Annotated in this window: 194 protein-coding genes, 2 tRNA genes, 3 pseudogenes and 1 riboswitch (2 of these 200 cut by a window edge); of the genes and pseudogenes, 116 read left to right on the top strand and 83 right to left on the bottom strand. The window is 64.7% G+C overall.

Features of this window, described 5'->3' with window-relative positions:
- The 3 genes in view from purH to FNJ84_RS03095 are tightly spaced (at most 34 nt apart) and all read left to right on the top strand, a layout consistent with a single transcriptional unit that may run on beyond the window.
- A protein-coding gene (gene purH, locus FNJ84_RS03105) for a bifunctional phosphoribosylaminoimidazolecarboxamide formyltransferase/IMP cyclohydrolase (protein ID WP_143791432.1) crosses the window boundary here: on the top strand, positions 1-1512 show its 3' portion. It extends 78 nt beyond the left edge of the window; the window shows 1512 of its 1590 coding nt (coding positions 79-1590); its start codon lies off the left edge, out of view; it ends in the stop codon at positions 1510-1512.
- 4 nt (positions 1513-1516) lie between these two features.
- The gene (gene lspA, locus FNJ84_RS03100) at positions 1517-2185 is read left to right on the top strand and encodes a signal peptidase II (protein WP_363323829.1); all 669 of its coding nucleotides are present in this window, start codon (positions 1517-1519) and stop codon (positions 2183-2185) included.
- A gap of 34 nt (positions 2186-2219) precedes the next feature.
- Positions 2220-2741 (top strand): DUF3035 domain-containing protein, encoded by a 522-nt coding sequence (locus FNJ84_RS03095; protein WP_143791431.1) that lies wholly within the window; start codon positions 2220-2222, stop codon positions 2739-2741.
- 35 nt (positions 2742-2776) lie between these two features.
- Here the strand turns inward: FNJ84_RS03095 and FNJ84_RS03090 are convergent, their stop codons facing one another.
- Together FNJ84_RS03090 and FNJ84_RS03085 are read right to left on the bottom strand one after the other, a co-directional pair.
- Positions 2777-3733 (bottom strand): YVTN family beta-propeller repeat protein, encoded by a 957-nt coding sequence (locus tag FNJ84_RS03090; protein WP_143791430.1) that lies wholly within the window; start codon positions 3731-3733, stop codon positions 2777-2779.
- A gap of 19 nt (positions 3734-3752) precedes the next feature.
- Entirely contained in the window at positions 3753-4955 is a 1203-nt protein-coding gene (locus FNJ84_RS03085; RefSeq protein WP_363323827.1) for an ABC transporter substrate-binding protein, read from the bottom strand.
- Between the two features lie 173 nt (positions 4956-5128).
- On the opposite strand from FNJ84_RS03085, the gene pedF reads away from it, so the two are divergent.
- Both pedF and FNJ84_RS03075 read left to right on the top strand, forming a co-directional pair.
- Entirely contained in the window at positions 5129-5842 is a 714-nt protein-coding gene (gene pedF, locus FNJ84_RS03080) for a cytochrome c-550 PedF (protein ID WP_143791429.1), read from the top strand.
- Between the two features lie 22 nt (positions 5843-5864).
- Entirely contained in the window at positions 5865-6869 is a 1005-nt protein-coding gene (locus FNJ84_RS03075) for an ABC transporter substrate-binding protein (protein ID WP_185968399.1), read from the top strand.
- 44 nt (positions 6870-6913) lie between these two features.
- Here the strand turns inward: FNJ84_RS03075 and FNJ84_RS03070 are convergent, their stop codons facing one another.
- The 6 genes from FNJ84_RS03070 to FNJ84_RS03045 form a co-directional block, all read right to left on the bottom strand.
- A complete protein-coding gene (locus FNJ84_RS03070) occupies positions 6914-7597 on the bottom strand; it encodes a hypothetical protein (RefSeq protein ID WP_185968398.1) in 684 nt (227 codons plus the stop codon).
- A gap of 149 nt (positions 7598-7746) precedes the next feature.
- A complete protein-coding gene (locus FNJ84_RS03065) occupies positions 7747-9951 on the bottom strand; it encodes a PAS-domain containing protein (RefSeq protein WP_143791427.1) in 2205 nt (734 codons plus the stop codon).
- The gene (locus FNJ84_RS03060; RefSeq protein WP_255471012.1) at positions 9948-11105 is read right to left on the bottom strand and encodes an FIST N-terminal domain-containing protein; all 1158 of its coding nucleotides are present in this window, start codon (positions 11103-11105) and stop codon (positions 9948-9950) included. Before FNJ84_RS03060 ends, FNJ84_RS03065 begins: the two co-directional genes overlap by 4 nt.
- The gene (locus FNJ84_RS03055; RefSeq protein ID WP_143791494.1) at positions 11102-11812 is read right to left on the bottom strand and encodes a response regulator transcription factor; all 711 of its coding nucleotides are present in this window, start codon (positions 11810-11812) and stop codon (positions 11102-11104) included. The genes FNJ84_RS03060 and FNJ84_RS03055 overlap by 4 nt, the downstream gene beginning before the upstream one ends.
- A 62-nt stretch (positions 11813-11874) precedes the next feature.
- Positions 11875-12810 carry an FAD:protein FMN transferase gene (locus FNJ84_RS03050; RefSeq protein ID WP_143791426.1) on the bottom strand — a complete coding sequence of 312 codons (936 nt, stop codon included), beginning with the start codon at positions 12808-12810 and terminating at the stop codon, positions 11875-11877.
- Complete coding sequence (locus FNJ84_RS03045) at positions 12807-14909, bottom strand: 4Fe-4S binding protein (RefSeq protein ID WP_143791425.1); 2103 nt, start codon at positions 14907-14909, stop codon at positions 12807-12809. The genes FNJ84_RS03050 and FNJ84_RS03045 overlap by 4 nt, the downstream gene beginning before the upstream one ends.
- A gap of 125 nt (positions 14910-15034) precedes the next feature.
- Here FNJ84_RS03045 and FNJ84_RS03040 point away from each other — a divergent pair, with 125 nt between their 5' ends.
- The 12 genes and pseudogenes from FNJ84_RS03040 to FNJ84_RS02985 all read left to right on the top strand — a co-directional run bounded on the left by FNJ84_RS03040 (position 15035) and on the right by FNJ84_RS02985 (position 29453).
- Positions 15035-15607, top strand: a complete 573-nt coding sequence (locus FNJ84_RS03040; protein ID WP_363323825.1) for a sel1 repeat family protein — start codon at positions 15035-15037, stop codon at positions 15605-15607.
- Positions 15608-15748: 141 nt separating this feature from the next.
- The gene (locus FNJ84_RS03035; protein WP_143791424.1) at positions 15749-17539 is read left to right on the top strand and encodes a PQQ-dependent methanol/ethanol family dehydrogenase; all 1791 of its coding nucleotides are present in this window, start codon (positions 15749-15751) and stop codon (positions 17537-17539) included.
- Positions 17540-17833: 294 nt separating this feature from the next.
- On the top strand, positions 17834-19315 hold the full coding sequence (locus FNJ84_RS03030) for a hypothetical protein (RefSeq protein WP_143791423.1): 1482 nt from the start codon (positions 17834-17836) through the stop codon (positions 19313-19315).
- 142 nt (positions 19316-19457) lie between these two features.
- On the top strand, positions 19458-20093 hold the full coding sequence (locus FNJ84_RS03025) for a LysE family translocator (RefSeq protein ID WP_143791422.1): 636 nt from the start codon (positions 19458-19460) through the stop codon (positions 20091-20093).
- A gap of 203 nt (positions 20094-20296) precedes the next feature.
- On the top strand, positions 20297-22216 hold the full coding sequence (dnaK, locus tag FNJ84_RS03020; protein ID WP_143791421.1) for a molecular chaperone DnaK: 1920 nt from the start codon (positions 20297-20299) through the stop codon (positions 22214-22216).
- Positions 22217-22292: 76 nt separating this feature from the next.
- Positions 22293-23459, top strand: a complete 1167-nt coding sequence (gene dnaJ, locus FNJ84_RS03015) for a molecular chaperone DnaJ (protein WP_143791420.1) — start codon at positions 22293-22295, stop codon at positions 23457-23459.
- 73 nt (positions 23460-23532) lie between these two features.
- The gene (radC, locus tag FNJ84_RS03010; RefSeq protein WP_143791419.1) at positions 23533-24315 is read left to right on the top strand and encodes a DNA repair protein RadC; all 783 of its coding nucleotides are present in this window, start codon (positions 23533-23535) and stop codon (positions 24313-24315) included.
- A 304-nt stretch (positions 24316-24619) separates the two neighbouring features.
- Positions 24620-25180, top strand: a complete 561-nt coding sequence (petA, locus tag FNJ84_RS03005; protein ID WP_143791418.1) for a ubiquinol-cytochrome c reductase iron-sulfur subunit — start codon at positions 24620-24622, stop codon at positions 25178-25180.
- Between the two features lie 11 nt (positions 25181-25191).
- Complete coding sequence (gene petB / locus FNJ84_RS03000) at positions 25192-26514, top strand: cytochrome b (protein WP_143791417.1); 1323 nt, start codon at positions 25192-25194, stop codon at positions 26512-26514.
- Between the two features lie 582 nt (positions 26515-27096).
- A pseudogene (locus FNJ84_RS22305) lies at positions 27097-27813 on the top strand (cytochrome c1); the annotation flags it as partial.
- Between the two features lie 114 nt (positions 27814-27927).
- Positions 27928-28803, top strand: coding sequence for a ribokinase (locus FNJ84_RS02990; RefSeq protein ID WP_143791415.1), 876 nt, complete (start codon positions 27928-27930; stop codon positions 28801-28803).
- Positions 28800-29453, top strand: coding sequence for a fumarylacetoacetate hydrolase family protein (locus FNJ84_RS02985; protein ID WP_143791414.1), 654 nt, complete (start codon positions 28800-28802; stop codon positions 29451-29453). The genes FNJ84_RS02990 and FNJ84_RS02985 overlap by 4 nt, the downstream gene beginning before the upstream one ends.
- 33 nt (positions 29454-29486) lie before the next feature.
- Here FNJ84_RS02985 and aroC read toward each other — a convergent pair whose 3' ends face one another.
- Together aroC and mutS are read right to left on the bottom strand one after the other, a co-directional pair.
- Positions 29487-30587, bottom strand: coding sequence for a chorismate synthase (gene aroC, locus FNJ84_RS02980; RefSeq protein WP_143791413.1), 1101 nt, complete (start codon positions 30585-30587; stop codon positions 29487-29489).
- Entirely contained in the window at positions 30584-33220 is a 2637-nt protein-coding gene (gene mutS, locus FNJ84_RS02975) for a DNA mismatch repair protein MutS (RefSeq protein ID WP_143791412.1), read from the bottom strand. The genes aroC and mutS overlap by 4 nt, the downstream gene beginning before the upstream one ends.
- Positions 33221-33287: 67 nt before the next feature.
- A riboswitch (TPP riboswitch) is annotated at positions 33288-33387 on the top strand.
- Positions 33388-33418: 31 nt separating this feature from the next.
- Here mutS and FNJ84_RS02970 point away from each other — a divergent pair.
- The 9 genes from FNJ84_RS02970 to FNJ84_RS02930 all read left to right on the top strand — a co-directional run bounded on the left by FNJ84_RS02970 (position 33419) and on the right by FNJ84_RS02930 (position 43592).
- Complete coding sequence (locus tag FNJ84_RS02970; RefSeq protein ID WP_143791411.1) at positions 33419-34399, top strand: thiamine ABC transporter substrate binding subunit; 981 nt, start codon at positions 33419-33421, stop codon at positions 34397-34399.
- On the top strand, positions 34375-35934 hold the full coding sequence (locus FNJ84_RS02965) for an ABC transporter permease subunit (RefSeq protein WP_143791410.1): 1560 nt from the start codon (positions 34375-34377) through the stop codon (positions 35932-35934). The genes FNJ84_RS02970 and FNJ84_RS02965 overlap by 25 nt, the downstream gene beginning before the upstream one ends.
- On the top strand, positions 35927-36622 hold the full coding sequence (locus tag FNJ84_RS02960; protein WP_143791409.1) for an ATP-binding cassette domain-containing protein: 696 nt from the start codon (positions 35927-35929) through the stop codon (positions 36620-36622). Before FNJ84_RS02965 ends, FNJ84_RS02960 begins: the two co-directional genes overlap by 8 nt.
- A 62-nt stretch (positions 36623-36684) precedes the next feature.
- Complete coding sequence (locus FNJ84_RS02955; protein WP_143791408.1) at positions 36685-37506, top strand: NAD(P)-dependent oxidoreductase; 822 nt, start codon at positions 36685-36687, stop codon at positions 37504-37506.
- Positions 37507-37674: 168 nt separating this feature from the next.
- Positions 37675-38685: a TRAP transporter substrate-binding protein gene (locus FNJ84_RS02950; protein ID WP_143791407.1), complete on the top strand. Its 1011-nt coding sequence runs from the start codon at positions 37675-37677 to the stop codon at positions 38683-38685.
- A gap of 109 nt (positions 38686-38794) precedes the next feature.
- Positions 38795-39565, top strand: coding sequence for a TRAP transporter small permease subunit (locus tag FNJ84_RS02945; RefSeq protein WP_185968397.1), 771 nt, complete (start codon positions 38795-38797; stop codon positions 39563-39565).
- A 3-nt stretch (positions 39566-39568) separates the two neighbouring features.
- On the top strand, positions 39569-41161 hold the full coding sequence (locus tag FNJ84_RS02940) for a TRAP transporter large permease subunit (RefSeq protein WP_143791405.1): 1593 nt from the start codon (positions 39569-39571) through the stop codon (positions 41159-41161).
- A 9-nt stretch (positions 41162-41170) separates the two neighbouring features.
- Entirely contained in the window at positions 41171-42664 is a 1494-nt protein-coding gene (locus FNJ84_RS02935; protein ID WP_143791404.1) for a UxaA family hydrolase, read from the top strand.
- 7 nt (positions 42665-42671) lie between these two features.
- Positions 42672-43592, top strand: a complete 921-nt coding sequence (locus FNJ84_RS02930) for a DMT family transporter (RefSeq protein ID WP_143791403.1) — start codon at positions 42672-42674, stop codon at positions 43590-43592.
- A 15-nt stretch (positions 43593-43607) separates the two neighbouring features.
- On the opposite strand, the gene FNJ84_RS02925 is transcribed toward FNJ84_RS02930, so the two are convergent.
- From FNJ84_RS02925 to FNJ84_RS02905, 5 genes are read right to left on the bottom strand one after another with little or no spacing between them, the layout of a single operon-like run.
- Positions 43608-44297 carry a GntR family transcriptional regulator gene (locus FNJ84_RS02925; protein ID WP_143791402.1) on the bottom strand — a complete coding sequence of 230 codons (690 nt, stop codon included), beginning with the start codon at positions 44295-44297 and terminating at the stop codon, positions 43608-43610.
- A 21-nt stretch (positions 44298-44318) separates the two neighbouring features.
- Positions 44319-45257, bottom strand: a complete 939-nt coding sequence (locus tag FNJ84_RS02920; RefSeq protein ID WP_143791401.1) for a 2-hydroxyacid dehydrogenase — start codon at positions 45255-45257, stop codon at positions 44319-44321.
- 9 nt (positions 45258-45266) lie between these two features.
- Positions 45267-46034: an SDR family oxidoreductase gene (locus FNJ84_RS02915; RefSeq protein ID WP_143791400.1), complete on the bottom strand. Its 768-nt coding sequence runs from the start codon at positions 46032-46034 to the stop codon at positions 45267-45269.
- Between the two features lies 1 nt (position 46035).
- Complete coding sequence (locus FNJ84_RS02910) at positions 46036-46779, bottom strand: SDR family oxidoreductase (protein WP_143791399.1); 744 nt, start codon at positions 46777-46779, stop codon at positions 46036-46038.
- 24 nt (positions 46780-46803) lie between these two features.
- Positions 46804-48585 (bottom strand): IlvD/Edd family dehydratase, encoded by a 1782-nt coding sequence (locus FNJ84_RS02905; protein ID WP_143791398.1) that lies wholly within the window; start codon positions 48583-48585, stop codon positions 46804-46806.
- Between the two features lie 120 nt (positions 48586-48705).
- Here FNJ84_RS02905 and FNJ84_RS02900 point away from each other — a divergent pair, with 120 nt between their 5' ends.
- From FNJ84_RS02900 to FNJ84_RS02855, 10 genes and pseudogenes are all read left to right on the top strand, one after another.
- Positions 48706-49917 (top strand): SMP-30/gluconolactonase/LRE family protein, encoded by a 1212-nt coding sequence (locus FNJ84_RS02900; protein WP_143791397.1) that lies wholly within the window; start codon positions 48706-48708, stop codon positions 49915-49917.
- Positions 49918-49992: 75 nt separating this feature from the next.
- Positions 49993-51141, top strand: a complete 1149-nt coding sequence (locus FNJ84_RS02895) for a fumarylacetoacetate hydrolase family protein (protein ID WP_143791396.1) — start codon at positions 49993-49995, stop codon at positions 51139-51141.
- 68 nt (positions 51142-51209) lie between these two features.
- Positions 51210-52190: a D-erythronate dehydrogenase gene (denD, locus tag FNJ84_RS02890; RefSeq protein ID WP_143791395.1), complete on the top strand. Its 981-nt coding sequence runs from the start codon at positions 51210-51212 to the stop codon at positions 52188-52190.
- Entirely contained in the window at positions 52174-52911 is a 738-nt protein-coding gene (locus FNJ84_RS02885) for a GntR family transcriptional regulator (protein ID WP_221931917.1), read from the top strand. Before denD ends, FNJ84_RS02885 begins: the two co-directional genes overlap by 17 nt.
- A gap of 108 nt (positions 52912-53019) precedes the next feature.
- Positions 53020-54567, top strand: a pseudogene (locus FNJ84_RS22300) (amidohydrolase).
- 94 nt (positions 54568-54661) lie between these two features.
- Positions 54662-55114 (top strand): GAF domain-containing protein, encoded by a 453-nt coding sequence (locus FNJ84_RS02875; RefSeq protein WP_143791394.1) that lies wholly within the window; start codon positions 54662-54664, stop codon positions 55112-55114.
- Positions 55092-55484, top strand: a complete 393-nt coding sequence (locus FNJ84_RS02870; protein WP_143791393.1) for a GFA family protein — start codon at positions 55092-55094, stop codon at positions 55482-55484. Before FNJ84_RS02875 ends, FNJ84_RS02870 begins: the two co-directional genes overlap by 23 nt.
- Positions 55481-56074 (top strand): GFA family protein, encoded by a 594-nt coding sequence (locus FNJ84_RS02865; protein WP_143791392.1) that lies wholly within the window; start codon positions 55481-55483, stop codon positions 56072-56074. Before FNJ84_RS02870 ends, FNJ84_RS02865 begins: the two co-directional genes overlap by 4 nt.
- Before the next feature lie 87 nt (positions 56075-56161).
- Positions 56162-56788, top strand: coding sequence for a LysE family translocator (locus tag FNJ84_RS02860; protein WP_143791391.1), 627 nt, complete (start codon positions 56162-56164; stop codon positions 56786-56788).
- On the top strand, positions 56785-57432 hold the full coding sequence (locus FNJ84_RS02855; RefSeq protein ID WP_143791390.1) for an RluA family pseudouridine synthase: 648 nt from the start codon (positions 56785-56787) through the stop codon (positions 57430-57432). Before FNJ84_RS02860 ends, FNJ84_RS02855 begins: the two co-directional genes overlap by 4 nt.
- A gap of 39 nt (positions 57433-57471) precedes the next feature.
- Here FNJ84_RS02855 and FNJ84_RS02850 read toward each other — a convergent pair whose 3' ends face one another.
- Positions 57472-58239: an MBL fold metallo-hydrolase gene (locus tag FNJ84_RS02850; RefSeq protein ID WP_143791389.1), complete on the bottom strand. Its 768-nt coding sequence runs from the start codon at positions 58237-58239 to the stop codon at positions 57472-57474.
- A gap of 133 nt (positions 58240-58372) precedes the next feature.
- On the opposite strand from FNJ84_RS02850, the gene FNJ84_RS02845 reads away from it, so the two are divergent.
- From FNJ84_RS02845 to FNJ84_RS02835, 3 genes are all read left to right on the top strand, one after another.
- Positions 58373-59428, top strand: coding sequence for a saccharopine dehydrogenase (locus FNJ84_RS02845; RefSeq protein ID WP_143791388.1), 1056 nt, complete (start codon positions 58373-58375; stop codon positions 59426-59428).
- 1 nt (position 59429) lies between these two features.
- Positions 59430-60578, top strand: coding sequence for a saccharopine dehydrogenase C-terminal domain-containing protein (locus FNJ84_RS02840; protein WP_143791387.1), 1149 nt, complete (start codon positions 59430-59432; stop codon positions 60576-60578).
- Positions 60579-60671: 93 nt separating this feature from the next.
- Positions 60672-61859 (top strand): PQQ-dependent sugar dehydrogenase, encoded by a 1188-nt coding sequence (locus FNJ84_RS02835; protein ID WP_143791386.1) that lies wholly within the window; start codon positions 60672-60674, stop codon positions 61857-61859.
- Positions 61860-61865: 6 nt separating this feature from the next.
- Here the strand turns inward: FNJ84_RS02835 and FNJ84_RS02830 are convergent, their stop codons facing one another.
- Together FNJ84_RS02830 and mutL are read right to left on the bottom strand one after the other, a co-directional pair.
- Positions 61866-62237 carry a DUF3775 domain-containing protein gene (locus tag FNJ84_RS02830; protein WP_143791385.1) on the bottom strand — a complete coding sequence of 124 codons (372 nt, stop codon included), beginning with the start codon at positions 62235-62237 and terminating at the stop codon, positions 61866-61868.
- 42 nt (positions 62238-62279) lie between these two features.
- Positions 62280-64127 carry a DNA mismatch repair endonuclease MutL gene (mutL, locus tag FNJ84_RS02825; RefSeq protein WP_143791384.1) on the bottom strand — a complete coding sequence of 616 codons (1848 nt, stop codon included), beginning with the start codon at positions 64125-64127 and terminating at the stop codon, positions 62280-62282.
- Positions 64128-64255: 128 nt separating this feature from the next.
- Between mutL and FNJ84_RS02820 the strand changes: the two genes are divergently transcribed.
- Positions 64256-64435 carry a hypothetical protein gene (locus FNJ84_RS02820; protein WP_143791383.1) on the top strand — a complete coding sequence of 60 codons (180 nt, stop codon included), beginning with the start codon at positions 64256-64258 and terminating at the stop codon, positions 64433-64435.
- An 87-nt stretch (positions 64436-64522) separates the two neighbouring features.
- Here FNJ84_RS02820 and FNJ84_RS02815 read toward each other — a convergent pair whose 3' ends face one another.
- Positions 64523-65872: a pitrilysin family protein gene (locus tag FNJ84_RS02815; protein ID WP_185968396.1), complete on the bottom strand. Its 1350-nt coding sequence runs from the start codon at positions 65870-65872 to the stop codon at positions 64523-64525.
- Positions 65869-67230 carry a pitrilysin family protein gene (locus FNJ84_RS02810; protein ID WP_143791382.1) on the bottom strand — a complete coding sequence of 454 codons (1362 nt, stop codon included), beginning with the start codon at positions 67228-67230 and terminating at the stop codon, positions 65869-65871. Before FNJ84_RS02810 ends, FNJ84_RS02815 begins: the two co-directional genes overlap by 4 nt.
- A 264-nt stretch (positions 67231-67494) precedes the next feature.
- Between FNJ84_RS02810 and FNJ84_RS02805 the strand changes: the two genes are divergently transcribed.
- The 9 genes from FNJ84_RS02805 to FNJ84_RS02765 all read left to right on the top strand — a co-directional run bounded on the left by FNJ84_RS02805 (position 67495) and on the right by FNJ84_RS02765 (position 87664).
- Positions 67495-74391, top strand: coding sequence for a hypothetical protein (locus FNJ84_RS02805; protein ID WP_221931914.1), 6897 nt, complete (start codon positions 67495-67497; stop codon positions 74389-74391).
- Positions 74392-74477: 86 nt separating this feature from the next.
- Positions 74478-75812, top strand: coding sequence for a type VI secretion system baseplate subunit TssK (gene tssK, locus FNJ84_RS02800; protein WP_143791380.1), 1335 nt, complete (start codon positions 74478-74480; stop codon positions 75810-75812).
- A complete protein-coding gene (tssL, locus tag FNJ84_RS02795) occupies positions 75812-77569 on the top strand; it encodes a type VI secretion system protein TssL, long form (protein ID WP_143791379.1) in 1758 nt (585 codons plus the stop codon). Before tssK ends, tssL begins: the two co-directional genes overlap by 1 nt.
- Before the next feature lie 20 nt (positions 77570-77589).
- The gene (gene tssM / locus FNJ84_RS02790) at positions 77590-81192 is read left to right on the top strand and encodes a type VI secretion system membrane subunit TssM (RefSeq protein ID WP_255471011.1); all 3603 of its coding nucleotides are present in this window, start codon (positions 77590-77592) and stop codon (positions 81190-81192) included.
- A 21-nt stretch (positions 81193-81213) separates the two neighbouring features.
- A complete protein-coding gene (gene tagF / locus FNJ84_RS02785) occupies positions 81214-81933 on the top strand; it encodes a type VI secretion system-associated protein TagF (protein ID WP_143791377.1) in 720 nt (239 codons plus the stop codon).
- Positions 81917-82681: a PP2C family serine/threonine-protein phosphatase gene (locus FNJ84_RS02780; protein ID WP_143791376.1), complete on the top strand. Its 765-nt coding sequence runs from the start codon at positions 81917-81919 to the stop codon at positions 82679-82681. Before tagF ends, FNJ84_RS02780 begins: the two co-directional genes overlap by 17 nt.
- Positions 82678-84720, top strand: coding sequence for a serine/threonine-protein kinase (locus tag FNJ84_RS02775; protein ID WP_143791375.1), 2043 nt, complete (start codon positions 82678-82680; stop codon positions 84718-84720). The genes FNJ84_RS02780 and FNJ84_RS02775 overlap by 4 nt, the downstream gene beginning before the upstream one ends.
- A gap of 62 nt (positions 84721-84782) precedes the next feature.
- Positions 84783-85727, top strand: coding sequence for a TAXI family TRAP transporter solute-binding subunit (locus FNJ84_RS02770; RefSeq protein ID WP_143791490.1), 945 nt, complete (start codon positions 84783-84785; stop codon positions 85725-85727).
- Between the two features lie 110 nt (positions 85728-85837).
- On the top strand, positions 85838-87664 hold the full coding sequence (locus tag FNJ84_RS02765; protein ID WP_363323822.1) for a TRAP transporter fused permease subunit: 1827 nt from the start codon (positions 85838-85840) through the stop codon (positions 87662-87664).
- Here the strand turns inward: FNJ84_RS02765 and FNJ84_RS02760 are convergent.
- From FNJ84_RS02760 to FNJ84_RS02750, 3 genes are read right to left on the bottom strand one after another with little or no spacing between them, the layout of a single operon-like run.
- Positions 87661-90984 (bottom strand): error-prone DNA polymerase, encoded by a 3324-nt coding sequence (locus FNJ84_RS02760; RefSeq protein WP_143791374.1) that lies wholly within the window; start codon positions 90982-90984, stop codon positions 87661-87663. The genes FNJ84_RS02765 and FNJ84_RS02760 overlap by 4 nt on opposite strands.
- Positions 90984-92492: a DNA polymerase Y family protein gene (locus FNJ84_RS02755; RefSeq protein ID WP_143791373.1), complete on the bottom strand. Its 1509-nt coding sequence runs from the start codon at positions 92490-92492 to the stop codon at positions 90984-90986. Before FNJ84_RS02755 ends, FNJ84_RS02760 begins: the two co-directional genes overlap by 1 nt.
- Positions 92407-93063, bottom strand: coding sequence for an ImuA family protein (locus FNJ84_RS02750; RefSeq protein WP_143791372.1), 657 nt, complete (start codon positions 93061-93063; stop codon positions 92407-92409). The genes FNJ84_RS02755 and FNJ84_RS02750 overlap by 86 nt, the downstream gene beginning before the upstream one ends.
- Before the next feature lie 215 nt (positions 93064-93278).
- Here FNJ84_RS02750 and FNJ84_RS02745 point away from each other — a divergent pair, with 215 nt between their 5' ends.
- The 6 genes from FNJ84_RS02745 to phoB all read left to right on the top strand — a co-directional run bounded on the left by FNJ84_RS02745 (position 93279) and on the right by phoB (position 99214).
- Positions 93279-94310 carry a substrate-binding domain-containing protein gene (locus FNJ84_RS02745; RefSeq protein WP_143791371.1) on the top strand — a complete coding sequence of 344 codons (1032 nt, stop codon included), beginning with the start codon at positions 93279-93281 and terminating at the stop codon, positions 94308-94310.
- 79 nt (positions 94311-94389) lie between these two features.
- Positions 94390-95577, top strand: a complete 1188-nt coding sequence (pstC, locus tag FNJ84_RS02740; RefSeq protein ID WP_143791370.1) for a phosphate ABC transporter permease subunit PstC — start codon at positions 94390-94392, stop codon at positions 95575-95577.
- The gene (gene pstA, locus FNJ84_RS02735) at positions 95574-96941 is read left to right on the top strand and encodes a phosphate ABC transporter permease PstA (protein ID WP_143791369.1); all 1368 of its coding nucleotides are present in this window, start codon (positions 95574-95576) and stop codon (positions 96939-96941) included. The genes pstC and pstA overlap by 4 nt, the downstream gene beginning before the upstream one ends.
- A 24-nt stretch (positions 96942-96965) precedes the next feature.
- Complete coding sequence (pstB, locus tag FNJ84_RS02730) at positions 96966-97763, top strand: phosphate ABC transporter ATP-binding protein PstB (protein WP_143791488.1); 798 nt, start codon at positions 96966-96968, stop codon at positions 97761-97763.
- A gap of 25 nt (positions 97764-97788) precedes the next feature.
- Positions 97789-98517, top strand: coding sequence for a phosphate signaling complex protein PhoU (phoU, locus tag FNJ84_RS02725; RefSeq protein WP_143791368.1), 729 nt, complete (start codon positions 97789-97791; stop codon positions 98515-98517).
- 4 nt (positions 98518-98521) lie between these two features.
- Positions 98522-99214 carry a phosphate regulon transcriptional regulator PhoB gene (phoB, locus tag FNJ84_RS02720; protein ID WP_143791367.1) on the top strand — a complete coding sequence of 231 codons (693 nt, stop codon included), beginning with the start codon at positions 98522-98524 and terminating at the stop codon, positions 99212-99214.
- Positions 99215-99340: 126 nt separating this feature from the next.
- Here phoB and FNJ84_RS02715 read toward each other — a convergent pair whose 3' ends face one another.
- The 4 genes from FNJ84_RS02715 to FNJ84_RS02700 all read right to left on the bottom strand — a co-directional run bounded on the left by FNJ84_RS02715 (position 99341) and on the right by FNJ84_RS02700 (position 102971).
- Positions 99341-100024 (bottom strand): hypothetical protein, encoded by a 684-nt coding sequence (locus FNJ84_RS02715; protein ID WP_143791366.1) that lies wholly within the window; start codon positions 100022-100024, stop codon positions 99341-99343.
- 198 nt (positions 100025-100222) lie between these two features.
- Positions 100223-101524, bottom strand: a complete 1302-nt coding sequence (locus tag FNJ84_RS02710) for a TRAP transporter large permease (RefSeq protein WP_143791365.1) — start codon at positions 101522-101524, stop codon at positions 100223-100225.
- A complete protein-coding gene (locus FNJ84_RS02705) occupies positions 101517-101981 on the bottom strand; it encodes a TRAP transporter small permease (RefSeq protein WP_143791364.1) in 465 nt (154 codons plus the stop codon). Before FNJ84_RS02705 ends, FNJ84_RS02710 begins: the two co-directional genes overlap by 8 nt.
- Positions 101982-102971, bottom strand: coding sequence for a DctP family TRAP transporter solute-binding subunit (locus tag FNJ84_RS02700; RefSeq protein WP_143791363.1), 990 nt, complete (start codon positions 102969-102971; stop codon positions 101982-101984).
- 221 nt (positions 102972-103192) lie between these two features.
- On the opposite strand from FNJ84_RS02700, the gene FNJ84_RS02695 reads away from it, so the two are divergent.
- The 5 genes from FNJ84_RS02695 (at position 103193) to FNJ84_RS02675 (ending at position 108026) form a co-directional block, all read left to right on the top strand.
- The gene (locus tag FNJ84_RS02695) at positions 103193-104335 is read left to right on the top strand and encodes a TRAP transporter substrate-binding protein (protein ID WP_143791362.1); all 1143 of its coding nucleotides are present in this window, start codon (positions 103193-103195) and stop codon (positions 104333-104335) included.
- 70 nt (positions 104336-104405) lie between these two features.
- Positions 104406-104990: a TRAP transporter small permease subunit gene (locus FNJ84_RS02690; RefSeq protein ID WP_143791361.1), complete on the top strand. Its 585-nt coding sequence runs from the start codon at positions 104406-104408 to the stop codon at positions 104988-104990.
- A gap of 57 nt (positions 104991-105047) precedes the next feature.
- Positions 105048-106466 (top strand): TRAP transporter large permease subunit, encoded by a 1419-nt coding sequence (locus FNJ84_RS02685; RefSeq protein ID WP_143791360.1) that lies wholly within the window; start codon positions 105048-105050, stop codon positions 106464-106466.
- Positions 106456-107820, top strand: coding sequence for an amidase (locus tag FNJ84_RS02680; RefSeq protein WP_143791359.1), 1365 nt, complete (start codon positions 106456-106458; stop codon positions 107818-107820). The genes FNJ84_RS02685 and FNJ84_RS02680 overlap by 11 nt, the downstream gene beginning before the upstream one ends.
- Complete coding sequence (locus tag FNJ84_RS02675) at positions 107817-108026, top strand: hypothetical protein (protein ID WP_143791358.1); 210 nt, start codon at positions 107817-107819, stop codon at positions 108024-108026. The genes FNJ84_RS02680 and FNJ84_RS02675 overlap by 4 nt, the downstream gene beginning before the upstream one ends.
- Here FNJ84_RS02675 and FNJ84_RS02670 read toward each other — a convergent pair.
- The 4 genes from FNJ84_RS02670 to FNJ84_RS02655 all read right to left on the bottom strand — a co-directional run bounded on the left by FNJ84_RS02670 (position 108002) and on the right by FNJ84_RS02655 (position 110434).
- Positions 108002-108463 carry a DoxX family protein gene (locus FNJ84_RS02670; RefSeq protein ID WP_143791357.1) on the bottom strand — a complete coding sequence of 154 codons (462 nt, stop codon included), beginning with the start codon at positions 108461-108463 and terminating at the stop codon, positions 108002-108004. The genes FNJ84_RS02675 and FNJ84_RS02670 overlap by 25 nt on opposite strands.
- Positions 108460-109242 (bottom strand): DUF2063 domain-containing protein, encoded by a 783-nt coding sequence (locus tag FNJ84_RS02665; RefSeq protein WP_143791356.1) that lies wholly within the window; start codon positions 109240-109242, stop codon positions 108460-108462. Before FNJ84_RS02665 ends, FNJ84_RS02670 begins: the two co-directional genes overlap by 4 nt.
- Positions 109226-110068 (bottom strand): DUF692 domain-containing protein, encoded by an 843-nt coding sequence (locus FNJ84_RS02660; RefSeq protein ID WP_143791355.1) that lies wholly within the window; start codon positions 110066-110068, stop codon positions 109226-109228. Before FNJ84_RS02660 ends, FNJ84_RS02665 begins: the two co-directional genes overlap by 17 nt.
- A gap of 78 nt (positions 110069-110146) precedes the next feature.
- Entirely contained in the window at positions 110147-110434 is a 288-nt protein-coding gene (locus FNJ84_RS02655) for a DUF2282 domain-containing protein (protein ID WP_143791354.1), read from the bottom strand.
- Positions 110435-110608: 174 nt separating this feature from the next.
- On the opposite strand from FNJ84_RS02655, the gene FNJ84_RS02650 reads away from it, so the two are divergent.
- From FNJ84_RS02650 to tssH, 12 genes are all read left to right on the top strand, one after another.
- Positions 110609-111154 carry a sigma-70 family RNA polymerase sigma factor gene (locus FNJ84_RS02650; RefSeq protein WP_143791353.1) on the top strand — a complete coding sequence of 182 codons (546 nt, stop codon included), beginning with the start codon at positions 110609-110611 and terminating at the stop codon, positions 111152-111154.
- Positions 111151-111786 (top strand): NrsF family protein, encoded by a 636-nt coding sequence (locus FNJ84_RS02645; protein ID WP_143791352.1) that lies wholly within the window; start codon positions 111151-111153, stop codon positions 111784-111786. The genes FNJ84_RS02650 and FNJ84_RS02645 overlap by 4 nt, the downstream gene beginning before the upstream one ends.
- Positions 111787-111975: 189 nt before the next feature.
- Positions 111976-112578 (top strand): hypothetical protein, encoded by a 603-nt coding sequence (locus FNJ84_RS02640; RefSeq protein ID WP_185968395.1) that lies wholly within the window; start codon positions 111976-111978, stop codon positions 112576-112578.
- Positions 112579-112586: 8 nt separating this feature from the next.
- Positions 112587-113834: a type VI secretion system-associated FHA domain protein TagH gene (tagH, locus tag FNJ84_RS02635; protein WP_143791351.1), complete on the top strand. Its 1248-nt coding sequence runs from the start codon at positions 112587-112589 to the stop codon at positions 113832-113834.
- A complete protein-coding gene (locus tag FNJ84_RS02630; protein WP_143791350.1) occupies positions 113827-115233 on the top strand; it encodes an ImpA family type VI secretion system protein in 1407 nt (468 codons plus the stop codon). Before tagH ends, FNJ84_RS02630 begins: the two co-directional genes overlap by 8 nt.
- A 92-nt stretch (positions 115234-115325) precedes the next feature.
- Entirely contained in the window at positions 115326-115850 is a 525-nt protein-coding gene (gene tssB / locus FNJ84_RS02625; RefSeq protein WP_143791349.1) for a type VI secretion system contractile sheath small subunit, read from the top strand.
- A gap of 3 nt (positions 115851-115853) precedes the next feature.
- Positions 115854-117344, top strand: a complete 1491-nt coding sequence (tssC, locus tag FNJ84_RS02620) for a type VI secretion system contractile sheath large subunit (RefSeq protein WP_143791348.1) — start codon at positions 115854-115856, stop codon at positions 117342-117344.
- 37 nt (positions 117345-117381) lie between these two features.
- Positions 117382-117879 carry a type VI secretion system tube protein Hcp gene (locus tag FNJ84_RS02615; protein ID WP_143791347.1) on the top strand — a complete coding sequence of 166 codons (498 nt, stop codon included), beginning with the start codon at positions 117382-117384 and terminating at the stop codon, positions 117877-117879.
- Positions 117880-117971: 92 nt separating this feature from the next.
- Positions 117972-118538 (top strand): type VI secretion system baseplate subunit TssE, encoded by a 567-nt coding sequence (gene tssE / locus FNJ84_RS02610; protein ID WP_143791346.1) that lies wholly within the window; start codon positions 117972-117974, stop codon positions 118536-118538.
- The gene (tssF, locus tag FNJ84_RS02605) at positions 118535-120451 is read left to right on the top strand and encodes a type VI secretion system baseplate subunit TssF (RefSeq protein WP_143791345.1); all 1917 of its coding nucleotides are present in this window, start codon (positions 118535-118537) and stop codon (positions 120449-120451) included. Before tssE ends, tssF begins: the two co-directional genes overlap by 4 nt.
- Positions 120448-121407, top strand: coding sequence for a type VI secretion system baseplate subunit TssG (tssG, locus tag FNJ84_RS02600; protein WP_185968394.1), 960 nt, complete (start codon positions 120448-120450; stop codon positions 121405-121407). Before tssF ends, tssG begins: the two co-directional genes overlap by 4 nt.
- Positions 121408-121416: 9 nt before the next feature.
- The gene (gene tssH, locus FNJ84_RS02595; protein ID WP_143791343.1) at positions 121417-124152 is read left to right on the top strand and encodes a type VI secretion system ATPase TssH; all 2736 of its coding nucleotides are present in this window, start codon (positions 121417-121419) and stop codon (positions 124150-124152) included.
- Between the two features lie 39 nt (positions 124153-124191).
- On the opposite strand, the gene FNJ84_RS02590 is transcribed toward tssH, so the two are convergent.
- The 5 genes from FNJ84_RS02590 to FNJ84_RS02570 are packed head-to-tail and all read right to left on the bottom strand — an operon-like array spanning position 124192 to position 127274.
- Positions 124192-125328 (bottom strand): hypothetical protein, encoded by a 1137-nt coding sequence (locus tag FNJ84_RS02590; RefSeq protein ID WP_143791342.1) that lies wholly within the window; start codon positions 125326-125328, stop codon positions 124192-124194.
- Positions 125325-125732, bottom strand: a complete 408-nt coding sequence (locus FNJ84_RS02585) for a biopolymer transporter ExbD (protein WP_143791341.1) — start codon at positions 125730-125732, stop codon at positions 125325-125327. The genes FNJ84_RS02590 and FNJ84_RS02585 overlap by 4 nt, the downstream gene beginning before the upstream one ends.
- On the bottom strand, positions 125729-126205 hold the full coding sequence (locus tag FNJ84_RS02580) for a biopolymer transporter ExbD (RefSeq protein WP_143791340.1): 477 nt from the start codon (positions 126203-126205) through the stop codon (positions 125729-125731). The genes FNJ84_RS02585 and FNJ84_RS02580 overlap by 4 nt, the downstream gene beginning before the upstream one ends.
- 3 nt (positions 126206-126208) lie before the next feature.
- A complete protein-coding gene (locus FNJ84_RS02575) occupies positions 126209-126853 on the bottom strand; it encodes a MotA/TolQ/ExbB proton channel family protein (protein ID WP_143791339.1) in 645 nt (214 codons plus the stop codon).
- Positions 126854-126857: 4 nt separating this feature from the next.
- Positions 126858-127274, bottom strand: coding sequence for a hypothetical protein (locus tag FNJ84_RS02570; protein ID WP_143791338.1), 417 nt, complete (start codon positions 127272-127274; stop codon positions 126858-126860).
- A 210-nt stretch (positions 127275-127484) separates the two neighbouring features.
- Here FNJ84_RS02570 and FNJ84_RS02565 point away from each other — a divergent pair, with 210 nt between their 5' ends.
- The 6 genes from FNJ84_RS02565 (at position 127485) to bluB (ending at position 133791) form a co-directional block, all read left to right on the top strand.
- Positions 127485-127889, top strand: coding sequence for a DUF1036 domain-containing protein (locus FNJ84_RS02565; RefSeq protein ID WP_143791337.1), 405 nt, complete (start codon positions 127485-127487; stop codon positions 127887-127889).
- 110 nt (positions 127890-127999) lie between these two features.
- Positions 128000-129412, top strand: a complete 1413-nt coding sequence (locus tag FNJ84_RS02560; protein ID WP_143791336.1) for a hypothetical protein — start codon at positions 128000-128002, stop codon at positions 129410-129412.
- Positions 129413-129424: 12 nt separating this feature from the next.
- Positions 129425-131710: a M23 family metallopeptidase gene (locus FNJ84_RS02555; protein ID WP_143791335.1), complete on the top strand. Its 2286-nt coding sequence runs from the start codon at positions 129425-129427 to the stop codon at positions 131708-131710.
- Positions 131711-131773: 63 nt separating this feature from the next.
- Positions 131774-132694, top strand: a complete 921-nt coding sequence (locus FNJ84_RS02550; protein WP_143791334.1) for an ornithine cyclodeaminase family protein — start codon at positions 131774-131776, stop codon at positions 132692-132694.
- The gene (locus FNJ84_RS02545) at positions 132691-133092 is read left to right on the top strand and encodes an acyl-CoA thioesterase (protein WP_143791333.1); all 402 of its coding nucleotides are present in this window, start codon (positions 132691-132693) and stop codon (positions 133090-133092) included. Before FNJ84_RS02550 ends, FNJ84_RS02545 begins: the two co-directional genes overlap by 4 nt.
- Positions 133093-133110: 18 nt before the next feature.
- The gene (gene bluB / locus FNJ84_RS02540) at positions 133111-133791 is read left to right on the top strand and encodes a 5,6-dimethylbenzimidazole synthase (protein ID WP_143791332.1); all 681 of its coding nucleotides are present in this window, start codon (positions 133111-133113) and stop codon (positions 133789-133791) included.
- Between the two features lie 9 nt (positions 133792-133800).
- Here bluB and FNJ84_RS02535 read toward each other — a convergent pair whose 3' ends face one another.
- The 6 genes from FNJ84_RS02535 to FNJ84_RS02510 form a co-directional block, all read right to left on the bottom strand.
- Positions 133801-134496, bottom strand: coding sequence for a 5'-nucleotidase, lipoprotein e(P4) family (locus FNJ84_RS02535; RefSeq protein ID WP_143791331.1), 696 nt, complete (start codon positions 134494-134496; stop codon positions 133801-133803).
- Between the two features lie 67 nt (positions 134497-134563).
- Positions 134564-135817, bottom strand: coding sequence for an MFS transporter (locus FNJ84_RS02530; protein ID WP_143791330.1), 1254 nt, complete (start codon positions 135815-135817; stop codon positions 134564-134566).
- Positions 135818-135944: 127 nt separating this feature from the next.
- Positions 135945-136541, bottom strand: a complete 597-nt coding sequence (locus FNJ84_RS02525; RefSeq protein ID WP_143791329.1) for an outer membrane lipoprotein carrier protein LolA — start codon at positions 136539-136541, stop codon at positions 135945-135947.
- Positions 136542-136641: 100 nt separating this feature from the next.
- Entirely contained in the window at positions 136642-137577 is a 936-nt protein-coding gene (locus FNJ84_RS02520) for a glutaminase (protein ID WP_143791328.1), read from the bottom strand.
- Positions 137578-137587: 10 nt separating this feature from the next.
- On the bottom strand, positions 137588-138811 hold the full coding sequence (locus FNJ84_RS02515) for a UbiH/UbiF/VisC/COQ6 family ubiquinone biosynthesis hydroxylase (protein ID WP_143791327.1): 1224 nt from the start codon (positions 138809-138811) through the stop codon (positions 137588-137590).
- Positions 138812-138859: 48 nt separating this feature from the next.
- Complete coding sequence (locus tag FNJ84_RS02510) at positions 138860-139729, bottom strand: SDR family oxidoreductase (protein ID WP_143791486.1); 870 nt, start codon at positions 139727-139729, stop codon at positions 138860-138862.
- 172 nt (positions 139730-139901) lie between these two features.
- On the opposite strand from FNJ84_RS02510, the gene FNJ84_RS02505 reads away from it, so the two are divergent.
- From FNJ84_RS02505 to FNJ84_RS02490, 4 genes are all read left to right on the top strand, one after another.
- The gene (locus FNJ84_RS02505; RefSeq protein WP_143791326.1) at positions 139902-141386 is read left to right on the top strand and encodes an AMP nucleosidase; all 1485 of its coding nucleotides are present in this window, start codon (positions 139902-139904) and stop codon (positions 141384-141386) included.
- Positions 141387-141534: 148 nt separating this feature from the next.
- Positions 141535-141834 (top strand): HU family DNA-binding protein, encoded by a 300-nt coding sequence (locus tag FNJ84_RS02500; RefSeq protein WP_143791325.1) that lies wholly within the window; start codon positions 141535-141537, stop codon positions 141832-141834.
- 136 nt (positions 141835-141970) lie between these two features.
- Positions 141971-142855 (top strand): DMT family transporter, encoded by an 885-nt coding sequence (locus FNJ84_RS02495; protein WP_143791324.1) that lies wholly within the window; start codon positions 141971-141973, stop codon positions 142853-142855.
- Between the two features lie 251 nt (positions 142856-143106).
- Positions 143107-143514, top strand: coding sequence for a DUF6683 family protein (locus tag FNJ84_RS02490; RefSeq protein WP_143791323.1), 408 nt, complete (start codon positions 143107-143109; stop codon positions 143512-143514).
- A 453-nt stretch (positions 143515-143967) separates the two neighbouring features.
- Here FNJ84_RS02490 and FNJ84_RS02485 read toward each other — a convergent pair whose 3' ends face one another.
- The 20 genes from FNJ84_RS02485 to FNJ84_RS02390 form a co-directional block, all read right to left on the bottom strand.
- Complete coding sequence (locus FNJ84_RS02485; protein ID WP_143791322.1) at positions 143968-145254, bottom strand: CAP domain-containing protein; 1287 nt, start codon at positions 145252-145254, stop codon at positions 143968-143970.
- 256 nt (positions 145255-145510) lie between these two features.
- A complete protein-coding gene (gene carB, locus FNJ84_RS02480; protein ID WP_143791321.1) occupies positions 145511-148849 on the bottom strand; it encodes a carbamoyl-phosphate synthase large subunit in 3339 nt (1112 codons plus the stop codon).
- A 130-nt stretch (positions 148850-148979) separates the two neighbouring features.
- Positions 148980-149132: a cbb3-type cytochrome oxidase assembly protein CcoS gene (ccoS, locus tag FNJ84_RS02475; RefSeq protein WP_143791320.1), complete on the bottom strand. Its 153-nt coding sequence runs from the start codon at positions 149130-149132 to the stop codon at positions 148980-148982.
- A gap of 6 nt (positions 149133-149138) precedes the next feature.
- Positions 149139-151259, bottom strand: coding sequence for a heavy metal translocating P-type ATPase (locus tag FNJ84_RS02470; protein WP_143791319.1), 2121 nt, complete (start codon positions 151257-151259; stop codon positions 149139-149141).
- Positions 151256-151717 carry a FixH family protein gene (locus FNJ84_RS02465; RefSeq protein WP_143791318.1) on the bottom strand — a complete coding sequence of 154 codons (462 nt, stop codon included), beginning with the start codon at positions 151715-151717 and terminating at the stop codon, positions 151256-151258. Before FNJ84_RS02465 ends, FNJ84_RS02470 begins: the two co-directional genes overlap by 4 nt.
- A complete protein-coding gene (gene ccoG, locus FNJ84_RS02460; RefSeq protein WP_143791317.1) occupies positions 151714-153246 on the bottom strand; it encodes a cytochrome c oxidase accessory protein CcoG in 1533 nt (510 codons plus the stop codon). Before ccoG ends, FNJ84_RS02465 begins: the two co-directional genes overlap by 4 nt.
- A 174-nt stretch (positions 153247-153420) precedes the next feature.
- Positions 153421-154287, bottom strand: coding sequence for a cytochrome-c oxidase, cbb3-type subunit III (gene ccoP, locus FNJ84_RS02455; protein WP_143791316.1), 867 nt, complete (start codon positions 154285-154287; stop codon positions 153421-153423).
- On the bottom strand, positions 154287-154523 hold the full coding sequence (locus FNJ84_RS02450; protein WP_143791315.1) for a cbb3-type cytochrome c oxidase subunit 3: 237 nt from the start codon (positions 154521-154523) through the stop codon (positions 154287-154289). The genes ccoP and FNJ84_RS02450 overlap by 1 nt, the downstream gene beginning before the upstream one ends.
- Before the next feature lie 12 nt (positions 154524-154535).
- A complete protein-coding gene (gene ccoO, locus FNJ84_RS02445) occupies positions 154536-155237 on the bottom strand; it encodes a cytochrome-c oxidase, cbb3-type subunit II (protein ID WP_255471021.1) in 702 nt (233 codons plus the stop codon).
- A 114-nt stretch (positions 155238-155351) separates the two neighbouring features.
- Positions 155352-156950, bottom strand: coding sequence for a cytochrome-c oxidase, cbb3-type subunit I (ccoN, locus tag FNJ84_RS02440; RefSeq protein WP_143791313.1), 1599 nt, complete (start codon positions 156948-156950; stop codon positions 155352-155354).
- Between the two features lie 222 nt (positions 156951-157172).
- Positions 157173-157916 carry a transcriptional regulator FnrL gene (gene fnrL / locus FNJ84_RS02435; RefSeq protein WP_143791312.1) on the bottom strand — a complete coding sequence of 248 codons (744 nt, stop codon included), beginning with the start codon at positions 157914-157916 and terminating at the stop codon, positions 157173-157175.
- 106 nt (positions 157917-158022) lie between these two features.
- Positions 158023-158226: a formate dehydrogenase subunit delta gene (locus tag FNJ84_RS02430; RefSeq protein ID WP_143791311.1), complete on the bottom strand. Its 204-nt coding sequence runs from the start codon at positions 158224-158226 to the stop codon at positions 158023-158025.
- Entirely contained in the window at positions 158216-159037 is an 822-nt protein-coding gene (gene fdhD / locus FNJ84_RS02425) for a formate dehydrogenase accessory sulfurtransferase FdhD (RefSeq protein WP_143791310.1), read from the bottom strand. Before fdhD ends, FNJ84_RS02430 begins: the two co-directional genes overlap by 11 nt.
- Before the next feature lie 4 nt (positions 159038-159041).
- A complete protein-coding gene (fdhF, locus tag FNJ84_RS02420) occupies positions 159042-162002 on the bottom strand; it encodes a formate dehydrogenase subunit alpha (protein WP_143791309.1) in 2961 nt (986 codons plus the stop codon).
- Positions 161999-163519 (bottom strand): NADH-ubiquinone oxidoreductase-F iron-sulfur binding region domain-containing protein, encoded by a 1521-nt coding sequence (locus FNJ84_RS02415; protein WP_143791485.1) that lies wholly within the window; start codon positions 163517-163519, stop codon positions 161999-162001. The genes fdhF and FNJ84_RS02415 overlap by 4 nt, the downstream gene beginning before the upstream one ends.
- Positions 163519-163995: a formate dehydrogenase subunit gamma gene (locus FNJ84_RS02410; protein ID WP_143791308.1), complete on the bottom strand. Its 477-nt coding sequence runs from the start codon at positions 163993-163995 to the stop codon at positions 163519-163521. Before FNJ84_RS02410 ends, FNJ84_RS02415 begins: the two co-directional genes overlap by 1 nt.
- 92 nt (positions 163996-164087) lie before the next feature.
- Entirely contained in the window at positions 164088-164975 is an 888-nt protein-coding gene (locus FNJ84_RS02405) for a LysR family transcriptional regulator (protein ID WP_143791307.1), read from the bottom strand.
- A 92-nt stretch (positions 164976-165067) separates the two neighbouring features.
- Positions 165068-166594: an ABC transporter permease gene (locus FNJ84_RS02400; protein WP_143791306.1), complete on the bottom strand. Its 1527-nt coding sequence runs from the start codon at positions 166592-166594 to the stop codon at positions 165068-165070.
- Positions 166584-167240 (bottom strand): ATP-binding cassette domain-containing protein, encoded by a 657-nt coding sequence (locus FNJ84_RS02395; protein ID WP_143791305.1) that lies wholly within the window; start codon positions 167238-167240, stop codon positions 166584-166586. Before FNJ84_RS02395 ends, FNJ84_RS02400 begins: the two co-directional genes overlap by 11 nt.
- A 3-nt stretch (positions 167241-167243) precedes the next feature.
- On the bottom strand, positions 167244-168110 hold the full coding sequence (locus FNJ84_RS02390) for a putative selenate ABC transporter substrate-binding protein (protein WP_143791304.1): 867 nt from the start codon (positions 168108-168110) through the stop codon (positions 167244-167246).
- Between the two features lie 329 nt (positions 168111-168439).
- Here FNJ84_RS02390 and fdnG point away from each other — a divergent pair, with 329 nt between their 5' ends.
- From fdnG to FNJ84_RS02350, 9 genes and pseudogenes are all read left to right on the top strand, one after another.
- Positions 168440-171523, top strand: a complete 3084-nt coding sequence (fdnG, locus tag FNJ84_RS02385) for a formate dehydrogenase-N subunit alpha (protein ID WP_143791303.1) — start codon at positions 168440-168442, stop codon at positions 171521-171523.
- A complete protein-coding gene (gene fdxH, locus FNJ84_RS02380) occupies positions 171520-172506 on the top strand; it encodes a formate dehydrogenase subunit beta (RefSeq protein WP_143791302.1) in 987 nt (328 codons plus the stop codon). Before fdnG ends, fdxH begins: the two co-directional genes overlap by 4 nt.
- Positions 172506-173192 (top strand): formate dehydrogenase subunit gamma, encoded by a 687-nt coding sequence (locus FNJ84_RS02375; RefSeq protein ID WP_143791301.1) that lies wholly within the window; start codon positions 172506-172508, stop codon positions 173190-173192. The genes fdxH and FNJ84_RS02375 overlap by 1 nt, the downstream gene beginning before the upstream one ends.
- A gap of 40 nt (positions 173193-173232) precedes the next feature.
- Entirely contained in the window at positions 173233-174147 is a 915-nt protein-coding gene (gene fdhE / locus FNJ84_RS02370; protein WP_143791300.1) for a formate dehydrogenase accessory protein FdhE, read from the top strand.
- Complete coding sequence (selA, locus tag FNJ84_RS02365) at positions 174147-175514, top strand: L-seryl-tRNA(Sec) selenium transferase (protein WP_143791299.1); 1368 nt, start codon at positions 174147-174149, stop codon at positions 175512-175514. Before fdhE ends, selA begins: the two co-directional genes overlap by 1 nt.
- Positions 175511-177319: pseudogene (selB, locus tag FNJ84_RS02360) on the top strand (selenocysteine-specific translation elongation factor); the annotation flags it as partial. The gene selA and the pseudogene selB, both read left to right, overlap by 4 nt.
- Positions 177320-177415: 96 nt before the next feature.
- Positions 177416-177511: transfer RNA gene (locus tag FNJ84_RS21905), tRNA-Sec, on the top strand.
- A gap of 19 nt (positions 177512-177530) precedes the next feature.
- Complete coding sequence (locus FNJ84_RS02355) at positions 177531-177923, top strand: hypothetical protein (protein WP_143791297.1); 393 nt, start codon at positions 177531-177533, stop codon at positions 177921-177923.
- A 48-nt stretch (positions 177924-177971) separates the two neighbouring features.
- The gene (locus FNJ84_RS02350; protein ID WP_143791296.1) at positions 177972-178904 is read left to right on the top strand and encodes a 3-keto-5-aminohexanoate cleavage protein; all 933 of its coding nucleotides are present in this window, start codon (positions 177972-177974) and stop codon (positions 178902-178904) included.
- Here the strand turns inward: FNJ84_RS02350 and FNJ84_RS02345 are convergent.
- Positions 178901-179641 (bottom strand): N-formylglutamate amidohydrolase, encoded by a 741-nt coding sequence (locus FNJ84_RS02345; protein ID WP_143791295.1) that lies wholly within the window; start codon positions 179639-179641, stop codon positions 178901-178903. The genes FNJ84_RS02350 and FNJ84_RS02345 overlap by 4 nt on opposite strands.
- Before the next feature lie 112 nt (positions 179642-179753).
- Here FNJ84_RS02345 and pyk point away from each other — a divergent pair, with 112 nt between their 5' ends.
- The 4 genes from pyk (at position 179754) to rplT (ending at position 182154) form a co-directional block, all read left to right on the top strand.
- Complete coding sequence (pyk, locus tag FNJ84_RS02340) at positions 179754-181199, top strand: pyruvate kinase (protein WP_143791294.1); 1446 nt, start codon at positions 179754-179756, stop codon at positions 181197-181199.
- Positions 181200-181232: 33 nt separating this feature from the next.
- Complete coding sequence (locus FNJ84_RS02335) at positions 181233-181469, top strand: hypothetical protein (protein ID WP_143791293.1); 237 nt, start codon at positions 181233-181235, stop codon at positions 181467-181469.
- Positions 181470-181578: 109 nt separating this feature from the next.
- Positions 181579-181779: a 50S ribosomal protein L35 gene (gene rpmI / locus FNJ84_RS02330; protein ID WP_143791292.1), complete on the top strand. Its 201-nt coding sequence runs from the start codon at positions 181579-181581 to the stop codon at positions 181777-181779.
- Positions 181780-181794: 15 nt separating this feature from the next.
- A complete protein-coding gene (gene rplT / locus FNJ84_RS02325; RefSeq protein ID WP_143791291.1) occupies positions 181795-182154 on the top strand; it encodes a 50S ribosomal protein L20 in 360 nt (119 codons plus the stop codon).
- A 200-nt stretch (positions 182155-182354) separates the two neighbouring features.
- On the opposite strand, the gene FNJ84_RS02320 is transcribed toward rplT, so the two are convergent.
- Complete coding sequence (locus FNJ84_RS02320) at positions 182355-182630, bottom strand: VOC family protein (protein WP_255471010.1); 276 nt, start codon at positions 182628-182630, stop codon at positions 182355-182357.
- Here FNJ84_RS02320 and FNJ84_RS02315 point away from each other — a divergent pair.
- From FNJ84_RS02315 to FNJ84_RS02295, 5 genes are all read left to right on the top strand, one after another.
- Positions 182629-182880 (top strand): hypothetical protein, encoded by a 252-nt coding sequence (locus FNJ84_RS02315; RefSeq protein WP_143791290.1) that lies wholly within the window; start codon positions 182629-182631, stop codon positions 182878-182880. The genes FNJ84_RS02320 and FNJ84_RS02315 overlap by 2 nt on opposite strands.
- 1 nt (position 182881) lies before the next feature.
- Complete coding sequence (locus tag FNJ84_RS02310; protein WP_143791289.1) at positions 182882-184255, top strand: cytochrome P450; 1374 nt, start codon at positions 182882-182884, stop codon at positions 184253-184255.
- Positions 184256-184381: 126 nt separating this feature from the next.
- A complete protein-coding gene (locus FNJ84_RS02305; protein ID WP_143791288.1) occupies positions 184382-185788 on the top strand; it encodes a sodium:alanine symporter family protein in 1407 nt (468 codons plus the stop codon).
- 180 nt (positions 185789-185968) lie between these two features.
- Positions 185969-187051 carry a phenylalanine--tRNA ligase subunit alpha gene (gene pheS / locus FNJ84_RS02300; RefSeq protein ID WP_143791287.1) on the top strand — a complete coding sequence of 361 codons (1083 nt, stop codon included), beginning with the start codon at positions 185969-185971 and terminating at the stop codon, positions 187049-187051.
- Positions 187052-187305: 254 nt separating this feature from the next.
- The gene (locus tag FNJ84_RS02295) at positions 187306-187908 is read left to right on the top strand and encodes a DUF6173 family protein (RefSeq protein WP_143791286.1); all 603 of its coding nucleotides are present in this window, start codon (positions 187306-187308) and stop codon (positions 187906-187908) included.
- 15 nt (positions 187909-187923) lie between these two features.
- Here the strand turns inward: FNJ84_RS02295 and FNJ84_RS02290 are convergent, their stop codons facing one another.
- The 6 genes from FNJ84_RS02290 to FNJ84_RS02265 form a co-directional block, all read right to left on the bottom strand.
- Positions 187924-191076, bottom strand: a complete 3153-nt coding sequence (locus tag FNJ84_RS02290; RefSeq protein WP_143791285.1) for an efflux RND transporter permease subunit — start codon at positions 191074-191076, stop codon at positions 187924-187926.
- Positions 191073-192212, bottom strand: a complete 1140-nt coding sequence (locus FNJ84_RS02285) for an efflux RND transporter periplasmic adaptor subunit (protein ID WP_185968393.1) — start codon at positions 192210-192212, stop codon at positions 191073-191075. Before FNJ84_RS02285 ends, FNJ84_RS02290 begins: the two co-directional genes overlap by 4 nt.
- A gap of 114 nt (positions 192213-192326) precedes the next feature.
- Positions 192327-193184, bottom strand: a complete 858-nt coding sequence (nadC, locus tag FNJ84_RS02280) for a carboxylating nicotinate-nucleotide diphosphorylase (protein WP_185968392.1) — start codon at positions 193182-193184, stop codon at positions 192327-192329.
- 1 nt (position 193185) lies between these two features.
- Positions 193186-194745, bottom strand: a complete 1560-nt coding sequence (locus FNJ84_RS02275) for an L-aspartate oxidase (RefSeq protein WP_143791282.1) — start codon at positions 194743-194745, stop codon at positions 193186-193188.
- Positions 194742-195713: a quinolinate synthase NadA gene (nadA, locus tag FNJ84_RS02270; RefSeq protein ID WP_143791281.1), complete on the bottom strand. Its 972-nt coding sequence runs from the start codon at positions 195711-195713 to the stop codon at positions 194742-194744. The genes FNJ84_RS02275 and nadA overlap by 4 nt, the downstream gene beginning before the upstream one ends.
- A 66-nt stretch (positions 195714-195779) precedes the next feature.
- Entirely contained in the window at positions 195780-196685 is a 906-nt protein-coding gene (locus tag FNJ84_RS02265) for a hypothetical protein (protein WP_143791280.1), read from the bottom strand.
- Positions 196686-196876: 191 nt separating this feature from the next.
- On the opposite strand from FNJ84_RS02265, the gene FNJ84_RS02260 reads away from it, so the two are divergent.
- Complete coding sequence (locus FNJ84_RS02260; RefSeq protein WP_143791279.1) at positions 196877-197389, top strand: gluconokinase; 513 nt, start codon at positions 196877-196879, stop codon at positions 197387-197389.
- 126 nt (positions 197390-197515) lie between these two features.
- Complete coding sequence (gene pheT, locus FNJ84_RS02255) at positions 197516-199903, top strand: phenylalanine--tRNA ligase subunit beta (RefSeq protein ID WP_143791278.1); 2388 nt, start codon at positions 197516-197518, stop codon at positions 199901-199903.
- 67 nt (positions 199904-199970) lie between these two features.
- On the opposite strand, the gene lpxK is transcribed toward pheT, so the two are convergent.
- From lpxK to FNJ84_RS02240, 3 genes are read right to left on the bottom strand one after another with little or no spacing between them, the layout of a single operon-like run.
- Positions 199971-200954 carry a tetraacyldisaccharide 4'-kinase gene (lpxK, locus tag FNJ84_RS02250; RefSeq protein ID WP_143791277.1) on the bottom strand — a complete coding sequence of 328 codons (984 nt, stop codon included), beginning with the start codon at positions 200952-200954 and terminating at the stop codon, positions 199971-199973.
- Positions 200951-202126, bottom strand: a complete 1176-nt coding sequence (locus FNJ84_RS02245; protein ID WP_143791276.1) for a 3-deoxy-D-manno-octulosonic acid transferase — start codon at positions 202124-202126, stop codon at positions 200951-200953. The genes lpxK and FNJ84_RS02245 overlap by 4 nt, the downstream gene beginning before the upstream one ends.
- Entirely contained in the window at positions 202126-202371 is a 246-nt protein-coding gene (locus FNJ84_RS02240) for a DUF4170 domain-containing protein (protein ID WP_143791275.1), read from the bottom strand. The genes FNJ84_RS02245 and FNJ84_RS02240 overlap by 1 nt, the downstream gene beginning before the upstream one ends.
- 470 nt (positions 202372-202841) lie before the next feature.
- Between FNJ84_RS02240 and blaOXA the strand changes: the two genes are divergently transcribed.
- Entirely contained in the window at positions 202842-203564 is a 723-nt protein-coding gene (gene blaOXA, locus FNJ84_RS02235; protein ID WP_221931911.1) for a class D beta-lactamase, read from the top strand.
- A gap of 79 nt (positions 203565-203643) precedes the next feature.
- On the opposite strand, the gene FNJ84_RS02230 is transcribed toward blaOXA, so the two are convergent.
- The 4 genes from FNJ84_RS02230 to tsaD are packed head-to-tail and all read right to left on the bottom strand — an operon-like array spanning position 203644 to position 206337.
- On the bottom strand, positions 203644-204060 hold the full coding sequence (locus tag FNJ84_RS02230) for an EVE domain-containing protein (protein WP_143791273.1): 417 nt from the start codon (positions 204058-204060) through the stop codon (positions 203644-203646).
- Positions 204060-204335, bottom strand: a complete 276-nt coding sequence (locus FNJ84_RS02225; RefSeq protein ID WP_143791272.1) for a YciI family protein — start codon at positions 204333-204335, stop codon at positions 204060-204062. Before FNJ84_RS02225 ends, FNJ84_RS02230 begins: the two co-directional genes overlap by 1 nt.
- Entirely contained in the window at positions 204332-205273 is a 942-nt protein-coding gene (locus tag FNJ84_RS02220) for an NAD(P)H-dependent glycerol-3-phosphate dehydrogenase (RefSeq protein WP_143791271.1), read from the bottom strand. The genes FNJ84_RS02225 and FNJ84_RS02220 overlap by 4 nt, the downstream gene beginning before the upstream one ends.
- Positions 205270-206337: a tRNA (adenosine(37)-N6)-threonylcarbamoyltransferase complex transferase subunit TsaD gene (gene tsaD, locus FNJ84_RS02215; RefSeq protein WP_143791270.1), complete on the bottom strand. Its 1068-nt coding sequence runs from the start codon at positions 206335-206337 to the stop codon at positions 205270-205272. Before tsaD ends, FNJ84_RS02220 begins: the two co-directional genes overlap by 4 nt.
- An 82-nt stretch (positions 206338-206419) precedes the next feature.
- On the opposite strand from tsaD, the gene FNJ84_RS02210 reads away from it, so the two are divergent.
- From FNJ84_RS02210 to FNJ84_RS02165, 10 genes are all read left to right on the top strand, one after another.
- Entirely contained in the window at positions 206420-207091 is a 672-nt protein-coding gene (locus tag FNJ84_RS02210) for a uroporphyrinogen-III synthase (RefSeq protein ID WP_143791269.1), read from the top strand.
- A 102-nt stretch (positions 207092-207193) separates the two neighbouring features.
- Positions 207194-208618: a COG4223 family protein gene (locus FNJ84_RS02205; RefSeq protein ID WP_143791268.1), complete on the top strand. Its 1425-nt coding sequence runs from the start codon at positions 207194-207196 to the stop codon at positions 208616-208618.
- 10 nt (positions 208619-208628) lie between these two features.
- On the top strand, positions 208629-210449 hold the full coding sequence (locus FNJ84_RS02200) for a heme biosynthesis protein HemY (protein ID WP_143791267.1): 1821 nt from the start codon (positions 208629-208631) through the stop codon (positions 210447-210449).
- Positions 210450-210531: 82 nt separating this feature from the next.
- Positions 210532-210607, top strand: a tRNA-Thr gene (locus FNJ84_RS02195).
- 212 nt (positions 210608-210819) lie between these two features.
- Positions 210820-212430 carry an alpha-amylase family glycosyl hydrolase gene (locus tag FNJ84_RS02190; RefSeq protein WP_143791266.1) on the top strand — a complete coding sequence of 537 codons (1611 nt, stop codon included), beginning with the start codon at positions 210820-210822 and terminating at the stop codon, positions 212428-212430.
- Between the two features lie 42 nt (positions 212431-212472).
- Positions 212473-214668, top strand: coding sequence for a 1,4-alpha-glucan branching protein GlgB (glgB, locus tag FNJ84_RS02185; protein WP_143791265.1), 2196 nt, complete (start codon positions 212473-212475; stop codon positions 214666-214668).
- A 38-nt stretch (positions 214669-214706) separates the two neighbouring features.
- Complete coding sequence (gene glgC / locus FNJ84_RS02180; protein WP_143791264.1) at positions 214707-215966, top strand: glucose-1-phosphate adenylyltransferase; 1260 nt, start codon at positions 214707-214709, stop codon at positions 215964-215966.
- A complete protein-coding gene (gene glgA / locus FNJ84_RS02175; protein WP_143791263.1) occupies positions 215963-217390 on the top strand; it encodes a glycogen synthase GlgA in 1428 nt (475 codons plus the stop codon). The genes glgC and glgA overlap by 4 nt, the downstream gene beginning before the upstream one ends.
- Positions 217390-219522 (top strand): glycogen debranching protein GlgX, encoded by a 2133-nt coding sequence (gene glgX, locus FNJ84_RS02170; protein WP_143791262.1) that lies wholly within the window; start codon positions 217390-217392, stop codon positions 219520-219522. The genes glgA and glgX overlap by 1 nt, the downstream gene beginning before the upstream one ends.
- A complete protein-coding gene (locus tag FNJ84_RS02165) occupies positions 219519-221150 on the top strand; it encodes an alpha-D-glucose phosphate-specific phosphoglucomutase (protein WP_143791261.1) in 1632 nt (543 codons plus the stop codon). Before glgX ends, FNJ84_RS02165 begins: the two co-directional genes overlap by 4 nt.
- 13 nt (positions 221151-221163) lie before the next feature.
- On the opposite strand, the gene FNJ84_RS02160 is transcribed toward FNJ84_RS02165, so the two are convergent.
- From FNJ84_RS02160 to FNJ84_RS02150, 3 genes are read right to left on the bottom strand one after another with little or no spacing between them, the layout of a single operon-like run.
- A complete protein-coding gene (locus FNJ84_RS02160; RefSeq protein ID WP_143791260.1) occupies positions 221164-222672 on the bottom strand; it encodes a tripartite tricarboxylate transporter permease in 1509 nt (502 codons plus the stop codon).
- Between the two features lies 1 nt (position 222673).
- Positions 222674-223105, bottom strand: a complete 432-nt coding sequence (locus FNJ84_RS02155; protein ID WP_185968391.1) for a tripartite tricarboxylate transporter TctB family protein — start codon at positions 223103-223105, stop codon at positions 222674-222676.
- Positions 223102-224067, bottom strand: coding sequence for a tripartite tricarboxylate transporter substrate binding protein (locus tag FNJ84_RS02150; RefSeq protein ID WP_143791258.1), 966 nt, complete (start codon positions 224065-224067; stop codon positions 223102-223104). The genes FNJ84_RS02155 and FNJ84_RS02150 overlap by 4 nt, the downstream gene beginning before the upstream one ends.
- 165 nt (positions 224068-224232) lie before the next feature.
- Between FNJ84_RS02150 and FNJ84_RS02145 the strand changes: the two genes are divergently transcribed.
- From FNJ84_RS02145 to FNJ84_RS02135, 3 genes are all read left to right on the top strand, one after another.
- A complete protein-coding gene (locus FNJ84_RS02145) occupies positions 224233-225186 on the top strand; it encodes a hydroxymethylglutaryl-CoA lyase (protein WP_143791257.1) in 954 nt (317 codons plus the stop codon).
- Positions 225179-226381 (top strand): CaiB/BaiF CoA-transferase family protein, encoded by a 1203-nt coding sequence (locus FNJ84_RS02140; RefSeq protein WP_143791256.1) that lies wholly within the window; start codon positions 225179-225181, stop codon positions 226379-226381. Before FNJ84_RS02145 ends, FNJ84_RS02140 begins: the two co-directional genes overlap by 8 nt.
- A 95-nt stretch (positions 226382-226476) precedes the next feature.
- A complete protein-coding gene (locus tag FNJ84_RS02135) occupies positions 226477-226845 on the top strand; it encodes a VOC family protein (RefSeq protein WP_143791255.1) in 369 nt (122 codons plus the stop codon).
- Positions 226846-226859: 14 nt separating this feature from the next.
- On the opposite strand, the gene FNJ84_RS02130 is transcribed toward FNJ84_RS02135, so the two are convergent.
- The 3 genes in view from FNJ84_RS02130 to FNJ84_RS02120 are tightly spaced (at most 56 nt apart) and all read right to left on the bottom strand, a layout consistent with a single transcriptional unit that may run on beyond the window.
- Complete coding sequence (locus FNJ84_RS02130) at positions 226860-227600, bottom strand: GntR family transcriptional regulator (RefSeq protein WP_143791254.1); 741 nt, start codon at positions 227598-227600, stop codon at positions 226860-226862.
- 56 nt (positions 227601-227656) lie between these two features.
- Entirely contained in the window at positions 227657-228820 is a 1164-nt protein-coding gene (locus FNJ84_RS02125) for an alpha/beta hydrolase (RefSeq protein WP_221931910.1), read from the bottom strand.
- A gap of 10 nt (positions 228821-228830) precedes the next feature.
- Positions 228831-229441: the 3' portion of an ABC transporter ATP-binding protein gene (locus FNJ84_RS02120; RefSeq protein WP_143791252.1), read on the bottom strand. Its footprint extends 484 nt past the window's final position; the window shows 611 of its 1095 coding nt (coding positions 485-1095); its start codon lies beyond the right edge, outside the window; it ends in the stop codon at positions 228831-228833.

The following is a 229441-nucleotide window of genomic DNA, read 5'->3' as shown; positions in this document are numbered from 1 at the left end:
CTGGATGCGCGGGGGATCGAGATCCTGTCGACCGGCGGAACAGCCAAGGCGCTGCGCGAGGCAGGGCTGACGGTCGTGGACGTGGCCGATGTGACCGGCTTCCCCGAAATGATGGATGGCCGCGTCAAGACCCTGCACCCGGCGGTTCATGGCGGGCTGCTGGCGCTGCGCGACAATCAGGAACATCTGGCCGCGATGGAGGCCCATGGCATCGGGCCCATCGACCTGTTGGTGGTGAACCTTTATCCGTTCGAGGAAACCGTGGCCAAGGGCGCGGGCTATGACGAGTGCATCGAGAATATCGACATTGGCGGCCCGGCGATGATCCGGGCTGCGGCCAAGAACCATGCTTTCGTCAACGTCATCGTCGATGTGCAGGATTACGACTCGCTGCTGGCCGAGATGGATGCCAATGACGACCGCTGCTCGCTGGTTTTCCGGCAGCGGCTGGCACAGACCGCCTATGCGCGGACGGCGGCCTATGACGCGGCGGTCTCGACCTGGATGGCGGGCGCGATTGGCGAGGAAACCCCGCGCCGCCGGGCCTTTGCCGGGACGCTGGCACAGGGGCTGCGCTATGGCGAGAACCCGCATCAGGCGGCGGCTTTCTATGTCACGGGCGAGGCGCGGCCCGGCGTGGCCACGGCGAAGCAGTGGCAGGGCAAGGAACTGTCCTACAACAATATCAACGACACCGACGCAGCGTTTGAACTGGTGGCGGAGTTTGACCCGGCCCAGGGCCCCGCCTGCGCCATCATCAAGCACGCCAATCCCTGCGGCGTGGCGCAGGGCGCATCCGCGCTGGAGGCCTATCGCCGTGCCTATGATTGCGACCGGACCTCGGCCTTTGGCGGGATCGTGGCGCTGAATCAGCCGCTGGACGGGGCGACGGCCGAGGAGATCGTGAAGATCTTCACCGAGGTGGTGATCGCGCCCGATGCCGACGCGGATGCCAAGGCGATCTTCGCGGCCAAGAAGAACCTGCGCTTGCTGACCACGGGCGGGCTGCCCGACCCGATGGCCGCTGGCCTGACCTTCCGGCAGGTGGCAGGCGGGTTTCTGGTGCAGGGCCGCGACAACGGCCATGTCGCCCGCGAGGCGCTGAAGATCGTCAGCAAACGCCAGCCCTCTGACGCCGAACTGGCCGATCTGATGTTCGCCTGGACCGTGGCCAAGCATGTGAAATCCAACGCCATCGTCTATGCCAAGGATCAGGCCACGGTGGGCATCGGCGCCGGCCAGATGAGTCGCGTCGACAGCACCCGCATCGGCCAGCGCAAATCGCAGGACATGGCCGAGGCGCTGGGCCTGCCCTTGGCGCTGACCGTGGGTTCGGCGGTAGCTTCGGATGCGTTCTTCCCCTTTGCCGACGGGATCGAGGCGCTGGCCGAGGCTGGCGCCAAGGCGGTGATCCAGCCCGGCGGGTCCATGCGCGATGCCGAGGTGATCGAGGCCGCCGACCGTCTGGGTCTGGCCATGGTCTTTACCGGCCAGCGGCATTTCCGGCACTGACATCATGGCGGATCGCAAAGCACCTTCTTCGGCCGGCAAATCGACGGCCAGCGCGCCGAAACCCAAGCCGCTCACGCCCAGGGTCGGCGAACCCGGCCCTCGGGCGGATAAGCCCGGCTCGATGCGGCTGGTGGCATGGGTCGCCGTGGCGGTCATCGTCATCGACCAGTTGCTGAAATACTGGATCGTCCATGGGCTGCGGCTGGACCGCCTGCGCGAAATCGACGTGCTGCCGCCCTGGCTGAACCTGCGCATGGCCTGGAACGAGGGCGTGAATTTCGGGCTTTTGTCCAGTGAACAGGATTTCATGCGCTGGGTGCTGATCGCCGTGGCGGTGGGCATCAGCATCTGGATCTGGGTCTGGCTGACCTGGTCCCAGCATGGCCGGCTGGCGCGGGTTGCGGGTGGGCTGCTGATTGGCGGGGCCATCGGCAATGTCATCGACCGGCTGTATTATGGTGCGGTGGCTGATTTCCTGAACATGTCGCTGCCGGGCTGGCAGAACCCCTACAGTTTCAACGTGGCGGACATCTCCATCTTTGCGGGGGCGATCGGGTTGATTCTGATGCCGTCGCAGGGCGGCGGCGAAAAGACGGCTGAAAAGAAGGTCGCCGAAAAAGCCCCGAAAAAGGGTGGCGACAAGACCCGTGACGAGGCGGGGAATTCGCGCTAGAACGGGCCAACAAGGAAAACGGGGGCAGGCCGGAATGCGGGCAATTGCGCTGACACTGACGATCGCGGCTGGTCTGGGGCTGGCCGGTTGCAGCAATGACGGGCGGCTGATGAACCTGAAATCGGGTCAGGACGGCCCGGATGAATTTGCGATTCTGCCGACCAAGCCGCTCAGCATGCCGCCCGACCTGGCGATGCTGCCCGCACCGACGCCGGGCGGGACAAGCATCACCGACCCGACGCCGTTTGGCGATGCGGTGGGTGCCCTGGGTGGCAATCCGCAGCGGCTGGCCAATCAGGGCATTGGCGCGGCGGATGGCGGGCTGGTGTCCTATGCCTCGCGCAACGGGGTGCAGCCGGGGATCCGTCAGGAACTGGCCGTGGCCGATCAGGCCTGGCGCGAGGCCAATTCGCGTCGCCTGCTGGAAACGCTGGCACAGACCAGCGTGTATATGCGCGCCTATCGCCCGATGATGCTGGACCCCGATGCCGAGCTGCTGCGCTGGCGTCGTGCCGGCGCCCGGACGCCAAGCGCCCCGCCCGCCGCCGAAGAATAGCGCGGGCAGGGCGGCAGCGCGGCGTTGCAGCCCGGTCAGGGCCGCAGCGCGGCACCCCAGGGATAGCGCCCGACCTTGATCGTCTTGATCGGCTTGCGGCTGGCGACATCGACCACGGTGACGTCGCCGGATACGCCATTGGTGGTGAATAGCTGCGACTTGTCGGGCGAAAAGGCCATATGCCAGACCCGGCGACCGACCAGAACATATTCCTCGACTTCAAGGCTGGCCATATTCACCACCGCGACGTGGTTCGAGGGCCCAAGCGCAACCCAGGCATATTCGCTGTTGCCGTCGAACTTGAAACCCACGGGCTGAATCTTGTCGGGATGGACATTGGGCATGTCAAAGCGGACCTTGCCCAGTTCTTCCTGCGTCGCGGCATCAAAGACGGTGATGGTGCCGCCGATTTCCGAACTGACCCACAGCTGGCTGCCATCATCGGTGAACTCGGCATGACGGGGGCGCGAGTCGACCAGCGTATTGGCAAAAAGCTGCTGGGTCTCGGTGTCGATCCAATGCGCCATATTGGTCGTTTCCGAGGTGGTGATCGCGACCTTGCCATCGGGGCTGACGGCCATCCCCTCGGGTTCGATGCCGACGTTGATCTGGGCCACGACCTGTTTGGTTTCGGTATCGACCACGGTGGTGATCGCGTCATCCTCGTTGGCGATGTAAAGATGGCGATTGTCGGGATGCAGGGCGAATTGTTCGGGATCTTCGCCCGATGGCAGCTCGTGCAGGATCTGCCCGGTTTCAGGGTCCATCACCTGCACCGTGTCGCTGTCCGAGGCGCAGATATAGACGACGCTGTAATCCTTGCTGAAGGTGATGCCGCGCGGGCGTTCGCCGGTGGGAATGGTCCGCGTCACCTCCAGCGTGGCGATGTCGATCACGCTGACGGTATTGTCCTTCTCATTGGTCACCCAGATTTCCGCCGCAGATGCGGGGAATGCGGCAAGAAGCGCGGCAGCAATGGTGGCGGTTCGCATGGCGGTCGTCCTTGTCTGGTCAGTCGGTAAAGGCGGTGCAGGCGGTTTCGGGCCGGTCGGTGCCCAGGGTGTCCAGCTCGGTTTGCTGATGCATGAAGCCCTCGATCGGGGCCAGCGCCACGACGGCGCGGTCGCTGACCAGCGGGATTGGCTGGCGCATCTGGCCGTCCCAGTCACGAAAGTTCTGCGGTCGTCCCTTGAAGCCGGCCAGTTGGAACTGATCCGACAGCAGGAAAGCACGCAGCGTGGCGGGATCGGCGCTGTTGGCGCGCGTCACCGCCTCGCCCAGGGCCCGGACAGCGGCCCATGCCGCATAGTCGGCCGATTGCATCTGCCGGCCGGTCAAGTCGGTGAACCGGCTTTGCAGCTGTGCCGCGCCAGATTGCTCGACCGAGGGTGACCAAGCCGCCGGCACGACGCCCTCGGTCCCGCCGGTGGGGCGGGGCAGCCAGGTGTTGAAGGGAATATAGCGGTCGAAATCATCCAGCGTGTCGGACAGCAGCAGCAGGTCGTAATCGCCGAAATCCTGGGTGAACAGCGGCACCTCGGCGCTGGCATTGCGGCGCATGTCGGCATCGAAGGCCCAGGTCTTGCGAGCGGTGATCTTCTGCCCGAATTTCGTGGCCGAGCTTTCCAGCGCCGCGCTGAAGGCAGCATCGCCGGGATGACTGCCCTGGATCAGCACCAGATCGGACCAGCGGCGCCAGGCAATGAACTGCATCAGCGCGTCGGTCAGCATCGAATCTGATGGCGCGCTGTGCAGGATGTTCGCACGGCAATCGGCCCCGCGCAGCGCATCCTCGCCCCGCGCGACGTTGAAGATCAGCGCGCCCTGGGCTTCGGGCAGATCGGCGATCTGGACCAGCAGGCCAGCAGGCGCATCGACCAGCAGAAAGGGGGTGGTGGCCAGCGCCTGCCGTGCGGCGGCCAGCACGTCATCGCCTTCGGGCACCTGGGTCTCGGTCAGCCGGTAATCATGGCCCATGAAGCTGCCGGTGGTGGCATTGTCATCCCGCCCCAGACGGGCGCCGGCAAGGCCCAGATCCTCGGGCGGGGGGGGCAGATTGGACAGGATCGGCGGCGGCGGCACCTGCACGCGCAGCCAGCCGATCGGAACGGCCAGTGTCTCGGCCATGGCGGGCAGGGCGATGCCGCAGCACAACAGCGCGCCGCAGGCAAGCTGGCGCAGTCTCGCGGTGATATGGACTGTCTCTGTCGTCATCTGATCCTCCCCCCTGATCACGATAGGCGGCGGTCGCGCGATGCCAATTCGACCATGGTGCAATGCGCCGACCCCGATGGCGGCCCGCGCCGACACCAATGTCGAATAGCCCGCCGATGCGGCCCCGCCTTACACCGATGGAACGGCAACAGGCTGATGAGGAGGAACTCGCCATGCCCGGACATTCAAAGACGACAGACCGCCTGACATTGGCCGCGGCCCTTTGCGCGGCGATCCTGGCGCCTGCCGCCGCGATGGCGCATGGCGACGTGGCCCCCCAGGCCGTCGATACCAGCGGACTGCCCGCCTTGGGCAATGACGACTGGCTGACCGAAAACCCCTATCGCGCCGAGGCCGTGGGCGAGGATGTCTGGCGCAAGGCCATTGATGTCGGCGCCTCGGGCTATAACCAGAACTGCGCGCGCTGCCACGGGCTAGAGGCGATTTCGGGCGGTCTGGCCCCCGATCTGCGTTTCCTCGAGGCCGAGGAATATGGCGACGAATGGTTCACCGAACGGTTCCGCGAAGGCTATACCCAGAACGGCATCACCAAGATGCCCGCCTTTGGTGAATTGCTGGGGCAAGAGGCAAACTGGGCGATTCGCACCTATGTCGAAACCCGGCCCGATGACGGCCAGATCACCGATGCCTCGTCCGAACTGACCGAGATCCGCGACGATCTGAAGGCGGCGGCGGATGGTGGCGCGGCTGACAGCGCGGCCATCGCGACGCGACTGACCGAGATCGGCAGCGGCATCGAGACCATGTCGGGCGCCCCTGTCGCCGACAGCATCGCCAGCCGTGCCGCCCGCGTGTTGCAGGCCAAGCCCGACGCCTATGCCGAGGCGGCAGAGATCCTGACCGTCGGGTTGTCGGCGGCGCACTGAGATGGCCGGGCCAGCCACCCTAATGGCAGGAAGGGGCGCGACATTCGCCCTTTTCGCCGTTCTGGCATTGGCTGTGGCCCTGCCGGGTCCGGCCCTTGCCCAGCAGGCGCAGCCACAGGCGCCGCTGTCGCCCTTTGCGGTGACGAACACGCCTTCGGCCGGGACGGTTGCGGGCAAGCAGGATCCTTGTGCCGATTATGTGCCCCAGGCCAAGCCGCAGAACGCCAGCCGCGACATTGTCGGGCAGGATCTGGATCAGATCGTTGAACGCGGCTTCATGACCTTTGCCGTCTATGACGATTTTCCGCCTTATTCCTGGCAGCAGGATGGCCAGCCGCAGGGCGTCGATGTCGAAATTGCGCGGCTGATCGCGGATGAACTGGGGGTAACGCCGCGTTTCACCTTTGTCATGGCGGGCGAAAATCTGGAAACCGACCTGCGGCTGAACATCTGGCAAGGCTCGGCGCTGAATGCACCAGTGTCGAATGTGATGATGCGGGTGCCCTATGACAGCCATTTCGCCTGCCGGGTCGAGCAGGTGGTGTTCAACGGCCAATATGCCGAGGAAAGCATCGCCATCGCCTATGCGGAAAAGGACTATCCCGATGGCGGGCCGGTGCCGGCCTATTTCCGCATCGACACCGTGGGGGTCGAGAATGATTCGATCAGCGATTTCTATCTGACGGGCTTTGCCGGCGGGCAGACGGCCGCCGGGGTCCGGCGCTTTCCCAAGCTGGCCGATGCGATGGCGGCGCTTGCGGGGGGCGAGGTGATGGCGGCGATGGGGCCGCGTGGCCAGCTGGAATACTGGATCGCCCGGCTTGGCCCGGATGCCGGGATTGCCCTGCATCAGCCGCCGCTGCCCGGTCTGGCCAAGTCCCGCTGGACCTTGGGCACGGGCGAGCATTTCGCCCATCGCCCGCTGGCCTATGCGGTGGATGACGCCATTGCCGCAGGTCTGGCCGATGGGCGGATTGCGGCGATTTTTGGGAAGTTCGGGATGACGCATCAGGCGCCGCAGAGATAGCGCGGCAAATGTCGGCAAAGCAGGCCCGGTGTCGTGATCGTGGCTTAGGAAATGTCCCTGAACTTGGGGTGCAAGAAATCGTCATTGGCGATCACGACCTGGGCCATCAGGTCCGGTCGGATCTCTTGAAAATAGAGGTCGCATGCGGCCTGATAGCGTTTTTCATGAAGGTCCCTGGCGATTGCCAAGCTGCCAAGCCGGGGGGCGTCTCGCTGCGCACCACGCTCGGTCGCAACGTTCCGGCTTACATCCAGAAAAACGGTAAAGTCCCAAGCATCGCGCAGAACAGATGCCAGCAAAAAGCTGCCATCGACGATCAGGATCGTGTCCCGAGTGACAGAAATCGGTTCCGGGTTCAGGGGTCGATCGCTTTCAAGATCAAGCGAACCGGTTTGCACCTGCCAACTTGCCTCGTCGCTTTCATTGACAAGACCAAGCGGTTGGAGAAGCCGCCGACGAACGGCGGCGAGGTCATAGGCGTCTTCATAATATCCGCGCGCAGACGCACGCCCTTTGCGATGTCGAACCGCAGATGGGTTATGAAAGCCATCCACACCGACATGAAGGACTGGCCGCCCATGTTCCTCTATGGCCAGAGCCAACTCAGTTGCAAAAGTCGTCTTTCCCGATGCGATCCGACCATTGATCGCGACTCGAACGGGATGAGGGCGCTGCAGCGCCGTGATCTTTTGAACCAGCAGCGAAATCACCTTTTCACGCGAATGCATCCCTAACCCATATGATCTGTTTTCAATGGCGGGCAGGCTATCTCTGCCTATGGGGCGTAAGCAAGGCGCGCGGGCAAAGGATTGTCTGGTGCACACCAGCAGACCATTTTTCATTCCTCGAATGGCAGATACGCCCGCCCCACCGACCATCACCCCCCCGATGGCACCACCGAGGCCAGAAACGCCCGCAGATCGTCGGTATTCAGCGGCTTGGGCATCAGACCCAGCCCCTCGGCCAGACAGGCCTCGACCAATGCGGGCGAGCGGTCGGCGGTGACGATGCGGCCGGGGCGGCGGCCAAAGCGAGCCTCGACCTCGCGCGCAAGGTCAAGGCCGGTTTCGCCCTCTCCCAGCTGGTGATCCAGCAGAACGGCGTCGGGCACGATACCGGCCTCGTCCAGAAGGGTCAGCGCCTCGGCATAGGATCCGGCCTCCAGCACGCTGACGCCCCAGCCATCCAGCAGATCCACCATCGCCTCGCGGATCTGGGTGTCGTCATCGACGACCAGCACGATCAGGCCGGCATCTGGCAGCACCAGATCGCCATCCCTCGCCGGTTCATGCGCGGGCGCAGGCGAGGCCTCGCTGGCCATTGGCACCGTGACCTTGAAGGCGCTGCCACGTCCGGGGACCGAACATAGCGACAGGTCATGTTCCAGTCGCGCGCAGGCGCGTTCGACGATGGCAAGGCCCAGCCCCATGCCCTCGCTGGCGCTGGCGCGGCGGTTCAGGCGGCGAAATTCCTCGAAGATGACGCGCTGATCGGCCTCGCGGATGCCGGGGCCGGTATCCCAGACCTCCAGCCGCAGGGCATTGCCCTGACGGCGCGCGCCCACCAGCACCCGCCCCGAGGGGGTATAGCGGATCGCGTTCGAGATCAGATTTTGCAGGATGCGTCGCAGAAAGCCGGCATCGCTGATGACATGGGCGCTGCTGGGCATGACCCGTAGATCCAGCCCTTTGGCCGCCGCCAGAGGGGCAAAGGCGCTGGCCATCGGGCGCAGGATGTCCACCAGCGGAAAGCCGTAGCGGTCAAGTGGGTCATCCTCGCTGTCCAGACGGGATATATCCAGCAGCGCCTCGATGATGTCCTCGACATTTTGCAGGGCCTGCTCGGCCTTGGCGATGGTGTCGCCATGCGGGCCTTCCTTGGCGCCGGTCAGATACAGTTTGGCGGCGGACAGCGGTTGCAGCAGGTCATGGCTGGCGGCGGCGACAAAGCGGTTCTTGGCCGCGTTCGACCGTTCGGCCCCGCGCAGCGCCTGTTGCAGCTCGGCCGTGCGGGCGCGGACGCGCTGTTCAAGCGACTGGTTCACGCGGGCCAGATCGGCCACCGTGGCGCGTTCGCGGGTCACGTCGGTCAGGCTGATGATGAAACCGTTATCGGGCAGGTGCTGCATGAAGGTTTCCAGCGTCCGGCCCTGCATGTCGCTGAGTTCCTGAAACACCGGCGCGGTCCGCTTGCGCTGATCGCGCACCCAATCGGTGATGCGCGTGCGGGTATCGGCATCGGGCATCAGGTAAAGCTGCTGCAACTGTTCGGCCACCCGTTCGAAATCGGCGCCGATGCGAAAGGCGGTGGGCGGCAGCCGGGTCAGGATGCGGAATTGCGAGTTCCACAGCACCAGCCGTGCATCGCGGTCAAAGACCGCCACGCCCTGAACCAGATGATCCAGCGCCGCCCGGATCACCTGTGACTGGTTGTCCAGCAGGTTGTCGCGGGTGGCGCGTTCCGCCCGGATCAGGTCGGTCACGTCGGTCTGGATGATCGCGGTGCCGCCATTCGCGGTGCGGTGTTCGCTGATCTGCATCCAGTGATCGCCGGTCAGCCCGATGGTCAGGTTGGCATGGGGCTGGCCGTGGCTGTCCATCCGGCCGCTGCGCCAGTCCTCGCGCGTCACGGCGCGCGGCAGGCGCAGATGGGCGCTGTCACTGGCCAGCTGGATATATTCGGCAAAGCGCATTCCCGCCAGCAGCCTGTCGCGCACATCGCGCAGGCCCCAGCAAAAGCGCGTGTTGAACAGTTTCAGCCGGTCGTCCTGATCGAACAGGGCAAAGCCTTCCTGCACGGTTTCCAGCGCGCTTTCGACATCGCGGCGTTCACGCTCGATCAGGGTATTGGCATCGGACAGGCGCTGATTGCTTTCGTTCAGCAGACGCAGCGCCGTTTCCAGTTCCGAGGTGCGGCGGCGCACCTCTTCCTCCAGCACGACGGCGCGTTCGAACTGGGCATAGGCGGCGCCGTCCGCGTCGGTCTGCGTCTCGACCCGGTTCATCAGCGCGGTGCAGATTGCCGTCAGCTTGGTGATCTGGCGTTCGGGCGGATCGGCGGGGTTCAGCAGGCTGTCGGTCATCGCCGCTGTGCCTGCTGCGGGTGATAGAAGGCCACCCCGGTCATGGTCATGTTCACATGGGTCGCGCCATATTGCTCGCCATAGGTCGAGAAGCCCACGACATCATGGCGGCGGAAGGTATCCGACATCTGATGCACGCGCTGGGTCTGTTCGGCCTCTTGCCGGCGCAGCACGCAGTCGCAGATCAGCACCCGATCCAGATCGCCGGCATCGGCGATGGCCCGCAGATCCTCGGCCAGCGTCTGCGCGATGTCGCGGGTATTGGCCAGCGTCAGCACGACGCCCTCGTCAATGGCCGAGTAAAAGACCAGATCGCCATCCTCGGTCACCCGCTGGATCGAGCGGACGTAATATTGCCCGCCCACCCGCACCACCAGCGGATGTCCGGCAAAGGTAAAGGTCGACAGCTGATCGGGATCCTTGCCAAGGATGCGCGCATATTCGCGGGCCGCCGGCTCGTCATTGATGCGCCGGACGATGCGGCGGTCGCGGTCGGCCTGGGTCACCACCATCCGCCGGGTGCCGGGTTCCAGATGATCAAAGCTGAACACCTTGATCGGGCAATCGGTGCGCACAAAAGCCAGCACGGCGGCATTGGTCATCACCCGCCCGCCCCGCGCCACAAGGCAGCGGTCAAAGCGCTGCCCGTCCCCGGCCGAGCCGCCGAACAGAGGCACCGGCCCCAGACCCTGCGCCACGACCCGCATCAGCGCGTCCTCGCGCATGGTCAGGCCGTCGACCATCAGAAAGGCAAATTCGTGGTGAAAATCCGGGTCGGCGCGGGATGCGGTCTTGCGAGCAAGGATCAATTCGCGGATCTGCGTGGCCGCGTCCAGCCGGTGCAGGTCGGGAATGGCGACGGTCGCGGCGCGGAAATGAGCGTGCGGCAGGCCAAAGGCGACGATGCGCCCCTCGATATAGCCATGTTCGATCTCGCCAGCCGTGGTGCAGGCGATGACCTGGGTGTCGGGCATCGCCTCGGCGGCGGCGGCGCAGACGGCCGCGAAATCGGCGCGCGGCGTCACAAACAGCGCCAGCAGCGCCAGATCATTGCCCAGCTGGTCGCGCAGCGCACCGCCAATATCGGGGCAATCTGCCGCCAGTGTGGCAACGCGGGTCAGGCGTGCGGCATCAGTCCCGGCCCCGTTCGTCACGTTTCAAACGAACCCAGGCTGCCGATCCGGGCCTCTTGCGCGACCAGAACGGCCTGGGTGCGGCTGTGGACGCCCAGCTTGCGCATGATCGAGGTGACATGCGCCTTGACGGTGGTTTCCGCGATCGACAGTTCATGCGCGATCTGCTTGTTGAACTTGCCCTCGCAGATCAGCGCCAGGATCCGGGCCTGCTGCGCCGTCAGGCTGTTCACCCGATCAACCGCCGCATTGCCCGGCGTGGCATCGCCGGCGCGGGGCAGAACGGTGCCTTCGGGCAGGAAGGTCTGGCCGCTGGCGACAGCGTCAAAGGCCGATTGATAGACGTGGCGCTGGCTGTGCTTGGGCACGAAACCCGCCGCGCCGGCGCCGATGGCTGCGGCGATGATGCGCGGATCGGTGACCGATGACACGATCAGCACCAGCGCGCCCGGCGCGGCACGGCGCACCTGCAACAACCCCTCCAGCCCGTCGACATCGGGCAGGTTCAGGTCCAGCAGGATGATGTCGGGCGCCGGACCCGAGGTCAGCCGGGCGACGGCCTCGTTCAAGGTCTCGACGGCGGTGACATCGGTGATGCCCCTGACCATGCGCAAGGTGATCGAGATCGCGTCACTGAACAACGGGTGGTCCTCGACGATCAGGGCGGTTTCGATCCGGCGCGGCTGGCCATTTCGGGACGATTCGGGGGGTGAGGCATTCGGCTGCATGAAGCCAGCATAGCGCGATTGCAAAGCGCCGCGCCACGGTTCCGTGTAGATGGGGGGACGGGTCATGTTTCTACCGTTGAAATATCGCCATTGGCGGCAATTGCAGTGATCCGGGTAACCGAGGGGCCGGCCCGGTGCAGGATGTCGGCCAGCTGGGCATGGTTGCAGAAGCACAGCGCCGTCGACAGCCCGTCTGCCAGGCCCGCGCTGTCTGCCTCGACGCTGATGGTGGACCATTGCGGCGGTGCCTCGCCCTGCGGGTTCAGGATATGGCCGCCCGACCCAAGGGCCATGGCGGCGGGCGAGGATGTGGCGATGGCATTGCCCCTCAGCGGGCGGTCCAGCACCAGCCCAAGGGCGGGATCGGCGATGCCGACGCGCCACGGGCCGCCAAGGGCCGCGAACTCGCCCAGATCGACCAGCGCCCCGGTCAGCCCGAGCCGGGCCAGCGTCTCACGCAGCGCATCGGCGGCATAGCCCTGGGCGATGCCGTTCAGGGTCAGCGCCTGTCCCGGCGCCAGTTTCACGCCGCGGGATTTGGTTTGCAGGCGGTTCCAGCCGATCGCCTTGCGCGCGGGCCGGGAATCCTCGCCCCGCGCCAGTGCCAGCCACAGCGGTTGCACGGTTGGGTCAAACAGCCCGCCGGTCAGGTGGTGAACATGGTCCGACAGCCGCAGAAGCCGGATGAAATCGGGGGCAAGGTCGGGCAGAAAGCCCGCCGCGTTCAGCCGCGACACGGCCGAGCCGGGATCATGCAGGTTGAACAGCGCCTCGATCTGGCGCAGCCGGGTCAAGGCGGCATCCAGCGCCGGGCCGGTCTGGTGGGCCGGGCCATGCAGGGTGATCCGCGCCTCGGCACCCAGAGCCACGCCTTGCCAGTCGGCCGGTGGCGCGGCCTGCCCTGCCTGTCCGGCCAGCAGGCTGGCGCAGGCGCTGATGGTCAGGAAGCGGCGGCGCGACAGGGGGGCGGCGGTCGTGGGCGCGGTCGGGCGGGTCATTCGGCGGCCTCGGGGATGGGCATCGCCCGGCGGCGGCTGGCCAGCACCAGCGGCACGCACCTGCGGGCATCGTCATGGATGGTCACGCAATCAAGGCATTGGAAGCATTCGGAATAATTGATTTCGCCGGTCTTGCGGATGGCGGCATAGTTGCAGCGCACCCGGCACAGCTGGCAGGGCGATCCGCATTCGGCGCGCCGCGCGATCCAGTCGCGCCCGCGCAGCAGGCCGCCGATGGCCATCAGCGCGCCAAGCGGGCAGAGATAGCGGCAGAATCCCTTGAAGGTGAACAGCCCCAGCACCAGCCACAGGGCCGCATAGGCGACGTAATACCAGTCGCGGATGAAAAACGTGGTGATGGCGGTCTTGAACGGCTCGATCTCGGCGGCCTTGTCCAGATGGCCGGGCGCGATCAGCATGGTCGCCACCAGACCGGCCAGCGCCGCATATTTCAGCGATTTCAGCCGCGCATCCCACCGGGCAGAAGGCTCGATCCGGGGCAGGCGCAGGGCGCGGCCGATATGATGGGCAAATTCCTGCAAGGCGCCAAAGGGGCACAACCAGCCGCAGAACAGCCCGCGCCCCCACAGGACAAACCCGATGACCGCCGCCGCCCAGACCAGCAGCGAGAACGGATCATACAGCAGAAAGCCCAGACTGCCCCCGTCGATCAGCGCGCGACCCATGGCCAGCGGCGTGACGATGGACAGCTGGCCCTGACCCCACCAGCCGACAAAGCCCAGCACAACGGCCAGGATCACCAGCCGAACCGGGGTATAGCGCGGCAAACCCGCCAGCCAGCTCTGCCGCAGCAGCAGCACCGGCAACAGCGCCGCCAGACCGGCGGCCAGCAGGATCACGTCGGCCTGGCGGTTCAGCAGCGCCTCGCGCCAGGGGGGCAGGGTCTGGATCGCCTGGGTCTGGCGAAAAAAGCGCGGATCCGAGACATAGTCGACGGCGATATGCTGGCTGCCCAGTTCGGGCTGGAACATGCCATGTTCGCGGATGACCTGAACATTCAGCACCCAATCCGCGACCGGGTTGAAGCCAAGCCGCCGATCCGCCCTCAGGATCATTGCGGTGCCGTCATGCAGCGCGGCAGGAACGCCCTCACCCAGCCCGACCAGCAGATCGGCATCGCGCAGCGCCACCGGCAACCCGTTCTGCTCCGCCGTCAGCCGGTCGGGGGCGGTATTGCGCACGAAATCGGCCGAGACCAATCCGTGCCGCCCGCTGTCGATGACCAGCAGGGCCTCGTCATCCGGCGAGATGCGCTGAAAAGCCTGCAATTCGGCCAGGGTGGCCGGGTCCAGCACGGCGCGGGCGATGGCGGGCGGGCCGATATCGACCAGCCACAGATCGAGAAAAGCGCCATCGGGGTCGGCCTTCGCATCCGGGTCGTCATCGGCAAAGACGGTGCCGGCGAACAGCGCGTCGACCTGAGCATTGCTGACGCGGCGGTTCACGGCCAGCCCCTGCGCGACCAGATCGGCCCATGTCAGCGCCTCGTCGTGATCGGGATCGGGCGCGGCCGGGGGGCCGCTGGCGATGCCCTGCATCCGTTCCCGCGCCACCTGAAGCGTGGCCGCCATGATGCTTTCATGTGCGATCCTGACGCTGGCCGTGGCCTTGGTCACCCCGTCCAGATAGACCAGATCGCTGCCCGCGCCGCCCGCGCCATAGGCATTGCCCACCACCATCGGGTCAGCGATGGACAGGCCGCGATATTGTTCGAAAAACGCATGAAACGGCGCCTGACCCAGGCCCGAGACAAAGATCGGCTCGTTATGGTCCAGCAGCCTGACCTCGATGAAGCGGCCGTTCAGGTCCAGCACCACCAGCATGTTGATAGCGGCACCTGAAAAGCCGGGCAGGGGCGCCAGCGGTCCCGTTTCGAACACATAGCCGGCCAGCGCCCCGCCCGAGTTCAGCAGCTGATAGACACCATTGTCCGACAGCGCCTCGCCCAGTTCCATCGGCGGCGCGATCAGCGCGGCGATCCGGTCCTGCGGGCTGGGCGCAAGCTGAGGCGCTGCCGCGACGGGGACGGGCAGAAGCAGACGGGCAAGCAGAAGAAGCGAAACCAGAACCTTGCGCATGGACTGAAATTAGCCAACCGCCGGGCCTTGCCGGAATTATACTTAGGTCTAGACCCCTGTTTACGACCTTGGTGCCGCTGGCCAGATGGGCCGGTCGGGCCTAGCCTCTCCGGCAGGAGGAAAAGATGCCGCATTTCCGCACCTGCCGTCTTGCCCTTTGCCTGTGCCTTGGCGTTGCGATGGCCGCGCCGGCGGCCTTGCCTGCCGATGCGCAGGACGCCGATCCCGGCGGCACGCTGAACCCCGATGAACTAAGCATGGACCGCATGATCCAGAACGCCCGCGAGGGGCGGCTGGACATGATCACCTGCGCCTCGGGCTATGCCATGACGAAGAAGGGCGATCACGACATCGCACGCGAAACCTTTGGCGCCTGTGCCGAGGCCGGCTGGACCGCTGCGATGACGTGGATGAGCCAGCTGGACAATAACGGCCTTGGCGGCCCCTATGACCCCGACGCCGCCGCGGAATGGAGCCGTCGCGCCGCCGAGGCAGGCGACCCGATCGGCAAGTTCAACTATGGGCTGGATCTGATCCGTGGCCATGGCGTCGCGCGGGACGAGGCCGCAGGGCGGGCGCTGGTCGATCAGGCCGCAGCCGAGGGTGTGGCGCAGGCCGTGCGGCTTCGCAATGCCGGCTATGATCCCGACGAGGTCACGCCCGACGCCGATGCCTGGCGCTATGGGCCGATGTTCTGACGCGCGCGTGACGGCGCGAATCGCCTGGTCCCGAATCCTCGACCAAAGTCTTACTACGATGCGCGAATTGATCGGTTTTCGGGGTCGCCGTTAACTCGACCAAGCGGGCGCGTCTTGCGCTTGTCGCATGGGAGGAGACCGATGAAACTACTCAGCGCAACCGCGATCATGGCGGTCATGGCGGCCTTTCCCGCCGCAAGCCAGGTAACGGAAGAGGATCTGGCCAACGACCAGACCGTAACCGAATCCGTGCTGACCAACGGCATGGGGCGCGATTTGCAGCGCTTCAGCCCTCTGGACAAGATCAACAAGGAAAACGTCAGCCAGATGGTGCCGGCCTGGGCCTTTTCGATGGGTGGCGAAAAGCAGCGCGGGCAGGAAAGCCAGCCGCTGATCTATGATGGCATGATGTATGTCACCGGGTCCTATTCGCGGCTTTACGCGATCGACCTGAAGACCGGCAACGAGGTCTGGCAATATGATGCCCGACTGCCCGAAGGCATCCTGCCCTGCTGCGACGTGATCAACAGGGGCGGGGCGATCTATGGCGACAAGATCTATTTCGGCACGCTGGACGCGCGCATCGTCGCGCTGGATCTGAAAACCGGCGACGTGGTCTGGCGCGACCAGATCGCTGATTACAAGGCCGGCTACAGCTATACCGCCGCGCCGCTGATCGTCGATGGGCTGGTCATCACCGGCAATTCCGGCGGCGAGTTCGGCGTTGTCGGCGAGGTCCAGGCCCGCAATGCTGACACTGGCGAGATCGTCTGGACCCGCCCCGTGATCGAGGGTCACATGGGCACGCTGAACGGGCAGGAAAGCACCATGACCGGCACGCTGAACGCCACCTGGCCGGGCGATCTGTGGAAAACCGGTGGCGGTGCGACCTGGTTGGGTGGTTCCTATGATGCCGATACCGACACGCTGGTTTTCGGCACCGGCAACCCGGCCCCCTGGAACAGCCATCTGCGCAATGCCGGCAAGCCGGTCGAGGGCAATGCAGGCGACAACCTCTATGCCGCCTCGCGACTGGGGATCGACCCCAAGACCGGCGAGATCAAATGGCATTTCCAGACCACCCCGCGCGAGGGCTGGGATTATGACGGCGTGAACGAGGTCGTCAGCTTCACCGATGCCGAGGGTGCCAAGAAATACGCCACCGCCGACCGCAACGGCTTTTTCTATGTGCTGAACCGCGAGGATGGCGCCTTTGTCGACGCTTGGCCCTTCGTCAAGGACATCACCTGGGCCAGCGATATCGACGACAATGGCCGCCCCGTCTATGTCGAGGAAAACCGCCCCGGTGATCCTTCGGCCGCGACCGAGGGCCAGAAGGGCGAGACGGTGTTCTCTGCCCCCGGCTTCCTGGGTGGCAAGAACTGGATGCCCATGGCCTATAGCCAGAAGACCGGGCTGTTCTATGTGCCCTCGAACGAATGGGGCATGGATATCTGGAACGAGCCTGTGACCTACAAGCAGGGCGCCGCCTATCTTGGCTCGGGCTTTACCATCAAGCCGATGTATGAGGACCATATCGGTTCGCTGAAGGCCATCGACCCGATGACCGGCGAATGGAAATGGGAGGTCAAGAACAACGCCCCCCTGTGGAGCGGCGTGATGACCACCGCCGGCGGTCTGGTTTTCTATGGCACCCCCGAGGGCGAGTTCATCGCGCTGGATGACGAAACCGGTGACAAGCTGTGGTCGTTCCAGACCGGCTCGGGCATCGTCGGCCAGCCCGTCACCTGGGAATCCGAGGGCGAACAATATGTCGCCATTGTCTCGGGCTGGGGCGGCGCGGTGCCCCTGTGGGGCGGCGAGGTTGCCAGCAAGGTCAATTATCTGAACCAGGGCGGCATGGTCTGGACGTTCAAGCTGCCCTCGGGGGCCAGCACGGCAGCCGCACCCGCCGAACCCAGCAACGGCTGATAGATCTCCCTTGCCGAATGGCGAAACTGTGCCCGCCGGTTCTGCGACCGGCGGGTTTTCTTGTGCTGCCATGACGCAAGCCACATTGGTCTGGTTCGTGGGATATTTACGCCGGTGATTACAACCGACGGTCCTAGGCCCTCGGCTTCATGGCGTCGCTTTGGCCGTATGGCCGGCCGCTTTGGGCCATGTCGCCACCGGCGGCACTATTGCCGGTAAATTTGAAATGGCAATGACTTTAATGTCCAGCCGCCGAATTTTCCATTTTCAACGAGGCCAGATGACTTAAATGTCATGTTGAACAAATTTGTTCATTTGCATAGCGTGCAAGAACCCCAAAAGACAATCTGTAGCCACGAAGCGGTTCACAACGGCCAAAAACAATACATTCAGGAAGGTTTCATGGGACATTCTAACCTGACGATCGCGCGCATCTGCGCGGCTTTAACCTTCCTTGTCGCGCTGTCGGCGTGTGACACGTCAGGCGGGGGAGAGGGTTCCAGGCTGATGCTCACCGAGGCGCATCCTGAATCCAAACAAATGGCGCGTATTGCTGCCCGGACGGTAATCGAAAACTGCCTGAACGCATCCGCAAGGCAACTGGCGGCCAATTCTTCCGGTGGGCCGCAGGTTCACGTCCTCAGCGGGGCCAAGGCCTTTGATGTGATCGCTGAAGCCAACAGGATGATATACGCCAGTGCCGCTACGGCGAAATTTATTGGGGGTGGGGTGAAATCCGGCGATTACGAGGTCCGCTGCTCAAGCGGCAATTATCTGCATTATGTCGATTCCCGCACATTCGCGGCCGAATTGGCAGCTGTCCTTCCCGCGCTTCCGGCCGGCGTCGAGGCACTGGATATAGACGTCAGCACGTCCAGTCAGTTCAGTCGCCGCTTCATGTTTCGTCCTCTGCCCGGTCCTGCGTCCAATGATTTTCGGAAGGCCGGCCTGATGGTGTCTGCGAATGTTGGCGGTCCGATCGCGCTATACAGCGGCGAAGATATTCCCATCGCGACCAAATTCGAACTCTTTATGCTGATCCCTGCGGAATATACCGACCGGCCAATGGTCGAGGTTCAGCGCCAGATGATGCAACGCCTCGATCCCGAAGATGTTGCTGGTCTCAATGAACGTATTGCCTCGGAACAGGCCGAAAGACTGGGACAGCGCCGACGGTATATCGAGGATGTCCGGCAGGGCGAACGAGAAGAGGAGCGACAGGCCGCCGAAGGTCGTGCCAAGGTGAAGGCCTTTGAGGATGCATCAAGCCGCCGCGGAGCCGCAATCATGGGCGCAGCCGTTACCGGCGCGTTTCAAGGGCTTGAGCAGCAGCAAGAACAATTCGACGCAATCGACCGGCAACTGGGAACCACGCCGCAGGCGCGTGCCGAACGTCGGTTAGAGAATGCCGCAAGTCAACCAGGCTCGACGGGCAATCTGTCTTTGACGTCGGATTGCGCGCGCGTCCTGAACCCGCCGGCCAGCCATCCGCAGCTGCCGCCAGTCAGGCATCCAACCTGCGACGATGCTGGCCTGCGCGCGGCCGAGGCGACGATGCGCAGCCAGATGCAGGAATATGATCGGGGGGTTGCGATACGCGCCGAATCTGCCGGTGCGCTGGAAGCCCGCAAGGCGGCCATGGAGTCGGAAAAGGCCTCTGCCCTTGCAAGACAAGAGGCCATCTGCCGCGCCCATGTCGCCGATGGTGGCAATATCTGTTCGTCGCTGTGCCCAAGCACGATGACGAAGGGGTGCGCTGCGATCGAAAAGCACTAGGTCAGTCGGCCGTCGATCAAGATCGCGATCAGCGTCCGATTTGCGCTGCGCCCGCGTTGCTGGCCGGGGTCTTTGCGGCGTGCCGATTTACTGGATGCGCGTTCCGCCGATCATGGCGCGGCCCCTCAGGAGATCTCGCGCCATGGACTTGACCCAGATCCTGACCTTTGCCGGCGTTGCCGCCCTGCTGGTGATGTCGCCCGGTCCCAACGGCCTGCTGATCGCCCGGACCGTGCCCACGTCCGGGCGCGCCGCCGGTTTCGCCAATATCGCCGGTTTCATTGCCGCATTCCTTGTCCACGGCACGCTGTCGATCCTGGGGATCTCGGCGGTGCTGATGGCCTCGGCCACGGCTTTCGCGGTAATCAAGCTGCTGGGCGCCGCCTATCTGATCTGGATCGGCATCAAGGCGCTGCGCAGCGCCTGGCGCGGGCAGCCGGCGTCGGTCCGGGTTCAGCCGGCGCGCCGGACCCGCAGCCTGCATCGCGCCTTTACCGAGGGCTTTTTGACCAATGCGCTGAATCCCAAGGTTTCCATGTTCTATCTGGCGGCCTTTCCGCAGTTCATCGCGGCCAGCCATGCCGGGCCGGCTGCGGCCTATCTGCTGGTCGCCGTGCATTCGCTGATCAACGCCGTCTGGTTCGGCTGGATGGTGCTGATGTTCGCCCGCCTGACGCGGTTGGCGCGCGACGGCCGCTTCCAGCGCTGGTTGCAGGGCGTTACCGGCATTGTGTTCGTGGGTTTCGGGCTGAAACTGGCCAGCCTTCGCCAGGGCTAGGCGCGGCGGCCCGGATTTGCCCGACATTCGATGTTTTTCCCTGCGGTCAGGCCGCCTCTGGCGCTTGCGGGGTCGAAATGGCTTCCTATATAGACCAGCGAAGGCCGGCGCATGTATGCAAGGCGCCGGAATTTTTGGGATCGGGCCATGGGGGCCATAACGGACCCAGGGCCCAGAATATCGCCGTTAGAAAGGTTACATGAATGTCTAAAGTCATCGGGATCGACCTCGGCACCACGAACAGCTGCATCGCCATCATGGACGGCAGCCAGCCGAAGGTGATCGAGAACAGCGAAGGTGCGCGGACCACCCCGTCCATCGTCGCCTTCACCGAAAGCGAACGTCTGGTCGGCCAACCTGCGAAACGCCAGGCCGTGACCAACCCCACCAACACCATCTTCGCCGTCAAGCGCCTGATCGGCCGTCGCCTGACCGACGCCGAAGTCGAGAAAGACAAGAAGCTGGTGCCCTATTCCATTGTCGATGGCGGCAATGGCGACGCCTGGGTCGAGGCCCGTGGCGAGAAATATTCCCCCTCGCAGATCAGCGCGATGATCCTTCAGAAGATGAAGGAAACCGCCGAAAGCTATCTGGGCGAGACCGTGTCGCAGGCCGTGATCACCGTGCCGGCCTATTTCAACGACGCACAGCGTCAGGCCACCAAGGATGCCGGCAAGATCGCCGGCCTGGAAGTGCTGCGCATCATCAACGAGCCGACCGCGGCCGCGCTGGCCTATGGTCTGGACAAGAAGGAAAACAAGACCATCGCCGTTTATGACCTTGGCGGCGGTACCTTCGACATCACCATTCTGGAAATCGACGACGGCTTGTTCGAGGTGAAATCCACGAACGGCGACACCTTCCTGGGTGGCGAAGATTTCGACATGCGGATCGTGAACTATCTGGCGGACGAGTTCAAAAAGGAACACGGCGTCGACCTGACCAAGGACAAGATGGCCCTTCAGCGCCTGAAAGAGGCGGCTGAAAAGGCCAAGATCGAACTGTCCTCGGCCTCGCAGACCGAAATCAACCAGCCGTTCATCAGCATGGACAAGGAAAGCGGCGTGCCGCTGCACATGGTTGTCAAGCTGACCCGTGCGAAACTGGACAGCCTTGTTGGCGAACTGGTCAAAAAGACGCTGAAGCCATGTCAGGATGCGCTGAAGGATGCCGGCGTCAGCAAGGGCGACATTGACGAGGTGATCCTTGTCGGTGGCCAGACCCGCATGCCGCTGGTGATCGAAGAAGTCACCAAGTTCTTCGGCAAGGAGCCCCATAAGGGCGTGAACCCCGATGAGGTCGTGGCCCTTGGCGCGGCTGTTCAGGGTGGCGTTTTGCAGGGCGACGTGAAGGACGTGGTGCTGCTGGACGTGACCCCGCTGTCCCTGGGGATCGAAACCCTTGGCGGCGTGTTCACCCGCCTGATCGACCGCAATACCACCATCCCGACCAAGAAAAGCCAGATCTTCTCGACCGCCGAGGATAACCAGAACGCCGTGACGATCCGGGTGTTCCAGGGCGAGCGCGAGATGGCTGCCGACAACAAGCTTCTGGGTCAGTTCAACCTTGAAGACATCCCGCCGGCGCCGCGCGGCCTGCCGCAGATCGAGGTGACGTTCGACATCGACGCCAACGGCATCGTTTCGGTCAGCGCCAAGGATAAAGGCACCGGGAAAGAGCAGAACATCACCATCCAGGCCTCGGGCGGGCTGTCCGACGAGGATATCGACCGGATGGTGAAGGATGCCGAGGAAAACGCCGAAGCCGACAAGGGCCGTCGCGAGCTGGTCGAAGCCAAGAACCAGGCCGAAAGCCTGATCCACTCGACCAAGAAATCGCTGGAAGATCATGGTGACAAGGTCGACGGCTCGACCGTCGAGGCGATCGAACTGGCCGTTGGCGCGCTGGAAGATGCGGTGAAATCCGAGGATGCCGGCAAGATCAAATCGGGCATCCAGAACGTCATGGATGCGTCCATGAAACTGGGCGAGGCAATCTATAAGGCGCAGTCCGAACAGGGCGGCAGCGATGATGGCGATGCCGATACCGGCGGTCCGCGTGACGTTGATGATGATATCGTTGACGCTGATTTCGAAGATCTCGGCGACGACAAGCGCAAGTAAGCGTAAGGCGACTCACCGGCCGGTCCGCGACCCTGCGGGCCGGCTTTTTCCGTGAGGGTCCAGAACAGGAAACTACATGGCGAAACGCGACTATTATGATGTTCTGGGCGTGGCACGCGGCGCCTCGGGCGATGAGATCAAGAAGGCCTATCGCCAGAAGGCCAAGGAGCTGCATCCCGACCGGAACAAGGATGACAACAGCTGCGAGGCCCGTTTCAAGGAAGTGAACGAGGCCTATGACTGCCTGAAGGACGACCAGCGCAAGGCAGCCTATGATCGCTTTGGCCATGCGGCCTTTGAAAACGGCGGCATGGGCGGCGGCTTCGGCGGTCGCGGCGGGCATCCCGGCGATTTCGGCAGTGCCTTCGCCGATGTGTTCGAGGATCTTTTCGGCGACATGATGGGTGGCCGTCGTGGCGGCGGCGGTGGCCGGACACGGGCACAGCGCGGTCAGGATCTGCGCTATAACCTGCGCGTCACGCTGGAAGAGGCCTATCAGGGCATCCAGAAAAAGATCACGGTCCCCGGCTCGGTCGCCTGCGATTCCTGCAATGGCACTGGCGCCGAGGGTGCGATCGAACCGGCAACCTGCCCGACCTGTTCCGGCATGGGCAAGGTCCGTGCGCAGCAAGGCTTTTTCACTGTGGAACGCACCTGCCCGACCTGCGGCGGTCAGGGCCAGATCGTCAAGAATCCCTGCAAATCCTGCGGCGGCGCCGGCCGGATCGAGAAAGAGCGTGCCCTGTCGGTGAATATCCCGGCTGGCGTGGAAACCGGCACCCGCATCCGACTGGCCGGCGAGGGCGAGGCCGGGATGCGCGGCGGCCCGGCGGGCGATCTGTATATTTTCGTCGAGGTCCAGGAACACGCGATCTTTTTGCGCGATGGCAAGATGCTGGCCTGCCAGGTGCCGGTCAGCATGACCACCGCAGCACTTGGCGGCGAGGTCGAGGTGCCCACGATCGACGGCGGTCGGTCGCGTGTGAAGGTGCCGGCGGGCAGCCAGTCGGGGCGTCAGATGCGGCTGCGCGGCAAGGGCATGCCGCCGCTGCGCCACGGCGCCGGCGCCCATGGCGAGCCGGGCGACATGCTGATCGAACTGACCGTCGAAACCCCGGTGAACCTGACAGCGCGACAGCGGGAATTGCTGCGCGAATTTGAAAGCGTCAAAGCCGATAACAGCCCGCAATCGGATAGCTTTTTCAAGAAAGTCAAAGGATTCTGGGACGACATGACCAGCTGATCCGGGCCGCGGCAGGCCATTCGCCCGCTGCGGCTTAACGCTTTTTTCATCGGCGTCATGACAGTCTGCCTGCATGGACCCGAATCATCAGTTTACCGAAGCCCCCATGCCGCTATTTGCGCCGGCGCCCGATGATGTCGGGCTGGTCCCGCCGCTGCCTGCGGGCAACCGCGACAAATCGTCACCCTCTTACCTTGCTGACCACCGCGCCCGGCTGCGCGAACGCTTCCTGGCGGGCGGGGCAGCGGCCATGCCCGATTACGAATTGCTTGAACTGCTGCTGTTCCGCGCCATTCCGCGCCAGGATGTCAAACCGCTCGCCCGCCGCCTGATCCAGCATTTCGGCGACTTCAACCGGGTCATCTCGGCCATGCCATCGCGGTTACAGGACGTTACCGGTGTCGGCCCGGCTGTCATCACCGAATTCAAGATCGTCGAGGCCGCGGCGCAGCGACTGGCCCGCGCCAGGGTAATGAACCGCCCCGTCCTGTCGGGTTGGCAGGCGCTGTTGGACTATTGCCATACCGCCATGGCCCATGCCGAGACGGAACAGTTCCGCACGCTGTATCTGGACCGCAAGAACAACCTGATCGCAGATGAAGAACAGGCGCGCGGCACGGTCGATCATGTGCCTGTTTATCCTCGTGAAATCATGCGCCGCGCGCTGGAACTGAACGCCTCTGCGCTGATCCTGGTGCATAACCACCCCTCGGGCGACCCCACCCCGTCCGAGGCGGACATCACCATGACGCATCGCATCGCCAAGGCTGCCGACAGCTTGTCGATCACCCTGCATGACCATCTGATCATCGGAAAATCGCGCGAAATCAGTTTTCGTGCCGAAGGCCTGATCTGACAGCGGGCCTGCGATTCGTCCGTGAATTACCGTCTCCATCAGCCGTGTCCAAATATCCCTGGGGGTGCGGGGGCAGCGCCCCCGCGACGTTCGCGCCAGGCCCGAACCATTGGCGCGGCGCCTCAACCTTCATGGCGGGCGCGACAAATTTCCAACAACGCCCGCCTTTTGCCGCCGGTGGCCGGGGCGAACCCGCTGGACTGACGCGGATTTGATCGCTAGAACGGCCCGGCAAACGGCTGCTATCCGCGCGGCCCGCACTGTCGTACCGGCCAAGCATAAGGCCCGAATTGGAGAAAAACCCGTGTCCAACGTAGATGATCACGCAGGCACCCGGAGGGACTTCCTCTATTATGCCACGGCGGGCGCCGGCACCATCGCCGCCGGTGCTGCTGGCTGGACCCTTGTGAACCAGATGAACCCCTCGGCTGATGTGCAGGCATTGTCCTCGATCCAGGTCGATATCAGCGGGGTGCAGCCCGGTTCGCAGCTGACGGTCAAATGGCTGGGAAAGCCCGTGTTCATCCGCCGCCGCACGCCCGAGGAAATCGAGGCAGCGCGCGCCGTCGACCTGAACGACCTGATCGACCAGAGCGCCGAGAATGCCAACAAGCCGGGCGAGCCGGCCACCGACGAAAACCGCAGCATGGACGAGGCCGGTGAATGGCTGGTTCAGATCGGCGTCTGCACCCATCTGGGCTGCGTGCCCATCGGTGACGGCGCGGGCGATTTCGGCGGCTGGTTCTGCCCCTGCCACGGCAGCCACTATGACACGTCGGGCCGTATCCGTCGCGGTCCCGCGCCGCAGAACCTGCATATTCCCGTTGCCGCATTCGTCAACGAAACCACCATCAAACTGGGCTGAGGGGGCACAACATGGCCGGAATTCCGCACGACCATTACGAGCCCAAATCGGGCTTTGAAAAGTGGCTGCATCGCCGCTTGCCGGTTGTCAGCGTCGTCTATGACACGCTGATGATCCCGACGCCGAAAAACCTAAACTGGTGGTGGATCTGGGGTATCGTCCTGGCTTTCTGCCTGGCGCTTCAGATCGTGACCGGCATCGTCCTGGCCATGCATTACACGCCGCAGGTCGACATGGCATTTGCCAGCGTCGAACATATCATGCGCAACGTTAACGGCGGCTATATGCTGCGTTACCTGCATGCCAACGGCGCTTCGCTGTTCTTCCTGGCCGTCTATATCCACATCTTCCGCGGCCTCTATTACGGCAGCTACAAAGCCCCGCGCGAGGTCACCTGGATCGTCGGCATGCTGATCTATCTGGCGATGATGGCCACGGCGTTCATGGGCTATGTGCTGCCCTGGGGTCAGATGTCCTTCTGGGGCGCCACCGTGATCACCGGCCTGTTCGGCGCGATCCCCGGCATCGGCGAATCGATCCAGACCTGGCTGCTGGGCGGGCCGGCCGTCGACAACGCGACGCTGAACCGCTTCTTCAGCCTGCATTACCTGCTGCCCTTCATCATCGCGGCGCTGGTGATCGTCCATATCTGGGCCTTCCACACCACCGGCAACAACAACCCGACCGGCATCGAGGTGCGCCGCGCCTCGAAAGAAGAGGCCGAGAAAGACACGCTGCCCTTCTGGCCCTATTTCGTGATCAAGGACCTGTTCGCGCTGGCCGTGATTCTGGTCGTGTTCTTTGCCGTGGTCGGCTTCATGCCGAACTATCTGGGCCACCCCGATAACTATGTCGAGGCGAACCCGCTGGTGACACCGCCCCATATCGTGCCGGAATGGTACTTCCTGCCCTTCTACGCCATCCTGCGCGCCTTCACCTCGGATGTCTGGGTGGTGATGCTGGTCGAATGGCTCAGCTTCGGCATCATCGACGCCAAGTTCTTCGGCGTGCTTGCGATGTTCGGCGCGATCCTGGTCATGGCGCTGGTGCCCTGGCTGGATACCAGCCGCGTGCGTTCGGGCCGGTTCCGGCCGCAGTTCAAGTGGTGGTACTGGCTGCTGGCCATCGACTTTGTCGTGCTGATGTGGGTTGGTGCCATGCCGGCCGAGGGGATCTATCCCTATATCGCGCTGGCCGGTTCGGCCTATTGGTTCGGCTATTTCCTGGTCATCCTGCCGCTTCTGGGCGTGATCGAGAAGCCCGAGCCGATGCCCTCGACCATCGAAGAAGACTTTAACGACCGCTACCGGGCCAACGCCCAGGCCGCCGAGTAAGGAGAGCCGAAAATGACCCTGAGAACCAAGACGCTCTCGGCTGTTTCGGCCCTGCTTGTCGGCACTGCGGGCCTGGCCTTTGCGCAGGACACGCAGACCGAGCAGCAAGTCCTGACCGCGCCGGCCGATACCGCGACCGAATCAGAGGCGACGGCTGAACCCGCCGCCGAGGCGCCGGCCGGGACCGAGGAAGCAGCGCAAGAACCCGCAGCCGCAGAAGCGCCGGCCGAGGAAGCCGTTGCCGAGCCGGCGGCGGAACCCGCCGCAGAAGCGGCCGTGACCGAGGAGCCGGCGGCGGACGAGACTGCGGCCGAGGAAGCGCCGGCTGATGAGCCGGCTGCCACTGAACCGGCCGCCGAGCAGGCTGTCACCGAAGAAACCCCGGCGGAAGAACCTGCCGCCGAGGAACCTGCCGCCGAGGAGCCCGCTGAAGCGGAGGCCGAAGCCCCCGCCGAGGAGCCCGCTGAAGCGGAGGCGCCGGCTGCTGTCGAGACCGAGGCAGAGGCCGAAGAAGGTGCAGCCGAGGCAGAGGCCGCCGTTGAAACGGAAGAGACCCAAGCCGAAGCCGAGGGCGAAGGCGAAGGCGGCGGTCATATCGAGGATATTGCCTTCAGCTTCGAGGGACCGTTCGGCAAATACGACCAGTTCCAGCTTCAGCGCGGCCTTCAGGTCTATACCGAGGTCTGCGCAGCCTGCCATGGCATGAAGCAGGTTGCGATTCGCACGCTGCATGACGAAGGCGGCCCCGGCCTGCCTGAGGATCAGGTGCGGGCCTATGCTGCGAACCTGACCGGCATCATCGACGAGGAAACCGGCGAGGAACGTCCCCGCGTGCCGACCGACCATTTCCCGACCGTGTCGGGTGACGGCATGGGCCCGGACCTGTCGCTGATGGCCAAGGCGCGCGCCGGCTTCCACGGTCCTTATGGCACCGGCATCAGCCAGCTGATCAACGGCATCGGTGGCCCGGAATATATCCACGCGATCCTGACCAGCTATACCGGCGAGGATATCGAGCAGGCCGGCACCGTGCTTTATGAAAACGGCGCTTTCGCAGGTGGCTATATCGGCATGCCGGCACCGCTGTCGGACGAGCTGGTGACTTATGAGGACGGGACGCCGGCAACGGTCGACCAGATGGCCCGCGATGTCTCGGCCTTCCTGATGTGGACGGCCGAGCCGAAGATGAGCGCACGAAAGCAGGTAGGTCTGGTGTCGGTCCTGTTCCTGATCGTGCTGTCGGGTCTGCTATATTACACCAACAAGCGGCTTTGGGCGCCCCACAAGGGTAAACACTAAGCCTGGGGTGACCGGCCCTTATGTGACCTTTCAGACGCGCCTCCTTTGCGGGGCGCGTTTGCATTTGCGGAAGGCTTGGTTAACAACTGGGCGTGACCATCTGAAGGCGATGCCATGACCATCTGGAACCTCGGCTCGATCAATATCGACTACACCTATCGGCTGCCGCACATGCCGCAACCGGGTGAAACCCTGTCCGCCAGCGAGTTCCGCAAGGGCATGGGGGGCAAGGGCTCGAATCAGTCTCTGGCGGCGGCGCGGGCAGGGGCGCAGGTGGTGCATCTGGGCGCGGCGGCGCGGGCGGATGACTGGGTCGTGGGGCGGCTGACGGCCTCGGGGGTGGATACAACCCATATCGTCCGCCACCACGATCAGGCGACCGGCCATGCGATCATCCTGCTGGATGTGTCGGGTGAAAATTCGATCGTCATTCACGGCGGCGCCAACCGGACGTTGCAACAGGATCAGTTCAAATCCGCCATCGCCCGCATGAAAGGGGGGGATTTCCTGTTGATGCAGAACGAGACCAACCTGCAATCCGAGATGGCGCAACTGGCCGCGCGCCGGGGTGTTCGCGTCGTCTATTCCGCCGCGCCCTTTGATGTTGCGGCGCTGCGTGCGGTGCTGCCCCATGTGGCCATCATCGCCCTGAACGAGGGCGAGGCCGCGCAGATGTGTGATGCCTTCGGCGATGACCTGCCGGTCGAGGGGCTGCTGATCACGCGCGGCGCCAGGGGCGCCGAGTATCGCGACCTGCGCGGCGGTCGGCAATTCGAGGTTCCGGCCTTTCAGGTTGATGCCGTGGACACGACCGGCGCGGGCGATTGTTTCGCCGGCTATTTCGTCGCCGGGCTGGACCGGAACGAGGATATTCCCGTGGCGCTGCGCCGTGCAGCGGCTGCGGCGGCGCTGAAGGTCACCCGGACAGGTGCCGGCGATGCGATTCCGAAACTGGAGGAAGTAGAAAAATTCATGGCGGCCCAGGTATGATATTCACCCTTGAAACCCCGACCCTGCCGCTGGATGGCCAGGATTTTCCGGTCCGTCGCATCTTCTGCATCGGCCGCAACTATGCCGACCACGCTGCCGAGATGGGCAATGAGGTGGATCGCGAAAAGCCGTTCTTCTTCACCAAATCCGCCCATGCGCTGACCACGCCGGGCGATGTTCCCTATCCGCCCGGCACGGCCGATCTGCATCACGAGGTCGAACTGGTTCTGGCCATCGGCGCCGAGTTGTCGGGTGCCACCCCTGATCAGGCTGCGGCGGCAATCATCGGTCGTGCAGTCGGCATCGACATGACCCGCCGCGATCTGCAAGCCGAGGCCAAGGACAAACGCCGCCCCTGGGACGCCGCCAAGGATTTCGACTTTTCGGCGGTGATCGCGCCGCTGTCATCCGCCCCGGCTGGTCCGGGCATTCGCCTGTCGGTGAATGGCGCGGTCCGGCAGGATGGCCGTCTGGACCAGATGATTTTTTCCGAGGCCGAGATCGTGGCCTTCCTGTCGACCCTCTATCGCCTTATGCCCGGCGACCTGGTTATGACCGGCACCCCCGCCGGCGTCAGCGCCCTGATGCGAGGCGACCAGATCGAGGCCTCAATCGACGGCCTGCCCCCACTATCAGCCCGGATCACGTAGGGTGCGTGCTCGCACGCACCTTGACCCCCTCTGTCAACCGATCCGCCCGCGCACCCCGCCCGTCTGCGCCCGGTCCATCAGCAGATGGTCCAGAATCACACAGGCGGCCATCGCCTCGGCCACCGGCACCGCGCGAATGCCGACACAAGGGTCGTGGCGCCCCTTGGTGATCAGGTCGATCTCTTCGCCGCGCGAATTGATCGACCGGCGCGGCGTGGTGATCGAACTGGTCGGCTTCACCGAAAAGCGCACCACGATATCCTGCCCGCTGGAAATCCCGCCCAGAATCCCGCCCGCATGGTTCGACAGGAAATATGGCCCGTCATTGCCCATGCGGATCTCATCTGCATTGCCGGTGCCGGTCAGGGCCGCCGCCGCCATGCCCTCGCCGATCTCGACGCCTTTTACTGCGTTGATCGACATCATCGCGGCGGCAAGGTCGGTGTCCAGCTTGGCATAGATCGGGGCGCCAAGGCCGGGCGGGCAGCCCTCGATCAGTACCTCGACGGCGGCGCCGACGCTGTTCTGATCCTTGCGGATACCGTCCAGATAGTCCGACCAGGCATCCGCCGCCGTCGCATCGGGCAGGAAGAACGGGTTTTCGCCGATGGCCGAGCGGTCAAAGCGGTCGCGGTCCAGATGCATCGCGCCCATCTGCACCATATAGCCGGTGATCCGCAGGTCGGGCAGCATCTGCCGCAGCACCGCCAGCGCCACGCCGCCCGCAGCCACCCGCGCCGCCGTCTCGCGCGCGGATGAGCGCCCGCCACCGCGATAATCCCTGACGCCGTATTTCTGGTGATAGGTGATATCGGCATGGCCGGGGCGAAAGCTTTGCGCGATCTCGCCATAGTCCTTGCTGCGCTGGTCGGTGTTTTCGATCATCAGCTGGATCGGCGTGCCGGTCGTCAGCCCCTCGAACACGCCCGAGAGGATGCGCACCTGATCGGCTTCGCGCCGCTGCGTGGTGTGCTTGCTGGTGCCCGGACGGCGGCGGTCCAGGAATTGCTGGATGAACGCCTCGTCCAGAGGCACGCCCGGCGGGGTGCCGTCCACCGTCGCGCCAAGCGCAGGGCCGTGGCTTTCGCCCCAGGTGGTAAAGCGGTATTCGCGGCCGAAGGTGTTATAGCTCATGCTTGCTCTCCGCTCATCGCTTTCAATTCATAGATCAGGTCCAGCGCCTCGCGCGGGGTCAGGCTGTCGGGATGCACGTCTTTCATGCGGGCGTCCAGCGGGCTTTCTTTGGCGCGGGCGGGCGCGGGGGCTGCGGGTGCGGCGCGGAACAGCGGCAGATCGTCGATCAGCGCGGCAGGGCGGGCTGCGCCCTCGCGCTCGCCCGATTCCAGCGCGTTCAGCACCTCGCGGGCGCGGTCCACGACCGAGGCCGGCAGCCCGGCCAGCCGCGCGACCTGCACGCCATAGCTGCGATCGGCGGCGCCCTTGCGGACCTCGTGCAGGAAGATCACCTCGCCCTCCCATTCGCGCACGGCGACGGTGGCGTTCTCGACGCCTTCAAGGCGGGCGGTCAGGGCGGTCATCTCGTGGTAATGGGTCGCGAACAACGCGCGGCAGCGGTTGGTGGCGTGCAGATGCTCCATCACTGCCCATGCGATGGAAAGGCCGTCCCATGTCGCCGTGCCGCGCCCGATTTCATCGAGGATCACCAGCGCATGATCATCGGCCTGATTGAGGATCGCGGCGGTTTCGACCATCTCGACCATGAAGGTCGACCGCCCCCGCGCCAGATCATCGGCGGCGCCGACGCGGCTGAACAGCTGGCTGACCATGCCGATATGGGCGGCGCGGGCGGGCACGAAGGCCCCGGCCTGCGCCAGCACGGCGATCAGCGCATTCTGGCGCAGAAAGGTCGATTTACCGGCCATGTTGGGCCCGGTCAGCAGCCAGATTGCAGGCGTTTCGCCCGAGGTCAGGTCGCAATCATTGGCGACAAAGCTTTCCGCCTTGCGCTTCAACGCGCGTTCCACGACCGGGTGGCGGCCGCCGTCGATGACAAAGGCGCGGCTGGCATCGACACGGGGGCGGGTCCAGCCCTCGCCCGTGGCAAGGTCCGCAAAAGCGGCGGCAAGGTCGATCTCGGCCAGCGCGCGGGCGGCGTGCCCGATCTGCGCCGCCTGCGCCAGAATGGCAGAGCGGAGGCGGTCGAAGATGCCGCGCTCGATCTCCAGGGCGCGGTCGCGGGCGTTCAGGATGCGGGTTTCCAGTTCCGACAGCGGCACGGTGGTAAAGCGGATCTGGTTCGCGGTGGTCTGGCGGTGGATGAAGGTTTCGTTCAGCGGTGGGGCCAGCATGCGTTCGGCATGTGTGGTGGTGGTCTCGATGAAATAGCCCAGCACGTTGTTATGCTTGATCTTCAGGCTGTTGACGCCCGCCAGCGCGATATAATCGGCCTGCATCCCGGCGATGACCCCGCGCCCCTCGTCACGCAGGCGGCGGGTTTCGTCGAGGTCGTCGTCATAATCCGGCGCGACGAAACCGCCATCGCGGGCCAACAAGGGCGGCTCGGCCACCAGCGCCTGATCCAGAAGGTCGATCAGCGCGTCATGGCCGGTCAGGTCGCCCGCCGCATCGCGCAGGACCGGCGCGGCATCATCCGGCAGGCGGGCAGCAATCGCGCCGCCTTGCGTCAGCCCGGCGCGGATCGCGGCCAGATCGCGGGGGCCGCCCCGGTCCAGCGCCAGCCGCGACAAAGCGCGGTCCATGTCGGGCGCGCGGGACAGGGCGTCACGCAGATCGGCGGCAAGGCGTGTATCATCGGCCAGCATCTGAACCGCGTCATGGCGGGCATGGATAAGGTCGAGATCGCGGCTTGGCGCGCTGATCCGGCGTTCCAGCAGCCGCGCGCCCGCCGCCGTTACCGTGCGGTCGATGGCGTTCAGCAGCGATCCCTCGCGCCCGCCCGACAGCGCCTGCGTCAGTTCCAGATTGCGCCGGGTCGCGCCGTCGATCTGCATCGCCCCGCCCGCGCGTTCGCGCACCGGCGGGCGCAGCAGCGGCAGTTTGCCCTTCTGCGTCATCTCCAGATAATCGACGATGGCGCCCATGGCTGACAGTTCCGCCCGGCCAAAGGCGCCGAACCCATCCAGCGTTTCCACGCCATAAAGCGCCGCCAGCCGCCGCGCCCCCGCCGCGCTGTCAAAGGCGCTGGCGTGAAGGTCGGTCAGCGCAGCGCCCGCATCCGCCGCCAGATCGTCCAGTGCGGCGCCGTCAGCCGCCAGCAATTCACGCGGGGCCAGCCGCGCCAGTTCCGGCGCAAGGCGCGGCAGCGGGCATTCCATCACCTGAAACGCGCCGGTCGAGATATCGACCCATGCCAGCGCAGACTCCTCGCGGACGGTGGCAAAGGCGGCGAGGAAGTTGTGGCGCCGTGCCTCCAGCAGCGATTCCTCGGTCAGGGTGCCGGGGGTGACAAGGCGCACCACGTCGCGGGCGACCACGGACTTGCTGCCGCGTTTCTTGGCCTCGGCGGGGTCTTCCATCTGCTCGGCGATGGCCACGCGAAAGCCCTTGCGGATCAGGGTCAGCAGATAACCCTCGGCGGCGTGGACCGGGACGCCGCACATCGGGATCGGCTGCCCCTCATGCGTGCCACGTTTGGTCAGGGCGATGTCCAGCGCGGCCGCGGCGGCGATCGCGTCGTCAAAGAACATCTCGTAGAAATCACCCATGCGATAGAACAGCAGCGCGCCGGGATTGGCGTCCCGGATCGCCAGATATTGCGCCATCATCGGGGTGGGCTGGTCGGTCATGCCTGTCTTTCGCCAGTGGTTTGGGCGTTTCTAACGGCTTGCGCGCGGCTGTGGAACCGCTAGATTTACCGGCACCTCGGGGTGCCCATGTTGGGCTGAGACGCGAATGCGGACCCGTTGAACCTGATCCGGCTAACCCCGGCGGAGGGAAGGTTGCGCGATCCTTCTTTTCGAAACCCAGACGAAAAGGATTCCGCGATGAAACGTCTGATCCCCGTACTGGCCCTGCTGGCCAGCCCCGCAATGGCCCAGGACAAGCCCGTCCTGACCGTCTATGCCGGCGACTATATCACCAGCGAATGGGGCCCCGGCCCAAAGATCGAGGAAGGATTCGAGGCGATCTGCGCCTGCGATCTGAAATTCGTGACCGGCGACGTCCTGCCCCGCATCCTGATGGAGGGCGAGGGAACGCAGGCCGATGTGGTCTTTGGCCTGAACACCGACGTGACTGCGCGGGCGCGGGCATCCGGCCTGTTCGCACCGCATGGCCAGGATACCTCTGACATGTCGCTGCCGGTCGAATGGACGGATCCGATTTTCCTGCCATATAACTGGGGCGAGACGGCTTTTATCTATGACGAGACCCGTACGCCGAACCCACCGAAAACCTTTGCCGAGTTGCTGGACGCGCCGGATGACCTGAAGATCGTCATTCAGGACCCGCGGGCCTCGATCTCGGGCCTCGCGCTGCTGCTTTGGGTAAAGGCGGTCTATGGCGACAAGGCGCCCGAGGCCTGGGCCAAGCTGGCGCCCAAGGTGCTGACCGTGACGAAAGGCTGGTCGGAAAGCTATGGCATGTTCACCGAGGGCGAGGCCGATATGGTCCTGTCCTATACCACCTCGCCCGCCTATCATATCGAGGCCGAAAAGGACCTGACCAAGAAGGCGATGATCTTCCCCGAGGGTCATTATTTCATGGCCGAATTGACCGCGCAGCTGAAGGGCACCGATCAGCCGGAACTGGCGCAGAAATTCATGGATTGGGTGCTGACGCCCGATTTTCAAAGCGTGATCCCGCTGGCCAACTGGTCGCTGCCCGCCAAGCTGCCGCAGGATCAATGGCCGCCGGTCATGCGCGATCTGCCGCGCCCCGAAAAGACCCTGTTCTATACCGAGGACGAGGCCGAGGCCCTGCGCCAGCCCGCGCTGGACGAATGGCTGGCGGCGTTCTCGCAGTAAGGCCAGGCGCCCGGTCAGGTTGGGGCGGGGCGGCCACGGCTGCCCTGCTGGCCGCGCTGATCCTTGGCACCCTGGCCGCCGTTGCGGTTTACGCGGGCGGTCTGTCGGGGCTGGGGCCCTGGGACTGGCGCGCGGTCTGGTTCACCATCTGGCAGGCCGCGCTGTCGGCCAGCCTGTCGGCGGCGCTGGCAGTGCCGGTGGCCAAGGCCCTGGCACGGCGGGATTTTCCGGGCCGTGCGGTGCTGGTCACGCTGCTGGGCGCGCCCTTCATCCTGCCGGTGATCGTGGCGATCATGGGGCTGGTTTCGGTCTTTGGCCGAAACGGGGTGATCAACGGGGCGCTGACCGCCTTGGGCCTGCCCGAGATCAGCATCTATGGCTGGCAGGGGGTGATCCTTGCGCATGTGTTCTTCAACCTGCCGCTGTCGGTGCGGCTGATCCTGCAAGGCTGGCAGGCGATCCCGGCAGAGCGTTTCCGGCTGGCGGAAAGTCTGGGATTTGCGCCCGGTGACATTGCCCGGCATCTGGAACGCCCGATGCTGCGTGCGGTGCTGCCGGGCGTCTGGCTGGCGGTGTTTCTGGTCTGCCTGACCAGTTTTGCCGTCGCACTGGCGCTTGGCGGCGGGCCAAAGGCCACAACCGTGGAACTGGCGATCTATCAGGCGTTCCGTTTTGATTTCGACATGGGCCGGGCGGCAACCTTGGGGCTGGTGCAGGTGGGACTGTGTCTTGCGGCGATGGCGATTGCCTCGCGCGTGACCATTCCTTCGGCCTTTGGCGCGGGGATGGATGGCGCGGTGGCCCTGCGTGGGCCGGGAGGCTGGCGGCGCGTCGGCGATGCGGCTGCGATCCTGCTGGCGGCGGGGTTCCTGCTGTGGCCGATGCTCAGCGTCATTGTCGCCGGGCTGCCGAGGATTGCGGGGCTTGAGGCCTCGGTCTGGGATGCGGCGATGCGTTCTGTGGTGATGGCGCTGGTCTCGGCTTTTGCGGCGCTGGTGCTGGGGCTGGTGCTGGCCTTGGCCATCGCGCGCGGCGCGGGGCGTTGGGTCGAGGCGGCGGGGATGCTGCCGCTGATCGCCTCGCCCCTGGTGCTGGGGACGGGGCTTTACCTGATCCTGCGCATCTGGGTGACGCCGCAGCAGATCGCGCTGCCGGTGACGGTGGCGATCAATGCGATCATGGCGCTGCCCTTTGTGCTGCGGGCGTTGATCCCGGCGGCGCGGGCGATGCAGGATGATTTCGGGCGGCTGGCCGCATCGCTGGACCTCAATGGGTGGCCGCTGTTGCGCTATCTGGTGCTGCCGCGACTGGCGCGGCCCCTGGGCTTTGCGGGCGGGCTGGCTGCGGCGCTGGCCATGGGCGATCTTGGGGTGATCACGCTGTTTGCGTCCGATCAGCCGACCTTGCCGCTGAAGCTGTATCAGTTGATGAATGCCTATCGGATGGGCGATGCGGCCGCCTGCGCGGTCTTGCTGATGGCGATCAGCTTTGCGCTGTTCTGGGTGTTCGACAAAGGGGGCCGGCTGCGTGCTTGAGTTCTGCGATATCCATGTCATCCAGGGTGATTTTCACCTGACCGCCGATTTCGCCGTTCTGGCGGGCAGGCGCGTGGCGGTGATCGGGCCATCGGGATCGGGGAAATCGACGCTGCTGTCGCTGGTTTCGGGCTTTCTGCGGCCTGACCGGGGCCAGATTCGGTGGGAGGGGCGCGACCTTGCGCCTCTGTCGCCGGGGCAGAGGCCGGTTTCGGTGCTGTTTCAGGACCAGAACCTGTTCCCGCATCTAAGCGTGGCGCAGAATATCGGCCTTGGGCTGCGACCCGACCTGCGGCTGTCATCCGATCAGCGTGACCAGGTCACGCATGCCTTGGCCCGCGTTGGCCTGGCGGACATGGGCGACCGCCGTCCCGCGCAGCTGTCGGGCGGTCAGCAAAGCCGCGTGGCGCTGGCCCGTGTGCTGCTGCGAGCGCGGCCGATCCTGCTGCTGGACGAGCCCTTCAGCGCGCTTGGCCCGGCGCTGAAGGACGAAATGCTGGACCTGCTGGCGGAAATCACCGGGCAGACCGGCGCGACCGTTCTGATGGTCACGCATGATCCCGATGATGCGCGCCGCTTCGCACCCGATACCATCGTCATCCACGATGGCCGGGCGGACCCGCCGACCGCGACCGGCCCCTTGCTGGATAATCCGCCGCCGGGCCTGCGCGCCTATCTGGGTGGCTGAACCGGGATATTGCGCGGCGCGACAAGTTGCGACTATCCTTCAAGTTGAACGAGGGGACAGGTATGAAGCGTTTGCTGATAACCGGCGCGGCCGGCGGTTTGGGTCAGATGCTGCGTGGCCGTCTGGGGCATCTGGCGGAAACCCTGCGCCTTTCCGATGTTGTTCCGCTTCAACCCAACGGCCCGACCGACGAGGTGATGGTCTGCGACCTGGCCGATGAGGCAGCCGTTTTCGACGTCGTTGCCGGTTGTGACGGCATCGTGCATCTGGGCGGGGTCTCGGTCGAGCGTGGTTTTGACGTGATCGACGCGGCCAATCTGCGCGGGATCTATAACCTGTACGAGGCCGCGCGGGCGAATGGCCAGCCGCGCATCATCTTCGCCAGCTCCAACCACACGATCGGCTTTTATCCGCAGGATCGCCGCCTTGGCGCCGATGATCCTGTCAGGCCCGACGGGCTGTATGGGGTGTCCAAGGTCTTTGGCGAGGCCATGGCACGGATGTATTACGAGAAATTCGGCCAGGAAACCGCGATCATCCGCATCGGGTCCTGCACGCCGGAACCGACGAACTGGCGGATGCTGTCAACCTGGCTTAGCCATGATGACCTGGTCTCGCTGATCGAGACTGCGTTCCGCGCGCCCCGGCTGGGTTGCCCGATCATCTGGGGCGCTTCGGCCAATGATGCCGGCTGGTGGGACAATTCCGCCAGCAGCTATCTGGGCTGGGTGCCGCGCGACAATGCGGCCGATCATCTGGATCGAATCGCCGCCACGGTGCCGCGCCCGGCGCCCGATGATCCTGTCATACGCTATCAGGGCGGCAGCTTCGCCGCCGAGCCGATTCATCGAAATCCAATTTTTAAGCCAGACGATCCGATCTGACGGACTATAACCGCATCCAGTTCAAGTTTCTGGAAACAAACAGATTTGTGAACCTGCCGCCATGAATTTCCCGGCGGATGGGGCGTTTTCCAGGCCGTGCCAAAAAAATGGTATACCAAAACGACAAGATGACATAAAACGACCGGACAACAGAGGAGGAGGACCGCAATGAAACTGAAAACCATCCTGATCGGCGGTGCGGCCATGACGGCGCTGGCGCTGCCGGCTGCCGCCGAAACACTGCGCATCCAGACCCATTACGCGCCCGAGACGACCTCGGGCAAACTGGCCCAGGAATTTGTCGAACAGGTGGCGGCGGATTCGAATGGCGATCTGACCATCGAGATGTTCTATTCCTCGGCGGTCGTGAAAACGGTCGAGACCTTTGATGCCGCCGCCAATGGCATCCTGGACTGCGACATGACCGGCGGCGCCTATCAGACCGGCAAGAACCCCGCCTTTCAGTTCGTCGGCGACATCATGGGCGGCTATGACGTGCCGCAGCAGCAATACGACTGGCTGAAACAGCCCGGCAACATGGATCTGGTGCAGGCGCTTTACAATCAATACGGCATGCAGTTCATCGGCTGGTGGATGTATGGCCAGGAATCGCTGGCCTCGACCAAGCCGCTGGACGGCATCGGCGCGCTGAAGGATTTCAAGTTCCGCTCGCCTCCGGGAATGGAAACCGAAATCTTCGCCAAGCTGGGTTCCAGCCCCGTGGTGATGGATTTCACCGAAGTGTTCACCGCGCTGGAAACCGGCATCATCGACGGCGCCGATGCATCAAGCCTGGCCAATAACAAGGGCATGGGCCTGTATGATGTCGCCAAGAATGCGACCTATCCGGGCTTTCACTCGATGCCGGCCGATCACCTGGCCTGCAACAAGACGAAATGGGACAGCCTGACCGACGAACAGCGCGCCGTGGTGCAAAAGGCGATGGAGGATCTGGGGGCGAAATCGGCCCAGACCCATGCCGATGCGAACGAGGTCGCGCTGGCCGAACTGACCGAAGCCGGCGTCAATGTCTCGGCCTGGTCGGACGAGGATCGCGCCGCCTTCCGCGAGGCCGCGCAGGCCACCTGGCTGGAATGGGCCGCCAAGACGCCCGAGGCGAAGTCGCTGGTCGACAGCCACATCGCCTATATGACGGAAATTGGTCTGATTTCCGAATAAGCCCGCCGATGGGCGCGGCCCCGCAACCGGGGCCGCGTGCATTCCAGCCCGCCGACCAGCCCGCTGAAAGGACATGCCCATGCAACCGCCGCTGCGATTTGTTCGAGACATGCTTTGGCCCCTGATCTTCACGGGCGCGATGATGTGGGTGATCTGGTATTTCCCGCGCTTAATCGTTGCGATGGGAAAGGCCAATGACAACCTGATGTCGAAATATCAGGCGGCCGGCATCCTGGATTATCTGATCGCGCTGATCGCGCTGGTGGCACTGGTCATGGGCGTCGCCACGGCCCGGCCAACCAAGGGCGAGATCGAGCTGCGCAGCCAGTTCGACAAATTCGCCCTGTTCGCGGCGCGGGTGACGATGCTGCTGCTCAGCGGGACGGTCGGCGTGATGTTCTTCGAGGTCGTGGCGCGGTATGTCTTTGAAAAACCGACGCTTTGGGCGAATGAAAGTTCGCTTTGGCTGGCCGGGTTCATCTATCTGCTGTCGGGGCTTTACGCCATGCAGCAGCGGTCCCATATCGCGATCTTTCTGGTCTATGACCTGATGCCGCGCTGGTTGCAGCGGGCCTGCGATGTCTTGTCGACCTCGCTGATCTGCGGTTTTGCGCTGGCGATCCTGTGGGGCGGCTGGACCGAGGCGTCACAGAAATTCATGCGCTGGGAAACCTTTGGCACGGCCTTTGATCCGCCCTTGCCGGCGACGATGAAGATGATGGTGATCTTTGCCACGCTGGCCGTCGCCGCGCAGGCCGTGGCCAACCTGATCGCAGACTGGTCGCGCGGCCCCGAAAGCCACGGCATCGTGGACGAGGGCGAAGTGGGCGAGATGATCGAGGCCGCCCAGCACCAGTTTGACCAATCCAAGAGGGCCTGACGCATGGATATCTCGACCATTTCGATCATCCTGCTGGCGGCGCTGTTCTTTCTGCTGATCATCGGCATGCCGCTGGGCCTGGCCTCGGGCGTGCTGGGCGTCGCCGTGCTGTTCATGAAATTCGGCCCCGATGTGCTGCTGTCCAGCTTTGGCAGCGGACCTTTGAACATCATCGGCCAGCGGATCTATGGCATCCTGACCGACTATGTCCTGATATCGGTGCCGTTATTCATCCTGATGGCGAACTTGCTGGAACGCTCGGGGATCGCGGCCGAGATGTATAATTCGCTGAATGTCTGGCTGAAGCGGACGCGCGGCGGCATTGCGATGGTCACCTCGATCATGGCGGTGATCATGGCCGCGATGTCGGGCATCATCGGCGGCGAGGTGGTGCTGCTGGGTCTGATCGCGCTGCCGCAGATGCTGCGGCTGGGCTATAACCGCAATCTGGCGATCGGGACGATCTGCGCCTCGGGGTCGCTGGGAACGATGATCCCGCCCTCGATCGTGCTGATCATGTATGGCATGATCACCGAAACCTCGATCAAGGCGCTGTTCACGGCCAGCTTTTTGCCGGGCTTTGTGCTGGCCAGCTTTTACCTGATCTATATTTTCGTCCGGGTGCGGCTGCATCCCGAGGATGCGCCACTGCCCCCGGAAGAGCCGGGCGAGCCCGTCGGCTGGGAAAAGGCGGCGCTGTTTGGCACCTTCCTGCTGACGCTGCTGGCCGGGGCGACCTCGGTTCTGACGCTGCGGGCGGCGTTCTTCACCATCACCGGCCGCAATGCCCCGGTGGCGGGCGTCGATCCGATCCTGTTGGGGACGCCGTCGCATGTCTGGTGGCTGGGCGGCATCGCCATCGCCTCGATCGCCTGTATCTGGTTCGTCTGCGGGCGTGACCGGCTGCGCACAAGCTGGCAGATGGGCAAGGGGATGGTGGCACCGCTGATCGTCATCGGCGTGGTTCTGGGGTCGATCTATGGCGGCGTTACCGGCATCACCGAGGCCGCCGGCATGGGCACCATCGCCGTTGCCGTCATCGCCACCCTGCGCGGCGAGATGTCCTTTGATCTGCTGTCTGAATCGCTGAAGCGCACGCTGAAGGCCACCGGCACGATCCTGTGGGTCACCATCGGCGCCACGGCGCTGGCGGGCGCCTATACCATCATCGGCGGGCCAAGCTATATCGCCAATACGATCATCGGGGCGGAACTTCCGACCATGCTGATCATCCTGGTAATGATGCTGATCTTCCTGGTCCTGGGGATGTTCATGGACTGGGTCGGCATCGTGCTGCTGGTCATTCCGGTGTTTCTGCCGATCATCAGCCAGCTTCCGATCGAGGAAATCGGCATGCTCGGCCAGTTGTCGCCCGAGCATCTGGCGATCTGGTTCGGCGTGGTCTTCTGCATGAACATGCAGGTCAGCTTCCTGTCACCGCCCTTCGGCCCGGCCGCCTTCTATCTGAAATCGGTCGCCCCGCCCGACATCTCGCTGACCGATATCTTCAAAGGGTTCCTGCCCTTCATCTGCCTTCAGCTGCTGGCCCTGTCCATCCCGCTGATCTGGCCGAATATCGTGACACTTTTCCTGTGAGCAGACCCAATGACACGCATCGTCATCCTTGATCCGGCCGACAATGTCGGCACCGTCACCGGCGCACTGGCCAAGGGCGAGCAGGGCGCCAACATGGCCATCCCGCGCGGCCACAAGATCGCGCTGGCCGATATTCCGCAGGGGGCAGAGGTGACGAAATACGCCCAGATCATCGGTTGGGCGTCAGAGGACATCGCCAAGGGCGACCATGTTCATGACCACAATGTCGCTTTTCGCAACATCAGTCATGAACATGTCTTTGGCGTGAACCTGCGCTCGGCTGCGGCACCTGCCCGTGCCGATACCTTCATGGGCTATCGTCGCGCGAATGGCCGGGTGGGGACGCGGAACTATATCGCCATCCTGACCTCGGTGAACTGTTCGGCGACGGCGGCGCGACAGATCGCGGCGCATTTCACCCCCGACAAGCTGGCCGATTACCCGAATGTCGACGGTGTCACGGCCTTTGTCCATGGCACCGGCTGCGGCATGGCCGGGTCCGGCGACGGGTTCGAGGCGCTTCAGCGCGTCATGTGGGGCTATGCCCGCAACCCGAATGTCGGCGCGGTGCTGATGGCGGGGCTTGGCTGCGAGATGAACCAGATCGACTGGCTGATCGAGGCCTATGGCCTGACCCCCGGCCCGCTGTTTCAGACGATGAACATTCAGGATGTGGGGGGCTTGCGCAAGACCATCGAACTGGGCGTGAAGAAGGTTCAGGCGATGCTGCCGCTGGTGAATGCGGCAGAGCGGACGGAATGCCCGGCCAGCGAGCTGATGGTGGCCCTGCAATGCGGCGGCTCCGACGCCTGGTCGGGGATCACCGCCAACCCGGCGCTTGGCTATGCCTGCGACCTGTTGGCCGGGCAAGGCGCCACCGGCGTTCTGGCCGAAACGCCCGAGATCTATGGCGCCGAACACCTGCTGACCCGCCGCGCCGCCAGCCCGGAAGTGGGCGAGAAACTGCTGTCCCTGATCACCTGGTGGGAGGATTACACCGCCCGCAACAAGGGTAGCATGGATAACAACCCCAGCCCCGGCAACAAGAAGGGCGGGCTGACCACGATCCTGGAAAAGTCACTGGGCGCTGCGGCCAAGGGTGGCACCACGCCGCTGAACGGCGTCTATAAATATGCCGAACCGGTAACGGCACGCGGTTTTACCTTCATGGACAGCCCCGGCTATGATCCGGCCTCGGTGACGGGGCAGATCGCCTCGGGCTGCAATCTGGTGGCCTTTACCACCGGGCGCGGCTCGGCCTTCGGGTCCAAGCCCTCGCCCTCGATCAAGATCGCCACGAACAGCGAGATGTATGGCCGGATGACCGAGGATATGGACGTGAATGCAGGCCGCATCCTGACCGGCGAGGCGACGGTGGAACAGGTCGGCCGCGAGATTTACGAATTGCTGCTGCGCATCGCATCGGGTGAGAAATCGAAATCCGAAGCGCAGGGTCTGGGCGATTACGAATTCGTCCCCTGGCAGATCGGCGCGGTGATGTAGCCCGCCTATGCCGACCAGTGCCGAACTGCTAGCCCGGCGATTTCGCAATGCCGGTGACGGGTCCGACCGGCTTGCCGGGATCGCGACCTTTACCTGCGCGGTGATGCTGTTTGCGGTGGTCGACACCTCGGCCAAATGGCTGATGATGGCGGGGCTGCCGGCCTTGTCGGTGGCCTTCATGCGCTATTTCGGGGCGCTGGCGGTGATGCTGGCCACGGCCCTGCCGCGCGAGGGGCTGGCGGCGTTCCGGTCGGTGAATCCCCGCCTGCAATTCATGCGCTCGGTCTGTCTGATGCTGTCGACGGTGCTGAATTTCATCGCGCTCAGCTATCTGTCGCTGTCTGTCGTGGTGTCGATCATGTTCGCCGGCCCGGTGATGACCACGCTGCTGGCCGTGCCGCTGCTGGGCGAGAAGATCACGCCGAAACGGCTGGCTGCCGTGCTGTTGGGCTTTGCCGGGGTGCTGGTGGTGATGCAGCCCTGGGGGGCGGCGTTCGAACCGGCGATGCTGATCTCGGTCACGGCGATGCTGGCGACCTCCAGCTATTTCATCCTGACCCGGCGGCTGGCGCACGAGACCCAGACCACCCAGCAACTGTGGAGCAGCGCGGTCGCCACCACCGTGCTGCTGCCGCTGGTGGTGACGCGATGGGTTTGGCCCGAGGGCGCGGTGGAATGGGCGGTGTTCCTGCTGATCGGGCCGGTCGCGCTGGCGGCGCATATGCTGGTCGTGGCGGCGCATCGGCTGGCGCCGGCATCGGTTCTGGCGCCGGTGATCTATCTGCAACTGATCTTTGTCAGCATCACCGGCTATGTGATCTTTGGCTCGGTGCCGGGGCTGTCGGTGGTGTTCGGCGGCGCGATCATCATCGCCGCCGGCCTGTGGCTGCGCCAGATCGACCGCGCGGCGGTCCGGCGCGGCGGTTAGGCGGGGGGCGGATCGTCAGCCTTTGGCGGCTTTCGCCTCGTTGCGGAAATGCGCCTCGATATTGGCCAGCATGCCATTCATGTGGTTGTCGATATGGCGGCGGATCGCCGCCTCGTCGCGATCGGCAAGGGCCTGAACCATGCCGGCATGATCGCCAAGCGTGCGGTTGGCATCGTCGCGCCGCCGTGCCGACATGAAGCGGATGCGCCACAGACGTTGCAGATATTCGCGATGGGTGCGGGTCAGCGCGGCATTATGGCTGGCCGCGACGATGGCCGAATGCATCGCCATGTCCATGTCAAAGACATCGACCTTGTCGGCGGTGTAATAGTCGGTCTCGACCTGCCGGGCCAAGTCGCGGACATGGGTGATTTCCGCGTCCGAGGCCTTTTGGCAGGCCAGTTCCCCCGACATCAGTTCCAGCATGCGCAGAACGGCGATCTCGTCGCGGACCTCGTTCAGGTCGGGGGCGGCGACGATGGGGCTGCGCAATGGGCGCAGCGTGACCAGACCTTCCTTGGCCAGGATACGCACTGCCTCGCGCAGCGGCGTGCGGCTGATGCCAAGCCGGTCGGCATTGTCGCGTTCCTTGATCTGGGCACCGGCGGGAAGGATGCCCGTCAGGATCTCACGTCGCAGCCGGTCGGCGATTGCCGCCGGAATGGTGCGGTCGGCATCCTCTTGATCTGACGTGGTCCCGGTCATCGCAATCCCTTTGGCATCCGGTCAGTTGACCGGCGTATGCGGCCTGTCCCCGTCCAGTCCCGCGCGCAGGTTCCGTCGCTGCAAGGCGCCCATCGCCGCACGCGTCTCGACCGTGGCCGAGCCGATATGGGGCAGCGGGAACAGGTTGTCCAGCTTGGCCAGCCGCGGATCAACCGCCGGTTCGCCCTGAAACACGTCCAGCGCGGCGGCGCGGATGGTGCCGTTTTCCAGTGCGGCTATCAGGGCCGCTTCGTCGATGACGGTGCCGCGCGCGATATTGACGATCACACCGTCGGGGCCAAGCGCGGCCAGCACATCGGCATTCACATAGTTCTGGGTCTCGGTCCCGCCGACGATGGCGATGACGATGTCATCCACGGCGCGGGCCAGATCGACCGGATCGGCGTGATAGGTCCAGCCGGGCGTGTCCTTGGGGCTGCGCGACTGATAGTGGATCTCGGATTTGAAGGCGGCCAGCCGGTCGGCGATTTCGCGGCCGATGCGGCCCATGCCCAGGATGCCGATCTTGCGGCCCGACATCTTGCGGCCAAGCGGCAGATCGCCCTTTGCGGCCCAGTCACCATTGCGCACGGTGCGGGCGGCGGCTTCGAACCCGCGCACCTGCGCGATCAGCATGCCCACCGCCAGATCCGCCACATCGTCGTTCAACACATCGGGCGTATTGGTCACGGTAATGCCGCGCGCCGTTGCGGCCGCCACGTCGATCGCGTCATAACCGACGCCGAAATTGGCAATCAGCCGCAGGTTCGGCAGCCGGTCCATCTGCGCCCCGCCAAAGGGGGCGTGCCCTTTATAGGCGGCTGCGCGGACGGCTGCGCGCTGATCCTCGCTCAGGCTGTCCAGCCCGTCCCAACCCGCGATGAACAGCGCGTCGAAATCCTGGCGCAGGGCCTGTGCGTCGATATCGGTATATTGGCCGATGGCCAGCGTGTCGGTCATTTGTCCCCCTTAAACCGAGGCGGTGATGCCGCCATCCACAAAGATCGTCGTGCCGTTCACAAAGCTGGATGCCTGCGACGACAGAAAGATTGCCGCGCCGATCAGCTCGGGCAATTGGCCCCAACGCCCGGCTGGCGTGCGTTTGGTCAGCCAGTCGGTAAAGGCCGGATCGGCAACCAGCGCAGCATTCAGCGGCGTGTCGAAATAGCCCGGCGCGATGGCATTGCAGTTCAGCCCGTATTTCGCCCAATCCGTCGCCATGCCCTTGGTCAGGTTCGCGACCGCGCCCTTGGTCGCCGTATAGGGCGCGATGCCGGGCCGGGCCAGCGCCGTCTGGACGCTGGCGATATTCACGATCTTGCCCGCCCGCCGCGCAATCATGTGACGCGCGACCGGCTGCGCCACGTTGAAAACGCTGGCGATATTGGTCTGCAACAGGCGCTGAAAGGCGTCCTCGGGGAAATCCTCCAGCGGCGCGCGGTGCTGCATGCCGGCATTGTTGATCAGGATGTCGATGGCGCCGTGATCGGCCTCGTACCCGTCGACGGCGGCGCGGGCCGCCGCATGATCGGTTACGTCAAAGGCCAGAATGCTGGTGCTGTAGCCATCGGCGCGCAAGCCGTCTGCCGCTGCCTCCAGCTTGCCCGGATCGCGCCCGTTCAGCACGATTTCGGCCCCGGCAGCCGCCAGCCCCTGTGCCAGCGCAAGGCCGATGCCCTGCGACGATCCGGTGATCAGGGCGCGTTTGCCCGTCAGGTCGAACAGCGACAGGCTCATCCTAGCCACGTCCGATAAAGGGCATCTTGGTCGCCATGACCGTCAGGAACTGGATATTCGTCCCCTCGGGCTGGGTGGCCATATACATCACCGCCTCGGCGACGCGCTGCACGTCCATCACCGCTTCGACCTTGGTGGATCCGTCGGCCTGTGTCGCGCCCGTCGTCATGCGTTCCGCCATCGAGGTCAGCGCATTGCCGATATCGACCTGCCCGCAGGCAATGTCATAGGGCCGCCCGTCCAGAGAGATCGACCGCGTCATCCCCGTCACGGCATGTTTGCTGGCGGTATAGGCGATGGAACCGGGCCGGGGCACATGCGCGGAAATCGAGCCATTGTTGATGATCCGCCCGCCCTGAGGGTCCTGGCTGCGCATCACCCGGAACGCCGCGCGGGCGGCGTTGAACATGCCGTTCAGGTTCACGTCGATGACCATGCGGAAATCGTCGGGGTTGATCTCGTCCGGGGTGGCGGCGGGGATATTGGTGCCGGCATTGTTGAACAGCACATCCACCCGGCCCCATTGCCCGATCATCAGATCGAACGCCGCATCCACGGCATCGGCCTGGGTCACGTCGCAGGGCAGGACCAGCGCATTGGGATTGCCGCCAGCGGCCTCGCGCAGCTGATCCTCGCGCCGCCCGATCAGGCCCACGCGCCAGCCGTTTTGCAGGAAATGCTCGGCGGTCACGCGGCCAATGCCGCTGCTGGCGCCGGTGATGATGATGGTTTTCGGATCGGCCATGTTCGTCCCCCTTTGGTGCCCCTGTCAGTGATTGTCGCGCGGCAGGTTTTTGGCAACCCGGTGATAGGCGGTGGCCAGTTCCAGACATCCGCCATCGGCCAGTTGGCCCACATGCTTGCGATAGATTTCCTGCCATGGCGTCTGGTTGACCAGTTCCGGCGCGCGCCATGCGTCGCGGCGGCCCTGCCATTCGGCCTCATCGACCAGCGCATTCATCGTACGCGCGTTCAGGTCAAGCCGCACCATGTCGCCGGTTTCCAGCAGGGCAAGCCCCCCGCCCACCACCGATTCCGGGCTGGCATTCAGGATCGAGGGGCTTTCGGATGTGCCCGATTGCCGCCCGTCGCCCACCGTCGGCATATGGGCGATACCCTGTTTGATCAGCGCATCTGGCGGCTGCATGTTCACCACTTCGGCGCTGCCGGGATAGCCGACGCAACCCACATTGCGGATGAACAGGATGCAGTTTTCGTCGATGTTCAACGAGGGGTCGTTGATGCGGTCGTGGTAGTCCTCGGGGCCTTCGAAGACGATGGCGCGGGCATCCAGCACGCCCTCAGCGCCGGGTCGCGACAGGAAGCGGCTGCGGAAATCGGCCGAGATCACGCTGGTTTTCATCAGCGCACTGTCGAACAGATTGCCCGACAGCACAAGGAAGCCGGCATTGGGGCGCATGGGTTCGGCCACGGTGCGGATCACGTCCAGATCCTCGCTGGCCCAGCCCGTCAGGTTCTGGCCCATGGTCTTGCCGGTCGCGGTCATCACACCTTCGCGGATCAGCCCGGCCTTGACCAGTTCACCCATCACGGCGGGCACGCCTCCGGCGCGAAAGAAGCTTTCGCCCAGATATTGCCCGGCAGGCTGCATGTTCAGCAGCAAGGGCGCCTCGAAACCGATGGTTTCCCAATCCTTCACGTTCAGTTCCACCCCGGCATGGCGGGCGATGGCCTGCAAATGCGGCGGGGCGTTGGTTGACCCGCCAATCGCGGCGTTGACCACGATGGCATTTTCGAACGCCTCGCGGGTCAGGATGTCGGATGGCTTCAGATCGTCCAGCACCATCTGCACGATGCGCTTGCCGGTCTCGTAAGCCATGTTCATGCGTTCGCGGAAGGGCGCGGGAATGGCGGAATTGCCGGTCAGCGACATGCCAAGCGCCTCGGCCATGGCGTTCATCGTGCTGGCGGTGCCCATGGTGTTGCAATGGCCCAGGCTGGGCGCGCTGGCGCAGACCCGGCTGATGAATTCGTCATAGTCGATCTTGCCCTCGGCCAGCAGGCGGCGGCTTTCCCAGACGATGGTGCCCGACCCGGCGCGCTTGCCCTTCCACCAGCCGTCCAGCATCGGTCCGCCATTCAGCGCGATGGCCGGGATGTCGACCGTGGCGGCACCCATCAGCATGGCCGGCGTGGTCTTGTCACAGCCGGTCGTCAGCACCACGCCGTCGATGGGATAGCCGTGCAGCACCTCGACCAGCGACAGGTAGGCAAGATTGCGATCCAGCGCCGCCGTAGGGCGCTTGCCGGTTTCCTGGATCGGGTGGACCGGAAATTCCATCGGAATGCCGCCGCCGTCGCGGATGCCAGCCTTGATGCGATCCATCAGAAAGACGTGGATCTTGTTGCAGGGGGCAATATCGCTGCCGGTTTGGGCGATGCCGATCACCGGACGCTCGGATTGCAGTTCCTCGCGCGTGTATTCCTGATTCTGATACCGCTCCAGATACAGGGCGGTCATGCCGGGGTTGTTCGGGTTGTCGAACCATTCCTGGCTGCGAAAACGCTTATTGGCGCGTGTGTCCGACATGAGTTCCTCCACCATCAGGCGATTTACCGGGCCTTTCAATTTTGGTATACCATTCTTGCGGGGTCTGTAAAGCGCCAGCCTGCGCCGCCGCCGCCCCGTCTTTGTGAAGGGGAAGATTTCATGCGTCACACGTCATTCGGGCGGGGTCTGACCCGCCGCCAATCCCTTGCCGCCATCGGTCTGGGCAGCGCCGCGCTGGCATCGGGCATGGCCCGTGCCCAGAATGCCGCGCCGCCCGAACCCTTGTCGACCATCACCACACCGCGCCGCAGCTTTGGCCCGGATGCCGAGCCGAACGTCTATTTCTGGGACCCCGATGTCATCGCCGTCGACGATGCCTTTAACGGTCTGGCCCAGCCCAATGCCCCGATCCGGCGGTTGTGGACCGGCGCGCTGTGGGCCGAGGGGCCGGCCTGGAACAGTGTCGGGCGGTTCCTGGTCTGGTCCGACATTCCCAACAACCGGCAGATGCGCTGGCTGGAGGAGGACGGCCATGTCAGCACCTTCCGGGCGCCATCGAACAATTCCAACGGCAACAGCTTTGACCGGCAGGGCAGGCAGTTGACCTGCGAACATCTGACCCGCCGGGTCGTGCGATATGAACTTGACGGCTCGGTCACGATCCTTGCCGATCGCTATGAGGGGTTGCGCTTCAACTCTCCCAATGACGTAGTCGAACATCCAGATGGCAGCATCTGGTTCACCGATCCGCCCTATGGCGGGCAGCTGTATGAGGGCGCGCCAGATGCGGCTGGCGGGCCGTCCAATCCCGACGGGCTGATCGACAACACCCTGGGCCAGCCCCCCGAGATCGGCGCGGCCAGGCGCGAGATGGGCCATGGCATCTATCGCATTGCGGCCGATGGCAGCATCGCCCGCGTCATCGAGGAAGCCCAGGTGCAGGACCCGAACGGATTGTGCTTTTCGCCCGATGGCAGCCGGCTTTACGTTGCCAGCACCGGAAAGGGGCCGGGCGATACCGGCGAGGGTGGCAAGGGCGAGATTCTGACCTTTGACATTGCCGCCGACGGCGCCGCGTCGAATGGCGCGGTCTTTTCGGATTGCATGGTCGACGGGGTGAAATGCGGGCCTGATGGCCTGCGCTGCGACGTCTATGGCAATCTTTGGGCCTCCAGTAATGCGGGTCGGGCCGTGGGCTATAGCGGCGTCACCTGCTGGTCGCCGCAAGGCGCGCTGCTGGGTCGCATCCGCTTGCCCGAGGTCTGCGGCAATATCTGTTTCGGTGGACCAAAGCGGAACGTGCTGTTCATGGCCGCCAGCCAGTCGCTCTATGCCTTGCCGACCGCCACGCAGGGGGCCGGACCGTCCTGACGACCTGCCCAGCCACTTGCGGCGGTCAGGATGGTATACCATAATTGCGCCGACCAGCGGCAAGAGGAGGCTTTGATGGCGCAACTGGACCTGCCGGCGGATGGCGTTTTCGTGGGGCGTATCTGGCGGCCCGGCATCGGGCCATCGCTTGTCGTTCTGCGCGATGGCGCTGTGGTTGACGTGACCTCGTCACAGGTGCCGACGATGCGCGATCTGCTGGAACTGGACGATCCGGCGGACTGGCTGGCGACAGCGCCCGGTGAAACCGTGTGCGCGCTGGCCGATCTGGAACATCCATCCGACGACCCGGACGCGCTGCGCCTTCTGTCGCCGGCCGATTTGCAGGCGATCAAGGCCAGCGGCGTGACCTTTGCCGAATCCATGGTCGAACGGGTGATCGAGGAACAGGCGGCCGGCAATCCTGACCTGGCCGCCGAGATTCGCGCCCGGATCGGTGCCCGCGTGGGTGACAACCTGAAGGGTATCATCCCCGGTTCCGACCGCGCGGCCGAGGTCAAGCAGGCGCTACAATCCGAAGGGCTGTGGTCGCAGTATCTGGAGGTCGGCATCGGCCCGGATGCCGAGGTGTTCACGAAATGTCAGCCCATGGCCTCGGTCGGATGGGGCGCGCGGGTGGGGCTTCACCCGATCAGCCGCTGGAACAACCCGGAACCCGAAATCGTGCTGGCCGTGGACAGCAAGGGACGGATCAAGGGCGCGACCCTGGGCAATGACGTGAACCTGCGCGATGTCGAGGGGCGATCCGCGCTGCTGCTGGGCAAGGCCAAGGACAATAATGCCAGCGCCGCCATCGGCCCGTTCATCCGGCTGTTCGATGGCAGCTATTCGCTGGACGATATGCGCCGGGCCGAACTGACGCTGCGGGTCGAGGGTGCGGATGGCTTCGTGCTGGACGGCCGGTCCTCGATGTCGCGGATCAGCCGCGATCCGGCCGATCTGGTCCGTCAGACCCTTGGCCGGCATCACCAATATCCCGACGGGATGATGCTGTATCTGGGCACGCTGTTCGCCCCCACACAGGATCGCGACGCGCCGGGGCAGGGCTTTACCCACCATCCCGGCGATCTGGTCAGCATCGCCGAGCCGATGCTGGGCGCGCTGGTCAATCGGGTGGCGCTGTCGACCGAATGCCCGGAATGGCAGTTCGGCGCGGGTGCGCTGATGCGCAATCTCGCCGGGCGCGGATTGCTTGCCACGGATTGATCTTCCGGCCGGATCACGGTTAATGTATACACTGTTGACCGCCATCGGGGCGGCCCCGGAGGTGTATCGTGAAGATCCTGATCATTGGCGCGGCCGGCATGGTAGGTCGCAAGCTGGCCCTGCATCTGCTTGCTACCGGCAGGCTGGGCGATCAGGCCGTCACCGAGATCACGGCATTTGACGTTGTGCCCGCCGATCTGACCGCCGGCAAGGACGGTCCTGCACTGACCATCCGGGCCGGCGATGTTTCCGACGATTCCACCGTGCGGGGGCTGATCGCCGCCCGGCCCGACGTGATCTTTCACCTCGCCGCCATCGTCTCGGGCGAGGCCGAGGCCGATTTCGACAAGGGCTACCGCATCAATCTGGACGGCACGCGGCACCTGTTCGAGGCGATCCGGGCGCAGGCCGACTATCGCCCCCGCGTGGTCTATACCTCGTCCATCGCGGTCTTTGGCACGCCCTTCGAGGAACCGATCACCGACACATTCATCACCGCGCCGCTGACCAGCTATGGCACGCAGAAGATGATCGGGGAACTGCTGCTGAACGACTATTCCCGGCGCGGTATCTTCGACGGGATCGGCATCCGCCTGCCGACGATCGTTGTCCGTCCGGGCAAGCCCAACAAGGCGGCCTCGGGGTTCTTCTCGGGCATCATCCGCGAGCCGCTGGCGGGGGTCGAGGCCGTGCTGCCCGTTGATGACGATGTGCGCCACTGGGTCGCCAGCCCGGCGGCGGCACTTGGTTATCTGCTGCATGCGGCCACGATGGACCTTGCGGCGGTCGGGCCGCGTCGCTGCATGACCATGCCGGGCCTGTCGGTGACGGTGGCCCAGATGCTTGCCGCGCTGGCCGATGTCGCCGGCCCGGAAACCGCCGCGCTGGTCCGCCGCCAGCCCGATCCGACCATCCGCGCCATCGTGGCCGGCTGGCCGCGCGATTTCGACCCCGGTCGGGCGCTGGAACTGGGTTTCACCTCTGACGCCAGTTTCCATGAGATCATCCGCGCCCATATCCGCGATACCGGCCATGAGCAGCAAGCCTAAGGTCGCCCCCTTCGTCCGGCCAGCCCGCCCGCGCCCCAGCCTGGCGGGCATCGCCGGTTTGCCCGCGCGCGACCGCGCCTATCACGATCTTCGCTATCGCATCCTGACCGGCCGTCTGGCGCCCGGCACCACCCTGCTGGAAACCGAACTGGCGGCGCTGTTGTCGCTGTCGCGAACCCCCGTGCGCGAGGCCACGATCCGCCTTGCCGAAGAGGGGCTCATCGACATCCGCCCGCGCCATGGCGTTACCGTCCGCAGCCTGACGCTGAACGATGTGCGCGACATTCTTGACGTCCTGTCCGCGCTGGAAATTCGCGCGGTCGAACTGGTGGCAAAGCGGGGTCTCGGCCCCGAGGAACATGGCCGCCTGTTGCATATGCTTGACCGGATGGAGCGTCTGACCGAGGCTGGCGATATTGCCCAATGGTCTGATATGGATGATGATTTCCATTCCGCCGTTGCCGGCATGTGCGGCAATGGCCGGCTGCTGAGCGCGCTGGATGAATATTGGGGCCAGCAATACCGCCCGCGCACGATGATCGTGCCGCTGCGACCCAAGCCCACCCTGTCGAATATCGAACATCGCGGCATCGTCGAGGCGCTCGCGGCTGGCGACCCCGAGGCCGCCCGGCTGGCCCAGCAGCGGCATCGCGCCCGCGCCGACCAGCAGCAGCTGGACCTGCTGCGCGACCGGCTGGCCGACGGCGCCGAGGGCGCATAGCCAGGCGCCGCTTGCGGCACCGTGACCCCGCCGCAAGGCGACCTGCTGGATCATCGTCTACCAGAACTGGACCCCCACGCCTGAGCGGGCCGGATCTTCCGTCCTAAAATGGTCAGGTCTGCGCGTTCCCGGCTTCCGGCCCCTGCGCATCGGCCAGGACCGCGTGTCCGGCATGCCACCGCCACCGCCGGCCTAGCCCAAACGCCGGATCTGCTGCTGGTCAATGGCACGGTCCTCACGCTGGACGGACAAAGCTCGGTTGCGCAGGCTGTGGCGATCTCGGCCTGGCGGATCGCCGCGATCGGATCGGATGACGAAATCCGGTTTCTGGCTGCGGCGGGCGATATCGAAACCATCGACCTTCAGGGCCGCACGGTGATTCCGGGCCTGATTTATTCGCATATGCACGCCATCCGCGCCGCGCTGTCCTTCTCGACCGAGGTGAACTGGATCGGATCGCCCTCGATCCCCGAGGCGCGGAAGCTGATCAGCGATACGGCCCAACATGCCGCCCCCGACAATCCGGTCTATGTCCAGCTGTTCTATGAACGCGCTCTGCTGACGCCCAAGGGGATGGAGGCGTTGGGCATCGGCTCGGATGCCGATCTGCCGGGCGGTGGCACGCTGGAACTTGACGCCGCTGGCCAACAGACTGGCTGGGTGATCGGCGGCATGGTGCCGCTGTTCGCCAGGCTGCCCGCGCCGGCCGCCGATGAGCAGGTCGAGGGCACAAGACGCTTTTTCAGCGAGTTGAACCGCCTTGGCGTTACCGGTGTCGGCGATCCGGGCGGCTTTGGCATGACGCCCGAGAAATACACTGCGCTTTTCAGGCTGTGGCAGGACGGCGAGCTGACGATGCGCGTGGCCTATTCCGTCATGGCACAGCAGCAAGGCACCGAGTTTGCCGATTACTAGGCTTTTACCGCGATGAAGCCGGCGCAATTCGGCGACGACCTGCTGCATATGAACGGCATTGGCGAACGTGTGACCTTTGCCATGGATAACAATGATGACCCCAGTGATGCCGACAAGCAGGGCCTGTTCGAGGTCTATCAATGGGCCGCGCAGAACCGCCAGACGGTGACGCATCATTGTCACAACGACGCCTCGGTGCATCATCTGCTGGACGTGTTCGCGCGGGTGAATGCCCAGCAGCCGATTGCGGATCTGCGCTGGACGATTGCCCATCTGAACGATGCATCCGATGAAACGCTGCGCCGGATGAAAGACCTGGGCGTTGGCTGGACGATGCAGGGCGAGACCTATTTCAAGCCCGAATATGGCGGCGACAACCCGGAACGGAACCCGTCGATCGTGACGGCCATCGACATGGATCTGCGCATCAGCGCGGGAACCGATGCGCACCGGGTCGCCACCTGTAATCCCTTCGTGACGCTGCAAGGGATGCTGGACGGCAAGACCGTGGCCGGCAATCCGACGCGGGATGCCGCGCAGCTGCCTGACCGCGAACAGGCGCTGCGCCTTTACACGGTCGAGGGGGCCTGGGTCGCCCATGACGACGATGTGCGCGGCACGCTGGAGGTGGGGAAACTGGCCGATCTTGCGGTTCTGTCCGCCGATTACATGACGGTCCCTGCCGAGCAGATCTCGGGCATCGAATCGGTGCTGAGGATGGTTGGCGGCAAGATCGTTTAAGCGGCTGATCTCTATTCCGCCCCGTAACCGACCGAAATGATGGTTCCGGCCCGCTGCCGATTGCATCGGCGGCGGGTTGGGTTAGACAGGCGGCATGACCGATTATGATGCCCTTGCCGCCCGTATCCGCGCCCTGACCGAAGGCGAGACCGACGAGGTCGCGCTGATGGCAACATTGGCCTGCGAGATTCACCAGTCGGACGACCGTTTCGACTGGACCGGCTTTTACCGCGTAGTCGGGCCGGAACTGCTGAAGATCGGTCCTTATCAGGGTGGCCATGGCTGCCTTGTGATCCCGTTTTCGCGCGGAGTCTGCGGCGCTGCGGCGCGCATGGGCGAGGTGCAGCTTGTCCCCGATGTCGACGCATTTCCCGGTCATATCGCCTGCGCAAGCTCGACCCGTTCCGAAATCGTGCTGCCGGTCTGGGGAAAGGGCCGCCGGCTGATCGGCGTGCTGGACATCGACAGCGATCTGCCCGACGCTTTCACCGGCGAGGACGCGGCGCGGCTGGGGGCGATTCTGGATGACACATTCGGCGGGCAATAGATTCTCGGGCAGTTGCCTGTGCGGGCAGGTCCGGTTTCACGGCAGCTGGGGCGACGATCCGCTGCGGGCCTGTCATTGCGGCCAGTGCCGGCGCTGGTCCGGGCATGTCTGGGCGGCGGCATTGCCCAGCGACCTGACCATTCAGGGCGAGGTGACCTGGTTTCAGTCATCCGCGCGGGCCGAGCGCGGTTTCTGCGGCACATGCGGCTCGTCACTGTTCTGGCGCAATCTCGGGTCGGACAAGATCGACGTCGCGGCGGGTTGCGTCGATGCGCCGACGGGGCTGCAACTGGCCGGGCATATCTGGGTCGAGGACAAGGGTGACTATTACCAGATCGAGGATGGCTTGCCGCAAGAGGGTCAGGAATGATCCGTGGTTCCTGCCTGTGCGGCGGCGTCTGCTTTTCGGGCGATGCCGAAAGCCCGCGCGTCACCATCTGCCATTGCAGCCGCTGCCGCAAATGGACCGGCCATGTCGTCGCGGCCTTCCACATGGGCAGCCCGCAGATCAATGGCGAGGTGACCTGGTTTCAATCCTCGGAAACCGGCGAGCGCGGCTTTTGCCCAACCTGCGGCGCCTCGCTGTTCTGGCGCCAGATCGGGGGCGCGGATGGCGGGGTCGCGGTCTCGGCCGGGGCGGTGGACAGCCCGACGGGACTGCAACTGGCCGGGCATATCTGGGTCGAGGACAAAGGCGATTACTATGACATTGCCGATGATCTGCCCCGGATTACCGGGCCGGTGCGCTGGTTCCGGTCGTCGGACCGGGCCGAGCGCGGGTTCTGCCCTGCCTGTGGATCGTCGCTGTTCTGGCGGCTCGACGGGCGCGAGGCCATTTCGGTTTCGGCGGGGGCGGTGACCAATCCGACCGGGCTGCGCCTGGGGGAACATATCTGGACCGATGACAAGGGCGATTACTATGACATCGCCGATGGACTGCCCCAGACCGCGATGGAATAGGCTGCATTGACCGCTTGACGTTTCGGTGGCCGCATTGGATGCAGCGGGCAGGCGCGGATGGTGATCCGCAATTCAGGGGCGACGAAGATGATCTGGGACACCATCGCCAATATCCCGTTGGCGCAATTGCTGGCCTTTGTCGCCGGCGGGCTGGTTCTGAACTTTGCCCCCGGTCAGGACGTGTTCTTCGCCAGCGCCTGCGGCATCCAGAACGGACCGCGCGCCGGGGCACTGGCGGGGTTTGGCGTGGGGCTGGGGGTGCTGTTTCACCTGACGCTGGCGACTGTGGGCCTGGGCGCCGTGGTCGCCGCCCATCCCGAGGCGCTGCTGGCAATCAAATATGCCGGTGCCGCCTATCTGCTGTGGCTGGCTTGGAAAAGCTGGACTGCCGGGCCGGTCGATCCGTCCGCGCAGGCCGCGCGCAGGCCGTGGAATATCATCCGGCGCGGCGCGCTGTCGAATATCCTGAACCCCAAGCCGGTCTTGTTCCTGTTGGCCTTCCTGCCGCAATTCACCAACCCGGCCTATGGTCCGATCTGGCAGCAGATCCTGGGGCTGGGCCTGATCTTCGCCTTTACCGGCACGCTGGTCACGATGGGCTACGGCATTGTCGGGGGTCTGGCCGGTCAAGTGCTGGGCAAGCGCCTTGGTGTCGTGAACAAGATCGCCGCCGTCATGTTCGCCGCGCTGGCCGTGCGGCTGGTCGTGAAGTGAGCTTTACCTACGCCCCGCCGCCCGGTGTTCCCGATGTGATCCATGCCGATCACGAGATTCTGGTGGTGAACAAGCCCGCTGGCCTTTTGTCGGTGCCGGGGCGGGGCGAGGACAAGGCCGATTGCGCCATCGAACGCCTGCGCGGTGCATTTCCGACGATCCTGCTGGTGCATCGGCTGGATCAGGACACATCCGGGGTGATGATCTTTGGCCTGACCCCCCACGCGCAGCGCCACCTGTCCAAGCAATTCGAGGATCGGCGCACGAAAAAGGCCTATCTGGCCCGCGTGACCGGGCGGCTGGAACCCAAGACCGGCACCGTCGATCTGCCGCTGATCGTCGATTGGCCCAACCGCCCGCGCCAGAAGGTCGACCATGCCGAGGGCAAGCCCGCCCAGACCGATTGGCGCGTCCTGCGTGCGGGCGATGACGAAAGCCGGGTGCGGCTGTTCCCGCTGACCGGGCGCAGCCATCAGTTGCGCGTGCATATGGCGGAAACCGGGCACGCGATCCTGGGTGATCCGCTGTATGCGACAGGCGCGGCGGCGGATTTTCCGCGCCTGATGCTGCATGCCGAAAGCCTGCGGATCAAGCACCCCGAAAGCGGGGTGCAGATGACCTTTACCGCGCCGGTGCCGTTCTAGACGGGCCGGATGGGGCGCAAAACGCGGCGCTTGCCCGGTTCACGCGCCGCCGCCGGGATACCAATCCGCGATGATCACCTGGCTGCCAGAGGTTCCGCCCTCGACCAGCGCCCTGAACGCCTCAAGATCGCTGCCCCGGTGGTGATAGGGATAGACGAAGGCCGGCTTGAAGCCCTCGACGCCGGCCGCCGCCTGTTCCACGGTCATCGTATAGGGCAGGTTCATTGGCAGAAAGGCGATCTCGATGCCGGTGAGGGCCTTCATCTGGGGCGTATCTTCGGTATCGCCGGCGATATAGACGCGCTTGCCGCCAATGGTCAGGACATAGCCGTTGTCGCGCCCCTCGGGGTGATATTGCAGCCGGTCCTCGGTCACGTTGTAGGCGGGGACGGCCTCGATCCCGATATCGCCCTGCATCGCCTGGCCGCCGTTTTCCATCGCCGTGGCGCGGGCCTTCAGCGCCTCGGGCAGCATGGCGTGGACGGCGGGATTGGTGATGATCGGGGCCTCGGTCCCGATGGCTTCCAGCGTCGGGGCGTCGTAATGGTCGCCATGTTCATGCGTGATCAGGATCAGGCCAGGGCGCGGCAGGGCGGCGTATTTCTCGGCCCCACCGACGGGATCGACCCAGATCACCTGTGACGGTGTCTGGATCACCATCGAGGCGTGATCGACCGGATGGATCACCAGATTGCCGCCCTCGACGGCAAAGCTGTTTGCGTCCTGCGCGGCGGCAAGGCGCGGAATCGCGGCCATGCCAAGCGCGGCGGCGCCAAGTTTCAGGCTGGAGCGGCGGTTGAACTGCATCTGCGGATCTCCTGTCATCGGTCAATCTGGGCTGCGACAGGTCAACGCGGCGGCCCATGGCGGGTTCCGGGGCGCTTGTGGTGGGCTGTCTGCTGGCCTAGATACGGCGGGAACAAGCAAGGGGCGTGATGGCATGGTGCATCTGTGGGTCCGGGCGGAAAGCCGCCCCAATGAAGACCGGGTGGGCATCACCCCCGAAGGCGTCGCCGCGCTGATCGCGGGCGGCATGCAGGTCACCGTCGAGGACAGCCCCAACCGCATCATCCCCACCGGCCATTACAGCAAGACCGGGGCCGAGATCACGCCCTTTGGCGCATGGGTAGACGCACCCGATGACGCCATCATCTTCGGGCTGAAGGAACTGCCCGAGGATGGCACCCCGCTGCGCCATCGTCACATCATGTTCGGCCATGCCTTCAAGGGGCAACCCGCCGGGCAGATCCTGCTGCGCCGATTCAAGGCCGGCGGCGGGGCGCTGTATGATCTGGAATATCTGCTTGACGAAAACGGCCGGCGGCTGGCCGCATTCGGCTATTGGGCGGGCTATGCCGGGGCGGCGGTGTCGCTCAGGGCCTGGGCGGCGCAGCGGCAGGGCAGGATCTGCCCGCCGGTCCATGCCTGGCCTGACAAGGCCGCGATGACCAACGATCTGCGCGCCGTGCTGGACGGCACCGGCCATCCGCGCCCCACGGCCATCGTCATCGGCGCGGGCGGGCGCGTGGGCACGGGCGCCAGCGACCTGCTGACCCAGATGGGCTGCACCGTCACCCGTTGGGACATGGCCGAGACAGCACATGGCGGGCCTTTCCCCGAAATCCTGACGCATGACCTGTTCATCAACGCCATTCTGGCCAGCCCCGGTTGCCCGGTCTTTGTGCCGGCCGAGGCCACCCGTCCCGGTCGCGCGCTGACAGTGATCGGCGATGTGGCCTGCGACCCGACCAGCGAATTTTCCCCGATCAAGGTCTATGACCGCACAACCAGCTGGGACCAGCCGGTGCTGCGCGTGGCCGACCAGCCGGTGCTGGATGTGATGGCCATCGACAACCTGCCCTCGATGCTGCCGCGCGAAAGCAGCGCAGATTATGCCGGCCAGCTGTTGCCGGTTCTGCAACAGCTTGACCGGATCGAGGCCGGGCCATGGGGCCGCGCGCGGGCCCTGTTCAACCAGCATCAAAGCGAGGTCTGACATGACAATCCACTGGATCGGCACCGGACTGTCCGCCATTCCGGGCCTGCGCCGCCTGATCCGCGAGGGGCGCCCCGTCGTGGTCTGGAACCGCACCGAGGCCAAGGCGCGCGAGGCCGTGGGCGACCTGACCGACGACATCCGCGCCTATTCGCCCGAGGCGCTGGCCGGCGCGCTGTCGCGCGGCGATATCATCGTCTCGATGCTGCCTGCCGACCAGCATGTGCCGCTGGCGCAACTGGCCATCGACAAGGGCGCGCATTTCGTCAGCTCCAGCTATATCTCGCCGGAAATGGCGGCGCTGGATGGCGCAGCGCGGGCGGCCGGCGTGGCGCTGGTGAACGAGGTCGGGCTGGATCCCGGCATTGATCACCTGATGGCGCATGAGCTGGTGGCGGATTATCGGCAAATGGCCAAGCCCGGCGATGTGATCAGCTTCACCTCGTATTGCGGCGGCGTGCCGAAACATATCAACACCTTCCGCTACAAGTTCAGCTGGTCGCCGCTTGGCGTGCTGCGGGCGCTGCGCTCGCCGTCCAAGTCGATCCGCGACGGGCAGATCCGCGACGTGGCCCGCCCCTGGCACGCGATCGAGACCTATGACGCGCCCCTGCCCACGCCCGAGCGGTTCGAGGTTTATCCCAACCGCGATTCCCTGCCTTTCGTGGCGCAATACGGCTTTGACCCCGACTGGCAGATCGAGGAATTCGTGCGCGGCACCATCCGGCTGAAGGGCTGGCAAGAGGCCTGGACCCCGGTTTTCACCGAGATCGAGACCCTGCAAGGCGCGGCGGGCGAGGCGCGGCTGCGCGAGATGGCCGAGGATTTCTGGCGCCGCAACGCCTATGCCCCCGGCGAGGCCGACCGCGTGGTGCTGTTCGTCGCCTTGCGGGCAGAACGCGGCGGCAAGACCGTCTGGCACAAGGAATGGGTGCTGGATGCGCATGGCAACACGGCGGGGTCCGCGATGGCCAAGCTGGTTTCCGTCCCGGTCGCCATGGCCGTCGATGCGGTCCGCGAAGGCCGGATACCCGCTGGCGTCCATGCCGCGCCGGATGATCCCGAACTGGTCGCGGGCTGGCTGGTCGAGGTGGGCCAGATCGCGCAGCATATGGCCAAGGTCAACCACCTCAGATCAGACGAGGCCTGACCGGGACAGCGGGCTGCGCCTGTGGTCCGGCCCGCACCGCTTGGACGTGGCGCCGGGCCGTGGCATAAGACTGCCATCAGCAAAGGACAGCCCATGCATCACGCCGTTGCCGTCGCCCTGTTCCCCATTCTTCTGGCCGGCCCGGTCCTGGCGCAGGATTTCAACGCCGCCGCGCCCAATGCGCCAGGCCAGCAGCCGGCCTTTCCGGGGCAGACCCGCGCGCCGGTTCTGGCGGATGCCGTGCCGCTGGCGCGCAGCGTCATGGCCGAGGGGCTGGAACATCCCTGGGGCATGGCGGAACTGCCCGATGGCAGCTGGCTGCTGACCGAGCGCCCTGGCCGGATGCGGCTGTTATATGTTGATGGCTATCTGTCCGACCCGATCTCGGGCCTGCCGGATCTGGACAATCGCGGGCAGGGCGGCTTGCTGGACGTGATCGTTGCCGATGACTTCGCCGAAACCCGCCGCCTGTGGTGGAGCTTTTCCGAGGCCCGCCCGATGTGGCGCAGCATCGTTCAGAACCTGCGCCGCGCCCGCGCGACCCGCACGGCCGTGGCCACCGGCATCTTGTCGGCGGATGGCACGGCGATCGAGGATGCGCAGGTGATTTTTCGTCAGGATCCGGCCTGGCACACGCTGGGGCACTACGGCTCGCGCCTGGTGCTGGACGGGCGGGGCGGGTTGTTCGTCACCACCGGCGACCGCGAAGAGGTCGAATCCGCTCAACTGGCGCAATCGGCCGATAACCAGATCGGCAAGGTGGTGCGGATTGATCTGGCGACGGGTCAGGCCGAACTTTGGTCGCTTGGCCATCGCAACCTTCAATCCGCCGCGCTTGGCCCTGACGGCGCGTTGTGGACCGTGGAACATGGCCCGCAGGGCGGGGACGAGTTGAACCGACCCGAACAGGGCAAGAATTATGGCTGGCCGGTGATCAGCTATGGCCAGAACTACAGCGGCGACCCGTTGGCCGAGGGGCTGACGGCACAGGATGGCATGGAGCAGCCGGTCTATTACTGGGATCCGGTGATCGCGCCAAGCGGGATGGATTTCTATGATGGCGCGATGTTCCCTGAATGGCAGGGTGATGCCCTGATCGGCGGGCTGGCCGGGATGGCGCTGGTGCGGCTGCGGATCGAGGATGGCCGCGTCACCGGCGAGGCGCGGCATTTTCAGGACATGGCGCGCATTCGCGATGTCGAGGTGGCCAGCGATGGTGCGATCATGCTGCTGACCGATGACCCGGAAGGGCAGATGATCCGCGTGACGCGGGGGCAATAACCCGGATCAGACGGGTTTTTGCAGATCGTCCTCGGCATCCTCGGGTGACAGGCCAAGCGCGGCCATCCCGGCTTCCAGATGATCGGCAAGCTGCGGCTCGCCCATCAGATAATCCTCGGTCGGCGTGGTCTTTTCCGCGCGGGCGGTGGCGATGGCTTCGTCCAGGTCATCGGCGTCAAAGCTGTCGCGCCCGATCCACATCAGGGCGACAAGACTGGCCTGTTCATCCTCGTTCAGGGATTCGATGAAATCGTGCAACTCGGTCCGGGTGCCGTATTGACGGCGCTGCCCGCTATCAGCCCAGGCGTTGATATTGCTGCCATATTCGCGGGCGCGGATGATGATATGGGCGATCTTGTCGGACGAGATTTGCAGCATGATATCCTCCGGGCGCTGTTGTTGCCCGGCGTCATTCTGCGCTTAATCCTTGCGGCCGAAAAGGCGTTCGATATCGGAAAGCGGCAATTTGACCCAGGTGGGCCGGCCGTGATTGCACTGGCCGGATTTCGGCGTCCGCTCCATCTCGCGCAGCAGGGCGTTCATTTCCTCGGCCGTCATCCGCCGCCCTGACCTGACCGAGCCATGACAGGCCATCGAGGACAGAACCGCGTCGATCCGCCCGCGCAACCGGTCCGATGCGCCCTGATCGGCCAGATCATCCAGAATGTCGCGGATCAGCGCGGCGGCGTTCAGCTTGCCCAGCAGGGCCGGAACTTCGCGCACGGCGATGCTGCCGCCGCCAAAGGGTTCGATCACAAGGCCCAGCTGGGCCAGATCATCGGCAATCGTCAGGATCGTGGCGGCATCGGCGTCGGACAGGTCCACGATCTCGGGGATCAGCAGCGCCTGCGAGGCGATGCCATTGGCCTCGGCCTGGGCCTTCAGCCGCTCATAGACCAGACGTTCATGCGCGGCGTGCTGGTCGACGATGACCAGCCCGTCCTGCGTCTGCGCGATGATGTAATTTTCGTGGATCTGGGCGCGCGCGGCGCCAAGCGGTGCCGTCAGTGGTTCAGGCTGGGCAGAACTGTCGGCCACCGGGTCCATCCGGGCCGAGGGCATCTCGGCAAAGCCGGGTGCGGAAAAGGCGGGCGCGATTGGCGCCTGCGCCAGATAGGCGGCCTGCCGCGCGGGGGCGCTTCCATGGTTGGCGCGATAATCCATCTGATAGGATCGCGGGGCCGCCGGTGTTTCGGGCTGGAACGCGCCAAGCGTGGCCGCACCCACCGTCGAAGAGGCGCGATGCCCGGCACCTGCCAGCGCATGCCGCAGGGCGCTGACCACCAGCCCGCGTGCCAGGCCGGGATCGCGAAAGCGCACCTCGGCCTTGGCGGGGTGGACGTTCACATCCACAAGCTGCGGATCGCAGGTCAGAAACAGGGCGGCGGCGGGATGGCGGCCACTGGCCAGCACATCCATATAGCCCGCCCGCAGCGCACCGATCAGCAGCTTGTCGCGAACCGGGCGACCGTTGACATAGATATGCTGCGCCACCGCAGCGCCGCGCGAATAGGTCGGCAGGGCGGCAAAGCCGGTCAGGGTGATCTCGTCCCGCGTGGCGTCGATGGGCAGGGCGTTGTCGATGAAATCGCGGCCCATGACGCGGGCAAGGCGGGCTTGCAGCGCGCCGAACAACTCGCCCTGTTCGGCATCGGCGCGAAACACCATGCGGTCGCCATCGGTCAGGGTGAAGCCGACGTAAGGCTCGGCCATGGCAAGGCGTTTCACCACATCGGCGATGGCCTGCGCCTCGGCCCTGTCGGTGCGCAGGAATTTCAGCCGGGCAGGCGTGGCGAAGAACAGATCGCGCAGTTCCACCACCGTGCCGCGATTGCCGGCGGCGGGGCGAACCGGGTCGATGCGCCCACCTGTGACGGCGATCATCGCGCCGTCCTGACCCGCTGCGCGCGAGGTGATGGTCAGCCGACCCACAGCACCAAGGCTGGGCAGCGCCTCGCCCCGAAAACCAAAGCTGCGGATGTTCAGCAGGTCGCTGCCGTCGATCTTGCTGGTGGCGTGTCGGGCCAAAGCCAGCGGCAGGTCACCTGAAGTCATGCCGCAGCCGTCATCAGACACGCGGATCAGGCTTTTGCCGCCATCGGCAATGGTGATCTCGATGCGGCTGGCGCCAGCATCCAGCGCGTTTTCCACCAGTTCCTTGACGGCCGAGGCCGGGCGCTCGACCACCTCGCCCGCCGCAATACGATTCGCGGCGGTTTCGTCCAATTGCCGGATAACGGGGCGGATATTGGGGGCGTGGCTGTTCATGTCGCTAGATATAGCATCGCGAGGTGGGTGCGGGAAGCAAATCCTGTTGCGATCTTTCCAATCCCGGAAACCCGATGCAGCACCGTGCGTTGAGCCTGCGAAGCAAATTCAACCAGAGGGGAATAAAGATGAACAAGATTGTTACTGTTCTGGCATGCGTTTCGGCGCTGGCCCTTGCTGCCTGCGGGCCGAATGCCCAGACCCGTGCGGTGACGGGCGGTGCGACTGGCCTTGCGGTGGCCGGTCCGGTGGGCGCTGCGGTGGGTGCCGCTGCGGGCGGCACTGGTGCGGTGCGGGTTAACCCCTGATCATTGCCGGCTTGTGTCGGGCTTGCCCAGCACAGAAAGATCACGGACCGCAGGCCGGGAAACCAGCCTGCGGTCTTGTCGTCTGGATCAGTTCGTTTCCGGGGCCGATCCGTCGTCGGCCTGGGCCTCGGTTGCCTCGGCGGCGATGCCCTCGGGGCGGCCAACCAGCACGAAGCGCAACTGATCGGCATCCAGCAGGCGTTCGGCCACGCGCTGCACATCCTCGGCGGTGACGGCCTCGATCATGGCATTGCGGGTGTTGACGTAATCGGCGGGCAGGCCGATCAGCTGCATCCCCGCAAGGATGCCCGCAATTGAGCCATTGCCGTCAAAGCGCAGCGCGTATTCGCCGGTCAGATAGGTCTTGGCATCGGCCAGTTCCTGTTCTGTCACGCCTTCGGTCATACGGTCCCATTCCTGACGGATCAGGGCGACGCCTTCGCCGACCTTCGCATTGGCGCTGGCCATGCCGCCGGCCCAGGTCTGGCCATAGATTCCGGTCGCCAGCCCGGTGCCGATGCCATAGGTCAGCCCGCGCTTCTCGCGGATCTCGTCCATCATGCGCGACGAAAACCCGCCACCGCCCATGATGTGATTGGCGATGGTGGCGGCGAAATAGTCGGGGTCTTCGATGGGCAGGCCGGGGCCGGAAAAGGTCACGATGGTCTGCGGGCTGTCCCAGTCAACAACGGTGACGCCGCCGGTCAGCTGCAACTGGGCCTGTTCGGGCAGCGGCGCGGTGCCGGTTTCGGGCAGCCCGCCCAGGATCGTATCCAGCATCAGCCCCAGCTCATCCGGGGTAATGTCGCCTGCCGCGCCGACCAGGACGCGGTCGCGGGCCAGAACGCTGTTCTTGGCCACCACCAGATCCTGCCGCGTCAGCTTGCCGACCGATTCCGCCGTGCCGTTGACCGAGCTGCCATAGGGATGATCGCCCCAGGCCAGCTGCGCCATTTCCTTGGCGGCGATGGTCTGCGGATCGGTCGCCTCGGACCGGATGATTGATTGCACCTGCGCCCGCACCCGTTCGATGGCGTCATCGTCAAAGCGCGGCTGGGTCAGCGCCAGCTTCAGCAGATCGGCCGAGGCATCGCGATTCTCGGTCAGGGTGCGAAAGCCGATGGTCAGGGAATCGTCGCCGGCGTCGAAGCTGAACCGCGCGCCAAGCGACTCGGCGGTCTGGGCAAATTCGGTGGCCTTCATCTGGCCGGCGCCCTCTTCCAGGGTCGCGGTCATCAGGTTGATGGCGCCGCGCTTGCCCGCCGCATCCAGCGAGGCGCCGCCTCTGAAGCTGAAGGTGACGGCGGTGAAGGGGATCGAGTGATCCTCGACCAGCCAGGCCTTGATGCCGCCGGGCGAGGTGACCTGCTGGATCTCGATCGCATGGGCCGGGACGGCCAGCAGTGTCAGGATCAGGGCGAAAGCGGCGCGGATCATCCCTGCGTCTCCTCTTTGGTGTTGGCATCCTGGGCAGGGGCGGGCAGCAGCCAGCCGGTCACGCTGGCATCGCTGTCCAGCACTTCGCGGGCGGCGGTCATGACGTCATCGGCGGTGACCTCGGCCAGAATGTCGGGCCAGTCGTTGACATCCTCGATGGTCAGGCCGGTCGTCAGGCCCTGACCGTAATCATAGGCCCGACCATGGGCGGAATCCTGGGCATAGATGCGGGCGGCGCGGATGCCGGTTTTCACACGTTCAAGATCTTCGGCGTCGGGACCGTCTTTCAGGAATTTCGCCAGCACGGCGTCGAATTGCGCCTCGGCCTGTTCGGGGGTCAGGTTGTCGGCGGGCACCATGGACAGGAAAAACGTCGTCGGATCGACCGCCAGCCCGTCATAGCCCGCCCCCACCCACAGCGCCTTGCCCGGCAGCGCCAGTTCGCGCCCCAGAACCGAGGTCTGCATGGACCCGCCCAGCAGTTCCGCCAGCACCGTCAGCGCGGCGGCGCGTTTCTGGTCGCCGGGGTTGCGTTCGGTGGCCAGCGAGGTGCGGATCATCGTTGGCTGGGCAACGCGGGCATCGACCCGCTGCATGCGACGGGGCGATGCCTGTTCGGGTTCCTGCGGGCGGATGCGCGGCGTGTCATCGGCGCGGGCCGGGATGGGGCCGTAATACTGTTCGGCCAGTTCGCGGGCGCGTTCGGGGGTGACATCGCCCGCAAGGATCAGGATCGCGTTGTCGGGGGCGTAATGGGCATCATACCAGGCCAGCGCGTCGTCGCGGGTCAGCCCCTCCATCTCGGCGCGCCAGCCGATCACCGGGCGGCCATAGGGGTGGTTATAGAACTGCACCGCGTTGCGTTCCTCGCCGAACAGGGCGCGCGGATCGCTGTCGGTGCGTTGGGCGCGTTCTTCCAGCACCACGTCGCGTTCCGCCTGCCAGTCATCCTCGCCGATCTTCAGATTGGCCATGCGATCCGATTCCATTTCCATGATCAGCGGCAGGCGATCGCTGGCGATGCGCTGGAAATAGGCGGTGTAGTCGTAAGAGGTAAAGGCATTGTCCTTGCCGCCATTGGCGGTCACGGTCTTGGACAATTCGCCGGGCGCCAGCTTGTCGGTGCCCTTGAACATCAGATGTTCCAGGTAATGTGCGATCCCCGATTTGCCCGGCGCCTCGTCCGCCGAACCGATGCGATACCAGACCATCTGTACCACGACCGGGGCGCGGTGATCCTCGATCACGACGGTTTCCAGACCGTTGGGCAAGGTGAAATGGCTGATGCCCTCGGGCATCTCGGCCAGTGAGGCCGCGGGCAGAACGGCAAGCAAGGCCGTCAGCAGAAGGTTGCGCATCGAAAGCTCCGTCAGGGTCGTCTGGAAGGTGCAGCCAGCGGCGACCGGACGCAAGACAGGCTCGCGCGTTTGTGTCGGGGATGCGCGCCCGACCGGCTGCATTCATGACGTGGCTAATTTGCCGACGACACGAAAATCGCGGCAGACGCCCTGCCTATAAGGCCAGATTGGCCCAATTCGCTCTGGCCAAGCGCGATTTGATTTGATTTTTATGTCCTGTTGAGTAGCTAGCGCGCATGCCCCCCGAGCGTAAGGACGAGTAGAATGGTTTTCCCGGTCAGCAACCGCCAAGATCACATGACAGCCCTGCAATTTGGCCTGTCGCGATTTCGGCAAAGCACGGCCCTGATCGGGGCAACCTTGCTGTTCTGCCTGTCGGGCGTTCAGGCGGATGCGCGGATACTGTTCTACAGCTACGGCGACAACGTTGTTCCTGTCGACAGCGATACGCCGCCCAATCCGATCTCGGGTGGTGTCTGGACGGGGGATGGCTCGGTCAACAACTGGCGTCGCCTGCGCGACAGCGGATACGATACCAACCTGACCGATTTCGACAGCAATGACGATGCCTTTTTCGGCTCTTCGCAGGTCGGAACGACGATCAACGTCGAGATTGATGGCGGCTTCTTCGATGAGATCAGCGCCGATAGCATCGTCGTCACCGAGGGGACCTTTGCCTTCAACGACCCCGTCGCCGCAGGCAATTCCGGCACGCAGACGCTGTCTGGGGATTTGCTGAGGGTCGAGGATGGCGGCGCGCTGATCCTGAACGTCCATACCGTCATCGACGGCGCGGTGACGATTGAGGGCGCGGCGGTCGTCAATGGTGTCGATGTTGCCGCCGGCTCGCTGACGATCGCAACGGGTCGCCAGTTGCAGGTCGAGGACAGTGTCAACGTCGGTGGCGGGCTGACGATGGCTGCGGGCAGCACGGTCACGGGCGATGTGATCGTGGCAGCGGATGGAACCGTCGATCTGAATGCGGCATCGCGGATCACCGGCACGCTGACGCTGGCGGGCGAGGGCGATGTCATCGTATCCCGTGTCGGTGGATTGGTGGTCCAAAGTGGCGCCGACGTTACGGTTGGCGGTGGCACGGCCCAGCTTGATGGCCGTCTGACCAACCTGGGCGATTTGTCGCTGGGCATTGGCAACTATGGCGGCGGTCTGGCAAACACCGGCACGGTGAATCTGATCGCAGATGTCACCTTCGGCACGCAGGTGGCGCCGCGCACCATCACCAACGGCTCGGCTGATGCCGGCGTCAGCGGGACGATCCAGGTTGTCGATAGCAGCAACCGGATCTTGCAGGCCACCGGAACGTTCGAAAACTACGATATTCTGGATGGCGGGACCGCCGGCGGCACGCTGACGATTCAGGCCGCCACGATCAATATCCATGACCGCTCGGTTCTGAATAATACTGTCGTTCTGTCCGGGGCGATCAACAACAGTCTGGCGGGGCGGGCCGCGAACGGCAATCTGGGGCTGGATCTGGCGCATGTGCCGCAGCTGAATGGCGCTTTCGTCAATAATGCGACTGCGAAGGCAACCGTCACGCAGGACGTCATCGGCAACAGCCAAGACTTTACCAACGGTGGAACATTGTGGCTGGCCGGCGCTGCCGGTACCGAAATGACCGGGCTGGACGAGTTTATCAATACCGGCGGGGTCGATATTGCGGCGGGCAATACGCTGGGCGCAACGACCATCAACCACAACGCGGGCTTGTTCAACAGCCGGGGCACGCTGATCGGCGCGGTCACGTCCAATGCCACTGCGAACATCCGGGGTACTATCAACGGCAGCTATGAGGTGGCCGGCGGCACCACCACCATTTCAAGCAACTTGGCGGTGAATGGCTTGTCCGGCGCGCCTGCCGGTGGCGTGATCGAGGTAACCGGCGGCAATCTGAACGTCCTTGGGGGCGTCACGGTCACGACCGAGCGGTTGGTCAATGACAGCACGCTGAACCTTGACGCCGGGTCGTCCATCGTCGGCGCCGTGGAAAGCAGCGGGACGTTCACGGGCGCTGGTGGGATTGCCGGCAACCTGACCTTTACCGGCACGGATTCCGGCTTTACCGGCACGTCGCTGACCGTCAGCGGCTCGGTGATCAACGCGCGCACCGATGACGCGCTGGTGTCAGAGTTTAGCAACATCACCTACGCGGCGCTGGAAAACCGGGGCACGCTGACGGTGGATCAGGCGGTGAATGGCGCCCTTGTGAACGATGCCTCGGCGACGCAGCTGACGGTGAATCGGGTCGTCAATGGCAACCTGACCTCGGCAGCGGCGACGCAGCTGAACAACAATGTCAACGGCCGGCTTACCATCAACGGCGGGGTCACGACCGTGGGCGTCCATGCGGGCGATCCGACCATGACGGTGACGGTTGGCGGCCCGGATGCGCTGGACCTGATGATCGGTGCGAACGGCGAACTGCGGGTATCCGAGGCCAACCTGGTGTCAAACGGGGTGATCCGCGCCACGGGCAAGGTGGATCAGCGCGGGGCCTATACGATCACTGCGCCGCGGCTGGTCATCTCGGGCAACAGCGACAGTATCCTGCGCGGACGGCTTGAGGGTGAACTGACGGTCGACAGCGCCGGCAGCGTGACGCTGGACGGCGCCACCATTATCGGCGCGGCGACGAATAACGGCACCATCCTTGGCGGTGATGACAGCAGCCGCGCGGTGCGGCTGCAAGGCGGGTTTACGAACAACCTCAGCGCGACATTCGGCACGACCGCTCAGGTCGCGGCGATCACCGGGCTGCTGCGCAACAACGCCGGCGGCACCGCCAACATCGTGGGCAACGTCATCGCGGGCGGGGGGCAGGCCGGCAATGTCGACAACCTGGGCAACCTGACCCTGACCGGCAATGTCGCCGGGCAGGTCGGTAACAGCAGCAGCCTGACCCTGACGGGCAATGCCGGCAGTCTGATCAACAACGCCCAGGGCGTCGCCATCGTCACAGGCAATATCGGCACGGCCGGGATTCTGACCGATCTGGACGTGACCAACGCCGGCAACCTGACCGTGACCGGCAATATTGCCAACAGCCTGCAAAACACCAGCACGGCGACGATCACCGGCACGATCGGCGGGAACGCGACCAATACCGGCACGCTGAACCTGTCCGGCACCGTGGGCCAGATCGCCAGCAACGTCGGCGCCGGTTCGATCCTGAACATCACCGGCGATTCCCAGATCACGCGGCTGGACAGCCAGGGCCGCACCAACATTCTTGCGGGCAACCGCCTGAACATGACCAGTGACCAACTGGTCAACCGGCAGGGCGCGACCATCAATGTCAGCGGCACCCTGGGCCGTTCGGTGCCCGGTTTGCTGGACGTGCAGAACCGCGCTGGCAGCACCGTCAATGTTGGCGTGACCGGCACCCTGGCCGGCAGCCTGGCCAATGGCGGCACAGCCACGGTGAACGGCAATGTCGACGGCAATGTGCTGAACATCGGCACCGGCACACTGACCCTGGGCGGGGCTGCCCAGATCGACGGCCAGCTTGAAAACCGCAACGTTCTGAACGTGACCAGCACCAATGCGACCGTCGATGGCGGTCTGGTGAACAAGGCCCGCGCGGTGACCACCGTGACCGGCCGGCTGAATGCCAACGTCACCAACCAGGTCGGCGGGCGGCTGGTGATTGATGGCGGCACGGTTGCCGGCGATATAACCAATGACGAGGGGGGCCGGATTCTCAGTGGCGGCACCATCATCGGCAATGTCTTGAACTCGGGCACGTTTACCCTGGATGGCGCATCCGGCCGCACCACCTATGTCGAGGGTAATTTCACCAATCAGGAAGGCGCGCTGCTGACGCAGAACGCCAACAGCTCGCTGCTGGAGGTGACCGGGACCCTGCTGAACTATGGGACCATCTCGACCGGCGCCTTTGGCGAGATCCGTATCAACGGCACGGTCGATAACGCTGGCGTGTTGGAGGGGCATGTCATCATCAACGGTGACATCAACAACACGAACCGGATCGTTTACACCTTTGATACCGAACTGATCGACGATCTGACCAACAGCCCCGATGGCAGCGTCGATGTCAGGGCCACGGTTACCGGCCAGGGCGACAACGAGATCATCAACCGCGGCACCTTCCTTGTGCGGAACGGCGGCGAAATGGTCGAGATAGGCAGCTTTGACAACCAGAGTGAATTCACCATCAACCGCGGTGGCCGGATTCAGGCCGATACCTTTACCAACAGTGCCGGAACGCTGACCAATGATGGCCGGATCGTTGCCAATGTGATCAACCGCGAAGGCGCGATCCTGACCTCGACCAACAGCATCGTCGGCAACCTGCAAAACGAGGGCACGGCAGACCTGTCGGGACTGTTGGCCGGGCGCCTGACCACCGTAAATACCGATACCGACCGGACCAGCATCGTGGGCGATCTGCGGGTCACCCGCGGGGTCAGCAATGCGGGTGATCTGGTGATCGCCGAAGGCGCTACGCTGACCTCGGACCGGCAGATCGAGAACCGCGTGTCGGGCGTGATCCTGGCCGATGGCACCATCGTCGGCGATGTGAGGAATGCTGGCGACCTGCGGCTGCGCAACGGTATGGAAGGCAATCTGAGCAACAGCGGCTCGACCCGGCTTCAGGGTGTGCTGACGGGTGACATGCAGAACGCCGGGCTGGCCAGCCTGTCGGGCCAGATCACCGGCACCCTGACGAACCTGGCCGATGCCGATGCGGGCCGCGAGTCGATCCAGATCATCGACAGCCTGCGGGTGGGCGCGGTCGCCAATCGTGGCGGCACGCTGACCGTTGATACGGATCGCAGCCTGACCGTCGATGGCCTGCTGCGCAACCTGGGCAGCGGCGCACTGGTCATTCGCGGGGATGTGACCGTCGGCGACAGCTTGGTGAACCTGTCAAGCGTGCGGATGCGCATGGCCGAGGGCTCGACCCTGACCGGTGATCTGCGCAACGAAACCGGCGCAACCCTGCGCGGGACCATTGATGGCAAGGTGACGAACCGTGGCGATGTGGATCTGGCGGGGCGGATCACCGGCGATCTGATCAACGAAGGCGGCAGTTTCGATTCGATCGGCGATCTGGTCGTTGACGGGCAGATCATCAACCGGCGCGAGCCGCTGACCGGCGGGATGACCGTGCCGGGCCAGCCGCAGCTTGCCCCCGGCGATCCGGCGGCCTTCGTGGTGACGGAAAATACCACGGTGACGGCTGCGGGTGGACTGACGAACGACGCCTATTCGACCGTTACGGTCAACGGCAATCTGGTTGGCGATGTCACCAATGATGGCACATTCGATCTGAACAACCGGCTGACCGGCAACCTGGTCAATAATAGCCAGGCCTCGCTGCAAGGGCTGATCACCGGCAACCTGATCTATGCCGAGGACAGCGCGATCTCGCTGGATGGGGCGTTGCGGGTTCGCGGTGCCTTCGATGCGTTCAACGACTTCACGATTGGTCGGTCCGTCCAGTTGGAAGTAGGTCGCTATATCAACCGCGCCGGCAATCAGCTGACGGTCAGCGGCACCCTGAACGGGGCTGTCGACAACCGGGGCACGCTGCTGGGCCTGAATGGCGGGCAGATCGGCAGCCTGCACAATATCGGTGATTTCATGGTGGGTCGGGCGGCCGATACCGCCGGCACCAGCTTTACCGTAGACGGGGCTTTTGCCAATAACAGCACTGTCGACATGGCATCCGATGGCGCGGCCGATGATGTGCTGAACGTGAACGGCAATGTCAGCGGCACCGGCACCTATAACCTGTATCTTGACCTGGATGCGAATGGCGGGGCCGGGGCATCGGATCTGGTGGTGGTGCGGGGCGGTGCCGTGACCGGCGAGATCACGCTGAGCTTTACCCATGACGTGACCGAACCGGCGGCAACCGATGAATCGCGCCGGATCCTGGTCTTTGACGTCGATGGCAGCCAGGGCAGCGCCAACAACTTTACCTATGATGTCGAGAACCTGCCGCCAGCCAGTGAACGGATCATCTATTCGGTGTCGCGCGACAGCGTGTCGGGCGATCTTTACATGATGGATTCGATCAACCCGGCGCTTGGTGCGCTGGCCGGCAACCTGGCGCTGACGCAAAGCCTTATCGGCTCGGTCGTCAACCGGCCGTCCAGCCCCTTCGTTCCGGGGCTTGCCGGCGGCGCGGGCGACAAGCCCTGCGGTGCGGGTGCCTGGGCCCGTGCCGTTGCCGGTCGCGCCAGTGCGACGGGCCAGACCTCCAGCGATCAGTTCACCGTCGGCAGCTCGATCGAGGCCAGCTATCGCGGCCTGCAATTCGGCGGCGACCTGGCCTGTTTCGAAGGAAGCGTCAGCGGCTGGAACGTCGCGGTTGGCGTGATGGGCGGTGTCAACGACGGGACGACCACCCAGCCGATCTATGTCAACGATCCGACCGACCCCTCGCAGCTGACCGGCGTTCTTGGCAGCGTCAACCACGGCGATTTCCGTCAGCTTTATGGCGGTGTCTATGCCACGGCCAGCCGCGGCCGCTGGTTCCTGGACCTTCAGGCCCGCCGCGAGCGCACTTCGTTCACCATCAACAACGAACCGATCGGTGACAATAATGGAGGCTTGCAGCTGAGCGATTCGGAGTTCGACAGCAACGCCACCACGATCAGCGGTGCCGTCAGCTATGCCTACACGCTGCCGCGCGAAGGCTGGATGTTCGTGCCGACGGCGGGCTTTGCCTTCTCGAACCTGTCGGTGGACACGATCTATTTTGACCGCGATACCGCGACTGGTCAGGACGCTGAATTGCAGATCGAGGACAGCAAGAACCGCGTCGGCTTTATCGGCGGGACGGTGTCCAAGACCTTTGTGAACCAGCAGAAGGAATCGATCATCCACGCCTTTGGCACCGCGACGGTCTATAAGGACTTTGCGCCGGAAACGTCGTCGGTCTTTATCATGCGCGATGCGACGGGCGCGGTCGACCGGACCGACGGGCTGGCTTCCAGCAACCTGGGCACTTATGGGGAACTCAGCTTCGGGGCCAACTATTCCAAGCTGCTGAAGTCGGGCAGCGCCCGTTCGCCGCGCCAGTTCAACGCCTCGATCCGGGTCGATGGCCGGACAGGTGATGTGCTGGACAGCTATGGCGTGACGGCGCAGGTGCGGTTGCAGTTCTGAGAAAGATCGTTCTGGTCTTGACCAAGCAGGCCGTGTCGCGGAATCTGCGCCGCGCCCGGCGCTGATACAATTATACGGGGAAGCCAATGTCCTGGTTCAGCAAGGTCGCCTGGAAAGAGGGGCTGTTTCTTCAGCCGCAACATCTGCAACAGGCCGACCGCTATCTGGAAAATCTGGTCCGTGCGCGGACCGATGTGATCACGCCCTATCCCTGGGGTGTGGTCGAGATGCAGATCGACCGCGACATGGCCCAGCAGGGCCGCATCGGGTTGCGCGCCGTGACCGGGATCATGCCGGATGGCACGCCTTTTGACGCGCCCGGCACCGGCCGGCTGCCCACCGCGATCGAGGTTCCCGACGATGCCGCCGGCAGTTTCGTCTGGCTGACCCTGCCCGATGTGTCCCCAAATACCCGCGATGCCTCGCCCCTGGACGAAGGCAATGCCACGACCCGCTGGGGTGTGGTGGCCGAGACGGTCGGCGACAGCGCCAGCAGCGCCCGGATCGAGCAGGTGCTGGAGCTGGCCGTGCCCCGGCTGGAACTGGCCGTGCGCAAGACCCCGCGCCCTGGCTATCAGAACCTGCGTCTGGCGCGGATTACCGAGGTGCGCGACGGCGTGGTCAGTTTCGACGATACGATTCCGCCGCCCTCGCTGGTGCTGGGCGCGCATCCGCAGGTTCTGGGCTGGCTGACCCGCGTGATCGGCTGGATCGAGGCGCGGCTGGAAACACTGGCGCGCTATGCCAGCGATCCCTCGGCCGGGGGTGGGATGCAGGCATCGGACTATCTGATGCTGATGTGTCTGAACCGCGAGATCGGCGTTTTGCGCCACCTGAACGGGATGCATGCGGTGCACCCGGAACGGCTGTATGAACGGCTGGTCGCGCTGGCCTGCGAATTGGCGACTTTTGACAATGCCAGCCGGCTTGCCCCGCAATACGAGGCCTATGACCACGGCGATCCCAAGGCCAGCTTTTCGCCGGTCGTGCAGGATATCCAGCGCCTGCTGAGCCGCGATATCGGTCGCGCGATCCGGCTGAAGCTGCGGCAGGTGCGGCAGAACAGCTATCTGGCGCAGGTCGACGACCGCAACCTGTTCCGCGAGGCGACCTTCGTGGTCGAGGTCGAAAGCGCCAAGCCGCAAGGTCAGGTGCAGACCCAGTTCCCCGAATTGTGCAAGGTCGGCCCGAACACCCGCATGAACGAGATCGTCAACAACAACCTGCCGGGTATCCCGTTGCAGCACCTGCCGAACCCGCCCCGGCAGATCAGGGTGTTGTCGTCGAACGTCTATTTCCGGCTGGAAAAGAACGTGCCGCTGTGGCGCGAATTTTCCACCGCCCCCGCCATCGGCATGCATTTCGCCGGTGACTGGCCCGAGCTTAAGCTGGAGCTGTGGGCCATACCGGAGAAGGGTTGATGGCAGGACGCGACGACGAAAAGACGGTTTTCGGCGGGCCTTTGTCCGGCGGTGGCGGCCAGAACCGGCGCCCTGGTCAACAGGGCCAGGGCGGGCGCGAACAGACCAACCTGCCGCAATCCGACAGCCCCTTCGGTCGCCGCGATCAGCAGCCCGGTGGCTTTGATGCCGGCGCAGATGACCGCACGGTGATCGGCGGGCCTGGGGCTGGGCCGGCGCCGGGGCAATACGGATCACAGGGCGGCGCGCCCGCTTCGCCCTCGGGGTCGCCCTTTGGCCAGCAGCCGGGGGGCCATGGTGGTGGCTATGGCCAGCAGCCCCAGGCGCCGGGCTGGGGCGGCGCGCCGCCGCAATCATCGGGCAATACCTGGCTGGGTGGCCCGCAGCAGCCGGCCTATCAGCAACCGGGCGGCTATCAGGGCTGGCAGGGGCAGGGCGGCGGCATTGGTCAGGCACCGGGCGGCGACCGGGGCTTTTTCCCCGATATCCCGCGCGACCGCGGCCAGCAGGCCGCGCCGATGCAAGGCCCGAAAATTCCTCTGCAACAGGCCTTGCAGGTCAAGGGGCTGGGCAAGGGCGCCTCGACCAACCCGATCCTTGCGGCCGCCGCGCCGCTGCTGATCCTGCTGGGCCGGCTGCGCACCGGGCTGGTCGAGATGCAGGCCGCGCCGCTGATGGATCACGTGACCCGCGAGATCGACCAGTTCGAACGCAACCTGCTGTCGGCCGGCGTGAGCCCGCACGAGGCGGCGGTGTCGAAATATGTCCTGTCGGGCACGGCCGATGACATTGTCCAGAACCTGCCCGGCGCTGACCGGGGCGACTGGCTGCAATATTCGATGGTCGCGCGGTTCTTTGGCAAGCGCGATTCCGGGGTGGGGTTCTTTCAGGAAACCGAAAAGGCGATGCAGGCGCCGGGGCAGTATTACAACCTGCTGGGCCTGATCCTGACATGCCTGAACCTCGGATTCGAGGGCCAGTATCGCACCATGCCCAATGGCGGGGTCGAGCTGTCGCGCATTCGCAATGCCATCTACGAAACCCTGCGCCGCGTCACGCCGCGCCCGGACGAGGATATTTCCGTCACCTGGGCGCCGGTGGTGCAGGGCAAGGGCCGGCGCTTTGCCGCTGTTTCCGTGCCCGCCATTCTTGGCGGCGCGGCGATCCTGCTGCTGGGCGGATATGCGCTGTTGTCGACGCTGATCAATCGCGATGGTGCCGCCGCAGCCGAGGCGCTGCGCGCGCTGCATCCCGGCAGCGCCATCATCGCCATCGAACGCACCCCCGGCCCGGTCTATGTCGCCAAGCAGGAACAGCTGGACCGTATCCGCGAGGCCTTTGCTGCCGAGATCGCCGACGGGCTGATCAGTGTCGATGAGAAGGGCGACTATATCTCGATCCGGGTGGGCAACCAGCTGCTGTTCGACAGCGGCGCCTTCGAGGTGCGCGAGGAATTTGCCCCGCTGGCCGGCCGTATCACCCAGGTGCTGAACGCCGAGGGCGGGCCGGTTCTGGTGCAGGGCTTTACCGACAACGTGCCGATGCGCGGCACCGGACGGTTCAAGAATAACGAGGAATTGTCGATGGCCCGTGCCCAATCGGTGACCGACACGCTGGCCGGCAGCATCGACGATGCCGAACGGTTCCGCGTCGAAGGCAAGGGCGAGGCCGATGCCGTCGCCGCCAATGACACCGAAGAGGGCCGGGCGCAGAACCGCCGGGTCGAGATCATGCTGGCCAAGGAGGGCACCTATTGAGGATCCTCGGCATCATTCCCGTGCCCCGCATTCGCCTGCGCAACCAGCCCTGGCTGCGCGTGCCGCTGACGATTCTGGGGCTGATCCTGTTCGCCGTGGCGGTCTGGATCGGCCTGCCGATGACCGGCTGGGGCCTTGGCAGCACGATCTGGTTCCGCCTGACCGTGATTGGTGTGGTCTGGGGTATCTTCTTCCTTGTCTGGTTCATCCGCTGGCGCCGCCGCGTCCGCGCCGCCCGCGAGATCGAGGCCGCGCTGGTCCCCGAAGTTCCCAAGGGCGACGGCAAGGAACTGGCCGAACGGATGGAACAGGCGCTGGCCACGCTGAAGAAATCGGGTGGGGCGTCCTATCTGTATGACCTGCCCTGGTATGTGATCATCGGCCCTCCCGGCGCCGGCAAGACCACCGCGCTGGCCAATTCGGGGATCGAGTTCCCGCTGTCTCAGGCCGAGGCGATTTCCGGTTTCGGCGGCACGCGCTATGCCGATTTCTGGTTCGCCGAGGATGCGGTTCTGATCGACACCGCCGGGCGATACACCACGCAGGACAGCGATGCCGAGGCCGACAAGGCCAGCTGGGACGCTTTCCTTGAGCTGCTGAAGAAATCCCGGCCGAACCAGCCGATCAACGGCGTGATCCTGTCCTTCTCGGTCGAGGACATGATGACCGAAGATCCCGCGACCCTGTCCCAGCATGCCGAAACCGTGCGCAAGCGCCTGTCCGAGGTGCACGAGGTGCTGAAGGTCGATTTCCCGGTCTATGTGATGTTCACCAAGGCCGACTTGATTGCCGGGTTCCGGGAATATTTCGCGTCCTTCAGCCTCAGCCGGCGCAAGCTGGTCTGGGGTGCGACCTTCCAGACCGAGGATCGCAAGGCCATCACCATCGAGGCCGTGCCGGGCGAGTTCGACAAGCTGGTCGCGCGCCTGTCGGACGAGGTTGTGGACCGCCTGTCAGAGGAACCCGATGGCATCTCGCGCATCGCCATCTTTGGCCTGCCGGGCCAGATGGCGCTGTTGCGCGACAATGTGACCGATTTCCTGCGCCGGGTTTTTGAGCCCACGCGCTACAAGACCAATGCCATTCTGCGCGGCTTCTATTTCACATCCGGCACGCAGGAAGGCACGCCGATTGATCAGGTGCTGGGCGCGATGAACAAGGCCGGCGGCGGGGTGACCTTCCAGCCGTCCTTCATGTCGGGCAAGGGCAAAAGCTATTTCATCCATGATCTGCTGCGCCGGGTGATCTTTGCCGAACAGGGCTGGGTCAGCCTGGATGAAAAGGCGGTGCGCCGGTCGATGATCCTGCGTGGGCTGGCCTTCGGGTCGATTGCGGCGGTGACGGTGGGGCTGCTGGGTGGCTTTGGCATCAGCTATTGGAAGAACGCCCGGCTGGTCAGCACCGCCGAGGCCCAGACCGCCACCTATGCGACCGCCGTGTCGCAGGAATTGCAGCGTCAGGTGATCACGGATCCCGATCTGACGCCGATCCTGCCGCTGCTGAACGATCTGCGGGGTATTCCTGCGGGTTTCGGGCAGCGCACGGTCTGGGAACGGTTCGGCCTGTCGCAACGTGACCGCGTGGCCTCGGCCGCCGAGGATGCCTATTCCGACGCGATGGAGCGGATGATGCGGCCGCGCATGATCCTGGATCTGGAACAGCAGATCCCGCAGATCATCCGCGACGGCGAAACAACCGAGATCTATCGCGCGCTGAAGGTCTATCTGCTGTTGGGCGGGCAGGGCGAAAAGACCGATGACGATGCCATCCGGTCCTGGTTCGATCAGCGCTGGCGGCAGATCTATGTCGATCGCGCCGGTGTCGACATGCGCGGGCAGCTGGATCAGCATCTGGCCTCGATGCTGGTGATGGACAATGACCGCAACCTGCTGGTCGATATCGACCAGGCCACCGTCGATGCTGCGCGTCAGGCCATCGCGCAATTGCCGGTGGACGAACAGGCCTATGCCATCCTGCAAGACGGCATCGCGGCATCGGGCCTGCCCGACTGGTCGCTGATCCGCGCGACCGAGCCGAATGGCGATATGGTCTTTGCCAGCCGCGACGGGTCGGAACTGTCGACCATGATCGTGCCGGCGATGTATACCTATGAGGGCTTCTGGTCCTATTTCTATCCGGGCCTGGAAGAGGTCGGACAGAAACTGCGCGATGACCAGTGGGTGCTGGGCGACCTGGCCAACCGCGCCGAAATCGAGGACCGGCTGAACCGGCTGGACCGCGACCTGATGGAACGCTATCGGCGCGAGTTCAAGGCGGCCTGGGATCAGGTGCTGAACAATCTGGCGCTGACCAACCTGTCGGCCGACAAGCCGCGCTATCAGGTGCTGGAGGCCGCCGTGTCGGCCAGCGCCTCGCCGGTGCTGGCGCTGGTCAAGGCGGTTGATGCCGAAACGCGCCTGACGCGCGAATTTGAAGGGATCGACGCCGACGCCGTCGCCGCGATGAACGGGGGCGGCGATGCGGCCGGCGCCGCCGGGGCGCAGGTGGGCAATGCCGTTGCCGATCGCATCCGCAGCCGGTCCTCGGGCGTGCAGCGTATCCTGCTGGATGCGGCGGCCAGCGGCGCCAAGACGCAGAACAGCGCGTTGGGCGGCCTTGCGGGTGGCAACGGCGGTCAGACCGAAAGCGCCACGCGCCCGATCGAGCTGATCGCCGAGGATTTCGAGAACTGGCACGAGATCCTGCGGGGCGAGGTGGGCAAGCGTCCCATCGACACGCTGTTGGGTAATCTGGGTGCGGTCTGGCAGAACCTGCGGCTTGCCGAACAAAGCCCAGATCAGTCGGCTGCCGTCCTGCCCTCGCTGTTAAACAGCCTGACGCAGTATAACAGTCAGCTGCCGCAGCAATTGGCCGGGCTGGTGAACGAGGCCGAAGGCGATTTCCAGCAGGATGCCAGCGATGCCAGCCTGGAACAGATGAACCGGGCGCTGTCCGACCGGATCACCTTTTTCTGCCGCGAGAACATCACCTCGGCCTATCCCTTCACCGATTCCTCCCGCAGCCTGTCGATCGACAATTTCGCGCGCTTCTTCGGGCCGGGTGGCGATATGGAACGGTTCTATACCGAATATCTGGAGGCCTATGTCGAACGCAGCCCCGAGGGGTTGCGCTATCGCCAGGACAAGCCGCTTGCCAGCCGCATGTCGGTTGCCGCCTTGGCGCAGTTCCAGCGCGCCGAGATCATCAAGCAGGCGTTTTTCGCCGGTGGCGGAACCGAGCCGAATGTCGACATCACCGTCACCCAGGTCGATGCCCATCCCACCGTCGAAAGTGCGATGCTGTCGATCAATGACGCGATCATCCCCACGGTCGTCGGCTCGCTGCCGCAGACGATTACCTGGCCCGGCACGGGCAAGGCCACGGTGCTGCAACTCAGCCCGGCGCTGAACCAGCCCTCGCAGATGCGGTTCGAAGGCAGCGCCTGGACCTTCATGCAGTTTCTGGATGCCGCCAGTTCCGGCAGCCAGAAGGGCGATACGCTGCGGGCGACATTTGTGGTGGGCGGTCGCTCGATCACCTATGATTTCACCATCAACGCGGTGAAGAATCCGTTTACAATGCGGGAATTGCGGCAGTTCGAATGCCCGCAAAGCCTGGAATAGGTCGGGGCAGCAGGAGAGGCGATGGCATCACCCGGCATCTATGGCAAGCATCCCGCTTTCGGCGATTTCATTTCGGCCGGGCTGCCGGTGCTGGCTGAAAGCCATATGGTGCCGTGGTGGACGGGGCTTCTGTCGGAAACCCGCGACTGGCTGGGCGACAGGTGGGAACCTGTCTGGGATGCATCGCTGCCGATCCGGTTCTGGATCGGCGGGGCGATCTGGGGCGGCCCGCATCTGCATGGCGTGGCGCGCGCCAGTCGCGACAAGGTCGGCCGGCGCTATCCGCTGATTGCCGTGGCCGAGACGGCGGGCTCGCCGCCCATCGTCCAGTCGGATCAGCGCTTTTACCGGGCAGCCGAGGCCGAGATGGCCGCCGAAATGCGCTCGGCCGATGATTTGCAGGCGCGGCTGGCGGCGCGGACCGGGGGGGTGGCAATGGTCGATCCGGCGGTGTCGGCGACCTTCTGGGCGGCCAATCCGGCGCTGGACGTGGCCGATCTGCTGACCCAGCTGGATGCGACCGACCGGGTGCGGGCGGTTGGCGCACGAAGCTATTGGTGGGTGGCGGCCAGCGAGGGTCGGGCCAGTGCGGTTCTGGCCTGTGACGGGTTGCCTCAGGCGGGCGAGATGGCCTGGCTGCTGGCCGGTGTACATGCCGATACGCTGACCGCGGCAAAACAGCGGGCGCCGCGCCCGCAGATCGTACCGAAGGAAGAGGGTGGGAATGCCGGGCGAAACTGATCTGTTCCTGTTCGACACGGGGGCTGGAAGTGATACCGGCTGCCTGCGCGAGCATAACGAGGACAGCTATCTCAGCCTGCCCTCGGCCGGGGTCTGGGTCGTGGCAGACGGCATGGGCGGCCATCAGGCTGGCGATGTGGCCAGCGGCATCATCACCGGCGAGATCGAAAGCGTCGGCGTGCCGGTATCGGCCCAGGACCAGCGCGCGCGCGTGTCGGAACGGCTGGACCGGGCGCATAACCGCATCCTGTCCTACGCGGCCGAGATCGGCCATGTCACCGTCGGCGCCACGGTCGTTTCGCTGTTGATCTACGAGGCGGGCTTTGTCTGCATGTGGGCGGGCGACAGCCGCATCTATCTGATGCGCAATGGCCGCCTGTCGCGGCTGACGATCGACCACAGCGAGGCGCAGGAGCTGCTGGCATCAGGCGCGCTGACCGAGGAAGAGGCGCGCAACTGGCCGCGCAAAAACGTGATCACCCGTGCCATCGGCATCCATGAGGGGCCGAATTACGAAACCGTCACTGGCAGCGTGCGTGACGAGGATGTGTTCCTTTTGTGCAGCGACGGCCTGACCGAACATCTGCTGGATGAGGAACTGGCCGAGCTGCTGGCAGACCGCCATCTGGGCGCGCAACAGATGGTCGACCGCCTGATCGACGAGACGCTGCGTCGCGGTGCGCGTGACAATGTCAGCTGCATCGTCGTACGCTGTCTGCCTCGGTACCATGAGGTGCATCAGCATTGACTGGCAAGCGCGACAAGGGTGACGAGAAAGGGAGCCCGACGCGGAACTCGTCGTCCAGCCCGCCGGCCGACGATCGCACGCGACTGTCCGATCCGCCCCCTGCCGATGACCGCACGCGACTGTCCGACCTGCCCAGGCCCGCCCCCTCGCCGCTGGACCGCGACGACGGCGGCTCGATCCCGGACGGGTCGCTTGGGATTCCGCCGCCGGGCGGGTCTCCGGCCAATCGCGTGGTGGAAACCGGCGTTCTTATCAACAACAACTACCGCATCCAGCGGATGCTGTCGGCGGGCGGCATGGGCGAGGTCTACAAGGCCGAGAACGTGTTCACCGGCGATCCGGTGGCGGTCAAGATCGTGCTGCCCAGCCTGGCCAGCGATGACGGAATCGTCCAGCTGTTCAAGCGCGAGGCCCGGATTCTGGGCCAGCTGAATGACAGCGCCATCGTGCGATACCACAACTTTGTTCTGGATCAGGGGCTGGGCCGTTACTGCCTGATCATGGAATATATCAACGGCAATACGCTGTGGGACCAGGTCGATAGTTTCGGTCCGGTCCGGCCTGATTCGGCGCTGCATCTGATGGGGCGGCTGGCGCATGGTCTGGGCAAGGCCCATACCCGCGGCGTGACCCATCGCGACCTGTCGCCCGACAATGTGATGCTGCGCGCCAATCGGATCGAGGACGCGGTGCTGATCGACTTTGGCATTGCCCGCGCCGTTGATTTCGGCGAGGGCACGCTGGCTGGCCGCTTTGCCGGCAAGTTCAAATATGTCTCGCCCGAGCAGCTGGGCCATTACGGTGGCGAGATCGGCCCCGCCGCCGATATCTATGGCATGGCGCTGATGGTGGCGGCGGTCTTGCGCGGCAAGGCGCTGGACATGGGCGGATCTGCGGTCGAGGCGGTCGAGGCCCGGCGCGGGATCCCCGACCTGACCGGCCTGCCGCACGAGATCTTTCCGCTGCTTCAATACATGTTGGAACCCGACCCAAAGGCGCGGCCCGCCTCGATGCGGGATGTGGCGGATATGGTCGAGGATCCGACCCGCATCCCGCTGCGCTATCGCATGCCGCTTTGGGGGCAAGAGTCCGCAGCCTCTGGCCGGTTGGTGACGGGCTCATTGGGGCAGGCGACCTCGACCCATGGGGTCGAGCATACCTCGGACAGCCCCTTCGGCCCGGTCCCCGCGATGCCCGACCCGACCGCCGAGCCGAGCCGAAGGACGCCGCTGAAGGCGATGCCCAGATGGATGCCCATCGCCGCCGCAGGGGTGGCGTTGCTGTTGCTGGGTCTGGGGGGCTGGGCGGTCTTTGGCGGCAAGCAGGCGCCGCCGTCCCCGCCGGTGATCACCGCCTCGGGGCAGGGTGACGGGGCAGGCGATGGTCCGATGCTGCCGCCCCGCGACCTGACCACGCGCGAGGGATTTCTGGCGGAATTCGACCTTGGGGCCTGCGCACAGGTGCAGCGGACGGTGTCGGGGATGGATGCCGGCAAGCTGGCCGCATTGGCCGACCGCGAGATCGACTATGGCCCGCTGCTTGATGCCTATGGCAGCCGTTTCTCGGCCCGGCCGGAACTGATCGCCAGCCGTGTCACCCCCGAACAATGCACGGCTGTCGATTTCGTCCGCAGGCTGCAAGGCCGGGCCGAGCGTCCGCCCGTGATGTCGCTGGATGCCGCCAGCCTGTCAGAAGGCGGCACCGTCGCCGGCCGCGTGCGTGACGCGCAGGGCCGTACGATCTGGCTGTTTCTGGTGGCAGCCGATGGCGGGCTGCATGACCTGTCGTCGCGCCTGACCGCGCAGGCGGATGGCAGTTTCACCTTCAGCTTCGGCCTTGCCTTGCAGGGGCTTGGCGAACCCAGCCCGCAACTGATCGTTGCGCTGGCCAGCCGCAATCCGCTGATCGCGGCCACAGGCGCCTCGACTGGCGCCGCATCTGAACGGATTTTGCCGCAGGTCATGGACGAGATTGCCAAGACCGGCGGTTTTGCCGCCGCCGATATCGGCTTTTTTGAACTGACCCCGTCGGTTCAGTAAGACTTGAACATCCTGCATCTTCTATGAAATCTGGCCCAAAGACCAATAAAGGGAGGAATATGATGACATTTCACCGCCAAATGGCCGCTGCTGCGCTGGCCGCGCTTGCCTTTGCACTGCCCGCGCAGGCCCAGACTCAGCTGACCTATAAATCAGCCAAGACCGGCACGTCCTATTACCAGATGGGGGTCGAACTGGCCGAGGCCGTCAAGACCGCGTCAGACGGCAATCTGATCCTGACGGTCGAGGAAAGCCAGGGCTCGGTGCAGAACGTGATGGAGGTTCGGGCACGCGGCGGGGATTATATCTTTACCGCGCCGCCCCCGCTTGTGGCCGATGCGCAGGCCGGTGCGGCGGCTTTCGAGGGCAAGGGCGATGCCAAATTCGCCGAAATCCGGGCGCTGTTCCCGATCCCCTCGCTGACCATGCATTTCGTTCTGTCGGGCACTGAAGGCGGCACCGACATGGGCCAGCTGGAAGGCAAAAGCGTGCTTCTGGGCAAGGGCACCTTCAGCGCGACCGAGGGCGAGAAATACCTGAACCTGTTCGGGCTGATGGACAAGGTCAAGATCGCCGATGCCGAACTGTCCAATGCCGGTGATGCACTGAAGAACGGCCAGATCGACGCCTTTGTTTCCGCCAGCAGCTGGCCCGCGCCGAATATCATCGAGGCGGCGGCAGGCACCGGCGTGCGCATCCTGTCGCTGAGCGATGAACAGGTCACACAGACCGGCCAGGCGCGGGTGGAAATTCCGGCTGAAACCTATCCCGGTCAGACCGAGGCGATTGTAACCACCGGTCTGCCGGTCGTGGCCTTTACCACCACGGCGATGGACGAGGAAACCGCCTATCAGCTGACCAAGGATTTCTGGGAAACCCGTGAAAAGCTGGCCGAAACTGCCGCATGGTGGGCGGGCGTCAGCCCCGATCAGGTCGCCGGTATCGGCACCCTGCATCCGGGCGCCAAACGGTATTATGACGAGGCCGGCGTCGCCACGGGCGGATAAGAGAGGGCACGACAACAGGCAGCGGCCGGTCCTTTCGGGCTGGCCGCTTGCATGGCGCGGCCCCCGCCTTTAGGCCGGGCGCGCCGATACCGCAGCAAGGAACCAGCCCCTTGAATCCAGACCAAGTTGACACCGCCGCGCCCGATCATGCCGCTGCGAATCCTGCGGGCCGCGTTATCGCTCTGTCGGCCGCCGCGCTGCTGGTCGCCTTTCATCTTGGGCTGATCTTCTATGGCCTGACGCCAAATCTGGTCGCCCGCCCGCTGCATATGGCGCTGATCCTGCCCTGGATCTTTGTCTTTGCCGCCCCGCAGCCGCCGCTGTTGCGGATCGGTGGTTGGGTTCTGGGCGCGCTTGGCACCGCCGCTGCCTGCTGGATCGCGTGGAATGCCGATGCGCTGGCCGATCAATACGGTTTCGTCGAAACCCCGTTTCAATATGCGGTCGGTGCCGTCCTTCTGATCGCCGTGCTGGAGGCCGCGCGCCGCGCGATTGGCTGGCCGCTGCCTATCGTTGCGGCGCTGGCGCTGGCCTATGCCTTCTGGGGCCAGCATATCCCCGGCGAGTTTGGTCATGCGCCACTGCCCCTGCCAAGCCTGATGGGCACGCTGACACTGGCCGAAGGCGGCATCTGGGGCACGCTGACCGGTGTGTCGGTGGGCGTGGTGTCGATCTTTGTCATCTTCGGTGCGGTGCTGAATGCGGGCGAGGCCGGGCAGGGCTTCATGAACCTTGCCGCCGCTGCCGCAGGCCGGTTGCGCGGCGGGGCGGCCAAGGTCAGCGTGCTGGCCTCGGCGCTGTTCGGGTCGATCTCGGGGTCAGCCTCGGCCAATGTTGCCTCTACGGGCGCCGTAACCATGCCGGCCATGGTGCGGCTTGGATACCCCAAGCGCATCGCCGCCGCGGTCGAGGCCGTAGCCTCGTCCGGGGGGCAGATCATGCCGCCGCTGATGGGGGCCGGGGCCTTTGTCATGGTTGAACTGACGGGCGTGCCCTATACCGGCATCGTGATGGCCGCGACGCTGCCGGCTTTGCTGTATTTTCTGGTCGTGTGGATCGGAATCGACGCCTATGCCCGGCGCTATGACCTGAAAGGGATCGCGTCCGAGGATCGGCCTGACCGGCGCGCGGTGATCGTCACCTCGGGGTTCTTCCTGATCCCCTTCACCATCCTGATGGTGGCCATGTTCGGCCTTGGCTATACCCCGCAATTCGCCGCCTGCCTGTCGATCATCGCGGCCACGGCGCTGTTGTTTTTCGGCGCCGATTTCCGGCTGGACCTGCGCCGTGCCGGCATGCGGCTGGAAGAGGCTTTGCTGAACTCTGCCCGTCAGGTCGCCATGATCGCGGCGATCATCCTGTGTGCATCCATCATCATCGGCGTGCTGGCGGTGACGGGGCTTGGGGTCAAGATCACCTCGCTGATCCTGTCGGCATCGGGCGGGATGCTGTGGCCCTCGCTTCTGTTGACGGCGCTGGCCTGTCTTGTCTTGGGGATGGAGGTGCCGACCACCGCCGCCTATGTCATCTGCGTGTCCGTCGCGGGGCCGGCGCTGGTGCAACTGGGGTTGTCACCCTTGCAGGCGCATCTGTTCGTCTTCTGGTTCGCGCTTCTGTCGACCATCACGCCGCCTGTTGCGGGCGCGGTATTCATCGCCGCCGGGATGGTGGGTGAAAACTGGGTCAAGGTGGCGCTGACGGCGATGGCGCTGGGCGTGGGTCTGTATCTGATCCCGCTGGGCATGGTTGCCAATCCGCAGGTGATTGCGCTGGCCGAGACGCCGGGACAGGCACTGTTGGCGGCGGGTGAGATCGCCATCGGAACGGGCCTGATTTCCCACGCGCTGATCGCCGAGCGGCGGATCTGGCGCACGGTCCTGTTCGCGCTGGCCGGGTTTCTGGTGCTGTTCGCCCGCCCGTTATTGGCAGCGATTTAGTGAAAATCGCGTGATTTCGGAATGATCTGCACATCGCGCGGATGGCGCTGGCGGGCGGCGGGGATGGGGCGGGCGACCTCATCGGCATGGGCCAGCGGTGGCCGCATCGCATCATCGGCCAGCCGCGCCAGCGCATCGGTGCGGTCGGCCAGCGCGGTGGCGACCAGATGGGTGACGCCGGATTTCGGATCGCGTTGCAGATAGCCGGTGACATCCAGCAGCCGCGCCGTCATCACCACCTTGCGGAAGGTGGCAAAGACCTTGGGCCAGACGACCAGATTGGCCACGCCGGTCTCGTCCTCAAGCGTGATGAAGCAGACGCCCTTGGCGCTGCCGGGCCGCTGGCGGATCAGCACGATCCCGGCCATGCGCAGCCGCGCGCCATTGCCACGCGATGCGATATCCGAGGCCGCCGTGTATCCCTGCCGCGTCATACTGGCGCGCAGAAACCGCATCGGATGGGATTTCAGCGACAGGCGCAGGGTCTGGTAATCGGCCACGACATGTTCGCACAGCGGCATGGCGGGCAGGTTGACGGGGGTTTCCTCACCTTCGTCGCGGTCGCGGAACAGCGGCAGATCGGGCGCGTCCTTCAGCGCGCGGGCGTCCCATAGCGCCGCCCGCCGGTCCAAACCCATCGAGCGGCAGGCATCGGCGGCGGCGATCTGGCGGATGCTGCGGCTGTCCAGCCGGGCGGCGGTTTTCAGCGCATCGAGCGAGGCGAAGGGGGTGTCACGCGCGGCCATGATGCGATGGGCCGGGGCCTCGGCCAGCCCGTCGATCTGGCGCAGGCCAAGGCGCAAGGCGAATGAGGACGGGCGCTGCCTGTGCTGCGCACAGGCGGTTGTGTCATGACCCTCGGCGCAGGGCTCTAACGTATTGTCCCAATCCGACAGGTTCACATCCGCATCCAGCACCGTGACCCCATGTTCGCGCGCATCCCGCACGATCTGCGCAGGCGCATAGAACCCCATCGGCTGCGCATTCAGCAGCGCTGCGGCAAAGGCCGCCGGATACCAGCGCTTCAGCCAGGACGAGACATAGACCAGATGCGCGAATGCCGCCGCGTGGCTTTCGGGAAAGCCATATTCGCCAAAGCCCTTGATCTGGTCGAAACAGCGCCGCGCGAAATCGGGGTCATAGCCGCGCTGGATCATCCGCTCGACCATCTTTTCCTCCAGCGCGCCGATGGTCCCGCGTGACCGGAAGGTGGCCATCGCCTTGCGCAATTCATTCGCCTCGCGCGAATTGAACTGGGCGGCGACCATGGCGATCCTCATCGCCTGTTCCTGAAAGATCGGCACGCCCTTGGTGCGCGACAGGATCTTGCGCAGCTCATTCGGGTCATGCGGAGGCGCCGGGCTGGGATAATCCTCGGGTTCCTCGCCATTCCTGCGCCGCAGATAGGGATGGACCATATCGCCCTGAATCGGACCGGGACGGACGATGGCGACCTCGATCACCAGATCATAGAAGACGCGCGGTTGCAGGCGCGGCAGCATGTTCATCTGCGCCCGGCTTTCGACCTGAAACACCCCCACGCTGTCGCCCCGGCACAGCATGTCATAGGTTTCCGGGTCGTCCTGCGGCACCGATGCCAAGGTCCAGCGCTGACCATGATGCGCCGCGATCAGGTCGAAACATTTGCGGATGCAGGTCAGCATCCCAAGCGCCAGCACATCGACCTTCAGGATCTGAAGCGCGTCGATATCGTCCTTGTCCCATTCGATGAAGCTGCGGTCCGCCATCGCGCCATTGCCGATGGGCACGGTTGCCGTCAGCGGCCCCTCGGTCAGGATGAAGCCGCCGACATGCTGCGACAGATGGCGCGGCATGCCGATCATCTGCTCGGCCAGCCGCACGGTGCGGGCCAGATGCGGATCGTCCAGCGCCAGCCCGGCCTGGTCGGCCTCGCCCTCGCCCATGCTGCTGCCCCGGTTGCCCCAGATGGTATTGGCCAGCGCGCTGGTCACATCCTCGGACAGGCCCATCGCCTTGCCGACCTCGCGGATGGCGCTGCGGGGGCGGTAATGGATCACCGTCGCGCACAGCCCCGCGCGATGGCGGCCATAGCGGTCATAGATGTGCTGGATCACCTCTTCCCGGCGCTCATGTTCGAAATCCACGTCGATATCGGGCGGCTCGTCGCGGTCCTCGCTGATGAAGCGTTCGAACAGCAGGTCGAATTTCGAGGGATCGACCGGGGTGATCCCCAGCATGTAGCAAACCGCGCTATTGGCCGCCGAGCCCCGGCCTTGGCACAGGATGCCCTCGCCCCGCGCGAAGCCGACGATATCGTTGATGGTCAGGAAATATTGCGCGATCTTCTTCTTGGCGATCAGCGCCAGTTCCTTTTCCAGCGTCGCCCGCACCGCGCCCGGCACACCCTCGGGATAGCGCCGGGCCGCGCCCTGCCATGTCAGCGCCGCCAGATGCGCATCGGCGGTCCGGCCATGGGGCACGGCCTCGTTCGGGTATTCATAACGCAGGTCCTCCAGCGAGAAGGCGCAGGCATCGGCGATCTCGCGCGTGGCGCGGATGGCATGGGGCCATTCGGCGAACAGCTCGGCCATCTGGGCAGGGGATTTCAGGTGCCGCTCGGCATTGGCATGCAGCAGGAAACCGGCGCGGGCGATGGTGGTCTTTTCGCGGATGCAGGTCATGATGTCCTGAAGCGGGCGGCGGTCGGGGGCGTGGTAATGTACGTCATTGGTGGCCATGATCGACAGGCCAGCCGCCCGCGCCGCCCGGTCCAGCCGGTTGATCCGCGCCCGGTCATCGCCGCGATACAGCCAGCTTGCCGCGACATGGCGCAACCCCGGCAGCCGCGCCGCAAGGCCGGGCAGCACCGATAAATCCGGTCCCGGCAGCCAGATCAATTGCAGCCCCTCGGCATGGGCGGCCAGATCGTCAAGGCTGAGGTCGCAGGCCCCCTTCGCCTGCCAGTTGCCCGCCAGATCGGCCATCCGACCCTTGGAAATCAGCGTCGACAACCGGCCATAGGCCGCGCGGTCGGTCGGATAGGCCAGAAACCCCGTGCCATCCGCCAGCACGATCCGCGCCCCGATCACCGGCCGCATCCGCGCCTTTTTCGCCGCCACATGCAGCCGCACCACCCCGGCAAGGCTGTTCTGGTCAGCTATGCCGATGGCGTCATGGCCCTGTGCATGGGCGGCCAGCACCAGCTCATCCGCTTGGCTCGCGCCATGCAGGAAGGAAAAGGCGCTGGTCACGCCCAGTTCGACGAAATCGGCGCGGGGATTGGCGGGCAGGTCATCGCCAAGGATCAGGCGCGGACGCGGGCGTTCATTATCGGGCATCAGGCGAATACCCCATGCAGGAACCAGCGCGGAGGCCCGCCGCGCCCGTCATGCGCCAGTCCCTCGCGGAAAATCCACAGCCGCCGCCCCTGCGCGTCCTCGATGCGGAAATAGTCGCGCAGCCGCGTGCCGGGCCGGTCGTGCCACCATTCCGGCGCGATCCGTTCCGGCCCGGCATAGCGCGCCACCCGCAGCGTCTGTCGTCGCCAGATGAATTGCGCGGGCGGACCCTCGGGGATGGCATAGAGGACGCGGATTTCCTCGGGCGGGGTCAGCAGGCGGATGGGACGAGTGGGCATGTCGGGCGGCGGCGGGGCCTCGGCCTCGATCAGCGCGCCACCCGTCTGCGCGCGTTCGGGGATGTGATGGGCGGCCAGCGCGGGGCGGCTGATCGCGCCCGCGCCAAAGCGCGAGGACAGCCGGTCGATCAGCCGCGACAGGTGCAGAGCCTCGTCCACGCGGCCATCGAGGCCGGGCTGGGCGGCGGCCAAAGGCTCGACCGCGCGCGCCGTCAGGGTGATCAGGTCAAAGCCATAGTCGGGGTCCAGCCGGTCCAGCCGGCCATCGAAAAGACGCAGCAGATGCGCGGCCTCGCGTGACGGGGCGGCGGTGGCGACGGTGATATCGCGCCGCTCGCCATCGACGCGAAAGACCGACAGGATCAGCCGCCGACAGCCCAGATCGCGGGCGGCCATCTGGTCACACAGATCAGCGGTCAGGCCGGGCAGCCAGTCGGTCGGGTCCTGTACCGGCTCGGCCAGCGCGGCGCGGGACTGGATCACCTCGGGCGCGTCCTTGGCCGAAACGGGTTCGGCCTGCCGCCCCATTGCCTGATCCAGCCGGATCAGCGGGTTATCCCCGGCGGGCGCGCGGTGAAAGCGGCGGGTCAGCGACAGGCGCGGGATCGCCGCCAGATCGCCGATGCGCTTCAGCCCCAGACGGCGCAGCAGCAGCAACGTATCATCCGACAGCCGCAGCGCCGCCACCGGCAAGGGCAGCAGATCGGCGCCGTCATGGCTGATCGCGCGTTCCGGGCCAAAGCGCGCCAAGGCCCATGCCGCGCCCCAGTTCGGCGCCACGGCCAGCCGCGCGGTCAGCCCGGCCAGCGCAAAGCGCGCCTGCATATCGGCCAGCATCGCGGCCTCGCCGCCGAACAGGTGGTCGGCCCCGGTCGTATCCAGCACCAGCCCGTCATCGCCATCGCGGGCCGAGAACGGCCCCCAACGCCGCGCCCAGAAAACCAGCCGGTCCAGCGCGGCGCGGTCGGCATCGGGCATGGCATCCTCGATCCGCAGGCTTGGGCACAGCGCCCGCATATCGGTCGCCCGCGCGCCCCGCGTGACCCCCGCCAGCCGGGCGGCGCGGTTCACGTCATGGATCACCGGCCCATGCGTGCCCTCGGTGGCCAGCGCAAGGGGCAGGTCATCCGGCCAGTCCGGGTTTTGTTTCAACCAATGCTCGATCGCCAGCGAGGTCAGCGAAATCGAGACGATCCGACGCGCGCTCATGTCGCACCGCCCAGGTGCCGGGGGGTGCGGCGCGGCAACGAAACAGTTCCACCTGCCAGCGCGGATCGCCGGGGGATGCCGGGTCGTCGGGATCGGCAGCAGAAGGCAGGGTGCCGATCCGCAGCCGGTTCCGCGCGGCGCTGGCATTGGGATGCGCGCCCCGGCGCAGCAGCCAGCAGGGTATCCCCGCGGCCTCGCTGCGGACGGCCAGACGGCGGGTGGCGGTGAAATCCAGCACCGCCGGATCGCCCCAGATCTCGCCCACCACGGCGGAAAGGGCGGGGCAGCGCAGCCCGTCCTCCAGCGCCATCAGCACATCGGCGGGGCGCGAAAGCTCGACCAGCAGCAGCGATTGCCCGCCAAGGCCCGGCAGATAGGGCGCCCCCGATTCGCGCCGGGTCTGGCGATCCTGCACCCAGAGGACCGGCCCCGCGACTTGCGTCAATTGCGCCATCAGAAAGCCCATCCCGCCCGCATCCAGCACCGGAGGCAGGAAAATTTCCGACAGCGCAGGCGCCGCCGGAATCGGGGCGGGCGGGGCGTTGACGGCGGGGAAGGACAGGATGGCCATGCATTTTGCAGATTCGAATGTTCTTTATTTGTTCTACACCCTGCCGAACCGAGTCGTCAAATTCAACGATCCGGTTCGGACAGCAGCCGAGGGGCCTTTGCCGCAGTGCAGCGATTGTCATGAAAATGTCACGCAACATTCGCATAAGCGTCACGGCGGACGAATAGGTCACGGACAGGCCGATTCTGGCCCCCAGAATACATCAGGAGAGATCCATGAAACCCGTCAAACTCGCCATCTCGTCGGTCGCGCTGATCGCTGCCTCGGCTGGCGTTGCTGCCGCGCGCGACCACGTTCAGGTCGCCGGTTCCTCGACCGTGCTGCCCTATGCGACCATCGTGGCCGAAGCATTCGCCGAAAACACCGGCATGGCTGCCCCCGTGGTCGAAGGTGGCGGTTCCTCGGCCGGGCTGAAGCAGTTCTGCGAAGGCGTGGGCGAGAACACCATCGACGTGGCCAATGCCAGCCGCCCGATCAAGCCGGCCGAGATCGAGACCTGCAAGGCCAATGGCGTGGCCAATATCATCGAGGTTCGCATCGGCTATGACGGGATCGTCTTTGCCAGCGACATCAACGGCCCCGATTTCACCTTTACCCCGGTCGACTGGTTCAAGGCGCTGGGCGCCAATCAGGTCGTCGACGGTCAGGTCGTCGCCAACAGCACGACCAGCTGGAACGAGGTGAACCCCGATCTGCCCGCACAGCCGATCCTGGCCTTCATTCCGGGCACCAAGCACGGCACCCGCGAAGTGTTCGAGGAAAAGGTCATTCTGGCCGGCTGCGAGGAATCGGGCGCGATGGAGGCCTTTGCCGCCGCCAATGGCGGTGACGAGGACAAGGCCGAGGAACTGTGCCTGGCGATCCGCACCGACGGCAAGTCGGTCGATATCGACGGCGACTATAACGAAACGCTGACCCGCGTGGATTCGGACAAGAACGGCATCGGCATCTTTGGCCTGGCCTTCTATGAAAACAACACCAGCAAGCTGAAAGTGGCGACGATGTCGGGGGTCGTGCCCTCGACCGAAAGCATCGCCTCGGGTGAATATCCGGTTTCGCGGCCGCTGTTCTTCTATGTCAAGAAAGACCATTTCGGCGTGATCCCCGGCCTGAAGGAATTTGCCGAGTTCTTCGTGGCCGACGAGGTTGCTGGTCCCGATGGCCCGCTGGCCGAATATGGTCTGGTGTCGGACCCGGAACTGGCCACCGTCCAGCAGGCCGTTGCCGATGAAGTGACCCTGCCCTGACCGTTCAGGCGGGTGGGGTCGTGACGGTCCCGCCCGCCATCCTTTTCCGATATGCAGAACCAGCCAAGCGAAGGCCGACATGCCGATATTCTGGACCGTTCTGATCGTTCTGGCGCTGGGCGCGCTGGGGTTTGTCCTTGGACAGCGCCGCGCCCTGGCTTCGGCCGGCGACGATCACCGCAAGCTGCATTCCCGGCCGATCTATTACGGCTGGCACGTTGCGCTGGTGACCGCCGTGCCGGCGCTGCTGGCGCTGATCTGCTGGCTTTTGATCGACAATGAAAGCGCGCTGCGCCTTGCGCCCGCCACCCTGGTGATTGCGGTGGCCGGCATGGGCTTTGCGCTGGCGCACATCAGCCGGGCCTTTCGCGCCCGCAATGCCGTTGAACAGGTCATTCGGGGGTTGCTGATCCTATCCTCGACCATCGCCATCCTGACCACGATCGGCATCGTGCTGTCGCTGGTTTTCGAATCCATCAGCTTTTTCCGGCTGTATCCCTGGCAAAGCTTCTTCTTCGGGTTGGAATGGACGCCCGCCTTTCAGGGCAATTCCTCACTGGGCGTTCTGCCACTGCTGTGGGGGACGCTGTATATCAGCCTGATCGCGCTGCTGGTGGCTGTTCCCATCGGGCTGTTCGCGGCGATCTATATGTCGGAATATGCCGCACCCCGCATTCGCGGTCTGGTCAAGCCCGCGATCGAGATCCTGGCCGGCATCCCCACCATCGTCTATGGCCTGTTCGCGCTGGTCACCGTGGGTCCGCTGCTGCGCGACTGGATCGCGCAGCCGACCGGGCTGGGCGAGGGGGCGTCGTCCGTGATGACGGCGGGGCTGGTCATGGGAATCATGCTGATCCCCTTTGTCAGCTCGCTTTCCGATGACATCATCAACGCCGTGCCGCAATCGCTGCGCGATGGCAGCCTTGGGCTGGGCTCGACCCATTCCGAGACCATCACCAAGGTGGTGCTGCCTGCCGCCCTGCCGGGCATCGTCGGCGCCATCCTTCTGGCCGCCAGTCGCGCCATCGGCGAGACGATGATCGTCGTGCTTGGCGCCGGCGCCATGGCCCAGATCAGCGGCAACCCTTTCGAGGCGATGACCACGATCACCACCCGGATCGTGTCGCAGCTGACCGGCGACAACGACTTTGCCAGCCCCGAGACGCTGGTGGCCTTTGCCCTTGGCCTGACTCTGTTCGTCCTGACGCTGGGGCTGAATGTTCTCGCGCTTTATATCGTGCGCAAATATCGCGAGCAGTACGAATGACCGATCTGACCCAGACCCCCGCCGCCATCCCGACCCCCACGCCCGCACCCCGCAAGGGATCGCTGATGGTGGCCGACAAGGCCACGATCCGCCGCAACCGGGCCGAGGCGCGCTTCAAGGCCTACGGCATCGGCGCGATCTGTATCGCCCTGATCGCGTTGGTCTTTTTGCTGTTCACCGTTATCCGCGACGGGGCTGGCGCGTTCCAGCAGACCTATGTTTCGATCCCCGTTACCCTTTCGGCCGATGTGGTCGATCCCAAGGGCAACCGCGATCCCGCCGAAATGGCCAAGGTTCTGACCATGTCCTACGGCAAGCTGATGGATGCGGCGCTGACCGACTGGATGGCCGCGAATGCTGTCCAGATCGAGGGGTTGAGCCAAGCCGACATCAAGGGCTTTTTCTCGGGCCAGGCCTCGGCGGAATTGCGCAATATGGTGCTGGCCGATCCGGCGCTGGTCGGGCAGCAGGTCGATGCGACCGTGCTGGCCTCGTCTCGGGTGGATGGCATGTTCAAGGGCCGTGTCACCGATGAAAGTGCCGCGCGCGATGCCAAGACCTCGTCCCAGCAGATCGCGCTGGCCCGTGCCATGGAAGAGAAAGGCGCGCTGGTTACCCGGTTCAACAGCGATTTCATCACCAATCCCGATGCATCCGACAACCGCCCCGAAGCGGCAGGGATCGGCGTGGCGATGCTGGGATCGCTGTATATGATGCTGATCGTGCTGGTGCTGGCGCTGCCCATCGGCGTTGCTGCCTCGATCTATCTTGAGGAGTTTGCGCCCAAGAACCGATGGACCGATCTGATCGAGGTGAATATCTCGAACCTTGCGGCGGTGCCCTCGATCGTGTTCGGCATTCTGGGGCTGGCGGCATTCATCAACTTCATGGGCCTGCCGCGCTCGGCGCCCATCGTCGGCGGGCTGGTGCTGACGCTGATGACGCTGCCCACGATCATCATCTCGACCCGCGCGGCGCTGAAGGCGGTGCCGCCCTCGATCCGCGATGCGGCGCTGGGCGTGGGCGCAAGCCGGATGCAGACGGTGTTTCACCATGTGCTGCCGCTGGCCATGCCCGGCATCCTGACCGGCACGATCATCGGGCTGGCGCAGGCGCTTGGCGAAACCGCGCCGCTGCTGCTGATCGGGATGGTCGCCTTTGTCTCGACCTATCCTTCGGCACCCCCCGAGGGGCTGATGGATCCCGCCTCGGCGCTGCCGGTACAGGTTTATAACTGGGCCACCCGTGCCGATCCTGCCTTTTTCGAACGATCCTCGGGCGCGATCATCGTGCTGCTGATCTTCCTGCTCTGCATGAACCTGCTGGCGATCTTCCTGCGCCGCAAGTTCGAGCGTCGTTGGTAGGAAGGGGACGAAGGAGTGAATATGATGAACACCATGCGACTGGCGGAGAAAGCCGTGGCTGAAGAAACGATCAAGATTACCGCCCGCGATGTGCAGGTCTGGTATGGCGACAAGCATGCCATCAAGGATGTGAATGTCGATATTCTGGCCAATACCGTCACCGCCTTCATCGGGCCTTCGGGTTGCGGCAAGTCGACCTTCCTGCGCTGCATCAACCGGATGAACGACACCATCGACATCTGCCGGGTCGAGGGTCGCATCGCGCTGGATGGCGAGGATGTCTATGACCGCCGCGTTGATCCGGTGCAGCTGCGCGCCAAGGTCGGCATGGTGTTCCAGAAGCCGAACCCCTTCCCCAAGTCGATCTATGACAATGTGGCATACGGCCCCCGCATCCACGGCCTTGCCCGCAACCGCGCCGATCTGGACGCTATTGTCGAGAAATCCCTGCGCGGCGCGGCATTGTGGAACGAGGTCAAGGACCGGCTGTCCGAGCCGGGGACCGGTCTGTCGGGCGGCCAGCAACAGCGGCTGTGTATCGCCCGCGCCGTGGCCACCCAGCCCGAGGTGCTGCTGATGGACGAACCCTGCTCGGCGCTGGATCCGATCGCCACCGGCCAGGTCGAGGAATTGATCGACCAGCTGAAAACCCAATTCTCGGTGGTGATCGTGACCCATTCGATGCAACAGGCCGCCCGCGTCAGCCAGAAGACCGCCTTCTTCCATCTGGGCAATCTGGTCGAATATGGCGATACCGACGACATCTTCACCCGGCCGCAGGACCCGCGCACGGAATCCTATATCTCTGGCCGCATCGGCTGATCCAGCGCAGCGAGGAATACCCATGATGAACCGCGACAAACATATCTCGTCCGCCTTTGACCGCGATCTGGAAACCATTCAGGCGCAGGTCGTGAAAATGGGCGGCATGGTCGAAAGCGCCATTGCCGATGGCGCGACAGCGTTGTTGAACCGCGACGATGAACTGGCCGACGAGGTGCGCCGCCGCGACAAGGCCATCGACGCGCTTGAGGCGCAGATCAACGAGGACAGCGCCCGGCTGATCGCCCTGCGCGCGCCGACGGCCACCGATCTGCGCATGGTGCTGTCGGTGATCAAGATCGCCGGCAGTCTGGAACGGGTCGGCGACTATGCCAAGAACATGGCCAAGCGCACGCATGTGCTGGCGCAGATGCCGGCCATCAGCGGATCGGGGATTGCGCTGCGGCGGATGGCCTCGACGGTGGAAAAGATGCTGACCGATGCGCTGGACAGCTATATCCAGCGTGACGCCGAACTGGCCGCCGATGTCCGCGCCCGCGATCTGGAAGTGGACCAGATGTATAACGCGCTGTTTCGCGAATTCCTGACCTACATGATGGAAGATCCGCGCAATATCACCGCCTGCATGCACCTGCATTTCATCGCCAAGAACATTGAACGCATGGGCGACCACGCCACCGCCATCGCCGAGCAGGTGATCTATCTGGTCACGGGCGAGCTGCCCGATGACAACCGGCCCAAGGACAATCGCGTCCCGCCCGCCGACATTGCCGCCCTGACCGACGAGGACTGATCCCATGGCCTCGCAACAGACCCCGCTGGTCCTTGTGGTCGAGGACGAGGGCGCGCAGCGCGAGGTGCTGCGATACAATCTTGAAGCCGAGGGGTTCGGCGTGGTCATGGCCGAAAACGGCGACGAGGCGCTGCTGTTGGTGGCCGAGGAGCAGCCCGATCTGATCGTGCTGGACTGGATGCTGCCCAATGTCAGCGGCATCGAGGTCTGCCGTCGCCTGAAGGCCGATCCCGGCACCCGCCCGATCCCGATCATCATGCTGTCGGCCCGCAGCGAAGAGGTCGACCGCGTGCGGGGCCTTGAAACTGGCGCCGATGACTATGTGGTCAAGCCTTACTCGGTGGTCGAGCTGATGGCCCGCCTGCGCACCCAGCTGCGCCGCACCCGCCCCACGACCATGGGAGAGCGGCTGGCCTATGAGGACATCATCCTTGATGCCGCCGAGCATCGGGTGTTCCGCGCCGGGCAGGCGCTGCATCTGGGCCCGACCGAGTTCCGGCTGCTGTCGACACTGATGGAAAAGCCCGGCCGTGTGTGGACCCGCGAACAGTTGCTGGACCGGGTCTGGGGGCGCGACATCTATGTCGATACCCGCACCATCGACGTGCATGTGGGCCGGTTGCGCAAGGCGCTGATGCAGAATGGCGGTGACAATCCGGTGCGCACCGTGCGCGGCACCGGGTATGCGCTGGGGTAGACGCTTGAGATCGTGCTGACGCTTGGGCGCTTCTGCTGCCACGGTAACGCGGTTGCGCCTTGTGCGTTCAGGAAAGTCAGGGTGATATGAATTTCGGCTGTAGGTTTGACCGGCGCTGGGTCCAATTCAGATCGCGGTCGTCAAGTTTCCGATCTTGATCTTTCGAGTATCCGCCACATCGAGATATGTGACGATTCCCTTGCGAAATTCTCTCGCAAAATCAATCAGCTTTGCATATTCAGTCTGCGCGTAGCCCTTTATTGTGTCGGACTGTGCGTATTCATCCCAATCCGCACGTCTGCCGAACAGATCAACACCTTTCTCTGTTATCAGTTTTTCCTGAAGGTCACCCGCATCGGTCAATTTTCCTGGATCGACAACAAGCCGTTTGTCATCCAGATCACCAATCGTAATAGTTGGCCCGGTTGCCCCAGAAAAAATGATTCGGCATTCCTGATCGAATTTCAAAAGATGGGCGCGAACCAGTTCAATCGCGCTTGTCGGGGTGGTCGCACTCATGCCCGTAGATGAGCTTGCATAACAGGTGTCAAAATCAATTCGATTGCTTGCTTTCAGATTGATGCCGCTTTTGATTATCGCATCGGCAACATCGGCTGTCGTCGTTCCAGAAAAGCTCGCAACATTCCCATGGCCGATTACCAGAATCTTCTCTGCATCGGCGCATTTTCCGATGATCGTTCTCATTGTGTAGATATCTGCATAAGGACTGTCGGTGCGACTGATGTATTTATAGCAGTTTGCAAGCTGCAAAAGATCCGGATTTGGCAACAACATGATCACGCGGCGCATCGGTCAATCCAATCAGTCTGTTTTTGGTGGAGATCCTTGCCATTATCGGCATGTTCTAGATGTAACCAACCAGGTGTTCGCCAGTAAAAAAACATCCACCGTGGGATATATTGATTATATGATTTGCTGGAAAATAATCCACCGGTTTTTTAACCGGCTCGCGCGGTCGATGCAGCGCCCGCAGGCGCTACGCCCCGTTCAGTCCAACAGCACCAGACTCAACGACGGAAAGGCCGCGATCACGGCCAGCCCGACCAGCGCCGTCGCAAGAAAGGGAAGCGCCCCCCGCGCCACCTTTTCCAGCGGCAGCCGGGTGATATTGGCGGCGACGTAAAGGTTGATCCCGACCGGCGGGGTGATCAGCCCGATGGCCAGATTGACCATGACCAGCACGCCGAACCAGATCGGGTCCCAGTTCAGCTCTCGCGCGACGGGCAGGAAGATCGGCAGGCAGATCAGCATGATGGTGATCGCGTCCATGAACATGCCGCAGATCAGCAAGACCAGCATGATCACCGCCAGAATGACCCATTCATTCGACGACAGCCCCAGCAGCGCGCCGGAATAGCTGCCAACCAGATCATCCACCGTGACGACCCAGCCAAACAGCCCGGCATAGGCCACGACCAGCATCACCACCGCCGAGGACGAGGCGGAATCGGTCAGCGCCTTGAACAGCCCCTGCCATGTCAGCGTCCGGTAAGCCAGCGCGCCCACGGCCAGCGCATAGACGGATGCGACGATGGCGGCCTCGGTCGGTGTGAACACACCCGAATAGATGCCGCCAAGGATCACCACCGGGGTCATCAGCCCCCAGAAACTGTCGAGAAAACAGCGCCATAGCCGCGCGCCATAGGGCAGCCCCGGATAGGGCGGCGCCACCAGTGCCCGCGTGGCGGCGGCGTCATGGGCCTGCCCAAAGGGCAGCGCACACAGCATCAGCGCCCCGCAGACCAGCCCCGGAATGATCGCGGCGATGAACAGATCGGCGATCGAGGTTTCGGCCAGCACGCCATAGATTACCAGCCCGATCGAGGGCGGGATGACGATGGACAGGGCGGCCCCGGTGCAGACCAGCCCGGCGGCGAAGGCGCGGGAAAAGCCGTCCTCCTCCATCGAGCGGATGATCATCGGCCCGATGGCCGCGACCGAGGCCGGGCCGGACCCGCTGACCGCGCCCCAGAACAGGCAGACGACGGTGCCGACCAGCCCCATCCCGCCGGGCAGATCGCCCACCAGCACGCGGAAGAACCGGATCATCCGGTCGGCAATGCCCAACCGCCCCATCAGGTTGCCCGCCAGGATAAAGAACGGAATGGCCAGCAGCGAAAACTTGGCGATCCCGGCGGTCAGCAGATCGCCCACCAGATCCAGCCCAAAGCCCAATTGCCACATCGCCACCAGCGCCGACAGGCCAAGCGCGAAAGCCACCGGCACCCGCAGGATCAGGAACAGGAAAAACAGGCCCACCATCAGGCTGCCGCTGCCGATCTCACTCATCGCGTTCAGGCCCCCGGATCAGCGCCTGCACATAGCGGATCAGCACAAGCGCAAAGCCCAAAGGCACCGCCAGCGAATACCACCATAGCGGCAAGTTCAGCGCATAGCTGGTCATGCCCGTTGAAATCTGATTGCGCACCAGCCCGATGGTAAACCAGACCGAGGCTGCCAGCAGCGCCACCGACAGCCCCGCCGCCAGCCAGATCACAGCCCTTCGCGCGGGCGCGGGCAGCAGGTCGGAAATCAGTTCCACCGCCAGATGTTCGCCCCGGCGCGCGGCGATGGCGGCGCCGAAAACGGTCAGCAGGACGAAACCGCCGGTCAGCAACTCCTCGGTCGCGGCAAAGGAATGGCTGGTGCCGTAACGCACGACGATATTGGCAAAGCCAAGCGCGGTCATGCCCAGCAGCAGGACCGCGCAGACAAGCTTTTCAAAATCGTCGATCAGGCAGCGCATTTACGGCGCCGCGTTCGCTTCGTCTGTGAACAGCTTCACGATATCGGCCCCGACTTTTTCGGACCATTTGTCAAAGCTGGGCTTGGTGGCGTCCTTGAAGGCGGCCAGTTCCTCGGGCGTCAGTTCGGTCACTTCCATGCCCTGTTCCTTGAGGAAGGCGATGCCTTCATCTGTGGCCTTGCGGCTGATCTCGATCTGATAGGCCATGGCTTCGTCGGCGGCCTTCTGGAACTGCGCCTTGGTGGCGTCGTCCATCGCGTCCCAACGCGACTGCGCGATGCCCAGGAACAGCGGGTCATAGCTGTAATGCCACGGGGTGATGTATTTCTGAACCTCATAGACGCGCTGCGGGATGATCACCGCGCCGATGGGGTTTTCCTGCCCGTCCACCACGCCCTGCTGCAAGGCGGGGAAGGTCTCGGACCATTGCATCTGCTGCGGATTGGCGCCCAGATCGGTCATCACGTCGATATACATCGGCCCGGCCACGCGCATCTTCAGCCCGGCCATGTCGGCAGGCGATTTGATCGGCCGTTTGGAGTTCGTCACCTCGCGAAAGCCATTCTCGCCCCAGGCCAGCACCTTGATGCCGTGGCCTGCCATGATTTCCTCCATCTTGTCGCCCGCAGCGCCTTGGGTGGTGCGGTCGACGGCGGCGTAATCGGCGTAAAGATAGGGCAGCGAGAAGGCGGCCATTTCCGGCGCCAGCGGGGTCACGTTGATGGCCGAGGTCAGCACCAGATCAATGGCGCCGCGCCCGGTCATCTCGGCCTGTTTCATCTGGTCGCCGCCGGCCAGCTGGGCGTTGGGAAAGACGCGGACATCAAAGGCGCCGCCGGTTTCCGCCGCCAGCAATTCGCCGAATTTCTCGGCCCCCTGCTGCCAGGTGGTCGTGTCACCGACATTATGCGACAGGCGCAGCGTTTCCGCCGCTGCCGGCAGGGTGATGGCCAGCGCCGTGGTCAGCGCCAATGCGAATTTCGTATACACTACGGTCCTCCTCCCAGTGGTTTCTGGTTGATTGCAGATTGTGCAGCGCCGCGCAATATCCCCGAAAGATCCATAAAGTGCTGGTCTCAAACGTCGGGAAGGCGGCGATATGGGGGAAGTCCGCTAAAACCCCGCCCAATAAAGTCTTGATTTGCGACGCCCCAGACGAAACAGTGCAGGCGGGAGCAAGGTATACAAAACCAAAAAAGGGAGGAAGAGGAATGACCAAGGACAAGACGACTGCGGCGGTTTCGCGCCGTTCGTTCCTGCGTCGCGGCGGGGCGATGGCCGGCGGTGCGGCAGCCAGCACATTGGTGGCGGCGCCTGCCGTTCTGGCGCAATCGCCGCTGGTCTTGAAGATGCAGACCAGCTGGCCGGCATCCGACATCTGGCAGACCATGGCGCAGCAATATGTGGACCGGGTGCAGGCCATGTCGGGCGGTCGCATCCAGATCGACCTGCTGCCAGCAGGTGCCGTGGTCGGCGCGTTTCAGGTGATGGACGGGGTCAGCGATGGTGTCATCGACATCGCCCATTCGGTCAGCGCCTATTGGTATGGCAAGAACAAGGCCGCCTCGCTGTTCGGCACCGGGCCGGTCTTTGGCGGCGATCCGACCAATATGCTCAGCTGGTTCTATCAGGGCGGCGGACGCGAGCTGTATCGCGAGCTGACGCAGGATCAGATGGGGCTGAATGTCGTGGGCCTGATGGCCTTCCCGATGCCGGCGCAGCCATTCGGCTGGTTCAAGAACCCGATCACCGGGGCGGGCGACATCCAGGGCATGAAATACCGCACCGTCGGCCTTGCCGCCGACCTGTTGCAGTCGATGGGCATGTCCGTGGCCCAGTTGCCCGGCGGCGAGATCGTCCCCGCGATGGAACGCGGCGTCATCGACGCGTTCGAGTTCAACAACCCGTCCTCGGACCTTCGCTTTGGCGCGCAGGACGTGGCAAAGAACTATTACATGGGGTCCTATCATCAGGCCGCCGAGGCGTTTGAATTTCTGTTCAACCGCGACGTGATGGAGGATCTGGAACCCGATCTGCGCGCCATTCTGGAACATGGCGTCGAGGCGGTCTCGACCTTCAACACCGCTTATGCGCTGGATAACTATTCCGCCGACCTGCTGAAGCTGCGCGATGAACATGGCGTCACCATCCACAAGACGCCCAATGACATCCTGCAAGCCCAGCTGGATGCGTGGACCACGATGATCGCCTCTCTGGAAGGGGATGCGACGATCAAGAAGATCCTCGACAGCCAGCGCGACTGGGTCAAGCGCACCGTCTATTACGAGCTGATGGACAAGCCCGATTATGCACTGGCCTATGAGCATTTCTTCCCCGGCGAGCTGAAGATCTGATTGCCGGATGACTTGCAGCCCCCGGCGCGCCTTGTGGTGCCGGGGGCAGTTTCAATGCGCGGGGGATGGGATGCTTCGCTTTGTGCGCTTTGCCGACAGCCTGTCGGCCTGGTTCGGCAAAACCTTTGGCTGGCTGATCATGCTGATGACCATCGGTGTCAGCTATGAGGTCGTCGTGCGCTATGTGTTCAACGCGCCGACATCCTGGTCGCTGGATGTGTCGTTCATCATGTATGGCACGCTGTTCATGATGGGTGGGGCCTATACGCTGTCACGCGGCGGCCATGTGCGGGGTGATTTCCTGTATCGGCTGTGGCCCGTCCGGGTGCAGGCGGCGGTCGACCTGCTGCTGTATATCATCTTCTTCTTTCCGGGCGTCACGGCGCTGATCTTCGCGGGCTGGAAATATGCCTCGCGCAGCTGGCAATATGGCGAGGTCAGCGTGAACAGCCCCGCCGGCATCCCGATCTTTCAGTTCAAGACGGTGATCGTCGCCGCCGGCATTCTGCTGTTCATTCAGGGCATCGCGCAAGTGCTGCGCTGTATTCTGGCGATCCGCGACGGCGTCTGGACCGAGGCCGAAGAGGATGTCGAGGAAACCGAGGAACTGCTGATCCGCGAACAGACCGAAAAGGCCCATGCCCATGAGGCCTGATCGCCACCCGCAGCCCGACCCACGCGCCAAAGCCCCCCTTCTGCCGGAGTATGGAATTTGACCGACCCGCAAGTCGCCCTGTCGATGCTGGGCGTGTTCATCATCCTGGTTTTCCTGGGTTTCCCCATCGCCTTCACGCTGATGGCCCTGGGCATCATGTTTGGCTATTACGCCTATTTCGATGCCGGCCGCATGTGGCGCAGCTTCAACCGGCTGGGCGAGGATGCCGATTGGTGGACCTCGACGACCACATGGTTCGAAGGGCTGTTCAACAACCGCATCTTCGATCTGTTCATCAACCAGACCTATACCGTCATGTCGAACGAGGTGCTGACGGCGGTGCCCTTGTTCCTGTTCATGGGCTATATCGTCGAGCGTGCGAATATCGTCGACCGGCTTTTTTCCACGCTGGCCATTGCCTCGCGGCGGATGCCGGGGTCGATGGGGGTGGCGGCGCTGATCACCTGCGCGCTGTTCGCCACCGCCACCGGCATCGTCGGCGCGGTTGTGACGCTGATGGGCCTTCTGGCGCTGCCTGCCATGCTGAAGTCGCGCTATGATCCCAGCTTTGCCAGCGGCATAATCTGCGCCGGCGGCACTTTGGGCATCCTGATCCCGCCCTCGATCATGCTGATCGTCTATGCGGCGGCCTCGGGCGTGTCGATCGTGCGGCTTTACGCCGGGGCCATGCTGCCGGGTCTGGTACTGGTCGGGCTGTATCTTGTCTATGTGATCGGGCGGTCGATCCTTCAGCCCTCGGTCGCGCCCCGGCCCAGCGAGGACGAGGTGCCGCCCGTGCCGATGGGTCAGCTGACCTGGATGATGATCACCTCGTTCTTTCCGCTGGCGGTGCTGATCGTCGCGGTTCTGGGCTCGATCCTGTTCGGCCTTGCCACGCCGACCGAGGCTGCCGCCATCGGCGCCATGGGCGGGTTGGTCCTGGCCGCCGCCTATCGCTCGCTGACCTTTCAGCGGCTGCGTGAATCGGTCTATCTGACGGTGCGCACGACGGCGATGGTCTGCTGGCTGTTCGTCGGTTCCTATACGTTCAGTTCGGTTTTTTCCTATCTGGGGGGCGAACACCTGATTTCCAGTTTCGTCGGCGGGCTGGACCTGACGCCGCTGCAATTCCTGCTTTTGGCGCAGCTGATCATCTTTCTGCTGGGCTGGCCGCTGGAATGGTCGGAAATCATCATCATCTTCGTGCCGATCTTCCTGCCCTTGCTGCCGATGTTCGGGATCGACCCGCTGTTTTTCGGCATCCTCGTGGCGCTGAACCTGCAAACCTCGTTCCTGACACCACCGATGGCGATGTCGGCCTATTACCTGAAAGGCATCGCCCCGCCCGAGGTGAAGCTGACGCAGATCTTCGCCGGGGTGATGCCCTTCCTGTTCATGGTCTTTATCGCCATGGCTGTGGTCTATATCTTCCCTCAGGTGGTCTTCTATCTTCCCACGGTGTTCTATGGGGGATGATCTGACGAACCTGTCCGCCGTCCAGCTGCGCGACCGCATGGCCGCCGGCGCGGTGTCCGCCACCGATGTGGTGACAGCGCATCTGCGGCGCATCGCCCAGACCGAGCCGCAGTTGCAGGCCTGGGCCTGGCTGGATGGCGATTATGCGCTGGCGCAGGCGCGGGCGCTTGATGACCGGCGCCGCGCCGGCGCGGCCATCGGTCCGCTGCACGGCTTGCCGGTGGGCATCAAGGACGTGATCGACACGGCAAAGGTGCCGACCGAGAACGGCACCGCCATCGACAAGGGGCGCGTGCCGTCTGAGGATGCGCATGTCGTCGCCCGTCTGCGCGCCGCAGGCGCGGTGATCATGGGCAAGACCGTGACCACGGAAATGGCCTATCTGCACCCCTCGAAATCGCGCAATCCGCATGATCCGACGCGCACGCCCGGCGGGTCCTCGGCCGGGTCGGCCGTGGCGGTGGCGGCGGGGATGGTGCCCTTGGCCGTGGGCACGCAGACAGGCGGCTCGGTGATCCGGCCGGCATCCTATTGCGGCGTCGTCGGCTTCAAGCCCAGCTTTGGCATGATCGGGCGCAGCGGCATCCTGCCGCAATCGCCGTTTCTGGATACGGTCGGGGTCTTTGCCCGCGATGTCGCCGATGCCGCCCTGTTGGCCGAGGTGCTGGCCGGCCATGATCCGGCCGATCCGGCGACCTCGCCCGGCCCGGTGCCGCGTCTGTTGCAGGCGGCGGGCTCGGCCCCGCCGGTGCGGCCCGACCTGGCGTTGGTCGAGATGCCCGCCCCGCCCCAGACCGACCCGCGCCTGCGCGCCGCGCTGGAGGAACTGGCCGGCCTGCTGGGCGACCGGGCCGAGCGCGTGGCCCTGCCCCCGGCCTTTGCCGAGGCGCAGGCGATTCGCACGCGCATCAATCAGGCCGAGATGGCCAAATGCTATTACAGCCATGAACGGCGGGGGCAGGCGCTGATGTCGGGCGAACTGACCGAGGCGATGGCGGCCGGCAAGCAGATCCTGGCGCGCGACTATATCGCCGCGCTGGACTGGCGCGGGGTGCTGAATGCCGGGCTGGCCCGGATGTTCGAGCGCTATGACGCGATCCTGTGCCCGGCCAGTCCCGGCCCCGCGCCTGACGGGCTGGCCAGCACCGGGGATTCGGCCTTTAACGGGGTCTGGACGCTGTGCGGCACGCCGGTCGTCGGCCTGCCGCTGTTTCAAACCGAGACGGGGCTGCCCATGGGGCTGCAACTGGTCGGCCGGGTCGGCGATGACGCGCGCCTTTTGCGCACCGCTGCCTGGCTGATGGCCCAGGTCGACGGCACGACGCCCGGCCTGAAACAGGAGGAGATCGCATGACTGACAAGCTGATGGCGCTGCTCGCCTATGCTGTGATGGCCGCCTCGCTGATCATTCTGGTGTGGTATGTGCCACGCTGGGATCTGGGCGGCGTGGTGCTGGCGACGCTGATCCTGGCCGGGATTGATGTGTTCCAGGTGCTGCGCGATCACCAGAAGCCGGGCCACGAAACCCGGACCAATCACGACCCGCGCGACGATCTGTGATCCGCGTCCAGCCCCAGCAGCCGGTCCAGCGCGATCCGTCCCGGCCCCTGTGCGATCAGGATCAGCAAACAGGCCGCCCAAAGGCCATGCGTGACCCAGGCCGAGGGGTAGACGAAGATCTGGATCACCGCGGTCATGCCCAGCAGGGCCAGCGCCGATAGTCGGGTCATCAGCCCCAGGACCAGCAGGACCGGGAACAGGTGTTCGGCGGTCGCGGCCAATCGGGCCGCCAGGTCCGGCGGTATCAGCGGCAGGGCATATTCCTCGCGGAACAGGAAATAGGTCGAGGGGCTGATGCTGAACAGGCCTTCGACCTTGGTGCGGCCCGATTGCCAGAACACGGCGGCCGGGAACAGCCTGGCGGGCAGCGCCACCAGATCATAGGGCAGCTGTCCGGCAATTGCGTTGAAACGGCGGATCATTGCGGTTCCGATCATGATGCGGTCCTGACATCGGCGATCAGCCTTTCGGTCAGCAGCAGCGTCAGTATCGGCGTGGCGTCGGCGGTCAACAGCGCGGCCTTGGCCAGGTTTTCGCCTGCCATCAGCGCGCGCAGGAAGCGTGCCTGATCCGGCGCGATACGGCGCACGGGCACTTGAAAATCAGCCTGCCGCCAGATCAGCACCTGCTCGGCCCCGCCTGGATTGACCGAGGGGTTCTGCCCCGGCTGGTTCGCCTGCCAGATCGTCGCGGCAGGCCAGTTACAATCCAGAAGCCGCAGCGAAGGCGCAAGCACCAGCCGCAACCGAGCGGGATCAGATGCCCCGATTCGGGCAAGCCCGCTGCCATCCACCGGGTCGTGGTCGGCCGCGTGATAGGCCTGCCCGCGCGCATATTCCAGCCGGGCCACGTCGGGCAGATAGGGCAGCGCCGCGACCGGGGGAAAGCCGCGCAGGAAGGTCGCGAACTCGGCGCCCCACAGCAACAGCACGGGCGAGCGCGGCGGATGGGCGGCGATGAAATCGGCCGCCATGGCGGCAAAGAACGCCGCACCGACCAGCCGTTCCACGACGGGAAAACGGCGGGCCAGCGCCTGAGACAGGCTGCGTGCGACATTGTTGCGATAGACGGCAAAGCGCGCCTCCAGCGCCGCGCGGTCGGGGCCAGGCCCGCAGGGTGCGGCGATCGTCACGCCCTGGGGCACCGGGCCCGCGCGCAGCGCCCGGCGAAAGCCGCCGGTGGTCGCGACATGGCTGGTCTCAGCTGGCAAGGGCATGGCCGGACCTTTCCATGATCCCGCGCGTCCGGTCGACCTCGGCCATCAGGACGGCAAATTCGGGGATGTCATTGTCCCATTCGATCAGCGTAGGCAGAGCGCCGCGGCGGGCGATCACCTGCCCGAACAGCGCCCAGACCGGACCTGCGACCTCGCTGCCGTGGGCGTCGATCAGCAGCGGCCCGTCGGGCAGCATTTCCTGATCATGGCCGCCCAGATGGATCTCGGCCACGGCGGACAGCGGAAAGGCGTCCAGATAAGCCTGCGGATCGCTGCGGTGATTGGTGCAGCTGACAAAGACATTGTTCACATCCAGCAGCAGCCCGCAGCCGGTGCGGCGCGCGATCTCGGCCAGAAATTCGGTTTCGGGGATCGTGGACTGCTGAAAGGTCACATAGGTTGACGGGTTTTCAAGCAGCATCCGGCGGCCCAGATGATGCTGGACCTGATCGACATGCTGGCAGATCAGGCCCAGCGTTTCGGGGGTATAGGGCAATGGCAGCAGGTCGTTCAGATATTCGTTGCCATGGCTGGACCATGCCAGATGTTCGGAAAAGCTGTCGGGCTGGTAGCGGTCGCACAGTGCCCTCAGCCGGTCCAGATGCGCGCCGTCCAGCGGGTCCGGGCCGCCGATGGACAGGCCGACCCCGTGGATCGACAGCGCGTAATCGGCACGCAGCGCCGTCAACATCGCATGGGGTGCGCCGCCATCGCCCATGTAGTTTTCGGCGTGGACCTCGAAAAAGCCCAGATCGGGGCGGGTGTCGCGGATCGCGGTGAAATGTTCAGCCTTGAAGCCCAGTCCGGGCACTGATGGCAGAGGCATGGCGGGCTTCCTTGGTTTGGGACAGGCAGGCAGAAAAGGCGGGCGCGGCGCCAGGGGCGGCCGCGCCCTTGGGGGGGGTCACATCTCGATGGGTTCCAGGCTGCCATTATGGCCCGCCGGGGTTTCCATCGTCGTGCAGGTGCCGGCCGGAACCAGCTTCCATGCGTTGCCCTGATAATCCTTGGTCGAGGTGCCCGCGCAGGTCGTGCCGGCACCGGCGGCGCAATCGTTCTCGCCCGCAAGGGCAACGCCATAGCATTTTTCCATCTCGGCCTTGTCCATGTCTTTCTTCATGTCATCGGCATGGGCCATGCCGGCCAGGGAAATGGCTGCGGCCAGCGCGGTGGCGAGGGGCGTGGTTTTCATCGGATCTTTCTCCTGTCTGGATCGGGACAGCGGGGTTGCGGTCCTGATCAGGCTTTTCGCTGACCGTGGCGGTGGTGTTACACGATCACGCCCTCGTGATTGGTGTGACGGCCTCGGAATTTCTGGCGGCCGGATGTAACATTCCGGCAGGGACGCGCGAATGGCAGGACAGAGATGCGAAACGAGGACGATCCCTGGGCCGGTTTGTTATGTGCGGCCCTGGCGGGCGACGAAGCCGCCTATGCCCGGTTTTTGACGGCGGTAACGCCCGTCATGCGTGGCATCGTGCGCGCAAAGGGCGCCGGAATCGACCCGTCAGACCGTGAGGATATCGTGCAGAACATTCTGCTGGCCATTCATCTGAAGCGTGGAACCTGGCGACAGGACCGGCCGTTGCGGCCCTGGCTGTATGCGATTGCGCGCCACAAGATCGTGGATGCCTATCGGGTCAGGGGCAGGCGGATGAATCTGCCGATCGAGGATTTTCAGGATCTGCTGCCCCAGCCCGAACAACCCGACCCGACCGAGCGTGACGACGCCATGAAAACCATCGCCCGGCTGGACCCGCGATCCGCCGACATCCTGCGCGGCGCGGCACTGGCGGGTGAAACTACGGCCGAGACGGGTCGGCGGCTGAACATGACCGAAGGTGCCGTGCGCGTGGCGCTGCACCGGGCCTTGCAGCGGCTTGCCGCCCTGCGCGACGGAGAGAATGCATGAAAACCGACGAACTGATCGCCGCCATGGTCGCCGATGCGACGCCGGGCCCGTCTGTGGGGCTGCTGGCTGCGCGCTGGTTTCTGCCGGCTTTGGCGCTGATGGGTCTGGCGGTGCTGCTGGTGCTGGGGCCGCGTGCGGATCTGACGGCCGCAATGGCCGTGCCTGCAACGGCGATGAAGCTGGTGCTGCCTCTGGTCGTGGCTGCCGCCGCCTGTCTGGCGGTGCTGCGCCGCGCCCATCCCGAAGCCCGCGCAGGTGGGCTGATCTGGCTGGTCATCCTGGTGGGCGGCGCTGCGGCGCTGTGGTTTGCCGTCACGCTGTCCGGGTTGCCGCCGAGCCAATGGTGGGCCGCCGCGAAGGGGCAGACGTTGTTGTTCTGCCTGGTCGCCGTGCCGGTCATCGCGATCCTGCCGCTGGCCGTGCTGATCGCGGTGCTGCGCGCTGGCGCCTCGACCGCGCCAAGGCGTAGCGGCGCCTTGGCAGGGCTGGCGGCAGGGGCGGGGGCTGCCGCGCTTTATGCATTGCACTGCACCGAGGACAGCCCGCTGTTCTTCCTCAGCTGGTATACGCTGGGCATCCTGGTCGTCACCGGGCTGGGCGCGGCAGCGGGCGGGCGCTGGCTGCGCTGGTAGGTCACGAAAGGCAGCGCCGGCCGCGCTCTTGCACCGAGCGGTTCAGAAAATCATTCGAAAACCCGCCGAAAAATGCAGAAATCGGCATGCATATTCTGGCCAGTCAGCCAGTTGCAGCCACCCGCGGCCTTGACCTTGGCGGCCAAAACCCCGAATCCTGCCGCAAGTTAACGGTACCGGCGCCTTGTGATGAATGACTCGACCCCTCCGCCGACGCGGTCTGACGTCGAAAAAACCCGCCCGCCCATCGGTTCGCTGCGTTTCGACACGCCGCAGGACCTGTATCTGCGCCTGCCCGAAATCGCCGAGCTGACCCAGCAGCGCCCCCGTCCGGGCGAGGATCCGCTGGCCTTTCTGGGGCGGTTGCGGTCCTCGACGACGCCGGAAGAGGCGGTGACCTATACCGCCTTTGCCGCGCTGCCGCAGATGGCCGTCCGCTGGGGCTATGAATGCCTGCGGTTGATGGCCGATTATCTGGACCCGATGGAACGCCCGATGATGGAGATGGTCGCCACCTGGCTGAACCATCCCTCGACCGCCATGCGCCAGCGTATCGCGCGCGAAGCGTTGTGGGCGCCCTCGCGCACCCCGTCGGTCTTTCTGGGACTGGCTGTGGCCTGGTCGGGCGGGCCGGTCGCGCCCAATGATCCGATGCCCGCACCGCTGCACCGCGCACCGCGATCGGTGAACAGTGCCGTGTTGTCCTGCCTTGCGCGGGCCGAATTGCAACGCCGGCCGATCTTTCTGGCGCGGTTCATCGACATGGCGGAAACGCTGTTTCGGGTATATTGACGCGCCGCATGACCCTGACACTGCAAATCGAGAATTATCAGGTTCTGGACGATGGCGGCCCCGCCAGCGTCGAGGTGCCGCAATCGGGTCTGTCTGCCGGGCGTTCCGGTGGCATGGGCTGGGTGCTGCCGGATGCCAGCCGGCATATCTCGGGCCATCATTTCGACATTTTCCATGATCAGCGCGGCTGGTGGCTGCGTGATGTGTCGACCAACGGCACCTTTCTGCAAGGCCAGCGCTATCGGCTGGACGGGCCGCATCGGCTGAGCCATGGCGACCGCTTTCAGGTCGGGCAATACATCATCGTTGCGCTGGTCGATCAGCAGCCCGGCATGGGATCGGCGCTGACGCCTGCATCCCTGCCGGACCGGTCGCAGGCGCCGCGCATGTCCGATGATCCCTGGGCGCTGGATGGCGGCGGCCACGCCGTGCCGGTCGATCCGCTGCCGCCGGTTTCGTCCGCGCGGCGCAACGATTTCGCCGACGAGTTCATCCCGACCGGGCAATCGCGCCGGGACGGCGATGCGGCGGTGCCTCCGTTGCCCGAAAGGTCGCTGTTGCCTGCCGGTCCGGGTCAACAGCAGCCCGAGCCTTTGGCCCGGCCCGACGGGCGCGAGACAACGGGAATTCAGGCCCCGGCCAAGCCCTCGGCCGAACAGGATTTCGTCCGCGCCTTCTGCAAGGGGGCGGGGCTGGCGCCGGATCTTTATGCCGATGTGCGGCCCGATCAACTGGCGCAGGCGCTGGGTGAGACCATGCGCCGCGTCTCGCAGCAGGTGATGATGGCGCTGCGGGACCGCGCCGCCGCCAAGCAGTTCGCCCGCACCGGCGAACGGACCATGCGCGGGGCCAGCGACAACAATCCGCTGAAATTCCTGCCCGATGTCGATCAGGCCATCGAGGCCATGTATCTGAAGCCGCGCGCCGGCTTTCAGAACGGCCCCGACGGGTTCGAGGACGCGCTGACCGATCTGCGGCTGCATCAGGCGGCGCTGTTCGCGGCGCTTCAGCCGGCGCTGGCCAAGCTGATGGCCGATCTGGCGCCCGAAAGCATCGAAACCGATGCCGAGACCGGCCGCTTGGGCGGCAACAAACGGGCAAAGGCCTGGGACATCTTCGTTGAGCGTTGGGACAAGAAAACCGCGCCGCATGAAAACGGAATCCTTGACGAGTTCCTGACGCATTTCTCGAACGCCTATCGCGAGATGGCCGAACGTCAGGGCAACACGGATAAGAAAGGTGGCGCCGATGGCTGACAAACAGGGAAGCGCGCTGGACTGGCTGCTGGAACCCGTCACCGAGGCACAGCCCTGCGGCCCCGATCTGGAGGCCGAAGGCAACGATGCCTTCATTGACTATTATTACGAGGCCGAGGCGCGGCTGCCCGAACGCTATTTCACGCCCGGAATGGCCGGTGTCGAGGGCAGCATGGATCGCATGTTCGATCCCAAGTCGATAAACCTGCGCGAGGAAACGCAGGCGATCACCGCGCTGCTGCGCCAAAGCCGGGACTTGCGGCTGCTGTCGCTGCTGGCCCGGTTCCAGATTCTTGCCGGGCGGGCGGGTGAATTTGCTGACAGCTTGCAGGCGATGGCGGCGATTCTGGCGAAATGGCCCGATGCGGCGCATCCGCAGGTCGCGACATCGGTATCCGATCGCCGCGCCGCGCTGGACGAGCTTGGCTCGATCAAGACCGTGGTGATGCCGTTGCAATATCTGCCGATGGCGGGGCTGGCCGATGTGACCTATCGCCGCTTTCTGGTGGCGACCGGGCAGGTTCCGGCACGCCCCTCGGAAGAGGGGGCCGAACGTGGCCCGCTGATTTCGGCCCTGTCGCAGCCGACGCAGGAAAAGCAGGTCGAGAAGCTGCATCGCGATCTGGGCCGGGCGGCGCGGGCACTGGCCGCGATCGTCGATGCCAGCGCGTCAAATGCCACGGCGCGGTTTCGGCCCTCGCTGGATGAGACCTTGCAGACGCTGACCGGCATGCAGCAACTGCTGCACGAAGCGCGCCCCAACCTGACCCTGTGGTCAGACGAGGCCGCCGGCCCGACGGTCGCTGCTGCCGAACCGCAGGTGGATGCTGCCGGTGCCGATGCCCCTGCGGATGCGGGGCAGCCGATCGCCATTTTGGGTGCGGCACCTGTCGCCGTGGCGATGACCCAGGCCGCGGGTGCGATTGCCGACCGGGCAGGCGTTCGGGCCGCGCTGGAGGGGGCGGAACGCTATCTGGCGCAACATGAACCTTCATCGCCGGCCCTGCTTCTGGTGACGCAGGCGCGGCTGCTGATCGGCCGTCCGCTGATCGAGGCGCTGGAAACGCTTTTGCCGGCCGATGCGGCCAAGGCGGTAATAGGATTCGCCCCCGAAACCGGCTTTGCCGTGTCGATGGACCGGATGAAGAAGCTGTCTGAAAGCGCGCTTGGCGGGTTCGATCAGGCCGCCCCCCAGCCCGAATCCGACCCGGTCGCAGCCTTGGCGCTGACCTCGCGCGCCGAGGTCGCCGCACAGCTGCGCGCGGTCGAGGATTTCTATGCCGCGAAAGAGCCGGCAAGCCCGATTCCGATCCTGCTGTCGCGCGCCAGAGGCTTTATGGACAAGGGATTTCAGGCGATTGTGGCGGAATTGCTGCCCAAGGTTGAACCAAAGGCATGACGACTAGCCAATCCGACAGGAAAAGCCCCTTGTGGCATTGACACTGTGCGGATTTGAGGGTTTCGTTCTGCGCATCTGTTAGGAGTTTTAGTATGGCCGCGGACAAGTCGACCGATTTTATCAAGCGTAATCGCCCGCCGCGGGTGAATATTTCCTATGAAGACCCTTATGACAGCGAAAAGATGGTCGAACTGCCCTTCGTGATGGGGGTCATGTCCGATCTGTCCGGCAACGCCTCGCCCGTCGAGAAAGAGGCAATGGAAGAACGCGACTTCGTCGACGTGACCGCCGCCTCGCTGGACGAATACATGGAAAGCGTCACGCCGGGTCTGTCGTTTAACGTCGAGAATGAACTGGGCGGTGATGGCCGTCTGGGGGTCAGTCTTGAGTTTCGCTCGATGAATGATTTCGAGCCTGCCGCTATTGCGCGTCAGGTTCCGGCACTGAAAAAATTGCTGGAGGCCCGTGAACATCTGGCCAACCTTCAGCGTTACATGAATTCCAAGCCCAAGGCTCAGGATCAGATCAAACAGCTTTTGAACGACCCCGAATTGATGGCTGCACTGGCGGCGCGTGAAGGCGCCAGGGCCAAGTCCGATGAAGGGACGGAGGACTGATATATGGCTCAAGCCCCGCAGCAGGTTGAACGGCAGGACGCCGGCCTTAACGAGCTGGACGAGTTTTCCGACATTCTGCGCCAGACGATCAAGCCGCGCACGGATGTCGCGGCCAAAGAGGTCGACAACGCCGTCGTCGCACTGGTTCACGAGGCCCTGGAAGACCAGGCGCTGATCGGCGAGGACGTGATCGACACGATCACCGCCATGCTGGCCAAGATGGACAAGAAGCTGTCCGACCAGCTGAACCAGATCATGCATCATGACGAATTCCAGAAGCTGGAAGCGTCGTGGCGTGGTCTGGCCTATACGGTCAACAATTCGGAAACTGACGCGACCCTGCGGGTCAAGGTTCTGAACGCCTCGAAGCCTGAACTGGCAGCGATGATGCGGCGCTATCCGGGTGCGAAATGGGACAAGTCGCCCCTGCATCTGAAGGTCTATGAACAGGAATTCGGCACGCTGGGCGGCAAGCCCTTTGGCGCGCTGATCGGGGATTACTATTTCGACCAGTCCACCGCTGATGTCGGCCTGTTGCGGTCCATCGGCAAGGTGGCGGCGGCGGCGCATGCGCCCTTCCTCAGCTCTGCCGCGCCCGAATTGCTGGGCATGGACAGCTGGAACGAGATCGGCACCCCGCCCGATCTGTCGGAAATCTTTGACACGCCGGAATATGCGGCGTGGAACAGCCTGCGTGACAGCCAGGACAGCCGCTATATCGCGCTGACCCTGCCGCGCGTGCTGTCGCGTGAACCTTATGGCCAGAACTCGAACTCGGTGGTCGAGGAATTCGACTTCCAGGAACAGACCGATGGCCATGACGGCAAGCAATATGCCTGGATGAACGCCGCGCATGCGATGGCGGTGAACATCAACCGGGCACATAAGGAATACGGCTGGACGGTGCAGATTCGCGGCGTTCAGTCGGGGGGCGAGGTTCTGAACCTGCCCAGCCACACTTTCGATACGGGTGACGGGTCCAAAGACCTGAAATGCCCGACGGAAGTGTCGATCACCGATCGGCGCGAGGGCGAGTTGTCCAAAGCCGGTCTGATTGGTCTGATCCACCGCAAGCACACCGACAAGGCTGCCTTTATCGGTGCGCAAACGCTTTATCGTCCCAAGAAATACGTGGACGATCAGGCGACCGCTTCGGACAACATGTCCTCGCGCCTGCCCTATATTTTCGCCGTGTCACGTTTCAGTCATTATCTGAAGGTAATGGTGCGTGACAAGATCGGGCAAAATCCCGATCGGCTGCAACTTCAGACGCAGTTGCAGAGTTGGGTGAACAAGTATGTGTCTGGCAATCCCGAAAGCGCAAGCGAACGGGAAAAGGCCAAGAAACCCCTGGCAGGGGCAAAAGTGGAAGTGGTGGAGGACGAAGAGAATCCCGGCTATTACGTCGGTAAGTTTTTCCTCAAGCCTCATTTCCAGCTTGAAGGAATGGATATCGGGATGAGCCTGGTGTCCAAGCTGCCGAAAGGCAAATGATTTTATCCTGGCTAGTCGTAATTAAAGGAGCGAGTGTATGGCCGTTGATATCTTTCTGAAGCTGTCGAACAACATCAAAGGGGAATCGCAGGACGATACCCACCGGAACGAAATTGACGTTCTGGCCTGGAACTGGGGCCTGACCCAGTCGGGCACCACCCATGTCGGTTCCGGCGGCGGTGGCGGCAAAGTGAACGTTCAGGACATCACCCTGAGCAAGTATGTCGACCTTGCTTCCAACGACCTGATCAAGCGTTGTACTTCGGGCGAGCACATCGAGAACGGCGAACTGATCGTTCGCAAGTCGGGTGGTGCTGCTCCGGTCGAATATTTCCGGATCAAGATGGAAAACATCATGATCACCAGCTACAACACCGGCGGTTCCAAGGACGGTCTGGACCGTATCCAGGAAACCCTGACCCTGAACTTCCGCAAGTTCGAAGTTCTGTACACCCTTCAGGAAGAGTCGGGCGCCGCTGGTGCCGAGACCATGTCCGGCTGGGATATCGCCGAAAACAAGGAATGGAACGCCTGATCCTTTCGGATCAAGCCCATTTCCTGACAGGAACGAACCCCGGCGCAGCGCAACCCTTGCGCCGGGGTTTTTCTATGGCAGGCTGAGGCATCATGACCCGCAGCCCCCGGACACGCCCCGATCGGCAGATGTCGATCATGCAGATCTTTCGCGCCAGCGCCCGCGCCGGTGACGCGCGCGATGCGGCCCCGGCCGAACGCCGCCTTGATGATGACCGCATGATCTCGGTCCGCCGCCGACAAAGCCGCGACGGCAGTGACCCGGCCGCGATGCAATCCGACATGGCCGTCGACATTGCCAGCCTGATGAACACGATCCGGTTGGATGCCCTGATCGACCTGTCCGATACGCCGCTGGTCGAACGCTCGATCGTGAATTTCGGCTTTCGCGACATGTCCAGCCTGACGCGCAGCCAGGAAACCAGCTCGCGCATTGCCGCCTCGATCCGGGAATCGCTGATCCGGCACGAGCCGCGGCTGATTGCCGAAACGCTGGAGGTGCGTATATCTGAAAGCGCCGAGATGACCGACCAGCGCATCTTTTTCGATATCACGGCCGAGATGCGCGCCTCGCCAGCCGATTTGCCGATGGATTTCGTGGCCGAGGTCGATCTGGGGGCGGGCAAGCTGCGAATGACGGGGCGCCGGACCGAACGATGAAAAAAGCATTCCGAGATATCTACAACCGCGAACTGGCCCTGCTTTACGAACGTTCGGCCGAGTTTGCCGCCGATTATCCGGGCATCGCCGACCGGCTTGGCGGGCTTTTGCGCGACAATACCGACCCGGCCGTGGCCGGTCTGCTGGAAGGCACGGCTTTTCTGGCTGCCCGCGTGCAGCTGAAACTGGACGAGGAATTTCGCAGCTTTACCGCCGAACTGCTGGAACAGATCTTCCCCGAGGCGCTGGCGCCCATCCCCTCGGTCATGCTGGTTCAGGCGCAGGCCCCGGTGGATGAAAAGAAGCTGGACGAAGGCCATCGCTTTGCGCCCGGCGAATATATGGATGCGCGTTTTGTCGACGCCGATCAGCGGGTGTCCTGTCGGTTTCAGCTGACCTCGCCACTGACGCTGTGGCCCTTGGCGGTGGATGGCGTCACCTATCACGACGCGGCCGGTCCACTTGGCGCTTTGGGCCAGGATCCCGATCCGCGCAGCAAGGCCGGGCTTCAGATCGGCATCCGCCGCACCACGTCGGGCGGCATGTCCGGCTTGCCGCTGGATGTGCTGACGCTGCATCTGACCGCGCCCGATTTCGGTCAGGCGGCCGAGCTGTATGAACAGATCCATTGCGACCGCCTGCGCCTGTCGCTGCGCTGGATCGACAAGCAGGGCGATCCGGTCTTTATCCGCCTGAACCCCGATCAGGTAGGCCAGATCGGCTTTGCCGAGGATGAACGCCTGTTCCGCCGTGATACCCGGCTGTTCGACGGCTTTGCCCATCTGCGCGAGGCTTTTGTCTTTCCACGCAAATATCTGGGTTTCCGGCTGACCGGCCTGCGCCCGATCCTGTCGCGCATACAGGCCGAGCGGTTCGAGATCGTGGCCGAGTTCCGGCGCAGCGACGACGTGCTGGCCGCGCGACTGGCCAATTCCGATATCGCGCTGAACTGTGCCGCCGCCGTCAACCTGTTCGAGGAAACCAGCAGTCAGGTCCGTCTGGACCAGAAGCGGCATGAATTTGTCGTCACCCCCGACAGCAGCCCGGTCACGCATTACGAAATCCACCGCATCAGCCAGGTGTTTGCCCATTACGGCAGCAGCGCCGACAAGGTCGAGGTGCGGCCGCTTTACGCCCTTCCCGATGGCGGCAGCCCGCCGCGTCAGGCGCTGTATTACACAGCCCGCCGCAGGCAGCGCAGGTTGACCACCCATGAAACCCGCTTTGGCATGCGCCACCGCTATCGCGGGACGGAAACCTATATTTCGCTGTACCAGCCACCGACCGACGAGGTTTCCGGCCGGGCGCAGCGGTTGCAGATCCGTACGCTGTGTTCGAACCGGCACCTGCCCGAATATCTGCCCATCGCTGGCAGCAAGGATGATTTCCACTTCTCGTCCGATACCGCCATCGCACTGGCCTGTCTGATCGGCCCGACGAAGCCGCGCGAATCCATGCTGGAAATCGACCGCGGCTCGCCGCATCGGGCGACGCAGGGCGATGTCTATTGGCGGCTGCTGTCCTATCTGTCTTTGAACCATTTCGGGCTGGATGACCGGCCGGGCCGCGATGGCGCCGAAAGCCTGCGCGAATTGCTGAGCCTGTTCGCCGATATGTCCGACAGCGTCACCGAGGCGCAGATTCAGGGCATCCGCTCGCTGAAAACGCGGCCCGTGGTGCGGTCCATTCGCCGGGCGGACGGCTTCTTTCCCGCACGGGGCCTGGAAATCAGCGTCACCTTTGACGAAGCTGCCTTTGAAGGTGCGGGCATCATCACCCTTGCCGCCGTGCTGGACCGCTTTTTCGCGGAATACGCCAATATCAACAGCTTTACCCAATCGGTGACGATCAGCCAGCAGCGTGGCGAGATCATGCGCTGGCCGCCGCGCACCGGCAGCGGGGCCCTGCTGTGAGCGGGGGCGAGCACGGCTTTCTGGCCCGTCTGCGCGAGCTGGAGCGCGAGGCCGCCCACAAGCCGCCCATCGGTCGCGCCGCAAGATTGCGGGACGAGGTGGTGCGCATCGGGCAAGACCCCTCGCTTGCCTTTCCGGTGGGCGATTTCTCGGCTGAGCGGGCAGGGTCGCTGCGCGCGCAGGTCCTGGGTTTCTTTGGCCCGCAGGGCGCGCTGCCGCTGAATACGACCGAAGAGGTCGCGCGCTGGCTGGAAGGCGGCGATGACAGTTTTGTCGCCTTCACCGACATTCTGGCGACCCGGTTCCTGCAACTGTTCTTCCGTGCCTGGTCCGATTCGCGCGCAATCACCCAGTTCGACCACCCCGGCAGTGACCGTTTCAACGGCTATGTCGCTGCGGTGGCCGGCACCGGAACGCCCGCCTTTCGCGACCATGACGGGCTGAACGATCTGGCCCGCCTGCCTATGGTGTCGCTGTTCGGTGGCAGGGTGCGCAGCCCTGTGCGCCTGCGCCAGATGATCGAGACGCATCTGGCCGTGAATACCGAGATCGAGGAACATGTTCCCTATTGGATGGAATTTGACCCGGCCGATACATCCAACCTGGGCCAGCGCGGCAGCAGCCTTGGCCGTGACATGTATCTGGGTGCGCGGGTGCAATCGGTCGGTGAAAAGATCCGGCTGGACCTGCGCACCAGCAGCCTAGCCGAATATCGCCGCTATCTGCCTGGCCAGCCCGGCTATCAGCGGCTGGCCGATATCGTGTTCTGGTATCTGGGCAAGACCTATGTGGTCGATGTCTCGCTGTCGTTGCCGGCGACCGAGGTAGACCCCGCCGTTCTGGGCAAATCCGCCAGTTTGGGCTGGATGGCCGCGCTGGCCCCTGCCAATGACGACCCAACCGCTTTTGTGACCGCAGCCACATTCACGCTGGATGCAGACCGACCCGCCGCCTGAGGACTTTTAATGACCGAAATCAGTATCGAGAAATTCGCCGGAAAGCTGAACCGTGCAGGCTATGACGCCTTTATCCAGGCGATGCGCCATGCCCGTGGTGAGGGCAACCGCAATGTGGAACTGGCGCATTGGCTGTTCCATGTGCTGTCCAATCAGGATTGCGACATCTCGGTTTCGCTGCGCGAAATGGGCCTGGATCGTGGCAAGGCCTTGCAGGATGCCGACCGCGCCATGGCCGCGCTGAAAAAGGGCGTGACCGAAACGCCGGGCATCGCCGATGGCCTGGGCGACACGCTGAACCACGCCTGGACCTATGCCACGCTGTTCTTTGGCGAAACCCAGATCCGCACCGGGCACGCGCTGGTCGCGATGCTGAATGATGGCCATCTGCGGCGCGAATTGCTGACCATCTCGCCGGTCTTTGCCGATGTCTCGGTCGACCGGCTCAGCGGTGACAGCCGCACGCTGTGGGCCGCATCCGAAGAAGAGACCATGCGCCCGATGGATGGCTCGGGCCTGGTGGGCAAGGGCACGCCCGGCGCGGCGCAGGGTGATGGCGCCAAGACCGCTCTTGGCCGTTATTCCGTCGATCTGACGGCGCAGGCGGAATCGGGCACGATGGACCGCATCGTCGGCCGGGATGAGGAAATCCGCCAGATCGTCGACATCCTGCTGCGCCGGCGCCAGAACAACCCGATCCTGACGGGCGAGGCGGGCGTGGGCAAGACCGCCGTGGTTGAGGGTTTCGCGCAACGTCTGGCATCCGGCGATGTGCCGCCCGCCCTGCAAGGAATGCGGCTTTACATGCTGGATATCGGCGCGATGCAGGCCGGTGCGTCGATGAAGGGCGAATTTGAACAACGCCTGCGTTCCGTGATCGAGGAAGTGCAGGCCAGCCCCATCCCGATCATCCTTTTTATCGACGAGGCTCATACCCTGATCGGCGCGGGCGGATCGCAGGGCACGGGCGATGCCGCCAACCTGCTGAAACCGGCGCTTGCGCGCGGCACGCTGCGCACCATCGCCGCGACCACTTGGGCCGAATATCGCAACCATATCGAGAAAGACCCGGCGCTGACGCGGCGTTTCCAGCCGATCACGATTGACGAACCGGGGATCGAACAGTGCTGCTATATGATCCGCGGCATTCTTGACCCGATGCAGGCCCATCACAAGGTCCGCATCTCGGACGAGGCGATCACGGCGGCGGTCGCGCTGTCGGCGCGCTATATCCCGGCGCGGCAATTGCCTGACAAGGCCGTCAGCCTGCTGGATACCGCCTGCGCCCGCGTGGCGATTTCCCAGAACGCAACGCCGGCCCGCATCGCCGATCTGCGCGAATCCATCGCCGCGCTGGAAACCGAGATCGCCGCCAAGGAAGCCGAGCGCGATCTGGGCGAAACGAATGAAACGCGGCTGGCCGAGGCCCGCGACGAGGCGGAAAAGCTGCGCGGCAGACTGGCCGAGGCCGAGGCAGGCTATGCCGAGGAAAAGGCCGTTGTGGATCAGATCCTCGCTCTGCGCGAACGACTGGCCAAGGCCGAGGGAGAGGATTTCGACCCCGAGGTTGTGCGCGCCGAAATGGCCGCCCAGATGGCCAAGCTGGGCGACCGCAACCCCGACGACCGGATGATCTGGCCGCATGTCGATGAACAGGCCGTGGCATCGGTCATCAGCGACTGGACGGGCATTCCGGCGGGCCGCATGGTGGCCGACGAATTGCAGGCCATCCTGGGCCTGGCCGATCATCTGCGCGAACGGGTGATCGGGCAGGATCACGGGCTGAAGATGATCGCCAAGCGCGTGGAAACCAGCCGCGCCGGCCTGTCGAACCCCAACAAGCCCATTGGCGTTTTCATGCTGTGCGGCCCGTCCGGCGTCGGCAAGACCGAAACCGCGCTGGCCCTGGCCGAACAGCTGTATGGTGGCGAGCAAAACGTCATCACCATCAACATGTCCGAGTTTCAAGAAGCGCATTCCGTCAGCCTGCTGAAGGGCGCGCCTCCGGGTTATGTGGGCTATGGCGAAGGCGGGCGGCTGACGGAAGCCGTGCGGCGCAAACCCTATTCCGTGGTGCTGCTGGACGAGATCGAAAAGGCCCATTCGGACGTGCACGAGCTGTTCTTCCAGGTCTTTGACAAGGGCATGATGGAGGATGGCAATGGCCGCGCCATCAACTTCCGCAACACGTTGATCCTGCTGACCTCGAATGTCGGCACCAATGTCATCATGGACATGGCCGAGGGTGGCGAGACAACGCCCGACATGTATATGCTGGAAGCACGGCTGAAGCCGGAACTGCTGAAGGTGTTCCCGCCAGCGCTGCTGGGGCGGATCGTGACCATCCCCTATTATCCGCTTGGCACCGAGGTTCTGGCCGGCATCGCCAAACTGAAGCTGGGCGCGATCGTCGGGCGGATGCGCACGGCGCATGGCGCCCGTCTGGGCTGGCAGGATGCGGTGATCGACCATATCGTCGAACAGTGCCGCGACCCCGACAGCGGCGGGCGGATGATCGACAATATCATCACCAACTCGATCCTGCCGGACCTGTCGCGTCAGGTTCTGGCGCGCATGGTCGCGGGCAAGGATATGTCCGATGTGACCATCATCCTGAAGGATGGCGATTTCGCCTATGATTTTGGCGAGGCGCCGCCCGATCAGCGGGCTGCCGGAAAGCGCAAGGAAAAGCCATCGGAAGGCGCTGCGCCCTCGTCAGGCAAGCGAAAGGCGAAAACCCCCTGAGGCGCGCGGCCTGAGGAAACCGATCACGGGCGGCGCGTGCTAGCGTGGCGCCCGGACATAGATCGGCGCGACACCGATCAACGCGCGTCCGGCAGTGGCCTCGGTCAGGGGCGGAAAGAAATCACTGGCCAGCCGGCCGGCCATCGCGCCAATGCTTGTCGGGCGTTCCGGCAGGGCCACGACCATCAGCAGCTGGCTGGTATCGCGGTCACCGCCAACGCGATAGACCGGCACGTCGAAGCGGATCACATCGCCGGTTTGCAGGGTGAACCGGCGCAAATCCTGCACCACGCCATTGTCGTCGATCATCAGCAGACTGGCCTGATTGTCGCCAACACCCTCGATCTGTCCGATCAGCCGGTCATCCGAGGCGACCTCGGACGTTTCCAGCCGCAGGGTCAGCGGCAGTGCCGGATAGCTGGCTGCCGCCCGCGCGAAATCGACAGCGGGGCATTGCCGCGGATCCAGCAGCACGGAACGTTCGGTCATCGGCACCGCCACATCGACGGCAATGTCGCGAAACAGATCCGAGATATCGCGGTCGACCGCCCCCAGAACCGTCAGCAAGACCTCGTCCCCGCCGATCGTCTGGGGCAGCGCGGCCAGGCAGGGCTGTGCCAGCCGCCCGCGCAGGCGCTGGACCAGATCGGTAATGGCGGCATTCTGTTCGGGCGTTCCGGCTTGATCGGCAGGCCCGGCGCCCATGCCCGGCGGCAGGGCTGCCAGATCGACGCCAATGCGGGGCTGATCGTCTGGCGTCACCGGTTCAATGCTCTGCTGGTCAGTCAGCGGGCGCCGGGGCGGGCGCTCGGCCAGCCCGGTGGTCGCCTGCAACATCTCGTCCGACGGGGTGACCACCAATTGCTCGGCCTGTTCTGGCGGTTCTTCAGCCGTGGTCGCACCTGTTACCGGGGGGGGCACGGCGCTTGCGATGGCGGCGGGCGTCGCCACTGGCGCGACCAGCGGCTCGACCGGGGTGACCGAAACCGGGGGTGGCGCACCCTGTTCGATGGGCAGGCTGAGGATGTCGATCTGGGGCAGGTCGCGGTCGCGTTGCTTTTCGGGCAGGCTGGGCAGCACGTCCAGCATCGCCGCCGCCGCCGCACCATGCAGCACCAACGAGATGACCAAGGCCTGAATCCAATGGCCTCGCCTGTCACCGATGCGGCCGATCATTGATCCGCCCTTTCCTTCAGCGTCACCAGCCGGACCGAGCGTTCGGCCAGCGCAGGGTGCCGCAATATCGTGGTCAACTGGTCAGCCGGCGCGGCCCGGTCCAGCAGCAGGTGCAGCGTTACCGGCTGCGGCAGATTGTCCAGCGCGACCTCTAGAAGATCGGGCGCGACCTCGGCCCCGTCAAGCAGCCATCCGCCCTCGGCCGTGACCAGCAGCAGCGGCCGGGGCAGCTGATCCAGCGGCAGTTCGCGGCTGATCGGCAGGTCGACCGCATCGCCGGTATCCTCGGTGGTGATCTGACCGGTGACCAGAAAGAAGAAGATCAGCAGCAGCACGATATTGACGATCGCCAGCGAGGTGTCGATATGCGCGCCCTGCCGGCGTGGAGGCAGCGAAACGCTCATCTGTCGGCACCCGCGCTGGTGCTGGCCAGCTGCACATCGGTGATGTCATGGGCCGCCAATGCCTCAAGAACCGAGACGATGCCCTGCACCTGCGCATCCGGCCGGGTCACCAGCAGCACCCGCGCCGTTCCCGCCCCCCGGATTGCCTGGGCCAGTTGCGGCAGGGCGTCAAATCCAAAGCGCTGGCCACTGGCCACGATGGATTCGCGGCTGACCGACCAGATGGCTGTCTCGCCCGGTGCCATTGCCTGCGGGCCGGTCGGATCGCCGCTGTCCGACGGCTCGGCCGCCCGGCCGCCGGCGATGGCACCGGCACGCAGGTTCAGCAGCGAGTAGGGCGTCAGATTCGCCGACAGCATGAAAAAGACCAGCAGCTGAAACATCGCATCCGCCAGCGGCGTCAGCGCGAATCCATAGTGGCGCTGGCGGCGCGGCAACTGGATCCTTGCGCGGGTGCGATGCGCGCCGTCCATGGATCAACGCCGCCCGCCGCCCGAAACCCGGCCGTGAATCGCGGCCGAGATCACCATCTCGATATCCTGGCGTTCCGAATCAATGCGGGATTCCAGCCAATTGGCTACGAAATAGGTGGCCAGCGCGATGGCCAGGCCAATGGCGGTGGTGGTCAGGGCGGTCCAGATACCGCCGGCCAGCTGCGCCGGATCGACCGCGCCGGTGCTTTGTGACAGCGCCGAAAAGGCGTCGATCATGCCGATCACCGTGCCCAGCAGCCCCAGCATGGGCGCCGCCTGCACAACTGATTCCAGCAGGCGCATCCGCGCGGCCAGGGTTGCCAGTTCGACCAGCGCAGACTGACGGCCAAGTTCTTCTGCATAGCTGGGATCGTTGGGCCGCGCGCGCAGCCCTGACATCACGGCTTGCAGGACGCGGGCCAGAACGCCCTCGCCCTTGCCTGCCTTGCGCATCGCCTCGTCCGGGCGGCCATTCAGCCAGTCGTCCAGGACCTGATCGGCCAGGCTGCTTTGGCCCACACCCATACGGCGGAATTGCAGGATCTTGAAGATCGTTACGGTCAGGGCAAGCACCGAAAGGATGCCGAGTGCCACGAATACCGCCACCGTCGCAGCGGGAAGACCAAGGCTGAGAGTCGAAGAATTCATGAAATCAGATGCCGAACTCGATATTTGCACGCGACCTGGTGGCCAACGCATCAAGGCAGGTCGAGGCCAACTCGCCCTGAGCGCTGCCCTCGGGTTGGCACAAGGTTACGTCATTGACAACCACGCGCGAAATATCCGCGCAACCCCGGCCAGGCAGGTCGAACAGCACGATCTTGGTCTTGCTGGCCGGCAGGGCACCAAATTCCAGCGCCAGGATTGACCGGACAATGCCCTGCCCGTCAAAGATCCCGACCTGCCAGCCCGTCTGTGCAAAGCTGTCAGGGCTGCCATTGGTGGCCACGAATGTCATCCGGCAGGCCCCGCCTTCGGTATCGGTCGCGTTATTCAACTCTAGCACGATCTGGCCTTCGGGCTGGGCTGGGGCAGTCTCTTGCGCATGGGTGACAAGGGGCAGGGCCAAAGCCCCCGACAGGACCAGAGCCGGAAGAAGAATTGCCGTCTTACTGGGGCTGAAGGCAAGCACAGTGAACCTCTCGTTATGTTTTTGATTCGTTGATCCATAGCACAGTTTTTTGCGTGATGATGAGGGGCTGCGCCGATAAAGATTGATTGCACTGCAAGGTGATGCCGTGGCTTGCCTATTCGGCGGCGAAGCGGTTGAAAGGGCTTGATGTTACGCCATGTTGTCCCGTTGCTGTTTGCGCTGATCTGCTGGGCCGGTCCGGCCAGGGCGGAATTCAAGGTCTGCAATCAAAGTTTTGACGTGCTGAACCTTGCCTTTGGTCAACCGACCGAGCGAGGTTTCCGCACCGAGGGCTGGTGGCGCGTCGCCCCCAACCAATGCGCCACGCTGATCCGGGGCACCCTTTCGGTACGCTATCTTTACCTGTTTGCTTCCGATGTTTTCGGCAAATCCGTCCTGCCCGGATCGGTGCCGATGTGCGTTTCTCCGCGCAGGTTCAGGATCGAGGGCGAACAGGATTGTCTGCTGCGCGGTCATATCGAGGCGCGCTTTGTCGAAATTGATACCGGGCAAGAGGGCGACTGGACCGTTTTTGTCGCGCCGCAGCCATGACGCGACGGGCGGCGCCGGCCTTCACAAGATTGCAAGCCGGATGCGTGACGGACTCGCCTGACGGGCCGATCTGGGCTACTAAATATCAGCATGGACAGGGGAAAGGACTGATGCGCGAAACCTTGGGGCGGATGATCTTGCAGGCCGGTGCGACCGTCCTGCTGGCCTCGCCGGTGCTGGCCGAGACACGGCAGGCGCTGGTGATCGCCGATCGCGCCCCCGCGCAAGAGGCAGGCCAACCCGGCCGCGATGCCCTGGCGGTGTCTCGTGCCTTGCTGGCGGCGGGGTTCGATGTGCGGCGGCTGGAAAACCCGTCGGGTCTGCCCGATGCGCCGGTCGAGGCCCCCGATGTGATGCTGATCTATCTTTCGGCCGATCTGGTCCAGCAGGACGGGCGACAGATGGCGGTCTTGTCATCTGGTCCGGTCGATCTGGCCGAACTGGCTGGGCGTTATCCCGCCAAGGCGCAGGCTATGCTTTTGGCGGAATCCTGCCCGGTTACGCCCTCCCCCGCTGACGACGCCGCGCAAAACGGCGAATCGGCGCTGCTTCCGGTCGATGCACCGGGTGGCGGGATGATCGCCAGATCGCCGGGTGGTGTGGATGACTGCACCGCCGCGCCGCGTCTGACGACGGTGCTGCTCTCGGCGCTGGAACAGCCAGGCAGCGAAATATCCGACAGCCTGGCCGGCGCGGGCCTGCCGGTTGTCACAGGTGCGGGATGGGCAGGGTTTCAGGCGCAGGCGGCGACGATCAACCCATCATCGGGGGGCACGCTGATCCTGGATCAGCCCCTGCGTCCCATCAACCCGACCACGGTCGTGGTTGCATCGGCGCGGCCCGGTCCGACCTCGGCTGCGGGTCGGGTGGTTGGTGCCGGCGGGGTGCAGATCCTGCCCGTGGCGGCGAATGTCGAGCCATTGGGGGGCGATCGTCAGGCACGCCCGACGCAGGCGGGGCTGCCTGAGCCCTCGATCATCGTGGGCGAGCGGGTGACCGAGGATGCGCCGGCAGCCGGTGACGACAGCCTGCAAGGCACCGCCGTTGGCACCGATTTCGAGGAACGCCGCCGCATCCGTGAACAGGATCCACAGCTTTTCGCCAGCCTGCTGGAAAGCGGCGCCTTTGATCCGCCGGCTGATCAGATGGCCGGTGCGATCCAGACCGAACTGCAACGGATGAACTGCTACAAGTCGCAGGTCGACGGGTTGTGGGGCAATGGATCGCGTCAGGCGGTTGACCGCTATTTCCAGCAGGCGGGCGGCAGCGCTTCCTCGCGCGAGGCGGACATCACCCTGTTCCGGCAGATAGCGTTGCGCGACGATGTGCGCTGCCCCGATCCGGTGGTGCAGCCGGCCGCGCGCAACCCCGTGGTTGCCCCGCAGCGTGAAAGACCCCGGCCCAGCACGCCGCGTCAGCCACAACAGCCGGCCCGACCCGCGCCGCCGGCCCCGCCGCCGCCGGCTGCGGCTTCCGGTGGGGGGCTGGACCCCAGTGCACTGGGCGCCGGGATCTTCCGCTAGGCTGTCCGCGTGATGCAGGTTGATCCCGCCTTTCAAAGCCATCGGCGCAGCGCCCGCCGTCGTCGTAACCGCACTCGCGCCATTCGCGGCGGGGTGGCGCTGGTCGGGCTGTTTCTGGTCGGCGGGCTGGGCTGGATGTTCTGGCCCGATCGCGCATCCGGGCCGGCTGATCCCGGCTATGTGGTGGCTGGTGGCGGTGGCGCGGGTGCCGTCGCGACCGGCGACGAGGCGCAGATGGTGCAGGTCGCCGATCAGTTCGATGTCGCGCCGGTGGTGCGCGCCGATACCTTCACCGATCTGCCCGGCGATCCGCTGATCCTGCGGCTGGCCGAGGATGGCCCGGCCAGTCGCACCACCCGGCCATTGCCCGGTCCGCCCACGCTGGATGTCGGCCGCGTCGGGCTGCCCGCACCTGACCGGCTGCTGCTGGTCAACGAAACCCTGCATGTGCGCGAAAGGCGGCTGATGACAGCGCTGCCCAGCAGCCCCGAGGATTTCGCGCTGTTTCAATCTCAGCGCACGCGGTCCCTTCAGATGCTTGACGAACAACGGCGGGCACCCGCACCGATCGACCCGCTGACCATGACCGAGGCGGAAAAGACCCCGGCCCGCATGGCCGCCAATACGGTTTTTCTGCGACCCGAGGCCGAACGCCTGCCGCTGTCACAGGAACTGATCCTTGATCTTGCGCTGGAAACCTCGTTGCAGGACCTGCTGCGCGACAATGGCTTTCAGCCCTCGGAAATCGACACGATCCTGTCTGGCGCGGCGGCGACCCTGCCGGTCGACAAGCCTTTGCCGCAGGGATCTGTCGTGGCGATCCGTTATGCGCCCCTGGCCGATGATCCGCGGATGATGCAGCTGTCGCTTTATGGCGGGCAGGGCTGGCAGGGGACCGTCGCGCGCAGCGGCGCCGATCAGATGATCGCGGCGGCCGATCCCTGGATCGACGATGATATCATGGCGCTGGCCCAGGGCGAGGCCGAGCAGCCCGGCGAGGGTCTGCAATATCGGTTGCTCGACGTGATCTATTCCGCCGCGATCCGCGCCGAGGTCCCGACCGAGATCGTGGGCGAAATCATTGCGATGATGGCGCAGGTGCATGATCTGGGCGGCTATGCCGATCCGGGCGACCGGCTGACGCTGATCTATGCGCGCGATCATGGCGCGGGCGGCGGGCTGGCGGGGCAGGTGCTGTTCGCGGGCGTCGACGGCCCTTCCGGGGCCAAGCCCTGCTATGTCGTCCCGCGCGAGGACGGGCAGGGCTTCCGCTGCCATGCGCCGGGCGCGCGGGTGGTGCAGGCTGGCGGCGGCGGGATGGTGATGACGCTGCCGGTCACCGGCACGATCCGCCGCAAGTTCGGCGCGGAAATGGCCGGCCAGAAGGGTGCCGGAACCCTGCCGGGGATCGAGTTCGCCGCCGCCCGTGGCGCGCCCGTCATCGCCGCCGCCGCCGGCCAGTTGCGCAGCATCGAAGGGGATCCGGCGGCGGGCTTCAATCTGGTTCTGGATCACGGTGGCGGCTTGTCGACACGCTATTCCGGGCTGTCGGCGCTGGCCGAGGGGCTGGCGCAGGGGGCACAGGTGCCCTCGGGCGGTGCGCTTGGCCGCGTCGGCCAGCCGCAGGGCGGCGAGGACGGGCTGTTCTTCCAGGCCTTCCGGGGCGGCGAGGCGATCAACCCGATGCCATTCTTCACGGGTGGGCAGACGGTGCTGGCCTCGGACGCGGTCGAGATGCTGATCGGCCGCATCATCCGGGTGGAAAGCGCCGGCAACCCCAATGCCAGAAACCCGCTGTCGACGGCCTCGGGGCTGGGGCAGTTCATCGAATCGACCTGGCTGCGGATGATGCGCAGCTATCGCCCGGATCTGGCCGTCAGCATGTCGCGCGCCGATCAACTGGCGCTGCGGTTCAACCCCGATCTGTCGCGCGAGATGGTCAAACATCTGGCGCAAGAGAACGAGGCCTATCTGCGCGCCCGTGGCCACCAGATCACCGCCGGGCGCCTGTATCTGGCGCATTTTCTTGGCCCCGAGGGCGCCCATCGCGCGCTGTCATCGGCGGATGAGGCCAGCGTCTTGCAGGTCATGGGTGCCGCCGTGGTCAATGCCAACCCCTTCCTGAACGGCTATTCCATCGGCCAGTTGAAGGGCTGGGCAGATCGCAAGATGACCTCGGCCCCGGTTGGCACTGCCACGCCCGAACCCGTGCGCGAGGTGCCGCCCTCGCCCGCTGTCATGGCCTTTGTCGCGGCCATGGATGCCATGCTGTCCGACAGCCTGCCCGACCGTGGCTAACGCCACCTTGTTCACCGCCCCTGCCACGGCTAGGCTGGCGCTGCAAGCAGGTGAGGAGGCGTGATGAAACCGCAGATCATAGGCCCAGAGGCCGAGGCGCGGCTGGACTGGATCGCGCTGACCGATGCTATTGCTGCGGGGCATGCGCTGCCCAGGGCCGAGATCGCGGACAGCTTTCTTTATCGCCGCGACGATACGCTGCTGACCCGCTCGGCATGGATCGACGGGCTGGGGCTGGCGGTCAAGCCCGCCACGATCTTTGCCGGCAATCCGGGGCGCGGCCTGCCTGCGATCAACGGCGCGGTGAACCTGTTCGACGACCTGACGGGGCAGCTGGCGGCGATCGTCGATTTTCATCTGGTGACGAAATGGAAGACGGCCGGCGACAGTCTGCTGTCGGCCCGGCGGCTGGCACGCAAGGATGCGCGGCGGGTGCTGATCGTGGGCGCGGGCAAGGTGGCCGGGTCGGTGATCGCGGCCTATCGCGCGATGATCCCCGATGCTCAGGTGACGGTCTGGAACCGCAGCCCCGGCCCGGCCGAGGAACTGGCCTTGCAGTTTGGCACCGCGGTGGCCGAGGATCTGCCAGACGCCGTCGCGGCGGCCGAGATCATCGCCACCACCACCATGACCCGCGAGCCGCTGATTCGCGGCCAATGGCTGTCGCCTGGCACCCATCTGGATCTGATCGGCGCCTATCGCCCCGATATGCGCGAAGTTGACGATGCCGCCCTGCAACGTGCGCGCCTGTTCGTGGACAGCCGCAAGACCACCATCGGCCATATCGGCGAAATCCAGATCCCGCTGGACAGCGGCGCGATCACCGAAAGCCATATCATCGCCGATTTCTATGACCTGCCCACGGGCCGTTACGCCCGGACCAGCGATGACGAGATCACCATCGCCAAGAATGGCGGTGGGGCGCATCTGGACCTGATGACCGCCCGCTATATCCTGGATGCCAGCCAGAAAGCACCAGCATGACCGATGACGATGATCACATGCCCGATTGTGCGCCCACCATCCGCACCATCGCCATGCCCGCCGATACCAACCCGGCGGGCGACATCTTCGGTGGCTGGCTGATGAGCCAGATGGACCTTGCCGCCGGCAGCATCGCGTCACTGACCGCCCATGGCCGCAGCGCCACCATTGCGGTCGAGGGCATGAAATTCCACCGCCCCGTCAAGGTGGGTGACGAGGTATCGCTGTTCGCCGAACTGACCAGGCTTGGCCGCAGCTCGATGCAGATCCATGTCGAGGCCTGGCGTCGCCAGCGCGAAAGCGAACGCAGCCAGATGGTGACCGAGGCGACCTTCACCTTTGTCGCACTGGATGAAAACGGCAAGTCGCGGCCCGTCAAGGACAATGACGATGACTAGCCATGGGGTCGGCAGGGCATGACGGATCCGGCAGATTGTGCCCCGACCCGCGCGCGGGTCTTTTCCGAAGCCGAGCGGCAGGCGCTGTATGACGTGATCGCGCACCGGCGCGATGTCAGGAACGAATTTCTTCCCGATCCGATCGACCCGGCGGTGCTGACGCGCATCCTGCGGGCGGCCCATGCGGCGCCCTCGGTCGGCTTGTCGCAGCCGTGGAATTTCATCCTGATCCGCGACCCGGCCCGCCGCGCTGCCGTGAAACGCGCCTTTGACCGTGCCAATGACGAGGCACGGCAGATGTTCCCCCAGGCGCGGCAGTCCGAATATGCCGCGCTGAAGCTGGAGGGGATCGAGAAGGCGCCGCTGTCGATTTGCGTCACCTGCGACCGCAGCCGGGGTGGCAAGGTGGTGCTGGGGCGCACCCATAATCCCGACATGGACCTGTATTCCACGGTCTGCGCGGTGCAGAACCTGTGGCTGGCCGCGCGGGCCGAGGGCATCGGCGTGGGCTGGGTCAGCATTTTCAACGATGCCGATCTGCGCCCCATCCTGGGCCTGCCCGATCATGTGGCCATCGTTGCCTGGCTGTGCCTTGGCCATATCAGCGAACTGTTCGACGGCCCCGAACTGGCCGCGCGAGGCTGGGCCAGCGTGGCCGATCTTGACGCCGTGGTGATGGAGGATGGCTGGCGCGACTGACCTTTCGCCTCAGTCCTGGGCGGGGGCGTCCCAGGGGCGCAGATCGGCCTCCATCCAGGTGCCGTGGGCGGCATTGGGAAAGACGATCCAGTCATGGCCGAAATGTGCGGCATGGGCATCCGAGCGTTCGTATTGTTCGTCCAACGTGGCGCCCGCGAAATCGCCGTGGAAGTCGTGCATCGTATCGCCCAGCAGCAGGATGATGCGATAGTCACGCTCGATCAGGGCGCGGCGCTCGACCTTGGGGGGGCCGATCAGGCGGACGCGGTCGGGGGTGGCTTGCGGCAAGCCCAGCTCCTCCAGCGTCGCCATGGTATAGGCCTTGTTTTCGATAAAGCGGTCCGAGACATAGAAGATCTGGACGCCCAGTTCGTCGGTCAGGCGCAGGAACTCGATGGCGCCGGGGATCAGGTGAGGCTTGCCGTAAAGCTCCCACAGTTTCCAGGTGTCGATGCCGTCGGGCTTGGCCCCGGCCATGGCCGCATGCGCCATGACGGCGGAATTGTCGATCACCGTCTCATCGACGTCGGTGATGATCGCCAAACCTTCCCCGGTGCCGCCATTCGCGGCCACGGCTTCGCGCAGGCGCAGCGTGGCCAGGACATAGCATTGCCGTTGCAGGGCGCGCACCTCGGCCGACAATTGCTGGTAACGGACCGCAACGACATGTTCGCTGTGGTGACGGTCGGGCTTGGCTGTGGTCATGTGGGCTTCCTGTGGATGGCGCGGCGACCCTATGCCGCGCCGCGCCAGCCGTCAAATACGCCGTCGATCAGGCCGCTGCCGCGACCGCGCCCGTCCGTGCCGGTTCCTCGCGGATGGGCAGATGGATCAGGGCGCTGAAGGCCCCGATGCCGACGCCGATCCACCAGACCATCGTGTAATCGCCGTAAGCGTCATACATCTTGCCGCCCAGCCAGACGCCCAGGAACGACCCCAGCTGATGCGACAGGAACACAAAGCCATACAGCGTGCCCATATAGCGCAGCCCATAGATATAGGCGACCAGACCCGAGGTCAGCGGCACCGTGGCCAGCCACAGCCCGCCCATCACCAGCGAAAAGACGATGACGCTGGTGGGGGTGATCGGCATCAGGATGAAAACGGCCGAGGCGATGGTGCGCAGGGTATAGATCCCCGCCAGCAGGTATTTCTTGGTATAGCGGCTGCCCAGCCAGCCCGCGAAGATCGACCCGGCGATATTGGCCAGCCCGATCAGGCTGATCGCCACCGCGCCCAGCAACGAGGTGGTCGAGATGCCGATGCTGTCCAGCATGCCGCCCGGCAGGATCGGGCCGCACATCTCGGCCACCATGGCCGGGAAATGGGCGGTGATGAAGGCCAGCTGATAGCCGCAGGAAAAGAAGCCAGCGAAGATCATCAGATAGGACGGGTCGCGGAAGGCACGCTTCAGCACCGTTCCCATGCTGTCTTCCAGTTCGGACCGCGTGGCCGGCTTGCTGTCACCCAGAAGCGGCAGGAACAGCATGACCGACAGGATGATGGCGCCAAAGATGATAAAGACCGACTGCCAGCTGTAATAGGCCAGCAGGATCTCCGCCAGGGGCGCGCCAAAAACCTGCCCGGCGGACCCGGCGGCGGTGCCGATGCCCAGGGCAAGACTGCGGTTCTTGTCGCTGGAGGCGCGGCCGATCACGGCCAGGATCACGCCAAAGCCAGTGCCGGCGATGCCAAAGCCGACCATGACTTCCAGCATCTGCATGGTCTCGGGGGTGGTGGCATAGGCCGACAGGATCAGCCCGCCGGAATACAGCAGCGCGCCAAGAATGATCGACCAGCGGTCACCCCAACGTTCCGCCAGCGCGCCAAAGATCGGCTGGCCGATGCCCCAGGCCAGGTTCTGGATCGCAATCGCCAGCGAAAACTCGGCGCGCGGCCAGCCGAACTCGGTGCCGATGGGGATCTGAAACACACCAAAGCTGGCGCGCAGGGCGAAATTGATCAGCAGGATGATCGAGCCGCCGATCAGGACCGGCGTGAAAAGGCGGGCTTGTGCGGAAGTCATGGCGTGGTCACCGTAAAACAGACGCGGTAACCGTTGGCGCGTCAGGCGGTGAAGTTCAAGCCAGCAATTTTTATTGGATGTATAAGCCGGACTGATGGATCAGCCCGGCTTGCCATGTTTTGCGTGATCAGTTCCGCCGCGCGATCTCGTTGTTGATCGAGAAGGTCGAGGGCGCAAAGCTGCCGCCCTTGGCCATTTCACCCAGGATCACGGTGGTCTTTTCGCCGGCATTGTCGGTGATGACCCATTGGCGCAGCTCGGTCGGGCCGGCGGTGAACACCATCTGGATATTGCCATATTCCGGGTGCGCGGGGTCCTGTGCCGTCACCACGGTGGTGTTTTTCTGTTCGCTGTGGCCGGTGACCATATTGGCGCGGCCAAGATCGACATTCTGCGCCAGAATGATCGACAGCGGCGTTTCCGACAGCGGATATTGCTGGGCGGCGCTGTTCGACTTGCTGTCGAACACGGCGACCTGACCGCCCGAGGCCAGAACCAGCGTGTTGTCGTTGTTATATTCGAACCGCACGCGGCCGGGGCGCTGGATATAGACCTGCCCGGTCGAGATGCTGCCATCATTGTTCACCTGGGTGAACTTGCCGTTCATCGTGCCGAGGCCGTTCAGATAGTTGGACAATTCGTTGAGGGGAATTTTCTCGGCCATCGCGGGCAGCGCGAAGGCAAGGGCGAAGACGGGCGCAAGGGCGAGGGTGCGTTTGTTCATGGCACCAATCATGGTTGATTCTCCAATGACTTGCACATCACGAATGATGGATTGCTCGGGCCAAGAACGCTCGCGCCGAAGTGAGGGTTCCCGGCGGTGCCTAGCCAAAAACCGACCAGCCGGTGAACTCGGCCAGCCGGCGGGCCGCAAAGGTGCCTGCGCGGGAATTGCCGGTGTCGTTCAGCCCCGGCGACCAGATCGCAATCGAGGCGCGGCCAGGCGCCACGATCAGCAGCCCGCCGCCAACGCCTGATTTGCCGGGCAGACCCACGCGAAAGGCGAAATCGCCGGATTCGTCGTAATGGCCGCAGGTCAGCATCAGCGCGTTGATGCGCCGCGCGCGGGTCGGCGACAGGATTGCGGGGGCGCCAGGCAGTCCGGCAATGACGCGGCCGGCGCGGGCAAGCTGGATGCAGGACATCTCGATTGCGCATTGGTGGAAATAGGTGCCAAGCGCATAATCCACGGGATTTTTCAGATTTCCATAGGATTTCAGATAATTGACCAGGGCGCGGTTGCGGTCGCCGGTATCCTGTTCAGACATGGCGACGGCGCGGTCGATATGGATGTCGTCATCATCGGCGGCCAAGCGGATGAAATGGATGATCTCGGACAGCGCGTCTCGGGGTGTTCGGCCGGTCAGCAACTCGTCCGTCACCACCAGCGCGCCGGCATTGATAAAGGGGTTGCGGGGGATGCCCTTTTCCAGTTCCAGCAGCAGGATGGAATCAAAGCGCGACCCCGATGGTTCGCGGCCCACGCGCTGCCAGATCTGTTCGCCGATGCGGCCAAGGACGCAGGCCAGCGAAAACACCTTGCTGATCGACTGGACCGAGAACCCGACACGCGCCGCGCCCGCGCTGCACATGCTGCCATCGGCCAGCAGGACGGCGATGCCGAATTGCGCCGGGTCCACATCGGCCAGTTCGGGGATGTAGTCGGCGACCTTGCCCCAATCGCCGCGTTCATGGATTTCCGCGCTGAGCCGGTCCAGAAAGGCCTGCAATGCCTCGGGTGTCGGGTTTGCGCCAGCCATACCGGCCCCCTTACAGCGGTTGGCCGGTCAGCAGGCGCGGCATCGGATCGACCGAAAGCCCCGCCGCCTGCCGCATGAAGCCCCGGCGCAACCCCGGCACGGCGCTGACGAGCCCCATGCCAAGGCCGCGCGCCGCCGCGATCACCGGATTGTCGCTGCCGAAAACCCCGTTCACCGCATCCATGCCAAGCGCCAGACTGGTCGCGTCAAAGCGCCGCCACGATTGATAGCGTTCGATCACGTCCAGCGCGCCGATATCCTCGCCCCGCCGTGTGGCATCGACGATCACCTCGGCCAGTGCCGCCACGTCGCGCAGGCCAAGGTTCAGCCCCTGACCGGCCAGCGGATGCACCCCATGGGCCGCATCGCCCACCAGCGCCACACGCGGCGCGGCATAGCGTTCGGCAAGCGACAGCGACAGCGGATAGGAAAAGCGCGGCCCGGCCAGCGTGATCGGCCCCATGAAATCGCCAAAGCGGGGGCGCAGGACCGACAGGAAATCGTCGTTGGGCAGGGCAGCGATGGCCGTGGCATTGGCGCGGGTCTCGGACCAGACGACGCTGCTGCGATTGCCGGGCAGGGGCAGGATCGCCAAGGGGCCGGTCGGCATGAAATACTGATGCGCGATGCCGTGATGGGGTTCGGCATGGTCGATGGCCGCGACCAGCGCGGTCTGGCCGTAATCCCAGCCCTGCCGCTTGATCCCGGCCCGCGCCGCCACGCCCGAGCCACGACCGTCGGCGCCGATCAACAGCCGCGCGGTCAGGCTGCGACCATCGGACAGGGTGGCGGTGACGCTGGCCGGGCCGACATCCTGCCCCGTGACCGAGACCCCGTCGATCAGCGTGACCCGGCCCTGCATGGCCGTCAGAAGGGCGCGGTAAAGAAAGCGGTCCTCCAGCATATGCCCGACGGTGCCTTCCTCGATCTCGGCGCTGTCGAAATGCAAAAAGAACAGCCCGGCCCCGTCACCCGGCTGCCCCTGTGATGCCTTTACCTGAAAGATCGGCTGGCTGTTCGCGGCAAGCCCACCCCACAGGCCAAGCGCCTTCAGCAGCCGCTGCGACGCCAGTGCCAGCGCATAGGCGCGGCCGTCGAAATCATCGGCCTGCCGGGCGTCGGCCGGGCGGGTATCGACGACGGCGACGGACAACCCGGCACCAGCCAGCGCCAGTGCCAAGGTCGGGCCGTTCAGCCCGCCGCCTGCGATAAGAACATCGAAATCCGGTTTCATGGCTGATGATCAAACACGCGCGCCGCGCATTGTAAATGCGGCGAAGCGTCAGGCCTCGGCCGTTTCCTCGTCGCGCAGGATCGCGGCCAGACCGGTGCGATAATCGGGATAGCGCAGCGTAACGCCCAGATCCCGCTTGATCCGCGCATTCGAGACGCGCTTGGATTCGGCATAGAAGCTGCGCGCCATAGGCGCCAGATCGGCCTGGTCAAAGGCGATCGGTTCGGGCACCGGCAGCCCGAGCAGCCGCGCGGCATGGGCGATGACATCCTGCGGCGCGGCAGGATCGTCGTCACAGACGTTATAGACCGCGCCCGGATCGGGCCGGCTGATCGAGGCCAGCAGCACCTGCGCGATGTCCTCGACATGAATGCGCGAAAAGACCTGCCCCGGCTTGACGATCCGCCGCGCCGTGCCCGCGCGCAGCTTGGCAAAGGGGCCACGACCGGGGCCATAGATGCCGGCAAGGCGAAAGACATGCAGCGGCAGACCGGCCTGTGCCGACAGCTCGCGCCAGGCGGCCTCGGCCTGAACGCGGGCCTGCCCGCGCGTCGTCGCCGGGTCCAGCGGGGCGGTCTCGTCCACCCAATCGCCGCCCTGATCGCCGTAAACACCTGTGGTCGACAGATAGCCCAGCCAGCGCGGCCGGGCATGGCGCAACGGGCCGTCGAATGCGGCAAGCGCGGGGTCGCCATCCGGACCCGGTGCCGCGCTGATCAGGATGGCGTCGGCGCGCAGGATGCGGTCGGCGATCTCGGTCTCGTCGCCCGGCCAGCGCAGCGGCGACGCGCCGGTTGCCGCCACCGCGTCGATCCGGTCGCGGCTGGTGCCGGTCACGTGCCAGCCCCGCGCCCGCAACAGCGGCGTCAGGAAACCCGCCGAATAGCCGTGGCCCAACACCACGATCCTGCCGGCCATCTGTTCCGCCATTGTCATACCCCTGTTGCCTTGCGCCGCGAAGATAGCCGCAGGCGCGGTGGATTGCGAGGGCCAGAGGCGGCTGTGGCAGCGGCGGCCCCGGCGCTGTTCGGCTGCTTGCCAGCATCGCCTCTGGCTGGCACATTCGCCGGAATCATCAAGGACAATGACGATGGACCACGACAGCCGCTTTCTGCCGGTCGAGACCCCGCCACCCGCCGCGCGCGAGCAGTTCACCGACGCCAAGGCGGCCGTCGCCCGGCTGGAGCAGCTGTATCACGAGGCGACCGGCTTTCTGCTGGACCATTTCATCGCGACATTGAAGGGACAGCGGCCCAGGGCGCGCTATCGCGCCTTTTATCCCGAGGTGCGGCTGACCACGACCAGCCATTCGCAGACCGATTCGCGGTTGTCCTTCGGCCACGTGGCCATTCCCGGCAGCTATGTCGCGACGATCACCCGGCCCGATCTGTTCCGCAACTATCTGACCCAGCAGATCGGCCTGCTGATCCGCAACCACGGCGTGCCAGTGACCGTCGGCCCCAGTGAGACGCCGATCCCCGTGCATTTCGCGGTCGCCAGCCAGTCGGACCTGAACGTGCCGCAGGAAGGCGTGCTGGATTTCAGCCTGCGCGACGTGTTCGACGTGCCTGACCTGATGACGATGAACGACGACATCGTGAATGGCGAGGCCGAGCCGCATGCCGATGGCGCGCTGCATCTGGCGCCCTTTACCGCGCAGCGCGTTGATTACTCGCTGGCCAGGTTGGCCCATTACACCGCCACCGCGCCCGAGTATTTCCAGAATTTCGTGCTGTTCACCAATTATCAGTTCTATGTCGACGAATTCGAGGCCTATGCCCGCCGTGCCCTGGCTGATCCGTCGATGGGCTATACCGCCTTTGTCTCGCCGGGCAATCACGTCATCACCGACCCGAACCAGCCGCTGCCAGCCAGTCAGAAGATGCCGCAGATGCCGGCCTATCACCTGATCCGCGAGAACGGGCAGGGGATCACGCTGGTTAATATCGGCGTGGGGCCATCCAACGCCAAGACAGCGACCGATCATATCGCCGTGCTGCGCCCCCATGCCTGGCTGATGGTTGGCCATTGCGCCGGGCTGCGCAACAGCCAGCGCCTTGGCGATTTCGTGCTGGCCCATGCCTATCTGCGCGAGGATCACGTGCTGGATGACGACCTGCCTGTCTGGGTGCCGATCCCGGCGCTGGCCGAGGTCCAGGTCGCCTTGCAGGAAGCCGTGGCCGAGATCACTCAGCTGGACGGCTATGACCTGAAGCGGATCATGCGCACCGGCACCGTGGCGACCATCGACAACCGCAACTGGGAGCTGCGCGACCAGTCCGGCCCGGTGCGCCGCCTGTCGCAATCGCGCGCCGTCGCGCTGGACATGGAAAGCGCCACCATCGCCGCCAATGGTTTTCGCTTTCGCGTTCCCTATGGCACCCTGCTTTGCGTCAGCGACAAGCCCCTGCATGGCGAATTGAAGCTGCCGGGCATGGCCACGGATTTTTATCGCACGCAGGTTTCAAACCACTTGCTGATTGGCGTGCGCGCGATGGAGAAGCTGCGAGAGATGCCTTTGGAACGGATTCACAGCCGCAAATTGCGTTCTTTCAGCGAAACCGCCTTCTTGTGACCTAACGGAAAGCCGCCGAGTGCCGACCGAAGGCTGAAAACCAGCGAATAATACTTGATCTAAGAGTCAAAACCGTGTGTAGCAGGCTTTGTGTCGCCGGATCGGCGCAATTGATAATGCCTGCAACAGGGCCAGAGGAGACAGATTGATGGCTAGTGCTAATGCGAAACCGATGACCAAGACCCAGCTGGTCGCCGCCCTCGCTGACGAGATGGGGTCCGACAAGAAGTCGGCCACCGCCGCGCTGGACGCGATCACCAATGTGGTGACCCGCGAAGTGTCGAACGGTGGTGCCGTCACGCTGCCGGGCATCGGCAAGATCGCCTGCCGCGCGCGCCCCGAACGTCAGGTTCGCAACCCGCAGACCCAGGAAATGATGACCAAGCCGGCCGACAAGCAGGTGAAGGTTACCGTTGCCAAGGCGCTGAAAGACAGCGTCAACGCCTGATCCATCCGGCACTGACGACATTGCGGGCCGCGCCATCGGGTGCGGCCTTTTTTTCATGCCGGCGCGCCGGAGCCCGCCTTTTCATTCCGCGGCCAAGCTGTTAGCCGCAGATAACGGGGCAAACCGGGGGCACTGCATGGATATCCGCGCGATCTTTATGGGGCTGACCTTCGGGCTTTTGTGGTCCTCGGCCTTTACCTCGACCCGCGTGATCGTGCTGGATGCCCCGCCGCTGACCGCGCTGGTGGTTCGGTTCCTTCTATCGGCTGTTCTGGGCGTGCTGCTGGCGCGGGCCATGGGCCAAAGCTGGCGGTTAAGCCGGGCCGAGTGGCGCACCGTCATCATCTTCGGCCTGTGCCAGAATGCGCTGTATCTGGGGCTGAACTGGGTCGCAATGCAGCGGGTCGAGGCCTCGGCCGCCTCGATCATCGCCTCGATGCTGCCGCTTCTGGTCGCGGCGGCGGGCTGGCTGTTCTATGGCGAAAAACTGCGACCCATGGCGATTGCCGGGCTGGGCGCCGGTTTTGCAGGGGTGGCGCTGATCATGGGATCGCGGCTGACCGACGGGCTGGATCCGCTGGGCGTGGTCATGTGCCTGATTGCGGTCGTGGCGCTGACGGCGGCAACTCTGGTGCTGCGCGGCACGGGGGGCGGGCAGAACGTGCTGATGATCGTGGCCTTGCAAATGCTTGTCGGTGCGCTGGCTCTGCTGCCGCTTGCCGCCGCGTTCGAGGATATGGGCGCGGTGCAATGGTCCTGGAAACTGGTCTGGGCCTTTATCTATACGGTGCTGGCGCCGGGATTGCTGGCGACCTTCATCTGGTTCCGGCTGGTCGGCCGCATCGGTGCGACCCGCGCCGCGACCTTTCACTTCCTGACCCCCTTTCTGGGCGTCAGCATTGCCGCCGCCTTTCTGGGCGAGCGTTTCGGGCCGGCCGATCTGGTCGGCGCGCTGGTGATCGCGGGCGGGATCCTGATGGTGCAGCTGTCCAAGGTGCAGGCGCGCGCGCCCGGCGGCTAAGGCACGGCATATACAGGCAGAAGCCAGACTTTGCAGTTTCCCATCACATCAATGTTTCAGTGTAGTGGTTGACGGTGGAATGCCATGCTTAAATCTGTTTGCAATTTGTGCGTGCTGATCCTTGCCGGCCTGTGTTTCGCGGCGCCGCTGGCCACGGCACAGGATTTCATGCCGCAGCCGCTGATGAACCCGCAGCAGCTCTGGACCGTGATTGAAGAGGACCGTTCCGGGGTAATTCCGCCAGTCGGGACATGCCGGCCACTCGGAATCTGCCGCAGGTCACGCTGACCTATACCCCTTCGGCCGCGCCGACCAAGGCCAATCTGGCGGATTTCGTCGAAAGGATCAGGGTGGTCAGTCCGGCCGATGCGGCGCAACTGGAGCAAGAATTTGCCTCGGGCGATTTCATTGATCGCCTTGGCGACCTGATGCGCGCGGCCGGTCTGGAAAAGAACAATGTCGCCGATGCCTATGCCGCCTGGCTGATCAGTGTCAGGAGCGTGGCCAATCGCGACACGTCCCAGACCTCGCCCCGGATGGCGCAGTCCGTGGCGGCGCAGATGGCGGACGCCTTTGCGCAGGCGCCGGAATTTGCCGCCTTGGGCGACGCAGACCGGCAGCAGTCGGCCGAGATTTTCATGGTGCAGGGGCGCTGCTAGAGGCCTCGATTCAGGCCGCCACGGGTGATCCGGCGATGATGCGCGAGGTTACTGATACGGCACGGCAGGCAGCGGCGACCTTTGGACTGGATCTTGACGCCATCGTGCTGACGGAACAGGGCTTCATTCCCAAGCGCTGACGGCATCGCCGCCGGATCGGTCGACCTGCGGACCATGAAGGCGCGGCGGCGGATGTCATGGCGAGGGTGCAGGACCGCCCGGCGATCCGACTGTCGGCCGGTTTGCGAAAGCGGAACCAGCGGCTGCGCCGGAAGGCGGCGCCCCGACCGCATGGGGCACCGATGCGGAGATGCTCGGCCGGCAGGCTATCTCGCCAATCTGCACCAGCCAGCACGGCAAGCCCTCTGGCTGCCGTGTGGCCCCGCGCCGCCAACTACGCTTGACGCATACGCGGTTCGATATCCGGCCGCCATCGCCTGTCGGGCCTGGCCATCAGATCAGATAGATGTCGTCCGCCACCTCTGCGACGGTCAGATTGGCACCGTGAACCTGAATCCACTGGCCGTCGGCCAGTTCGATGCGAATGCCGCCATTCACCCGGACAATGTTGTCCTGGACAAAATCGACCAGCTCGCCGGTGATCAGATCCTCGTCGATCAGCAACCTGTCGACGCCTGCTTGGAAATCCAGCACCGTATCGCGGCCCGGCGCGTCGTCAAAGATAAAGCTGTCTGCCCCGCCGCCGCCCGACAGCCGGTCATCGCCTGCGCCGCCATTGATCAGGTCGCTGCCAAGCCCTGCGGCGATCTGGTCGCGGCCGGCATCGCCCTCGATCCGGTCATGGCCGCTGCCACCGCGCAGCAGATCGCCGCCACCGCCGCCTGCGATCCGGTCGTTGCCGTCCATCCCGTCGATCCGGTCACCGCCCTCACCGCCGCGCAGCCGGTCATCGCCGGCGCCGCCGTCGATCCGATCGTCGCCGATGCCGCCGTCAATCCGGTCATGGCCGGCGCCGCCACGCAGAACATCGCGCCCGGCCTCGCCCCGGATGAAGTCATTCCCGACCGAGCCGGTGACCGTATCCGCGCCAGCGCCCGACGCGATCCAGTCATGGCCGCCCCCGCCATTCACCAGATCCGCCGCGCTGGACAGTCTGATGTCGTCGCCTTTCCACGTCCCCCGCAATTCGGTCAGGCCCGTGGACCGGGTGAATACCTCGCCATTGAAGGCCGGAAGCCAGCCCGCGCGGATCGGGCTGATTGTGACCCATTCCGGCGCATCCAGCGTCGAAACTGTCACCCCCGGAGCCAGATCATAGACCACATCGCCGCCGGTCGAGGCAAAGTTCTGGGTCAGCATCAGCACGGTATAGGTCTGCCCGTCGCGCGTGAACTGGCCCAGCTGCAACCCCAGGCCCACCATGTCACTGCGATCGGACAGCAGATTGGCCCGGTGGCCGGGGCTGTCCATCAACATCTGGTGCAGTCTTTCGACCTCGTCCAACAGGCTGCCGTCATTGTCGACCGAGACATAGGCGATATTCTCGGCCGTGGACCATCCGCCCGAAAGATCGAAACCGGCAGCGGCGATCCGGTCGGTGGCCGAACTGGCGTTGCGGCCGGTATGGCTGAATTGGTCGGCTTGCAGCATCCAGGATGAATGCCCGTCGGCAGAGGCGTTCAGACGCGTTTCCAGCGTCAGGGGATCAAGCCCCTGAACGGTGCGTGTGGTATTGATGATATCCAGCAGATATCGTTCCTCGGCCGTTGCTTGCGCCATCCTGCTGTCCTTTCTGTTCCTTGCTCTGCGTCCGAACTGGCGGACGGCGACCCTTTTGAAGGCATAACCGTCCCGGTCAACAATCCGCGCCCGAGTCGCACCCGGCTCGGCCAGAACCTACCCATCAGGGGTAAATCGACGGTTAATTCCCGCCGATCAGGGGGCAGCAATATGCAAGGCAGGGCGGCGGGCATGGTGCGTGCAAGCACGCACCCTACGGGGCGTCGGGTTGGGGGGCGGGCCGGCCGGGCAGGCTTCAGGCCTGCAACGACCGCACCCCAACTTCGCCCTCTTCCCGCGACTTGATCGCGGCTACGGCAGCGATGCTGCCCGCCGCCGTCGTGTAATAGGGGATCTTGTCATACAGCGCGACTGCACGGATTTCGCGTGAATCCGCAATGGCTTGCGCGCCTTCGGTCGTGTTCAGCACCATCGCGATCTCGTTGTTCTTCAGCCGGTCCACGATGTTCGGGCGACCCTCATAGACCTTGTTCACGCGGGCGGTTTCGACCCCGGCGGCCGACAGGAAATCGGCCGTGCCGCTGGTGGCGATGATCTGGAACCCCATGGTGATCAGGTCGCGGGCGGCGGCGGCAAGCTCGGGCGTCTTGTCGGAATCCTTGATCGAGATGAAGACCAGACCCGAGGAGGGCAGCGTGGTCCCGGCACCAAGCTGGGCCTTCAGGAAGGCGCGCGGGAAGTTGCGGTCCCAGCCCATCACCTCGCCAGTGGAACGCATTTCCGGGCCAAGCAGCGTATCGACGCCGGGGAAGCGGGCGAAGGGCATCACCGCTTCCTTCACCGAAAACCACGGGGTTTTCGGGTCAGCCAGGGTCAGCGGATCGGCGAAGGGCAGATCATCCTCGGGGCCGACGCCTTCGGGATAGGGCTGGCGGGCGGGGAAGTTCGACATCGGCTCGCCCGCCATCAGCCGGGCGGCGATGCTGGCAATGGCGCTGTCGGTGGCCTTGGCGACAAAAGGCACGGTGCGGGACGCGCGGGGGTTCACCTCCAGCACATAGATCGCGCCGTCTTTCAGCGCGAACTGCACGTTCATCAGGCCCTTGACGCGCAGGGCGCGGGCCATGGCGACGGTCTGGCGTTTCAACTCCTCGACGGTGGCCGCGTCCAGCGTATGCGGCGGCAGCGAACAGGCGCTGTCGCCCGAATGGACCCCGGCTTCCTCGATATGTTCCATGATTCCAGCGACATGGACGGTTTCACCGTCGCACAGCGCATCAACATCAACCTCGATTGCGCCGGAAAGATAGCTGTCCAGCAGCACCGGGTTCTTGCCGGAAACCTTGACGGCTTCGGTGATATAGCGGTTCAGGTGGTCCATATCGCGCACGATCTCCATCGCGCGGCCGCCCAGCACATAGGACGGACGGATGACCAGCGGAAAGCCGATACGTTCAGCGATTTCGATCGCTTGCGCGGGGCTGTGGGCGATGCCGTTGATCGGCTGTTTCAGATCCAGATCGTTCAGCAGCTTCTGGAAACGCTCGCGGTCCTCGGCCAGGTCGATGGCGTCGGGCGTGGTGCCGAGGATCGGGATGCCTTCGGCCTCCAGCGCGTTGGCCAGTTTCAGCGGGGTCTGGCCGCCGAATTGCACGATGACGCCGTGAAGCGTGCCGTTTTCCTGTTCGACGCTGAGGATTTCAAGGACATGCTCCAGCGTGAGCGGTTCGAAATAGAGCCGGTCCGAGGTGTCATAGTCAGTGCTGACCGTTTCCGGGTTGCAGTTGATCATGATCGTTTCATAGCCCGCCGCGGTCAGCGCGAAACAGGCGTGGCAGCAGCAATAGTCGAACTCGATCCCCTGGCCGATGCGGTTCGGACCACCGCCAAGGATGACGACCTTTTTGGCGTTGCTGGGGCGGGCCTCGTTTTCCACGTCGCCCATCGCGGGGGCTTCATAGGTGGAATACATATAGGGGGTCTGGGCCTCGAATTCGGCGGCGCAGGTGTCGATGCGCTTGAATACGGGGCGGATGTCCAGCGCCTGACGGGCGCGGCGGATATCGGCCTCGTCGCGGTCGGTCAGGTTGGCCAGGCGGGCATCGGTGAAGCCCATCATCTTGAGGTGGCGCAGGCCCTTGGCATCGGTGGGCAGGCCGGATTGGCGCACGATGTTCTCGGCATCGACGATTTCGCGGATGCGCGACAGGAACCAGGGATCAAAACTGGTGACGCGCTGAATCTCGTCATCGGTCAGGCCGAAACGCATCGCCTCGGCGATCACGCGGATGCGGTCGGGGGTCTGCTTGGACAGGGCGGCGATGACGGCAGGCTTGCCCTGATCGGCGGCGCCCTCGATGGTGATTTCGTCCAGCCCGGTCAGGCCGTTTTCCATGCTTGTCAGCGCCTTTTGCAGGCTTTCATGGAAGCTGCGACCGATGGCCATGACCTCGCCCACCGATTTCATCGCGGTGGTCAGTTCGGGTTTCGATCCGGGGAATTTCTCGAAGGCAAAGCGCGGGATCTTGGTGACGACATAGTCGATGCTGGGTTCGAACGATGCGGGGGTGACCTTGGTGATGTCATTGTCCAGCTCGTCCAGCGTATAGCCAACGGCCAGCTTCGCGGCGATCTTGGCGATGGGGAAGCCGGTCGCCTTCGAGGCCAGCGCCGAGGAACGGCTGACGCGGGGGTTCATCTCGATCACGACCATGCGGCCATCGGCAGGGTTGATCGCCCATTGCACGTTGGAACCGCCGGTTTCCACGCCGATTTCGCGCAGAACGGCGATGCTGCCATTGCGCATGATCTGGTATTCGCGGTCGGTCAGCGTCAGCGCGGGCGCGACGGTGATCGAATCGCCGGTATGAACGCCCATCGGATCGACGTTCTCGATGGCGCAGACGATGATGGCGTTGTCATTGCGGTCGCGCACGACCTCCATCTCGAATTCTTTCCAGCCCAGCAGGCTTTCGTCCACCAGCACCTGCGCGACGGGCGAGGCATCAAGCCCGGACCGCACGATGCGTTCGTAATCGTCGCGGTTATAGGCGACGCCGCCGCCGGTGCCGCCAAGGGTAAAGGCGGGGCGGATGATGGCGGGCAGGCCGATTTCCTCAAGCGCTTCCATCGCGATGGCGACGCCGGCCGAGACGTCATATTTGCCGTTGGGGTGCTTGGGTGCAGAAACGATGGTCGCGCGCGGGTTTTCCAGGCCGATGCGGTCCATCGCCTCGCGGAACAGCTTGCGGTCCTCGGCCATTTCGATGGCGGTGCGCTGTGCGCCGATCAGTTCCACGCCATAGCGATGCAACACCCCGGCATCGGCCAGTGCCAGCGCGGTGTTCAGCCCGGTTTGCCCGCCCATCGTGGGCAACAGCGCGTCGGGCCGTTCCTTGGCGATGATCTTTTCGACGATTTCCGGGGTGATCGGCTCGATATAGGTGGCGTCGGCCATTTCCGGGTCGGTCATGATCGTCGCGGGGTTCGAGTTGACCAGAACGACCCGGTAGCCTTCTTCCCGCAGGGCCTTGCAGGCCTGAGCGCCGGAATAGTCGAACTCGCATGCCTGACCGATAACGATGGGTCCGGCACCGATGATCAGGATAGAGTTGATATCGGTTCTTTTCGGCATGGTCCCATTCCCCGGCTGGCTGTCATCGGCGCAAATCGTCCGGGGTTATAGCCAAGACCGGCCGGGGCGCAAGGCGGGATAGGTTGTGGGGCAAAGGATTCCTGCGGAAAATACCAGCTATGCGTCGGGCTCAGCCCTGATCATTCGGATCGTCCAGCAGGATGCGGTTCGCGGCGCCATCGGGATCGTCATACTGGTCCGATCGGATCGTCCAGATAAACAGCACCAGCGCAAGCCCGCCCAGAAACAGCGAACAGGGGATCAGGACAAGAAGGATGTTCATCTTCTGCTACCTCGTGCGCAGGGCGTTCAGCGTGACGGTGATCGAACTGGTCGACATGGCAACCGCAGCCATCAGCGGGGAGGCAAATCCCAGCACGGCCAGCGGAATGGCGACAACGTTATAGCCGGCAGAGATCAGCAGGTTTTCCAGCATCCGCCGCCGTGCCGAGGTGGCCAGGCGCAAGACATCGGCGATCATCCCGATATCGCCCGTCACCACCGCATCGGCGGCGTTGCGGCTGATGTCCAGTGCGTGACCCGGCGCGATCGAGGCATTGGCCGCCGTCAGCGCGGCCGCGTCGTTCAGCCCGTCGCCGACCATCAGCACATTGCGACCCTCTGCGCGCAGGGCCTTGACCACCTGCACCTTGCCATCGGCGGGCACCGAGGCCCAGACACGCGAAATCCCCAGCTCGTCCCCGATGCGGATGGCGCGATCCTCGGCATCGCCGGTCAGCAGGCTGACATCCATCCCCATCCCGCGCAGTCGGGTGATCAGTTGCGTCGCGCCGGGAACGGTGCGCTCGGTGCGATCCAGAACATAGCGGGTTTCACCAATGGACAGGATCGACGCGCGACCATCATCTGCGGCGAACAGCGAAACCGGCTGGCCATTCCTCAGGGCGCCGATGCCTTTGCCGGGCAGCTCGGCCAGCCCATTCAGCGCGGCGGGGGTGACGTCGCGCAGCGTGGCGCGCAGCCCGCGCGACAGCGGATGGTCCGATGCATTGGCCAGCCCGCGCAGCACCTGCCGGGCGTCGGTGGGCATGTCACCCGGCACGACCAGTTCCTGCCGGGTCAGCGTGCCGGTCTTGTCGAAAACCACCGTGTCGACCTGCGCCAGACGTTCCAGCGCCGTATCGCTTTTGACCAGACAGCCAAGTCGATACAGCCGCCCGGTCGCTGCGGCCGAAACGGCGGGGATCGCCAGACCAAGCGCACAGGGGCAGGTGATGATCAGCGTGGCCACGGCGACGTTCAGCGACTGGCGAATATCGCCGGTCACGGCCATCCAGCCGATGAATGTGACCAGCGCGATCAGATGGATCGCGGGCGTATAGATCGACGCGGCCTTTTCAGCGAGGCTGCTGTAACGCCCGCGTGCGGTTTCTGCGATGGCGACAAGCCGGGTCATGCGGCGCAGGGTGGTGTCCTCGCCCACGGCAGTGGCGCGGATGCGGACGGGGCCGGTCAGCACCACGTCACCCGCGACCAGATCCTGCCCGGCGATGCGGGCGATAGGATCGGATTCGCCGGTCAGGGCGCTGCGGTCCACGCGAACCTGATCGTCCACCAGAACCGCATCGACCGGCACCCGCGCACCGGCGGCCAGCCACAGCGTATCGCCAAGACGGATATCCTCGATCGGGCGCGAAACGCGGGCATCGCCCTCGATCCGGTGAACGCGGCGGGGTTCCAGCGCCGAAAGGTCGGATGCGGCAGACCGGACGGATTGCCGCATCCGCAGGTCAAGATAGCGGCCGGCCAGCAGGAAGAAGGTCAGCGACAGCGCGGCTTCGAACCAGGCATGATCGCCGCCCTCGATGGTTTCATAAAGCGAGATGCCGCAGGCCAAGATAATGGCCAGCGAGATCGGCACATCCATCGCCAGCCGCCCGGCGCGCAGGGCGGCCCAGGCATTGCGAAAGAAAGGCTGGGCGGCAAAGGCGGTCGCTGGCAGCGCGATCATGGCGCTGATCCAGTACATCAGGTTGCGGGTGGCATCGGCGGCGCCCGACCAGACCGCGACGGACAGCAGCATCACGTTCATCATCGCGAAACCGGCGATCCCCAGATGCAGCGCAAGATCGGAACCGGAACTGTCCGGCGCGGGGACTGACGAGGCCTCATGCGCTTCGTATCCGGCGTCGGCCAATGCCTCGATCCATCCGCTTGGGTCGGTGATGCCGGGCTCGGCCGCGACCCAGGCGCGCTTGCGGGTCAGGTTCACGCGGGCGCTGCGAATCTCGGGCAGGGCGTTCAGGACGCGCTCGACGGTGGCGATGCAGGCGGCGCAATGGATGCCGGGCAGAACCAGTTCAAACGTGGCATCCGCGGGGCGGTTGCCCGGTGCCGAGATGGCTTCGCTGTCGCCAAGGGCGCAGCCGGGGCAGGCGGTGACGCTCATTTATCGGCCCACAGGTCAAGGCGCTGGCGGAAGCGGGTGCCGTCGGCGGCCTCGGCTTCCAGCCACAGATGCCAGGTGCCGTAATCCAGACCGGGCGTTGCGGCGATGAAGGTTGCCCCGCTGCTGTGCTGAAAATCAAGCATGCGGTCATCGGCCACATGGGTGGCGCGGCCCAGCTTGGCCTCGATGATGCGGGCCTTGGCGGGCTGACCGCCGGGGCCGGTCAGGTCAAGATACAGCGCCTCGCCCTCGATCCGGGCGGCGGCGGTCCAGCCAAGCGCCTCTTGTGCCCTGCGGTCGCGGTCGAAGACCTGACTGGCGACGTAGGAATTCTTGACCTCCAGCCCCGGAAAGGTGCGGATAGCCTGCGTCGCCAGCACCAGATTGACCCCGATGATGATGCTGAAGCAGCCGACGAAAATCAGCGCCACATGGCGGCCGGTCAGTTCCCTGCTCATTGCGTTCCCTTTCCGTTAAAGACGCTGTCGGCATCAGCATGTTCGCCCGACACCATCTCGTCGATCGAGAACAGGATATCGGTCGTATGCGCATTTGCCGGGGCCGAGCCGGCCGGGGCAGTGACATAAACCCGGTGCAGGCCAGTGGTGTCGGCGGGCACGCTGACGGTATCGCCATCGGCGCCCTCGATGCTGGCGATCAGGCCGGGCACGCCCTCGACCGCGATGCGGAAGGGGCGCTGCTCGCCCTGCTTGTTCAGCAGCCGGATGTCATAAGCATTGCGGATCGAGCCATCCGACAGCGTCACATATTGCGGGTTGCGGATGGGCGAGACCGTCACGTCGATGGCCGGACGAACCAGCAAAGCCCACAACAGGCCCAGACCGATCAGCGCCCACAGCGCGGTATAGATCATCGTGCGCAGGCGGAAAACATGCTGGCGCAGGGGGCGGGGCGGCTGGCCGGCGCGCTCGGCCGGTTCGTCGGACAGGGCAAGATAGTCGATCAGCCCGCGCGGCTTGCCGATCTTGGCCATCACGTCATCACAGGCGTCGATGCACAGCGCGCAGGTGATGCAGGCCATCTGCTGACCGTCGCGAATGTCGATCCCCATCGGGCAAACGTTCACGCAGGCATTGCAGTCGATGCAGTCGCCCGGCACGTCCTTGGCCAATGCCGGCGCCGGCGTGGCGGTGGCCGCCTTGCCCGGCATCGGAATCACGGGTGAACGCCGGCCCGTGGTTTCACCCGCCGCCGGAACCTCGGCGGCGATGGCGCGGCGGCGCATGCCCTTGCCGCGCGGCTCTCCCCGCCAGTCGCGATAGGCGACGGTCAGGGTGTCGGGGTCCATCATCGCCGCCTGAATCCGCGGCCAGGGGCACATATAGATGCAGACCTGTTCGCGCATGAAGCCGCCAAAGACGAAGGTGGTGGCGGTCAGGATCAGCACCGTCGACCACGCCACCAGAGGCGCCTGAAACGTCACAAGATCGCGCAGCAGCGTTGGCGCATCGGCGAAATAGAAGATCCAGGCCCCGCCCGTCGCCAGCGCGATCAGCAGCCAGATGATCCATTTCGTCACCCGCAGCCGCAGCTTGCGCGCGGACCATGGCGCGTTCCACAGCCGGACACGGGCATTCCTGTCGCCCTCGATCCAGCGCTCGACCAGAATGAAAAGATCGGTCCAGACGGTCTGCGGGCAGGTATAGCCGCACCAGACGCGGCCTAGCGCCGAGGTGAAGATGAACAGACCGATCCCGGCCATGATCAACAGTCCGGCGACGAAATAGAATTCATGCGGCCAGATCTGGATCCAGAAGAAATAGAACCGGCGATGCGCCAGATCGACCAGCACCGCCTGATCGGGCAGGCTTGGCCCCCGATCCCACCGGATCCACGGCATGACGTAATAGATCGCAAGCGTGACGCCCATGATCCACCATTTCAGGGTCCGAAACTTCCCCGCGACTCGCCGGGGAAAGATCGGTTCACGCGGCGCATACAGGCTGCCGGTCGGAGTCTCGCTCATTCTGCTGGACCTGTCTGTTCGCGGGCATACTGTGCCGTCGGGGATCGTCGAATGCCTTGATCTGGATCAAGCCTGATGAAAGAAAGCCCCGGTCCGTGGTGGCGTTTGCGAACAGATCACCGGACCGGGGCTTCGCCGGGGCGGAACCAGACACCGCCCCGGCCAAGAAGGCGGTTATTCACCGCCTCCAAGCTGGTGGACATACAAGGTGACAGCCTTGATCTCGGCCTCGGTCAGACGCGGGCCCCATGCGGGCATGACGCCAAAGCGGGCCTTTTCGATGGTTTCGGCCACGACCTCGCGCGCGCCGCCATACAGCCAGATCGCATCGGTCAGATCGGGCGCGCCCTGGGCCGGATCGCCGGTGCCGTCATCTGCGTGGCAGACGGCGCAATTGTCGGCAAAGACCTGCTGGCCCCGACCGGCCATGGCCGCGTCGTGATCCTGACCTGACAGGGCAAGGACATGTTCGGTCGTGTCGGCGATTTCCTCGCGCGACAGAAGCTCGCCGAAGGCCGGCATCTGGGAAAAGCGCGCATCGGGATCGGCGTCGTTGCGGATGCCGTGGCGGACGGTGTATTCCACATCGTCCAGCGTGCCGCCCCACAGCCAGTCATCGTCCAGCAGGTTGGGATAGCCCTTGGCCCCCGCCGCACCCGCACCATGGCATTGCGAGCAATTGGCGCGGAACACCGCCGCACCGCCGGCCACGCCGAACTGATGCGCCGGATCGTCGACCGCCAGCGTCGCCAGATCGGCCGAGGCCAGCCGCTGGTTCACCTCGGCATTGCGGGCATCGACGGCGGCGATATCGGCCGCAACTTCGGCGCGGGTGGAATAGCCCAGCACCCCGGCAGTCGCCCCTTCGATCAGCGGCCAGGCCGGATAGGCGATGCAATAGCCGATGGCCCAGACAATCGTGCCATACAGGGTCCACAGCCACCAGCGGGGCAGCGGATTGTTCAGCTCTTTGATGCCGTCCCAGTCATGACCGGTTGTATCGACGCCGGTGATGGGGTCCTGCTTGTTCTTGTCGGACATCAGGCTTTCTCCACGGGCAGGTGGTCGGGATCGGTGGCAACTGCGCCCGGCTGCTGCGCGGGGGCGACCGCCTGTGCGGGCGCCGTTTCATTGCGGAAGGGCAGGCTTGCCGCCTCTTGGTGGCTTTTCTTGGCGCCGGGCCGAAACGCCCAGACAATCGCGCCCAGATAGAACAGCGTCATGGCCAGCAGGCCCCAGCTGTCGGCGAACTGGCGCATTGCGGAATAGGTATCCATCGTAACCCCTCCTTACCGGCTGGCGTCTGGGGTGAAGGTCGAGAAATCGACCAGCGTGCCCAGCATTTGCAGATAGGCGACCAGCGCATCCATCTCGGTCAGTTGCGGCTGGCCGTCGAAATTCGACACAATCGCACCGGGATAGCGTTCCATCAGCCCGTCGGTGTCGCCGAAAGGATCGGCCTGCACGCGGAAATCGGCCTTGGCGGATTCGATCATCTCATCCGTATAGGGGACGCCAACCATCCGGTGCGTTTTCAGCAGCGATTCGATATAGGTCGGTTCGATCCGCTGTTCGGACAGGAAGGCGTATTTCGGCATGATGCTGACCGGCACGACCGATGCCGGATCTTTCAGGTGGTCGACATGCCAGGCATCGGAATAGCGCCCGCCCACGCGGGCCAGATCCGGGCCCGTGCGCTTGGACCCCCACTGGAACGGGTGATCGTATTTCGATTCCGCCGCCAGCGAGTAATGGCCGTAACGCTCGATCTCGTCGCGCATCGGGCGGATCATCTGGCTGTGGCAGGTATAGCAACCCTCGCGGATATAGATATCGCGGCCGGTCAGCTCCAACGGGGTATAGGGGCGCATGCCCTCGACATCCTCGATGGTGTTTTCCAGATAGAACAGCGGGGCGATCTCGACCACGCCGCCGATGGTGACCACCAGCAGCGAGAAGATGAACAGCAAGCTTGCGCTGCGTTCGATCATCGCGTGGCGGTCAAGAAAGCCCTTGCGGCGCGGCTTTGCGGCCTGACCTGTCGTCGCATCGGGTTGCGGCTGCCCTTGTGAAGCGGTGGGTTTGTCGTGTTTTGCCATCTTTGCTTACTCCGCCGGGACGCCGACCGGGGCGGTGACGCGCACGCCTCCGCGGATCGTCATCCACATGTTCCAGGCCATCACGATCCCGCCGGCCAGATAAAGAATCCCGCCAAGGGCGCGCACGACATACATCGGGAATTTCGCGGCAACCGTGTCGGCGAAGCTGTTGACCAGGAAGCCTTGCGCATCGACCTCGCGCCACATCAGGCCTTCCATGATGCCGGTGACCCACATCGAGCTTGCGTAAAGAACGATGCCGATGGTCGCCAACCAGAAGTGCCAGTTGATCGCGGCGGAAGAATACATCCCATCGCGACCCCACAGCCGGGGCGTCAGGAAATACAGCGCGCCAAAAGTGATCATGCCGTTCCAGCCAAGCGCGCCGGAATGAACATGGCCGATGGTCCAGTCGGTATAATGCGACAGGCTGTTCACGGCCCGGATCGACATCATCGGCCCTTCAAAGGTCGACATGCCATAGAAGGCCAGGCTGACCACCATCATGCGGATGATCGGGTCGGTGCGCAGCTTGTCCCAGGCTCCGTCCAGCGTCATCAGCCCGTTGATCATGCCACCCCAGGACGGCATCCACAGGATGATCGAGAACACCATGCCAAGCGTGGCGGCCCAGTCAGGCAGCGCGGTATAATGCAGGTGGTGCGGACCGGCCCAGATATACAGGAAGATCAGCGCCCAGAAGTGGATGATCGACAGTTTGTAGCTGTAGACAGGGCGGCCGGCCTGTTTCGGGACGAAGTAATACATCATCCCCAGGAAACCTGCGGTCAGGAAGAAACCAACGGCGTTATGGCCATACCACCATTGCGTCATCGCATCCTGCACGCCGGCAAAGATCTGCACCGACTTGGACCCGAAGATCGAAACCGGGATCGAGATGTTGTTGACGATATGCAGCAGCGCCACGGTGATGATGAAGGACAGCAGGAACCAGTTGGCGACATAGATGTGCTTTTCCCGGCGCCGGGCGATGGTGCCCAGATAGACCGCCAGGAAGGCCACCCACACGATTGTCAGCCACAGGTCGACATACCATTCCGGCTCGGCATATTCCTTGGACTGGGTCGACCCCAGCAGATAGCCCGTCGCCGCCAGCACGATGAACAGGTTATAGCCCCAGAACACGAACCAGGCCAGTTTGCCGCCCCACAGCCGGGCGCCACAGGTGCGCTGCACGATATAGAAGGACGACATGATCAGCGCGTTGCCGCCAAAGGCAAAGATCACGGCGCTGGTATGCAGCGGACGCAGCCGGCCGAAATTGGTGAAGGGCTGGCCCCAATCGAAATTCAGCGCCGGAAAGGCCAGCTGAAGGGCGATGAACACGCCGGCAAGAAAGCCGACCACGCCCCAGAAGCCCGTCGCGATGACACCCGCCCGGATGACATCGTCCATATATTCCGATTGATCGACCACAGGCGCCGGCCGATCCGACCGCCGCATGACCATGATGGCCAACCCGACCGCGATGAACATCAGGATCAGCGCGTGAACCTGATATGCCAGATCGTGCGCCCAATTGGCCGCGATGGCCATGAAAAGCGCCACGAGCCCAAGCACTGTGAGTTTGACGGCGTCTGCCATGCAATATCCCTCGTGATAATTCCGCACGCGATGGGCGCGCGCGTTCCTGTTCGCGAGGCTTCGCTACGTGCGGGGGACGGGGCCTGCATTGATCTGGATCAAGAAACCACGCGCAGGGTAGGCCAGCGTGGCGCACTGCCCACGGGTTTCGCCGATTTCACAGGGAATTGCCGCGATGGCGGACCGACGCGGGCGCGGTCCGGGCCACACAGCCATCGAAGGTCAGGCGATGACGCCGCCGTCCGAATCGTCGCCCGTTTCGGCCATCAGCTCGGCAACGTCAGGGACAATGATGCCGCGTTTGCCGTCGATGCGGATGATGCCGTCCTTGGCCAGCCGGGTCAGCTGGCGGCTGACGGTTTCAATCGTCAGGCCCAGATAATTCGCGATCGCCTCGCGCGAGATCGGCAGCTCGATCCGGCAGTCGCGCTCGGCCAATGCTTCGGGCAGCTTGGCGCGCCGCAGGATCAGCGACAGCAGGCTGGCGATGCGTTCGCGCGCGGTCTTGCGGCCCAGAAGCAACATCCAGTCGCGGGCGGCATCCAGTTCGTCCAGCGCCATTTCCAGCAGCCGTTCCTGAACATGCGGCATGTCCAGCAACAGCTGTTCGAAGGGCCGCTTGCGGAAACAGCACAGCGTCACATCGGTGATCGCCGTGATGTCATAGGGCGCCGCCTCGCGCCCCGGCCGGCCGATGAAATCCGATGGCAGCAGCAACCCGATCATCTGCGTCCGCCCATCCGTGATCGAGCGAGTGACCATCGCCGTCCCCGAGACGATCGAGGCGACCATGTCCATCTGCTCGCCCCGGATGGCGATGACCTGCCCGGCGGGACAGGTCTTATAGATCTTGATGCGGTTCAGCAGGTCCAGCTCGTCCGGTTCGCATTTCGCGCAAACGGCCCGATGGCGAATCGGGCAGTAGGAACAGTCGATCCTGAACGAGGTGCTTTGCGCGGCGGTCATGATCATAAGGTCTGGATCAACGCCAGCAATGACGCAAGCCAAAACGTCCCTGCTGCGACCATGCGGCGCGGTTCGAGGCCGGCGTGCAGGCCGCAATCGGGGGTGGTCAGATCCGCTTGACGGCCTCGATGGCGATCTGGTCCAGCCCGGTGCCTCCCTCGTCCACATAGCGGCGCAACTGGTCGCGCATGCGCGGTTCCCAGAAATCGCGCAGATGGCCGGCCACCCGTTCAGGCGCGTTGTCGCCGGGCTGGGTCTTGAAGAATGTGGCGATCTGATTGGCCATATGGACCATCTTTTCAGGCGACATGCGACACCTCGTCGGTAATGCGGTGCGGGTGGGAATAGGTTTCGAACCCGCCGCCGCGGGCAAAGGCGGCCAGCGTCACGCCGGCATCATCCGCCACGCGCACGGCAAAGGCGGTGGGGGCCGAGACGGCAATGATGACCGGCAGCCCGGCGATGGCGCATTTCTGCACCAGCTCGACCGAGATGCGCGAGGTGATCACGCAGGCACCCGAGGCCGGGTCGATGCCCGCACGCAGCAGCGCACCGATCAGCTTGTCCAGCGCATTGTGACGGCCGACATCCTCGCGCGTCAGGACGACGCCCCGGCCGGGCACCAGAAAGCCGGCGGCATGGGTGGCGCGGGTCTGGTCGTGCAAGGGTTGTGACGCGCGCAACTGGTCCGTGGCCTGACCGACCAGTGCCGGTGACAGGCGCAACCCATCGGGGGGCAGGCGGGGCAGGCTGCGCGCCGCCTGATCCAGGCTGTCGATACCGCACAGCCCGCAACCCACCGGCCCTGCCATGGTGCGGCGGCGCGCGGCCAGCGCCTCGGCCCGGTCCTCGGTCAGCCAGAACCGCGCCTCGATGCCCAGATCGTGCTGCACCGTTTCAAAGCGTTCGATCTGGGCCAGATCGGTCACGGCGCCCTCGGTCAGTGCGAAGCCATGGGCGAAATCGGTAATATCCGCCGGTGTGGCCATCATCACCGCCTGGGTGGTGCCGTTGAAGGTGATCGCGATCGGCACCTCGTCTGGCAAGGCGCGATGGACGGCAAAGCTGCCGTCCTGCTGATGGGAATGTCCCGGCACGCTTTGCGTCGGGTTATGGGCCATCACGTTACTCCGCTGCGGGCAGGATCCGGCGCGACTGCTCGGCCTGTGCCGCATAGCTTTCCTGCCAGTCGGTCGGCCCGTTCGAGGGGCTGACCTGCACCGCCGTCACCTTGTATTCAGGGCAGTTCGTCGCCCAATCCGAGAAATCGGTGGTGATCACGTTAGCCTGCGTATCGGGATGGTGGAAGGTGGTATAGACCACGCCCGGACTGACCCGGTCGGTAATCGTCGCCCGCAGCGTGGTTTCGCCCGCGCGGCTGGCCAGCTTGACCCAGTCCCCTTCATTCACACCGCGATTTTCGGCGTCATGGGGGTGAATCTCCAGCAAATCCTCGGCATGCCAGGCGGTGTTTTCGGTCCTCCGGGTCTGTGCGCCCACGTTATACTGCGACAGAATGCGGCCCGTCGTCAGCAACAACGGGAAGCGCGGCCCCGACCGCTCATCCGTGGCGACATATTCGGTCACGATAAAGCGCCCCTTGCCGCGCACGAAGCCGTCGACATGCATCAGCGGCGTGCCTTCGGGATGGTCCTCGTTGCAGGGCCACTGGACCGAGCCCTTTTCTTCCAGCAGGGCATAGTCCACACCGGCAAAGCTGGGCGTGGTGGCCGCGATTTCGTCCATGATCTGCGAGGGGTGGGTATAGGTCCAGGTCGCGCCTCCCATCTCCTTCAGCATGGCATTCGCCAGCAATTGCGTGATTTCCCAATCGCCATAGCCATTCAGCGGCGCCATGACCTTGCGCACCCTGTTGATGCGGCGTTCGGCATTGGTGAAGGTGCCGTCCTTTTCCAGAAAGCTGGAGCCGGGCAGGAATACATGGGCGTAATTCGCCGTCTCGTTCAGGAACAGGTCATGGACGATGACGCATTCCATTGCCGCCAGACCGGCCGCGACATGGTGGGTGTCGGGGTCCGATTGCAGAATATCCTCGCCCTGACAGTAAAGCCCCTTGAAGGTGCCATCCACTGCGGCATCCAGCATGTTCGGAATGCGAAGGCCCGGTTCCGGGTCGATCGGCACACCCCAGGCAGCCTCGAACACGGCGCGCACCTCGGGCAGTTTCACATGGCGATAGCCCGGCAGCTCATGCGGGAACGACCCCATGTCGCAGGAACCCTGAACGTTGTTTTGGCCACGCAGCGGGTTCACGCCAACGCCGGGCCGGCCGATATTGCCGGTCAGCATCGACAGGTTGGCGATGCCCATGACCGTGGTTGAACCTTGCGAATGTTCGGTGACGCCCAGTCCGTAATAGATCGCGGCATTGCCGCCCGTGGCGTAAAGCCGTGCGGCGGCGCGCAACTCGGCCGCGGGCACGCCGGTCATCAACTCGGTCGCTTCCGGGCTGTGGCGCGGATCGCTGACAAATTCAGCATAGTGCTGGAACTCGTCCCAATCGCACCGCTCGCGGATAAAGGCCTCGTCCATCAGCCCTTCGGTCACGATGACATGGGCCAGCGAGGTGACAACGGCGACATTGGTGCCGGGCTTCAGCGGCAGGTGATGCGCGGCCTCGATATGGGCCGATTTCACCATGTCGATCCGGCGCGGGTCGATGACGATCAGCTTGGCACCCTGACGCAGCCGCTTTTTCAGGCGGCTGGCAAAGACCGGGTGCCCATCGGTCGGGTTGGCGCCGATGATGATGGCCACGTCGGTATGCTCGACGCTGTCGAAATCCTGTGTGCCGGCAGAGGTGCCGAAAGCCTGCCCCAGACCATAGCCGGTGGGCGAATGGCAAACGCGGGCGCAGGTGTCGGTGTTGTTGTTCATGAACACCGCGCGCGCCAGTTTCTGCACCAGATAGGTTTCTTCGTTGGTGCAGCGCGACGAGGTGATTACGCCGATGCTTTTCTGGCCGTATTTCTGCTGCAATCCCAGCATCTTGTCGGCGGCAAAACTCAGCGCCTGGTCCCAGCTTACCTCGCGCCAGGGTTCGTCGATGCTGTCGCGGATCATCGGGTTCAGGATGCGGTCCTTATGTGTCGCATAGCCATAGGCGAAGCGGCCCTTGACGCAGCTGTGCCCGCGATTGGCCTTGCCGTGCTTCCACGGCACCATGCGCACCAGCCGGTCGCCGTTCATCTCGGCCTTGAACTGGCAGCCGACACCGCAATAGGCGCAGGTCGTGATGACCGATCGCGTCGGCGTGCCCAGCTCGGCGATGGATTTTTCCTGCAAGGTCGCGGTCGGGCAGGCCTGAACGCAGGCGCCACAACTGACGCAATCCGACGTCAGGAAGTCATCGCCCGCCATGCCGGCAGACACGCGGCTGTCAAAGCCCCGGCCCTCGATCGTCAGCGCGAAGGTGCCCTGCACCTCTTCGCAGGCGCGCACACAGCGCGAACAGACGATGCATTTACTGGGGTCATAGGTGAAATAGGGGTTGCTGTTATCCTTGGGAATGAACAGCGGATTGCCCAGATCGCCCGCGACACCGCTGCGGGCCGTCGTGCTGGCCGCGCGTGCCCGCGCATCGCCTTGCGCCAGCACGCCATGCCCCGAGGCGTCGTAATGGTTGCGGCCCGACTGATAGCGCACATCACGCAGACCAACGGCCCCCGCCATGTCCTGCAATTCACAATCGCCATTGGCTGAACAGGTCAGGCAATCAAGCGGGTGGTCACTGATGTAAAGCTCCATCACGCCCTTGCGGACCTTGCGGACGTGGTCGGATTGGGTGTGCACGACCATCCCGGCCGCAACCGGGGTGGTGCAGGATGCGGGGGTGCCGCGGCGACCCTCGATCTGGACCACGCAAAGCCGGCAGGACCCAAAGGCCTCGATGCTGTCGGTGGCGCAAAGCTTGGGCACCTTGATGCCGGCCTCGGCCGCGGCGCGCATGATGGATGTGCCCTCGGGCACGCTGACTTCGATACCATCAACGGTCAGGGTCACAAGGGCGCCGCTGCGGGCGGGTGTGCCCATGTCGCGGTCGTCGGGAAGAATGAAATCCTTCATTCGGCAGCCTCCTTCCGGCGCGCAAAGTCGTCGGGGAAATGGGTCAGCGCGGACATAACCGGGTAGGGTGTGAACCCACCAAGCGCACAAAGCGAGCCGTCGCGCATTGTATCACAAAGATCGGTCAACAGACCAATCGCGTTGCCGTCACCGGCGGCGATGCGGTCGATGGTTTCCACCCCGCGCACCGCGCCGATGCGGCAGGGCGTGCATTTGCCACAGCTTTCGACGGCGCAGAACTCCATCGCGAAGCGCGCCATGCCCAGCATGTCGGCTGTATCATCGAACACCACCAGCCCGGCATGGCCGATCAGCCCGCCCTGACTGTCCAACTCCTCATATCCAAGCGGCGTGTCGAACTTGGCCACGGGCATATAGGCCCCCAATGGCCCGCCCACCTGCACCGCCTTGACCGGCCGACCCGAGGCCGTGCCGCCGCCAATATCGTTCACCGCCTGATCAAGCGTCATGCCGAAGGCCGTTTCGAACAACCCGCCACGCGCGACATTGCCGGCGATCTGCAAGGTCACCGTGCCGCGCGACCGGCCAAGGCCGAAATCGGCGTAATGCTGCGCACCCTTTTCAAAGATCACCGGCACCGTCGCCAGCGAGATCACGTTGTTCACCACAGTGGGCCGGCCCAGAAAACCTTCCAGCGCGGGCAGCGGGGGTTTGGCGCGCACAACGCCGCGCTTGCCCTCAAGGCTGTTCAACAGCGACGTTTCCTCGCCACAGACATAGGCGCCCGCGCCCACCCGCACCTCGATATCGAAAGCGCGGCCCGATCCCAGCACATCCGGCCCCAGCAAGCCGCCATTGCGGGCGATGCGGACGGCCTGTTGCAACACCCGGATCGCGTCGGGGTATTCCGACCGCAGATAGACATAGCCGCGCGTCGCGCCGACACCCAGACCGGCGATGGCCATGCCCTCGATCAGGCTGAAGGGATCGCCCTCGATGATCATGCGGTCGGCGAATGTGCCGCTGTCGCCCTCATCAGCGTTGCAGACGACATATTTCTGTGGCGCGGTGGCATCATGGACGGTCTGCCATTTGATGCCGGTCGGAAAGCCCGCCCCGCCCCGGCCCCGCAGGCCAGAGGTTTTGACCTCATCCACCACCTGCTGCCCGGTCATGGCGATTGCACGGCGCAGCCCGACCAGACCGCCATTGGCCTGATATTCGTCAAGCGACAGCGGGTCGATCACGCCGCAGCGGGCAAAGGTCAGCCGGGTCTGGCGGCGCATCCAGTCAAGATCCTCGACCGGGCCAAGCGCCTTTGCGCCGCTGCCCGACAGAATATCGTCGGCGTCGTCGGGCGCAGCGGGGCCGAAACCGTGGCGAATGCCGTTAATTTCCACTTCGACCAGCGGTTCCAGCCACACCATGCCGCGCGACCCGTTGCGGATGATCTGAACCTTTATGCCGCGCGCATTCGCGGCGGCGGCAAGCGCGTAGGCCACCTCGTCGGCACCAAGCGCCTTGGCGGCGCTGTCCAGCGGAACCCAGATTTTCATCATGCCCCCGCCTCTTGCAACAGCCTCTGCATGCGTGCCTCGTCAACACGGCCGATCACCCGGTCATCGACCATTGCGGCGGGGCCGCAGGCGCACAGGCCCAGGCAATAGACCGGCTCGATCGTCACGGCACCATTGGCCGTTGTGCCGTGCCAATCCAGCCCCAGCTTATCCAGCGTCGCCTGCGCCAGCGCATCGGCACCAACCGCCTGACAGGCTTCGGCCCGGCAAATCTTGACCACGTGGCGGCCGGCGGGGTTGTCACGGAAATCGTGGTAAAAGCTGATCACGCCATGCAATTCGGCCCGGCTGATGTTCAGCGCCTTGATGATCGGCTCATGCGCCGCCGCAGGAATATGGCCAAAGCTGTGCTGCAAGGCATGCAGGATCGGCAGCAGCGGCCCCTCTAGCCCGAGGTGGTCGGAAATGATCGCCTGAATGTCCTGATCGGACGGTGCTGGCGCGGATGACGGCATCGGCTGGCCCCTTCAAGAATGTCGACGCAATCAAACCGATCTGGTATTCCAAAATCAATATCGTTATTCCGTTGATTGATAGAATTTATCTATCAACGAAGGGCTGACAGTTCTCGCGCTTCGCGCAGCAGGGCGTCCAGCACGGGGGTATGCGGCTCGCGATAGGGGGCGACCAGCCCGACCTTGTGCGGAGCCTCGGGCGATGACAGCGGCACGAGGCTGACGGCCTTGCCGCCGGCCAGAAAGCGGGCGCTGTCCTCGGGCAGGACGGAAATGCCGCTGCCGGCCTCGACCGTGGCCAGCAGAACGACGGTGGAATTCGATTCGATCCAGGCATCGGGGGCAAGGCCAGCGGCGCTGAAATTGCGGTTGATGATGCGGCGGTTCTGCATGTCGGGGGTCAGCAGGCACAGCCTTTCGCCCTGCAACTCGTCCCAGCTGACCGAAGCCCGGCCGGCAAAGGCCGAGTCCGCGGCGCAGACCAGCATGTATTTTTCCTCATACAGCGGTTCGGTGCTGACCCGGCCCATCGGTTCATTGTCCAGATAGGAAATTCCCGCATCCACATCCAGATTGTCCAGCATCGACAGGATCTCGGCCGAGGTGCGCGACAGGATGGTAAAGCGCACATTGGGATGTTTCGCGCTGAACCCCGTGGCCAGTCGTGACGCCCATGTCAGCGCGGTGGGGATGGCGGCGATGCGCAGGCGGCCGGAAAGGCCGTGGCGCTTGAACCGCATTTCGTCCTTCAACTGCCGGGCATCGCCCACGATCTTGCGCGCCCAGACCAGCGCCGTCTGTCCCTCGGGCGTCAGGCCACCATAGCGCGAGCGGCGGAAGATAAGCTGGACGCCCAACTGATCCTCCAATTGGCGGATGCCGGTCGACAGCGTGGGTTGAGTAATGCCAAGGCTGGTCGCGGCACGGCCGAAATGGCCCTCTTTCGCGACGGCGATCAGCATTTCCAGTTTGTCCAGCATGATAGGAAAATCCGATGGTGTGGGCGTTATTCGATCAGCATTCCCGCATGTAGCCGCGGAAGTGCCGCCGAAACAACAGCCCTTCGACCCGGTCAGCCGGCATTGGGCAGCCCCTGGGCCACTGGCAGCACGCCGCCACGCCCCGGCGCGCGCAGGCGGCCTGCGCCAAGGCGGGCGCGCAGGCTGCGCGACAGCGCATCGACGGCGGCGGTGACAAACCCGGTGGCGATCAGGATCACCATGGCGCGGTCCAGCCGCAGCTCGGCAATCGCATCGTCAAGGAAAAAGCCCAGTGTCGCGATGCCCAGAATGCCCATGATGGCGCTTTCGCGGATCATGATTTCCCACCGATACAGGCAAAGCGCCACGAAATTGCCGAACAGCCGGGGCACGATTTCCCAGCCCCACAGCGTCAGCCCGCGCGGGGCATCGGGGCGCAGGGGCAGCCCGCGCGCCTGCCGGCCAAGCAGATGGGCGATGATCGCGCCGTTATGCAGGCCAAGCGCCAGAATGGCCGGCAGCATCGACGGGCCGAACAGCTGAAGGAACAGATAGGCCAGAATATATTCGGGAAAGGATCGCAGGATCACCAGCCACAGATGCCCCACGATTGCGCCCGCGCGTCCCATCACGCGCGGCACGATCAGCGCCTGCCCCAGAAAGGCCACCACACCGGTCAGCACCAGCGCCAGTTGCGCCACGACCATGGTTGCGAAAAGCCCCGGCAGGATTGCATCGCGCATCAGATCGGCCAGCCATGGCCACAGCGCGGCCGGGTCGCCCTGCCGTAACGGCGCGGGGATGATATCGCTGCTGAGAAACCGCCACAGCGCGCCCGATCCCATGGGCGGCGATTTGACCTGCGCCAGCATGACAGCCGCCGCTGCCAGCCAGATCAGCACCGCGCGGGGCCGCATCCACAGCCGCAGCGTCGCGATCAGGGTGATATAGACCACCATGATCGCCCCTGCCGCACCGTATTCGCCCTGCTTGAAAAAGCTGTCCAGCTGAAAGCCAAGTGTCGGCAGCCCGACAAAGCCCAGCACGGCCGATGACCGCAGCCCGCATTCCAGCCGATACAGCGCATAGCCGGCCATCTCGGCCCGTGCCAGCGGCGCCCGCGCCCACAGAAACCGCGTCAGCGCATCGACGCGCGGCCCCAGCCAGTCTGCGGGGCGGGGGTCGGCCTCGTCCAGAATCTCGGACAAAACCTTTGCGAAGATGCCGCCATAGGGCAGTGCGATGGCCAGGACACCGGTGGCCACGCCCATGCCCAGCACCTGCATCAGCATCAGCGCCCAGAAAAGCTCGTGCACGGATCGCAGGGCGATGGCGGTCCAGCGGATTGCGCGAAAGCGATAGAAGGGCGCCATCAGCAGGCCCAGAAACCCGCCAAGGGCGACACCGGAAAGGGCAAAGGCAAGGGTCAACGCGGTGGCGCGGGCGATCTGTTCCACGGCGCCGAAATCGGGGCGCAGAAATCCAGCTGCCATACGCGCCAGCGCCTGCCAGGGGTCATGCCCGGCGGTGGTCAGGTCGGCGAAGGGCAGGCACAGCGCGGCCACGGCCAGAAAGCCCGCGACAACGCCAAGTCGTGACAGGCGCCGCCTAGCGGGCATAAAGCGCCTCTATCTGATCGCGCGGAGTTGTGGCCGGGCCATCCAGCACGATCCGCCCCCCGTTCAGCCCGATCAGCCGCGTGGCCATGCCAAGCGCCAGCCCGACATCATGCAGCGCGATGATGGCGGTGGGAAAGGCATTGCGGATCACGGTGGCCAGCGCCTCGGCCTGTGCGGGATCGACGGCTGACAGCGGTTCATCCGCGATCAGAACATCGCCACCGCGATACAGGGCGCGGGCCAGCGCCACGCGCTGTTTCTGGCCGCCAGACAGGGTTTCGACGGCGCGGTCGGCCTGAGATGTCAGGCCGACGCTGGCCAGAACGGCCAATGCCGCCGCCCGGTCGGCGCGACGCGGGCGGACCAGCGTGGCAAGGTTATAGACCGCGCCGTGATCGTCCAACCGCCCCATCAGCACGTTCCGCAGCGCCGAAAGCTGCGGCACCAGCGCGTGATCCTGCGGCACCAGCGCCACTCGCAGCCCCTGATCCATCAGCGCCAGCCGCGCCGCCGCCAGCAGCGTCGATTTGCCCGCGCCGCTGTGGCCCAGCAGTGCGACCCATTCGCCGGTGGCGACATGCAGGTCGATGCCGCGCAACACAGGCACGGCGCCATAGCCCAAATCGGCGGCGTTCAGCAGATGCAAGGTTTACTCCAGCAAATCCAACTGGCGGGCCACATCCTCAATCGGGGCGAAATCTGCGTTGCTGGCCGGAATGAACCCCTTGCGCGGGAATGTGGCCAGCAGGTCGGGATCATCCATGCCGATCAGCGCAGCCTGAACCTTGTCGGCGAAACCCTCGCCCCAACGCTGATCCACGTCGCCACGGATCGTCCAGTTGTAGTCGGGATAGGGCGGCGTTTTCCAGATGACCTTGGCCGTCTGAACCTCTGGCGCGTTATCCGCCACGGCCTGATCATAGACCGCGAAATTCAGCGCACCGATCTGCCACGCGCCAGATGCGACCAGCCGCAGCGTCTGGCTGTGATCGCCCGAGAAACCGACGCGGCTGAAAAAGCTGTCAGGTGCTTCGCCGGTTTCCTCGCGGATATGATATTCCGGCATCAGCCGCCCCGAGGTCGAGGTCTTGGCGCCGAAGGTAAAGGTCATGCCGCGCGCCGCATCGGGGAAATCGGCGGATTCGGTCAGCCCCGTCTCGGTATTGGCGATGAAATAGCTGACGAATTCGCGGTCTTCCTCGCCCTGCGCGATGGCGCGGGCGTCGGGCACGGCAAGACGTGCCTGCACGCCCGACAGCCCGCCGAACCAGGCAAGCTGGACCTGATCGTTGCGGAATGCGGTGACGGCGGCGGGATAGGATTTCACCGGCACGAATGCGACCGGAACGCCAAGCTGGTCCGACAGATATTCCGCCACCTTGGTAAAGCGTTCGACCAGTTTCGTTTCATCCTCGTCAGGGATGGCCGAGAAATAAAGCATGTCCTGCGCCCTGGCTGTGCCAAGCGTGGCGGCAAGAGCGAGGGCGGAAAAAAGCAGGCGGGCGGGCAGGCGCATGGTGTCTCCTTGCAAGATGCGGATTTTCGGGGTCAGCCGTGGCGAATGCGCGCCCCTGCAAGGTATCGCGCCGCCAAGAAGCTTTCCCGACAAACCCCTGACGGAGAGACCGGCGGCCTGTTGCCGCAAAGCCCGAGCGCCGCCGGCGCATCGGTCTGTCGGCGGGGATCATAGCACCCGTGGCGGGCGCGGCAAGCCGGTGGCGCGGGATGCGATCCGCGCTGCCTGAGGTTGCAGGTGCAGCGTGTCTTTTCCTTGACTTAGCGCCCGCAGCTTCGCACGATGCTGCTATACCTATCGTTATGACAGGCAAGGAGGAGGAGGGTCACATGAATATCGACCTTTCGCGTCGCGGCTTTCTCAGGCTGGCGGGCGCGGGGGTTGCTGCGACCTCGCTTGGGGCCATGGGCTTTGGCGAGGCAGAGGCGGCAGAGCTGGCGCATGTGCGCGCCTTCAAGCTGGCCACCACGACGGAAACGCGCAACACCTGCCCCTATTGTTCGGTCGCCTGCGGCGTGATCATGTATTCCAACGGCGATGTGAAGACCGGCGAAACCGCCGAGATCATCCACATCGAGGGCGATGCCGACCATCCGACGAACCGCGGAACGCTGTGCCCCAAGGGTGCGGCGCTGAAGGATTTCGTCAAGGCGCCGACCCGGCTGACCATGCCGCGCCATCGTGCCGCCGGGGCTTCCGAGTTCCAGGAAATCAGCTGGGACGAGGCGCTGACCAAGATCGCCCGCGCGCTGAAGGACGATCGCGACGCCAATCTGGTGCAGACCAATGATGCGGGCGTAACGGTCAACCGCTGGACCAGCACGGGCTTTCTGGCCGCTTCGGCCACCACCAATGAAACCGCATGGCTGACCTATAAGGTGGTCAGGTCCATGGGGATCGTCGGATTCGATAACCAGGCGCGCGTTTGACACGGCCCCACGGTGTCCAGTTTGGGCCCGAGTTTTGGCCGTGGAGCGATGACCAACTCCTGGACCGATATCAACAACACCGATCTGGTGATTGTGATGGGCGGCAATGCCGCCGAAGCCCATCCTTGCGGCTTCAAATGGGTGACCGAGGCTAAGGCCAATCGCGGCGCCAAGCTGATCGTGGTCGATCCGCGTTTCAACCGCACGGCTGCCGTGTCGGATTACTATGCGCCCATTCGTCCGGGCAGTGACATTGCCTTCCTGATGGGGGTGATCCGCTGGCTGATCGAAAATGACAAGGTGAACCACGAATATGTCACCAACTTCACCAACGCGCCTTTCCTTGTGAAAGACGAGTTCGGCTGGAGCGATGGCCTGTTCACCGGCTATGACGAGGAAAAGCGCGACTTCGACAAGTCCAGCTGGGACTACAAGATCGGCGCGGACGGCTTTGCCGAGGTCGACATGACCTTGTCCGACCCCCGCTGCGTCTGGAACCTGCTGAAGGCGCATGTCGACGTCTATACGCCGGAATTTGTCGAAAACATCTGCGGCACGCCAAAGGACAAGTTCCTGGCGATCTGTGCGATGATCGGTGAATGCAGCGCGCCCGACAAGGTCATGACCTCGATGTATGCGCTTGGCTGGACACAGCATTCCAAGGGTGCGCAGAACATTCGCGGCATGGCGATGGTGCAGCTGATCCTGGGCAATATCGGCATGCCGGGTGGGGGGATGAACGCGCTGCGCGGACATTCCAACATTCAGGGGCTGACCGATATCGGGCTGATGTCGAACCTGATCCCCGGCTATCTTTCGATCCCAACGGAACGCGATGTGGACTGGACGACCTATATGTCCACCAAGGGGTTCAAGCCGCTGCGTCCGAACCAGACGAGTTACTGGCAGAACTATCCCAAGTTCATGGTCAGCTTCATGAAGGCCATGTGGGGCGACAAGGCCACGGCCGAGAACGACTGGGCCTATGACTATCTGCCCAAGCTGGATGTGGCGACCTATGACATCCTGCGCATGTTCGAGATGATGAAGCAGGGGCAGGTGAATTTGTATTTCTGTCAGGGCTTCAATCCGCTTCTGTCCTTCCCGAACCGGGCCAAGCTGACCGAGGCGCTGTCGAACCTGAAGATGCTGGTGGTCATGGACCCGCTGGCGACCGAGACGGCGCATTTCTGGCAGAACCACGGCGAATATAACGACGTGGACAGCGCGGCGATCCAGACCGAGGTGCTGGAGCTGCCGACGACCTGCTTTGCCGAGGATGAAGGCGCGCTGGTCAATTCGGGCCGCTGGCTGCAATGGCACTGGGCCGGTGGCACGCCACCGGGCGAGGCCAAGCACGATACCTGGATCATGGCGGGCATCTTCCAGAAGGTGCGGCAGCTTTATCAGGAAGAAGGCGGGGTTTTCCCCGATCCGATCCTTGACCTGAACTGGGATTACGCCGATCCGGCCGAACCCACGCCCGAGGAACTGGCGCGCGAATTGAACGGCCGCGCCTTGCAGCCGGTCTATGACCCGGCTGACGCGACCAAGGTTGTGACCGAGGCGGGCAAGCAATTGCTGAACTTCAGCCAATTGCGCGACGACGGCTCGACCATGTGCGCGTGCTGGATCTATTCGGGCTGCTGGAACGAGAACGGCAATAACATGGCGCGGCGCGACAACAGTGATCCAAGCGGCATGGGGGTCCATGCCGACTGGTCATTCTCATGGCCGCTGAACCGCCGGATCCTGTATAACCGGGCCTCGGCGGATTTGCAGGGCAAGCCGTGGGATCCCAACCGCAAGCTGATCGAATGGACCGGCGAACGGTGGGAGGGCGTCGATGTTCCCGACATCTCGCCCACGGCAAAGCCGGGCGAGGTCGGCCCCTATATCATGAACCCGGAAGGCGTATCGCGCCTGTTCACGCGGGGCATGATGCGCGATGGGCCTTTCCCGACGCATATGGAGCCCTTCGAGGCACCGATTGCCAATGCGCTGAACCCGCAACTGCGCGGCAATCCCGCCGCACGGGTGTTCGAGGGCGACATGGCGCAGTTCGCGACCAGCGAGGAATTTCCTCTGGTGGCGACCTCGTACCGCCTGACCGAGCATTTCCACTATTGGACCAAGCACAACCCGGTGAATGCCGCGTTGCAGCCGCAAGCCTTCGTGGAAATCAGCGTCGAGCTGGCCGAGGAAAAAGGCATCGCCAATGGCAGCCGCGTGCGCATCTGGAGCAAGCGCGGCCAGATCTGGGCCAAGGCCGTGGTGACGCGGCGGATTCGGCCGCTGACCTGCGATGGCAAGACCATCCATGTCGTCGGCATTCCGTTGCACTGGGGCTTCATGGGTGCCGCCAAGAAGGGTTGGGGGCCGAACAGCCTGACGCCCTTTGTTGGTGATGCCAATGTCGAAACGCCCGAATTCAAGGCCTTTCTTGTCAATGTCGAACCCGCAGCAGAGGAGCCGGTGGCATGAGCGATACCGCACCTCAACCGACGACGGCGGCCGCGAACCCTCCGGTTCAGGCGCTGGAGGGAAATCTGGGTCCGGCGGCCGTGGTTCGATCCTCGGCCGGCGGCCCGGTCTCGACCGAGCCTGCGCAGATGACCAAGGTTGCCAAGCTGATCGACATCAGCAAATGCATCGGCTGCAAGGCTTGCCAATCGGCCTGCGTTGAATGGAACGACACCCATCCCGAGGTGGGCGTCAATACCGGCAGCTATCAGAACCCGCATGATCTGACGCCCGAGATGTTCACCCTGATGCGGTTCGAGGAATGGGTGAACCCGGATACGAATGATCTGGAATGGCTGATCCGCAAGGATGGCTGCATGCATTGCGAGGATCCGGGCTGCCTGAAGGCCTGCCCGGCGCCGGGTGCGATCGTGCAATATTCGAACGGAATCGTGGATTTCATCCACGAGAACTGCATCGGCTGCGGCTATTGTGTGACCGGCTGTCCCTTCGACATTCCCCGGATCAGCAAGGTCGATCACAAAAGCTATAAATGCACCTTGTGTTCGGACCGGGTTGCCGTGGGGCAGGGGCCTGCCTGCGCCAAGGCCTGCCCGACACAGGCCATCGTCTTTGGTACCAAGGACGACATGATCCAGCACGCCAATGGCCGGATCGAGGATCTGAAGTCGCGCGGCTATGACAATGCCGGGCTTTACGACCCGTCGGGGGTGGGCGGCACGCATGTGATGTATGTGCTGCCTCATGCCGACAAGCCCTCGATCTACAGCAACCTGCCCGAGAACCCGAGCATCTCGCCGGTGGTCGAGGGTTGGAAAGGCGTGACCAAGACCGCCGGCGTGGCGGCCATGGGCGTTGCCGCCGCAGGCGCGGTGCTGATGTCACTGTTCACGCGGGGCAATCGCGTCGCCGAGCATGATGAAGAGGCCGCCGAACGCCTGGTTGAAACCGACCTGAAACATGATGGGCGGGGGGAAAGCTGATGGCCGGGACCAGATATTCCGAACGCGGCGATCATATCGAAACCGTCGATCCGGTCACCGTCAGTCGTTATCGCGGCATCACCCGGCTGAACCACTGGGTAACCGCGATTTCGTTGATCGTGCTGGCGCTGTCTGGCTTGGCCTTCTTCACGCCCTCGCTGTATTTCCTGACCGGGCTGTTCGGGGGCGGGCAGACGACGCGCTGGCTGCATCCGATCATCGGTGTGGTGCTGTTCTTCAGCTTCCTGCTGCTGTTCTTGCAAATGTGGCGGCTGAACCTGCCCCGGCGCGAGGATCGGGTCTGGGTCGCCAATATCGGCGAAGTCATCAAGGATCAGGAAGAAAAGCTGCCCGAGCTTGGGAAATACAATGCCGGGCAGAAATTCGTATTCTGGGCGATGACCATCCTGATCGTCGTGCTGATCGTCTCGGGCATCATGATCTGGCAACAGTATTTCCCCGATCTGGTCACCATTCCAACCCGCCGAATCGCCACGCTGGTGCATTCGCTGGCGGCGGTGGGGATCATCCTGGTCTTTATCCTGCATGTCTTTGCCGCGATCTGGACGCGCGGTACGCTGCGGGCAATGACGCGCGGCTCGGTCACTGGCGGATGGGCGTGGAAGCATCACCGCAAATGGCTGCGCGAAGTGGCTGGACGCCAGAACGAGGGCCCGGCAGAGTAGCCGGGCCACAACCCCAGTGGCCGGTCGGCCCGAGGAGATTATGACCACTGATCTGAATCCTGACCCAACGGTCATCGGCGGCGTCCCCAAGGCGCCGCTGGCTTTTTTGCCCCGGCCCGCGCGTCTGTTCGCCGATCGCGCCAAGCGTTTCGTCTTTCTGGCCGACAGCGGCCACCGGCTTGCGCCCTATCTGACCTTTCTGGCGGCGCTGACGGGGTTGCAGGGGCGGCTGCTGGCCGAGCTTCCCGCCATTGAACCCATCGGTCGCGACCGGGTGGATCTGGCCCGCGCCAACCGCATGCCTCCGGTGGACCGGGCCGCGCTGGCGACCGATCCGCTTTTGCATGACACGCTGACCCGGCTGTGCGATGCGGCGCAATCGCTGGACATGCCCGAACCCGCGCGGCTGGCCTTGCAGGCGGTGATTGCGGGTGATGCTGCCGACCGGCACTGGCTGGTCGAAAATATTCTGGCCGACCGCATCCCCGAGGACAGCGCAGCGCCGCATCTGTTCGCGGCGGCGGCGGTGCAGCTGCATATGGCGCGTCTGGTCGGGGCGCTGAACGCCGCTGATCTGGTGCCGATCAGCACCGGCATCTGCCCGGCTTGTGGCGGCCGGCCCGCAACATCCAGCGTGATGGGGCCGCAGGGGATCGAGAATGTCCGCTATGCGACCTGCAACTGCTGCGCGACGCAGTGGAACGAGGTGCGGATCAAATGCCTGTGCTGCGGTTCGACCAAGGGCATAAGCTATCGCTCGGTCGAGGCCGAGGATGCCGTGATCAAGGCCGAGGTCTGTTCGGAATGTGACAGCTGGGTCAAGATCCTGTATCAGGTCAAGAACCACAGCCTCGATCCCATCGCTGATGACGTGGCCAGTCTGGGGCTGGACATGATGATGAAGGATACGGCGTTCCGGCGCGGTGGCGTCAATGCCTTCATGGCGGGATATTGATGGCGGGCTTTCGCGCCCTGCCATCGGTCGATCAGCTGCTGCAAACCGAAACCGGGCAGTCGCTGATTGCTGCCCATGGCCGGGCGCTGGTCACCTCGGCCCTGCGCGCCCGGTTGCAGGCCGCGCGGGCCGCGATCCGCGATGGCGCCGATGGGACGGTCGAGGCCGCGCGGCTGCCGCATCTTGCCGCCGCCGATCTGGCCGCAGCGGCGCAGTCGAAATTGCGGCCCATGCTGAATCTGACCGGCACCGTCCTGCATACCAATCTGGGCCGGGCTATCCTGGCCGATCAGGCCATCGCCGCCGCCAGCGCCGCCATGGCCGCGCCGCTGGCGCTGGAATTCGATCTGGACGGCGGCGGGCGCGGCCAGCGCGACGACCACTTGCGCGGCTTGCTGTGCGACCTGACCGGGGCCGAGGACGCCACCATCGTCAACAACAACGCCGCCGCCGTGCTGATCGCGCTGAACACGCTGGGGCAGGGGCGTGATGCGCTGGTCTCGCGCGGCGAGTTGATCGAGATCGGCGGCGCCTTCCGCATGCCCGACATCATGGCCCGCGCCGGCGTGCGGCTGGTCGAGGTCGGCACCACCAACCGCACCCATGCGCGCGACTATCAGGCCGCGCTTGGCCCCGAAAGCGGGCTGATCCTCAAGGTGCATACCTCGAACTACCGGATCGAGGGCTTCACCGCCGAGGTTCCCGCCCCCGAACTGGCAGCCATCGCGCGGGCGGCCGGGGTGCCTTTGCTGAACGATCTGGGCGCGGGGTCGCTGGTCGATCTGTCGGCTTTCGGTTTGCGGCGGGAACCGACCGTTGCCGAGGCCGTTGCCGAGGGGGCCGATCTGGTGACCTTTTCGGGCGACAAGCTGCTGGGCGGGCCTCAGGCCGGGTTCATCGTCGGGCGGCGCGACCTGATCGCGGCGATCAACAGGAACCCGCTGAAACGCGCGCTGCGGCTGGACAAGATCCGCATTGCCGCGTTGCAGGCGACCTTGCGCCTTTACCGCGACCCGGACCGGCTGACCGAAAGGCTGCCGACGCTGCGCTTTCTGGCGCGGCCTCAGGCCGAGATCGCCGCGCAGGCCACCCGGCTGGCACCGCAGGTCGCCGCGCTTCTGCCCGATTACAGCGTCGATGTCTGCGATTGCGCCAGCCAGATCGGCTCGGGCGCGCTGCCGGTGGATACGATCCCCTCGGCGGGGTTGCGGATGAACGGCGCGGGCGGGGATGCGCCCAACCGGCTGGCCGCGCGGTTGCGCGCGCTGCCCTGCCCGGTGATCGGCCATATCCATGATGGCGCGCTGATCCTTGATCTGCGCTGCCTCGACCGGGATGAGGACCTGCTGGGGGCGCTGGCGGGATGATCGTCGGCACGGCGGGGCATATCGACCATGGCAAGACGGCGCTGGTCAAGGCGCTGACCGGCACCGATGCCGACCGGCTGGCCGAGGAAAAGGCCCGCGGCATCACCATTGATCTGGGCTTTGCCTATGCCGATCTGGGCGGCGGCGCGGTGACCGGATTTGTCGATGTGCCGGGCCATGAACGGCTGATCCATACCATGCTGGCCGGCGCGGGTGGCATCGACCTTGCGCTGCTGGTCGTGGCTGCCGATGACGGGGTGATGCCGCAGACGCGCGAACATCTGGCGATCCTCGACCTGCTGGGGATCAGGCGCGGGATCGTGGCGCTGACGAAAGCCGACCTTGCCGATGGCGTGCGGCGCGACATGCTGCGCGCTGAAATCGCGGCGACGCTGGCCGGATCGGGTCTGGCCGATGCGCAGATCATCCCGGTTTCCGCGCTGACGGGTGAGGGGATCGACGACCTGCGCACAGCCCTGATCCAGGCCGAAGCCGAGACGACCCTGCGCAATGCCTCTGGCCCCTTTCGGCTGGCCGTTGATCGCAGCTTTACCCTGCCAGGGGCGGGCACGGTTGTCACCGGAACGGTGCTGACCGGGCGGGTGTCGCAGGGCGATCAGGTGACTGTCAGCCCCTCGGGCCTGGCCGCCCGGGTTCGCGCCATCCACGCCCAGAACCGCCCCGCGACCGAGGGGCTGGCCGGGCAGCGTTGCGCGCTGAACCTGGCCGGTGAGGGCATCACCAAAGACGCGATTCATCGCGGCGACCTGATCCTGCCGCCTGCGCTGCACGCGCCGACCGACCGCATCGACGCCATGCTGACCGTGCTGGAAACCGAGCCGCGCGCCATCGGCACCTGGTTTCCCGCCCGGCTGCACAGCCACGCGGTCGAGGCTGGCGCGCGGATCGTGCCGCTGGCCGATCCCATCGCGCCGGGCGAGACCGGGCCGGTGCAGATCGTGCTGGACCGGCCGATTGCGGCGGCGGCGCTGGATCGTTTCATCCTGCGCGATGTCTCGGCCAGCCGGACCATCGGTGGCGGCCAGTTCGTCGATCTGCGAGCGCCCGCGCGCAAGCGGCGGCTGCCCTCGCGGCTGGCGCTGATTGCGGCCGGGTGCCATGCCGATCCCGCTGTTGCGTTGGCCGGGATGGTGCAGGTCGCCCCGGTCGACATGCCGGGCTTTGCCCGTGACCGCAGCCTGTCACCCGATGCGGCGCTGCACGCGGCGCGGGCTGCCGGGGCCGAGCGAATCGGTGATCTGGCGCTGGCTGTCGATCAGGTCACGGGGCTGCGCGCGGCGATGAAGCGGGTGCTGACCGAATTTCACGAGGAAAACCCGGATCTGCCGGGTCTGGGACGCGAAAAGCTGCGCCTGTCGCTGACCCCGCGCCTGCCCAAGCCTGCCTTTCTGGCCCTGCTTCAGGCCGAGGCTGCCGAGCATGGCGCGGTGCTGGACGGCGCCTTTGTCCGCCTGCCCGGCCACGAGGTCAGGTTGTCGCCCGAGGACGAGGCGCTTTGGAACCGCATCGCCCCCGCATTGTCGGGCGAGATGCGCTTTCGCCCGCCGCGGGTGCGCGACTTTGCCACCGATTTCGGTGTCGACGAACGCGAGGTCCGCCGGGTGCTGAAGCTGACGCAAAAGCTGGGCCGCACCGATCAGATCGCGCGCGACCACTTCTTTGCGCGCGCCGTTACGGCCGAAATGGTTGCCATCATCTGCGATGTCGCCGCCGGCGCCGAGGGCGGCTGGTTCACCGCACCGGCCTTTCGCGACCGCGTTCAGAACGGCCGCAAGGTCGCAATTGAAATTCTTGATTTCTTCGACCGCAATGGCGTGACCTTGCGTCGGGGCGATCTGCGTCGCATCAATCCGCACAGGGTCGATCTGTTCGGCGCATCTGGAAGGGAATCGTCCCCGGTGGGGCGGCCGGACTTCAAATCCGGTTGGGGCAGCGAGACTGTCCTGGGTGGGTTCGACTCCCATTCCCTTCCGCCAGATTCTTCGGGGTTGGATCATGACTGATTTTGACGATTGGCTGGCCAGGACCTTTGCCGAGACCGACGGCTTCACCATGCTTATCGTGCTGGTCGCTGCGCGGGGCGGGCGCATCGACCTGCTGAAATCGGCGCATCTGCATGTGATCGGGGACGAGATGGGCTGGGCCGAAATGGCGGCCTACTTCGACGGCTCGGGGGCAGATTGGGATGCCGTCGCGCTATTTCGCGCCGATCGTGACGGGTTGGTGGGCGACAAGCTGGCGGCCGAGCGGCTGGATGCGCTGATGCGCGCCCTGCGTGGCGACCGGACGCTGATCCGCGAGGGGGTTTTCTTCAATCGCGACGGGCTGACCCTGCGACTGGATGACGCGCAGCCGCAGCAGCAGCCGCATCCGCCCGTCCTGCGCTGATCCGTCCGCGACAAGCCGCGCTGGCGGCTAGATTAAGGAACCGCAACCATGGCACCCAAAGGCAAGACGATCATCACCTGCGCCGTTACCGGCTCGATCCATACGCCGTCGATGTCGCCGCATCTGCCGGTGACGGCCCAGCAGATCGCCGATGCCGCCATCGGCGCGGCCGAGGCCGGCGCCGCGATCGTGCATCTGCATGCCCGCAACCCGCAGGATGGCCGGCCCGACCAGACACCGCAGGCCTTCAGGCCCTTCCTGCAACTGATCAAGCAGCGCAGCGATTGCGTGGTCAACATCACGACCGGCGGCGCCCCCACCATGACCATCGAGGAACGCATCAGCCCCGCCGCCACCTGGCAGCCCGAGGTCGCCTCGTTGAACATGGGCACGATGAATTTCGGCCTGTTCCCGATGCTTGGCCGGTTCGAAAGCCAGCTGAAATACCCGTGGGAACGCGACTATCTGGCCAATAAGGACATCATCTTTCGCAACAGCTTTGCCGATATCGAACATATCCTGGCCACGCTTGGCGCCAATGGCACCCGGTTCGAGTTCGAATGCTATGACAGCGCGCATCTGTATAATCTGAAGCACTTCCACGATGCCGGGCTGGTCCGGGGGCCGCTGTTCATCCAGACGGTCTTTGGCCTTTTGGGTGGGATCGGCGCCCATCCCGAGGACGTGATGCACATGAAGCGCACCGCCGACCGGCTGTTTGGCGATCAGTATCGCTGGTCGGTTCTGGGCGCCGGGCGGAACCAGATGCCCATCGCCGCCATGGCTGCGGCCATGGGCGGCCATGTCCGTGTCGGGCTGGAGGATTCGCTGTGGGCCGGGCCGGGCAAGCTGGCCGAAAGCAATGCCCAGCAGGTGCGGCAGGTCCGCCAGATCATCGAGGGGTTGGGTCTGGAGATCGCCACCCCTGACGAGGCACGCGACATCCTGTCGCTGAAAGGCGCCGATCAGGTGGCGTTTTAAAGGCCCGATTCGGCCAGCACGCGCTGGATCACCGGGGCCAGCCTGTCGGCCCAAAGCTGTTGGCCCGCGGGATCGGCGATCAGGTCGTTGCGCAGCTCGATCAACAAATGGGGGCGGTTCATTTGCAGGCTGTGGCGATCGACCGAATCGCCCTGCAACTTGCCGCTGTAAGGTTGGTTGTCGCCGGTGATCCAGCCCATCTGACGGCAGGCCTCGACCATCGGCTTGGCCAGCCGGTCGTCATCCCATGGATACAGGATCGCGACCTCCCAAGGGCGCGGGGCGCGGCCGCGAAGCTGGGGGGTAAAGCTGTGCATGGCGCAGATGGCGGTATCGGGGCGCCGCGCCGCCAGCGCCTCATAGGCGTCGTGATAGGGGCGATACAGGCGCTCGATCCGGCGCTGACGCTCGGCCGCATCGGCATGGCGGTTGGCGGGGATGATGGTGCCGTCATAAAGCCGCATCAGCAGGGTCGGGTCGTCCTCGCCCCGGTTCGGGTCGATCACCAGCCGCGAGAAATCCGACAGGATCGCCGGCGCATCCAGCCGTTCCGCCAAAGCGCGCGTCAGCCCGGCAGCCCCGACATCATAGGCGATGTGGCGGCCCATATCTTCGGGGGCGATTCCCAGATCGCCGCCACCCACCCAGTCGGGCACGCGATTGGTCGCGTGATCGCAGGTGATCAGCCAGCGCGAAGGCCGATCTTCGCCAATTGTCGTGAAAGCTTTATCAGTCATCGTGTCAACTCTGCCCCATCTGCGGGTTTATTCAACTTGCGTGACAAGTGCCAGTTGCCGCAGCGTCCCGCTTGGGGCATAGGTAGCGCAAACATGAAGGAGGCCAATGCAGATGAGACGGCACCGCAAGGTCAAGATCGTGGCGACCCTGGGTCCAGCCTCCAGCGACGAGGCGATGATCCGCAAGCTGTTCGAGGCAGGGGCCGACGTGTTCCGCCTGAACATGAGCCATGGCAGCCATGACGATCACCGCGCCCGCCATGCGACCATCCGCAAGATCGAGGCCGATACCGGCCGGCCGATCGCCATTCTGGCCGACCTTCAGGGGCCCAAGCTGCGGGTCGGGCAATTCGCCAATGGCCCGCACGAACTGGTGAATGGCCAGCATTTCCGCTTTGACCTGAATGACGTCAAGGGCGATGCGAACCGCGTCCAGCTGCCGCACCCGGAAATCTTCGCGGCGCTTCAGAAAGGGTCTGAACTACTGGTCAATGACGGCAAGATCCGGCTGCGCGTGGAAGATCACGGCAAGGATTTCGCCGATTGCATCGTGACGGCGGGGGGCGAGATTTCCGACCGCAAGGGCGTGAACGTGCCCGATGTGGTGCTGCCGCTGGCCGCGCTGTCGCAGAAGGACAAGGCCGATCTGGAATTTGCCTGCGCAATGGGCGTCGACTGGCTGGCGCTGTCCTTTGTCCAGCGCGCCGAGGACGTGGAAGAGGCCAAGCTGCTGGCCAAGGGCCGCGCCGCCGTTCTGTCCAAGATCGAAAAGCCGGCCGCCGTGCGCGCCTTTGACAGCATTCTGGCAGTGTCTGACGGGGTGATGGTGGCGCGTGGCGATCTGGGTGTGGAACTGCCGGCCCATGCCGTGCCGCCGATCCAGAAGCGTCTTGTGCGGGCCTGCCGCACCGCCGGCAAGCCGGTGATCGTGGCCACGCAGATGCTGGAATCCATGATCGAAAGCCCCGTGCCCACCCGCGCCGAGGTCAGCGACGTGGCCACCGCCATCTATGAAGGCACCGATGCGGTGATGTTGTCGGCCGAAAGTGCGGCAGGCGATTTCCCGGTCGAGGCGGTGACGACGATGGACAGCGTCGCCCGCTCGGTCGAAAGCGACCCGAACTATCGCGAGATGATCGAGGCCACGCGCCATGTCAAACGCCACTCGGTCGCCGATGGGATCGTCACCGCCGCGCGCGAGATCGCCGAGACCACGGATATTGCCGCGATCTGCGCCTTCAGCCAGTCGGGCACCACGGTCAGCCTGGTCGCGCGCGAACGCCCGCGCGTGCCGATTCTGGCGATGACGCCGGTGGAAACGGTTCTGCGCCGCCTGTGCCTGACCTGGGGCACCCATTGCGTGATGACGCCACGGCTGAATCGCTTCAAAGAGGCGGTGGTCCATTCGGCCCGCGCGGCCCGCGATGGCGGCTTTGCCGATGAGACGAGGCAGATCGTGGTCATGGCCGGTGTGCCGTTCAACGTGCCGGGCACCACGAACATCCTGCGCATCGCCCCTTGTGATGAGCGCTTGATCTATAGCACCGATCCAGAATAACCCGTCTGGAATGGAAATAACCGGGTCATTGACATGACTGATCTTCTGCTGCTGGGCGGTGCCGCACTATGCGCGCTGTCCCTTGTCGTCGCCGTGGTCCAGCTTTTGCGGACGGAACCGCCCCGCGCGGCGGCGATCCTGTTGCTTTTGGGAATTGTCGCGATGTTCGCCGGCGCCTATCTGAAGGAAGGGCCGTTTCAGGCGCAGGATATTCCTGATGCCTGGGGTCGGACCTTTGTGCCGGCGCCAGCGCCCGCTGCGACCCAGTAGGGCTTGCAATCCAACCGGCGCCCCCGTATAGGGCGCGCTTCTACCCGCGTGGCCGGCTGATTGGCATTGCCGAGTCGCGCGTTCACTCTGACCGTTAGAGGAGACGAAAATGCCGAAGATGAAGACCAAATCGGCCGCGAAAAAGCGGTTCTCGATGACTGCCTCGGGCAAGGTGAAGTCAGCTCAGGCCGGCAAGCGCCACGGGATGATCAAGCGCACCACGAAATTCATCCGTGACGCGCGCGGCACCACCGTCCTGTCGGACGCTGACGCCAAGATCGTCAAGAAATACATGCCCTATAACCGCTGATCCGAGGACTGACACATGGCACGAGTTAAATCCGGCAAGGTGACCCACGCCCGCCACAAGAAGGTTCTTGACGCGGCAAAGGGTTACTATGGCAACCGTTCGCGCAACTTCCGCACCGCCACGCAGGCTGTGGACAAGGCGAACCAGTATGCCACCCGCGACCGCAAGAACCGCAAGCGCAACTTCCGCGCGCTGTGGATTCAGCGCATCAACGCCGCCGTCCGCGCGGTGGATGCCGAAATGACCTATTCGCGGTTCATCAACCTGCTGGCGAAAGCCGGGATCGAGGTTGACCGCAAGGTTCTGGCCGATCTGGCCGTCCACGAGCCCGAGGCGTTCACCGCCATCGTGGAAAAGGCGAAAGCCGCCGCCTGATCTTTCAGGGACAGTCATCGCGAAAGGCCCGCCCGCTTGGACGGGCCTTTTTTCTTGTGCTGTCCGCCGGTCGTGTTGGTCAGCTTCGCCACGGGGCGAACGCACCGATATCGGTTCACCAAAGCTGCCGCGTTCCGCCCGGCGTTTCGATTGTGGCCGCATCGTGGAAGCTGTGACCGGGCAGGATGTCAGGTGGCCGATCAATTGCCATTTCCCGATAAATGGGGCTGATCCTCTCTGGCTGGGGGTGCAGCAGCGTAAAACCGGAAAGGCGCGCGCCCCGGATCGACCCCGTCAGGGCCGAGGGCAACGATTTCCAGATAGACATTGTCACCAAGCTGAAGCCGACGGTTATGTGTGGCCATATAGGCGTGACGGGTGCCGAAGGGGACAGCGATACCCAGGCAGTCTTCAACATGCTGAACGCCTTCGCGCAAAGTTGGCGCTATGACGGTAAGGTGGTCCAGACTGAACATGGCCGAGCATCGCCTGCAAAACGGCGCAGCCAATCCGCACCAATCAAAACAGTCGTCGGATCATGTCAAGCGAAGGTCCGAAAAAGCCGTAAAGCAGACCGTCACGACCCGTCGAGACCGGTTTTTTGTTGATCCCGCCATGGCTGACAGCTTGCGCTGTGCGATGCGGCTGATCATGTTGAGGGCAGTTGATCCGGGCCGCGCGTTTCGCCCCGCCTTGCCGGATCGCCCCGGCAGCCAGGATGATTGACATGAACGCAAAAGCCGACCGGGCATCCCCTTCGGACGCGGGTTTGCCGCCGCGCGTGGCGCTTGCCCGTCGGCCGATGGGCATCTTTGCCAGCGCCATGACCGCGCGACGGAACGTGCTGGAACTGATCCCGGAACTGGCCCTGCGGCAGCCTATGGTTTCAGGCAAGGTCGGGGTGCGCTGGCATATGGTGATGGACCCCGATGCCCTGCGCCGGGTGTTGCTGGAAAAGCTGGACGATTATCCCAAATCGGATGTGACCAAGCTGATCCTGAAGCCGGCGATCGGGGACAGCCTGTTCGTGGCCGAAGGCGCGCATTGGCGCTGGCAGCGCCGCGCCGCCGCCCCGGCCTTTTCGCATCGTCACGTGACTGCGCTGGCCCCGGTGATGACCTCGGCCGCCGAGGCCTCGTCCCGGCGCATGGCGGCGGCGACCGGGCCGGTGAATATCCTGACCGAGACCGTGACTGCGGCATTCGAGGTGATCTCGGATGTCACGTTTTCGGGCCATGGCGGGTTTGACCGCGACATGGTGCACAAGGCGATGGACGCCTATATCGCCCAGGCCGCCAGGGTGTCGGTGCTGGATGTGCTGGGTCTGCCGGGATGGGTGCCGCGCCCCGGCCGCGTCATTGCCGGGACCAGCCTGCGCCGGATGAAGCGGCTGGCCGATCAGGCCATCGCCGCCCGCGCCGCTGCTGGCCAGAAACATGGCACGCCCGATCTGCTGGATCTGCTGCTGGACGCCCAGGACCCCGAGACCCGGCGCAGCATGACCCGCGAGGAATTGCGCGACAACCTGCTGACCTTCATCGTCGCCGGGCACGAGACGACCGCGCTGACCCTGGCCTGGGCGCTGTATCTGTGCGCCTTCGACCCCACCGTCCAGGATCGCGCTGCCGACGAGGCGCAATCGGTTCTGCACGGGCGCGGCGCGACTGTGGCGGACATGCCCCGGCTGCCCTTCGTCACCCGCGTCGTGGACGAGGCGCTGCGGCTGTATCCGCCCGCCGCCTTCCTGTCGCGCACGGCGCTGACCCATGACCAGCTTTGCGGCCGCGAGATCCGGCCGGGCGATACGGTGATGCTGCCCATCTATGCCCTGCACCGGCATCATCTGCTGTGGGACGAACCGGATTCCTTCCGCCCCGACCGGTTTCTGACGCCGCCGGACCGTTTCGCCTTTCTGCCCTTCGGCGCCGGCCCTCGCATCTGCATCGGTGCCAGCTTTGCCACGCAAGAGGCGGTCATCATCCTGTCCACGCTGCTGTCGCGTTTCCGGTTCCAGATTGTCACCGACCGCCGGCCCGAGCCGCGCATGATCCTGACGCTGCGCCCGCATGGCGGTGTGTGGCTGAAAGTGACGCCCCGGTAAGGCCATATGCACGGCGACCACAGTCTGGTGCAGCCGTGACGGGCGCGGCGATGCCGGTGGCTCTGCTCTTGCGGTGGTCACGGGTCTGTTACACACTCGGGTGACGGGGGCAGAAGGAACAACGCCATGAACGCCGTCATCGACTTTCTGAACAGTATTTTCTGGGGCTATATCCTGATCTATGGCCTGCTGGCCGTTGGGGTGTATTTCACCATTCGCCTGCGCTTCATCCAATTCGTCCATTTTCGAGAGATGTGGCGCTGTGTCACCGGATCGGACAAGACCGACCGTGACGGGATCTCGCCCTTTCAGGCGCTGACAGTGTCGCTGGCCAGCCGCGTCGGCACGGGAAATATCGCCGGCGTCGCCGTGGCGCTGACCCTTGGCGGGCCGGGTGCGATCTTCTGGATGTGGATGGTGGCGCTGGTCGGCATGGCCACGGCCTATGCGGAATCGGCGCTGGCGCAGCTGTACAAGGTGCATGGCCCCGGCGGCATGTATCGCGGCGGCCCGGCCTATTACATCGCCAACGGGTTGAAGCAGCCCTGGCTGGCCGCGATTTTCTCGGTCGCGCTGATCATCTCGTTCGGACTGGTGTTCAACGCGGTGCAGGCCAATTCGATCGCCGAGGCGGTCTCGGGGGCGTTTGGCATCAACAAGGCCATCGTCGGCGTTGCCGTCGCGGCGCTGACGGCGGTGATCATCTTTGGCGGCATTCCGCAGATCGCCCGCGTGGCCGAAAAGGTCGTGCCGCTGATGGCCGGGATCTATCTGCTGGCCGCGATCACCGTGATGATCATGAATATCGGCCATGTGCCGGGCATCCTGATCGGCATCGTCAAATCGGCCTTCGGCCTGCAAGAGGCCGTGGGCGGCGTTGCCGGCAGCGTTGCCGCCGCTGCGCTGAACGGGATCAAGCGCGGGCTGTTCTCGAACGAGGCCGGGATGGGGTCTGCGCCCAATATCGCGGCCGTGGCGGTGCCCAACCCGCATCATCCGTCCTCGCAGGGCTTCGTGCAGGCGCTTGGCGTGTTCATCGACACGATCCTCGTCTGCTCGGCCACGGCGGTGATGATCCTGCTGGCTGACGTCATGCCGTCCTCGGAACTGACCGGTGTGGCGCTGACGCAGGCGGCGCTGTCGGATCACTTTGGCAGCTTCGGGCATGTTTTAGTGGCGGTGGCGATCTTCTTCTTCGCCTTCACCTCGATCATCGGGAATTACTCCTATGCCGAAAATGCGGTCGTCTATCTGGGCGGCGGCACGGCCGGCATCATGGCGCTGCGGGTCGTGGCGCTGGCGATGGTCGTCTGGGGCGCGATCCAGACGGTTGCGACGGTGTTCAACTTTGCCGATGCCAGCATGGGGCTGATGGCCACGATCAACCTGATCGCCATCGTGCTGTTGTCGGGCACCATCACCTATATCACGCGCGACTATCTGGCGCAGCGGAAACAGGGCAAAGAGCCCAAGTTCCATGTTGCCGAACACCCGAAAATCGCAACGGGTGTGAATGCCGAAATCTGGAAATAGGAAAACGGGCAGGGGGCCTTTTTCGGGGCCCCCTTTCCCTTTGCGGACTGTCTGAACGGTTTTGACCGTTCTGAAAGATGCATGGCCGCAGCAGGGTGGACGCGATCCCTGGTGCCGGAACCCTTTCCCCCAGGCGTCACAAATGCTAACGCATCGCCGATCACGACGCCGAGGCACCCGATGGACGACCTGACCCCCCTTCGCCAGCTTTGGCTGGACCGCATCAACACCGCCGCCGATCCGGCCCAGATCGAGGACGTGCGCCTTGCCGCCCTTGGCAAGAAGGGCGAGATCAGCCTGAAGATGCGCGAGTTGGGCAAGATGACGCCCGAGGAACGCCAGACCACCGGCAAGGCCCTGAACGAGCTGCGCGACGAGTTGGACGCCGCCCTGCGCGCCCGCAAGCTGGCGCTGGAGGATGCCGCGCTGGACGCGCGGCTTGCCGGCGAATGGCTGGATGTGACCCTGCCGGGCCGCCCGCGCCCCGCCGGCACCATCCATCCGATCAGTCAGGTCATGGACGAGGTCACGGCCATCTTCGCCGATATGGGCTTTGCCGTTGCCGAAGGCCCGCAGGTCGAAAGCGACTGGTATAATTTCGACGCGCTGAACATTGCGCCCGAACATCCCGCGCGTCAGGAACATGACACCTTCTTCATGCATCGCGCACCGGGCGACGACCGCCCGCCGCATGTGCTGCGCACCCATACCAGCCCGGTCCAGATCCGCGCCATGCAGCAGACCGGCGCGCCGATCCGCGTCATCGCGCCGGGCCGCGTCTACCGCATGGATATGGACCAGACCCACACGCCGATGTTCCATCAGCTTGAAGGTCTGGCGATCGGCCGCGACATTTCGATGGCGCAGTTGAAGTGGACCCTGGAAGAATTCTGCCGCGCCTTCTTCGAGGTGCCTTCTGTCGAGCTGCGCTTCCGCGCCAGCCATTTCCCCTTCACCGAGCCCTCGGCCGAGGTCGATATCCGCTGTTCCTGGGAAAACGGGCAGTTGAAGATCGGCGAGGGCGATTCGTGGATGGAAATTCTGGGCAGCGGCATGGTGCATCCGCATGTCCTGCGTTCGGGTGGGGTCGATCCCGATCAGTGGCAGGGATTTGCCTTCGGGATGGGGATCGACCGGCTGGCGATGCTGAAATACGGCATTCCCGATTTGCGGGCCTTCTTCGAGGCCGATCTGCGCTGGCTGCGGCATTACGGGTTTGCGGCAGGGGATGTGCCCAGTGTGTCGGGCGGGTTGTCGCGTTAAGGCGTGCCAACACCAGCATCCGGCTGCGCTATGCCCCTTACCCCGGCACTTACGCACCCGCTTTGATCCGAATTCATAACCGTAGGGTGCGTGCTTGCACGCACCGCTGGCCCGCCCCTCGTGTTCCAGGCGCGACAATGGAAACCGCCGTTGCGGCAATACCGCTCGCGACCACGGCTTGTTGACCGCGCCTGGCCTTCACCTTCCGCCCGTTTCCGGCCATCCTGTGAAAAAAGCAGTGACAGGCAGACGAGATGATCTTCAAGTCGAAGAAAACCCGCACCGAACCGACGCTTAGGAAATCGGCCGCGCCCGAGCCGCAGCCGAAGGTGACCAAACCCGCGCCCAAGTCCTCCGCGACCAAATCCGCCGCGACCAGATCAGCCGCAGCGAAGCCCTCCGCGCCGCCAAAATCGGCCGCACCCTCGGTTGGGCCGGCTTTCACGGGCGCACCTGTCATCGTGCCGACCGATGCCGCTGTCCCCGCGCTTGCCCCCGACCTCTGGCCCACCGGGGACGAGGCCGATCAAGCCACGCTGCATGCGGCGGAAGAGGTGTTCAATCACCTGCTGGCCCGCGTGAAGGATTTTCAGGCCAATCTGCCCGACAATCACGAACTGGGTATCCAACTGGCCAATTTCGGCAGCGAAAGGGCGCTGCATGTGCGCGGCATGGGTTTTCGCAACCCCAATATCATCGAATTTTACGGCCTGCTGGATGGCGACAAGAAGGTCGCCGTGGTCCAGCATGTCTCGCAGCTGAACTTCCTGCTGGTCGCGGTGCCGCCCCCGGCGCAGCAGCCGCCCTATCGCATTGGCTTTGGTGCCGAATTGCATACCGGCCCCGATCAGGTCTGACGGGGCCGCTGCGGATCAGTTTGCGCGGCTTTCGGGCGCGGATGGCTTTCGCCCAAGCTTCCGCGCCGTCCATTCCTTCATGCTTTGGATCAGGTAATACAGCGACGGGATGATGAACAACCCGATCAGCGTCGCCCCCAGCATGCCGCCGATGACGGTGATCCCGACCGCGTTCTGCGCGCCCGCGCCCGCGCCATGCGATTCCGCCAGGGGCAGCACGCCAAAGATGAACGCCAACGCCGTCATCAGAACCGCGCGGAACCGCGCCTCGGCCCCGGTTCGGGCGGCCTGCATGATGGGCATCCCCTCTTCGCGCCGCTCTTTCGAGAACTCGACGATCAGGATGGCGTTCTTGGCGGCCAGCCCGATCAGAAGAACCAGCGCGATCTGGACGTAAAGGCTCATCTGATGGCCTGTGATGACCAGCCCGAGCGCTGCGCCGAAACCCGCCGCACCCAGTGACAGCAGGATCGCGACCGGCAGCGCAAAGCTTTCGTAAAGCGCGACGAGGAACAGATAGGCAAAGACCAGCGACAGCACATAGGTGATGTATTGGTTGCCCCCACCCTCTTGCTCCTGAAGCGACAGCCCGGCCCAGGCCACGTCATAGCCTTCGGGCAGATCATTCTGCGCGATCCGCTCGACGGCGGCCATCGCGACGCCTGAACTTTGCCCGGCGGCGGGCTGGCCGTTCACCGATGCCGCAACCGACTGGTTGAAGCGGGTGATGACATATGGCCCCAGCTCTGTTGTGGTCGATGCAACGGTGCGCAGAGGCACCATCGCCCCGCTGCTGCTGCGGACATACAGGTTCAACAGGTCGTCGACGTCGTTCCGGTCTTCGCTGTCAGCCGCCAGCTTGACCTGATAGTTCCGGCCGCCGGTGGTGAAATCATTGACATAACTGGAACCGAATGCCGCCCCGATCGCGGCATAGATGTCCGACGGGCTTACGCCAAGCCGCTCGGCACGCACCCGGTCGACATTCAGATAGACCTGCGGAACATCGGCGCTGAAGGTCGAGGCCAGCCCGCCGATCGCAGGATCCTGATTGGCCGTCGCAAGGAAGGCCCGCAATGTCTGCGCCAGCTCGGCCGGTGGTTGCCCCTGAAGCGCCCGCAGCCGCATGTCCAACCCGCCCACGGCGCCAACGCCGGGGATCGGCGGTGGCGTAAAGGCCGCGATTGTCGCGCCGGGAACCTGGCTGAAGCGCTGGTTCAGGCTGCCGACGATATGGCCCAGTTCGGTTTCCTCGGTCTGGCGGTCATCCCAAGGCTCAAGCGCGGCGATCGCCATGCCGCCATTGGGCGCGATCGTACCTTGCAGGATGCTGAAACCCGAAACCGAGATGACTTCTTGAATGCCCGGCGTATCGCGCAACTCTTCGCGGACAAGGTCCATGATCTGTTCCGTCCGCTGCAACGAGGCGGCGTCGGGAAGTTGCACGTTGATGAACAGCGCGCCTTGATCCTCGTCCGGCAGGAAGGTGCTGGGCAGCGAGGTGAAGAAATAGACGGCACCAAAGGCACATGCGGCCAGAATGCCGACCGGCACCGGCCAGAACCGCAGCATGAAGCCGACGACCTTGCCATAACTGCTGCGCAGCCAGTTCAGGAAATTCTCGATCCAGCGCAGCGGGCCGCGCCTGCCACCCGGCTTTGGCGGGCGCAGCAGGATCGCGGCCATGGCGGGGCTGAGCGTCAGCGCCACGATGGCCGACATGACCAGCCCGCCCGACAGCGTCACGGCGAATTGCCGGAACAGCTGGCCATTGATCCCCGGCAGAAAACCGGTCGGCACCACAACCGCCAGCAGCACGAATGTGGTCGAGATGATCGGCCCGGTGATCTGGGTCATGGCCTGCCTTGCGGCCTGCGGCACCGGCGTTTCGGGATGTTCCTCAAGGATATGCTGAACGTTTTCGACCACAAGGATCGCATCGTCCACGACCAGCCCGATGGCCAGGACCAGCGCCAGCAGCGAGATCATGTTCAGCGAATAGCCCATCAGCATCAGGACGGCCATGGCGCCAAGCAACGACACCGGGATCGAGACCCCAGCAACGATGGTCGCCCGCCAGTCCTGAAGGAACACGAATGTCACCAGCATCACGATGATGAACGCCTCGACCAGAATCCGCAGGATCAGTTCGACGCTGGAGGTGACGAAAAGCGTGGAATCATAGACGGATTGATAGCTCAGATCCTGGGGAAAGCTTTGCTGTGCCTCGTCCAGCATGGCAAGAACCGCATCCCGCGTTTCCAGCGCGTTTGCACCGGGGGCCAGATTGACCTGGATCATCGTCGCGTTCCGGTCACCCACCAGCGCCTGCGCGGAATAGGTCTGCGCGCCCAGCTCAATCCTGGCGACATCGCCAAGCCGGACGATGCTGCCATCGTCACCGGTCCGCAGGATCAGGCGTTCGAACTCCTCTGGTTCGGACAGGCGGCCTTGCGACACCAGCGTATATTGGACATCGGTGCCCTCTGGCGCAGGCGGGCCGCCGATTTCGCCAAGCGCGGCCTGAATGTTCTGTGATCTGATCGCTGCCGAGACCTCGGCCGCGGTGACGCCAAGGGCGACCATCTTGGACGTATCCATCCAGACGCGCATCGCGTATTCCGACGTTCCGACCGACGACGCATCGCCCACGCCGGGAACGCGGACGATCTCGTCCACAAGGGTGGTGTTCACATAGTTCGCGACAGCCAGGTCGTCCATCTGGCCGTCAGCCGCGAAAAACCCAAGTGCCAGCAGAAAGTCCGGCGAGCTGGCGCGGACGGAAACGCCCTGCTGCTGAACCTCGCTTGGCAGGCTGGACGAGGCCAGCGACACGCGGTTCTGCACATTGACCTGCGCCTGGTCGGGGTCTGTTCCGATCGCGAATGTGATGGCCAGCGTATAAAGGCCCGCGTTCGAGCTGGTCGATGACATATAGCTCATGTCGTCGACGCCGTTGACGGCGGATTCGATCGGGCCGCCGATCACCTCGGAAATGGTTTCGGCACTGGCACCCGGATAGCTGGTCGATACGTTGATCGTGGGTGGCGTGATGTTCGGATATTGCTGGATGGGCAAAGCCAGAAGGGCGATCCCGCCCACGATCGAGATCAGGATCGAGACGACCAGCGCAAAGCGGATGCGGGTGATGAAGAAATTCGATATCATGGCGCATTGCCGCCAGTGGCAGCGGGCTGTGCCGCGCTGGCGTTGACCTTCATGCCATTCTGAAGCCGCTGGACCCCCTGCACCACGATCACCTCGCCGCCTTCAAGCCCCTCGGTGACGGCCCAGCCATTCTCGACACGCGGCCCGGTCGAAATGCGCCTTTGCGCGACCGTGTCATCGTCGCCGACCTGAAAGACATAGCGCCCTTCGCGGTCCTGAAGAACGGCGGTTTGCGGCACGACCGGCAGCACCTTGGGGTCTTTTTCCGCGATGACCATGGTGACGAACTGTCCCGGCAGCAGCAGCGCGTCGGGATTGTCATAAACGATCCGCACCGCCACGCTGCCGGTGGCGGAATCGACCTGATTGGCGATGTATTCCAGCGTTCCGGCCTGCGGATACTCGGTGCCATTGGCCAGAACGAGGTTGAAGTTCACGGCCTCATCACCATTCTCGGCGACGCCGCCTTGCTGCATGTCCAGCAGCAGCTGTTCCGAGATGGAAAAAACCACACGAATCGGGTCAAGCTGCACGATCTGCGCCAGCGATCCGGCCGATGGCCCGACGAAATTGCCTTTGGTGATGATGGCCTGGCCGATCTTGCCCGCGATCGGGCTGGTGATGGTGGTATAGCCCAGGTTGATCTGGGCCAGCTCGACCCCAGCCTGCGCGGCCTGCACATTGGCCTCGGCGACCTGGAAATCGGCGCGCGCCTGTTCAAGGTTCACTTGCGCGGCGGCGTTTCGGTCCACCAGCTCCTGCTGGCGGTTCGCTTCGCTTTCCGCCCGGGCGCGCTGCGCCTCGGCCTGGGCCAGACTGGCCTGGGCTGATGCGACCTGCGCCTGGTACTGGTTTGGCTCGATCAGGAAAAGCTGATCGCCCGAGCTGACAATCTGGCCCGCGTCAAACGAAACCTCTTCGATAAAGCCCTGAATCCGGGCCTGCACCTGGACGCTTTCAATCGCCTCGACCGTTCCGGTAAAGCTTTCGGCTGCCTCGATCGGGGCCAGCTGGATCTGATGCGTGACGACGGCTGGCGGGGGCGGTTCCTGACCCAAGGTGGCGGTCGCGGACAGGCCCAACAGGCAGGAAAGAAACAATGTGGCCTGCGACCTGAACTTTGGCAAAACCTGCATCAACCCACCCCCCATGAAATCATTATCCAATGATTCTCATAACATGGCTGAATTGAATTTTATATCCACATCTGCAACCGGGAGTGGTTCGACTTCTGTTGGCCGGTCTGCCGGCTACCCGACCGAAACGAAATCCAGCCCGATATCCAGCGTTGGCGCGCTGTGGGTGATCCACCCGACCGAGATCAGATCGACCCCGGATGCCGCGACGTCCGGGGCGGTTTCGGGGGTTATGTTGCCGGAAGCCTCGGTCACGGCACGGCCTGCGACGATGTCCACGGCCTGACGCAGCATCTGCGGGGCCATGTTATCCAGCAGGACTACATCGACACCAGCTGTCATGGCCTGATGCAACTGATCAAGCGTGTCGACCTCGACCTCTATCCTGACCATATGGCCGACATTCTTGCGGGCGCGTTCGATGGCGGTGACCACATCGCCCGCGATGGCGATGTGGTTGTCCTTGATCAGCACTGCATCGGCCAGCGAAAAACGGTGGTTCATGCCGCCCCCGGCGCGGACGGCGTATTTTTCCAGCGCCCGCAGCCCCGGCGTGGTCTTGCGGGTGCAGGTGACGGCGGCGCGGGTGCCCCGGATCGCGTCGGCGATGCGCGCGGTCACGCTGGCGATGCCCGACAGGTGGCCCAGGATGTTCAGGGCGGTGCGCTCGGCCGTCAGCAGGCTGCGCGAGGGGCCCTCGATGGTGGCGATGCGGGTGCCCGGCGTGACCCGGTCGCCATCTGCGACATGGGCGGTGAAGATGCAGGACGGATCGACCAGGTCAAAGGCCAGCCGCGCCGCATCCAGCCCGGCAATGGCACCGGGTTGCCGAACCATCGCCGTCACGACCGAGCGGTGCCCGGCCGGGATCACGGCGGCAGAGGTCAGATCGCCGGCAAGGCCCAGATCCTCGGCCAGCGCGGCACGGATCACGGGTTCGACCATCAGGCGGGGCAGGGGGGCAAGGTCCATGTCAGGCGCTCCGTGCGGGGACAAGATCGGGGGCGGTGATGCCCTGTGCCGCGGCAATGATCTGCGACAGAGTCATGCTGTGCCGCGTGCCGATTGGCTGGCTGGCCGGGAAATCGGTGCGGGAATGCGCGCCACGCGATTCCTGACGCAGCCGGGCAAAGACAGCGACAGACAGCGCCACCAGCGCCGGGTCGGCGCCGGGGCGATCCGACAGCGCAAGTGGCAGCAACTCGGCAATGGCCATGTCCAGCCCCTCGGCATCGCGCAGCACGCCCAGATGGCGCGACACCACGGCGCGGACAGGCGCCGGGTCAGCCGGTGCGATGGTCGTCGGCGCCAATTGCGGCCGTGGCTGGGGTTGGCGGCGAGGAAAGCGATGGTCGCGAATGTCGCGGGCCACGGCCATGCCCATGACGGCGGCCTCCAGCAGGGAATTGCTGGCCAGCCGGTTCGCGCCATGCAACCCGGTCGAGGCGCATTCGCCCACCGCCCACAGACCCGGCAGGCTGCTGCGGCCCTGCGCATCCGTCAGGATACCGCCCATATGGTAATGCGCCGCCGGCTGCACCGGGATCAGATCACGGGCAGGGTCGATGCCATTGGCGGCGCAAAGCCGTGCGATGCCTGGAAAGCGCGAGCCGAAGCGGTCGCCGATCGCCGCCCGCGCATCCAGAAACACGCGCCGCCCGGCCTTGATCTGCGCATGGATCGCACGCGCGGTCACATCGCGCGGTGCCAGTTCCTTGCCGGGCGTCCCGTCCATGAACCGCTGCCCCAGATCGTTCAGCAGAATCGCGCCCTCGCCCCGCACGGCCTCGCTGATCAGGGCAAGCGGGTGGCTGTTGCTGGCCAGGGCGGTGGGGTGGAACTGGACAAATTCCATATCGGTCAGCACCGCGCCCGCACGGGCGGCCATGGCGACACCGGCACCATAGTTACCGACCGGATTGGTCGTCGCATCAAAAAGACCGCCGATCCCGCCGGTCGCCAGCACCACCCGCCATGCCGGGATATGCCGCATACCGCCCGCCTGATGCACCATGATGCCGGTCACGCGGCCGTTTGCCATGGTCAGCCGCCGGGCATCCGCGCCGGCAATCACGGTGACCGACGGGCAGGCGCGAACCGCCCTTGCCAGCGCCTCCGTTATCGCGGCCCCGGTGCCGTCGCCGCCCGCATGCAGGATACGACGGCGGGAATGCGCGGCCTCCAGCCCAAGGGCGATGGTGCCATCCGCGTCGCGATCAAAGATCATGCCATTGCGGGCCAGCATCGCGATGGCCTGCACGGCGTGATCCAGGATCGTGGCGGCGATATCGGCGTCACACAGCCCGTCACCGGCGTCCAGCGTATCGGCCAGATGCAGCCCGGCATCGTCATCCGCGCCGACACTGGCGGCAATCCCGCCCTGCGCCAGCGCGGTCGAGCTGCCTTCGCCCAGACAGTCGCGGGTCAGCAGCAGCACCGGCAGCGGCGCCAGCGCCAGGGCGGTCGTCAGCCCCGCGATGCCGCTGCCGATGACGATCACCGGATCGTCCGGCCCTGCCCCCGGCCCGTTCATACCGCCAGCATCCGTTCGACCGCGCGGCGCGCAGGCTCGGCAATGGCTGGGTCAACCGTCACCTCATGCCGGTTCAGTTCCAGCGCCTCGCGAATATTGGCAAGGCTGATCCGCTTCATATGCGGGCACAGATTGCAGGGGCGGATGAATTCCACATCCGGGTGATCCACCGCGACATTATCGCTCATCGAGCATTCGGTCAGCAGCACGACCCGGCTTGGCCTGTTCGTCCCGACATAGCCCGACATCACCGCCGTAGAGCCGGAAAAATCGGCCTCGGCCACCACCTCGGGCGGGCATTCGGGATGCGCGAGGATCGTCACGCCGGGCCAGGAGGCGCGCAATTCGCGCACATCCTCGGCTGTGAACAGCTCGTGCACCTCGCAATGGCCGTGCCAGGCGATCAGTTCTACATCGGTTTCGCGCGCCACATTCCGCGCCAGATATTCGTCGGGCAGCATCAGCACACGCGGCACACCAAGCGATTCCACCACCTGCCGCGCATTGCCCGAGGTGCAGCAGATATCCGAGGCCGCCTTGACCGCCGCCGAGGTGTTCACATAGGTCACCACAGGCACACCGGGATGGGCCTGACGCAGCAGCGCGATGTCCTCGGGCGTGATCGAATCGGCAAGCGAGCAGCCCGCAGCCAGGTCGGGGATCAGCACGGTTTTTTCCGGGTTCAGCAGCTTGGCAGTCTCGGCCATGAAATGCACACCGGCCAGCACGATCACATCGGCATCAACCTCGACCGCCTTGCGCGCCAGCGCCAGACTGTCGCCGACAATATCGGCCACGCCGTGAAAGATCTCGGGCGTCTGATAGTTATGGGCCAGAATCACCGCGTTGCGTTCCTGCTTCAGCCGCAGGATTGCCCCGATGTCATCCTCGAACATCATCCAGTCGGGCGCCGGAATGACCTTGCGGACCGGTTCATACAGCGTGGGGAAGCGAAGCTGAGTGTTCATGGCAGGCTCCTTTATACTCTGAATGAGTATATTCGGAGACTCATTTATACTCGGATTGAGATTATGTCAATCGCGGGATAGTGGCAGCCGCGATCCGGCCAGCGCCCGCGCCTCAAGCACCGCGCGGCGATAGCGGAACAGCTTGGCCGGGCGGCCGCGCGTTTCCTGTGCGATTTCGCCGGTTTCCTCGATCAGTGCGTGCTGGTCGATCTGCCGGCGGAAATTGGGCTTGTGCAGGCGCAAGCCCGAAAGCGCCTCGGCGGTTTGCTGCAATTGCAGCAGGGTGAAGCTGTCGGGCACCAGTTCGAACATGACAGGCTGATATTTGATCTTGGCCCGCAGCCGCGCGATGCCGGTCGCCAGAATGCGGCGGTGATCGGCCATCATCGGGCGGCCAAAGCCCGGCCCCTGCAACGACCCCGCCTCGTCGACAAGCCGGGCTTCGTACATCAGTTCATAGCGTTGCAGCACAAGGTCTTCGTTCCAGCCCCTGCCATCCAGATCAAAGGCAAAGCTCGCCCGGCGCAGGCGTTCCGCACGGGACGCACCGCCGCCTTCGGCCCAGTCATGCAGATGGCGGGTGATCTGGCCCAACATGTCGGGCCGGCCCTCGCGGTGATCTTCCCAGGGGAAATATTCATACCAGCCATGCCATTCGGATTGGTCCGCGCCCGCGACCGATTGTTCCTGAACCAGCCCCAGATAGCTGATCGAGATCCGCCGCGCACCGATGCCGGCATCCATGCCGCGCCCGCGATCGGCAAAAGTATACAGCTGCTCAAGATAGCCGACCGGGTGGTGGGTCTGATCCTCGACCCAGGACCGCAGCCCGGCTTGCAGGCTGTGATGGCTGGATTCCAGATTGCCGGACGGCAGCCCGCCGCCCCGTTCGATCGTCATGACCCGTGGCTGACCCGTGGTGACGGCGACCAGCACGGCGATCAGTTCAGCTTGGGCGAAACCGGTTGGCAATCAAGGCTCTCGTTCATGGCACGATCAGCGGCTAGCATGAATTTCCCGGCAGTCCAATCGGCGCGCGCCGCGGGCCAGGGTTCGATTTCCCCGCCGATGGCGATGACAGGGCCGGCAAAGCCACCTAATCTGCATCGCAGGATCGGCCCACGGTATGCCGCTGCGGGTCAAACGGGACGGGATGGACGCAGATGCAGGATCGGCTGGCAATCATCGTCATGGGCGTCAGCGGCGCCGGGAAATCGCTGATCGCGCGGCAACTTGCCGGGGCGCTTGCTGCCCCCTTCATCGAGGCTGACGACCTGCACAGCCAGGCCAATCGCGACAAGATGGCTGCGGGCATCCCGCTGACCGACGACGACCGCTGGCCCTGGCTTGATGCGGTGGGCCGGGAACTGGGCGGGCAGGCGCGGGCGCAGGGTATGGCCGTTGCAGCCTGTTCGGCGCTGCGTGCGGCCTATCGCGACCGGCTGGCTGGCGCGGCCGATCTGCCGCTGCGCTATGTCCATCTGGGCGGAACGCGCGAGGTGCTGGCCGAAAGGCTGGGCCGGCGAAAGGGGCATTTCATGAGCCCCGCCCTGCTGGACAGCCAGCTTGCCACGCTGGAACCGCCTCGGGGCGCCAATGTGCTGACCTGCGATATTGCGCAGCCATCTGCCGCGATCATGACCGCGATTCTGGATTGGCTGCCTGCGCGATCCTGACCCCGCACCAGCCAGGTCAGGTCCGGGGCGAGGGTTCGAATCGCTGTGCCCTACCAATCCGCGCCGGCTTGGGTTAGGAACCGCCTCATCACAGGCGGGCAATGGCCCGAAGCGACGGTTGGCGACATGAAATTCACACTCTCCTGGCTCAAAGAGCATCTCGATACCACGGCCACGCTGGACCAGATCACCGAGGCGCTGACCGATCTTGGCCTAGAGGTCGAAGAGGTCTCGGACCCTGCGGCGCGGCTGAACCGTTTTACCATCGCCAAGGTGATCGAGGCGGTCCAGCACCCCGATGCCGATCGCCTGCGGGTGCTGAAGGTCGCGACCGATGAGGGCGAGAAACAGATCGTCTGCGGCGCCCCGAATGCGCGCGCCGGTCTGATCGGCGTGCTGGCCAAGCCGGGCGATTATGTTCCCGGCATCGACGTGACGCTAAGCGTTGGCAAGATCCGTGGCGTCGAAAGCCACGGCATGATGGCATCCGAGCGCGAGCTTGAACTCAGCGACGAACATGACGGCATCATCGAGTTGCCCTCGGGCGAGGTCGGCCAGCGTTTCACCGACTGGCTGGCCGCCAATGCGCCCGAAAAGATCGACCCGATGATCTATATCAAGATCACCCCCAACCGGCCCGATGCCCTGGGCGTCCACGGAATCGCACGCGATCTGGCGGCACGGGGACTGGGCCGTCTGAAGCCCGTTCCGCAGGCCACCATCAAGGGCGCTTTCGCCAGCCCGATCAGCGTCACCATCGCCCCTGAAATCGCCGCCAAGGCGCCGTTCTTCAGCGGCCGTGTCGTGCGTGGCGTCAAGAACGGCCCCAGCCCCGACTGGCTGCAAAAACGCCTGCGTGCCATCGGCCTGCGCCCGATCAGCGCGCTGGTCGACATCACCAATTACTTCACCTTCGACCTGAACCGCCCGCTTCACGTCTTTGACGCGGCCAAGGTCCATGGCAATCTGCACCTGCGCGGCGCCCGCGCCGGCGAACAAATCACCGCGCTGGATGACAAGACCTATGCCCTGCCCGAAGGCGCCGTTGTCATCAGTGACCATGAAGGCCCCGAAAGCATCGCGGGCATCATGGGGGGCGCGCGTTCCGGCTCGCAGGATGACACCACGGACGTGTTCATCGAGGCCGCCTATTTCGACCCGATCAGCACGGCGGCAACGGGCCGCGCCCTGCGCATCCATTCCGATGCGCGCTATCGCTTCGAGCGCGGCATCGACCCTGATTTCACCCTTCAAGGGCTGGATCTGGCGACACAAATGGTCCTCGACCTCTGCGGCGGTCAGCCGTCCGAGGTCGTGACGGCCGGCGCCATCCCCGCGACCGACCGGGCCTATCGGCTGGACCCGGCCCGCACCGCCAGCCTTGTCGGCCTGGACATCCCCGAAGCCGAACAGCGCGCCACCCTGGAAAAACTGGGCTTCCGGCTTGAGGGCGAGATGGCTCACCCCCCCAGCTGGCGCCCCGATGTGCTGGGCGAGGCTGATCTGATCGAGGAAGTCGCCCGCATCGCCAGCCTCAGCCGGCTGCAAGGCAAGCCGCTGCCCCGCCCGCAGCCCGGTGTGCCGTTGCCGGTGCTGACGCCCATGCAGATGCGCGAAAAGGCGGCCCGCCGCATGGCCGCCGCCCTGGGTTATAACGAATGTGTCACCTACAGCTTCATCGACCAGGCCTCGGCTGCGCTGTTCGGCGGCGGCAGTGATGCGGTGCGGGTCGAAAACCCGATCAGCAGCGAGATGACGCATCTGCGGCCTGACCTGCTGCCGGGGCTTCTGGCCGCCGCCGCGCGAAATCAGGCGCGTGGTTTCGCGGACCTGGCCCTGTTCGAGATTGGCCCGGTCTTTTCGGGCGGCGAGCCGGGTGATCAGGCGATCCGGCTGTCGGGCCTGCTGGTGGGCGGCAACGCCCCCCGCGATCCCTATGGCAGCCGCCGCAAGGTGGATATCTATGACGCCAAGGCTGATGCCGAGGCCATTCTGCAAACCATCGGCGCAACCGCGCGGGCGCAGATCAACCGCAAGCTGGACGGCTGGTGGCATCCTGGTCGTGCGGGCAATATCGCCCTTGGTCCCAATGTCCTGGCCACATTCGGCGAGATTCACCCCAAGGTGCTGCGCCAGATGGATGTGAAAGGTCCTGCCGTGGGCTTTACCATCCAGATCGCCAATGTGCCCTTCCCCAAGACGAAAACGCCCACCCGCCCGGCACTTGATGCCTCGGGCCTGCAAGCGGTGGAACGCGATTTCGCCTTTGTCGTCGATGCGCGGGTCGAGGCGCTTGCGCTGGTCAATGCAGCCTTGGGCGCCGACAAGGCGCTGATCGAAAGCGTCACCGTCTTCGACCAGTTCACCGGGCTGGAGGATGGCCGCAAATCCATCGCCATCACCGCACGCCTGCAACCGCGCGACAAGACCCTGACCGATGCCGAGATCGAGGCCGTCAGCCAGAAGATCATCGACAAGGTCCAGAAAGCCACCGGCGGCACCCTGCGCAGCTAAGGCGCGGGTTGCGCATCATCCGTGCCCAAATATCCACGGGGGTCCGGGGGTGGTAAACCCCCGGTCCTCAGGCCGGAAACAGGTGATCCAATGCGGCTTGCAAGGGACCGTCATCGCCGATCTGCAACCGCACCGGCAGGGCCAGTACCTTGGGCCGAAAACTGCGCGGCAACCGCACGGCATCCTTCTCGGTCGTGACCAGTTGGGCCCCCAGCAACCGCGCCTCGGTTTCCAGCCGGGTCAGCAGGGCCGGCGTGAACGGCTGGTGATCGTCCAGCGCCTCGCCCCGCGCCAGATCGGCCCCCAGACTGGCCAGCGTGGCAAAGAACTTCTCGGGATGGCCGATGCCGGCAAAGGCCAGCACCCGATGTCCCTGCCAGTCGATCCCGGTCTGCAACGGCTCCAGCACCCCGCGCAGATGCGGCGGCGCCCCTGCGGGGGCGGCAAAGCCGGCCTGCGCCGCCGGCCCGCCGATCGACAAAAGCAGATCGGCGCGGGCCAGCCCGACGGGGACCGGCTCGCGCAGAGGGCCGGCGGGCAGGCACAGCCCGTTGCCGAACCCCTTCGCCGCATCCACGACAATCAGTGACAGATCATGTGCCAGTGCCGGATCCTGAAACCCGTCATCCAGAATGATCGCCTGCGCGCCCGCACCCGCCGCCGCTTTTGCGCCTGCCAGCCGGTCCTTGGCCACCCAGACCGGCGCAAAGGCCGAGATCAGCAGCGGCTCGTCCCCGGTCAGGGCGGCGTCATGGGCGCGCTCGTCGACGCGCAATGGCCCGTCAGCGCTGCCACCATAGCCGCGCGAGACAACATGCGCCGCCACCCCCCGGCGCTGCAATTCCTGCAACAGATGGATCACCGTGGGCGTCTTTCCCGTGCCGCCGGCATTCAGGTTGCCTATGCAGATCACCGGCGGCCCCGGTCGCACCCTTGCCCCTTGCGCCAGCCGGCGGGCGGTGGCTGCGGCATAGATCGCACCAAGCGGTCGCAGCAGTTGTGCCGCCAGCGTCGGCGGGCGGCGATACCAGAATGCGGGTGCGCGGGTCATGATTTCACAGCCTTCAGCCGGGTCAGGACGGGTTGGGCGATGTCCAGCGCCACACCGGCGCCGCCAGTGCTGACCGCCCAGGCATTCGCAGCCAGCACGGCGACCTGCTGGGGCTGCGACAGCTGGGCCACGGCCGCGGCCAGATCCTCGGCATCGCGCACCCGGCGGGTCGCAGATGCGCCCTGAAGCTGCTGCCATTCGGTATGATACCGCCCCTCATGCGGGCCGTGGATGATCGCCGAACCAAGCGCGGCGGGTTCGAATGGATGGCGCGCGGCCTCGTCATCGCCCGACAAGGTGCCGCCCATGAAGCACAGCGGCGCCAGCCGATACCACAGGCCCAGTTCCTGCGCGTCCTCGGCGAACTGAACCTGAATTTCGGCGGTGGGCTCTTCGTCCGCATTGCGGCGGGCGACGATCAGCCCGCGCTCCTCGAAGCGGTCGGCCATTGCATCGGCCTGATTCGAATCGGCCGGGTTCACAACCAGCAGGGCCCGATGCGAATGCCGCAGCGCGGCCAGATGCGCCTGCAAGACCGCCTCTTCCTCTGCGACGGGCACGGCGGTGGCCAGCCACACATGCCGGCCCCGCAGCATCGCGGCCAGCAGCGCCCTTTCGCCCTCGAATCCCGGCAGCGGATTGCGGATCTGGGTCACCGGCCCGGTCATGCGCACATGCGAGGCCTTAACCCCCAGCCCAAGCGCCACATTGCGGCTGGCGGCGTCGGTGACGCAGATCAGGTCGATGGCCTCCAGCAACCGTGCCTGAAGCGAGCGGCCAAGCCCCCAGCCCGGCTTTTCCCGGATCTGCGCCTGCGCCAGATAGATCGGGATATCGGCTTCCTCGGCCGCGTGGATCAGCGCAGGCGGCAGGTCATTGCCCAGCAGCAGCAGCGCGTGGGGCCGGGCCTCGGCCAGCAGTTGTGGGGCGGCAACGGGATTTTCCGCAATGTCGGCCATGCCGTCGCGGCCCAGTTCAAGCACCCGCAGCCGCGGCATCGCATGGGTCAGGATCTGAACCACCTGTGCGGCGGCAGCTTCGGCCTCGGGGGTGGTGCGGATGATCAGCAGCGGCCCGTTGCCAGGCGGCAGCGACAGGTTTTGCAGCTGCCCGCCACGCTTGCGGCGCAACTCCAGCCATAGCCCAAGCGAACCAAGGCTGGACGCGGCCATCAGGCGCCCAGTTCCTCGGTCGGGCTGACCTCGGTTTCCTCGTCGCGCAGGCGATGCAGGTGGGCGATGAAATAGCGGGTATGGGCGCTGTCAACCGTGCGATGTGCCTCGGCCTTCCAGGCGTCATAGGCCTGGGCATAGTTCGGAAAGACGCCGACGAGATGGATATCCTTCGTGTCACGGAACTCGGTCCGTTGCGGGTCGACAAGCTCGCCGCCGAAAACAAGGTGCAAACGCTGGCTCATGGGTTCTCCTGCCATTCGGTTAGGGCCAGAACCTAACGCGGGTGCGGGGCGAACTCTAGCGGGTTTGTCTAAAACCCTAAGGGCTTTGAATTTGCTTGGAATCAGGGGTTGGGCTATTGCTTGCTCAACGGCGACCAGGATGGTCAGCCCGCGAATTTGATCCCAAGTGGAATACGTGCGGTGGTAATGGGGCACGTGAGGGGAGGGTTCCGGCTGATCCTGGGGGATGCCGGAACCCTTTTTCGTTTGGCGTGTTGGCGGGTTCCTTTAAGCTATGTCAATCCTGCAACTGACCCGGCTGGTCGCAGCCCAAAGCAGTCAGCCGTCGGTTTGCGCGACGCATTGATGGGGGGATGGACAAGCCAAAGCGATGGAGGTTTGTCTTGCGCATTTGGATTCCTGCGCTCGCCGTTGCGCTTTTGACGCTTGCAACTTTTCCGGCAAGGTCGGGGACGATTTGCACGATCCTGATGGACGCGCGGTCGGCAGAGGTCTTGTTGGAGGACGGGGATTGCTCGTCTCGTGTCACCCCTGCTTCAACCTTCAAGATCCCGCTGGCGGTGATGGCCTATGATGCGGAAATTCTGAGAAGCGCGCATGATCCCGTCATGAAATTCCGTTCAGGAGACCCCGACTGGGGCGGGGCAAACTGGACTCGTGATACAGATCCCACTGATTGGATGCGCTATTCGGTGCTATGGTATTCTCAGCGTATTGCCCAAGCCATCGGAAGCGATGCCTTAACGCGCTATGCGCAGGAATTTGGTTACGGAAATGCCGATTTCTCTGGCGATCCGGGATTTGAAAATGGACTGGAAAGGGCATGGGTATCCTCATCGCTGCGGATATCCCCGCATGAGCAGGCAACCTTCTTGCGGTCTCTGGTTCTGGATAAATTGCCAGTGGATCAGCAGGCGATGTCACATGCGCGCGACCTTGTTGAAGTCCACCAGTCAGGGGGGTGGCACCTTCACGGAAAAACCGGCGGGGCCTATCCTCGGCGGGCTGATCGCAGCTTCGACTACGCGCATGGGTGGGGTTGGTATGCGGGTTGGGCATGGCGCGAGGATAAGGAAAAGCCGCTAATTTTTGTGAGACTGACCCAATCGACAAAGCGCAGCTCCTCATCACCCGGCCTGCTTGCTCGTGACGCCTTTTTACAGGAATGGCCTCAACTTGCAGGAGGGCAATGACCGCTTCGTCCCGCAGGGCGGACCATCCGGGTTCGGCGGCGCAGACCGGTTCACCCGCCGCCCCCAAAGCCAGGCCCCGTCACTCCAGCCCGGTCAACTCCATGATGACCGCCCATTCCGCGGGGCTGACAGGTTGGACCGACAGGCGGCTGTTATTGGCCAGAACCATGTCCTTCAGGCGCGGTTCGGCCTTGACCTCGTCCAGCGTCACCGTCCGTTTGACCGGCTTCACGGCGCGGATATCGACGCATTCCCAACGCGGATCATCGGTGCTGCTGTCGGGATGGGCCTCGGCGGCGACCTCGACGATACCCACGACCTCTTTGCCGATATTCGAGTGATAGAAAAGCCCGCGATCACCGATCTTCATCTCGCGCATGTTGTTGCGCGCCTGATAGTTGCGCACGCCGTCCCATTCCTCGCCCGTGTCGCCCTTGGCGACAAGATCGTCCCAGCCAAAGACATCGGGCTCGGATTTGAACAACCAGTAACGCATCAGCCGATGACCTTCTTCCATTCAATCACATCGACCGAGGCGAACAGGCCGGCTGCCTTATAGGGATCCTGATCGGCCCATTTCCGGGCGCTTTCCAGATCATCAGCCTCCAGCACGATCAGCGAGCCGCGCATCTCGCCCTCTTCGATCAGCGGACCGGCGAGGCGGACGATGCCTTCATTGCGCAAAAAGCCCAGATGGGCCTCGCGGGCGTTGATACGGGCTTCAAGCATGCCGGGCTTGTCGTGGCAGATGATCGCGAAAAGTGGCATCATTCGTCCTTCAATGGTCGGTTAAGCAGTTGCAGCATAAGCTTTTCCACCGATATTCCGCCTGTGACAAGCCCCGAGACGGCGGCCGTGATCGGCAGGTCCAGCCCCAGTTTCCGGGCCAGTGCGGTGACGGCCTGCGCGGTGGCGGCGCCCTCGACCGTGGTGGCCGCGTCAAAGCCGCTGCCGGCACCCAGGCTGAAACCAAAGCGATAGTTGCGCGACTGGTCCGAGGTGCAGGTCAGCGTCAGGTCGCCCAGCCCGGACAGCCCGGTCAGCGTTTGGGGCTGCGCGCCCAGATGGGTGGCCAGCCGGGTCATCTCGGCAAAGCCTCGGGTGATGATGGCGGCGCGTGCGCTGTCGCCAAGCCGCGCGCCCATCACCGCGCCGGCCGCGATGGCGACGACGTTTTTCAGCGCCCCGCCCAGTTCTGCGCCCGTCACATCGGTCGAGCGATACAGCCGCAGCACCTGCGTCGACAGGCGGTGTTGCAAGGCCTCGCCCGTCACCGGGTCGGCGCAGGCAAGGGTCAGGGCGGTGGGCAGGCCGCGGGCGATGTCGGCGGCGAAAGAGGGGCCGGTCAGCACGGCCGGGATGGCGGCGGGGCAATGGCGGGCGATCAGCTGTGATGGGCCGGTCAGCGTGGTCAGGTCGATGCCCTTGGCGGCGCTGACCAGCGGCTTGCCGTCCAGTGCCGCGCCATGTTCGGCCAGAAAGCCGCCAAGCGCCTGTGCGGGCAGGGCAAGAATGATCGTGTTGGCGCGGGTGGCCTGGGCCAGATCGGTGGTCGGCGCGACCTCGGACGGCAGGGTGATGCCGGGCAGGCGCGGGTTGTTGCGCAGCTTGCCGGCGTCGCGCCCCCACAGCGTGACCGGCCCGTTGGCGGCCAGCGCCACGGCCAGCGCCGTGCCGAATGCCCCGGCGCCGATGATCGACAGGGTCATGCCTTGGCCCCCCGCTTGCCCGCGCCCAGCATCGGCGCCGCGCTTTGATCCAGCGGCCAGCGAGGCCGGGCCATCAGCGACAGGTCGTCGCGGGCACCCTGCCGGAACCGCTCGATCCCGGCCCATGCGATCATGGCGCCGTTATCGGTGCACAGCGCCAGTGGCGGTGCCAGAAACCGCGCGCCCGCCTGTTCGGCCACGGCTTCCAGCGCGGCGCGGATGGTGCGGTTGGCCGCGACGCCCCCCGCTACCGCCAATACCGGCACCGGATGGGCCGCCAGCACCCGCGCCGCCTTGCCGGCCAGCAGGTCGCTGACGGCGGCCTGAAAGCCCGCGCAAAGATCGGCGCGGTCGCGTTGGAACAGCCCGCCTTGTGCCGCCACCAATGCATCGCGCTGACGCAATGCGGCGGTTTTCAGCCCCGAAAAGGACATGTCGAAACCCGGCCGGTCCAGCAGTGGGCGGGGCAGGTCAAAGCGGTCGGGATCACCCTGCGCGGCCTCGGCCTCGACCGAGGGGCCGCCGGGCTGCGGCAGGCCCAGCAGACGTGCCAGCTTGTCGAAGGCCTCGCCTGGCGCGTCGTCGATTGTGCCGCCAAGGCGGGTAAAGCTTTGCGGATCCTCGACCCGCAGGAACTGGCAATGCCCGCCCGAGACCAGCAGCATCACATAGGGAAAACCGATCCCGTCGGTCAGGCGCGGGGTCAGCGCATGGCCGGCCAGATGGTTCACGCCCACCAGCGGCAGCCCGGTGCCAGCGGCGATGCCTTTGGCCAGCATCACGCCCGCCATGACCCCGCCGATCAGCCCCGGCCCGGCGGTCACCGCCACCCCGTCCAGATCGGCCAGCCCCAGCCCGGCCTGCGCCAGCGCCTGCTCGACGCACAGATCCAGCTTTTCGGCATGGGCGCGGGCGGCGATTTCGGGAACCACGCCGCCGAAATCGGCATGCAGGCTGTTCTGCCCGGCCACGACCGATGACAGGATGCGGCCTTCGCCTGTGACGATGGCGGCGGCGCTGTCATCGCAGCTGCTTTCGATACCGAGAAAGACCAGTTCGCTCATCTGTCCAGCCATGTTGGGGCGCTTGCCGTGGCAGGGCCATGGGGTTAGGCCTGTGGGTATCACCGACACCGGGGGATTGCCAATGCCAAGCGCTGCCCTGCGCGCCACCGTGCTGCTGACCCGCCCGCAGCCTGACTCGGAACGCTTTGCCGCGCTGCTGCCGGAGGATGTGCCGGTGGTGATCTCGCCGATCCTTCGGATTCAGCCCGTGCTCCATGATGCGGACCGGCTGGCGCGCGCGCCTGGTCTGGTTTTTACCTCGGCCCATGCGGTCGGATCGGCGGGGCCGGGGCGGGGTCGACCGGCGCTGTGCGTCGGGCCGCGAACGGCCGCGCTGGCCCGGCAGGCGGGGTTCGAGGTGACCGAGGGCTCGGGCGATGCGCAGGGGCTGCTGCCGCTGATCGCGGCGGCCGATCTGCCGCTGATCCATCCCCATGGCCGTCATGTCGCGCAGGTGCTGCCGGTCGAGGGGATGGTGGTCTATGACCAACTGCCCGTGCCGCTGTCGGATCACGCGCTGCGCCTGCTTGCCGGGCCTGCGCCGGTGGTCGTGCCCTTGTTCTCGCCGCGCTCGGCCCGGCTGCTGTCGCTGGCCCTGCCGCCGGTTCTTGCGGCACCTTTGCGGCTTGCGCCGATCAGCGAATCCGCCCTGTCGGAATGGCTTGGCCCGCTGGCCCTGTCGCGACTTGCGGGCCGACCTGATGCCGAGGGCGTCAGAAATGCCGTTATCCACCTGCTTTCGCCGCAAGATTGATGCGCAGAGCGGGTTGAGCCTGCCCCCCCGGCTGTCTAAGATTGATAGTCGAGGGATGCGATTTCGGCGCGATCTGCGCTGAATTTCTGACGGGGATGCGACGTGAAAAAGCCGGAAAACAAGACCACCGCGAAGTCGAAGGCGACACCCGAGAACGCAGCCGCCGCGCCTGCTGGGGGCAAGAAGCCGGCGGCGTCGGCGCCAGTCATCGAAAACAGCCCGGTCGAGGCCGGGGCGGCAGAAAAGGCCGCTGCCTCGGGCGGGCAGGTCAAGCCGGCCGACTCGGCGCTGCTGGGCAAGGACAAGACGCCTGCCGCCGCCGCCGCGCGCAAATCTGACGAGGCGCCGACCGCGCTGGCCTCGCCGCAACAGGACCGGCTGGCCTCGGTCGACAAGCCGCAATCGCCCAAGCCCGATACCAGCGCGGCGAAACCTGCCGAGACACCGCCTGCCGCCGCCGCTGCCAAACCATCGACCAAGACACCGCAGCCGGCACAAAAGTCCGGCTTCCTGCCCTTGGCTCTGGGCGGGGTCGTGGCCGCCGGGCTGGGTGCTGCCGCCGCAATCTGGGCGATGCCCTACCTGCCTGGGGGCGGGCAATCGGCCCCGGCATTGGATGCCGAGGCGCTGAAGCAGGAAATCCGGGCCGAGATGGCCGCAGGCAATGCCGCCCTGCGCGACGAGGCCGTCGCCGCTGCCCGGTCTGAACTGTCGGCCCAGATCGAGGCGCTGACGGCCCAGGCCGGCGAGGCCGGCGCCGAGGCTGCCCGCCAGATCATCGCCGAAATGCCGGCCGGTGCCGATACCACGCCCGAATTGCAGGCCGCGGTCGAGGCGCAGTCGCAGCAGATCGTCGCGCTGACCGACCGCTTCGCGGCCTTCGAGGCGGCTGGTGCGGGCACGGCCGGCGGCGGCATCGACCCGCAGCAAATGACCGCGCTTCAGGACCAGATCCGCCAGACCGCCGCCGAGGCACAGGCGCAGCTGGATGCCGCCAGGGCCGAGGCCGAAAAGCTGCAACAGGCGGCCGAAAGCTCGACCCGCCGGGCCGAGGCTGTGGCCGCGATTGCCGCACTTCAGACCGCGCTGGACGAAGGCGGTCCGACCGACGCAGCCGTGCAGCAGATGGAACAGGCTGGCGTTGCCGCGCCCGAGGCGGTGCAGCAACAGGTGCCGGGTCTGCTGGCGTTGCAGGAAAGCTATCCGCCGGCAGCACGGGCGGCGCTGCGGGCGGCGCTGCGTGACGGCTCGGCCGAGGCGGATGGCGGCACGATGATCGGCAACTTCCTGCGCGCCCAGACCGGCGCCCGTTCGGTTGAACCGCGCGAGGGAACGGATGCCGATGCGGTGCTGTCGCGGGCCGAGGCGGCCTTGTCGGATGGCGATGTTGCCGCTGCCCTGACCCAGTTGCAGGCCCTGCCCGAAGTTGCGGCGCAAGCGCCCGAGATGGCAGCCTGGCTGGCCGGCGCGCAGGCCCATGCCGATGCCCGCGCCGCGCTGAACGATCTGTCCGGCCAGACGAATTAAGGGGAACGCGATGCTTCTGTCACTGCTGAAAATCCTGTTCTTCTTTGCCGTCGTGCTGGGCGTCGCGCTTGGCGCGATGCAATTGTCCGAAACGGGCCAGACGTTGCGGCTGCAATTCAACGGCGTGGAATACGTGTTGGGGCCGGTGCAGGTCATCATCGGTTTGCTGGTGGTGATGGTTGCTGCCTGGCTGACCTTCAAGCTGCTGGGCCTGCTTCTGGCCTTCCTGCGCTTTCTTGCCGGCGATGAGACAGCGATCAACCGCTATTTCGCCCGCTCGCGCGAGCGGCGCGGATACGAGGCTTTGGGCGAAGGCATGTTGGCCGTGGCGGCTGGCGAAGGCAAGCTGGCCCAGGAAAAGGCCAGCAAGGCCGCGAAATATCTGAACCAGCCGCATGTGACCAATCTGCTGGCCGCGCAGGCCGCCGAGGTGGCGGGCGACAGTGCCCGCGCCGACGCCGTCTATCGCAAGCTGCTGGAAGATGACCGCACCCGTTTCGTCGGTGTGCGCGGGTTGATGCGCCAGCGGCTTGAGGCAGGGGATACGGAAACGGCGCTGAAACTGGCCGAAAAGGCCTATGCGCTGAAGCCGCGACATAAGGAAGTGCAGGACACGCTGCTGATGTTGCAGACGCGGCAGAACGACTGGAAAGGCGCGCGCGGCGTGCTGAAGGACAAGCGCAAGCAGGGCGAACTGCCCAAGGATGTGCATATCCGCCGCGATGCCGTTCTGGCCCTGCAAGAGGCCAGCGAGGTTCTGAAACAGGGCAATTCGATCAGCGCGCGCGAGGCGGCTATTTCCGCGAATCGGGCCTCGCCCGACCTGATCCCTGCCGCCGTTCTGGCCGCACGCAGCTATCTGGCCAAAGACGATACCCGCCATGCCAGCCGCGTGCTGGAAAAGACCTGGTCGGTCCGCCCCCATCCCGATATTGCCGCCGCCTTCGCCGAGATCGCCCCGGACGAATCGCCCGAGGCGCGGGTGCGCCGGTTCGAAAACCTGATCCGTCGCAACCCCGACCATGTCGAAAGCCGCCTGCTGCGGGCCGAGCTGGCGCTGGCGGCCGAGGATTTCCCCGGCGCGCGCAGGGCGCTTGGTGATCTGGCCGAAAAGGAACCGACCGTGCGCAGCCTGTCGATCATGGCCGCCGTCGAACGTGGCGAGGGCGCCGATGATGCGGTGGTGCGTGGCTGGCTGGCCAAGGCGCTGACCGCCTCGCGCGGGCCGCAATGGGTCTGCGACAAATGCCAGAACGTGATGGCCGATTGGGCGCCGGTTTGCGACAAATGCGGCGGTTTCGACACGCTGACCTGGCGCGTTCCCGATGAAAAACTGAACGGGGCCATGGCGCGGCCGGGGGCCGAGATGCTGCCCTTGCTGATCGGGGCGGGCACCCGTCCGGCGCCTGCCAGGCAGGGCGGTGACGATGCCGTTCTCGTCGCAGAGATGCCGACCGGACCCGATGCCGCCGCGACCGTGTCGGCAAACGGCAATGGTGCCGCAAAGGCCAAGCCTGCGGCCGAGGCCGAGCAGCGCCACAGCCGGGTTGAAATCGCCGCCGTCGCGCCGGGCATGGTCCCGCGCGAGGCGGATTTTGTCGAGATCGACCCCTCGTCGACGGACACATCGCCCGAACCGAGCCCGGCCAAGCCAACCGCAGCAGAGGCAGCCGTGACCGTGAACGGAACGGCCAAGGCGACACCATCGCCGGCCGACGCCGCGCCCAAGGACGCCCCAAAGCCAGAGGAACTGGCCGAGCCGATCCTTGTTCGCCCCGATGTCGAGCCGCCCGAGGCTGATCCGGCACCACCGGCACGCAAGAAATCCTGATCCGGTTCGGGGGCGTTACGGAAAAACCGTTTCGCCCCCTTTCCCCGCCGCGCGGAACCTGTTATCCGGCGGCCCACCAGATGCCGCTGTAGCTCAGCTGGTAGAGCACGTCATTCGTAATGATGGGGTCGGGGGTTCGAGTCCCTTCAGCGGCACCACCTGCCCCGCAGGTCCAGCCTTTCAGTCCCAAAACCACCTTCAGGCCCGAACCAACCGGCATCTGCCGATCCTTGCGCGGCTATTCTGCCGGCTTGCCGCGTTTTTGAGGTCAGCGGATAATCGAGGCTTGCAACTTTCGGCAGATTGGCGTGACTCATTAAGAATTGTTAGGGCAAACATCAGCGATTCGAACAGGGTATTCGGGGGGAACATGGCCGAGAAGCGGGACGAACAGGATTGGTGGCGCGGCTCGGTGACCTATCAGATCTATCCCCGGTCGTTCATGGACGCCAATGATGACGGCATCGGCGATCTGGCAGGCATCATTCAGCGGCTGGACTATGTTGCCGCGCTTGGGGTCGATGCGATCTGGCTGTCGCCTGTTTTTCCTTCGCCGATGAAGGACATGGGCTATGACGTGTCCGATTACACCGATATCGACCCAGGTTTCGGCACATTGGCCGAATTCGACGCACTGGTCGACAAGGCGCATAAGCTGGGCCTGAAGGTCATCATCGACCAGGTTCTGTCACATAGCTCGGACCAGCACCCGTTCTTTGCGGAATCGCGGTCCTCGCGCGACAATCCCAAGTCGGACTGGTATGTCTGGGCCGATCCGAACCATGACGGCACGCCGCCGAACAACTGGCAGTCGATCTTTGGCGGCGCGGCCTGGACTTGGGATTCGCGGCGGCGGCAGTATTATTTCCACAACTTCCTGAAGGAACAGCCGGACTGGAATTTCCACAATCCCGCGGTGCAGGATTATCTGTTGGACAGCATGCGCTTCTGGCTGGAACGCGGGGTCGACGGGTTCCGGCTGGATACCGTGAACTTCTATTTCCATGACCGTCTGCTGCGCGACAATCCGGCGAATTATCTGCCCTGGGCACAGCAGGCGCTGAAACCGTTCGACATGCAATTCTGCCTGTTTTCCAAGAATCAGCCCGAGAATATCGGCTTTCTGGAACGGATGCGGGCGCTGCTGGACGAATATGACGCCCGCACCACCGTGGGCGAGGTCGGTGACAGCCATCTGTCGCTGGAACTGATGGGCGAATATACCAGCGGCAAGCGCCTGCATATGGCCTATTCCTTCGAGATGCTCGGTCCCAATTTCAGCGCCGAACATTTCCGCAGCCGGATTCTGCGCTTCTTCACGGGCGCGCCGGAAGGCTGGCCCTGCTGGGCGTTTTCGAACCATGACGTGCCGCGCCATGTCGGGCGCTGGCTGGATCATGCCGCCGATCAGGACGCGCTGGCCAAACAGGCCGCAGCCATGCTGCTGAGTTTCGAGGGCTCGGTCTGCCTGTATCAGGGCGAGGAACTTGGGCTGGTCGATACGCAGCTGAGCTTCGATGAACTGACCGACCCCGACGGCATCGCCTTTTGGCCCGAATACAAGGGACGCGACGGCTGCCGCACGCCGATGGTCTGGGACGACAAGGCCCCGAATGCCGGCTTTTCCAGGGCCAACAAGACCTGGCTGCCCGTCAAGGCGCCGCAACAGGCGCGCGCGGTGTCGACCCAGGACGGGCGCGCGGACAGCGTGCTTGAATTTTACCGGCAGATGCTGGCGCTGCGCCGGGCCGAGCCGGATTTGCGGAACGGCAGGATCCACTTCCTTGATTTGCCCGAGCCGGTTCTGGGCTATGAACGCGGCGCTGATCTGCTGTGCCTGTTCAACCTGTCAACCGAACCGGCCTCGGTCGATCTGGAGGGCCCGGTTCAGGGGCTTCTCACGCAGGGGGCGACTCTGACAGGGAGCCGTGTCAATCTGAAGGCGAACGGTTTCGTGATTGGCAAAAAGATGACAGGCTAGATCACGCCGGCCATTCGGAACGCAGCACAGGGAGAACGTCACATGACATCGGCCGAACTTCCCCCCACCCTGTCGCAACAGGATGTCAGCCGTCTGCTGCATGCGCGGCATGATGCGCCCTTTGACGTGCTGGGCCTGCACAAGCAGGGGCGCAAGGCCTGGGTCACGGCGCTGGTTCCCGACGCCCTGTCATTGCAGGCCATCGTCGGGCGCAAGGTCGTCGACCTGCCCCGGATCGAGGGGCCGCTGTTTGGCGGGTCGGTGCCTGTCAGCAAATCCCCCTATCGGCTGCGCGCGGTGTTCGACAACGGCGACAGCTGGGATTTCGACGATCCCTATCGTTTCGGCCCGGTTCTGGGCGAGATCGACGACTATCTGATCGGCGAGGGCACGCATCATCGGCTGTGGGATGTGCTTGGCGCACATATCCGCACGCATGAGGGTGTTTCGGGCACGCATTTCGCGGTCTGGGCACCCAATGCCGCGCGGGTCTCGGTGATCGGCGATTTCAATCAGTGGGACGGCCGCCGCCATCCAATGCGTCGCCGGGGCGTCACCGGCATGTGGGAATTGTTCATCCCCGGCATCGCCGAGGGCGCGCTGTATAAATACGAGATCGCCCCCCAGTCCGGCGCGGTGCAGGAAAAGGCCGATCCGGTCGGCTTTGGTGCGCAGCACCCGCCGCAGACCGCCTCGGTCGTGCGCGATATTTCCGGCTATGGCTGGGATGATGGCAACTGGATGGCGGAACGGGCCGAGCGTAACCGCCGGGACCAGCCGATTTCCATCTACGAGGTCCATCTGGGCAGCTGGCGCCGGGCCGAGGGCAACCGCCCGCTCAGCTACAGGGAACTGGCGGTCGAGCTGGTCGATTATGCGAAATGGATGGGCTTCACCCATCTGGAATTCATGCCGGTCAGCGAATTTCCCTTTGACGGATCATGGGGCTATCAGCCGGTCGGCATGTATGCGCCGACGATCCGTTTCGGCCCGCCGCATGAGTTTCGCGATCTGGTCGAGGCCGCGCATCAGGCTGGCTTGGGCGTGCTGATGGACTGGGTGCCGGGGCATTTCCCGTCCGATGCGCATGGGCTGGCTCGGTTCGACGGCACGCATCTTTACGAACATGCCGACCCGCGTGAGGGCTTTCATCAGGACTGGAACACCCTGATCTATAACTATGGCCGAACCGAGGTGCGCAACTATCTGGTCGCCAACGCCCTGTATTGGCTGGAGGAATACCATCTTGACGGGCTGCGCGTGGATGCGGTGGCCTCGATGCTCTATCGCGACTATTCGCGCAAGGCCGGGGAATGGGTGCCCAACCGCGATGGCGGGCGCGAGAATTACGAGGCCATCGGCTTCATGCGCGACATGAACATTCAGACCTATGGCCGGGTCCCCGGCATCATGACCGTGGCCGAGGAATCGACGGCCTTTCCGGGCGTCACCACGCCGGTCGATTCGGGCGGGCTGGGCTTTGGCTTCAAGTGGAACATGGGGTGGATGAACGACACCCTGCGCTATATCGAGAAAGACCCGATCTATCGGTCCTATGATCATCACCTGATGACCTTTCCGATCGACTATTCCTTTTCGGAAAACTTCATCCTGCCGATCAGCCATGACGAGGTGGTTCACGGCAAGGGCAGCATGATCGCCAAGATGCCCGGCAATGAATGGGAAAAATTTGCCAATCTGCGGGCCTATTACGGTTTCATGTGGGGGCATCCCGGCAAAAAGCTGTTGTTCATGGGTTGCGAGTTCGGCCAATGGCAGGAATGGAACCACGATCAGTCGCTGGATTGGGATGCGCTGCATGGCGGGCATCAACGCGGGGTGCAGGCGCTGGTGCGCGATCTGAACCACCTGTATCGCGAAACCCCGGCGCTGTATCGGCGCGATTGCGAGCCATCGGGCTTTCGCTGGATCGCCAATAATCCGCAGCAATCGACCATCGCCTTCAGCCGGCTTGGCGATGAAGGCGACGCGCCGGTCGTGGTGGTCTGCAATTTCACGCCGGTCGAACGCGGACATTTCCGGGTGGGTGTTCCCGCCGCCGGGCATTGGTCCGAGGTGATCAATACCGATGCGGGCGGCTATGGCGGCGGCGACCGTGTGAACGCCGGGGGCTTGGACAGCTCTGCCCAGGAATGGGACGGCTTGCCCGATTCCATCGAGATTCGTTTACCACCGCTGGCGACGGTGGTGCTGCGTTTGGATCGCCCCAAGGGGTGATCCGTGGTCAAGGGGTCACAAGGGGAGGCGAGGGGACCATGATCGACGACAGAAGACTGGCACAACGTTCCATGGCATTCGTGCTGGCGGGGGGGCGTGGATCGCGGCTGAAGGAGCTGACCGACCGGCGCGTCAAGCCGGCCGTCTATTTCGGCGGCAAGACCCGGATCATCGACTTTGCGCTGTCCAATGCGCTGAACTCGGGCATCCGCAAGATGGCGGTCGCCACGCAATACAAGGCGCACAGCCTGATCCGCCACTGCCAGCGCGGTTGGAACTTCTTCCGGGCCGAGCGGAACGAATTTCTGGACATCCTGCCCGCATCGCAGCGCATGGGCGAGGAAAACTGGTATCGCGGCACCGCCGATGCGGTGACCCAGAACATCGACATCATCGACAGCTATGGCATCGACTATATCGTCATCCTTGCCGGCGATCACATCTACAAGATGGATTACGAGCTGATGATCCGCCAGCATGTGCAGGCCAAGGCGGATGTGACCATCGGCTGCCTGACCGTCCCCCGGATGGAGGCGACGGCCTTTGGCGTCATGGCGGTCGATCGCGACTATCGCATTACCTCGTTCCTGGAAAAGCCCGCTGATCCGCCGGGCACGCCCGAGGATCCCGACAAGGCGCTGGCTTCGATGGGAATCTATGTCTTTAACTGGGCCTTCCTGCGCGACCTGCTGCTGAAGGATGCGGCCGATCCCAATTCCAGCCATGATTTCGGCAATGACCTGATCCCCGACATCGTCAAGAACGGCAAGGCCATCGCCCACCGCTTCGAGGACAGCTGCGTTCGTGCCGAGGGGGCCGAGGCCTATTGGCGCGATGTGGGCACCATCGACGCCTTCTGGGAGGCGAATATCGACCTGACCAATTTCACCCCCACGCTGGATCTGTGGGATACCGAATGGCCGATCTGGACCTATTCGGAAAGCGTGCCGCCGGCCAAGTTCATTCATGATGAAAAGGACCGGCGCGGCGTGGCGATTTCCTCGATGGTGTCGGGGGGCTGCATCATCTCGGGAACCGAGGTCAGGAATTCCTTGCTGTTCACGCAGGTCCACACCAATTCCTATGCGGTGCTGGATCACACGGTCGCGCTGCCCTTTGTGGTGGTCAACCGATCAGCCCGGTTGCGCAAATGCGTGATCGACCGCGGCGTTCATATCCCGGCCGGGATGGTCGTGGGCGAGGATCACGCCGAGGATGCCAAGTTCTTCCGGGTCACCGAAAAGGGGACGACGCTGATCACCAAGGACATGATCGCCAAATGGGAGGCCGCGCATTGACGCAGGTTCTGTCCGTCGCCTCCGAGGTTGCGCCGATCATCAAGACCGGCGGCCTGGCCGATGTCGCCGGTGCCTTGCCGGCGGCGCTGGCCCCTTTCGGGGTGACCATGCGGACCCTGATGCCGGGCTATCCCAGAGTGCTGAAGGCGCTGAAGAAAACTGCCGTCGTGGCACGCTTTGACGATTGTTTCGGCGGGCCGGCTGACCTGCTGGCCGCGCGGGTTGATGGGCGGGACCTGCTGGTGCTGTCTGCGCCGCATCTTTTCGATCGCGGCGGTGGGCCTTACCTGTCTGATGCCGGGTCCGACTGGCCCGACAACCCGGAACGCTTTGCCGCGCTCAGCTGGGTTGCCTCGGAACTGGCCAATGGCGCACTGCCCGACTGGCGGCCAGACATCGTGCATTGCCATGACTGGCAGGCCGGGCTTGCGCCCTATTACATCGCCCGCTCGCCTGCGGCGGGGCGGGTGCAGACGGTGCTGACCATCCATAACATCGCCTTTCAGGGCCTTGCGCCGGCGTGGAAGATGGCGGGGCTGCGCATTGCGCCGGTCGATTTCACCCCGGACGGGATGGAATATTGGGGCCAGATCTCGGCGTTGAAGGCTGGTCTGGTCTTTGCCGACTGGCTGACCACCGTATCGCCGACCTATGCGGCCGAGCTGATGACGGCCGAGTTCGGCATGGGGCTGGAAGGCGTGATGCGCGCGCGCAAGGCCAACTTCTCGGGCATTCTGAACGGCATCGACGAGGCGGTCTGGTCGCCGGGTACGGACGACCAGATCCAGCCCTACAAGACGGCCCGCGGCAAGGCGGCGAACAAGGCCGCGCTGCAACAGGAATTTGGTCTGGCCGAGGCGACGGGGCCGCTATGTGTTGTGGTCTCGCGCCTGTCCGAACAGAAGGGGCTGGACCTGCTGCTGCAAGCTTTGCCGGCCTTGCTGGACCGGGGCGGGCAGCTGGCGCTGCTGGGGTCGGGCGACAAGGGGCTTGAGGCCGCGTTTCAGCGTGTGGCGGGGCCGAATGTCGGCATCCGCATCGGCTATGACGAGGGGTTGTCGCATCGGATGATGGCGGGGGGCGATGCCATCCTGGTGCCCTCGCGGTTTGAACCCTGCGGCCTGACCCAGCTTTACGGGCTGCGCTATGGCACGCTGCCGCTGGTGGCGCTGACCGGGGGGCTGGCCGATACGGTGATTCCGTCGACGCCCGCGACCATGGCGCGCGAGGTGGCGACCGGAATCCAGTTCTTCCCGGTGACGGCGCAGGCACTGGCCGGTGCGCTGGAACAGTTATGTGACCTTTACGCCCAGCCTGACCGCTGGACGAAGATGCAGCGCAATGCGATGAGCCAGCCCGTCGGGTGGGATCAATCCGCCGCCCGCTATGCCGATCTGTATACGAAACTGCTGGCTGCTGCGTGATGACGAACCGCTTTAACCTGACTGCCGGGCGCCCCTATCCCTTGGGCGCCAGTTTTGATGGCGAGGGGGTGAACTTCGCCGTGTTTTCGCAGCACGCGACCAAGGTGTCGCTGTGTCTGTTCGGCGATGACGGTCAGGAAAGCGTCATTCTGGACCTGCCCGAACGCGACGGCCATGTCTGGCATGGCTATATCTCGGGGATACAGCCGGGGCAGCAATACGGTTATCGCGTCCATGGCCCGTTTGATCCGCAGAACGGCCACCGCTTCAACCCGCACAAGCTGCTGATCGACCCCTATGCGAAAAAGCTGACCGGGGGACCGATCTGGGACGATGCGCTTTACGGCTATACCATCGGCAGCGATGACCGGGATCTCAGCTTTGACAAGCGTGACAGCGCCCCGTTCATGCCGCGCAGCGTCGTGGTCGACCCGGCCTTTACCTGGGGCGAGGCGGGCGGCGCGCTTGGCCATCCCTGGTCCGAGACCATCCTTTACGAGGCCCATGTAAAGGGCCTGACGGCCGGGCGGCGCGACGTGCCCCATCCCGGCAAGTTCCTGGGTATGGCATCCGACCCGATCCTGGATCACCTGACCAAGCTGGGCATCACCGCGATCGAGCTGTTGCCGGTGCAGGCTTTTGTCGATGACCGCTTTCTGGTCGATCGCGGGCTGCGGAATTATTGGGGCTATATGAGCTATGGCTTCTTTGCGCCCGATTCGCGCTATCTTTCGGGTGGCGATGTTGCCGAGTTTCAGCAGATGGTCGCGCGCTTTCACGCCGCCGGGATCGAGGTGATTCTGGATGTGGTCTATAACCACACGGCCGAGGGCGACCAGATGGGCCCGACCCTGTGCCTGAAGGGGTTCGACAACGCCAGCTATTACCGGCTGGCCGATGACCGGCGTTACTATCACGACGATACCGGATGCGGCAATTCGCTGAACATGGATCACCCGTTCACGCTGCGGCTGGTGATGGATTCGCTGCGCTATTGGGTGCAGGTCATGCGGGTCGACGGGTTCCGCTTCGATCTGGCCTCGACGCTGGCGCGGACCAGCGGCAGCTTTACCCGTGACGCGCCCTTCCTGCGCGCGGTGCGGCAGGACCCGGTGCTGAACAAGGTCAAGCTGATCGCAGAGCCCTGGGATGTTGGGCCCGGCGGCTATCAGCTGGGCGCCTATCCGGCGCCGTTTTCGGAATGGAACGACCGCTACCGCGATCAGGTGCGGCGGTTCTGGCGTGGCGATAATGGCATGGTGCCGAAACTGTCCAGCCGGGCTGCGGGATCGTCGGTGCGGTTCGATCATGACGGGCGGCGGGCGACGTCCTCGGTCAATTTCCTGACCTCGCATGACGGGTTCACGCTGATGGATACGGTCAGCTACAATTCCAAGCATAACGAGGCCAATGGCGAGGAAAACCGCGACGGCCACGACCACAATTTTTCCGACAATTGCGGGATCGAGGGGCCGACGGCGGATGCCGCGATCATCGCCCTGCGCGCCCGGCGTCGCCGCAATATGATGGCCACGCTGATGCTGAGCCAGGGCACACCGATGATCCTGGCCGGGGACGAGTTGGGCAATTCGCAAGGCGGCAACAACAACGCCTATTGCCAGGACAACCCGATCGGCTGGGTCGACTGGCAGGATGCCGACCCGGATTTCCTGGATTTCTGCCAGCGGATCATCGCGTTCCGCAAGGCCAACCCGATCCTGCGGCAGCGCTGGTTCCTGCATTCCCTGCCGCGCACGGTCGACGGCAAGCCCGACCTTTACTGGCGCCGCGCCGATGGTCAGCCGATGACCGTCGATGACTGGGCCAATCCCGAGTTGAAATTCCTGGGGATGGAGGTGCGCATGGCTCGCGGCACCCCGCCTTACGAGCCTCGGCTTGGGGCGATCTATGTCGTCTTCAACGCCGGCACCGCGCAGCGGGTCACGCTGCCGGATGCGCCGACAGGCCAGTTCTGGCGGCGCTGTTTCGACACGGCAGGGGATGGCAAGCCGATCCCAGTCTCGGTCAGAACCGGGATCGCCGAAAACTCGGTCGCCGTCTTTGATCTGGTCGACCAGATGAAACCCAAGGCCCAGACCACGGCCCGCAAGACGAAGGGAGAGTATGCATGACCCCGAATATCGTCCAGACCACGCCCATTCCGGGGCAAAAGCCCGGCACCAGCGGGCTGCGCAAGAAAACCCGGATTTTCATGCAGCCGCATTATCTGGAAAATTATGTCCAGGCGATCTTTGACGGGATCGGCGGCGTGCAGGGCAAAACGCTGGTCGTGGGCGGTGATGGCCGCTATTTCAACGACCGCGCCATTCAGGTGATCTTGCGCATGGCCGCCGCCAATGGCGCAGCGGAATGTATCGTTGGGCAGGGCGGCATTCTGTCCACGCCTGCCGCCTCGCATCTGATCCGCAAGCGCGGGGCGGATGGCGGGCTGATCCTGTCCGCCAGCCACAATCCCGGCGGCCCCGACGAGGATTTCGGCCTGAAATATAACGGCCCGAATGGCGGCCCGGCGACCGAAGGCGTGACCGAGAAGATCTTTGCCCGCACCACGGATATCGACAGCTATCGCATTCTAGAGGCGCATGATGTCGATCTGGGCGCCATCGGCGTCACCAATCTGGGCGATATGCGGGTCGAGATCGTCGACCCCGTCACCGATTACGCGGCGCTGATGGAAAGCCTGTTTGATTTCGACGCGATCAGGCGGCTGTTTGCCAGCGGCTTTCGCATGCGTTTTGACGCCATGCATGCCGTGACCGGTCCCTATGCGACCGAGATCCTGGAAACCCGTCTTGGTGCTGCCCCTGGCACCGTGGTCAATGGCATCCCCAGCCCCGATTTCGGTGGCGGTCATCCCGACCCCAACCCGATCTGGGCCAAGGATCTGATGGATCACATGTATGCCGATGGCGGGCCGGATTTCGGCGCGGCTTCGGACGGGGATGGCGATCGCAACATGGTCGTGGGGGCGAAATGCTATGTCAGCCCCTCGGACAGTCTGGCGGTGCTGGCCGATCTGGCGCATCTGGCGCCCGGCTATGCGCGTGGGCTGGCCGGCATTGCCCGGTCGATGCCGACATCTGCCGCCGCTGATCGCGTGGCCGCTGCCAAGGGGATCGAGTGTTTCGCCACGCCAACCGGCTGGAAGTTCTTCGGTAATCTTCTGGATGCCGGCCGGGCCACCATCTGCGGCGAGGAAAGTGCCGGCACGGGTTCCGACCATGTGCGGGAAAAGGACGGGCTTTGGGCGGTTCTGCTGTGGCTGAACATCCTTGCGGTGACGGGCAAGTCTGTTCAGGCGCTGATGGATGATCACTGGGCCCGCTATGGCCGCAACTATTACTCGCGCCATGATTACGAGGCCGTGGATGCGGCGGCCGCCAATACGCTGATGGCGGATCTGCGGGCGCAGTTCGACAGCCTGCCGGGGCAAAGCTTTGGCCCGCTGGTCGTCGAGATGGCGGATGAGTTCGCCTATGACGATCCGGTGGACGGATCGCGCTCGACCGGGCAGGGGATCCGGGTTGGCTTCACCTCGGGCGGGCGGGTGATGTATCGCCTGTCGGGCACGGGGACCGAGGGCGCGACCCTGCGCGTATATCTGGAACAGCTGGAAACCGATCCGGCAGCGCTGGCGCAGGATGCACAGGCGGCGCTGGCCCCGGTGATCGCGGCGGCGGACAGGATCGCCGGCATCCGCGCCCGAACCGGCCGCGACGCGCCAGATGTGATCACCTGACGCGCCGGGATCGTCAGTGTTGCGGCGGCTGCGGGACTATCCCGTTTTGCCGCCGCGACAGCCACAGCGACAACAGCAGGAAGGCCGCCGTCAGCGCATAGATGACCAGCGCGATGGGGCTTTGGACCAGCACCATGAAGTCGCCGCCGGAAATCGACAGGGCCCGGCGCAGGTTGTTTTCCATATCCATGCCCAACAGCAGGCCCAGCACCACCGGCACAAGCGAAAAGTCCAGCTTGCGCAGCACGAAGCCCAGAATGCCGAATCCGACCATCACCATCAGGTCAAAGGCCGCATGGGTGATGGCATAGACACCAAGATAGCTGATCGCCACGACCAGCGGCATCAGCCCCCATGCGGGCATTCCCAGAACGCGGGTGAACATGCCGATCAGCGGCAGGTTCAGGATCAGCAGCACGAAATTCGCCAGATACAGCGCCGCGACCAGCCCCCAGACCAGATCGGGGCTGCGTTCGAACAACAGCGGGCCGGGCTGGATGTTCAGCGAAATCAGCATGGCCAGCATCACCGCCGTCGTGCCGGAACCGGGCACGCCAAGCGTCAGCATCGGGATCAGCGCCCCGCCGCTGGCAGCGTTGTTGCCGGCCTCGGGTGCGGCCACGCCGCGCGGATCGCCGGTGCCGAAGGTGCCTTCCTTGTCGCTGATCCGCTTCTCGAAGCTATAGGACATGACCGCCCCAAGCGAGGCGCCGGCCCCCGGCAGGATGCCGGCGATAAAGCCGATCAGTGATCCACGCAGGGATGCACCCAGGCCCTCTTTCACCCGTGTCAGGCGCGGAAAGACCCGGCCGGGCGGGACCAGCCCGCCGCCATGGGCCTTTTCTTCCAGAAAGAACAGAATCTCGGAAATCGCGAACAGGCCGACCAGCGCGACAATCGGGTCGAACCCGTCATAAAGGTTGAAGCTGCCAAAGGTATAGCGCGCCACCCCGGTTGACGGGTCCAGCCCCACAGTGCCCAGCATCAGCCCCAGCAGCGCCGCCAGCAGCGTCTTGCGGGGATCGGTGCCGCTGATGCCGCCGATCGTGGCAAAGGCCATGACGTAAAGCGCAAAGTAATCCGAAGGCCCGAAATAGATGGCGGCCTTGGCCAGCAGTGGCGCGAACAGGGTCAGCCCGATCGTGGCCAGTGTGGCCCCGATGAACGAGGCCACGCCCGATATGGCCAGCGCATCCGCCGCCTGGCCCTTCTTGGCCATGGGATAGCCGTCCAGCGTCGTCATGATCGCCGGCTCATCCCCCGGAATGTTCAGCAGGATCGCGGAAATCCGCCCGCCATACATGCAGCCGTAATAGACGGCGGACAGCAGGATCATCGAGGATGTCGCATCCAGCCCGAAGGCAAAGGTCAGCGGGATCAGGATCGCCACGCCATTGACCGGCCCAAGACCCGGCAGCGCCCCGATCAGCGTGCCGGCAAAGCAACCGGCGACGATCAGCGCCAGATTGATCGGCAGGGCGGCGACCGCAAAGCCGTTCCACAGTTGCGTCAGAATATCCATGTCAGCCAAACATCGTTCCGACCAGCGGCAGGGGCAGCCCCATCAGCCGGTCAAACAGCAGATACAATCCCGGTGCGGCCAAGGCGGCCGTCAGCAGCCCCTTGGCGGGCGGCGCGCCCATCAACAGGCCAAGCCCCAGAATCGCGGCAAAGGTGGTGGGGACAAAGCCCACCGGCTCCAGCAGCACGGCATAGCCGATCAGCAGCGCAACCGCCGCCGCCTGCCGCAACAGGCCTGCGGTCCCGGCCCAACTGGCATTGTGGCGAGGCCAGATCAGCAGCGACAGCCCAAGCACCACCGCCGGAATGCCGATCACGCGCGGAAAGATCGCAGGCCCCAACGGGTCGCCGAAGCCTGCGGTATAGCCTGTCGACAACCAGACATATCCGGTTGCCAACAGGACAAAGAACAGACCGGCAAGGCGGTCGGTCACTGAATGACCCCGATCTGACGAGAGATCTCGGCCATCTGTTCCTTCTGTTCGGCGACATAGGCGGTGAATTCCTCGCCGCCGCGCCAGATTGGTTCCAGCCCGCTGTTTTTTGCGGTTTCTTGCCAGGCGGCGCTGTCATACAGCGTCTTCAGCCGCTCGACCCAGGCGTTATAGTCGTCATCGCTGACGCCGCCGCCGGTATAGAAGCCACGCCAGTTATAGCCGGTGACGTCATAGCCCTGCGACTTGGCCGTGGGCAGATCGGGGAAGGCCGAGATCGGGTCATCCGACAGGACCGCCAGCACGCGGATATCGCCGGATTCGACAAAGCCCTTGATCTCGCCCAGATCGGTCGAGACCAGCCCGACCTGCCCGCCCATCATCTGCGTCACGGCGGGGCTGCCGCCATCGAACTGCACCCAACGGATCTGGTCCAGCGCCTCGACCCCACCGGCCTGTGCCAGCAGCAACAGCCGGATATGGTCCCAGCCCCCGGCACCCGAGGAACCCGAGGTGACGACCGAGGTGGGATCGGCTTTCAGCGCGGCGACCAGATCATCGACCGATTGCAGCGGGCTGTCCTTGGCGACGGCGATCACACCCACATCGGCGCCCAGCATGGCCAGCCAGCGCATCGTGTCGATATCGGCGGGATATTTGCCCTGGGCGATCTGGGTGATGCCCACCGTCGAGGTCGCGACCAGCAGTTCCGCGTCATTGGCGCGCTTGCTGGCGACATTGGCAAAGGCCACGGCGCCGACGCCGCCGGGCATGTTCGTGACCTGCACATTGCCCTCGACCAGCCCCTCAGCACTTAACAGGCGGCCAACCTCGCGGCAGGTGAAATCCCACCCGCCACCGGGATCGGCAGGGGCGATGCATTCGGCTGCGACGGCCGGCAGCGCAAACAGCATCGCCGCCCCGATCCCAGCAGCCCGCAGGCTGTTCAGTTTCAGTTTCATGTCTTCCTCCCTCTTTTTTGATCGACCTGTCTGGCGCCGGCATGCCGATTGCCACAGCCTTGCGCCATTGACCTCCTGTCCGAAATTGGTATGCCAAACTGGCATCCATTTGCAAAGACGTTTTTGGCAAGGGGTGAATTCGGGGGATAACAGGGGGATGGAACGATGATCAGCAGCATAGCCGGATTTCCGGCCGAGGTGGTCATCACCGAGGTTGGCCCACGCGACGGCTTGCAATCCGAGCCGGTCTTTGTGCCAACGGCGCAAAAGATCGAACTGGTGCAGGCTCTGCTGGACGCCGGGCTGCGGCGGTTCGAGGTGACCTCTTTCGTCTCGCCCCGTGCGGTTCCGCAGATGCAGGATGCGGCCGAGGTGATGGCGGCCTTTCGTGATCGCGACGACGCGCATCTGACCGCGCTGGTGCCGAATGCGCGGGGTGCGGATGCCGCCATTGATTCGGGGGTGGATGCGATGGTGCTGTTCGCCTCGGCCTCGGAAAGTCACAACCGCAAGAACGTGAACCGCTCGCTGGCCGAGTCGCTGGAAGGATTTTCCCAGATCGCGCGGCTGGCCGAAGGCACGGGCGTCGCCCTGCAAGGCGCCATCGCCACGGCGTTCGGCTGCCCGTTCGAGGGTGTGGTGCCGGTGGGCGCGGTGGTCGATCAGGCGCGGGCCTATCGCGATCTTGGCATGGGTCATATCACCCTGGGCGACACCACCGGTATGGCGACGCCGGCGCTGGTGATCGAACGGGTCGAGGCATTGGCCAAGGCCGTGCCCGATGTGCAGATCGCCCTGCATTTCCACAATACACGCGGGGTCGGGTTGGCCTGCGCCTATGCCGGGCTTGCGCTTGGGGTGCGGCATTACGAATCCAGCATTGGCGGGCTGGGCGGCTGTCCCTTCGTGCCGCGTGCCACGGGCAATGTGCCAACCGAGGATCTGGTCTATCTGATGCAGGAAAGCGGGGTCCAGACCGGCACTGATCTGAACCGGCTGATCCACGCTGCGCAACTGGCCGAGCGGATCATCGGTCGTGAACTGCCGGGACAGGTGATGAAGGCCGGTCCCCGCCTGCAAATCGCCGCGATGGACAGTGTCAGGACCGCCCATGGATAAGCCGGTCAAGGGACCGCTGGACGGGTTGCGTGTCATCGACCTGACGCGGGTGCTGTCGGGGCCCTTCTGCACCATGATCCTTGGCGATCTGGGTGCCGATATCATCAAGATCGAGCCGCCCAAGGGCGATCCGGTCCGTGGGCAGGGCACGATGACGGCGGGGGTTTCGGGCTATTTCGCGGCCTTCAACCGCAACAAGCGGTCGGTGGTGCTGGATCTTTACAGCGATGACGGTAAGGCAGTGCTGCGCCGCTTGCTGGAAAATGCCGATGTCCTGGTCGAGAATTTCCGCCCCGGCACGCTGGACAAGCTGGGGCTGGGGGCCGAGGCGCTGCGGGCGCTGAACCCGCGCCTGATCGTGGCCAGCGTGAATGGCTATGGCAGCAGCGGTCCCTATGCCGACCGCCCGGCCTTTGACTTCATCGCGCAGGCGATGAGCGGGTTCATGGGCGTCAATGGCGAGGCCGACGGCCCGCCCATGCGCGCCGCGCCGCCGGTCAGCGACTTGATCGCGGGGATCTATGCCGCGCTTGGTGTCTTGGCGGCGGTCGTGGGAAGGCAGCGCACCGGACAGGGCCAGGCGGTCGAGGTCGCCATGGTCAACAGTCTGGTCAGCCTGATGGCCTATCTGTCCTCGGAATATTTCGCGACGGGGCAGGTCCCCGACCGCACCGGCAACGATCATCCGCTGGTCTATCCCTATGGATTGTTTCAATGCGCCGACGGGCAGATCGCGGTGGCCAATTCGCATGACCAGATCCTGCGCAGGTTTCTGGAACGGCTGGATCTGGGCTGGGTCATGGATGATCCGCGCTATGACACCAATCCCAAGCGGATGCAGTTGCGAGAGGAACTGCGCGACTTGATCAATTCGCGGATGGCCGGGCATAGCCGCGCGCATTGGCTGGGGGTGCTGAACGCCGCCGGTGTGCCTTGCGGCGAGGTGCAGGATCTGGCGCAGGTGTTTGCCGATCCGCAGATCGCCGCGCAACAGATGGTGATACAGGCACCCTGGCAGGATGGCCCGGCGCTGTCCGTGCCGGGTTTCCCGGTCAAGCTGGGCGATACCCCCTGCGCCATTCACCGCCCGGTGCCGCGCCTTGGCGGCCATACCGCCGAGATGCTGGCAGAACTGGGATATGACGATGACCGGATCGCCGCCATGGCCAAGGCCGGCACGGTCGGATTACCCTGATCGACCTGACACCCGCCCGGTCTGGACATCGGCCGCCGCAGGTTTCAGTCTGGACCAGATCCGCCCCATTGCGACCCGTTTGCAAGCCCTAGGAAATGACCATGACCGCAAACCTGACCATTGATCACCTGCATGTCTATGCATCCGACCCCAGGGCGACGGCCGACAGCTATGTCCGGCTTTTCGGGGCTTCGCAGCGTGGCGAGAAGGAAACGGTCAACGGGCTGCGGGTGGTTCTGGATCTGTCCGGCGTCACCCTGTTCGTCGAGCAGGCGCCGGGCGATCAGATGGGCGTCGATCATATCGGCATGGCAACCGGCAATCTGGATGCCTCTTTGGCCCGGATCGAGGCCGAGGGCGGGCGCATCCTTGTGCCCGCGCGCGATATGGCACCGGGCCTGCGCATCGCCTTTGTCGAGGCCCCGGACGGCCAGCGGGTCGAGATCCTTCAGCGCGGCGGCTGATCGCGGCTGATCGGTCAGTCAGGTTTCTCTGTCTCGGCGGGGATGGGATCGTCCTCTGCCTGGGCGGCGGCATCGGCCCTGGATTCGGGAAACAGCCATTCGCGCTTGCCGGCGTCCAGATGGCATTCGATGCCAACGCGCCGAAAGGTGGCACGGGATGACAGCAGATGCGCGCGCATCGCGGCCTCGGCCCATTCCGCGTCACCAATGGTCAGCGCGTCGATGATTTCGCCATGCTGGCGATTGCTGCGCGTCAACTCGGCCACGGTCCAATGGTTGAAGGTCGGGCTGACGACCGGCTTTCGCGCGACCGAATTGACCAGTTCCGCGAAAAAGCTGTTGCCGCCCTGGGCCCAGATCGCGCGATGGAACTTCGCGTTCAATTCGCGGTAACCGCGCCGGTCAGGCTGGGCTGCATGAATCGCATCGTCCATCCGGTCGTGCAACTCGCACAGCTCTGCCAGAAAGGCGGGGTCGATCTTTTGCGCGGCCATGCCGACCGCAATGGGTTCCAGCGCGGCGCGGGCGGTGAAGATATGCAGCAACTCTCCGGGGTCGATCTCGACCACGACGGCGCGGCGATGGGCTTCGCGCCGGATGATACCTTCGGCCTGAAGCCGCCGCATCGCCTCGCGCACAGGGGTGCGGCTGACGCCAAGGCGGGTCGCAAGCTCGCTTTCCGGCAGGACATCGCCACCCAGATAAGTGCCCGATGCAATCAGGGATCGGATTCTGTCATAGATGTCATCTGCCATATCACCTCCAGTTTAGCCGGATATGCGCATCAAGGTCTATTCCCGCAGGGCAGGGCCTAGCCAAGGTTGCGCGCCGCCAGCCAATTCCCGACGGTCCGGGTAGCCTCGGCCAATTGCGCCGGCTGATTGACGAAATAGTGGTTCGCGTCGTCGATCACCGACATGCTGCGATCGGTCGATCCAATGGCGGCAAAGATCCGCCCGGTATGGGATTGCGGCACCCCGTCATCGGCACCGCATTCGATGGCCAGAAAGGGCACGCTGACCAGGGGCGCGGTGACGGCGGAATTGGCCCGGCTGTGGGCCGGCGACCATTGCGACAGCCAGCTGCGCAGGGTGGCGAACCGGCCAAGCCCGGCCGGCCCGCTGTTCACGGTTTCGGGGTCACCCAGAAAGCACCAGCCGGGTTTGCGGCCGTTCGGTTCGATCGTCGGGTCCAGAAAACGCGGATCGGCCAGGGTCCGATGGGTCAGGAAGGGGCGCTCCATCTCTTTGCCGGCCTGACGGCGCAGGCTGTCAAGCTGTTCCAGCACGCGATTGGTGATCCGTTCCATCCGCGCGGCCTGTGCGGCGCGAAAGCGGGTCAGAAATTCGGCGCCATAGGGGGCATCCCGCGTGTCATATCCGGGGTGATAGAGGTCCAGCGCCGGGTCACGGTCGTCGGGATCAAGCTCATTCCTGACAGACGGGTCCAGCCATTCCCCCAGCAGATGCGCGCGGGATATATGGGCGGCAAGGCTAAGGACCGCGTCAGCAGGGATCAGGTCGGCACCGGCCACATCGACGGGATCGCCCGCCGGCGTTTCGGTGATCGAGGGATGTTCGGCCTGCGACTGATACAGCATGGTCAGCGAGCCGCCGCCGCTCCACCCGCCGAGGACGATCTTGTCATAGCCCCAGTCCTCTTTCGCCGCGCGGATAAAGGCACCCAGATCCAGCAGCACGTTTTCCATGATCAGCGCGGTGTCGTTGCGCTGATAGCGGCTGCCCGCGCAAAGCACGTGATGGCCCGCCTGCGCCATCGCGCGGGGCAGGGGCAGCAATTGCAGGGTGGATGCCGGGTGCATGAAGATCAGCAGCGTCCGCGAAGGCCGGTCGACCGGGCGGATCAGCAGCCCCTCCAGATGTGTCAGCCCCTGCGAGCCGTTGAAGCCATAGGTTTCGGTAAAGGCCCGGTTGGCGGCCAGCGTGATATGTTTCCACTCGAAGGAAATTTCCATCATCTGATCCTTATTCCGTCGCTTCTGCCAGCAGCCCGGCATCGGCGATTTCAGTGATCCGGCCTGCTTCGGGGCGTTCAAGATCCGGCCGCTGCCGCGCGCCGCGATCATCATGGATATGGCAGCGCACCCGCTGCCCACCCGGCTGTTCGCAAAGCTCTGGCTCGATCTCGCGGCACAGATCGGTGGCACAGGGGCAGCGCGTCGAAAAGCGGCAGCCCGGCGGCACGTTCATGGGCGAGGGCACGTCGCCGCGCAGTTCGGTCCGTTCCGGTATCTCGCCCGGATCCATGCGCGGGATCGAGGCCATCAGCCGCTGCGTATACGGGTGCAGCGGCTCGGCCAGAATATCCTCGGCCCGGCCTTCCTCGACGATCCGGCCCAGATACATCACCGCGACATGCTTGCAGATATAGCCCACCGTCGCGATGTCATGCGAGATATACAGGACGGCCAGCCCCAATTCCCGCGACAACTCCTCAAGCAGTTCCAGCACGCTGGCCTGAATCGAGACATCCAGCATCGAGACCGGCTCGTCAGCGACGATAAAGCGCGGCTCCAGCACAAGGGTTCGGGCGATGGCGATGCGCTGGCGCTGGCCACCCGACAGATCACTGGGGA

The sequence above is a fragment of the Paracoccus sp. M683 genome (genome assembly GCF_007096355.1).
Lineage (GTDB): Bacteria > Pseudomonadota > Alphaproteobacteria > Rhodobacterales > Rhodobacteraceae > Paracoccus.
This window is presented reverse-complemented; position numbering and strand designations above follow the sequence as displayed.

What these genes read in the sequence shown, in the direction of transcription:
- lspA (WP_363323829.1), top strand. Translation starts at nt 1,517, where the DNA reads ATGGCGGATCGCAAAGCACCTTCTTCGGCCGGCAAATCGACGGCCAGC.
- FNJ84_RS03095 (WP_143791431.1), top strand. Translation starts at nt 2,220, where the DNA reads ATGCGGGCAATTGCGCTGACACTGACGATCGCGGCTGGTCTGGGGCTG.
- FNJ84_RS03090 (WP_143791430.1), bottom strand. Translation starts at nt 3,733, where the DNA reads ATGCGAACCGCCACCATTGCTGCCGCGCTTCTTGCCGCATTCCCCGCA.
- FNJ84_RS03085 (WP_363323827.1), bottom strand. Translation starts at nt 4,955, where the DNA reads ATGACGACAGAGACAGTCCATATCACCGCGAGACTGCGCCAGCTTGCC.
- pedF (WP_143791429.1), top strand. Translation starts at nt 5,129, where the DNA reads ATGCCCGGACATTCAAAGACGACAGACCGCCTGACATTGGCCGCGGCC.
- FNJ84_RS03075 (WP_185968399.1), top strand. Translation starts at nt 5,865, where the DNA reads ATGGCAGGAAGGGGCGCGACATTCGCCCTTTTCGCCGTTCTGGCATTG.
- FNJ84_RS03070 (WP_185968398.1), bottom strand. Translation starts at nt 7,597, where the DNA reads ATGCATTCGCGTGAAAAGGTGATTTCGCTGCTGGTTCAAAAGATCACG.
- FNJ84_RS03065 (WP_143791427.1), bottom strand. Translation starts at nt 9,951, where the DNA reads ATGACCGACAGCCTGCTGAACCCCGCCGATCCGCCCGAACGCCAGATC.
- FNJ84_RS03055 (WP_143791494.1), bottom strand. Translation starts at nt 11,812, where the DNA reads ATGCAGCCGAATGCCTCACCCCCCGAATCGTCCCGAAATGGCCAGCCG.
- FNJ84_RS03050 (WP_143791426.1), bottom strand. Translation starts at nt 12,810, where the DNA reads ATGACCCGCCCGACCGCGCCCACGACCGCCGCCCCCCTGTCGCGCCGC.
- FNJ84_RS03045 (WP_143791425.1), bottom strand. Translation starts at nt 14,909, where the DNA reads ATGCGCAAGGTTCTGGTTTCGCTTCTTCTGCTTGCCCGTCTGCTTCTG.
- FNJ84_RS03040 (WP_363323825.1), top strand. Translation starts at nt 15,035, where the DNA reads ATGCCGCATTTCCGCACCTGCCGTCTTGCCCTTTGCCTGTGCCTTGGC.
- FNJ84_RS03035 (WP_143791424.1), top strand. Translation starts at nt 15,749, where the DNA reads ATGAAACTACTCAGCGCAACCGCGATCATGGCGGTCATGGCGGCCTTT.
- FNJ84_RS03030 (WP_143791423.1), top strand. Translation starts at nt 17,834, where the DNA reads ATGTTGAACAAATTTGTTCATTTGCATAGCGTGCAAGAACCCCAAAAG.
- FNJ84_RS03025 (WP_143791422.1), top strand. Translation starts at nt 19,458, where the DNA reads ATGGACTTGACCCAGATCCTGACCTTTGCCGGCGTTGCCGCCCTGCTG.
- dnaK (WP_143791421.1), top strand. Translation starts at nt 20,297, where the DNA reads ATGTCTAAAGTCATCGGGATCGACCTCGGCACCACGAACAGCTGCATC.
- dnaJ (WP_143791420.1), top strand. Translation starts at nt 22,293, where the DNA reads ATGGCGAAACGCGACTATTATGATGTTCTGGGCGTGGCACGCGGCGCC.
- radC (WP_143791419.1), top strand. Translation starts at nt 23,533, where the DNA reads ATGGACCCGAATCATCAGTTTACCGAAGCCCCCATGCCGCTATTTGCG.
- petB (WP_143791417.1), top strand. Translation starts at nt 25,192, where the DNA reads ATGGCCGGAATTCCGCACGACCATTACGAGCCCAAATCGGGCTTTGAA.
- FNJ84_RS02990 (WP_143791415.1), top strand. Translation starts at nt 27,928, where the DNA reads ATGACCATCTGGAACCTCGGCTCGATCAATATCGACTACACCTATCGG.
- FNJ84_RS02985 (WP_143791414.1), top strand. Translation starts at nt 28,800, where the DNA reads ATGATATTCACCCTTGAAACCCCGACCCTGCCGCTGGATGGCCAGGAT.
- aroC (WP_143791413.1), bottom strand. Translation starts at nt 30,587, where the DNA reads ATGAGCTATAACACCTTCGGCCGCGAATACCGCTTTACCACCTGGGGC.
- mutS (WP_143791412.1), bottom strand. Translation starts at nt 33,220, where the DNA reads ATGACCGACCAGCCCACCCCGATGATGGCGCAATATCTGGCGATCCGG.
- FNJ84_RS02970 (WP_143791411.1), top strand. Translation starts at nt 33,419, where the DNA reads ATGAAACGTCTGATCCCCGTACTGGCCCTGCTGGCCAGCCCCGCAATG.
- FNJ84_RS02965 (WP_143791410.1), top strand. Translation starts at nt 34,375, where the DNA reads ATGGCTGGCGGCGTTCTCGCAGTAAGGCCAGGCGCCCGGTCAGGTTGG.
- FNJ84_RS02955 (WP_143791408.1), top strand. Translation starts at nt 36,685, where the DNA reads ATGAAGCGTTTGCTGATAACCGGCGCGGCCGGCGGTTTGGGTCAGATG.
- FNJ84_RS02950 (WP_143791407.1), top strand. Translation starts at nt 37,675, where the DNA reads ATGAAACTGAAAACCATCCTGATCGGCGGTGCGGCCATGACGGCGCTG.
- FNJ84_RS02945 (WP_185968397.1), top strand. Translation starts at nt 38,795, where the DNA reads ATGCTTTGGCCCCTGATCTTCACGGGCGCGATGATGTGGGTGATCTGG.
- FNJ84_RS02940 (WP_143791405.1), top strand. Translation starts at nt 39,569, where the DNA reads ATGGATATCTCGACCATTTCGATCATCCTGCTGGCGGCGCTGTTCTTT.
- FNJ84_RS02935 (WP_143791404.1), top strand. Translation starts at nt 41,171, where the DNA reads ATGACACGCATCGTCATCCTTGATCCGGCCGACAATGTCGGCACCGTC.
- FNJ84_RS02930 (WP_143791403.1), top strand. Translation starts at nt 42,672, where the DNA reads ATGCCGACCAGTGCCGAACTGCTAGCCCGGCGATTTCGCAATGCCGGT.
- FNJ84_RS02925 (WP_143791402.1), bottom strand. Translation starts at nt 44,297, where the DNA reads ATGACCGGGACCACGTCAGATCAAGAGGATGCCGACCGCACCATTCCG.
- FNJ84_RS02920 (WP_143791401.1), bottom strand. Translation starts at nt 45,257, where the DNA reads ATGACCGACACGCTGGCCATCGGCCAATATACCGATATCGACGCACAG.
- FNJ84_RS02915 (WP_143791400.1), bottom strand. Translation starts at nt 46,034, where the DNA reads ATGAGCCTGTCGCTGTTCGACCTGACGGGCAAACGCGCCCTGATCACC.
- FNJ84_RS02910 (WP_143791399.1), bottom strand. Translation starts at nt 46,779, where the DNA reads ATGGCCGATCCGAAAACCATCATCATCACCGGCGCCAGCAGCGGCATT.
- FNJ84_RS02905 (WP_143791398.1), bottom strand. Translation starts at nt 48,585, where the DNA reads ATGTCGGACACACGCGCCAATAAGCGTTTTCGCAGCCAGGAATGGTTC.
- FNJ84_RS02900 (WP_143791397.1), top strand. Translation starts at nt 48,706, where the DNA reads ATGCGTCACACGTCATTCGGGCGGGGTCTGACCCGCCGCCAATCCCTT.
- FNJ84_RS02895 (WP_143791396.1), top strand. Translation starts at nt 49,993, where the DNA reads ATGGCGCAACTGGACCTGCCGGCGGATGGCGTTTTCGTGGGGCGTATC.
- FNJ84_RS02885 (WP_221931917.1), top strand. Translation starts at nt 52,174, where the DNA reads ATGAGCAGCAAGCCTAAGGTCGCCCCCTTCGTCCGGCCAGCCCGCCCG.
- FNJ84_RS02875 (WP_143791394.1), top strand. Translation starts at nt 54,662, where the DNA reads ATGACCGATTATGATGCCCTTGCCGCCCGTATCCGCGCCCTGACCGAA.
- FNJ84_RS02870 (WP_143791393.1), top strand. Translation starts at nt 55,092, where the DNA reads ATGACACATTCGGCGGGCAATAGATTCTCGGGCAGTTGCCTGTGCGGG.
- FNJ84_RS02865 (WP_143791392.1), top strand. Translation starts at nt 55,481, where the DNA reads ATGATCCGTGGTTCCTGCCTGTGCGGCGGCGTCTGCTTTTCGGGCGAT.
- FNJ84_RS02860 (WP_143791391.1), top strand. Translation starts at nt 56,162, where the DNA reads ATGATCTGGGACACCATCGCCAATATCCCGTTGGCGCAATTGCTGGCC.
- FNJ84_RS02850 (WP_143791389.1), bottom strand. Translation starts at nt 58,239, where the DNA reads ATGCAGTTCAACCGCCGCTCCAGCCTGAAACTTGGCGCCGCCGCGCTT.
- FNJ84_RS02845 (WP_143791388.1), top strand. Translation starts at nt 58,373, where the DNA reads ATGGTGCATCTGTGGGTCCGGGCGGAAAGCCGCCCCAATGAAGACCGG.
- FNJ84_RS02840 (WP_143791387.1), top strand. Translation starts at nt 59,430, where the DNA reads ATGACAATCCACTGGATCGGCACCGGACTGTCCGCCATTCCGGGCCTG.
- FNJ84_RS02835 (WP_143791386.1), top strand. Translation starts at nt 60,672, where the DNA reads ATGCATCACGCCGTTGCCGTCGCCCTGTTCCCCATTCTTCTGGCCGGC.
- FNJ84_RS02830 (WP_143791385.1), bottom strand. Translation starts at nt 62,237, where the DNA reads ATGCTGCAAATCTCGTCCGACAAGATCGCCCATATCATCATCCGCGCC.
- mutL (WP_143791384.1), bottom strand. Translation starts at nt 64,127, where the DNA reads ATGAACAGCCACGCCCCCAATATCCGCCCCGTTATCCGGCAATTGGAC.
- FNJ84_RS02820 (WP_143791383.1), top strand. Translation starts at nt 64,256, where the DNA reads ATGAACAAGATTGTTACTGTTCTGGCATGCGTTTCGGCGCTGGCCCTT.
- FNJ84_RS02815 (WP_185968396.1), bottom strand. Translation starts at nt 65,872, where the DNA reads ATGATCCGCGCCGCTTTCGCCCTGATCCTGACACTGCTGGCCGTCCCG.
- FNJ84_RS02810 (WP_143791382.1), bottom strand. Translation starts at nt 67,230, where the DNA reads ATGCGCAACCTTCTGCTGACGGCCTTGCTTGCCGTTCTGCCCGCGGCC.
- FNJ84_RS02805 (WP_221931914.1), top strand. Translation starts at nt 67,495, where the DNA reads ATGGTTTTCCCGGTCAGCAACCGCCAAGATCACATGACAGCCCTGCAA.
- tssK (WP_143791380.1), top strand. Translation starts at nt 74,478, where the DNA reads ATGTCCTGGTTCAGCAAGGTCGCCTGGAAAGAGGGGCTGTTTCTTCAG.
- tssL (WP_143791379.1), top strand. Translation starts at nt 75,812, where the DNA reads ATGGCAGGACGCGACGACGAAAAGACGGTTTTCGGCGGGCCTTTGTCC.
- tagF (WP_143791377.1), top strand. Translation starts at nt 81,214, where the DNA reads ATGGCATCACCCGGCATCTATGGCAAGCATCCCGCTTTCGGCGATTTC.
- FNJ84_RS02780 (WP_143791376.1), top strand. Translation starts at nt 81,917, where the DNA reads ATGCCGGGCGAAACTGATCTGTTCCTGTTCGACACGGGGGCTGGAAGT.
- FNJ84_RS02770 (WP_143791490.1), top strand. Translation starts at nt 84,783, where the DNA reads ATGACATTTCACCGCCAAATGGCCGCTGCTGCGCTGGCCGCGCTTGCC.
- FNJ84_RS02760 (WP_143791374.1), bottom strand. Translation starts at nt 90,984, where the DNA reads ATGCCCGATAATGAACGCCCGCGTCCGCGCCTGATCCTTGGCGATGAC.
- FNJ84_RS02755 (WP_143791373.1), bottom strand. Translation starts at nt 92,492, where the DNA reads ATGAGCGCGCGTCGGATCGTCTCGATTTCGCTGACCTCGCTGGCGATC.
- FNJ84_RS02750 (WP_143791372.1), bottom strand. Translation starts at nt 93,063, where the DNA reads ATGGCCATCCTGTCCTTCCCCGCCGTCAACGCCCCGCCCGCCCCGATT.
- FNJ84_RS02745 (WP_143791371.1), top strand. Translation starts at nt 93,279, where the DNA reads ATGAAACCCGTCAAACTCGCCATCTCGTCGGTCGCGCTGATCGCTGCC.
- pstC (WP_143791370.1), top strand. Translation starts at nt 94,390, where the DNA reads ATGCCGATATTCTGGACCGTTCTGATCGTTCTGGCGCTGGGCGCGCTG.
- pstA (WP_143791369.1), top strand. Translation starts at nt 95,574, where the DNA reads ATGACCGATCTGACCCAGACCCCCGCCGCCATCCCGACCCCCACGCCC.
- pstB (WP_143791488.1), top strand. Translation starts at nt 96,966, where the DNA reads ATGAACACCATGCGACTGGCGGAGAAAGCCGTGGCTGAAGAAACGATC.
- phoU (WP_143791368.1), top strand. Translation starts at nt 97,789, where the DNA reads ATGAACCGCGACAAACATATCTCGTCCGCCTTTGACCGCGATCTGGAA.
- phoB (WP_143791367.1), top strand. Translation starts at nt 98,522, where the DNA reads ATGGCCTCGCAACAGACCCCGCTGGTCCTTGTGGTCGAGGACGAGGGC.
- FNJ84_RS02715 (WP_143791366.1), bottom strand. Translation starts at nt 100,024, where the DNA reads ATGCGCCGCGTGATCATGTTGTTGCCAAATCCGGATCTTTTGCAGCTT.
- FNJ84_RS02710 (WP_143791365.1), bottom strand. Translation starts at nt 101,524, where the DNA reads ATGAGTGAGATCGGCAGCGGCAGCCTGATGGTGGGCCTGTTTTTCCTG.
- FNJ84_RS02705 (WP_143791364.1), bottom strand. Translation starts at nt 101,981, where the DNA reads ATGCGCTGCCTGATCGACGATTTTGAAAAGCTTGTCTGCGCGGTCCTG.
- FNJ84_RS02695 (WP_143791362.1), top strand. Translation starts at nt 103,193, where the DNA reads ATGACCAAGGACAAGACGACTGCGGCGGTTTCGCGCCGTTCGTTCCTG.
- FNJ84_RS02690 (WP_143791361.1), top strand. Translation starts at nt 104,406, where the DNA reads ATGCTTCGCTTTGTGCGCTTTGCCGACAGCCTGTCGGCCTGGTTCGGC.
- FNJ84_RS02680 (WP_143791359.1), top strand. Translation starts at nt 106,456, where the DNA reads ATGGGGGATGATCTGACGAACCTGTCCGCCGTCCAGCTGCGCGACCGC.
- FNJ84_RS02675 (WP_143791358.1), top strand. Translation starts at nt 107,817, where the DNA reads ATGACTGACAAGCTGATGGCGCTGCTCGCCTATGCTGTGATGGCCGCC.
- FNJ84_RS02670 (WP_143791357.1), bottom strand. Translation starts at nt 108,463, where the DNA reads ATGATCGGAACCGCAATGATCCGCCGTTTCAACGCAATTGCCGGACAG.
- FNJ84_RS02665 (WP_143791356.1), bottom strand. Translation starts at nt 109,242, where the DNA reads ATGCCCTTGCCAGCTGAGACCAGCCATGTCGCGACCACCGGCGGCTTT.
- FNJ84_RS02660 (WP_143791355.1), bottom strand. Translation starts at nt 110,068, where the DNA reads ATGCCTCTGCCATCAGTGCCCGGACTGGGCTTCAAGGCTGAACATTTC.
- FNJ84_RS02655 (WP_143791354.1), bottom strand. Translation starts at nt 110,434, where the DNA reads ATGAAAACCACGCCCCTCGCCACCGCGCTGGCCGCAGCCATTTCCCTG.
- FNJ84_RS02650 (WP_143791353.1), top strand. Translation starts at nt 110,609, where the DNA reads ATGCGAAACGAGGACGATCCCTGGGCCGGTTTGTTATGTGCGGCCCTG.
- FNJ84_RS02645 (WP_143791352.1), top strand. Translation starts at nt 111,151, where the DNA reads ATGAAAACCGACGAACTGATCGCCGCCATGGTCGCCGATGCGACGCCG.
- FNJ84_RS02640 (WP_185968395.1), top strand. Translation starts at nt 111,976, where the DNA reads ATGAATGACTCGACCCCTCCGCCGACGCGGTCTGACGTCGAAAAAACC.
- tagH (WP_143791351.1), top strand. Translation starts at nt 112,587, where the DNA reads ATGACCCTGACACTGCAAATCGAGAATTATCAGGTTCTGGACGATGGC.
- FNJ84_RS02630 (WP_143791350.1), top strand. Translation starts at nt 113,827, where the DNA reads ATGGCTGACAAACAGGGAAGCGCGCTGGACTGGCTGCTGGAACCCGTC.
- tssB (WP_143791349.1), top strand. Translation starts at nt 115,326, where the DNA reads ATGGCCGCGGACAAGTCGACCGATTTTATCAAGCGTAATCGCCCGCCG.
- tssC (WP_143791348.1), top strand. Translation starts at nt 115,854, where the DNA reads ATGGCTCAAGCCCCGCAGCAGGTTGAACGGCAGGACGCCGGCCTTAAC.
- FNJ84_RS02615 (WP_143791347.1), top strand. Translation starts at nt 117,382, where the DNA reads ATGGCCGTTGATATCTTTCTGAAGCTGTCGAACAACATCAAAGGGGAA.
- tssE (WP_143791346.1), top strand. Translation starts at nt 117,972, where the DNA reads ATGACCCGCAGCCCCCGGACACGCCCCGATCGGCAGATGTCGATCATG.
- tssF (WP_143791345.1), top strand. Translation starts at nt 118,535, where the DNA reads ATGAAAAAAGCATTCCGAGATATCTACAACCGCGAACTGGCCCTGCTT.
- tssH (WP_143791343.1), top strand. Translation starts at nt 121,417, where the DNA reads ATGACCGAAATCAGTATCGAGAAATTCGCCGGAAAGCTGAACCGTGCA.
- FNJ84_RS02590 (WP_143791342.1), bottom strand. Translation starts at nt 125,328, where the DNA reads ATGATCGGCCGCATCGGTGACAGGCGAGGCCATTGGATTCAGGCCTTG.
- FNJ84_RS02585 (WP_143791341.1), bottom strand. Translation starts at nt 125,732, where the DNA reads ATGAGCGTTTCGCTGCCTCCACGCCGGCAGGGCGCGCATATCGACACC.
- FNJ84_RS02580 (WP_143791340.1), bottom strand. Translation starts at nt 126,205, where the DNA reads ATGGACGGCGCGCATCGCACCCGCGCAAGGATCCAGTTGCCGCGCCGC.
- FNJ84_RS02575 (WP_143791339.1), bottom strand. Translation starts at nt 126,853, where the DNA reads ATGAATTCTTCGACTCTCAGCCTTGGTCTTCCCGCTGCGACGGTGGCG.
- FNJ84_RS02565 (WP_143791337.1), top strand. Translation starts at nt 127,485, where the DNA reads ATGTTACGCCATGTTGTCCCGTTGCTGTTTGCGCTGATCTGCTGGGCC.
- FNJ84_RS02560 (WP_143791336.1), top strand. Translation starts at nt 128,000, where the DNA reads ATGCGCGAAACCTTGGGGCGGATGATCTTGCAGGCCGGTGCGACCGTC.
- FNJ84_RS02555 (WP_143791335.1), top strand. Translation starts at nt 129,425, where the DNA reads ATGCAGGTTGATCCCGCCTTTCAAAGCCATCGGCGCAGCGCCCGCCGT.
- FNJ84_RS02550 (WP_143791334.1), top strand. Translation starts at nt 131,774, where the DNA reads ATGAAACCGCAGATCATAGGCCCAGAGGCCGAGGCGCGGCTGGACTGG.
- FNJ84_RS02545 (WP_143791333.1), top strand. Translation starts at nt 132,691, where the DNA reads ATGACCGATGACGATGATCACATGCCCGATTGTGCGCCCACCATCCGC.
- bluB (WP_143791332.1), top strand. Translation starts at nt 133,111, where the DNA reads ATGACGGATCCGGCAGATTGTGCCCCGACCCGCGCGCGGGTCTTTTCC.
- FNJ84_RS02535 (WP_143791331.1), bottom strand. Translation starts at nt 134,496, where the DNA reads ATGACCACAGCCAAGCCCGACCGTCACCACAGCGAACATGTCGTTGCG.
- FNJ84_RS02530 (WP_143791330.1), bottom strand. Translation starts at nt 135,817, where the DNA reads ATGACTTCCGCACAAGCCCGCCTTTTCACGCCGGTCCTGATCGGCGGC.
- FNJ84_RS02525 (WP_143791329.1), bottom strand. Translation starts at nt 136,541, where the DNA reads ATGAACAAACGCACCCTCGCCCTTGCGCCCGTCTTCGCCCTTGCCTTC.
- FNJ84_RS02520 (WP_143791328.1), bottom strand. Translation starts at nt 137,577, where the DNA reads ATGGCTGGCGCAAACCCGACACCCGAGGCATTGCAGGCCTTTCTGGAC.
- FNJ84_RS02515 (WP_143791327.1), bottom strand. Translation starts at nt 138,811, where the DNA reads ATGAAACCGGATTTCGATGTTCTTATCGCAGGCGGCGGGCTGAACGGC.
- FNJ84_RS02510 (WP_143791486.1), bottom strand. Translation starts at nt 139,729, where the DNA reads ATGGCCGGCAGGATCGTGGTGTTGGGCCACGGCTATTCGGCGGGTTTC.
- FNJ84_RS02505 (WP_143791326.1), top strand. Translation starts at nt 139,902, where the DNA reads ATGGACCACGACAGCCGCTTTCTGCCGGTCGAGACCCCGCCACCCGCC.
- FNJ84_RS02500 (WP_143791325.1), top strand. Translation starts at nt 141,535, where the DNA reads ATGGCTAGTGCTAATGCGAAACCGATGACCAAGACCCAGCTGGTCGCC.
- FNJ84_RS02495 (WP_143791324.1), top strand. Translation starts at nt 141,971, where the DNA reads ATGGATATCCGCGCGATCTTTATGGGGCTGACCTTCGGGCTTTTGTGG.
- FNJ84_RS02490 (WP_143791323.1), top strand. Translation starts at nt 143,107, where the DNA reads ATGCCGGCCACTCGGAATCTGCCGCAGGTCACGCTGACCTATACCCCT.
- FNJ84_RS02485 (WP_143791322.1), bottom strand. Translation starts at nt 145,254, where the DNA reads ATGGCGCAAGCAACGGCCGAGGAACGATATCTGCTGGATATCATCAAT.
- carB (WP_143791321.1), bottom strand. Translation starts at nt 148,849, where the DNA reads ATGCCGAAAAGAACCGATATCAACTCTATCCTGATCATCGGTGCCGGA.
- ccoS (WP_143791320.1), bottom strand. Translation starts at nt 149,132, where the DNA reads ATGAACATCCTTCTTGTCCTGATCCCCTGTTCGCTGTTTCTGGGCGGG.
- FNJ84_RS02470 (WP_143791319.1), bottom strand. Translation starts at nt 151,259, where the DNA reads ATGAGCGTCACCGCCTGCCCCGGCTGCGCCCTTGGCGACAGCGAAGCC.
- FNJ84_RS02465 (WP_143791318.1), bottom strand. Translation starts at nt 151,717, where the DNA reads ATGAGCAGGGAACTGACCGGCCGCCATGTGGCGCTGATTTTCGTCGGC.
- ccoG (WP_143791317.1), bottom strand. Translation starts at nt 153,246, where the DNA reads ATGAGCGAGACTCCGACCGGCAGCCTGTATGCGCCGCGTGAACCGATC.
- ccoP (WP_143791316.1), bottom strand. Translation starts at nt 154,287, where the DNA reads ATGTCCGACAAGAACAAGCAGGACCCCATCACCGGCGTCGATACAACC.
- FNJ84_RS02450 (WP_143791315.1), bottom strand. Translation starts at nt 154,523, where the DNA reads ATGGATACCTATTCCGCAATGCGCCAGTTCGCCGACAGCTGGGGCCTG.
- ccoO (WP_255471021.1), bottom strand. Translation starts at nt 155,237, where the DNA reads ATGATCGAACGCAGCGCAAGCTTGCTGTTCATCTTCTCGCTGCTGGTG.
- ccoN (WP_143791313.1), bottom strand. Translation starts at nt 156,950, where the DNA reads ATGGCAGACGCCGTCAAACTCACAGTGCTTGGGCTCGTGGCGCTTTTC.
- fnrL (WP_143791312.1), bottom strand. Translation starts at nt 157,916, where the DNA reads ATGACCGCCGCGCAAAGCACCTCGTTCAGGATCGACTGTTCCTACTGC.
- FNJ84_RS02430 (WP_143791311.1), bottom strand. Translation starts at nt 158,226, where the DNA reads ATGTCGCCTGAAAAGATGGTCCATATGGCCAATCAGATCGCCACATTC.
- fdhD (WP_143791310.1), bottom strand. Translation starts at nt 159,037, where the DNA reads ATGGCCCATAACCCGACGCAAAGCGTGCCGGGACATTCCCATCAGCAG.
- fdhF (WP_143791309.1), bottom strand. Translation starts at nt 162,002, where the DNA reads ATGAAGGATTTCATTCTTCCCGACGACCGCGACATGGGCACACCCGCC.
- FNJ84_RS02415 (WP_143791485.1), bottom strand. Translation starts at nt 163,519, where the DNA reads ATGAAAATCTGGGTTCCGCTGGACAGCGCCGCCAAGGCGCTTGGTGCC.
- FNJ84_RS02410 (WP_143791308.1), bottom strand. Translation starts at nt 163,995, where the DNA reads ATGCCGTCATCCGCGCCAGCACCGTCCGATCAGGACATTCAGGCGATC.
- FNJ84_RS02405 (WP_143791307.1), bottom strand. Translation starts at nt 164,975, where the DNA reads ATGCTGGACAAACTGGAAATGCTGATCGCCGTCGCGAAAGAGGGCCAT.
- FNJ84_RS02400 (WP_143791306.1), bottom strand. Translation starts at nt 166,594, where the DNA reads ATGCCCGCTAGGCGGCGCCTGTCACGACTTGGCGTTGTCGCGGGCTTT.
- FNJ84_RS02390 (WP_143791304.1), bottom strand. Translation starts at nt 168,110, where the DNA reads ATGCGCCTGCCCGCCCGCCTGCTTTTTTCCGCCCTCGCTCTTGCCGCC.
- fdxH (WP_143791302.1), top strand. Translation starts at nt 171,520, where the DNA reads ATGAGCGATACCGCACCTCAACCGACGACGGCGGCCGCGAACCCTCCG.
- FNJ84_RS02375 (WP_143791301.1), top strand. Translation starts at nt 172,506, where the DNA reads ATGGCCGGGACCAGATATTCCGAACGCGGCGATCATATCGAAACCGTC.
- fdhE (WP_143791300.1), top strand. Translation starts at nt 173,233, where the DNA reads ATGACCACTGATCTGAATCCTGACCCAACGGTCATCGGCGGCGTCCCC.
- selA (WP_143791299.1), top strand. Translation starts at nt 174,147, where the DNA reads ATGGCGGGCTTTCGCGCCCTGCCATCGGTCGATCAGCTGCTGCAAACC.
- FNJ84_RS02355 (WP_143791297.1), top strand. Translation starts at nt 177,531, where the DNA reads ATGACTGATTTTGACGATTGGCTGGCCAGGACCTTTGCCGAGACCGAC.
- FNJ84_RS02350 (WP_143791296.1), top strand. Translation starts at nt 177,972, where the DNA reads ATGGCACCCAAAGGCAAGACGATCATCACCTGCGCCGTTACCGGCTCG.
- FNJ84_RS02345 (WP_143791295.1), bottom strand. Translation starts at nt 179,641, where the DNA reads ATGACTGATAAAGCTTTCACGACAATTGGCGAAGATCGGCCTTCGCGC.
- pyk (WP_143791294.1), top strand. Translation starts at nt 179,754, where the DNA reads ATGAGACGGCACCGCAAGGTCAAGATCGTGGCGACCCTGGGTCCAGCC.
- FNJ84_RS02335 (WP_143791293.1), top strand. Translation starts at nt 181,233, where the DNA reads ATGACTGATCTTCTGCTGCTGGGCGGTGCCGCACTATGCGCGCTGTCC.
- rpmI (WP_143791292.1), top strand. Translation starts at nt 181,579, where the DNA reads ATGCCGAAGATGAAGACCAAATCGGCCGCGAAAAAGCGGTTCTCGATG.
- rplT (WP_143791291.1), top strand. Translation starts at nt 181,795, where the DNA reads ATGGCACGAGTTAAATCCGGCAAGGTGACCCACGCCCGCCACAAGAAG.
- FNJ84_RS02315 (WP_143791290.1), top strand. Translation starts at nt 182,629, where the DNA reads ATGGCCGAGCATCGCCTGCAAAACGGCGCAGCCAATCCGCACCAATCA.
- FNJ84_RS02320 (WP_255471010.1), bottom strand. Translation starts at nt 182,630, where the DNA reads ATGTTCAGTCTGGACCACCTTACCGTCATAGCGCCAACTTTGCGCGAA.
- FNJ84_RS02310 (WP_143791289.1), top strand. Translation starts at nt 182,882, where the DNA reads ATGAACGCAAAAGCCGACCGGGCATCCCCTTCGGACGCGGGTTTGCCG.
- FNJ84_RS02305 (WP_143791288.1), top strand. Translation starts at nt 184,382, where the DNA reads ATGAACGCCGTCATCGACTTTCTGAACAGTATTTTCTGGGGCTATATC.
- pheS (WP_143791287.1), top strand. Translation starts at nt 185,969, where the DNA reads ATGGACGACCTGACCCCCCTTCGCCAGCTTTGGCTGGACCGCATCAAC.
- FNJ84_RS02295 (WP_143791286.1), top strand. Translation starts at nt 187,306, where the DNA reads ATGATCTTCAAGTCGAAGAAAACCCGCACCGAACCGACGCTTAGGAAA.
- FNJ84_RS02290 (WP_143791285.1), bottom strand. Translation starts at nt 191,076, where the DNA reads ATGATATCGAATTTCTTCATCACCCGCATCCGCTTTGCGCTGGTCGTC.
- FNJ84_RS02285 (WP_185968393.1), bottom strand. Translation starts at nt 192,212, where the DNA reads ATGCAGGTTTTGCCAAAGTTCAGGTCGCAGGCCACATTGTTTCTTTCC.
- nadC (WP_185968392.1), bottom strand. Translation starts at nt 193,184, where the DNA reads ATGGACCTTGCCCCCCTGCCCCGCCTGATGGTCGAACCCGTGATCCGT.
- FNJ84_RS02275 (WP_143791282.1), bottom strand. Translation starts at nt 194,745, where the DNA reads ATGAACGGGCCGGGGGCAGGGCCGGACGATCCGGTGATCGTCATCGGC.
- nadA (WP_143791281.1), bottom strand. Translation starts at nt 195,713, where the DNA reads ATGAACACTCAGCTTCGCTTCCCCACGCTGTATGAACCGGTCCGCAAG.
- FNJ84_RS02260 (WP_143791279.1), top strand. Translation starts at nt 196,877, where the DNA reads ATGCAGGATCGGCTGGCAATCATCGTCATGGGCGTCAGCGGCGCCGGG.
- pheT (WP_143791278.1), top strand. Translation starts at nt 197,516, where the DNA reads ATGAAATTCACACTCTCCTGGCTCAAAGAGCATCTCGATACCACGGCC.
- lpxK (WP_143791277.1), bottom strand. Translation starts at nt 200,954, where the DNA reads ATGACCCGCGCACCCGCATTCTGGTATCGCCGCCCGCCGACGCTGGCG.
- FNJ84_RS02245 (WP_143791276.1), bottom strand. Translation starts at nt 202,126, where the DNA reads ATGGCCGCGTCCAGCCTTGGTTCGCTTGGGCTATGGCTGGAGTTGCGC.
- FNJ84_RS02240 (WP_143791275.1), bottom strand. Translation starts at nt 202,371, where the DNA reads ATGAGCCAGCGTTTGCACCTTGTTTTCGGCGGCGAGCTTGTCGACCCG.
- blaOXA (WP_221931911.1), top strand. Translation starts at nt 202,842, where the DNA reads ATGGACGCGCGGTCGGCAGAGGTCTTGTTGGAGGACGGGGATTGCTCG.
- FNJ84_RS02230 (WP_143791273.1), bottom strand. Translation starts at nt 204,060, where the DNA reads ATGCGTTACTGGTTGTTCAAATCCGAGCCCGATGTCTTTGGCTGGGAC.
- FNJ84_RS02225 (WP_143791272.1), bottom strand. Translation starts at nt 204,335, where the DNA reads ATGATGCCACTTTTCGCGATCATCTGCCACGACAAGCCCGGCATGCTT.
- FNJ84_RS02220 (WP_143791271.1), bottom strand. Translation starts at nt 205,273, where the DNA reads ATGACCCTGTCGATCATCGGCGCCGGGGCATTCGGCACGGCGCTGGCC.
- tsaD (WP_143791270.1), bottom strand. Translation starts at nt 206,337, where the DNA reads ATGAGCGAACTGGTCTTTCTCGGTATCGAAAGCAGCTGCGATGACAGC.
- FNJ84_RS02210 (WP_143791269.1), top strand. Translation starts at nt 206,420, where the DNA reads ATGCCAAGCGCTGCCCTGCGCGCCACCGTGCTGCTGACCCGCCCGCAG.
- FNJ84_RS02200 (WP_143791267.1), top strand. Translation starts at nt 208,629, where the DNA reads ATGCTTCTGTCACTGCTGAAAATCCTGTTCTTCTTTGCCGTCGTGCTG.
- FNJ84_RS02190 (WP_143791266.1), top strand. Translation starts at nt 210,820, where the DNA reads ATGGCCGAGAAGCGGGACGAACAGGATTGGTGGCGCGGCTCGGTGACC.
- glgB (WP_143791265.1), top strand. Translation starts at nt 212,473, where the DNA reads ATGACATCGGCCGAACTTCCCCCCACCCTGTCGCAACAGGATGTCAGC.
- glgC (WP_143791264.1), top strand. Translation starts at nt 214,707, where the DNA reads ATGATCGACGACAGAAGACTGGCACAACGTTCCATGGCATTCGTGCTG.
- glgX (WP_143791262.1), top strand. Translation starts at nt 217,390, where the DNA reads ATGACGAACCGCTTTAACCTGACTGCCGGGCGCCCCTATCCCTTGGGC.
- FNJ84_RS02165 (WP_143791261.1), top strand. Translation starts at nt 219,519, where the DNA reads ATGACCCCGAATATCGTCCAGACCACGCCCATTCCGGGGCAAAAGCCC.
- FNJ84_RS02160 (WP_143791260.1), bottom strand. Translation starts at nt 222,672, where the DNA reads ATGGATATTCTGACGCAACTGTGGAACGGCTTTGCGGTCGCCGCCCTG.
- FNJ84_RS02150 (WP_143791258.1), bottom strand. Translation starts at nt 224,067, where the DNA reads ATGAAACTGAAACTGAACAGCCTGCGGGCTGCTGGGATCGGGGCGGCG.
- FNJ84_RS02145 (WP_143791257.1), top strand. Translation starts at nt 224,233, where the DNA reads ATGATCAGCAGCATAGCCGGATTTCCGGCCGAGGTGGTCATCACCGAG.
- FNJ84_RS02140 (WP_143791256.1), top strand. Translation starts at nt 225,179, where the DNA reads ATGGATAAGCCGGTCAAGGGACCGCTGGACGGGTTGCGTGTCATCGAC.
- FNJ84_RS02135 (WP_143791255.1), top strand. Translation starts at nt 226,477, where the DNA reads ATGACCATGACCGCAAACCTGACCATTGATCACCTGCATGTCTATGCA.
- FNJ84_RS02130 (WP_143791254.1), bottom strand. Translation starts at nt 227,600, where the DNA reads ATGGCAGATGACATCTATGACAGAATCCGATCCCTGATTGCATCGGGC.
- FNJ84_RS02125 (WP_221931910.1), bottom strand. Translation starts at nt 228,820, where the DNA reads ATGGAAATTTCCTTCGAGTGGAAACATATCACGCTGGCCGCCAACCGG.